Origin of the sequence: Mycobacterium sp. SMC-4, from assembly GCF_050205565.1 — a bacterium.
Taxonomy (GTDB): Bacteria; Actinomycetota; Actinomycetes; order Mycobacteriales; family Mycobacteriaceae; genus Mycobacterium.
The window spans coordinates 1-224,619 of record NZ_JBNMQU010000002.1; the positions used below are offsets into that span (position 1 = coordinate 1).

A 224,619-nucleotide genomic window follows, 5' to 3' on the forward strand; every position below is an offset into this window, starting at 1 on the left:
GGAGAGGCGGTGCCATCGGGGGCGCCAGCATCGGGTCGGGTGGCGGCGGCATGTCGGCGGGCATCGGCAGGAACATGTGGTTGGTGAACTGGTCCTGGTAGGCACCTCCACCGCCGACTTTGACTCCGCCGCCCTCACCGGAAGACACCGGGGTGCCGTCGGGCAGCGTCACGGCCGTATGGCCGCGGTTCCAGCCGACCACCAGGGCGCCCGGCGCTGTGCCGTGCTGGAAGCCGCGAGCCAGGAGCGCGCTTTCGATGTTGCCGGTGTGGAACCGGTCGCCGTAGACCGGCCGGCCTGTCGCGGCGTTGGTCACCCAGGACACCAGACCGGAACAGTCCGTGCCGGACGGTGAGTCACCACCAGTCACGTACGGAGTCCCCGCCACCTGGTTGACGAGTGTCAAGAGAGTCGCGAGAGCAAACATGCGGACGGACGTTAACAGGGGTCTCTAAAACAACCCAAACTCTGTGACCATGACCACAATCCGTCGAATTGTGCAGTGCACATCACGAAATTGACTGTTGGAAGCCGCGTTTGGCTCGCACTCAGCGCCAACGAAAGTGATTGCGCCGCTTGCCATTACAACTCATCCGGTCGCAGGTTCCGCCTAGACGATATGGGGGGCTGGGGCCTCGCTCAAATGTGATCGTGGGTTGCCGTCAGGAGTGGGTCCTGGCCGGTAGAGCCACAGATTTGGGAGGCCCCAGTGATACGTCAGCGTACGAGTGTTGGGTTGGACGTGCACGCGCGATCGGTATTTGCGTGTGCCCTTGATTGGGGAAACCGGTGCACTTACCGAACGTCGGATGACGCCGGTGCATGGTGAGGTTATCGAGTGGGTGCAGTCGTTGCCCGGACCGGTGAGCGCGGTGTACGAGGCAGGTCCAACCGGGTTCGGGTTGGCGCGGGCGTTCGCGGCAGCTGGGATCGACTGTCAGGTGCTGGCTCCGTCGAAGTTGATCCGGCCGTCGGGTGATCGAGTCAAGACCGATGAACGTGATGTGCGGCATCTAGCCCGGCTTCTTCATCTCGGCGAGGTGGTATCGGTAGCGATACCGTCGGTGGCCCAGGAAGCGGCGCGTGATCTGGTTCGTGCTCGTGATGACTGTCGCGGCGATCTGATGAGTGTGCGCCACCGGATCTCGAAACTGCTGTTGCGTCAGGGGATTGTGTATTACGGCGGTGAGGCCTGGAATTTCAAGCACCAGCAGTGGCTGCGCCAGCAGCGTTTCACCAATTTCGGTCAACAGGCAGCATTCGACGCTGCCTTTGACGCCATGCTGGCCACTGTCGATCGACGGGACCGCCTTGATCATGCGATCGCCGAGATGGCCGCCGACTCGGAGTTCACCGATGTCGCTGACCGGTTGCAATGCCTACGCGGAATCTCCACGCTCACTGCGTTCGGTCTGGCCGTTGAGAACGGGGATTGGCACCGCTTCACCGGGCGCACGATCGGCGCCTACGTTGGGTTGGTGCCGACGGAGTACTCCTCGGGCGACACACGCACCCAGGGCCCACTGACCAAGACCGGCAACGGCCACGTTCGTCGTCTGCTGATCGAGTCCTCCTGGCACCATCGCAAACCATACCGACCCAGCCAACGACTCCGCCGGCGCTGGGAGACGGTCACCCCAGCGCTCCGCGCGCGCAGTCACGCTGCGAATCGACGCCTACACACCCGATGGGCACGCTTTGATCAGCGCCACAAACGTCCAGTGATCGCCAACGCCGCCATCGCTCGTGAGTTGGCCGGCTGGTGCTGGTCGTTGGCTGTGCTCGACGACTGAATAACCCAGAATTGTCCCGATGGAGTCACTGACGCCGGCAAGCGTTTGACCGAGCGACACGCGTCCGTTCTATGAGGAAACATGGTGCACCGCAGCATGTTTACCCTCGGTCCTAGACCAGCGAACCGCTCACGCCGAAAGTCCCGTCATGCGGTAACCAACCCGCGAATATCAGACTGACCCAGCGTCGACATGACGCCGCGTCAAACCTATCGGGCCATCGAAGCGGCGGCCGCGACGACGGTCGTGGCCGCCGCTTCACCCTGCACCTTGACAAGGGTGCACCCCATATCAGAACGGCGGTGTGTCGTCGGGTGGGGTGAGTTCTTCGCCGTTGGTGGTGAGGGCTTCGGTGTTGATACGGCGCAGGACGTTGATGTAGCGGGCTTGTGCTTGGGCGCGGGTGTATCGGCGCCGGGGCATCATGGTGCCGCGGCGTTGGTGTGTCGGTTGTGGTGGGGGTGGGTCTTTGGTCCATAGGGTGGCGGTGGGTTTGCTCAAGGTGGGGAAGAGCAGGGCGCTGCCGGGTTTGGTGGTGTAGGTGTGGCCGGTGGGGCTGTGCCATTCGATGGTGCCGTCGGGGTATTGGCGGTCGTACCAGCCGTCGGGGCCGGACCAGAACGTCTTCAGTAGGTGGTGGAAACGGCAGAGGCACTTGAGGTTTGAGGGGTGTGTGGGGCCGATCGGGTAGGGCACGGTGTGGTCGATGTCGGTTGTGGTGGCCGGGATGTCGCAATACGGGAAGCGACAGGTCAGGTCGCGGCAGCGGATGAACTCGGCCAGGGTTCGGGAAGGGATGTAGCGCGGTTCGGCGAGGCTGTTGCCGGGGTGGATGATTTCGCGGATGCGGGCGTTGCCCAGCAGCGGGTGTAGCCCGGCGGCCGGGATCAGCCCGGCACCGAAGATCAGCGCGGCTTTGGGCACCGGCTTGGGCTCGGCGGCCGGCTCGCCGGCGGGCCCGGGACGCACCTCCGCCGTCGACGCGCCGTCACCCGCCTTGGTGGCATGGTCGCCGGCGACGCCGGTCTGGCCCTTGCCATCGTCGAGCTCACCCGTCTCGGCTTGGGCTTGCTTGCCATCCGATGCTTGCTCACCGACGGGTCCCGGGCGCAGCTGCGCAGACGGGGCGACCGGGTCGCCCTCGCCGTCGCCGTCGACCGGCTCGACCGGGTCGTTCTCGGCGTCCTCGCCCTCGCTGTCGCCGTGGGCCGGTTCGCCCGGTTCGTCGGGCTTGTCCTTTTTGGCTGCCTCGGCCGCGGCGGTGTGGGCGTGGTCGAGGGTGGTGGCCTCGGTGATGAGGTAGACGGTGGTGTTGGGAGTGGGGGCCGGGTGGTCGGCGGCCTCGCAGTCGGGCAGACCGCACTGGCAGACCAACGCATCGAGCCCGTAGCTGATCGCGGCCAGCGCATCGTTGCGGCGTTCGTCGAGGCGGCGCGGATCGGCAGCGCAGACACTGTGAGCGATCCGTTCAATACGGTCACGCAACGCCGCGGCATCACCGGCATGCATGCGCGCATGCACACTGACATAGCCGGGCGGATCGGCGTGCTCGCCGATCTCCACGCTGCGCGCGGACTGGGTGTAGCGGGGCACGCGTTGGGCGGCCGGGTCGTGGGCGATGACGGCGGCATCGACGGCCTGGTCGATCTTCTCGCGCGAGAGCCCACCCCAGAACCCGACCTGGCCGGCCAGCGCGGCGTCCACCGCGGCCATCACATTGTCGTCGGTGATCAGTTCGGTGCGGTAGACAATGGTGCGCACCAGCAGATCACTGATCAGGCCCTGGGCGAACAAGGCCGCGACCCGGGGGAGCCGGTCCCGCAACCGCACCCCGCGGTGGGTTTGGGCCAACGCCAACCCCTGGGTGACCCCCAGCGCGGCGGCCAATTCGGCAGCCACGGCAGCATCAGGGTCCAGCCACCAGCCCTCGCGCTGCTCAGCGGTGGCGGTGGCGGCGTGGGTGCGTCGATCGAACAGCTCAGCCAGCACCGCCAGCTTGCGTGCTGCGGCGATGTTCTCCGCGCGTGAGCAGTTCCGGGCAGCATCGATCAGCGCGGCCGCGCTGGCCGCGCTGATCTGCTCCACCTCCGGAACATTGTCGAACATGTGTTCGAGTATGCCAGTGGGGTGTGACACCTCGGCGCACCAAAGTGGGGCGCTGCCGATCAGTTCCGGCCACCGACAAAACGGCTCATCCCACGGCGAGAAGCAGCGGAATCCGCTGCTCGGCGTCGGTCAGCGATCCGTGCTGGCCGACGAGCGACGACTCCACCGGTTCGGCGGTCTCGCGGAGCACCCCGGCCGAACCGCGGGCAGCGGCGACCACGTCACCGACCCGCCGCAGCACCTCGTCGGTCACCCGCGGGCCGAACCATCCCGCACTCACCGCGTCGTCACGGGCGACCACCCACGCACGTTCGCCCAGCTCCGCACGCCACGCCGCAAGCACGTCGTCGAGCGCTCCGTCACGCACGTACACGTGGCGAGCCCGCACCTCCCCGCCGAGGGCGGCGACGCCATCGAGCAGGGCCTCGGATCGGTCGGCGTCCACGGTCTGAGCGCGGTCGAGTGCGATCATCCCGTGATCGGCGACCACCGCCAGCAATCCACCGGACGGAAGGTCCTCGACGATCGACTCCACGAGCCGGTCGACCTGACGTAGCTGGAAGCGCCAGGCGGGGGAGCCGGGCCCGTGCAGGTGCCCGACCAGGTCCAGATCGGCGTGATAGCCGTAGCAGAAGCCGCGTTCGGTGATCGCGGCGGACACGGCTGCCGCGAGGTCTCCGAGGGCGTGCACGCCGATGTAGCGTCCGCCGCGCAGCACGGCGCGGGTCAGACCCGACCCGGTGAACTGCGCGCCGGAGACGACGCTGACCGCCACACCGGCGGAATCGGCGCGCTCGAACACTGTGGCCCGGGGCTGCACCTGCTCGGGAACCGCGCTCGCCCGCAGATCCTCACCCCACGGGTGGGGACGCCACCGCAAGGCGTTGATCAGCCCGACATCTGGCAGCTTGAACGACATCCCGACCATGCCGTGCTCGCCTGAGCGGCAACCGGTCCCGACCGCAGCGAGTCCGGCAGCGGTGGTGGACGGGAAACCCACCTGCAGGGTCTGCCGGCGCATACCGGCCAACACCGGAGCATCGGCGGCGTGGCGCTCGAGCAGTTCGGCGCCCAACCCGTCGATCAGCAGCACACACGCACCGGCGACGTCGCCGGGCAACTGCAACCGCGATTCGAAGCCGTGCACACCCATCGCAGCGAGCACCGCCGGCGCGACGTCGGCGAGATGGGGCAATTCCGCATCGAGCCTGGGCAGGTCCACGTCAGAACTGGGGTAGGCGGACCACCTGCACGAAGAACTCGTCGATCTGGCGCACCGCGTTCATGAATTGGTCCAGGTCCACGGGTTTGGTGACATACGCGTTGGCGTGCAGCTTGTAGCTGCGCAGGATGTCCTCCTCGGCCGCCGAGGTGGTGAGCACCACGACCGGAATATGGCTGAGGTCGGGGTCGGACTTGATCTTCTCGAGCAGCTGCCGCCCGTCGTACTTCGGCAGATTCAGGTCCAGCAGGATCAGATCAGGTGTCGGAGCGTCGGCGAAAGGTCCACGGCGATAAAGGAAGTCGAGACCTTCCTCGCCGTCGTGAGCGACATGCAACGTGTTCTTGATCTTGTTGTGTTCGAAAGCTTCTCGGGTGATCAACTCGTCACCCGGGTCGTCCTCGATGAGCAACACGTCGATGGCGCGTTCAGCCGGTGTCATGACATCGATCCTTCCAAAGCTGGTGCCGCCGTGTCATCCACCGGGATGGGCAGCGTGAATTCAAAGCGTGTTCCGCCGGTGTAGTCGTTGTCAATCCAGATGGTTCCGCCGTGATACTCGACGATCTTCTTGCACAGCGCCAGGCCGATGCCGGTGCCGCTGTAGGTGTCGCGACCGTGGAGCCGCTGGAAGATCACGAACACCTTGTCACTGAATTCCGGGGCGATCCCGATCCCGTTGTCCGCGACCGAGATCAACCAGTGCGGCTGATCGGAGTCGGACCCGACGCGTGTCTCGATGACGACGCGCGGCAGGACGTCGGGCTGCCGGAACTTGATTGCATTGCCGATCAGGTTCTGCCACAGCATCGATAGCAGCGTCGGATCACCTTTGATGGTCGGCAGCCCGTCGGCGGGCCGCTGGATCACCGCGCCGGACTCCTCGATCGACGCCGTGAGGTTGCCCAGCGCGGTGTCGAGGGCGGCGTCGAGGTCGACTTCGGTCTCGGTGGAGTTCAGTCGCCCCACCCGCGAGAACGTCAGCAGGTCGTTGATCAACACCTGCATGCGCTTGGCGCCGTCGACGGCGAAACCGATGTATTCCACGCCGCGCTCGTCCAGCTTGTCGCCGTACCGTTTCTGGAGCAGCTGACAGAACGACGCGACCTTGCGTAGCGGCTCCTGCAGATCGTGCGACGCGACGTAGGCGAACTGTTCCAGTTCGGCGTTCGACCGGCGCAGTTCCTCGGCGTGCTCGTCGAGCGACGCGGTGGCCGCCCGCGACGCTTCCAGTTCATCGACGATGCGCTGACGCATGTTCTCCACGTCGGCCGCGATCGCACGGATGTCCCTGGGGCCCTGCGGGAGAATCCGTTCGTTGAAGTGCCCCTGCGCGACGCGGCGACACGCGATGGCCACCGCCGACAGCGGCTGCATCAGCGCCCGGCGCAGTATCAGTGTCAACAAGACCATCGTCAGGATGAAGGTCGCCAGCATCGCGACCATGACAGCGTTGCGCCACTCGCGGGTCCGCTCGAACTCGGCGACGCCGACCTCGCGGGCCTCTTCCAACCGTTGGTTCTGAACGTCGAAAAGCACGCGGAGACGGTCGAACTCATTCTTGCCGACGTCGGCCAGAGCGGCCGGGATGACGTCAGGCCGGCCCGGCTCAACGGTCGCGATCGCAGGTTCTGCGAAGTCGGTCCGCCAGGTGCCTGCGGTCTGCTCGATGGCATCGAGGTCCTCGAGCAGGTCGGGACGGTCTTGTTCGAGGATCCGCAACTGCGCCGAGGTTTCGGCCTCGACTCGGCGGCCGTCCTCGTACGGGACCAGGAACTGCTCGTCCGCCGAGATCAGGTAGCCACGGATCGCGGTCTCCTGATCGCGCAGGGCCGCCTGCAGCTGGTAGGCGGCGATCCGGGACGGCTGGATCTGGTCGATGACCGCGGTCGTCGCCTCGTTGGTGCGCTCCACCAGCACCGCGATCGCGACGGTGCCCACCAGCACGACGAAACCCATCACCGACATGACGAGGTACTGCCAGCCCTGCACGGTCAGCCGCGGCCCCTGTCGGACCTCCTGTTGCGACGCGCTCATCGCTGCGCCACCCGCTCGACCCGCACGACAGCGATGTCGTCACCGATGCCGCCTTGCGACTGTGCCCGGTCTTCGACGGCATTGATCAGCGCGTCGACGAACGCCCGGCCCGGTAGGGCCGCCAGCGACTGCGCCAACTCCAGCAGCCCGTCTTCGCCGAGGCGTTCGTTGCCCCGGCCGATGTGTCCCTCGAACAAGCCGTCGGTCAACAGCACCAGTCCTTTCCCTTCGGGAAGTTCAACCTGTGCGGGCGTCCAGTCCCCGGCCCGCAGTCCCAGCGCCGGACCGCCGGGCGGTTCCACCCATTCGACGGTCCCGCCGCCGTGCAGCAGCATTCCGGGATGGCCGGCACGCACCGCGGTGATCAACGGTCCTTCCGGCGGGATCGCCAGGCTCAGCACGGTCGCGAAGATGCCGCGGCCCGCGCGTTCGGCCCGCAGGATCCGTTCCAGCTGACGCATGCGGTCCGATCCGCGTAAACCGGCGAACGTCAGCGTCCGCCACGCGATGCGCAGCGCGACCCCCAGAGCGGCTTCGTCGGGTCCGTGTCCGGCGACGTCGCCGATCATCACGTGGACGGTGCGGTCCGGCGTCTGCACGAAGTCGTAGAAGTCGCCGCCCAGCAGCGCGTTCTCCCGGCTCGGCCGGTACTGGCTGACGATGTCGACGCCGGGGTTGTCCAACAGCAGCGGCGACGGTAACAGCCCGCGTTCCAGCCGGGCGTTCTCGCGTTCCCGCAGCCGGGTGGCGTGCAGGTCGACGGCGGTGAGCTGGGCGCGCTTGCGTTCGATGGCGTAGAGCACCGCGCGGCGCAGCGTCTCCGGGTCGACGCGGTCCTTGACCAGATAGTCCTGCGCACCAGAGGCGACCGCCACCGACGCGAAGTGCTCGTCGTTGAGACCCGTCAGCACCACCACGGGGATCGTCGAGTCCACCCGGGCAATGCGGGTCAGCCCGTCCATTCCGTCGACGTCGTGCAGATGCAGGTCCAGCAGGATGCAGTCAGGGCGGTTCTGGACGAGCAGATTCTCGGCCTGGGCCATGGTCTGCGCCCACGCGACCCTGATGTCGGCTCCCGTGTCGGCGATCAACTCCTCGACCAGGATGGCGTCGGCGCGGTCGTCTTCTACCAGCAGCAACGACAGGGTGTCGGCGTCATTCAGGAGGCTCATGTGCCCCGGGACTCTCATCGGCGCGCGCAACTCGCGCGAGCCTGCTTGTTCGATTGACAATTTCTCGACAATACCCGGCGGACACCTGCCACGGACAATCCCACGGACCCGGCGTTGCGCACCGACGGCGGGCCGCGCCGCTGGTAACGTCCGATCGGTCGCCGCTGTTGAGCTCGGGGGAGGCGGCCCAGCGCAAGCCCTCCCGTCCATCGGCGTCGTACGAAACCCCTGATCCAGAACTCGATTCGACGAAATGAGCGGTGTGCGCAGCGGAGAGATCAAGGCCTTGTCCGGCCTGCGCATCGTCGCTGCGGTATGGGTGGTGCTGTTTCACTTCCGGCCGCTGCTGACCGAGGCGGCACCGGGTTTCACCAGTGCGCTCGCCCCGGTGCTCAACGCCGGGGCACAGGGCGTCGACCTCTTCTTCATCCTCAGCGGTTTCGTGCTCACCTGGAACTATCTCGACCGGATGGGTCAAACCTGGTCGACCTCGGCGACTCTGCGGTTCCTGTGGCTGCGGCTCGCGCGGGTGTGGCCGGTGTATCTGGTGACGATGCACCTGGCGGCGGCGTGGATCATCTTCACCCTCTACGTCGGACGGGTTCCGGCCGAACCGCCGGTCGTGGAATCTCTCAACGCGACGGCGTGGTGGCGGCAGGTGCTGTTGGTCCAGCTGTGGTTCGAACCGTATTTCGACGGGTCGAGCTGGGACGGACCGGCGTGGTCGATCAGTGCGGAATGGTTGGCCTACCTGCTGTTCGGCGGACTCGTCCTGGTGGTGTTCCGGATCGCGTCGGCGACGCGGGCGCGGGGACTGATGTGGCTGGCGTTCGCGGCCGCGCTGCCGCCGACGCTGTTGCTGTTGGCCAGCGGAGTGTTCTACACGCCGTGGAGTTGGCTGCCGCGCATCGTCATGCAGTTCCTGGCCGGTGCGTTGGCCTGTGCCGCGGTGCGCAAACTCCAACTGTCCGACCGGTCGCGGCAGGCCGCCGGGGTGGCGTCGTTGGCTCTCGCCGCGGCGATCGTCGGTGGACTGTACTGGCTGGACGCGCATCCGCCGGGCGACATCCATGACGCCGGGGGACTGGTCGATGTCTTGTTCGTGCCGTTCGTAATCGCGTTGTCCGTCGGCGCGGGCACGTTACCGGCGCTGTTGTCCTTGAAGCCGATGGTCTATCTCGGCCACATCTCGTTCAGCCTGTACATGCTCCATGAAATCGTGCACACCGCGTGGAACTGGGCGGTCCTGCAGTTCGAGATCACCCTGACGCCCAGCTGGTCGGCCAAACTGACGGTGCTGGGACTGGTGCTGTTGGCCGGACTCGGCGCGGCGTTGCTGTACCACTTCGTCGAGGAGCCTGCGCGAAAGTGGATGCGCCGCATGATCGACCCGCGCCGGCCCGAGCTCCCACAGGCGGCCGATGCAGGGCACGGCCCGCTGCAGTTCGTGGCACGGGCGGGCTGACCGAGCCGTGGCTGCGGCGCGTCGCTGGGACGGTGACGGACCGCGAAACTACGCTGGCCCGGTGAGTCGCCTGTTGACGTACCTGCTCGCCGCCGTGGTCCTTCTCGGCAGCGCGGCTGTCGCATTGCCCCAGGGCGAGCGGCACGAGGTGCAGCATCTGAATTTCGTCGCCAACCGGGTGACGGTGATCGGTGATTCGTACACCACCGGCAGCGACCAGGGCGGGAACGGACCCGACGGGTGGGCCCCCCAGGTGTGGCGTGACCTGTCCGAACGCGGTATCGCGGTCACGCCCACGGTGGCCGCCGAAGGGGGTGCCGGCTATTGCACCCGGGGAAACCGGGGGAGTGTCTTCGAGGATCTGACCGTGCGATCGGTCAAGCCCAGCGACGCGCTGGTGGTGTTCTTCGGATCCCGCAACGACATGCAGGTCGACCCCGCACGGCTGTCCATCACGATGTACGGCACGTTGAGACTGGCCCGTCAGATCGCCCGCTCGGCCAAGCTCCTGGTGATCGGGCCGCCGTGGCCGACCGCGACGCCACCGCCGGAGATCCTGCGGATCCGCGACATCCTCGGCTATCAGGCCGAACTGGCCGGGGCCACGTTCGTCGACCCGATCGCGGCGCGGTGGTTCGTCGGCGGACCCGAGTTGATCGGCACGGACGGGGTTCATCCCACCGACGAGGGGCACACCTACATGGCGGCCAAGATCGCACCTTTGATCGGCGCGCAACTCAACCCGTACTGAGCCGCGCTGCTACCGTGCTCGGGTGATCCGCAATGTGGTGCTGGCCAAACTGAAAGCCGGCTACGACACCGTCGAGTTGAGCGCCATCCAGCAGGGCATGCGGGAGCTGAACTGCCCGGGCACGGTGCGCATGACCGTCGGCACCGACGCGGGATTGCGGGACGGCAATTGGGATTACGTGATCGTCGCCGACTTCGCCGATGAGGCCGCCTACCGCGGTTACGACGAAGACGCCGCCCACAACGAGTTGCGGGCGCGGCTGACGCCGATGGTCGAGCAGATCGCGCGGGCGCAGTTCGAGATCCCCGAGGCGTGACCTCACCGGGTGCACGGCGCGCCGGTGAGGACAAGTTAACCGGTTCGGTAAACCTCGGGCGGTCGGGTGTTACGCCTGACGCACACCCTCGATCCATGAGCATCTTCGACCAGATCGGCGGATCTGCCGCCGTCACAGCGGCTGTCGACGACTTCTACCGCAGAGTCGTCGCCGACCCTGATTTGACACCGTATTTCGACGGCGTGGACATGAGGCGGCTGAAAAGCCATCAGCGGTCGTTCATCGCCGCGGCGATCGGCGGACCGGACCTCTACCTCGGCCGGTCCATGCGAGATAGCCACGCGCCATTGAACATCGGTTCGGAACACTTCGACCGCGTGGTGACGCACCTGGGCGACACCCTCGCCGACCTCGGCGTGGATACGGCCATCGTCGACGCGATCGGGCAGAAGCTCGCACCCCTCAAAGCGGAGATCGTGACGGCGACGCCGGTCGCCGGTAGCGACGTGTGAACGCGCGCAGGATCCGCATCGGGTGCGTGACGTGCCGTTGCCGCGCAGTGTCTTTGAGCGCTTCAGCAGTCTCCGGCGGGAAATACCCGTAGTCCTTGTAGACGTCGATGCGGGTGTACAGCCCGTCGAGGTCGAGCTCGGGATGGAACTGCGTGGCATAGACGTTGGCGCCGACCCGGAATGCCTGCACCGGGCATGCCTCGGAGGTCGCGAGTCGCTCCGCGCCGGGCGGAAGCGCTGACACCGCCTCCTTGTGCCCGCCGAACGCGTCGAACGTCGTGGGCAGATCCGCGAACAGCGGGTCCCGGCGCCCGGCATCGGTGACGGTGACGCTGACCGGCCCGACCGGCTCGGTGTGGACCCTGTCGATGACCGCGCCGATCGCGACACCGACGGTGCCGATTCCGTAGCAGCAGCCCAGAAACGGGAAGTCGCGCGTGATGACCGCGGCCAGCAGGCCGGCAAGTTCACTCTCGACGCGTCGCTGCGTCGGATCCTTCTGTTCAGGAGCGTCGCTGACGTTGTACGGCCCGCCGCCCAGGATGATGCCCGACCAGTTACCCAGATCGACCTCTCCGAGCGCATGCTCGGTCAGCCGGATGCGCCGCACACCGCGTTCGTCCAGCCCGGAAAACCGCATCACCGCCCGGTACTCGTCGTCGGCGGCTTCATCCTCGGCGCGGATCGACAGGAACAGGAACGGGGCGTCGGCCACGGCGCCAGACTAGCGACGGGATAGCTTGTCGAGCAGTGAGAGCACTGATCGATTTCGACGCCGCCCCCGTTTTCGCCGTCCCGACCGCCACCGGCGTTCGGGAGGGTGTGCTGCTCGACGGCCCGCAAGGCTGGGGCGAGTTCAGCCCGCCTCCGGACGCGGACGAAGTGCTGGCCGCGCGGTGGCTGACCGCCGCAATGGAACCGAGCACGGTCGGCTGGCCGGACGCTGTGCGGGGAAGGGTCGCGGTGACCGACGGCACCGACCGCGTCGTCGTCGAGGTGACCGATGTCGACGACACGGTCGCCCAGATCGCCGGGTTGGGTGACGCGGTGGAGTTCGTCGAGCTCGTCGGCTGCAGTCCCGACGACGCCGCAGCGGTCCGGCGACGGGTCGAGGTGCCGGTGGCGGTCGACGCGGCATTGCTGACTGTCGAGCGCGAGTGCGCCGATGTCGCGGTGTTGCGGTGCGCACCGCTGGGCGGGGTGCGCCGCGCGTTGCGGCGCGCCGAACGCCTGCGCCTGCCGTGTGTGGTCGCGTGCACCGGTACGACCAGCATCGGTCTGGCCGCCGACGTGGCGCTGGCCGCGGTACTGCCGGAGCTGGCGTTCGCGTGTGGTCCGGTCCCGGAGTGGCTGCGTGACGCCGACGTGGTCTCGCCGTCCCGCACGCTGCTTCCCGCGGACGGTGTGCTGCCCGCCGCGCCGATGCCGGCCGCGCCCGATCCGGCGCGCCTGTCCGGCTTCGCGGTCACCGACTCGGCAACAGTCAATCGGTGGCGCGACCTGCTGCACCGCACCGCGGCACTGCTCTGACACACCACGATCGCCGTGCGCTGATCTTGACCACGCGCCGCCCCGGCTGCTAAGCAGGTGCCCAGCACCCACAGCCCCAGGAGCCCCATGACCGCGCCGACCGACGCCGAGCTGTACTACGACCCGTACAACGTCGACCTCAACATGAACCCGTACCCGGTGTTCGCCCGCATCAGGGAAGAGGCGCCGCTGTACTACAACGAGCAGCACGACTTCTATGCGCTGAGCCGGTACGACGACGTCAACAAGGCGGTCATCGACCACGAGACGTTCATCTCCGGTCGCGGAGCGCTGCTCGAGATCATCAAGTCCGGCATGGAGATCCCGCCGGGCACCTTGATCTTCGAGGATCCGCCGATCCACAACATCCACCGCAACCTGCTGTCACGGATGTTCACGCCCCGCAAGGTACTGGCGCTGGAACCGCAGATCCGTGAGTTCACCAGACGCTGCCTCGACCCGGTCGCCGACACCGGGCGGTTCGACTTCGTCAACGACCTCGGCGAGCAGATGCCGATGCGGGTGATCGGCATGTTGCTCGGCATTCCGGAGGACCGGCAACGTCAGATCACCGCCCACGGCGAGGAGACCCTACAGAACGACAAGGTCGAGTCCCTGGCCACGGGCGAGGTCTTCGCGGAATTCCTCGATTGGCGCGCCGAGCATCCGTCGGACGACATCATGACCGATCTGCTCACCGCCGAGTTCACCGACGAGACCGGCACCGTGCGCACCCTGCGTCGTGACGAGCTGCTGCTGTATCTGACCGTAATCGCCACAGCGGGCTCCGAGACGACGACCCGGCTGATCGGTTGGGCCGGAAAGACTTTGGCCGATTACCCGGACCAGCGCCGGGAACTCGTCGAGAACCCGGCGCTGATCCCGCAGGCCATCGAGGAGATCCTCCGCTGGGAGCCGCCCGCGCTACAGATCGCCCGCTACGTCACCCGCGATGTCGAGTACTACGGCCGAACCGTGCCCGCGGGTTCGGCGATGCTCATGCTCGTCGGCGCAGCCAATCGCGATCACCGCCGGTTCCCGCCGGACGGCGACGTCTTCGACATCCACCGAGAACAACGCTCGCACATGACTTTCGGCGCGGGGACCCACTTCTGCATGGGCAACGCGTTGGCCCGGCTCGAAGGTCGTATCGCGTTGGAGGAGATCCTCAAACGCTTCCCGACCTGGGAGGTGGACTGGGCCAACGCGAAACCCTCAGAGACCGCTGCGGTGCGCGGGTGGGCGGCGATGCCCACGTTCACCGCCTGACCCGCGCCTACGCCGGGCTCAGTTGCCCGTCTGCAGCCGACGCAACGATCCCAGCACCAACCGGTCGCTGGCCAGTTCGTAGGCCTGGCTCTCCGACAGCGACTCCACCGACCGCAGCATCGCCCGGATCTCGGTGTGCACCCGCGGCTGGGCCGCAAGCAGCACCCCGACCTTCTCGGAGATCACCGCGTCCAGGGCGTCCACGTCGTCGACGACCTGGTTGAGCAGGCCGATCGCAACCGCCTCGTCACCGGACACCGGTGCACCGCTGGCCGTCAACCAGAACGCCGCGCGCCGGCCGACCATGGCCGGGAGCCAGGCCAGTACCAGCGCCGGCGCCAGATTGATGCGCACCTCGGGGAAACTGAGCCGGGCGGCTCGGGTCGCCACCGCGACATCGCACAGCGCCGCCAGGCCGACCCCGAACCCGGCCGCGTCGCCGTGGACCCGGGCCACAGTCACCAGTGGCGTCGAAGCCAGCGCGTCGTTGACCGCGATCAGACGGCGCACCTCACCGGGCAGGTCGTCCGGCGTCGCCGCCGTGCGCTCCCGGCCCAGACAGAAGCTGTCCCCGGCGCCCGCCAGCACCAGCATGTGCACGCCCTCTGGTGGCGCGGTCAGGATCCCGGCCAGAGCATCACACATGTCCATCGTCATCAGGTTGCCGTCCGGACTGTCCAGACGCACCGTCAACACAGCGCCGTCGCGCTCGACCTCCAGTCCCGGAACAGTCGAAATCTCCTGTGCCACAGTCACGTCAGTTCAGCCTCTCCACCGCCACGCCGCCGTACCAGTCGACATCGTCGGGCGCGGTCCGCACCGTCACCGCGCGAACATGGGTGAAGTCGTCGAACGACTCGGTGCCGCCTTCGCGGCCGTGGCCGCTCTCGCGGACCCCGCCCCACGGGGAGCACGGGTCGAGCCGATGATGGTCGTTGACCCACACGATGCCGTGCTCCAACTTCGAGGCGACGCGATGTGCGCGTGCCACATCCCGGGTCCAGATCGACGATCCGAGACCGTAGGGGGAGTCGTTGGCGATCGCGATCGCATCGGCCTCGTCCTTGAACGGGATGACCACGAGCACCGGACCGAAGATCTCTTCGCGCGCCACCCGCATCTGGTTGGTGACATTGGCCAGTACGGTCGGAGCCACGAAGTACCCGTCGAGGCCCGGCACGTCGACGGCCTTGCCGCCGGTCGCCAGCGTCGCCCCTTCGGACACACCGATCTCGACGTAGTTGAGGATCCGCTGGCGGGCCCGCTCGGAGATGACCGGTCCGAGCTGGGTGCTCGATTCCCGGGGATCACCGATCCGGATGCGCTCGGCCTGCGCCACGAGACCGGCGACGAAGTCGTCATACACCGTCTCCTGCACCAGGATTCGAGTTCCGGCGATACAGGTCTGGCCAGCCCCGACGAAACCGCCGAACGCCGCGCCGCGCGACGAGACCTCGGCGGGGACGTCGTCGAACACCAGCACCGGGGTCTTGCCGCCCAGTTCGACCGTGGACTTCGCGAACCTCTTTGCGGTGGCCACCGAGATGATCCGGCCCACCTCGGTGCCGCCGGTGAAGACCACCTTGTCGACCTGGGGGTGCTCGGAGAGTCCCGCACCGGCCACCGGTCCCAGGCCCGGGATCACGTTGAGGACCCCCGGCGGGATCCCGGCTTCCAGCGCCAGGTCGCCGATCAGCAGTGCGGTCAGCGGTGTCTGCTCAGAAGGCTTGAGCACCACGCTGTTTCCGGTCGCCAGTGCGGGCGCGACGCTCTTGGAGGCGATCATCAGCGGGTGGTTGAACGACGACAGCGTGGCCACCACACCGAGCGGGAACCGCGACGTGTACGAGTGGTACGGCCCGGACATCGGCACCACCGAGTCGCGGCCGGCCAGCAGCAGAGCAGCGTTGTACCGGTACCACTCGGGCAGGCGGGTGATCTGTGCCTTGGTCTCGGTGATCGGCCTGCCGTTGTTGTCGGTCTCCAGGCGGTACAACTTGTCCATGTCACGTTCCAGCAGATCGCCGAACCGGTTCAGGATGCGGGAACGCTGATGGATCGGCATCTGGGACCACACCCCGGAGTCGAACGCCGCGCGTGCGGAGACCACCGCATCGTTGGTGTCCTCGGCGCTCGCACTGTGGCACCGCGCGAAGACGCTCCCGGTCGCCGGGTTGATCAGGTCGAGGATCTCGCCGCGACCGGGCCGACGTTCACCGTTGATGAGCAATCCCTCGACGTCCTGGCCGTTGGGGGGGTTCTGGTCGTTGACCGAGTAGGTCGCAACCGATTCAGACATTGAACTTCTTTCTCAGGTAGAGGTTTTCAGACGGCAGCGGGGCTGGTGGACTGCTGGCGGGAGCTGGCTTCGAGCTCCTCGAACCGGCGGAGGATCGACGATTCGAGCACTGCCACCTCGGTGTTCGAAGCCTTGCGGGGCCGCGGCAGGTCGACGGTGATGTCCTCGTGGATGGTGCCACCGGGCGCCAACATCAAGATCCGGTCGGACAGTTCGGCGGCCTCCTTGACGTCGTGGGTGACGAACACGACCGTCTTGCGCGTCTGCGCCCAGATCTCCTGCAGATGCTCACGCAGGCCGCGGGCGGTGATCGCGTCGAGGTGGCTGAACGGTTCGTCCATGAGCAGCACGTCGGGTTCGATCGACAGAGCGCGGGCGATGCCGACGCGCTGCTGTTGCCCACCGGACAACTGTCCGGGCCACTTCTTCTCCGCGTGCCCGAGACCGACCCGCTTGAGGGCCTCGTGGACCCGCTGTTTGGCGGCTTCGTCGCGGACCTTCTGTACGTACATCAAGTTGTCGAAGATCGACCGCCACGGCAGCAGCCGTGGCTCCTGGAAGACGTACGCGAGCTTGGCCGCCTGGCCGGCACGGCCGATCGTGACCGAGCCGGAGGTGGCCGACTCGATCCCGGCGATGATGTTGAGCAGCGTGGTCTTTCCGCAGCCCGACGGTCCGACCAGCGAGACGAACGACTGGTCGGCGATCTCGAACCCGATGCGGTTGATCACGGTCTGCGGCCCGGTGGGGGTGGCGAACACCTTCAGCAGATCGGTGACGGTGACGTTGGCCATGAGTGGTTCTCCTTTGAACGAGAGGGGTCTAGGCTGCCGCGGCAGCGGTGGGATCGCCGGGCTTGGATTCACCGTCGCGCCAACGGAATGCGCGTCGGGTCAGGCGCTCGAGCAGCACCCGATCGGTGAGCACCATGAAGGCGATGAAGAACGCGATCCACGCCACGAAGCCGGGCAGCTGGTTGGCGTCGTACCAGTAACGGGCACGGTGCCCGACGCCGTCTGCCGAGCCGAACCATTCCGACAGCAACAGACCGTTCCAACCGGACATCACACCGAACCGGATGCCCGCCGCCGCGTAACCGGTGATCGCGGGCAGCACGACATGGCGCAAGCGGCGCGCCGACGGCACGTCGTAGGACTGCGACATGTCCAGGAGCGCAGGCGGGACCGACCGCGCCCCGGCTGCGACATTGACGACCACGAACGGCACGGCCGACAGGATGACGGTGAGGATTGGTGCGGTGTCGGCGAAGCCGAACCACATGGCACACAACAACGCCCAGATCACCGCGGGAATCGCCAGGCCGACCAGGTTGACGTCGCCGAACATGTCGTCGAAGACCCGGAAGGACCCGATCGCGAGCCCGATGATGATGCCCAGCACGATCGAGATGGCCATGCCGATCACGAAGCGCTGCATGCTGACGGAGAAGTTGAAGAAGAACTCGCCGCGTTCGATCTCGTTGATCGCAGCCTGGACGACGGGCATGGGGCCCGGTATCCGCTCGCCGAACATGCCGGCCAACTGCCACAGCACCAGGAACAGCAGCGCGGCGGCGGTGGTGGCCCCGGTGGGGCCGGTCAGAAAACGGACGGGACTGTTGGTGCGGTCGCCGACCTTGTCGGGACCGTCGATGACGGGAGCGCTCATGTCAGCGCCCTCCTCTCCATGCGAAGAACCGCTGCTCCAGGCCGGCCAGGAACACTCGCTCGATCAACAAGATGAAGATCACGAAGAACCCGGTCCAGGCCAGCACACCGGAGACCGAAAACTCCTGGAACGACTGACGAATCATGAAGCCGATACCGCTGCGGCCACCGAACACCTCGGTGAGCGCCTCGACCTTCCACGCCATCGCGAAGCCGTACCGCAGTGCGGCGAACAGGAAAGGCATGACCGAGGGCAGGAAGACCGACTTGATGACGTCGCCGCGGCCGAGTCCGTAGACCGTGCTCATGTCCACGAGGCGGCGATCCACCTCCTCGACGCCCTGCGCGACGTTGAGCGCGACGTAGGGCAGCGCGACGAACGCGACCACGACGACCGGTCCGATCGCACCGATGCCGAACAGGATCAGCGCGAACACCGCGTAGGCGAGGCCGGGAACGTTGCCCAGCACCAGGAGTGGCTGCTGCCAGAAGTACTTCTGGTAGCGGACGCGACCCATCAGCAGACCCAGCGGGACGCCGAACACGGTGCCGATGGCGAAGCCCAGGACGATCTTGACGATGCTGGCGCCGAACTGGATGAACGCGGTGCCGTCGGCGGCCAGGTGCCACATCTCGGTACCGACGGTCCACGGTGCGGGCAGGACGTACTCGGTGAACACGATCAGCGAGCAGAACGACCAAACACCAAGCAGTACCGCGTATCCGACGAGATGGAGGCCGACCCGACCGAATGATGCGGTGATGGCCCGGCCGGGCGCCGCCCCCTTGTCGGGGGCGGCGTCGGCCTTCTCACGGGACGAAGCAGTCATTGTCACGACTGTCCGCCCTTTTCAGATGGCCGGAACTTGGGCTGTGCCTGCTCTTCGGCCATGAAGCCGGTCTCCTTGAGCAGCGGGAAGACCTGTGCCTCGTTGTCGGCCCACTCCTGGTCGAAGCGGACATCGCGGACGAACCAGTCGTGGTCGCTGATGTAGTTCTGCACGAACTCGATGTCCTCAGGCGCCTCGACCGCGAAGTGCTGCGGGTAGGTCTCGATGATCTCGGCCTTGTTGGCCTCCCACTCCGACAGGCCGCGCTGCCAGACGTCGAGGAAGAACTCGACCTTGTCCGGGTTCTCCTGGGCCCATTCGTTGCCGGCCAGGAACACGTTGATCATCGGGCCTTCGTGGCCGGCGACGACGAGTTCGTCATACATGTCCGAGGAGGCCTTGCCGTCGTAGAGGACCTTGAGCTCACCGCTGCGCAGGCCCGGGGCGGCGAACTCCGGCAGGCACAGACACGCTGCGACCTCGCCGCGGCTGACGAGGTCGGCCTGCTGCTGCGGGTCGGAGACGATGAGGTTGTAATCGCCTCCGCCGGTGCGGAAGTCGACGTCGTGCATCTTCTTGGCGAAGGCGCCCCAGAGCAGGGTCGCAGACACCGCGGTGTAGACGGAGACGTCCTGCCCCTTCAGATCGGCCAGGGTCTGGGCCGGGTTGTCGGCGGCGGTGATGATGACGCTGCGGTCGAGGTTGTACTTGCCGATGATGACGGTGTCGCGGCCTGTCTCCTCTTCGATCACCGGGACCTCGTAGGACGCCGAGGAGACGATGTCGGCGTGCCCGCCGGCGAAGACACCGAACTCATCCCACGTCGACGAAGCCTCGATCTTGATTCCGGACTCCTTCTCCATCTCGGCGAGGATTCCCTTGTCGGTGATGTAGTCCCAGACCGGATCCGGGGCGAAGGTGAACCTGATGGTTCCGCTTTCGCCTCCGCCTCCGCTACCGGAGTCCGGCCGAGATACGCAGCCGGACATCGTAATTGCCGTCGTGGCGGCGATCAGAGCGGCTGCCAGCCGTCGTCCCAGTCCGTTCACGCTCTAGTTCCCTTCGGTCGGCCGCCCCTCGGCTTCGTTGCCGAGGGCGCGGGGTCTTTGTGGTCGCGATCGTGGTAGCTGACGAGTTCGTCGCCGCCGGTCGCGGACGGGTGTTCCAACAGGTAAGACAGGATGTAGTCGTGCGATGTGGCCAGATGCTCGCGGGTGAGCCGGGCAGCCAGAGCCGGATCGCCGCTCTCGACGGCATCGAGGATCGCGACGTGCTCGGCATGCAGGTGCTCGGTCTGCCCGATCACCTCCAGATGCATGTACAGGTAGCGGTCGGTGAGCCGGCGTAGCTGTTCGACGAGCTCGATCATGCGTGGGCGTCCGGCCCGCTTGTAAACGGCCGCATGGAATTCGGCGTTGGCGGCCAACCAGACCGGCGGCTCGGTGCTGGTTTCCATCAACGTCATCTGCTTGCGCATCATCAGAATGTCGGCGCGGCCGACTTTCGGGACCGCGATGCGCGTGGCCAGCGGTTCGATCGCTTCGCGGAGTTCGTAGAGCTCCTGGAGTTCGGGGATGGACATCCCGATCACCACGGCGGTGGCGTTCGAGCTGGGGTGCATCAGCCCCTCGCCCGAGAGCATCTGCAGCGCATCCCGCACGGGGATGCGGCTGACCCCGAACCGTTCGGCGAGGCTCAGTTGCGACAGTCGCGATCCAGGGGCGATCTGGCCGTGCAGGATCTCGGTCCGCAGTTGTGCGGCGATGCGACTGGCAGCACTTTCGTATGCCATCTGGCCTCCTTGTCTACCAATGGACCAGAATGTATACATCCGGTGTTTGTGTTGTCAATCACTCGGTCCGGGGAGCATAAGTTGTGTCACATCCGGGTTGGCGGCGAGCGATCACCGCGCCGGCTCGACCTGCCTGCCCCGCTGTGGCCACGACTGCCCGCCCCGCTGGCCTCGACCTGCCCGCCTCCGCTGGCACCGCCTGCCCGCCCCGCTGGTTACCGCTCACGTACCAGCAGTCACACGAATCCGCTTTTTGCAGACGGCCTCTCGTACTTTCCCTGCACAATGCGGATACCTGTGACAGCTGAGGCACGAGCGCCTCGACCGGGCGGACGTCGCCATCGACTCACACCCTGACGGTTGCTTCCCGAGCTCACGCACCAGCAGCCACACGAATCCGCTTTTTGCAGAGGGCTTCTCGTACTTTCCCTGCACAATGCGGATACCTGTGACAGCTGAGGCACGAGTGCCACGACCGGGCGGACGTCGCCATCGACTCACACCCTGACGGTTGCGTCCGGCCCTCACGTACCAGCAGCCACACGAATCCGCTTTTTGCAGAGGGCCTCTCGCACTTTCCCTGCACAATGCGGATACCTGTGACAGCTGAGGCACGAGTGCCTCGACCGCGTGCAAACTCCCCGGCTGAGGACCACGGCGAGCCGCACGAACCCCTCGACCGAGCCGCACGAGCCCCTCGACGCGACCTCGCTATCGACTCAGCAAGAGTTCACAGAGCAACCGCTCGGCAGGATCATTGAGATCCAGGTCCGAGATCTCCCGGATCCGCTTCAACCGGTACCGCAGTGTCGTGACGTGGACGTTGAGTCGCCGGGCGGCGACCACGACGTTGCCGAACGCCGACAGGTACTCGGTCAACGTCGCGACGTACTCCGAACCGCTGGTCCGGTCCTCCGTGCGCAGCAGCTCCAGCTTCGGATAGTCGATCCGGTTGCTCTCGACGAACTGGTGCAACTCCGCCAGCACGATCCGCGGCAAGGCTTCGTCGAACGACGTTACCGTCAAAGCGGTTGCGGGAAGGGCGGTTTGGAGTACCTGGTCGACCTGGCCGCGGGCCAGCGGCACATCCTGCAGGCCGCCGACGGTGCGGCTGATGGCGATCTGCACGCTGCGCCCCGGCAGTGCCTGCCCCACATGTGTGCCCATCGCCGCCACGAATTCCTTCCATCGGGCGGTCGGTGTCTGCCCGTCGTGCGCCAAGACGCAGTACACGGTGTGACCGAGTGTCGTCGTGGCCGCCCGGCGGCGGTAGGACTGGCAGTACATTCCGACGGATTCGACGATGCGGTTGCGGTCGAGGTTGCTCAACAACGCATCCGGGGACGTCCGCAGACCCAGCACGGTGTAGTGCGATGCAGGGGAGAGTCCGTACTCTTCGGCGGCCGAATGCGGCATGCTGCCCTCGTCGAGCAGGTACCGCATCTGCCGGTCCTGTGTCGATCGTCGACCGAACCCGATCTCCTGATGACGCAACAGAAATGGTGCCGCCACCCGGGCGGCGGCAGCCATCCGGTCCTCGACGTCGTCCGGCAACGGGGTGTCGCCTTCGGCGACCCACAGGATGCCGAGCAGGAAGCGCTCGGCACGGATCGAACACAGCAGCCGCCGCCGGGCTTCGAAGGGTCCCTCCTCGACGACAACCACCTCGTCGGTGCCCAGAAGAGTGTCGAGGACACCGAGCGACTCCAGGTGCCGCAGCCAGTCATCGGGGATGCGGCGACCGAGGATCGCGATGTCGCGGCCGCGGTCGACCTGGTCGGTGGAGCTCGAGTACGACAGGACCCGAAACTTCGCGTCCTCGATGATCACCGGACCGCCGAGCATCTCGGCGAGCGATTCGGCCAGACCGGCCAGGTCCTCGACGGCCACCCCCGACCCCAGGATGTCGTCGGGCTGCGCGTGTGCGAGCAGATCGCGGATCAGGTCGGCCAGCGCCAGCCACGGTATGTCGCCGCTTCGCTCCAGCAGCGCCACGCCCGTACGGGCGGCGGTCGCGCGCACCCGTGGCACGACGTCGGCCGGCAGGGGGTCGGTGATGACCGCGCAGGCTCCGCGATCTGCCGCGACGCCGATCACCTCGGCCCAGTCGCCGGCCCCGTGTCCGATGGCCAACATCAGATCGGCGCGCTCGCTGGACTGACGGTCGAACACGCACAGGGAACGCACCCGCAGGCTCTCGTCACCCGGGGCAGCCACGATCGCCAAGAGATCCTCGCCGAGTTGGCGGGGCAGGTCGTGGACCGAGATGCCCGTCGCAATGTCCACGCCCCCAGCATGCCACCACGGGCTTTCGTCCATTCGTGCACGGGCGGGGGCGATCTTGCATCAAAACGATGACCATGACCCCGATCACCCGTTCCTAGACTCGCCGGCGTGGTGCCGAAGCGCCCCGCAAACACGACGACAGGAGTTCCCGCGTGAGAACACGGAAGCCCGACACGATGCGCGGGACGGTGACGCGCGCACAGTGGTGGACACTCATCGTCACGATGTCCGCCTGGGGGCTCGACGGGTTCGACGGCAGCCTGTTCACTCTGGTCGCAGCGCCGGCGATCACCGAGGTGCTCACCACGGACGGCATCGCCCCCGACCAGTCCGCCGTCACGATGCACATCGGCATCGCGATCAGTCTCTACCTGTTCGGTTGGGCGATCGGATCGATCAGCCTCGGCATCCTCGCCGACTATTTCGGCCGGGTCCGCGTGCTGACCATCGGCATCGTCACCTTCGCGGTCTTCACGGTGTTGACCGCGTTCGCCACCGAGTTCTGGCAGATCGCCCTGTTCCGCTTCATCGCCGGTATCGGCTCGGGAGTCGAGTATCCGGTTGGCGCCGCGCTGATCGCCGAAACCTGGAACAACCGGTACCGCGCCCGCGCGACGAGCCTGATGGCGTCCGGCTACGCCGCCGGCTACTTCCTGGCCTCGGTGGTCTTCGGACTGATCGGTCATCTGGGCTGGCGCAACGTCATGCTGATGACCGCGGTGCCGATCGTCCTCGTCATCATCATGCGACGTTTCGTCGCCGAGCCGGAGGTGGCCGCCGCGGCGCGGGCCGAGCGCCGCGCCCAGGACGAAGCCGCCAAAGCCGGCCATGCCGAGCGCAGCAGGTTCACGCTCACCGAACTGTTCTCCCGCAAGCTGCGCCGGACCACGTTGCTGGCCATGGCGATCTCCCTCGGTTCGCTCATCGCGTTCTGGTCGATCACCACATGGGTCCCACAGATGATCCGTCAGCTGGCCGGCGACGCGGGACTGGATGCGGCGTCGACGACTTCTCAGGTGGCCCTCGGCACCGCGATGCTCAATCTGGGCGGCTTGATCGGTTATGCCACTTGGGGATCGATGGCCGACGCGCTCGGCCGCAAGCGGGCGTTCCTGATCAGCATGGCGTGCATGTGGGGCGGTTCGGTGGTGTTGTTCCCGTGGGACTGGGGCTTCACCATCTACCTGGTGGTCCTCCCGGTCATCGGCTTCGGGATCTTCGGGGCGTTCTCGGGGTGCGCGGTCTGGTTCCCCGAGCTCTACGCCCCGCGGGTGCGTGCCACCGCACTGTCGTTCACCAACGGTGTCGGCCGAATGGTCACCTCCTTCGGCCCGCTTTTCGCGGGGGCGCTGGCCCTGGCCGTGTTCGGCGGCAACCTGCAGCTGGCCATCCTCACCCTGGCCAGCGTCGGACTGATCGCGCTGGTGGGCATCAAGGGTCTTCCCGAAACCCGCGGACAGATGATTTACGAAGGCAGCGAACGAGAGTCGGCGGCAGAGGCAACACCGCCGCCGGTCACCGACGACACGAAGGAATCGAGGATCACCAATGGCTGAGCGAACCAAGATGCTGATCGAAGGGCGCCGGGTCGCGGCGACCGGCGGGCGGTGGCTACCGGTCCGCAACCCTGCCACCGGCGAAGTCCTCACCGAGGTGCCGGCGGGCGACGCCACCGACGTCGACCTCGCGGTGGCCGCGGCACGGCGCGAATTCGACCACGGCGAGTGGTCGAAGACCACCGCCGCCCAGCGTGCCCGGGTGCTCAACCGGCTGGCCGATCTCATCGACGAGCGGATCGAGGAGTTCAGCGCGCTGGAGGCCACCAACAACGGCCGGCCGATCAACGAAACCCGGGCGCAGATCGGGATCGTCCCGGACTTCTTCCGCTACAACGCGGCTTTGGCGCTGACGCTGCGCGGAGAGACCGTGCCGGTGGGGGAGGGCTACCTCGACTACATGGAGTACGTGCCCCTCGGTGTTGCGGCGGTGATGACGCCGTACAACCACCCGGTGATGATCGCTGCGCGCGGTATCGCCCCGGCCCTGGCGACCGGTAACACCGTGGTGGTCAAGCCGTCGGAGCTCACGCCGCTGACGACGCTGTTGTTGGCCGAACTCGCTTACGAGGCGGGGGTTCCGGGCGGTGCATTGAACGTGGTGATCGGGCTGGGCCAGGAGGCCGGCGCCGCGCTGACGAACCATCCGCAGGTCAATCGCATCGAGTTCACCGGGGGCACCGAGACCGGACGCGCGGTGGCCGCGGCCGCAGGACGCAACTTCGGCAAGGTGACCGCCGAACTGGGCGGTAAGACACCGGTGTTGATCTTCGACGACGCATCGCTGGACGACGCGGTGGCCGGGGCTGCGTTCGCCGGTTTCATCGCCGCCGGGCAGTCGTGTGTCGCCGGCGCCAGGGTGATCGTGCACGAGTCCCTCGCCGCGGATTTCACTGCGCGCCTGGTCGATGTCGCCGCCTCCATCCGCCTCGGCGACCCGCTCGATCCGTCGACCCAGATGGGACCCGTCATCTCGGCCGCGGCCCGCGACCGGACGCTGCGGTACGCCAACGGCGCGGCCGACGAGGGTGCCAAGATCCTGTCCGGCGGACAGGCGCCTAGGCTCGGTGGCCGGCTGGACGGTGGCTACTTCGTCGAGCCGACGGTGATCGGGGACGTGACGGAGGACATGACAGTGGCGCGCGAGGAGGTCTTCGGTCCGCTGGTCTCGATCGAGACGTTCGTCGACGACGACGACGCCATCCGCAAGGCCAATGCCTCCCAGTTCGGGTTGGGGGCGGCGGTGTGGAGTCGCGACATCGGCCGCGCACACCGTGCGGCACAGAGCATTCGGGCCGGAATGACGTGGGTCAACGATCATCACCGGCTCTCCCCGGCGATGCCGTGGGGCGGGTTCAAGGACTCCGGAATCGGCAAGCAGGCAGGCACCGAATCGTTCTTCGGCTTCCTCGAGAAGAAGAACGTCATCGTCCGGATCGCCGAGGGTGCACCCGCGTGGTTCACCGGCGGTGACACATCACGGCTGAATTAGACCAACCCGGTGACGCGGCCGCGTCGCACTGAAAGAAAGTGACCATGACCCACTGGAACACCGCGTCGGAGCTGGCTCCCGGCCACATCGACATCCACGCCCACCTGCTCCCCGAGGAGTGTTACGACATCCCGAGCGCAGGCGGCACAACTGCGCTGACCGAGCGCGACGGCGAACTGCACCTGGGTGACTTCCCGATCGCCGTCACCCGTGAGCAGATCTCCGGGGTGCCGCGCATCTTGGCCGACATGGATGCCGAAGACATCGCCGTGCGGGTGGTCTCGGCACCGCCGTACGCGTTCGCGATCAACGCCGAAGCCGACGCGGCAGCGGACTACGCTCGCCGGGTCAACGACGGACTGATGCGGATGTGCCAGGACCATCCGGATCGGTTGGTCCCGCTCGGTGTGCTGCCGGTGCAGGACGCCAAGGCCACGGCCGCTGAGGTCAAACAGCTTGTGGCAGCGGGTGTCCGCGGGGTGGCGGTTCCCCCGGTGGTCGGTGGGCTCACGCTCGGTGACGACGGGCTGAGCCATGTCATCGACAGCTGTGCCGATGCGGGCCTGGCCGTGCTGGTGCACCCGATGCAACAGCCTCGGCCCGGGTTCAACGAGCACTACTTGCAGAACCTGATCGGCAACCCCGTCGAATCCGCCACGGCCATCGCGTCGCTGTTGCTCGGCGGCACGTTCGACCGTAAGCCCGCACTGCGGATCGCTTTCGTGCACGGCGCCGGGGTGGCGCCGGCGCTGCTGGGACGCTGGGATCACGGATGGCGGATGCGTGGCGACATCTCCTGCGACAGCGCGCGACCACCCAGCGAGGTGTTCCGCAGCCATGTCTACGCCGATTCGCTGTCCCATTCGGTCGAGGCCGGTGCTCTGCTGTGCCAGACGGTCGACCCCAGTCGCATCACGTTGGGATCGGACTACCCGTTCGACATGGCCGACCCGCACCCGGTGAGATCCGCCGAAGCTCTAGGTCTGGATCGAGAGGTACTGCGCGACAACGCTGTTCGCTGGCTCAACCTGAGCTGAAATCACCGCCACCGGCCGGCATCAGCCCGGCCGGTGGTGCGACCCGCGGGCGACGATGCTGGGTTCGAGGATGATCTCCCGGTACGCCGCCTGCGGTTCGGCGATGCGTCGGACCATCAGATCTGCCGCGGACTGTCCCATCCTCGCCAGATCGCACCGGATTGTGGTCAGGCTGACCAGCTCCCACGCCGCCTGGGCGATGTCGTCGAATCCGACGATGGTCAGGTCCTGGCCGACATCCCGCCCGGCGGCCCGCGCGGCGTTGAGTGCCCCCAGCGCGATCACGTCGTTGCCGCAGAAGATGGCCGTGGGTGGGTCGGCGGACTCCAGCAGCAGCGAGGTGCTCCGGTAGCCGTGCTCGTAGCTGAAGGGTCCGCGGCGGATCCTGCTCTCGCCCAGTGAGATCGCGTGATCGCCGAGGGCGATGCGGAAACCGAATTCCCGATCGCGGCCGGTACTGGTGTCGGCCGGGCCGAAGACCGCGGCGATGTCGCGGTGTCCGAGGTCGGCGAGGAACTCAGCGGCCAACCGACCGCCGGCCACGTTGTCGACGATGCTGCGGTCACAGTCCACCCCGTCGACCGAACGGTTGACGAAGACGAACGGAATGTTGCGGGCGCGCAGGCTGGCCGGCAACTGGGAGCCGAGATGGGCGGTGGCGATGATGACACCGTCGACGACGCCGTGCGGAAGGCTCTCGACCGCACCGGCAGCATCGTCGGGTTCGGTCAACAGGATTGTGCGGTAACCGAGTTCGGCGAGCCTGGCGCGCACCGGTTCCACGAGCGCGGGGTAGAACGGATTGGTCAGCTCTGCGGTGAACACGCCGATCGAGCGAGCCTGCCGCGTCGACAACGTGCGCCCGGCTTCACTGGGCACGTACGCCAAAGTGCGAGCCGCCTCCCGTACCCGCGCCACCGTCTCGGGCGCGATGCCCGGCACGCCGCGCAGGGCGCGGGACACCGTCGACTGGGACACCCCGGCGAGTTTCGCGACGTCATGACTGGTGAACTGCACTGGCATCATCCGCCTACGTATGTGAGTGGGTCTCCCAGATCTTAATTGAAGCCGCGATTCATCAGCGGAATCGACGCCGAACATTGACGTTGCATACGTATGCACATAGCCTCGGCGTTGTCCGTCGAAAGGAATGTTCCATGCCCGTAACGCTCAAGAGCGCCACAGCAACTGCTGCCGAGACCGCCCGCAACTCAGACGTGGCCGCCACCGTCGCCGACGTCATCGCCGACATCCGTCGCCGAGGCGACGACGCGGTCCGCGACTACTCGATGAAATTCGACAACTGGAGCCCGGAGAGCTTCAAGCTCAGCGCGCAGGAGATCGAATCCATCGTCGCCACCGTGCCCGAGCAGACGATCGAAGACATCAAGCTGGCTCAGCACAACGTGCGGGTGTTCGCCGAGCACCAACTGGCGTCGCTGCACGATTTCGAGGTCGAGACGCAGCCCGGGGTCTTTCTCGGGCAGCGCAACATTCCGGTGGCCGCGGCCGGCGCCTACATCCCCGGCGGCCGGTATCCGCTGGTCGCCTCGGCGCACATGACGATCGTCACGGCGAAAGTCGCCGGCGTGGAGCGCGTGACCGCGTGCACGCCACCCATCCGAGGAGAGATCCCCGCCGCCACCGTGGCCGCGATGAGTCTGGCGGGCGCCGACGAGATCTACCTGCTCGGCGGCGTCCAGGCGGTGGCGGCGATGGCGCTGGGCACCGAATCCATCGGCAAGGTCGACCTGTTGGCCGGTCCCGGCAACGCTTACGTCGCCGAAGCCAAACGGCAATTGTTCGGCGAGGTCGGCATCGACCTCTTCGCCGGCCCCACCGAAACCCTGATCGTCGCCGACGACACCGCGGATCCGTTCGTCGTTGCCGTGGACCTGTTGTCTCAGGCCGAGCACGGCCCGGATTCGCCGGCGATCCTGATCACCACGTCGAACGCCTTGGCCGAGAAGGTCATCGAACTGGTCGATGCCATCCTGCCCACGATGTCGACCCGCGACTACGCCGAGGCCGCGTGGCGCGACCACGGTCAGGTCATCGTCGTCGACGACCTGCAGGAGGCGTACCGGGTGGCCGACGATTTCGCCAGCGAGCACGTGCAGATCCTGACCGCACAGCCGCGCGAAGCGCTGGAGGCGATGCGCAACTACGGGGCGCTGTTCCTCGGCGAGGGGACCGGAGTGTCCTACGGGGACAAGGTGATCGGCACCAACCACACCCTGCCGACGCGCGGTGCGGCGCGCTACACCGGCGGCCTGTGGGTGGGCAAGTACCTGAAGACGGTCACCTACCAGGAGGTCACCAATCGCGATTCCAGCGCCGCGTTGGGCGAGGTGCTCGGGCGAGCCGCCCGGGTGGAGCTGTTCGAGGGGCACGCCCGCTCCGGCGACGTGCGGGTGTCCAAGTATCGGGGCGAAGCGCTGAGCTGGGCACCGGGCGGCACCCCGGCGTGGACCTGAGCTGAGAAGGTGATGGGCGCCGCGCTTTCGACGATGCGTGCAACAGCCCGCGCGGAGTTCCTCCGTGACGAGCAACTGGGTAGCGTGCCGCGCCCGTAGATTTCGGGCGACCGCACGAGACACGGAGTTGACCATGACCACAAGCAAGGCGCCCATCACCTTCGAGCTCTTCCACGAGCTCTACGAATCCTGCAACAACTGGGGGCGGTGGGGCAGTGAAGACCAAAGGGGCACACTGAACTTCATCACCCCCGACGTCGTACAGCACGCCGCGTCGCTGGTGCGCACCGGCAAGGCGATCTCGCTGCAGCTCCCGCTCGACGGGAACGGGCCGCAGACCGGAGCGTTCGGGCGCGTGAACCCCGTCCATCAGATGGCCGCCACCGGAACCGACCATCTCGCGGGCAACCAGACCTACAGCGCCGATCCGCTGGGCTGGGGCTTCGCCGACGACAGCCTGTTCCTGTTCCTGCAGGGCGGGACCCAGTGGGACGCACTGGGTCACATCTTCCGGGACGGCAAGATGTTCAACGGGTTCAGCGCGGCCGAGGTGACCTCGGCCGGTGCGTCCCGGGGCGGAGTCGAGCACATGCCGACAATCGTGTCCCGCGGCGTGCTGCTGGACATCCCGCGGGTCAAGGGCAAGACCCACCTCGAACCCGGCGAGGCCATCTACCCCGAAGACCTCGACGAAGCCTGCGAGGCCCAGGGCGTCAGCGTCGGGCGCGGCGACATCGTGCTGATCCGCACCGGCGACATGGGCGCGCGACGCAATCTGCCGGGCTGGGGCGGATTCTCCGCCGGCGATGCCCCGGGACTGTCCCTGTCGACCGCACGCTGGCTCTACGACAAGGAAGTTGCCGGCATCGCCACCGACACCTGGGGCGCCGAGGTCCGTCCCAACGAGTTGGAGGGGACGTTCCAGCCGCTGCACCTGGTGATGATCGTCTCGATGGGCCTGCTGGTCGGCGAGATCTGGGATCTCGACCCGCTGGCCGACGACTGCGCCGACGACGGCCGCTACGAGTTCCTGCTGGTCGGTCCGCCCCTGGTGATTCCCGGCGCGGTCGGGTCCCCGGTCAACCCGCAGGCGATCAAGTGAGCGACGGCGCGGTCGACGCCCTGGTCGGTGGCTCCTCGCTGGCCGGAAAGCACGCGTGGATCACCGGAGCCGGCTCGGGCATCGGCCGCGCCTCGGCCGTCGCGCTGGCACGCCTAGGCGCCACCGTGCACCTGGTGGGGCGCACCGTCGACTCGCTCGACGAAACAGCACGTCTGGCAACGGGTTACGGCGGCACGGCGTTGGTTCATGCCGGTGATGTCACCGACGAGTCGTTCGCCTCGTCGGTCCTGCGGGGGGAACGCGTCGATGTGCTGGTCAACAGCGCCGGGCGCAACATCCCGCAACAGCTGCAGGACATCACCCGCGACACCTATGCCGCAGTGATGGCGGTCAACGTCGAAGCCGTGCTGTTCGTGACCCAGCAGGCGGTGGCACGGATGCGCGAGCACGGCGAGGGCGGGTCGATCGTTTCGATCAGCTCCCAGATGGGCCACGTCGGCGGCCCCCAGCGCACGATGTACTGCACGTCGAAGTGGGCGTTGGAGGGCATGACGAAGGCGTTGGCGCTGGAGCTGGCCGCAGAGGGGATCCGCGTCAACACCGTCGCTCCGACGTTCATCGAGACCGAGCTGACCGCAGCCAGCCTGGCCCGGCCCGAGTTTCGGGACTGGGTGCTCGGCGAGATCCCGCTGCGCCGGCTGGGTTCGGTCGACGAAGTCGCGGCGGCCGTCGCCTACCTCGCCAGCCCGGCGTCGTCACTGACCACCGGCACCTCGCTGCTGGTCGACGGCGGGTGGACCGCGCACTGATCGGCGGCCCGGATCAGTCCTGCTTGCTGATCAACCGGGTCAGCGCCTCCCGGTCCGGCGCCAGCAGCTCGTCGATGCGCGGCTGGTTCACATCGGCGACGATGATCTCGCCGACCTCCTGGTAGACGTCGCTGAAGATGCCGTGCGCCTTCATCTTGTCGGTCTGATAGATGTTGTCCTCGGTCGGTGTCACGTAGTACACGATCTCGGCCTTGAACCGGTGGATCAGCCACAGGTGGATCAGGTCCATCAGCCGCTTCTGCCGCAGATGTTCGGCGAAGGTGTTCTGGTCGCGCACGGTCAGGATGCTGCGGCCGTGCCGGTCCTTGATCGGATCGACCACGACGTTGGCCAGCGGCTCTGCGCCCTCTTCGAAACCGTCGCTCAATATCTGCAGGTCGAGCACGTCGGAACCGGCTCGCCGCGGCCGCAGCTGCACGTGCAGCTTCTCCGAGAGCTCATAGTGCTTGCCCCACATGGCCAGCCACTCCTCGAGCAGCTTCTTGGGCACCTCGGTCTGCACCAGGTGCTGGTGCTGGGTCGAGCCCTTGCCCATCGACTTGGTCGTGGCGGTCCGCCCGGAGGACGCCGCCAGGGCGGCATCGCTGCGCGGCCCGCCGGCCAGCGTTTGCGGTGTGCGGTACGGCGATTCGACCAGACGCATCTTGCGTTGCAGCCGGGCCAGCGCCAACATGCCCTCCTGGCGCAGCGAGGTCGCGAACTCCTCGGAGGCGACGCCGTCGACCTGATGGCCGCCGTAGGTGATGAAGTTGAAGACGAAGCCCATCTTCCCGAGTTCCTCGGGGAACGCACGCATCTCCTCGTCGGTCATGCCGGTGGTGTCCCAGTTGAACGACGGAGAAAGGTTGTAGGCCAACATCTTGTCGGGGTAGACGGCGTGCACCGCGTCGGCGAACTGTTTGGCGTCGGCCAGATCGGCGGTCTTGGTCTCCATCCACAGGATGTCGGCGAACGGTGCGGCCGCCAGCGACTTGGCGATCGCGTACGGGATCCCGCCCCGCACCTGGAAGTAGCCCTCCGGGGTCTTGGCGCGCTCACAGTCCCACGCGACGTCGGCGCCGAGCTCCTTGGCCTTCTCCCGCGCGGTGTACAGCGGTGCCCGTTCGGCGAACGCCCGCCATTCGGCCACACTCATCGTCGACGGTTCGCCCTCTCGCTCGCGGAACTCGAGCAGTTCGGCGACCGCGCCGCCATAGGTGTCCAGTCCCGCGTCCTGTTCCCACAGTTCGACGAACTTGGACTCCACCTTGTCGTATGCGGCATCGGGGGAGGCTTCGGTGCCGTCCTTGTACGACTGCGCTGCCTGGTCGATCACGGTGAGCAGGCCCTGCCGCTCCAACCAGGCCTCGGCTGCGGCGTACTCGCCTTCGGGCAGCGCGTAGAGCAGATGGCCGTTGATCTCGGTGACGCCCTGGTCGTAGAAGCGGCGCATCATCGCCAGGAAGCACGACTTGTACGGCGGGATCTTGAGGTTGGTCGCGCCCAGCAGGAAGGGCTGGTCGCGTTCGTCGGCGCGGCTGTCGATCAGGTTGGCCGCCTCGGCATCGGTGCGGGCGACGATGATGCCGGGGACGCGCATGACGTCGAGCTGGAACCGTGCGGTGTTCAGCCGTTTGATCTGCTCGTCGGACGGGACGAGGACCTTGCCGCCCTGGTGGCCACACTTCTTGGTGCCGGGCCGCTGGTCCTCGATGTGGTAGCCGGGCACACCGGCTTCGACGAAACGACGAATCAGGTTGCGCACGTGCGGATCTCCGCCGTGTCCGGTGTCGGCGTCGGCGATGATGAACGGCCGATAGTCATACTCCGGCGTGGTTGCCCGCTGTTCGGGAGTCATCTGCATGCGCACGTAGTGCTGATTGCGGTCGGCGGTCAGCAGCGCCCGCACCAGCCCGGCAGCCTCCTCGGGCACCTGGCTGAGCGGGTAGCTGGCCAGGTCGGGGCCGGGATCCTCGGTGGTCGAGCCTTTCGCCGAGGTGGCCCAGCCGCCCAGGTAGATCCCTTCGATGCCCATGCGTTTCATCACCACGGCCTGGCCGGGGGAGTAGGGCCCGAAGGTGGTGATGCTCTTCTTCTGCTCGAACAGATTGCGCAGATGTGGATAGAACTCGGTGGCGGCCTTGCGGGCCACCGCGTAGTCCACCGGGATGGTGCCGCGCTGTTCGGCGACCTGACGTGCGCTGTAGAGCCGGATGATCCCCTCGAAGCGCGGACTGTCGAAGTACTTCTGCGTCTCGGCGACATCGCGCTCGAAAGACGTCTCGGGTGCAAGGTCAGCTTCGGTGATGGCCATGCTTCACCCTACGGCGCGGCGCGTTCAGATGGGCCACTTCTCCTGTCGATATCCGGCGTCGAAGAACATCCATTCGTACCGCGACGTCGTCACGAAATGAGCCCGGGCCACGGTTTCCTGCTGCGCGGTCAGGGTCCGACCGACGCGGTCGGTGACCGCCAGAACCTCGGTGACCGTCGCGGCGAATTCCTCGCCGCCATAACTGTCGATCCAACGCTGGTAGCGCGGGTCGCTCGAGCCCTGCTGCAACAGTGCGGTACCGACTTGCGCGTAGATCCAGTAGCAGGGCAGGACCGCCGCCAGACCGTCGGCGAAGCTGCCGCTGTGCACCGTGGACAGCAGGTAACTGTTGTAGGCCTGCGTGGTCGGTCCGACGGGAACCTGGTCGACCGCCTCGGCGGTCAACCCGAGGGCGGGCAGCAGCTCACTGTGCAATTCCATCTCGACGTCGAAGACCTCCGCCGAGTGCCGGGCGAACATCGCGCTCTCGGCCAGTGTGGAGGCCTTGGCCGCGACGACGGCCAGGGCGCGGGCGTAGGCCCGCAGATAGTGCACGTCCTGGGCCACGTAGTGGGCGAACGACTCCGGGGCCAGGCTGCCGTCGGTCAGACCGGTGATGAACGGATGGGACACGATCGCGTCGAAGATCGGGGTGATCGCCGTCCAGAGCTGAGTCGTCCAGGTATCGGGCATGCCCGACATCCTGCCAATCGATGACTTTCACGGGCGGATGCGGTCAGTATCGGTTGACACGACATCGAGCGGAGGCACTGCCATGACCGAACCGCGCACGACCCGACCGAGCGCCCTACCGCCCGTGGTCGACGAACCGACGTGGCGCGCGGCGCTGGCCGAGCTGCGGGAGCGCGAGAAAGCCGCCACCCGCGAGCTCGACGCGATCGCCGCGCAACGGCGCCGGCTACCCATGGTCGAGATGCCCGAATACACGCTGATCGGCGCCGACGGGCCGGTGCGTCTGGCCGACATCTTCGCCGGGCGCAGTCAGCTGATCGTCTACAACCACATGTGGACCGACGGCGCCGAGTGGCAGTGCGGCGGATGCACGTGGCTGACGTCGCAGTACACCCGGATGCAGTTTCTCGACAACTACGACGCGCGCTTCGTCATCGTGACCGCGGGCCCCATCGAGGAAGCGCTGGCCTACCGCGACAAAGTCGGCAACACGATGGAGTGGTACTCGTCGTCGCAGAGCAGCTTCGCCGCCGACGTCGATGCCGCACCCAACACGGGGTTCGCGGTCAACGTGTTCCTGCGCGACGGAGACACGGTCTACCGCACCTGGCACACCAACGGGCGCGGCACCGAACAACTCAGCCACACGTTTCCGTTGATCGATCTGCTGCCGTGGGGCCGGCAGGAGGAGTGGCAGGACTCCCCGCCGGGATGGCCACAGGGGCCGACGTACGAGAGGTGGTTGGACTCGCCCGACGTCGCGCGCTTCTACGGCACCGGTTGAGAGCCCGCGACCCGGACGCGCCCACACGGGCCACACTTGGCAGACTGTGTCCATGGCACAGATAACGTTGCGTGGAAACCCGATCAACACCGTCGGCGAGCTGCCTGCTGTCGGCTCAGCGGCACCCAGCTTCTCCCTCACCGGTACTGATCTGGGCACCGTCGGCACCGACCAGTTCAGTGGCAAGCCCATCCTGCTCAACATCTTCCCGTCGGTGGACACCCCGGTCTGCGCCGCGAGCGTGCGTACGTTCAACGAGCGTGCCGCCGCCGGCGGAGTGTCGGTCCTGTGTGTGTCCAAGGACCTGCCGTTCGCTCAGAAGCGGTTCTGCGGGGCAGAGAACATCGAGAACGTCACCACCGCCTCGGCGTTCCGCAGCAGCTTCGGCGAGGACTTCGGCCTCACCATCGCTGACGGGCCGATGGCCGGTCTGCTGGCCCGCGCGGTCGTGGTGGTCGGCGCCGACGGCAACGTCTCCTACACCGAGCTGGTTCCGGAGATCGGCCAGGAGCCGGACTACGACGCCGCTCTGGCCGCACTGAAGTCCTGATTCCCGTTTCTTGCGTTCGGCGCCCGGCACCCTAAAGGGCCGGGCGCCGACGTAGGTCACCGTTCGATTCCGGTTGTGCATCCGTCCGGCCGGGCTCCTGCGACGACGTCAAAAACTGTCTGCACCGTGGTGTAGAAGTGATCATAGTGACAGTTGTTGTTTGAGCTCGGCGCTGCGGAGGCGCCGATAACGGGAAAGCGGTGGAAGTGCGATGCGACGCGTCCTTGTCCTGATGATCGGTCTGGCGCTGCTGGTGGCGACACCAGGCCTCGCGACCGCCGACATCACGCGCTCGGCCACCAACCAGAAAGCCGTCGATCTCGTCATCGCCCGGGCGCTGTCGCAACGCGGCGTGCCGTTCGCCTACGGCGGTGGCGGAGCGTCCGGTCCCAGCAAGGGCACGGTCGCCGCGCCCACACCGGAAGAACCCCAAATCGAAGCGGCACCTTTGGGTCTGGCGCCCGGGCTCAACCTGCCGCCGGCCACGCCGGCACCGCCGCTGACCGCACCCGCACCGGCGCCGCGCATCGAGGTCGTCGGCTTCGACGCCTCCGGACTCATGGTCTACGCGTACGCCGGGGCAGGGGTGAAGCTGCCCCGCTCGTCGGGCGAGCAGTACAAGGTCGGCCAGAAGGTCGTGCCCTCGATGGCGCTGCCCGGCGACCTGATCTTCTACGGACCCGAGGGCACTCAGAGCGTGGCGCTCTACATCGGTAACGGGCAGATGGTGGAGACCACCGACAAGGGTGTCGCGGTGTCGGCGGTGCGCACCGGCAACATGACGCCGTACCTGGTGCGCATCATCGCCTGATCATCGGGACCCGTTGGTGGCGACCGGGTTTCGGGGCAACCCGTAGACTGCAGGGCATGGGCCTGCTACAGATCGAGGACTGCCTTGCTCCCGACGGCAGCATCGATCTGCCGCCCGGGGTCACGCTCATCTCACTGATCGAGCGCAACATCGCCAATGTCGGCGACACCGTCGCCTACCGCTATCTGGACTTCACCGGGACTGCCGACCCCGGCGTTCGTCAACTGACATGGTGCGAACTCGGTGTGCGGATGCAGGCCATCGGCGCCCGGGTGCAACAGGTGACCGCACGCGGGGACCGCGTGGCGATCCTGGCGCCCCAGGGGCTGGAGTATGTCGCGGCGTTCTTCGCCGCCATCCGCGCCGGCGCCATCGCCGTTCCCCTGTTCGCACCCGAATTGCCCGGGCACACCGAGAGACTCGACGTTGCGCTACGCGACGCCCGCCCCACCGCGATTTTGACCACGGCCGCGGCCCGGCCGGCTGTCGAGGACTTCCTGGGCACCATGGCGTCGTTCACCCCAGCCGAGGTCCTGACCGTCGACGAGATGCCCGACTCGGCGGCGACGATGTTCTCGCCCACCGTCATCGGTGTCGACGACGTGTCGCATCTGCAGTACACCGGCGGGGCGACACGACCACCGGTCGGCGTCGAGATCACCCACCGCGCGGTCGGCACCAACCTCCTGCAGATGATCCTGTCGATCGACCTGCTGGACCGAAACACCCACGGCGTCAGTTGGTTACCGCTCTACCACGACATGGGTCTGTCGATGATCGGCTTTCCCACCGTCTACGGTGGCCACACCACGCTGATGGCGCCGACGGCTTTCCTGCGCCGGCCGCTGCGATGGATCGAAGCGTTGTCTGCCGGATCGCGCACCGGACGCGTCGTGACCGCCGCACCCAACTTCGCCTACGAATGGGCTGCCGCGCGCGGGGTTCCGGCCGCCGGCGCCGACATCGACCTGAGCAACGTGTCGTTGATCATCGGTTCGGAACCCGTGAGCTTCGACGCGATCACGACATTCAACGCGAAGTTCGCGCCATTCGGATTGCCTCCCACCGCTTTCAAACCTTCGTACGGACTGGCCGAGGCCACGTTGTTCGTCTCCACGATCGACCCGTCCGAGCAGGCGCGCGTGGTCCACACCGACCGGCACGAGCTCAGCCGGGGTCGCGTGGTGCCGGTGACGGCCGACCATCCCCGGGCACTCGGCCACGTGTCGTGCGGCCACATCGCGCGCAGCCTGTGGTGCGTGATCGTCGATCCGGACACCGGATCCGAACAACCCGACGGGACCGTCGGCGAAACCTGGCTGCAGGGCGACAACATCGGCCGCGGCTACTGGGACCGCCCGCACGACACCGAGCACGCCTTCCACGCTCGACTGCTCCGCACATTGCCCGAACACAGCCATGCCGAGGGCGCCAAACTGGACGGAAACTGGTTCCGCACCGGCGATCTCGGCTTCTACCTGGACGGCGAGCTTTTCGTCACCGGCCGACTGGCCGACGCCGTCCAGATCAACGGCCTGGTGCACTACCCGCACGATGTGGAGACCACGGTCGCCGACGCGTCACCGGTGATCCGGCGGGGATACGTCGCCGCCTTCACCGTCGACGAGGAGCAGCTGGTGGTGGTCGCCGAACGGGCAACCGGGACGGGACGCGCCGATCCGGCGGCGGCAGCCGAGCTGATACGGACCGCGGTCGCACACCGTCACGGCATCGAGGTCGCCGATGTCCGGGTCGTCCCGGCCGGGTCGATTCCGCGGACCACCAGCGGCAAGCTGGCTCGCCTGGCATGCCGCGCGGAGTACCTGCTCGGCGGGTTCGACTGAACCCGTCAGGTGATCGTGATGAAGGGGCTGAGGACGTCGCGGACGAACTGAGTGACGTTGAGGGTGGGGTTGTTGTCCGGGAAGCTCACTGTGGCCAGCACATTGGCGCCTGCATCGGCGAAGTTGCCGTCCGCGCGCCCCTGATGTGACGACGACGTGACCAGGATGATGCCTGATGCCCCGGCCTTGTTGACCAGCGGCACCGAGAAGCGCGCATTCTGCACAGTGCTGTTGGCTCGATCTTCGACGATGATCCGTTCGTCGGGCAGCCCCAGCAGGCGCAGCATCTTGCGCATCTGCCCTGCCTCGGTGTTGCCGTTGCGCGGGTTTCCGCCGGTCACGATCACCGGTGCCTGCGGAAAGATGTGAGCCACCGCGAGCCCGGCCAGCAGACGGGTGTGCAGGATCGTGCGCATCGTGCCGTCGGGTTTGAGGCCGTAGCCGAGGATCACGATGGCGGGCTTGGAGAAGTCCTTGACCACGAACGGGGCGGCCTGCGCGGTCCCGGCGGGACCCAGTGACGTGCCGACGGGACTCACCACCAGGGCACACGCCATCAGCGGAGCGGCAAGGGCTACCAGGGCTCGCGTTCGTAGAGTCATCAGTTCTTTGATCGCCGGGGCAGCCGAAGTTATTACGACCCGGTCTCAGACGGCCAACGATGCGTGCTCATCGAGGGTCGTAAGCGGCGCGATGCCGCAGGCTGTGCTCTGGTGGAAGGTGATGTTCGCACAACGATTGCTCACCCGACCGAAACCGCATCGTCTCGTCCTCGCCGCGGCCGCAGCCGCGAGCGCCGGGCTGCTCGCCGCCCCGGCGGCCTGGGGCGCACCGGAATCCGACGAGCGCGGGTACATCGACTCGACGGCCCGCTGCGCGGCACCCGACACCGCGGTGGTGTTCGGGTACACCGAGTCCTCGCGCGTCGCGATCTGTGAGAGCGAGGACGGCGACCTCACCTACCGTGGGGTGCGGGTCCGCGACGGCGCGCGTCTGGTGACGCCGGCGACCCGGTCCTCGGACGGTGCGTTCACCGCGACGCGCGACGGCGTCGAGTACATGGTGACCGCGGAGTCGTTGGTGATCAGCTCCGGCGAGAAGATCATCCGCGAGGAGACGATGCTCGACTTCCACGGCGCCGGCGCCTCCACCAGCCCGGAGGTCCAGTCGTCACCGACGCCGACGACGCCGTTGCCGCCACCGCTGCCCGCAGAAGTGGGCGGCGACGAGGGTTGACCGTCGGTGCGCTACAGGTAGGGGTCGGCCCAGGCGCTGATGATCCGCGCCGCACGGGCCGCCTGGTCCTTGCCGGTGAGCAGGTGGTCCGCACCCTCGAGCGACACGAAGCTGCGGGGGTGGCGGGCGGCTTGGAAGATCTTGCTCGCGTTGTCGATACCCACGGTGTTGTCGGTGGGGGAATGCATGATCATCAGTGCGCGGCCCAACGTGGCGATGTGTTCCTTGAGGTCGACGGCCCGGACGTCTTCGACGAAATGACGTTTGAGCGTCAGCGCTTTCCCGCCGATGAGCAGCGGTGCTTCACCGTCTTCCTCGATGCGGTCGACCAGCGCGTCGTAGATGCGTTCCACGTGCGCCGGTTCGCACGGCGCGGCGATGCTGGCGACCGCAGCCACCGTCGGGCAGTCGTGGGCGGCCGCGATCGCCGCGGCGCCGCCGAACGAGTGGCCGACCAGCAGCCGCACCTCGCGGCCGGACTCGTTCATGAACTGCACGGCGCGCGCGGTGTCGGCGACCTTGTGCGAGAACGACCCGTCCGCCCAGTCGCCTTCGGAATCGCCGAGGCCCAGATTGTCGAACCGCAGCATGCCGATGCCTTCCGCGGCGAGCTGCTTGCTGATGCGGCTGGCGGCGGGGGAGTCCTTGCCCAGGGTGAAGCCGTGCGAGAAGACACCCCAGCCGCGCACCGGACCGTCGGGCATCTCGACCACGCCCGCCAGCATCGGGCCGGAGCTACAGGGAAACGAGATGCGTTCGGTCATCAGGCCATCCTGTCTTGTACCCATGCGCGCAACGCCTTTCGGTCCAGCTTGCCACTGGCCAGCGTCGGGATCTGGTCGCTGGTGGCGGTGACCCATCGGGTCGGCACCTTGTAGGAGGACAGCAGCGCGGTGGTGCGTCGCTGCATCGACGCGGTGTCCACCTCGCCGCCGGCCGCGACCACGACCGCGCACACCTCTTCGCCCCGCTGAGGGTGATCGATCCCGATCACGACGCACTGCGCGACGTCGTCGAATCCTTCGATCACGGCCTCGACTTCCAGCGGTGAGACGTTGGCGCCCGAGGTTTTGATCAGGTCTGTGCTGCGGCCGACGTAGAACAGCCGCGGGTCGCCGGGCTTACGGTAGACGCGGTCCCCGGTGTGGTACCAGCCGTCGGCGTCGAAGGTGTCGGCGCGTTCACGTTTGTTGTAGCCGGCCATCACCCCGATGCCGCGCACCCACAGTTCGCCGACGGTCCCGTCATCGACAGGCGTTCCGTTCTCGTCGACGATCGCGATGTCGGTATAGGCGAAGCCGCCTGCCGTCTCCGACATCGTGCGGTGCGCCGGGAAGCCGTCGGGCACATTGGTCATCGCGATGTCGAGGGGGCCGTCGCGCAGCATCGGCGCCGAGGACAGGTCACGCTCGGCGAAGTTTGGGTGTTCGCGCAACCGCTGGGTGAAGGCCGGCCATCCCACCACGCCCGTCGCACGCTGGTCCTCGATGAGGTCAAGTGCCACAGCAGGATCCAGCCGGGGCAGCACCAGGAGGGTGACCGCTTCGTGCAGCGCCCCGGTGACCGCCAGGACGCCGCCGATCCAGAAGAACGGCATCGCGCACAGAATCACCGGCTCAGCAGCCGATCGGGTGACCGCGCGGATCGCGTCGGGCCACGTGGAGGTCTGACGGGCCAGCGTGCCGTGGGTGTGCAGCACGCCCTTGGGATCTGCTGTCGAACCCGAGGTGTGCACCATGATCGCCAGATCTGCTGCGGTGACTTCGGTTTCGGCGCGGGCCAGCAGGTTCTCGCCGACGGGGTCGTCCCGGCTCGGGTCGTCGGCCCACCGCGGCCGCTCGGTGCCGGCGATCAGAACAGCGCGCAAATACGGTGCGCCCGGGAGCATCACCCGGCTGGGGCGCTGGTCGGCCAGTTCGGGCCAGGCCTGTTCGAACAGTGCGGCGACGTCGATGTTCAGGACACGCTCGGGCGCCACCAGCACGGCGATGTCGGCCAACCGGACCACCTTGGCCAGTTCGGCGGCGGGGTAGAGCGTGCTCAGCGGCACGGCGATCGCACCGATCCGCGACACTGCCAGCCACCAGGTCACCCAGGCGGTGCCGTTGGGAAAGAACAGTCCTACCCGCGTGCCCTTGCCGACGCCTCGGGCAAGCAGGCGGCGCGCGTACTCAGCGGAGCGCTGCTCGGCCTGCGTGTAGGTCAGTCGGTCGTCGGGGTCGACGACGTAGGTGTGCTCGGGATGGTCCTCGACGGCGCGCGCCAGCAGCGCACCGACGGTCAGCGGGGTGTCGGCCACGCGCTGATCTTCGCAAGTGGCGGCTTGCGAGCGAGCACCCAGGCCAACCCGTCGCCTTCGCCGGCGGCCAGTTCCTCGAGCTCCCCGAACGCCCGGGCGAGTTCGCCGCGGGCGACGCGGAAGCGGCCCGGTTCCGCCCCGACTTCACTGAGCGCACTGATGGCCAGCAGTCCGGCCGGCGCCAGACGCGCGATGAGTGCGTCGTCGAGGCGAGCGTCGCGGTACCGGGAACAGATGATCACGTCGGCGGGCGGACCGGCCGGCAGGCCGCCGTCCAGATCGAGGACCTCGAAGTGGCAGCGCTCGGCGCAGCCGGTGCGCACGGCCCATTCCCGCGCCTGGGAGACCGCCACCCCGGACACGTCGTAGCCGGACACATTCAGCCCGCGCAGCGCCAGCCACACCGCGGCACCGCCGCGACCGCAGGCGAGGTCCAGTGCCGATCCGGCGGTCGGGAAGATGTCGGCGAAATCCCGGAACGGCGTGGGCAAAGCCACCTCGTCGTGGTGGGCGCAGCCCCGTTGGGTATACCGCTGATCCCAGCGCTGCCGGTCTGCCTCGGTCACGGATCGGTCCTCGTCGTCCTGATCCGGACGGGCCCGCGCCACTGCGCGTCGGGATCGAGCACCCGGCCCCGCTGGGTGATCTGCACGTCGCCTCGGCGCGCCATCTCCGCGGCGACTTCGCGCGCACAGTCCATGAGGTCGCGCCACTGTTCGCCACCTACCGCGCGGGCCGCGTCGGACGGGCAGGTGCTGCTGCGCGGACCGCGATGCTCGGCGAAGGCCCGCAGGCCGGCTTCCAGGCGTCGGCGGATTGCACCGCTCCCCAGCGCGATGCGCGCCGCCTCCGCTGCGGGGCCGCCGTCGTCGAGCGCCCTTTGCAACTCGGCGCGTAGTCGGTCACCCATGTGTGTAGTGAACGCCATCCGGGGGTGTGGGCTGGGCCACATCGGACAGTTTCAACCTGTACCACGGGTTTATGTCGCCGTAGAGCAGGTTAGTAGTCAGCCGTACTCACTCAATACGGGTCCGGACGGACCCGGGATAAGGAGTTGTGACCGATGAAGTTCACCCGGATTCTTGCCAGCGCCGCTGTTGTCGGTGGCATGGCCGCCGGCGCGGTGGGTGTCGCCGCTTCTGCGGGCGCCCAACCGCAGCCGGCGCCGCCGGCACCGGGCCAGCCGGGCCACACCGTCCCGGCCCAGCCGAGCCCCGCCGCCGCGGGCCAGCCCGCCCACACCGTCCCGGCTCAGCCCGGCCACGGCCAACCGGCTCAGCCCAGCCACACCGTGCCGGCTCAGCCCGCGAACTGGCAGCCGCCGGCGGTGCCGCCGGCCGGCCCGAACACCGGTCAGCCGCCGGCGTGGGCTCCGCCGAAGCCGGTCGACCCGGTGTGGGCCGCGGGTAACCCGCAGGTCTGGGACGAGGGCTGGAATCACTGGGGTGTCTGGCTGAACGGCGTGTTCGTCCCGACATTCTGATCGTCACCACGGAACGGCCGCCGCGGGCATGAGCCTGCGGCGGCCGTTGCCGTTCCAGGAAAGGTCACACGCCCAGCGTGCGCTGGATGTCGCCCTTCATCGCGTTGAGCTGCGAGGCCCAGTAGCCCCATCCGTGGGTGCCGTTGGCCGGGAAGTTGAACACGCCGTTGCTTCCGCCCGCAGCCTGATACTGCCGCTGGAACTCGCGGTTGCTGTTCAGCGTGATGGCTTCCAGCAGCTGCCCGGGGAAGTCACCACCGCCGCCGAGTTCTCCCGGCCGCCCGGTGCCGCAGTACACCCAGATCCGCGTCCCGGCCGCGACCAGCTTTCCGACGTTGACCGTCGGGTCGTTGCGCTTCCAGGCCGGACCCCCGCCCGGACCCCACATCGTGCTGGCACTGAAGCCGCCGGCGTCACGCATCGCGATACCGACCAGAGCCGGCCAGATGCCGTCAGACAGGTTCAGGTACCCCGACAGCGATGCGGCGTAGCTGAACTGACCCGGGTAGTAGGCGGCCAGGATCAGCGCTGCGCTTCCCGACATCGACAGGCCGACCACGGCGTTGCCCGTCTGGGAGATGCCCTTGTTGGCCGCCAGGTAGGCCGGCAGTTCTGAGGTCAGAAACGTTTCCCACTGATAGTTGTAGGTTTGTCCGTTGCCGACCGCAGGCCCTTGCCAGTTGGTGTAGAAGCTCGACATGCCGCCGACCGGCATGACGACCGACAGCCCGGATTCGAAGTAGTTCTCGAACGCGGCGGTCTCGATGTCCCAGCCGCTGTTGTCGTCCCGGGCGCGCAGCCCGTCGAGCAGATAGACGGCCTTGGGTCCGCCGCCCTGGAATTTCACCGGGATGTCCCTGCCCATCGCCGCCGAGGGGACCATCAGGGTCTCCACCGGCAGACCGGGACGGGAGTAGGCGCCCGCGGTGGCCGATCCGCCGGCGACGGTCACCAGACCGGGGACGAGCAGCGCCGCCGCCAGCCCGGCCAGCATCCGTCGCCGAAGCGATCGAGATAACCATGTTCGTGTCATCGTTTCTCCTCTTCCGGCACGCCCGCCTGGCCGCGCTCCGTTGGGGGATTGTGAGGGTTAGTTCGTCATGTGACGATTCGGCGTTACTTCCCGTGGTTAGCCTGCGAGGCATGGAACGGACACGAGTGCTCATCATCGGTGGCGGGTTCGGCGGTCTCTTCTGCGCGCGGCGCCTGAAAAATGCGGACGTCGACGTCACGCTGCTCGACCGCGCAGCCGGTCATCTGTTCCAGCCGCTGTTGTACCAGTGCGCGACCGGCACATTGAGCATTGGTCACATCAGTCGGCCGCTTCGGGAGCAGTTCGCCGGCCAGGCCAACGTCAGGACGCTGCTCGGCGAAGCCATCGACCTCGACCCGACCGCCCGCCGGTTGACTGCACTGCGGCCCGACGAATCCACCTTCACCGTCGACTACGACGTGCTGGTGATCGCCGTGGGCATGCAGCAGTCCTATATGGGCAACGAGCACTTCGCGCGGTGGGCGCCCGGGATGAAGACGCTCGACGACGCCTTGAGCATCCGTCAGCGCCTGTTCACGGCCTTCGAGATCGCGGAGAGCCTTCCGCCCGGGCCGGAACGGGACAGCTGGCTGACGTTCGCCGTCGCCGGCGGCGGACCCACCGGGGTGGAACTGGCCGGGCAGATCAGGGAGATGGCGACCCGCACGCTGGCCAACGAGTTCCACAGCATTCAGCCGCGGGAGGCCCGGGTGCTGCTCTTCGACGGGGGCACGCGGGTGCTCAAGAGTTTCGCGCCCGACCTGTCGGACAAGGCCTGCGCGGCGCTGACCGACCTCGGCGTGCAGTTGCGGCTGGGCGTCCGCGTCACCGATGTGCGGCAGGACGGGGTGACGGTGACGCCCAAGGCCGGCGGTCCGAGCGAGGACTACGCCACCCGAACGGTGCTGTGGACCGCCGGTGTGGAAGCCGTTCCGTTCGCCCGCCGCATCGCCACGATTCTCGGCGCCGAGTCCGACCGAGCCGGCCGGATCGCAGTCGAGCCCGACCTGTCAGTGCCCGGCTTTCCGGAGATCTTCGTCGTCGGGGACCTGGTGGGTCGCGACAATCTGCCCGGGGTGGCCGAGAACGCCATGCAGGGCGGCATGCACGTCGCGGCCTGCATCCGCCGCGATCTCGTCGGCCGACGCCGCAAGTCCTACCGTTACCGGGACCTCGGTTCCGCGGCGTACATCAGTCGACGCAAGGCGCTGCTGCAGGTGGGACCGATCAAAGTGGCCGGATTCCTGGGCTGGCTGGCGTGGGGCTTCATCCACATCGCGTTCCTGACCGGACTCAGCAACCGCGTCGCGACGGTGGCTACGTGGTTGGCGACCATCGCCAGATCCAACCGCTATCACCGCGCCTTCATGCTCGGAAGCGCGGTCGCGCACGAGGAGCGGTACACCTGGTCGAGCTGGGACCAACCCGTCGCCGACGGCGAGGAAACTCCGCATCCGGTGAGTGTGAGACCGCCCGGACCGGGCATAACCAAGGCATGACGATTTCCACCGATGATCTTCGCAGGCTGCTGGACGCCGGACCGGACGCGACGCTGGTCCTGATCGAGGGACGCACGAAGATTCTCACGGCGGGCGACTCCGACAGCGACGAGAACCGCGGCGCGCTGGAGGTCATCTCCCGAGCGGCGCTTCTCGAGCGCACCGGGGGATCGACGAATCTCAGTGAGTCCGAACTGACCGCCCAGGCGACGGCACTCGACACCGCGGTCACCGAACTCGGCGGGTAAGGCTTTACCGTAAGGGCTTCAGTATGCTGTCGCGCATGACAGCCCGCCGCCCGACCCCGTTCCTGGTGCCGCATGAAGACGGTTTCATGCCCAACACCGTCGCCCACGGCGGATGGGGCCCGACGCTCGGCGGGCAGGTCGTCGGCGGACTGCTGGCCCGGTCGGTGGAGCAGGAGATCGACGACCCCGACCTGCATCCGGCGCGCTTCACCGTCGAGATCCTGCGCCGTGTCGCCACCGCGCCGGTGCGCGTCTGCGCGGAGGTCACCCGCTCCGGTCGGCGCATGCGCTCGATCGACGCCACGATGACCCAGGACGGTGAACTCGTCGCGCGCGCTTCGACGCTGTGCCTGCGCCGCGGGGAACAGCCTGGCGGGCAGTTCTTCACCACACCGGTCGAAATGCCGCCGCTGCCCGAGGAACCCGCAGAGTTCGACGACTCCACCCCGATGTTCATCACCGCTCACGGTGGCGAACCGGCCGAACCAGGCGGCTTTCCGTGGCAGCACGACGGTCCACGCCACGCGTGGTTGCGCGAGATCCGCGACCTCGTCGACGGCGAGCCGCTGACGCCGTTCGTGCGGGCGGCGATGGCCGTTGACGTGACGAGTTCGTTGACCAACTTCGGGACGGCCGGTCTGTCGTTCATCAATGCCGACTACACCCTGGCGCTGAGCCGGCTGCCGCGCGGCCCCTACATCGGACTGGCCGCGCTCACGCATTACAGCTCCGACGGGATCGCCACCGGAAGCGCCACCCTGTTCGACGCCGACGGTCCCATCGGCACGGGCCTGTCCGCGGCGATCGCCAACTTCCACTTCAACCCGAACGGCAGCGCCCGCAGCTAACGGCCCGAGCCCAGCCACCTGTCGAGGGCGCGGCGGTCACGCTTGGTCGGACGCCCGGCCCCGCGATCGCGGATCGCGACCGGAGGTGCTGCAATCCGCGGCTCAGGCGGTGTGCGGTCGCGGTAGCAGCTCACCGCGACCGAAGCTGCGACGCGCTTGGGGATCGGTTGCAGGACCTCCACGATGCGGGTGCGATCCCCGATCCGCGCGCGCACCTCGTCACCGGCGACCACCGTCGTCGACGGCTTCGCGACGCGACCGTTGACGCGGACGTGACCTCCCCGGCACGCCTCGGCGGCGTCGGGGCGCGTCTTGGTCAGCCGCACCGCCCACAGCCATCGATCCACGCGCGTCGACTCGGTCACGACATCCGGGAGGAGAGAATCTTCAGGGCCCGGTCCAGGGACTGGTCGGGCAGGGGCGTCCCGTGCGATGCCGCCATCAACACCCCGGCGATGGCCCCGGCCATCACCCGGAGTTCGAAGTCGTCGACGGCGTCGTCGGACCGTGTTTGGAGGACGTCGGCGATCGAGTCGATGAGTTGGACGTACCCGGTGTAGAGCACGCCGCGCGCTTCGGGGATCTCGTACATCAACCGCTCGCCGGCAAGCACGTCGTCACGCTCCTCGGGCGTCAGGCCGCCGTACACCTGACGAACCGCGTGCCGGTAGGCGTCGATGTAGTCCAACTGTTCGGGAGCCTGCGCGAACGCCGTGACGATCGGTTCAACCATGTCTTCGGTGACCAGGACGGCTTCTTTACTACCGAAATAGCGGTAGAAGGTTCGGGGCGACACGTTGGCAGCGGCAGCTATCTGTTCGATGGTCGTCTCCGCATAGCCCTGCTCGGCGAACAACCGAAAGGCTTCACGGCGGATAGCCATCCGCGTCTGTTGTTTCTTTCGCTCTCGCAGCCCTGGTGGCACGTCGCGGTCCGGCACCACTCCAGTCTTCCCTATGCTGCGCAGCTACCGGGAGGTTGCTCCCTGCATGATGACGCGAACTGCCAAATCAGTGGCACGGCGTCGCCTCAGACAAATCCGCCCCGCCCACGACGGACGCCGATCGCGGCGATCCGTAGGTCTAGGGTTGGAGGGATGGACAACCGCCCGGGTGACCTGCAGCAAAAGTTCGACGAGCTGGTCACCGCTCGGGATCACATGGAACAGCTCGTTCAGGCCATCATCGCCATCGGCTCCGATCTGGATTTCGATGTGACGTTGGATCGCGTCGTCCACGCTGCGCAGGAACTCAGCGGTGCCCGGTACGCCACGTTGGCGGTGCGCGGGCCGGGCGGCGAATTCGTCTCCTTCGTCGGCGCCGGCGTCGACGACGACGCCGCCGCACGACAGCTCGCCCAGGGTCGAGCGGGAGCCGATCGAGCCGTTCTCAGCGTCCCCATCGTCGTGCGAGGCGCCGACTTCGGCACGCTGTACCTCGTCGAGGATCGGCCGGGCCGGGAGTTCACCGACGCGCAGGAGGGCGCTGTGCGGGCCCTGGCGACCGCAGCGGCAGCAGCCATCGACAACGCGCGGCTGTTCGAGCAGGAACGTGAGTCGGCGAAGTGGACGCGAGCCAGCCGCGAGATCACCACCGCGTTGCTGTCCGGGGACCCTCAGTTGGGTCCCCTCCAGTTGATCGTGAACCTGGCACTGGAGCTGTCCGACGCCGAGCAGGCGATTCTGTTGGTGCCCAAAGAGGCCGAGCTTCCCGGCGAGGACGTCACCTCGTTGGTGGTGGCCGCCACCGCCGGCCGGTACACCGCGGAAGTCATCGGCAGTCAGGTTCCGATCGACGGCTCCACCAGCGGAGGTGTGGCCCGGCGGGGCCTGCCGCTGATCACCGATTCGTTCCAGTACCCGATCGAAGGGTTCACCGACGTGGGGGAGCGGTCGGCGATCGTGATGCCCCTGATGGCCGACGACCGGGTGCTCGGCGTCATCGCGGTCGCCCGACGGATCCACCAACCCCGTTTCGACGAGGCCTACCTCGAGCTGGTCAGCGACTTCGCCCGGCACGCCGCCATCGCGCTGGCGTTGGCCGAGGGCCGCGAGCACGCACTGAACCAGGAACTGGCACAAGCGAATTCAGTTGGCGAAGCCGTACACGCCGCAGCAGAGGAACTCCGTCGACTATGGCGGGCGCGCCGCGTCCTGGCGGTCACGTTCCCGATGCCCGCCGCCTCCGTGCGCACCGCCCCGCAGGTGGTGTCGGTCGGTGAGGACACCGAGTGGGACGCGGTGCCGGCGCGGGAGCGTGACATCCTCCTGACGCTGCGCGACGGTGAGCTACTCACACCCCACGCCGCGAGTCCGGGCGCTGCGGGAATCTCGGTACAGCATCCCGAGGGGGTGCTCGTCGTCTGGATCGATCTGGCCGAACAGCGGCCCTTCACACTCGAGGACCAGACACTGCTGACCGTGCTGGCCGGTCGGCTCAGTCAAGGCCTTCAGCGGGTGTACCAGGTGGATCAGCAGCGGGAGACCGCACTGGCTCTGCAGCACGCGATCCTGGGGCCCGCCGATCTTCCGCAGGGATTCGCCGTCCGCTATCAAGCAGCGAGCAAGCCACTGCAGGTCGGCGGGGACTGGTACGACGTCGTGGATCTCGAGGACGGACGGATCGCGCTGGTCGTCGGTGACTGCGTCGGGCACGGCCTGGCGGCGGCGACGGTGATGGGGCAGGTGCGCAGCGCCTGCCGCGCGCTGCTGTTCGCCAATCCGAGTCCGGGGGCGGCGCTCGTGGGTCTGGACCGGTTCGCCGCGCGTCTGCCCGGGGCGCCGTGCACGACCGCGGTCTGCGCGGTGCTGGACACCGAGACCGGAGAGATGGTGTATTCCAGCGCCGGTCACCCGCCGCCCATCCTGGTGCACGCGGACGGGAGCATCGAGGCGCTCGACGGAGGCCACACCATCGCGTTGGGGATACGGGTCGACCGCCCGCGTCCGGAGGCGCGGGTCACCATTCCGCCACGCGCCACCGTGGTGCTCTACACCGACGGACTGGTGGAACGGCGGCAGGTCGCGCTCGAGCAGGGCATCTCACGGGCCGCTGGTTACGTCCAGGACAGGCGCAACTCGCAGCTGGACGACCTGGCCGATCAGACGATGGCGGATCTCGCACCCGAGGGCGGGTATCAAGACGACGTGGTGTTGCTGCTCTATCGCCAACCCGTCCCGCTGGAGCTGGAGTTCCTTGCCGATGCCGGCAATCTGGCGCCGACACGCGCCGCGCTGCGCGGTTGGCTCAGCAGGGCCGGATTGGCTCCAGACCGTGCGACCGACGTCCTGGTTGCGGCCGGAGAAGCCGTCGCCAACGCGATCGAGCACGGTCACCGGCACACCCCGGAAGGCACCGTCAGGCTGCGGGCGACCGCCTCGGCGGAACGTCTGCATCTGACAATCGTCGACACCGGATCGTGGAAGCAGCCGCGCACCGATCCGGAGTTGAACCGCGGCAGAGGAATCGATCTCATGAGGAAGCTGATGCACGAGGTCACCATCGAACACGACACGGCAGGAACGAGAGTCGAATTGTCCGCGAGGCTCAACTGATGTCCGCGTCGCTGACCGTCGACACCACCCGGGAAGACACCGGCGATCTCATCGTGGTCGCTTCCGGCGAAGTGGATCTGAGCAACATCGAGGCGTTTCGGCGCACACTGACCGCTGCGGCGGACAACAATGCGGGATCACTGACCATCGATCTGAGCCAGGTGGAGTACGTCGACAGTGCCGGCATCAACGTGTTGTTCACGTTGTCCGAGCGCATCAGCAAGGTCATCGCCAATCCGGTGCTGATGACCACGTTCGCCGTCAGCGGCTTGGCCGAACTGGTTCCCGTCGAACGCGCCGAGCTCTGACCGACCCGCCCGCGAACCGATCGCTACCGCTATTGTGCGAAGGTCATCCGCATCGAGAGAGGGCACTCGTGGAGCCTGAGCAGCAACCAACCGTCGGTCAGAAGGTCAAAATGGGTCTGCAGGCGGCGAGCGCCTTCGCCAAGAACCCGAAAGCTCTGGTGGCGCTCGTCAAATATCAACTCGCACAACGTAAGCAGCAGCCGGGAACGCCGGAAGCCTGACGCACGCGTCAAACGCGCTTGAGCGCGAGCACCGGAATGGTGCTATGCGTGCGATCGATGTGCCATGCGGGCTTTGCATGGTCCTCAGACGCGGTGTACGCGCCAGTTGACCCCGGGTCCGCCGATGTGGGTGTCGCGATTTCCGGCGGCACGCATTCGCTCGCCGGGGAAGTAGTCGGGCGAGCTCGAAATCACCACGCGATCAGCGGAATTGACGACGACGACCTCGCTGTCTAGAGCTGACAGCTCACCGATAACCAGACTCTCGAAGTTGGCGACGGTGATGTCGGCGCCCGACACACCGATGAATGTGTCGTTGACCTTCGCCGGGACGGCGAAGGTCAACACATAGAGGTCCGAACCCGACAGATCGACGTAAGGTCCTCGGACGCTGTCGAGCCCGCGTGCGGCGCCGACGAACCAGGACATGCCGGTGTAATCGTACGGTTCTTCGCCGAAACCGATGTTCACATCGAGGAATTCGTATCCGCCGGCAACGCTGGGCCGCCACCATTCCTGGTAGCGCTCTGCGTCGCGCAGCGCGCTCGGATCCACGACCAAACCGGTCCCGTCGAAGTACCGGTGCGATTCCAGCCGCGCTTCGATGGGTGTTCTCAACGCCGCGAGGTCAACCGTCCGAACAGTCCCGGTGTCGTCGGCAATCCTGGACCACAAGCGGGCCGCGTCCTCGGCGCCGTCACGCAACACCGTAAAGATGCCTTCGACCACGGCGCCGACCTCCGCGGCGGCCTTCTTCAGATCGGTTTCCCAGGTCTCTTCGCTCACGGTGACCTCCGAGCATTGCGTTGCTTGTCGGCCGCCACTGCGCGCAATTGCAATTGGCGGATCCGTCGAGTGCCCGCCTGTGCGTGTGCGCGTGCCAGCCGCGCGGCCAGTTCGCTGTCTTCGGCCTCGATCGCGGCGACGATCTCAGCGTGGGCATCCTGCACCTTGCGCTGGTCGAGTTCGTCGTCGGGATTAGGCAGCCACAACACGTCGGCAGTCTCGCCGAGGATGCGGATCTCGCTACGGGTCAGACGCTCGGACTGCGAGGCCACCGCCAGAGCCAGATGGAACCGGCTGTCGGCCTGGTAGCGCGCCGCCGGCGTGGTGGCTGCGGGGAGCAGCTCCATCACCGCATGCAACCGCTCGACATCCTCCTCGGTGGCCCGTTCTGCGGCGACGAACGCGATGGCCGATTCGATCGCCATCTGTTCGTCGCCGAGGTCACGCCACTCGGCGGCGCTGAGCCGCCGCAGCCGGTTGTAGAGCACGTCCTTGGGCGTGCCGGCGCCAGCCCGAATGAATGAGCCGCCGTTGCGTCCGCGTCGGGTCTCGATGAGCCCTTGAGCCCGGAGATGGACCAGCGCCTCCCGCAGCGTTACGGTCGAAACACTCAGTTGGGCGGCCAGTTCCGCTTCCGACGGCAACTGCTCGCCGTCGACCAGCAGACCCAGGTGCACGGCCGAAGCGATGCGCTGCCCGACCTCTTCCACGCGCCCGCTGTCCGACAGCGGCGAGAACACCGTCTGTCGAGTCAACTGGTGCTGGGAATCAGCGTCGGCGGTCACGATCGTCTCGCGTATCGGATATGTGGTCGGTTTGGCGGTGTCCGATGCTACCCAGGGTTCACCGCGGCGAGCGCTTCCTCGAGCACGTCGAGTCCTTCGTCGACCAACTCGTCGGTGATCACCAGGGGAGGCAGCAGCCTGATCACACTGCCGTAGGTGCCGGCGGCCAGCGCCAGCACCCCGTGCTTGTGGCAGTGACCGGCGACCTGTGCGCAAGCTTCGGGGTTCGGCTCCGTCCCACCAGGACGGACGAACTCCAGCCCACGCATCGCGCCGCGCCCACGCACGTCGCCGACGATTTCGTACCGCTCGCGCATATCCTCGAGTCGGACGCCGATGCGTTGTCCGATCGCCCCAGACCGCGCCACGAGGTTCTGCGACTCCAGCGTCTCGATGGTGCCCAGTGCTGCCGCGCATGCGATCGGATTGCCGCTGTAGGTACCGCCGAGACCGCCTTTGCGCACCCCGTCGAGGATCTCGGCGCGTCCGGTGATCGCCGACAGCGGCAAGCCGCCGGCAATGCCCTTGGCGGTGATCACGATGTCAGGCACCACGCCGTCGTGTTCGATGGCGAACATCGTTCCGGCGCGACCGAATCCGCTCTGGATCTCGTCGGCGATGAACAGGGACCCGGCATCGCGAGCCCATTCGGCCAGCGCGGGCAGGAAACCCTCGGCGGGCACGATGAATCCGCCTTCGCCCTGGATGGGTTCGATCACGATCGCGGCGACGGCGTCACGGCCGACCTGCTTTTCGATGATGTCGATGGCGCGGGCGGCGGCAGCACCGCCGTCGAGCCCGTCACGGAACGGATACGACATCGGCGCGCGGTAGATCTCGTTGGCGAACGGTCCGAAGCCCTGCTTGTTGGGTACCGCCTTGGCCGTCATCGCCATGGTGAGGTTGGTTCGCCCGTGGAACGAATGGTCGAACACCACGATGGCGCTGCGACCGGTAGCCGCACGTGCCACCTTCACCGCATTCTCCACCGCTTCTGCCCCGGAATTGAAAAGGATGGAACGCTTTTCGTGAGTTCCGGGCGTCAAGCGGTTGAGGTGCTCGCACACTTCGACGTATCCCTCATAGGGGGCCAGCAGAAAACAGGTGTGGGTGAACTCGGCGACTTGCAGCTGTACCCGTTCGACGACTGCCGGTGCGGTGTTGCCGACGTTGAGGACGCCGATGCCGGAACCGAAGTCGATGAACGTGTTGCCGTCGACGTCCTCGAGCAGTGCGCCTTCGGCGCGCCGGATGTACACCGGCAGCGTGGAAGCAATGCTGTCGGCTACTGCTGCGGCGCGACGGCCGTGCAATTCACGTGAGCGTGGGCCGGGGAATTCGGTGACCATGCGTCGCGCGACGGGAGCGGACTGGATGGCGGTCATGGTGTCCTTTCGAAAGACTCAGGCGTGGTCCGGTGTCGCGGATCAGACTTTGGTGGGGTCGTCCGATGTGGGTATCGCGTCGCTGTACGGTGCGTCGCTGGCCTCGGCCCGCCCGCTGACCAGCATGTAGACGGTTCCGACGGCGATGACGCCGAGAAGCATCACCGAGACGATGTTGTTGTCCAGCCAAGACACGTCGGGAGTGCGTGGCCAGATCATGTTGGTGATCGCCGCAACACCCCAGATCAGGGCGGCCACGTTGACGACCATGCCCCAGCGGCCCAGAGTAAACGGTCCGGACGGACGCCACCCCTTCATCCGCGCGCGCAGAGCGGCCAGCACCACCATTTGGAACCCGAGGTAGATACCCGCTGTAGCGAACGAGACGATCTTGGCCAGTGTGTCAGTGGAGATGAAGGTGATCATCAGCACCATCGCCGGCACCAGACCCGACACCGTCAGCGCCAGCAGTGGTACCCGCCGACTCGGCGATATCTTCGAAAGCGCTGCGCTGGCACCGATCATCCCGTCGCGCGCATAGGAAAACAGCAGTCGACTAGCGGCCGCCTGCAGGCTCAGCGCGCCAGAGATGAAGGACAGCAGCACCACCACCAGTACGACCTTCGAGCCCACGTCGCCGAACGCCGAGGCCAGGACCGTGTTGATCGGATCGGTGTCCTCGCCGCGGATGACAGCGCCGAAGTCGGTGACGGCCAGGGTCAGCGCGACCGTGATGAAGATGGCTGCCGCACCGCCGACGTAGATGGTCATCCGCATCGTCTTGGGGATGCGACGGCTGGGATCGGCCACCTCTTCAGCCACGTCACCACAGGCCTCGAAACCGTAGTACTGGTAAACGCCGATCAACCCAGCCGCCAGAAACGCGTAGATGTAGGCGTCGGATCCGCCGGCGCCGAACGAGTCGAAGAAGACCGAGAAGTCGTGCTGGCGTGCGGTGATCAGCAGCCACAGACCCACGGCGAGTGCACCCAGCAACTCGGCGGAGAAGCCGATCCTGGCCACGATCGACAGCGCCTCGGTGCCGAGGAAGTTGATCACCGTCGAGATCGCCAGTAGGACCAGTCCTACGACGACCGTGGAAGTGGTGGTGTGCTCGATACCGAACAGCGCGCAGATGTACGGCGACGAGCCGTAGGCCAGCGCCGAGATGGTCGCGAACAGCGCCATCATGTAGATCCAGCCGGTCAGCCAGGCCCAGCGTCGCCCCCACAGTCGGCGTGCCCACGGGTAGATGCCGCCGGCCAGTGGGAACTGGGAGACGACCTCGCCGAAGACCAGCGCCACGAGCAACTGACCCAAACCCGCGATCACGAGTGCCCACATCATCGGCGGGCCGCCCGCCGCGAGCGAGAACGCGAACGTGACGTAGATGCCGACGACGGGGGACAGGTAAGTGAAGCCGAGCGCGAAGTTGGCCCAGGGGCCCATGTCGCGCTTGAACTCGTTCTTGAAGCCGAGTCGACGCAGGCGTTCGTCGTCGTCCGACACGGAGTCCTGTCCTGGTGGTTCGAGCGAGATTGCCATCCTAGATCTCCTGGGGGCGGGGTGATGGGGAGTAGTGGCGGGCTGCGCGAGAACGCTGCCGTAGCCGTTAAAACATTAAAATATGAAGTTAATAGTTTTATGTCGTCGATGTAACGCTTTTCGGCGAATTCATCGCCGCCAATCGCCTGTCGGTCAACGTCTTCCGTTGCCGCGCCCCTTCGTACGCCGCGGCCGCGGCGGACGACATCTCGGCCGTGACGGCAGCGCTGGCCTTGATCAACCGCGCCAGTCCGGCCGCGCGACCGGCGCGCCGAGCCAACGCCAAGGCCCGGTTCTCCACCTCGTGGTCGGGCAGGGCCTCGGCGGCCCATCCCCTTTCGGCGAACGCGGCTCCGGACAACGGCTCGTCGAGGATGGCCATCAGCGTTGTCGCTTCCCGGCCGCCCAGCCGCTCTAGCATCTGCAGATGGGCGCCGCCGGGATGGATGCTGTTGGCGACGAACATCGAACGCAGGTACGCGTTGTCCGCAACCACCCGAACATCGGCAGCCAGAGCGAGGTTGAGCCCTGCGCCGACAGCTGCGCCACGCACCGCAGCGATGATGGGGACCCGGCTGGTGCGCATCACCTCGAACAGCTCGTACACATCGCTGATGTCGGCCGTTGCCTGCGGTTCACCGCAGCTGACAGCATCCAGCAGATCGCGGTGAGCGCCGGCACAAAACGCTTCGGGGGTGCCGGTCAGGATCAGCGCACCGACCTCCTCGTCGGCGTCGACCGCACGCAACGCGGCCAGGAGCTGGCGGGCGCTGTCTCCGGTGAGGGCGTTCTTGCGTTCCGGGGCACACATCCGCACCACGGCGACGCCGGGGGCCGGGTGCTCGATCATCACCTCGTTCATGACAGCCAACTCAGGTGCGCGGCGCGGGTCTTGGTGTAGAACTGCGCGGCCGCGCCGAGCTCGGGGCTACCCAGTGCCGAGGCCTTCGCGCCACCGAAGGGCAGGTGCGGTTCGGCGCCGACGGTCGGGCGGTTCACGTGCACCATGCCGGTGTCGGACTCGTGCACGAAACGCTGCGCAGCGACCAGGTCTCGGGTGTAGATCGATGCCGAAAGCCCGTATTGCACAGCGTTGTTCAATGCGATGGCCTCATCGAGGCTGTCGAACTCATGCACCGACACGACCGGCCCGAAAATCTCCTCGTGCATGGCGGCGCCGTCGTTGGGCGCGCGCAGCAGGGTCGGCTCCATGAACCAGCCGTGGGCGTGCTCGCCGGCGGTCAGGAGACCGCCACCGCAAATCACCTTCGCCCCGTCGACCAGCGCGGCCTCCAGAGTCTCGCGAGTGGCCGAGAGCTGCTGCTCGGAAGCCATCGGGCCGACGGTGGTCCTCTCGTCGAGACCCGGCCCCACGACCAGTTGTCCCACCGCGTTTTCGAGCCGCTGTTGGATGTCGTCGATGATGTCGCGATGGGCGAGCACCCGGCTGCTCGACGTGCAGCGCTGGCCCGATGTGCCGTAGCCGCCGACCATTATCGCCGCGATCGCCTTGTCGAGGTCGGCGTCGGGCATGACAACCAGTGCGTTCTTGCCGCCCATCTCGCACTGCACCCGCTTGCCGTGGCCACTGGCCTGTGCGGCGATGCGCAGTCCGACCTCGGTGGAGCCGGTGAAGCTGATGCCTGCCACCGCGGGATGGGACGTCAGGATCGGTCCGACGACCGATCCACTGCCCAGAACCAGGTTCAACGCCTCGGGGGGTACGCCGGCCTCCAGGTAGACCTGGACCAGGAGCGTGGCGCTGAGGGGGGCGATCTCGGCAGGTTTGAACACCACCGCATTGCCGAAGGCCAACGCCGGGGCCAGTTTCCAGTTCGTGATCATGGCCGGGAAGTTCCAGGGGCAGATCAGACCCACGACCCCCAACGGTGCGCGGAACGTGTAGGCGAATTCGCCCACATTGGCGAGGTTGGCGGTGTACCCCTCCTGCTGGCGGGCCGTGGTGGCGAAGTAGCGGGTCTGCTCGACCATGCGGCCGGCCTCCACTCGCGACTCGGTGATGGGTTTACCCATCTCCAAGGTCACGGCGCGCGCGAAGAGCTCCCGCCGCGCGTCCATCAGATCCGCTGCCCTGTCGAGAACCTGGGCGCGCTCGAAAGCCGGCGTCCTGGACCAGGCCTGGGCGGCCGCCGCGGCCGAATCGATCGCCTCCGTCATGTCGGCGGCATCGGCGGCGGGCACCGTCGCAACGGTCTCGCGGGTGTCGGCGGGGTTGGTCAGCTTCCATGACTGCGCTGAGGAGCGCCACCGCCCGCCGATGTGGTTTAGCGGGGTGGGGGACGTGTCGGCCATCAGGTGAAGTCCTTTCGAGGGATGTGATTTCGGGCGGGTGCTCTCACAGCACGCCGGCGGCACGCAGCGCGGTGACCTCGTCCTCGCGGAGGCCCGCGTGTCGCGCCAGGACACGGCAGGTGTCGGCGCCGACTTCGGGCACCTTGCCGGTGCCGGAGTCGATCCCGGGTCCGGTCAGGCGTGAGGTCAGCAGTCCCGGGTATTCCTCGGTGCGGTTGAAAATCCCGAGTTCGTGGGTGGCGGGGTCGTCGACCATGTCGGCGACGGTGCGGATCGGCGCGCCCAGCAGCCCAGCGTCGAGCAGCTTCGCAGTCAGCTCGTCGGTCTTGAATTGCGAAGTCGCCTTGGCTATGGCGGATTCCACCCGGTCACGTTGGCGGACCCGTCCGGCGTTGGTATTCAAGTCCGGATCGTCGAGAAGCTCGTCAGCGCCGATCGTCTTGCAGAGCGTGGGCCACATCCGGTCGTTGACCGTGCCGGTGATGACGTCGCCGTCGGCGGTGGGGAACCCGCCGTAGGGGACGATCGAAGGATGGTGGGAACCCCACCGGCCGGGCACCTCACCGGACACGCTCACCGAGGCCACGAGGGTGCCGAGCACCCCGACTGCGGTCTCATACAGAGAGGTGTCGATGTGAGTGCCTGCTCCGGTGTCGCGGGCGACCCCGACGGCAGCGATGATCCGACCGGCCGCGGTCAGTCCGGTGGCGATGTCGGTCATCGCGATGCCGAACCGAACCGGTTCGCCGTGCCGCGAACCCGTCACGCTCATCAGGCCCGACATGCCCTCGACGACGATCTCTGTGCCGGGGTAGCCGGCATAGGGACCGCTGCGGCCGAACCCGGAGATCGAGCAGGTCACGACCGAGGGGTTGTGCGCGGCCAGCGAATCGTGATCGAGCCCATAGCGTTCCGCGACGCCGGGGCGGAAGTTCTCGATGACAACATGGCACTGCGTCACCAGACGGTGCAGCAGCTCGCGTCCGCGCGGATCAGTGAAGTCGACTGCCACCGAGGCCTTCCCACGGTTCAGGGCGGCGAAGTAGGCGCTGATTCGGTCTTCGTCGTCGATGAACGGCGGACCCCAGGACCGAGTGTCATCACCGACCCCCGGCCGTTCGATCTTGATGATCTCGGCGCCCAGCTCGGCGAGGAACTGAGTGCAATACGGCCCCGACAGGATTCGGGTGAAGTCGAGTACTCGGACCCCGGCCAGTGGGAGGTCATGCCCGGCCGCGCTCATCGGCTGACTCCAATCGTTGTCTTTTCGGTTTGTTCGACGAAAGCCGCGAACAGCTGATCCCGCGCCTGCGGGTCGGCGTCGGCGTGTTCGGGATGCCACTGGATGCCGACAATCCACTCACTTTCGTCGGCCGATTCGATGGCCTCGACTATCCCGTCGACCGCGGTGCCGGTGACGGCGAAACCCTCCGCTACGCGGTCGATGGCTTGGTGGTGACCGGACTGCACCGTCAGCACGGTGGACTGCAGGATCCGGGCAAGCCGCGAATCCTGGGTCAGTGTCACCTGTTCCGGCACGAAAATGGTCTCCGCAGTCGGTCCGTGATGCGGTTGCCAGTTGAGAATGTCCGGGATGATCGATCCGCCGTACGCGACGTTGATCACCTGTGCGCCGCGGCAGATCCCGAAAATCGGCAGACCGGCCTCCCGCGCCCTGCAGACCGCCTCGATGGTGTAGTCGTCGACGACGCGGTCGACCCCGTACAGCCCCGGTTGGTCGGCCGGCAGGCCGTACAGCGTGGGGTCGATGTCCCCGCCGCCGAGAAGAATCAGACCGGCGACGTCACGCAGCGCACCGGTCATGTCCGGGAATGGAGGATGCGCGGTGTCGACGAACCGGACCGTGCAGGACCGTGATTCCAGGGCCTGCCGTACCTCGCGCTCAGCTGCGATCGCCAGCTTCACGAACGGCGGCGGCAGGCTGCGATCGTCGGCAGAGCCGATGACCAGAACGGTGCTCATACCGGTTCTCCTGCATGGGCTTCGGCGAAGGGGTACTGAAGTCCGGGAAGCCAGCGAACCCAGGCTCGGCGCACCGCACCGACGGCGAACGCCTGCGCCAGGGCGCCGTCGAGCTCGTCCAGCACGCTCGGATTGTCTTTCGCCACCGCCATCGCCCAGCGGTTGCCGGTCGGCACCGAGAACGCGATGTCCAGGTCGTCGGCAGTGGTCAGTGGCTGCAACGCCACCTCGTCATCGACCACGGCATCGACGTCGCCGCTGCGCAGAGCTGCGACGAGCTCGCCGAGAACGTCCTCACCACTGGCGGTGAACGGCACCACCTCGGCCCCCGTGAACGTCTGGGCCAGCGCGATGTTGGTCGAGTCGGCGATCGCGAGCACGCGTTTGCCGGCCAGATCCTGCGCGGAGGTGATGTTCTCTCCACGGCGGACCAGCACCGCTTCGTCGAACACCGCGTAGGGCCGGGTGAACGACACCAGCTCTGACCGGTGTTCGGTGATGCCCTGTCCGCACAGGATGGCGGCACCGGCACCGTCGTTGAGCGCAGGAATCATTTCCGACCAGGGCAGGTAGATCCACTCCACCCGACGTCCGGCCGCCTCGGCCACGGCCTGTGCGACGTCGACCTCGTAGCCGACGCGCGGCGTCTCGGCGGTCTCCTTGGTGAACAGCGGCGGAGACTCGATGTTGACGCAGATCAGGCGCAACGGAGTCATTCGGCAGCCGCTCCCGGGGTGAAGGTGATCGGCAGTACCGACGGGCCGGTGTTGCCACTGTCGGGCAGCCAGCGGTCACCGGGTGCGCGTCGCGGTGATGTGAGTCGTTGGGCCAGTAGCGGCAGCGCTTCACTCATGTCGCTGCGGGCGATGAAGTGGCCCAGGCAGTGGTGGATACCGCCGCCGAAGCCGAAGTGTGTGCGCCGCTCCGCGGTGATGTCGAACGACACCTCGGCGCCGTCGGTGTCGTCGGTGCCGGCCAGCGCACTGAGCAGGTGGATGGTGGTGCCCTTGGCGATCTGCACACCCTGGAACTCGAAGTCTTCCAACGCTTCCCGAGTGACCCAGGTGACCGTCGGAGCCACCCGCATGACCTCTTCGACGGCGGCGCGGCCCAACTCGGGTTGCTGCGCCAGCAGCTCCCACTGGTCGGGGTGGTCGATGAAAGTGGTCATCGCCAAGCTGAGTTGATTACGGGTGGTGTCCATGCCGGCGAAAATGATGTTGACTAGCGCCGTGCGTAGTTCTTCGCGCGTCATCGTGGAATCATCCTGGGCGGCCCGCACCAGTGCGGTGGCGAAGTCGTCGCGCGGATTGGCAGTGCGATCGACGATCAGCGCATCGGCGTAGCCGTAGAGACCGGCCATCGCCTCCTCGATCTTGTCGAAGTCCTCGCGGATGGTGACACCCAGCGCCAGTCCGACGACCGAGGACCAACTGGCGATGGTCTTCCACTCCGTCTCCGGGATGCCCAGCAAGATCGAGATCACGCGTGCCGCATAGGGTTCGGCGAACTCAGCGACGAAGTCGCACTCTCCACGGTGGACGAATTCGTCGATCAGTTCGTTGGCCAGAGCCTGGAACCGAGGGACCAGACCGTCGATCAACTTCCGCGAGAAGGCCGGGTTGTGCAGGCGGCGTAACCGGGCGTGGTCGGGGCCCTCGTAGTTGATCAGGGTGGTGCGCCAGAACTGATGGAACAGGCCGCTGGTCACACCGTTCTTTTCCGGCCAGGCGTAACTACCCTGCCGCAGGCGACGGTCTTTGAGCAGCTTGTTCATCTCGCGGTAGCGCAGCACCGCGAGACCGTAGGGTGTGCGCGCATACCAACTGCCGGCGCGCGCGGCGCGGGCCTCTTCGGAGTGCATGGAGAAGTTCGGGTCCGACATATCCAGGAATGGCCCGTCGGTGGTGGTCTGGGCGGTCATGCTCATGCGGTGGCTCCTTCGTGACGGATTTCGGTGGTAGGCGCGGCAGAGGCAGCGGGCCAAACTGGCGGGCGTTTCTCCGAGAACGCCGCAAGGCCTTCCTGGTAGTCCTGCGAGCAGGCCGACGCGCGCCAGTACCGGTCCTCACACAGCAGTGCGTCGGCGAGTGGAAGATTCTGCCCGTCGCGGAGTGCCGACTTGGCATTTCGTTGTGCCTCAGAGCTTTTAGACGCGATGGTGGTGGCCAGGCGCAGTGCTGCCGCTTCGGCGTCCGCGGCGTCGAGGACGTCGAGGAAGCCATAGCGTTGCGCCTCGTCGGCATCCAACCGGCGCCCGGTGAAGATCATTTCGGCAGCCCGGCCGTTACCGATCTTTCGGGGCAGGAGCTGCGTGCCGCCACCGCCGGGGATGATTCCGACACCCGTTTCCGGAAATCCGACCACGGTGGTGGGATCACCGACGATCAGGTCGCAGGTCAGCGCCAGTTCCGCTCCGCCGCCGAGGGCCATCCCGCGCACGGCCGCGATAGTCGGCATCGAAAGGTCGAGCAGCGCCTGTGTCGCCGCCGTCGAGTCTCGGCGCGCCTCCATCAGCCCCCTTTCGTCGAGGGTACGCCGCTCTTTGAGATCCGCACCGACACAAAAGAAATCCGGCATCGAGGAACTCAGGACGGTGACGCGGACGGCAGGGTTGTCGTTGAGTGCTTTCGCGGCTCGGGCAATGCGGGCGGCCTGATCGCGGGATAGCGCGTTTCGGGCGCCGGTCCGAGTCATCATCAGATGGGCGATGCCGGCCGCGTCGATGCGGATGTCGACGCCGGTCACAGCTGAATCCAGGTGGTTTTGAGCTGCGAGTACTTGTCCAGCGCGTGCAGGGACTTGTCCCGCCCGAAACCGGACTGCCCGTAGCCGCCGAACGGCACCGAGACGTCAGCGGCGTCGTAGCAGTTCACGAATACCGTACCCGCGCGGATGGCACGCGAGACACGGTGAGCCGTAGAGAGGTTCGTCGTCCACACCGACGATGCCAGGCCGTAGGGGGTGCCGTTGGCGATGGCGACGGCTTCCTCAGGGGTGTCGAACGGCAGCACCACCAGCACGGGTCCGAAAATCTCAGTCTGCGCGACGACCGAGTTCGGATCTGCTCCGGTGATCACGGTGGGCTGCATGTAGCTGCCACCGGGGATGACTTCGGCGCGCTCGCCACCGGTGACCACCTGGGCGCCGGCCGCCCGTGCCGCCTCGACGTGACTCAGGACTCTCTGCAGGTGGCGTTCCTCGACCATCGCTCCGAGGTCGGTATCGGGGTCGAGGGGGTCGGCTGCCACCATCTTCTGTGCTCGTGCCACCACCGCGTCGAGCAGTTCGTCGTAGCGTGCCCGATGGACGATCAGCCGGGAGCCTGCCGAACAGATCTGGCCCTGGTTGAAGAAGATCCCACCGGCGACCCCCGCCGCGACCGTGTCAGTGTCCGGCGCGTCGGCCATCACCAGCTGAGGGCTCTTGCCGCCTAGTTCGAGCGCGACCTGCTTGAGGTTGGTGTCGGCCGCGTCGCGCAGCAGCTGCCGCCCAACCGGCCCGGACCCGGTGAAGCACACCAGGTCGACGTCGCGATGGCGGGCCAGACCGCTCCCCGCGGTCTCGCCCAGGCCGGGCACGACGTTGAGCACCCCGTCGGGCAGCCCGGCTTCGGCGGCGAGCTCAGCGAACCGCAGCGCGGTCAGCGAAGACAACTCGGCCGGCTTGAGGACCACCGAATTACCCATTGCCAGTGCCGGAGCCAGCTTCCAGGCGGCGAGCATGAGTGGGAAGTTCCACGGCACGATGGCTCCGACCACTCCGACGGGTTCGCGGGTGATCATCGACAGCACGCTGGGGTCGCTCGGTCCGACTTCGTCGTAGCGTTTATCGATCGCCTCGGCGAAGAAGTCGAAGGACTGCCTGACCACGCGCATGTCGACATTCACAGCGTCGGAGACGGGCTTGCCCATGTCCAGGGACTCGAGTAGCGCAAGCTCGGCACTGTGTTCCTCGACCAGACGAGCCAGCCGCTGCAGCACCATGCGACGCTGACGAGGATGTTGATCGGCCCATCGGCCGTCTGAGAACGCCGAGCGCGCTGCCTCGACCGCCCGGTCGACGTCAGTACCGTCGCACGCCGCGATCTCGGCGATCACCTGCCCGTTGCGGGGTGACACGCTGGGGAAGCGTTCGCCGCTCGCAGCGGGCACGAACTCTCCGTCGATGAATGCATCCACCCGGGTGATGACGGTTTCCGCGGCGTCGATGTTGGCCTGCAGCGTCGTGTTCATGAGGGGGCTCCTGTCAAAGTCTGCCGGGCGGGCCATCTCGCCGGGTCAACGACGGCGTCGAAGAGCGCTTGTTCGTACTCGGTGGTCTCGGCGTCATCTTCGGGGTGCCACTGCACGGCCAGCACCGGGCTGAAGCGGTGCTCGACAGCTTCCACGCAGCCGTCGACGGCACGTCCGACCACCCGCAGGTCGCGTCCCAGCCGGTCCACAGCCTGGTGGTGACATGTCGACACCGACGGTTCGGGCGTCCCCATCACCTGCGCCAGCAGGGAGTCCTCGTCGAGGGTGACCGTGTGAAAGCCGTGGCCGTGTTCGACGTCGCTTGTTGGCAGATCCGTGTGCAGCGTGCCGCCGAGGGCGACATTGAGCACCTGCATCCCGCGGCAGATCGCCAGGGTGGGAATGCCTTTGGCGACGACATCCCGAGCGATCCGCAGGTCGACGACATCGTGAACGCGGTCGAAGGGGCCGTGCTCGGGATGCACGTCGGCTTCGGCTCCGTAGCAGGTCGGGTCGATATCGCGGCCGCCCGGCAAGACGACCCCACTGAAGTGGTGCAGCGGGTGGCGGTGATCGGCGTGAACCGGTGGTAGCAGGACAGGTTCTCCACCGGCGCGGTAGACGGCTTCGGCGACTTTCTGGGAGACAACCATCCCGTGGAGGCGCAGCCCGTCGACCTTCGGTGAGCGCATGGCAGCGATCGCGATCAGTGGGCGCATGTCATTGCCCCACAGTCAGATACATGTCGCGCTCCCAATCGGTCACGGCGCCGCAATACCGCGCCCACTCGTCGCTTTTGAGTGCGATCAGCACGCTGGAGAGTTCGGGGGTAAGCGAGGCTTTGACGAACTTGCCCTCGGCGAACAACTGGACCGCTTCCCCGAGAGTGCGGGGGATGGTCTGTACACCGACGCTGTCCGGGTCGGTCTCATTGTTCAGTCCGTCTTCGATCTGGGAGAGCAGCAGCGCATGAGACAGGTACGGGTTCACCGCGGAGTCCGGGAGCTTGTATTCCAGGCGGCCGTTGCCGGACAGTCGCACCGTGCAGGTTTTGTCCTCCATGCCCCAATCGATCTGGGTCGGTGCGAACTGTCCGACATCCCAGTAACGCTTGTAGCTGTTCACCGTCGAGCCCATGACGACCATCGACTCGGTGGCGTGGGCCAGCAGCCCCCCGAGCGCGTGGCGGGCGATTGGCGTGAGGTGCAGGTCGCTGCGGCCGGGTTCGCAGAAGGCGTTCACGCCGTCGCGCCACAGACTGATGTTGTGGTGACAGCCGGTGCCCATCACGCCGGGGGCAATCTTCGGCATGAATGACGCCGTGACGCCAAACTCCCGAGCGACCTGCCGGCAGATCATCCGGTAGGTGACGAGGCGGTCGGCGGTCAACTCTGCGGAATCGAACATCCAGTTCAGTTCCAACTGACCGGCGTCTTCGTAGTCGCCCTCGATCATGTCGAGGCCGAATTGCGTGGCATAGCGGATCAGCTGTTGATAGATCGGTCGCATCCGTTCGAGTTGCTCGAACTCGTAGGACGGGTTTTCGCCGGGGCGACTGTGTACCTCCAAACCCTCACCCAGCCAGGTCATTTCAGGTTCGCAGCCGGTACGCAGCTCCAAGCCCGTCCGCTGGCGGAACTCCTCGTGAACCCTCTGGAGGTGACCGCGCGGGTCCGCGGCGAAGGGCGCGCCGCCGATGCCGGGCCGATGGTCGGGCTCGTACAGGGTGCACAGGAACCGTGCTGCCTTGGGATCCCACGGCAGCACGGTGAACGTGTCCATGTCAGGGATCGCCTGGAACTCCGGCGCGGCCGGGCCTCCACCGAGCAGTTCGCCCGACAGCGACGTGTGAAAGTCGGCGACCGCTGAGCGGTGCATCAAGATGCCGTTCTCCAAGTTGCGCGCCAGCTGGCGGGCGGGGGAGATCTTGGCCATGAGCTTCCCACTCAGGGTCACCACCTGGTAGTAGATGGTCTCGACCCCGGCATCGACGGCGTCGGCGATCTGGTCCGGTACCCGGCTGTTGCGTTCCTGGTGATCGCTGAGGGCGGTCATGGGCTGACTCCTGTCCTGGCGTCTGTTCAGCGGTCTTGGTTGAGGAGAATGGCCTGGGCAGGGCAGACGTCGGCGGCGTCGAGCACTTCGTCAGCGTGGGCGGCGACCTGGTCCTCGTGGAAATGCAAGGTGCCGTCGTCGCCGATCTCGAAGACGTCAGGCGCGGAGATCGCGCACTGGCCGTGGTTTTCGCAGCGGGTCCAGTCGACTGAAGCGTGCATCGTTCCTCCTGGCGGCTTGTGTCATAGACGCGTGAGCTGGCCCGAAGTGAGCTGGACCACCTTGTGGCGAAAACCTTATACTTCATATGTTTAATGTCAACTGGGGCGCGAAGGGTTTACGCGCCAGAAACAACGACAATCGGCCGCACGTGCGTGTCGGCGAACTGTCGTGTGGCGCTGCTTAAAACCCGCTCAGTCGCACGAGTGTGGCGAGCCCTCAGGACGCACGCGTCAGACGCGCTTGAGCGCGAGCACCGGAATGGTGCGGATGCCCGAGGTCTTCTCGGCGTACTCGGCGAAGCCGGGATAGCGGCGGGCCTGCTCGTCGTAGATGCGGTCCCGGTCGGCACCGGTGACCTCGGCGACCGACACGGTGAGTGTCTCGGTGCCGAGTTCGATCTCGGCACTGCCGGCCGCCGTGAGGTTGTGATACCAGGCCGGGTGCGTGGGGGCTCCGGCCTTGGAAGCGAACACGTAGATGGTGTCGGGATCGTCTTCGTCGGGCAGGTACATCATCGGTGTCACGCTCGGCTTACCGGTCTTTCGACCGGTGTGGTGGACGAGCACCATGGGCGCGCCCTCGAAGTTCCCGCCGACCCGTCCGCCGTTGGCACGGAACTCCTTGATGATCTTCGTGTTCCAGTCCTCAGGTGCGCTCATCGGGCGTACTCCTTCGTCGCTGGTGGGTTCCGTCGGCGCCGGTGATTCATCACGCTACTCCTGCGCCAGGATCGCACTGCCGAGCCAACGCCGCAGGAAGCGGCGCAGGTCATCGTGCGAGCGCGCAGGATCATTCGGCGCGACGAAAAACGACAGCATGGTTCGCAGAGTGAACTCGATCAGGTCGCGCAGCGCCGCGTCGTCGTAGCCGTAGCGCGGCCAATCCACGTCGAAGCGCGTGATCATTCGCATGCCGAATTCCTGTGCCAGCTCGGAGGCCACCTCGCGGGGTCGCGCGGCCGAGCTCGGTACCGACAGCAGGATCGCGAGGTGCGGGATGTCGGTAACGGCATCGAGGGTGAAGAGGACGCCTTCGGTCATCGCCTCGGCCGGGTCGTGGATGCCACGAACGTGCTCGGCGAGCTGGTCGAGAAATCCGTCGACCGACGCGATCGCGGCGGCGCGCATGAGTTCCTCGGCGGTGGGGAAGTAGCGATAGACGGTCTGGCGGATCACACCGAGCGATTCGGCGACGTCCGCGATGGTGATCGCCGAGCCGGTGGCGGCAATCAAGTCCACGGCGGCGCCGACGATCCGCCGCGTGGCTTCTTCGTCGGTGGCGGGCGGATCACCGCTCCAACCTCGGCGTTTGCGGGCCATCGTGGCTCGACGCTAGCACGGCGTTGACTGCACACCGCCGGGTGCATAATCATACAAACAACCGCTGGACTGTATGATTACTTTATCGAGCACCGGGAGGACCGGTATGACCGAGTTGATAGTGCGCAAGCTGCGATTCGCCTTCGCCAACCACCACGTCCCGTTCGTGTGGAACGAGGCGAACCCGGCATTCTCCGCGATGGCCAACGCCGTGTCGTTTCTGGCCATCGGATTCGAGAAGATGATCGGCAGCATGATTCCCGAGGCGATGCCGCACATCACGGATCCGGCCGTCGCCGAGGAGGCCGATGCGTTCGTCCGGCAGGAGGGTCAGCACGCGATGGCCCATCGGCAGCACGCCAAAGGGCTGATCAAGGCGTACCCGGGCCTGAAGGAGACACTCGACAAGGTCGTCGGCGCCTATGACGACATGACTGCCGATACGCCGTTGAAGTACCGCTTGGCGTACACCGCCGACCTGGAGGCGACGTTCACCCCGGTGTTCAAGCTGATGCTCGACCACGACGACACGTTGTTCGCCCCCGGAGATGACCGGGTGGCGTCGCTGTTTTTGTGGCACTTCGTCGAAGAAGTCGAACACCGCAGTTCGGCGTTGATCATCTACAACTCCGTGGTCGACGACCCGTGGTACCGAATGCGCGTCGCTCCGTCGATCTTCAAGCACGTGATGGGCATCATCCGGTTGGTCTCGGAGGACTTCAACAAGCACGTCCCGCTGTCGGAACGCAGGGTCGACGCGATGTCGACGTTCCGCATCCACCGGCGCAAAAAGGCATTGCTGCAACGCCTTCCATTTGTCGATGCTCCCTACGACGGACCGTTCGCGAACGCGTTCAGCGACCTGCCGCTGCGCGAGCAGCTGGTCGCGCTCAACGGCGTTGTGCGCAGCCAGATCCCGGGCCACGACCCCACGCACGAGAAACTCCCCGCGCTGGCACAGGTGTGGTTCGATCGCTATGAGGCCGGCTACGACGTGACCCAGTGGTACACCGCGGACGAAAGCGATTCGCTCCATGTCTGATCTGTGCACGCCGACATTCGCCGATCTCGCACAGCGGCTTGGCTTCTCGTGTGAAGCCGCCGGGGGTCTGGTCGAAATCCGCAATCCCTTCGCGTTGGAGAACTGGACGCTGCCGGTTCTGGAGCTCACGGTCGTCGTCGGTGCCGTGCTGGCGCTGGTGTATGCGATCGTCCGGTTCCGCCGGCACAACGATCCGACGAACATCGTGCTCTGGTTCGGCGCGATTGCCTACCTACTGATCATCGAGCCGCCGCTGTACTTCCCGTCGACCTTCGGCATCGCCGACTACGTCGACACGATGTTCGCCCACAACGTCTTCACGGTCGAATTCCTCTGGGGGCGACTGCCGCTGTACATCATTGCCATCTATCCGATGATGGCCACGATCTCCTTCGAGATCGTGCGAAGCCTCGGAGTTTTCCGCCGCTACGGCACCCTGGTGGGGGCGGTGTGCGTGGGGTTCGTCCACCACGCGTTCTACGAGATCTTCGACCACCTCGGTCCGCAACTGCGGTGGTGGGAGTGGACGCTGGATCATCCTTTCGCTCTGCCGTTCTTCGCCTCGGTGCCGGTCTCCAGCGTCGTGGTGTTCGCAGCGCTGTGGCCGATGTCGCTGGCGTTGTGTGTGCAGTTCTTCGTCGGACGACATGTCGACGACGGCAGGACCTTCACCGGCGCGCAGATCATCGGCCGCACCATCGTCGTCGGTGTTCTCGCGTCCATCGGTACCGCGATTCTGCCCCTGCCTGCGACCGCTGCGGGCGGGATCGCCGGCAGCACCACCGTGGCGGGCGTGGTCTATGTCATCGAACTGGTGATCCTGTCGTGCGTAGCGGTGCTCGCGTTGTTCACGCAGTGGCGCCGCGGGAACTACCCCGGCTCTGGGCGCGTCGGCTACAACAAGGCGGTCATCGGCTACGCCGCCGTGTACCTGGCGGTGATGGCGGTGCTGTGGATCAGCGCGCTGCCTGACTACTTCGACGCCGTCGACGGCTTCACCGCCAACGGTGACCCCGTCGGCAGTCTCTGGTACGCCGTGCTGTGCTTTGTGGTCGCGGTGCTGAGCATCGCCGCGACGGTGACGAGGGTGCCCCAACCCGCGGAGGTGCCGGCAGGCGGTGGGGTCGGAATCCGCTAGTCAGCTCGAGGCTGCGAGGATCCTGATCGCGAATACGAGCGTGTCGCCGGGCTGGATGCCGGCGGCGGGCTGGCCTTGGGGATAGCCGTCCTCTGGCGCCATGGCCACGGCGACACTGGATCCGACTTGTTGGCCGGCAATGGCTTTCCGGAAACCCGCGATGACACCGTCGAGCGGGAAGTCGACCGGGGTCCCGACTTCGTAGGTGCTGTCGAAGACAGACCCGTCGCGTCCGTTGACGCCGGTGTAGCACACCATAACCGTGGCCGTATCCGCGATCACCGGGCCGTCCCCGGGCTGCAGCGTTTCCACTTGCGTTTCGGTGACGCTGAACGGGGCCTGGATGTCGATCGCGGGACCGGCCTGGTCAGTGGGTCCGGTGACCGCGACGCTGCCCGTCGCGCCGGTCAACGTCCACTCGGGTTCGGCGTCACCCGGCGCAGCGACCATGGGACAGTTGCCGGTTTCGTCGGCGGTTTCAGGCACGGGCGGGAGCCACGCGTCGGCCTGAGAGGACGTGCTGGGCGACGGGGTCGCCGGCGCGTCACCATCGGAACCGCAGGCCGTCAGCGCGAGGACGATGGCAGTACCCGAGGCCAGCAATGTCACGGGCGTTCGCATGCGGGTGAGGTTCACGAGGGCCGAGGCTACCTCTAGCGGTGCGTCGCTTCACCGGGTGGTGCGCATGCCCCCGTGTGACAGCCGGTTCGCCGCCTGACGCACCAGTTCGGACAGACGAGGGTGCGCGTCCGGCGGCATCCGCTCGGCCGGTCCGCTGATCGCCACCACGCCGATCGGCCGATCTTCGACGTCGAACACCGGCGCGGCGATGGTCATGGACGGCGTGTTGACTTCATTGCTGGCCGCGTAGCCGCGCGCACGGCAGTCGTCGAGGACGGCCTGGAAGTCCGCATCGGGGCGTTCACCGAGCAGCTCGATCTGACGTTCAATGGTCAAGTAAGGCAACAGAATCCGACCGGACGCGCTGTCACGTGTGGGTACTGTGGCGCCGATGCGCGGCACCATGCGCAGGGCTTGCCGACTTTCGGCCACCTGCGAGACGACGAGCTGCGGACCGTCGGGTTCGTTGAAGATCGCGGTCTCACCGGTCTGCAACGCGAGCTGTTCGAGCTCCGCCTGAATGCGATGCCGCAGGTCGGCCTTGGCGCTCGAACTGTGAGCGATATTCAGGATGCGTGACGTGATCTCCCACCGGGTGGTCTGCTCGTCGCGCGCCTGGATCCACCCCTGTTCGGCAAGCGTCACCAGCGCGCGCTGCACGGCACTCTTGTCGATTGCCAACATCCGCGCCAGTGCGGCGACTCCGACGGGCTGGTTGGCGGCCACGGCCTCGAACACGGTCAGGACGCGTGCAGCCGTGGAGCTTGCCTTGACGGCCATCCACTCACCTCGTTAATGTATTAGATAGTGAGTCACTATATCATATATTGATATAAATGGTCCGATCCGAGGAGGAACCGCTGATGTCTTCGATCCACGTGCGCCCGCTTCGAGAAGACCTCTCGTTCGGCGCGCGAATCACCGGCGTGACACATATGGCACTGCGCGATCGGCAGGTCCGTGATCGTCTACGGCGGGTCTTCCACGAACGGGGGATGATCCTGTTCGAGAACGTCGAACCCGACGGTGAACTCCAGGTGGAGATCAGCAAGGTCTTCGGCCCGCTGAAAGACCATCCGGTTCCCACCGTGCCGCGGGCCGGGGGAGCCTTGCACCCCGGTGTCATCGAGATCGGGCAAGGTCCCCGTGAGGGCAACATCGTGGAGATCGACGGCAAGGAGGTGACTTCCTGGCTGCCTTGGCATTTCGACCACTGCTACAACAACAAGCTGAACTTCGCGGGCGTGCTGCGCTGCGTGACCGGTGTCAGCGAAGGCGGTGAGACCGGATTCGCCGACGGCATCGAGCTTTACCGGATCCTGTCGCCGGAATTGCGGCGCCGGATAGAGGACCGCAATGTGCTGTACAGCTTGAACCTGCGCTTCGCCGAGATGCGATTCGGCCTGTCCGAAGGATTCCGCGAGGTCCAACCGCACGCGGCCTTGCAGAGGACCATCGATTACGGCAAGAAGCTTCCGCGCGCCGTGCATCCCGCCGTGTGGACGCGCGAGACCGGCGAGAAGGTCCTGCACGTCTCACCATGGATGGCCGAGGGTATCGAAGGCGACGAGTCAACAGAAGGCGACGAGCTGCTCGAAGCGGTGTGCGTAGAGATGTTGGCCGGGATCAATCCGTACTTTCACAAATGGCGACCCACCGACATGGTGATCTGGGACAACCTGCGGATGCTGCACGCCGTCAGCGGTCACGATCCGAACGAGCCGCGAATCATGCACCGCACCACCATCGAGGGCGACTACGGCTTGGGGTACTTTGAGGGCAACGTCCAGGGCGAGAAGATCCTCGAGATGACGGTCTGAATCCCTTCTCTGCCAGCGAGATCAGGGTTCGACAATCAGGGGTTCCACCTCGTCGCCGACGCGGATGGGCCCCGACGTCAACACCCGGAACACCGAACCACCGCGCCGGTGCATTGCGGCCGCGGCGCCGGGTGCGATCCAGTCGTCCAACAGCCGACACGGTGCGGCGACCCGCACCACCTCGAGTTCGACGTCGCCGATCTTCAATCGCTCGCCGGGCTTGGTAGGGATGTCGCCGGCGTCGACGGTCAGGTTGCGTCGGGTGGCCCCTGGATCGATGTCGTGTCCAAGATCGGCGGCCGCGCGGACCAGCAGTTCCCGTGACTGGATGGTGACGTGCCGGTGCTTGGCACCGTGATATCGGTCGCCGATCAGCCCCTTGCCGGCTTCGGCGTCGACCGCGGGAACCGAACGGGTCGGAATTTTCCGTCCCGGAGCGATGTGGATGGCGACGATTCGCACGCTGAGCCAGTGTAGGCGCGCACGATGAGTTTCTGCCCCCACCCAGGTCGGTATCGGTATGACAGACGAATTCATGACAAGTGTGTGCACCATCGATGCCCCGGCCCAAGCGGTGTTCGCGGTGCTGGCCGACCCCACCACCCATCAGGCGATCGACGGCACCGGGTGGGTGCGGGAATCGATCGACGGTAAACCGCTGACGGAGGTCGGTCAGATTTTCCGAATGGCCATGTACCACCCCAACTTCGACGGCATGCACTACGAGATGGCCAACCGCGTCGAGGTGTTCGATCCACCACATGCGGTCGCGTGGCTCCCCGGCCAAGGCGATGACGACGCACACGTGGATTTCGGCGGGTGGACCTGGCGCTACGACCTCGAGCCGATCGGCGACTCCCGGACGCAGGTCACCCTGACCTATGACTGGTCGGCAGTGCCGCCGGCGATTCGCGCGGAGATCGAGTTCCCACCGTTCGACCGCCGGCATCTGGACAATTCGCTCGGGCACCTCACCGAGATCGTCGCTGCGAGGTCAGCGTAGCTGTACCGGCGCGTGCAAGTTGACCGGCGGCGAACGACGCCGCTTGGTCGGCCATGCCGTTTTGGGCGTATTGCTGATGCGCCGCACTGGAACCCGTGGCTGGAGCTCCTGAACAAACGGTGTCCCCGGGAGCGCACAGTTCCATGGCTCTGGCCGCATAGTAGGGGCCCACATCGATGGCGGGTGCACGATATTTCGTTGCGGACCAACCTGCCGGCATGCCGAACAACACCACTGCGGCAACGTTGTCGGCGACATCGCCGGGGATCGGCGGGGGAGCGGCTTCCGCAGGCACGTCGGCAGGCACGACGCCGGAGGTTGTCAGGGCCGTCACCACGGCGCCCTGTGAGTAGCCGCCCAGAATCATGCGGGTGTTCGGGCACGCCGAAACGACACTGCGTAGGTGCTGCGTCTCATCACGCATGCCCTCGACGACGTTCATGGTGAAGGCAGTACCGCCACTGAAGTTGCTGCTGGCCGGATAGTTGACGCCGTGGACACCGACTGTTCGCGGAACCACCTGTGCTCGGAGTGAATCGACGAATCGCTGGCCGACTCCACCGACGCCGGGGGGTTCGGCGGTGCCGCGGGCAAACACCACCCCGATGTCAGGACACGGCTGCGATCCCGCCACCGGGATCATGATCGGCAGCGCGGCCAGAGCCAACGTCGCCGCTCCGGCCAGACGCCCCGCGATATGCCAGCCAGTCGTCATCGATGCCCCCGTAACACTGGGCAAACTATGTCAGAGACGCAGGACTGACGTCGGTGTTACGGCGGATCCGACGTGCCGACCTGATCGGGGACCGCGAGGGCTACGGTCAGCTCCGCCACGGCACGGGGGTTCTGAAGCTGCTCACCGTACAAGTCGCGCAATTGACGCAGCCGGTAGCGCACCGTAGAGGGTGACACGTACAGGTCGGCGGCGATGTCATCCCGTCGTCCGTGATGGAGCAGCCAGGACCGCAGTGTGTCGGCAAGCCGCTCGCGGGTGGCGGGCGGCAGATCGGCCAGCGGCGCCAAAGCACGTGACCGTAGGTCGGCCAGGGCTTCGGCATCGGCTCCGACGATGAGTTCGACGAGGAACTGGTCGGTGTCGATCACCGCCGATCGAGTAGGCAGTATCTCCGCTGCGCGCAGCACTCGTCGAATCGAGGAATGCACCCGCATCCATGGTCTCGCGGGCCCGACGACCGCGGCGGTCATCCCGATCGACTGGAGAAACGGTGCACGGGCTCTTCCGCCGACATCGGAGACCAGGAATATTCGGATATCCCGTGGGAAGTCGATGGCGTCGTCGGGCACCTCCAGCGTCCGCGGATCGGCTGTGATCATTCCGCCGCCCTCGTGGTGCTCGTTCGGGAGCGCGACGGCGGTCAGCGTATGCGGGGGAGCCCATGACGCCGACTCAGCGGCGAGTCGCAGGTCGTCGGCGGAGACGTCCCGTAACAGTGCGCGCACCAACCGCTCCCGGTGACGTTCCCGCGCCAAACCCAGCCGCGCCCGCTCGTCCGCGTGGCCGGCGACGCCCGCCGCCGAGATTCGATCCAGGTACGCGAACGACATCTCGGCGAAGACGCTGATCTCGTCGCTCGCCACGCCATGGCGAACAGCCAGCGCAGACCACTCACGCCAGATCTCGCGGGCGCCGATCCGGTATGCCGCCAACTGCACTTCGGTGGCCCGGCCCTGTCGGGCTTCGCGACGGCCGAAACCCTCAGCAGTGTCGAGAACTTCCCGCATCGACGTCGCCGATCCGGTCGGATCGGCCGCGCCGCGAAGCTGTTCGACCAGCGCGGTCAGCAGTTGATCCGCCGATGCGTAGATCACGGGTCGCCACGACTCCTGTGCCGCCTGTGCGAATGCCGGAACCTCGGCGATCACCGCTTCCACCATCCGGTCCGCCAGCGCCGGCAATCCCGCCCGCATGGCTTCCAGCGTTCTCGAGGGCAGCTGCGGAACCCTCGTCTCCCCGGGCGGTGCACTCGGCATGAGTGGCGATCATAGGGGCCGCGGTCAACCACTACTGTCCGAAAGGGTCAAATGAGGGCGGTTTTGTTGCCCTCCTGAGGCGAGATACTGTCCGAAAAAGCCGCCACAATTGCGTTCATGACCGCATCACCGTCACCGACCGCGCCCGCTCCGTCCCGGCAGGAATTCGCTCTGCGCCTCCTCAAGGGTGCGGCGAAGAAGTCCTACGAGCCGGTCGTCGACATCGACTGGGATGCGCCGCCGGCCGAAGACACGTTCTTTCTGCCACCGCAGATGCTGAGCCTCTACGGCACACCCATGTGGGACCAGATGAGCCGCGCACAGCGCGTCGACCTGTCGCGACAGGAGTTCGCCAACTACATCTCCATGGGTGTCTGGTTCGAAAACATGCTCAACCAGTCCCTGTTGCGCCGGATGATGCACTCGTCGCCCACGTCGCACAGCACCTTCTACGAACTGACCGAGTTGGGTGACGAAGCGCGCCACATGCTGATGTTCGGCAAGGCGATTGAACGCGTAGGGGTCGAGCCCTTCTGGCCGAACAAGCGCGGCGCTCGCAAGGTCAACACGTTGGCGTTGATCTTCCGTGGACCGATGCTGTGGATCGGCGCGCTCGTCGGGGAGGAGATCTTCGACGCATTGCAGCGCCGAATCCTCGACGACGGCAACGACATCCAGCCGCTCGTTCTGCGAGTCATGCGCATCCACGTCACAGAGGAGGCCCGACACATCCAGTTCGCGCGTGACGGCATCCGGCGCGACGTCGGCGATCTGTCAGCGCGAACCCGCTGGGCCGTGTCCAACCTGCACGGGCTCGGCGCGTCGTTGTACTTCGGCCTCTTCACCCGCCGCGCGCTCTACAGCCGGATCGGCCTGGACAGCGCGGAGGCGCAGCGCCAAGCCCGCGCCAACCCACATTTCCACGCGACGCTCCGAGAAGGCTTCGCACCCCTGGCCGCTTTCCTCGACGAGGTCGGCCTGATGGGGCCGATAGCCCGTCGCATGTGGGCCAGGAAGCACTTCCTGTGAACGCTCCCGACGACGACCGTGTCTACACCGGAACCGCGAGTCTCGTCGTGGGTGAGGAACGCCATCCTGTCCGGATCCGACTCAAGGGCTACCTCAATGTGTTCGACGGTCATTACCATTGGCAGGGCACGGTTTACGATGCGCCGGCCGACGTTCAAGCCGGCAAGCCCGTTCAGTTGTGCGTAGGTGACCGCGACGCCGTCGCCAGACTGGTCGAGCGCACACCGGGCGGAGGATTGATGATCAGCGGTACCGGGCGCCCGCCGTTTTGGCCATGATGCGCGAGTAGGTCGCCGCCGCAGCGGATTTCGTCAGCAGTTCTGAAACGCGAAGCTTCGAATGCAGGCGTTCACCTCGTCGGGGGCCTCTGCGGGGAGCAAGTGCGCGGCCTCCGGCCAGACGTGGCACTGCCATGGCGGTACCACCGACCGCATCCGGTTGATCGCCTTGCCGGAGTCATGAACAGTGTTGCCTGCCAACAACACTTGGACCGGAAGCGGCACTGAGCGGAGTATCCGATCGGCAGGAAACAGCAGGGGAGGGGTGCGCACCGGTGACCCAAAGGCAGCGAAGCCGGCCTGGAAGAGCTGGGCGAGCATGTAGATGGAACTGCCGGGCTCGGCACCCCCCGTTATCCACGCCGCTGCGCGGCCCGCCGGTTGCGATCCCGGGCGGGTCAGCAACAGCGCGAGGCTCTTCCAGAATCGTGCGGACAGCCGGGTCACCGTGTGCGCGGGATCGACGAGAGTCAGGGTTGCCAGCCGGTTCGGTGCCGCTACCGCTGCGTGGGTGGCGAGCCAACCACCGTAGGAATGTCCCACCAGATGCACGTCCCGTAGATCCAGGTCCTGCAGGACCGTGTCGATAACGTGTGCGCAGTCCGTGGGTTTCGACATGGCTTTCGTCTGCACGCTCCTCCCTGGCTGGCCCAGCATGTCCAGGGCGTAGACGGTGAAATCCGTTGAGAGTGCGCCTACTTGCGCCCACCACATGGCCGAGGTCAGGAAGAATCCATGTATGAGTACCACTGGTGCACGGCCGCCGCGCCCGTGCTGATATACCCGCACGTCTCCGAAGTCCGTCGGGACGTCGAGTACGGCATCGGGTCGCGGACTCAGCGCCCGGACTTCGTCATAGAGCCCCAGGTATCGTCGACGTTCGCGCGGGCCTTTGAATCCGCCGTCCGCCAGGCTCATGAAGTCCCGATCACCCGGTGATCTCGGTGAAGGCCACGACCGGGATACGCCGGCCCTCGGCCATCTGCTCGTAATCGGCGTAGTTCGGGACGAATTGCTTGGCGAGGTCGAACAGGCGGTCGCGTTCGGCACCCGTCATCTCCTCGGCGACGAACATGCCCGTGTATCCACGCGCGGACAACGTGACGCGGGGATGCGCCTTGACGTTGTGGTACCAGGCGGGATGGCGCTCGCCGCCGTAGTTGGAGGCGATCGTGATGACCCGGCCGGCGTCGGTGAAGTAGGTCAGGGGAGTGCTGCGCTGCTTGCCGGTCTTCGCGCCGGTGTGAGTGAGCAATACTTCGGGGAGCACAAGCGACATCGACACATGACCGTTCGTCAGCTTGATGACGGCGCGGTCGATCCGCCAGCCGTAGCGTTTGAGGAATCGACGCGCCGCGTCGGTGCCCATCAGTTTGGCGCCGGCCTTGAACAACGGGGACGGCGCTGTCGGTTCGACCTCGGGGATGCCCATACTCGGCGACGGTACGCGACCGAATCGACCCCGCTGCCGCTTTGGTCCCGGGAGGCTCGTACCGTCGGAAGATGGGCGAATTCATGCGCATCGTCAGCGTCGGGCGCGACATCGAAGCACCGGCGGACCTCATCTTCGAGCTGATCGCCGACCCGGCGCGGCAACCCGAGTGGGACGCCAACGACAACCTTGTCGAGGCCGCGCCCGGGCAGCGTGTCCGCGCCGTAGGCGACGTCTTCACGATGACCATCAGCACCGGTGCCCAACGGCACAATCACGTCGTGGAATTCACGGAAGGCCGGCTGATTGCGTGGCAGCCCTCCGAGCCGGACAGCAGCCCGCCGGGGCATCTGTGGCGATGGGAACTCGAACCGCTCTCCGAGACCCGCACCCTGGTGATCCACACCTATGACTGGTCGCGTCTCACCGACGAGGCAAGGATGACGCGGGCCCGCGACACCACCGGGGACAAACTCAAAGCGTCACTCGACCGGCTCGCCACCCTCGTGGAACTCAGCGGGCGAAGTCGGCCGGCCGGAACCGGCCGTCCCTGAGCTTGTCCTCGATCTCCTCCAGGCTGCGTCCGGTGAGATCAGGCATACGCAGGTACACGAAAATCCAAGCGGCCACGTTGAACAACCCGTACAGCCACATCGATGGTCCGACGCCGATGCCACTGATCAGGCTCAGAAGGGTCAGCGTGATCAGCAGATTGGTGCCCCACAACGCTGCGGACTGCGCGGCGGTGCCGGCGGGGCGAACCGCCAGCGGGTAGGTCTCCGAACCGGTGAGCCACCCCATCAGTTGCAGACCTCCGGCGTTGAAAAGCATGAACACCACCAAGCAGGCGATGATGAACGGCACCGAGTCCCGTCCACTGTTGCCGCTGACGAACAATGTGCCGAGGACGAATAAGCTCACGGCCGCACCGGGAATCATGATCAGGGTGAGTCGGCGGCGTCCAACTCTGTCGATGATCGACAGACCGACAAGCTGCGCGACGAGATAGGTCACTCCCAGGGCGACTGAAACTTGAAGCGCCACCGACTCGTCGAACCCGCTGTCGGTCAGAATCGTAGGGGAGTAGTAGATGATCATCTCGATGCCGCTGAGCTGAGTGAAGATCGCGATGCCGCACCCGAGGATGAGAGCGGGCCGCACCCACGCCTCGCGGAGGCCGGACCAGCCGCGGGTGCTCGAGTTGCGTTCGGCGCGCGCAAGATCGGCCATCTCCGCGATCTCGCCGTCGACGTCGTAGTTCTCCGGACGGACCCGTTCGAGCACCTCCCGGCCCTTGTCACGCTCACCCTGTTTGACGAGCCAGCGTGGGCTCTCGGGCAGGCGGAGCAACAAGATGAGCATGACGGCGGCGGGGATGGCGGCCACACCGATGGCCCACCGCCACGGAATCGACTCCGAGGCCCCCACGATGGTGGCGATCACGATGCCGACTCCGATGGCGATCTGAAAGCACAGGACGAGCCGTCCGCGGTACTTGGGTGGGGCCAGTTCGGCGACGTACATGGGCGCGGTCTGCGTCGCACCGCCGACGGCGAATCCGAGAACCAATCGGCCGAGCGACAGGAGAACCGGACCCGGGGCCAGCGCGCACCACAGTGCCCCGACCACGAAGACGACCGCGAGCATCACCAACGTGCCCTTGCGCCCCCGCTTTTCGGACAGGTAGCTGCACGTCAGCGCGCCGAGCACAGCACCGAGCAAGATGCTGGCGGTGATCACCTGCTTCCAGCCTTCGTCGATATCGAAGTCCCTGGTGATCTGGAGCAGGGCGCCGGAGATGATGCCGGTGTCGTAGCCGTAGAGCATGCCCGACACGGCCGACACCAGCGCGACGACGATCGCCGCGCCGGTCAGTTGCCCCGGTGCATCCTCCCGGCGTGCAACGGATTCGGGTGCTGCGCTCTCGGAAGACGTCATCGGCGTCGAACCTCCCTCGTCGTCGCACCGGATGACCACCTCTACCCGGAGGCCGCAGTCGCAAAACGTCGCGAATCAGGAGGTGGTGCGTCCGCACGGCCGCGGGTGTGCTTCGAACTCAGTCGTGCGTGACTTCGTAGCGCAGCAAGACCATGCCGCCCGGAAAGGTGCGATTCTCCAAGAGCCGCATCGAGATCCATGAGGGGAGGTTGGGGAAGAAGGGGATGCCGCCACCGACGGCGGTGGGCGAGACCACAAGCCGGAACTCGTCGACCAGTCCGGCCTGCACGACGGGTGCGGCCAGCGTCGCGCCGGCCACCTCCAGGTTGCCGTCGGTCTCGGCTTTCAGTTTCGTGACGACTTCGACCGGGTCGCCCCGCTCCAGGCGGGAATTCCAGTCCACGGACTGCAAGGTGCGCGAGAACACCACCTTGGGCATGTTGCGCCAGATGCGTGCGAAGTCGAGGATCAAAGGGGTGGCGTCCGGGGCCTCATCGGCGGTCGGCCAGTACGCGGACATCAGTTCGTAGAGCCGCCGCCCGTAGCACGCCAGGGCGGTTTCCCGCTCGAAGTCGTTCCAGTACTGGTGCAGTTCGTCACTCGGATCAGACCAGTCGATGTTGCCCTGTGCGTCGGCGATGTATCCGTCCACTGACACGTTGAAGCCATAAATGAGCTTGCCCATGCAGATCAGACTGCACCGGAGGCGAAATCTCATCGGAACTCGGCTGCCAAGGTGAGGCGATCAGGCTTTGTCCAAACCCATGTCGGTGCGGAACCGCTCCATACCCCGGATCTTCTCAGCGGTACTGGCGTCGCGACCGGAGTAGAACATCCACGGCATGGTCAGAATGGTGGTGATGCCTGCCTCTTCGGCGCGGATGTAGTGCTCGGGGGTGTAGGCGTCGGTCAGGGGCGCCAAGACGGTGAAGTCGTCCATCGTCTTACCCGCGGCTTCGCGGAGTTCTCGCAACCTGGACACGATGGCCAACGCGTCAGCGGTGTTCATCTGGTCAGCAATCCACCCGTCGTTGACGGCCGCACGTCGTAACGCCCGTTCCGTGCGTCCCCCGACGAGAACGGGGATGTGGGGTGCGGGTGGGCTCATCTCGAGCTTGGGGGTTTGATAGAACTCGCCGTGGAACTCGGTCCAGCCGGGCTGCCAGAGTTCGCGCATCAGCTCGACCATCTCGTCGGTTCGCCCGCCCCGCTGAGAGAACTGAGCACCCATCAGCTCGAATTCCTCGCGGCACCACCCGACGCCGATGCCCAACTCGACACGCCCCCCGGACAGGTAGGCCGCGGTGCCGATGGACTTGGCCGCCGAGTACGGGTCGCGAAGAGCGGGGATGTACACGGTGGTGACGAATCGCAACCGCGTGGTGACTTGGGCGAGGCTGCCGATCAGCACCCACGGGTCGGCCCAGTCGGTGAACGGATCCCAGCGCACTTGGCCGGATTCGTGGTAGGGATAGGGCGTTTTCAGCTCGGCGAAGTTGACGACGTGGTCGGGGATGCCCAGGCCGTCGTATCCGAGTTCGTCGGCGGCTCTGGCGAGTTCGAGAATCTCGCGGGTGTCGAGGAAGCCGGTGCTGATGTAGAACTTCACTTTCCCTCCGCCGCGTTGCGTCCGGCGATGCGCCCGAAGGCCAATGCGTCCCCGAGGCCCATCCCGCCCGAGCAGCACCACGAGTACGACGAACTGACGTCGCCCGCGCAGTAGAGTCCCGGTATCGGCGCGCCGAACGGATCGAGTGCTCGCGCCTGTCCGTCCTTGCAGATACCGCCCAGCGTGGTGATCAACAGCTGGGCCCACTCGTAGCCGTAGAACGGCGGGCGCGCGATGGGGAACATCGTTGCCGCCGAGCGTCCGAAAACCGGGTCATCAGATCCGCTTCGGGCCAGGTCGTTGTACCGGTCGATCTCAGCCTGCAAGCCGCCGGCGTCGATGCCGAGCTTGTCGGCGAGTTCAGGGATCGAGTCGGCACGGGTGATCCACCCGCGCTCGATCTCGGCGCTGTTGTCCAGGCTCCACGTATAGCCCTCGACCTGCCGCAGCCAATCGACGGCGAAGAAATCCCGCGGGATCACCAGTGGGCCCGCGAGGCGGCCGTCCTCGTCGAAGATCGTCCACATCGGCACGCCGGGATGAAAATCGAACATGCCGCGCTGGATCGCCTTGCCGTGCCGGTTCGGCACCGACTCGTCGACGAAGCGTCGCCCGTCGGCCCCGACGTTGACGAAGCGGGCGCCGCGCGGCTGTGCGTCCTGTCCAGTGGGGTAGGGCGGCATGGCGATTCCCGGCATACTCATGTAGTTGTACGGGTGCGCCAAGTCGGCGCCGACCTTCTGCGCCATCCGGATACCGTCACCGGTACAGGCGGGGTTGCCCCACGTGGTGACCTTCGGCAGGCGCAGATAGTTGCGCGCCATCTCGCGGTTGGCGGCAAAACCCCCGGTCGTCAACACCACGCCGCGTCGTGCACTGATCACGTGCTCGTCGGAGCCGTTGGACACCACAACGCCGCAGACTCGGCCCTCGCCGTCGGTGTTCAAGCGGAGAACTGGTGCCTCGTAACGGGTTTCGATACCGCTGCGGTCCAGTGCCGTCTTGAGTGTCAGCCAGAGTCGGGAGAATCCCATCGTTCCACCGATGACGTTGTAGTTCGAGCCGCAATCGTGCCCGTGCACCTCCTCGTACTCGTCCTCCGGTGGGTTCTTGACGCCTTGAAGGCGCAACGTGTCACCCCAGGAGATCTGCACGAAATCGGTGCCGTCACCCGTGTACGGATCGCCGATATCCCATTGGACCCGACCCCGAGTCGCTTCCGTTACACCACGCAGCCACTCCGTGTTCCGGGAGGTCTCCTGAGCCCACGCCGCAGCGAGGTCGTCGGGAACCTCGTACTCCCACGACATCGCATGCAAATGCTCTCGCGCCAGTTCGACGTCGTCAGGACAGAACCACACCTGTCCCGACACCCGGGAGTTCCCACCGGCATGCTCGGGGGCCGTCTTCTCGAGCACCAGCACCCGCGCCCCGGCATCGTGCGCGGTGAGCGCCGCCGCGATACCCGCGCTTCCCATCCCCACCACGATGACGTCGACCGACACATCTTCTCCCACGGCGCACCCTTGCAATTCGCGGTTTCATAGAACCCTCTCAAACAGGGAGCGTAGTTGAGCGATGCGCTTCTGGTGAGCGATTCCGAAAGGCGGATACCATCCTCCGATGCAGCGACGGTCGCCCACCTCGGCCGAGGGCCGCCGGCCGAACCGGCGCGGCGAGTCGACCCGCGTCCAGGTTCTCGAAGCGGCGCTCGCGTTGCTGTCGACGGGACGTCAGGAGGCTGTGAGCGCGAACCTGGTCGCCAGAGAAGCGGGGGTGACCTGGGGGACCGTCCAGTACCGGTTCGGCAGTGTGGATGGGTTGTGGGCGGCCGTGATCGAGCACATTCTCGACACTGCGGGACCGGTGGTCTGGGCACGACCGAAGGCGAAGTCCGTTTCGGGGCGCGTCCAGGAGTTCGTCGAGTTGTTCTGGCGCGCATTGGATTCGCCGTACTACGTAGCCAGGACAACCCTGCAATCAGCGTTGGCGGCGAGCCGACCGGAGCTCGAACAGGATTATCCGAAGACTGCTCGGGCCCTGCATGTCGTGGACGAGACGATGGAGGCTCAGTGCAGTCGGTTCTTCGCGGACCTGGCGGTCGATCGATCGCGGGCGAGACGGGTGGCTGCCATGCTCCCGGTGGCATTGCGGGGCCTGCATTCGGAGCGCAAGTACGACCCGACGTTCGACGCCGAGGAGGCGCTTGTCGGACTGCGTGACTCCGTCACGCTGTATCTGTCGCGCTGAGTCGGCGAACGCACCAGGTCACTCCAAGACCGCCCGCGCGGCTCGTTCGGCGATCAGCATGACCGGCGCGTTGGTGTTCCCAGATGTGATCGTGGGCATCGCCGACGCATCGACGACTCGGAGGCCCGCGACGCGGAATACCCGGCAGTCGGTGTCGAGCACCGTGGCGGCTGATCGAGGCAGACCGCGTGTGTCGAAGGCGCCCATCGCGCATGTGCCCACCGGGTGGAAGATGGTGGTTCCCAACTCCCGGGCGGCATTCTGTAGGTCGTCGTCGCTCACCAGTTGTGAGCCGGGGAGCATCTCTTCAGGGCGGTACCGGGACAGTGCAGGCGCCGCCATGATCTGGCGGGTCATCCGGAGACCGCGCACGGCGACGTCACGATCGGCGTCGGTGGACAGGTAGTTGCAGCGGATCTTCGGGTGAGTCAGCGGATCCGCATCGGCGATTCGCACATGTCCGCGCGAGGTGGGACGCAGGTTGCAGACCGAGGGAGTGATGGCGGCGAAGGGGTGCAGCGCTTCGCCGAATTTCGGTAACGACAAGGGCTGGACATGCCACTCCATATCGGGGCTGGCCGCCGTCGGATCGCTCTTGGCGAACGCACCAAGCGTGGAGGGCGGCATCGTCAGCGGGCCCGACCGCAGCAGCAGGTATTGAATTCCCATGCCCGCCCGGGTAATCCAGTTTCGATACAACGTGTTGACGGTGCGCGCGCCCCGGACACGGTAGACCGTTCGAAGCTGTAAGTGGTCCTGCAGATTTTCGCCCACTCCTGGCAGATCGACGGCCACCGGGACGTCATGTTGGGCGAGCAGCCCGGCCGGGCCCAGACCTGATACCTGCATCAGATGCGGCGAGCCGATGGCGCCGGCGCTGAGGATCACCTCTCGACGGGCCCGGACTTCAATGATCTGGCCGTCTTTGAGCAACCGCACACCGGTGACGCGGTGCTGAGCCGTGGTCCACGCGCCGCGCCGCTGATCGTCGCGGACCTGGTCGTCCATCAGCAGCTTCAAGGCCTGGGTCTGGGTGTAGACGGTGAGATTGCGGCGATGGGAGATCGGGTGCAGGAAGGCGTCAGCCATCGACCAGCGTCGGCCACGTCGTTGATTGACGTGGAAGTACGCACTGCCGGAGTTGTCCCCGCGGTTGAACTCGTCGATGGGTGCGATGCCCAACTCGGCGGCGGCGGCCTGCCAGGCGTCCAGGATCTTCCAGCGGACACGGGGTCGTTCGACCCGGATCTCACCGCCGGTCCCGTGCCAGTCGTCGGCTCCGCCGAAATAGTCCTCCAACTCCTTGTAGATGGCGAGCGTCTCACCCGGACGGTCCGGGCCACCCCACAGCCATCGGTCGTCGCCGGTGGCCTGCGCCCACAGTTCGTAATCGCTGGCCTGGCCACGCATGTGGATCATGGCGTTGATCGAGGAGCAGCCGCCGATCACGCGTCCACGTGCGTAGATGATGCTGCGGTCGGCCAGACCGGGATCGGGTTCCGTGGTGAAGCACCAGTCGGTGCGCGGGTTGGCAATGGTGTACAGGTAGCCCACCGGCACCTTGATCCAAAACCAGTCGTCTTTGCCGCCGGCCTCGATCAACAGCACCCGGTGATCGGGGTTGGCGCTGAGCCGATTGGCCAGCAGACAGCCCGCACTGCCGGCTCCCACGATGATGAAATCGAATTCGTCGACGGGACTCATCTCCCTTCATGGCGTCGGCACGGCAACTGACGATCCCACGGTGCGATGACTCCGTCTGAGAGGGGCGTCAGTCTTCTTCCTCGTCGCGGCGGCGCGCGGCCTCGATCACCTCGGGTGGGGCCGGCTTCTGCAACCACCCCCGCATCCGCATCAGCCCGCCGGCAAGAGTGCCGACGGCGAGCACTGCCACGATGATCCAGAGCGCAGTGGACATAGAGCGATTGTCCGCCTGCGGTCACCCGTTGGGGCCGAAAGCGCTACATCGCCGGGGAGAGGAGTAGGACGCCGCAACCGGCCATTCTGAAGCCGCTGCATGGCGAGCACTCGGCTGAGCCCGTCGGGGAGTGGTCGAATGCTGTTGCAACGCACGGGTCAGCCGGCGCGACCGGCGGTAAGGTCCCGGCATGGCCACAGACCGTGCAGCATTGGTAGCCGGCGGAATCCGGTTGGCATCGGGCATTTCGTTTCTCGTCGACCCGCTTCGCGCCAACAAGCTCTGGGGCGACCCCGACGAGCCGTCACCGTCTGCCCGCTTGCTGCTGCGTTCGATGGGGTACCGCGATGCACTGATCGGCGGCATGCTGATCTCAGCCGCTCTGCGGGGACGCGACACCCGTGGCTGGTTTCTGGCCTCCGGCGGTGCCGACGCGTCCGATTTGCTCGGCGGGATGAGCGTGCACGACCAGATGGAGCCCGCTCAGAAACTCAAGGGCCTCGGCGGCGCTGTGGTCGGCATCGGAGTCGGCTTGTGGGGGTGTACCCGACATTCGCCGCACGGGTTCATGGCTACCCGTCGAGCAGATGGGCGTACGGGTCGGCGTCGGCGCCCACCGATTCCGGCATCGGATAGTAGGTCTTGATGAGTAGGTTTCCGTCATCGTCCCACGCGAATGTCTCGATGCTGTGTGCCATTTGGACGTTGGGCTCGGTGCCGAAGTAGTTCTCGCACACCCATGCCATCTCGTTTCCATTGACCTGGACCGTGATCATCTTGATCCTGAGGATCGACTGGAACATATCGAACGCGTCCGAAGTGGCGGCCGCGAAACCGCGCTTCTCCTCGGTGCCCACCGGGTCGAACATGCGGACCTCGCCCGGGCAGATGGTGCGCCATGAGGCCACCCACTCGTCTTTCTTCCCCGCGTTCCACAGGTCGGCATGCTTGGACGCGTGCGCCAGACGCGCTTTCCGGCTCGGAACCTTGCTCATCCACCCTCCCGTGTCCGTCGAGGTCAGTATCACGATAGCTGGACACTTGTCCAGCGAGAAGGGCTCCGCCTCGAGCCGAGATGCCACTTGCAGGTTTGTGCCTTCATGACGGCGCTGAAGCCAGAAGCAGGGCCGTTACGCCCGCCGGTACGGTGCGCGGTGCATCGGCGGGCTGACCTCACGCGGTTGTGGAGGTTCCGGGATCGGCAACGTGACGGGATCGTCACCGAGCATGAACGGCTGCCCGTGGTGTGCGAGAGCCAATGGTTCACCCGACCCGAGCAGGTAAGTGGCTTCATGAGCGGTCACGTCGACCACCACACAGCTGCGGCGCCACAGGATTCTGAACTTCAGACGCTTCAGTGTCTGCGGGAGGGCCGGCGCGAACGTCAGCTCCGTTCCGCGCTGACGCATTCCCCCGAACCCCGCCACGCAGACCATCCAGGTACCGGCCAGCGCGGCGATGTGCAGGCCGCTGGACACATTGTGGTGCAGATTGTGCAGGTCGATGAACGCGGTCTCGACCAGGTAATCGTAAGCGAGTTGCAGGTGGCCGACCTCGGCCGCCAGGACCCCTTGCCCGCACGCCGACAACGACGAGTCACGGACGGTCAACGCTTCGTAGTACTCGAAATTCCGAGCTTTCTCTTCCGCGGTGAACGCGTCACCACGCAGGTACATCGCCAGCGTGAGGTCCGCCTGTTTGACCACCTGAGTGCGATACAGCTCGAAGTACGGGTAATTCAGCAGAAGCGGATAAGCCGACGGCGGCGTTGCAGCGAAATCCCAATGCGCAAGCCGGGTGAAGCTCTCCGACTGCTCATGCACCCCTAGGTCGGGGTTGTACGGCAGCACCATGTTCGACGCGGCCTCGCGCCATGCCGCCGTCTCTCCGGGCGTGACGCCGAGCCGGCCGGCCACCGCCGGACAACGGGCGCACGCGGCAGCGGCCTCGGTCAAATTGTGCTGCGCCATCAGGTTTGTGAACAGATTGTTGTCGACCAGGGCCGTGTACTCGTCGGGCCCGGTGACGCCGTCGATGCGGAACTGTCTGGTGGAATCGTGATGGCCGAGGCTCATCCACAGGCGCGCGGTTTCCACCAGCAGTTCCACGCCGTAGTCGGACTCGAACTGTTCGTCGCCGGTCGCCGCGATGTATTGCGCTGTCGCATGAGCAATGTCAGCCGTCACGTGCGGTGCGGCCGTCCCAGCGGGCCAGTACCCGGAGCATTCGTCACCGTCGATCGTCCGCCAGGCGAACATCGCCCCCTCGTGGGCGAGTTCGCGAGACCGCCGTTTGGCCCGCTCCAGCGTGGAATGACGCCAGCGCAGAGCGGCGGCCGCCGCCTCCGGCATGGTGTGCGTCAGCACAGGAAGAACGAAGATCTCGGTGTCCCAGAATGCGTGTCCGCCGTAGCCGGTTCCGGTGAGGCCCTTGGCCGAGATCGGTCGGCTCTCGCCGCGAGCGCCGGCCTGAAGGACCTGGAACAGCGCGTATCGGATCGCCTGCTGGAGCTCCGGATCCCCCTCGATCTCGATGTCGGCGTGCGACCAGAACGCGTCGAGATACTCGCGCTGGCGTACCAACATCTTGTCCCACCCGGTCTGTTTCGCCTGTGCCAGTGCGGCATCCACCTGCGCCCGCAGCGCCGGCGTGGATCGCCTGCTCGACCATCCATACGCGACGAACTTCGTCATGCGCAGCACCGCGCCCTTGGCGAGGTCGACGGCGACGGTCATCCGCGCCAGATCCTGTTCGGCGTGGATGGTGCACACGCTGCCCGGCACATCCTCGAGTTCGTGATCCATTCCCGCGGCGACGTGCAATCCGGACCGCCTGGTGTGATGAACCAGGACCGCTGAACGGTTGTTCGCCACAGCGAAATCGGCGACGAGCGGTCGATCCAGCGCAGCCGCGAGCCGTGGATCGCTGCCAGGCGCGGGCACCGCCTCGTTGGCCAGGAGATCAGACTGCACAACCAGTTCCAGGTCCGAGTCCAGCGGTTCCACCTCGTAGCGGATCGCGACCACGGCACGCTGGGTGAACGAGACCAGCCGCTCCGAGCGGATGCGCACCGAGCGTCCCGTCTGCGAGGCCCACACCGTGCTCCGGCGCAGCGTTCCGGCGCGGAGATCCAGGCAGTGTTCGTGTTCGATCACCCTGCCGTAGCGCATGTCCATCGGCACGTCCTGGACGAACAGTTGGATGGTCTTGCCATCGGTCACATTGACGATGGTCTGGCCGTCCTCGGGATAGCCGTAACCACCCTCCGCATAGGGCAATTCGTGATGTTCGTACAGTCCGTTCAAGTACGTGCCAGGAATGCCGACCGGCTCGCCCTCGTCCAGATTGCCCCGCAAGCCGATGTGACCGTTGGACAGAGCGAAGATCGATTCGATATCAGGCAACGCGGCGAGATCAAAACCGCGCAACCGCAATTCCCACGGGCCGGGTTCAAAAACAGGATGGGCCGTCATGGCGGCTAGCTGAGCACTTTCGCCTTCAGCGACTCGAATTCGTCCTGCGTGATCGTTCCGTTGTCCAACAGCGCCTTCGCGTCGGCGATTTCCTGTGCGGGTGACCGTCCGGCGACCTCACGGATGTAATTGTCGGTTTCCTGTTTGCCTGCGATCATCGCCTCGCGGGCCCGTTCCGACATGCCTTTGCCGCGGGCGATCAGGTAAATCAGCGCGGTGAGCCACGGCAACAAAATCAAGAAGAACACCCAGACGGCCTTGAGCCACCCCGACGTCTTGTGATCACGCCAGAACAGGTCGACCAGTATCTGAAACAGAACCAGTAAATATGCGATCCACGCGAAGATGAGCAAGAAGTGCCACAGAAAATCCCAGGTGGGCCCCCAGTCCATTCCCCCTCCTCGTGTTCCTGGACGGGCATTCCGAACAATCCTCAGTCAACCACCTCACCGTCACTTGCGGAGCGGTTTGCCTGCTCGAATTGCACCGAAGTGAACGGCGTCGGGAGGTGTGGAGGGCGTGGCGTCGGAAATGTCCGGCGCTCAGGGACTATCGCCGCGATAATCGACCACATCGTGCCTCACACCGAACTGATCAGATGTCCGACGCAACGCTGAGCCTGGTGATCGTCGGTGTCGCCGTCGTGTTGTTCATCTGGAACCGGCTTCCTGTCGAGGTGGTCGCGATCGGTGTCGCGTTGCTGCTCTACTTCGCCGGTCTGGTGGACACCAGGACACTCTTCAGTGGTTTCGGCGACGCGGTGATCGTCTTCATCGCATCGCTGTTCGTGGTCAGCGAGGGATTGGGAGCCTCCGGGATCACCGCGTGGGTCAGCGATCGATTGGCACGCCTGGCCGGTCAGGCCTACGCCCGATTGCTGGGCACCGTCTTGACCCTCGGTGCACTGATCAGCGCGGTCATCACCGTCAACGGGGCGTCCGCGGCGCTGACCCCGGTGACGGTCGCGGTGGCCCGCCGGGCCCGGATACGCCCGTCGAAGGTCTTGATCCCATTGGCTTTCGGCTGCAGTGCCGGGGCGTTGCTCACCCTCGGCGGCAGTCCGGTGAACGTCCTCATCTTCGAGGCCTCGCGCGACCGCGGTGAGGGCGGCTTCGGCTACTTCGAGTTCGCGCTCGTCGGTGTCCCGCTGGTGGTGGTGACCATCGCGGTGGCCGTACTGTTCGGGCGCCGGCTTCTGCCCGACCGGGAGTCGACGACGCTGCCGAACGACTTCAGTGACTATTTGCCGCGCATCGTCGATCACTGGGGTCTCGATCGGCATCTGTTCCGGCTGACCGTGGGGGAGGGATCGCCGGCGGTCGACGCGCGGGCGCGCGACCTCGTCGCCCGGCGTGACGAATTGACGTTGGTGGCCACCGAGACGTCCGCAGGCCGGGTCGCCGACGGCCGCCACCGGCTCGAACCTGAAGACGTGCTGGTCGTCGAAGGCGACGACGACGTCGTCGCCGAGTTCGCACACCAGACCGGATGTGCGGCACAAGCAGTGGCGAGCCGGTCGTACGACGATCTGGTGGGCCGCCGAATCGGCCTAGCCGAGTTGGTCATTCCGCCGCGGTCGGACTGGTTGGGTCAGCAGGTGTTTCCCGGATACACCTGGGAGGGCCTGACCGTGCTGTCGGTGCACCGGATGAACGGCGATGTCGGCGCCCGCGTGGTCGAACTCGCGCAGGGTGACGCCGTCCTGGTCCACGGCCGATGGTCGGCGATCGACCGGCTGACCGCCTCCGGCCTGCTCATCGTCGATTCGACCGAAGACGTCCGGCGGCAGACGGTGGCGCTGGACCGTTCAGCAGTCCGCGCGTTGGCAGTGCTTGCGACGATGATCGTTTTACTGGTGACCGGCGTGATGCCGCCGGCCGTGGCCGCCCTGCTGGCGGCATTGGCGATGGTGGCGTTGCGCGTGGTGCGTCCGCAACAGGTGTACCGCGCGATCCCCTGGCAGACGATCATCCTCATCGGCGCTCTGATCCCGTTGTCCACCGCAATTCAAACCAGCGGGGCGGCCGAGCAAGTCGCCACGCCGATTGTCGACCTGGTGGGGGACCGCAGCCCGTACCTCGTGCTCACCGTGGTGTTCGTGCTCACCGCACTGCTCGGACAGTTCATCTCGAATGTGGCCACCGTGTTGGTGGTCATACCGATCGCAGTGGCGGCTGCCACCGAGAGCGGCATCTCGGTCCAGGCAATGCTGATGCTGGTGGCACTGGCGGGGGCGGCGTCGCTGCTGACCCCGATCGCCACGCCGGCCAACATGATCGTGATGAATCCCGGCGGCTACCGCTTCGGCGACTACTGGCGGCTCGGCATCGTCACCATGGCGGCATGGTATGTGGTCGCGATGGTCGTGGTCCCGTTCTTCTGGCCGCTGCGCTAGCACGAATTCTTCGCCGATTTCGTCCGACTCTTCCCGCGCGCGGCCGCATCGTCGACTATGGAGTCATGACGGGGGCATCGCAGGGATCTTCGACCAAAGTCAGCATCGTCGGGATGGGCAGCGTCGGCACCGCCATCGCCTATGCCTGCCTGATCCGCGGATCTGCCGGAGCGCTCGCGCTCTACGACATCAACGCCAAGAAGGTCCGCGCCGAGATGCTCGACCTCAACCATGGCAGCCAATTCGTTCCGCACTCTCCGATCACTGGCTCAGACGACATCGCGGTCACCGCCGGCTCGAGAATCGTCATCGTCACCGCCGGAGCCAAACAGAACGAGGGCCAGACGCGATTGGACTTGGCGACCACCAATGTGGCGATGGCCCAAGCGTTGACGCCACAGTTGCTCGAGCAGTCGCCCGGCGCGATCATCGTCTTCGTCACCAACCCGGTCGACGTCGTCACCTACGCCGCCATCGCTGCGGCGGGGACCGACGACGGACACATCTTCGGGTCGGGAACAGTGTTGGACTCCAGCAGATTTCGGTACCTCATCGCTCAGCGCGCGGACCTTGCCGTCGCCAACGTGCACGGTTACATCATCGGCGAGCACGGTGACTCTCAGATCCCACTGTGGTCGAGTGTCTCGATCGGCGGGGTGCCGGCCGAGAGCTTCCGCATCGATGGGGACGTGGTGTTCGACGAAGCCGCCCGCAACGCGATCTCAGCCGAAGTCGTCAACGCCGCCTACGAGGTCATCGCCGGCAAAGGCGCGACAAGCCTGGCCATCGGACTGTCGACCGCGCGCATCATCGAGGCGATCCTGGGTGATCATCACCGCGTGTTGCCGGTCTCGACACTGCAGCGCGGCGCCTACGAGATCAGCGACGTCTGCTTGTCCCTGCCGACCGTGGTGACGGCCACCGGTGCGGGTCGGGTGCTCGAGGTGCCGCTGTCAGTATCCGAACTGTTGAGCCTGCAGGCGAGCGCGGCGACCCTGAAACAGGCACAGGCCGAACTGGGCCTGTGATCCGTCATCGGAGGCCAGGATCGACGAACAACGAGGCGTGCGGGCCGATCTCGACGCGCTGGTAGACGCGACACCGGCGAGCCGCGACCGGGTCGTCGACTTCCTGCGCGCGGCCAGCATCTGCGTCGTCGTCCTGTGGCACTGGACGTTGTCGATCACGCACTGGGACGGCGACTACACACTGGTCATGCCCAATCCCATCGGTTACGTACCGGGTAAATGGGCGGCGACGTGGGTGCTGCAGGTGATGCCGGTGTTCTTCTTCGTCGGCGGCTACGCCAACCTCGCGGGCTGGGACGCGGTCACCCGCGCGGGTGGCGGGGCGGCGCAGTTCCTCAAGGGGCGTCTACGACGGCTGCTGACACCGCTGCTGCCGTTCCTCGCGGTCTGGCTGATCTTCGATCTGGTACTGCAGGCCACGGGCCGCCGCAGCGTGCTCGAGTGGGGCATCGTGGTGTTCGTCCCGCTTTGGTTCATCGCTGTCTACGCGGGTGTCATCGCCGCGGTGCCGCTCACCGCGCGCCTTCATCGGGCATGGGGTTGGCGGGTGCCTGCGGTCCTCGGCGCGCTGGTGCTCGCTTCCGACGTCCTGCGGCTGGGCCCGGGCTGGGGCGGCCCGGTACCGGCGCTGGTCGGGTCGGGGTGCGTGTGGTTGTACTGCCATCAGATCGGCTACTTCTGGCGGGACGGCACGCTGGTCAAGGGCGGCCGGCCACTGGCGGCCGCGGTGGCTGCGGCGGGGTTCGCCAGCCTTGTCGTGCTCACCACGTTCGGGCCCTACTCACGCTCGATGGTCGCTGTGCAGGGCGAGGACACCAGCAACATGTTCCCGACCACCGCTCCCATCGCGGCGCTCGCCACCTTTCAGCTCGGGTTGGTGATGCTCGCCCGCCCTCGGCTCAACGCCTGGCTGCAGCGCCGCAGACCGTGGCGGATGGTGGTGGCGGCCAACGGCGTCACCATGCCGGTGTTCACCTGGCACATGACCGCACTGGTGGTGTTCTTGTGGCTGTACGAGCGGGCCGGGTTCAGCTTGTCCAGCGAGCCGACCGCGGGCTGGTGGCTCACACGTCCCGTGTGGATCGTGGGTCCTGGCCTGGTGCTCGCCGCCATCCTGGCAGTGCTGTTCGGCAGTCGGCGCGTCGTTGACCGATTCCATTGGCGCCCAGGCTAATCCACCAGATCCGCTCATCACGTCATACGTGCTGCGCAGGGGTCCGCGATTCAACCCGCGGTGTGAGGGCTACCAGGACCGCGCCGGCGGCGAACAACAGCGCGGCCAACAGCGGAAACCGCCCGTCGGGTGCGAAGCCGCCGAGGGTGAACATCAACGCTGCGACCGCCGAGACCAACGCCCCTGCCGCCAGCGTGGCAACGCCCCAGCCTTCGGGAAGCGGCACCCTCAGAGAGGGCAGCGGCGCGGCGAACCAAGCCCTCTGCCACCACAAGAACGCCATCAAGACCACGGTCACAACGAAAATCGCAGCGACCCAGACGAGGCGGCCAAGCCACCAGTCGGCCGAGCCGATCGGCGGTTGGGGCAGCAGGCCGGTCGGATAGCCGATCAGCGCGACGATGACGACCGGAACCATATGCCAGAGATACAGTCCCATCACGGCGCTGTTGGCCACCGCCAGCGGACGCTGAGCGCGGGCGGCCTGCAGCGCCCGATTGGCGACCGGCGCCACCGCCATCAGCAGCCCTGCCTGCGCCGCGGCGAACGCGACCAAGGCCAACGACGGTGGACCCGTGTTCTGCAGCTCCTCGCCCGGCACTCCGATCATGCTGACCGGGTATGGGCCCCACACCAGGAGCACCGCCAGCACGACGGCCGAGACCACCGCCAGCAGGATTGGTCGGCGTCCGGCGAATCTACCGCTGCGCCAGGCGATTCCGAGCTGATAGCTCGCCGCCCAACCCAGCACGTAGTTGAGGTATCCCACGTAGGGCACGTCGAGACCGATGTAGGCAACGTCGATGGCACCCACAGCAATCGCGAGAACGGCCGGCACCGCAAGGCCCCATCGTCTGTCGGCGGCCACCAACACCGGGGTCGCCAGAATCAACAACACGAAGGTGACCAGGAACCACAGGTGGTAGGCGACTGCCCAGCCGCCGAATGCCAATTTCGCGCTATCCACCCCCGCCCAAAGCAGAGCAACAACCACGACCAGCACGGTCGCCATGTACGCCCCGGTGGGCCCCAGCGTTCTGGACAGCCGATAGCGCAGCCAGCTCTGTGGCGATTCGGAATGTGTTTCGCGCCGCCGCGTCCAGGACACCGCGCTTGCGTATCCCGCCATCAAGAAGAAGGCCGGGATCACCTGGAACACCAGCGTCAGCCACTGCGTCCACGGCATCTCCTCCAGCACGTTCTGCATGCCGAATTCGCCGTCGCGGTAGGTGGCGGATGCCGCGAGCCAATGCCCGACCACGACAAGGCCTATGGCGGAAACCCGATAGAAGTCAACCGACAAGTCGCGCTGTGTCATCTCCACCCCCATGTCCGGCTACCACATGGCTGAGGGCATGAACCTGCGCCCTATCCATTTCGCCGTCTCGACGACCAGGAACACCACGACGGCCAACGCGATCGCAACCGTCCAGCCACGGAGGGTGATCGGCGCCGAGTGGAACCACGTGTGCATGAACGGCGCATAGGTGAACAGCAGTTGCAGCACGATCATTGCGCCGGCCATCCGCCACACCCACGGGTTACCCCGAAACACTTGCGGTCGCAGGCTCGACGAACTGACGAACCGACAGTTCAGCAGGTAGGCGAGCTGACCCAGCGCCAACATGTTCACCGCGGCGGTCTGCGCCACCGCCAGTGGATAGCCGCCGGCACGCGCGACGAAGAACTCGGTGAGGGCAGCACCTGCAACCAGTACCGACACCAGGGAAATCATTGCCATGTCGGCCCGGTTGACCAACGCCTGGTTCGGCGTACGCGGCGGGCGCTGCATCAGGCCGTCTTCGGCCTTCTCGAAGACCAGTGCAAGCGACAGCGTGACGGACGTGACCATGTTGACCCACAGGATCTGCACCGGCTCCAGGGGCAGCGCGAACCCGAGGAGGATCGCCACCAGGATGATCAGCGACTGGGCGCCGTTGGTGGGCAACATGAACAGCACCGATTTGCGGATGTTGTCGTAGATTCGCCGGCCCTCTTCGACGGCCCTCTCGATCGTCGCGAAATTGTCGTCGGCCAGGACGATGCCGGCCGCCTCCTTGGTCGCCTCCGTGCCCTTGATGCCCATCGCCACCCCGATGTCCGCGCGGGTCAACGCCGGCGCGTCGTTGACCCCGTCCCCGGTCATCGCGACCACCTTGCCCTGGGCCTGCAGGGCGCTGACGATGCGCAGCTTGTGCTCCGGGCTGGTGCGGGCGTACACGTCGACTTCGTCGGCCACCTCGCGTAAGCGGGTCTGGCTCATCGATTCCAGCTCGGCGCCCGTGACGACCCGCGGCTCGTCGCCGCCTTTGACGATGCCCATCTCGCGCGCGATGGCGCGCGCGGTGCCGGCGTGGTCACCGGTGATCATCGTGACCTGGATGCCGGCGCCGTGACAGGTCTCGATGGCGGTGATGGCTTCGGGCCGGGGCGGGTCGACGATGCCGACGACTCCGAGGAATTCCAGTCCCTCGTCGACGTCGCCGATGTCCACGGTGTCGGCGGAAGCCGCATCTCGCCGCGCCGCCGCCAATACGCGTAGACCCCGGTCGCTGAGTTCGTCGATGCGCGCCTCCCAGAGCGCGCGGTCGAGCGGCTCTGCGAAGTCTTCGCCGGCCTGCGTGGTGGAGCGGTCGAGCAGCCGATCCGGCGCCCCCTTGACATGTAGACAGCGCCCACCGCCGGGAGTGGCGTTGAGGGTCACCATGAATTTGTTGGCCGACTCGAACGGCACCACACCCAGGCGGGGCCAGTCCGCGTCGTCCACACCGGCCTTCTGCGTCAGCGTCCGCAGCGCGCCTTCGGTCGGCTCGCCCACGACCCGCCATTGACCGTCGGTCTCGTTCAACCGTGCGTCGTTGCAGACGGCCATCGTCGTCAACAGCGCCGCCAGGTCGCGATGGTCGGCCGGCGCGATCGGTGCGCCGTCGAGTTCGATGCCGCCCTCCGGGCGGTATCCGGTGCCGGTCACGTCGAATCTTCGGTGCGCGGTCACCACCGTGCGTGCCGTCATCTCGTTCTGAGTGAGCGTGCCCGTCTTGTCCGAGCAGATCACGTTGACCGCGCCGAGCGCCTCGACGGCGGGCAGCTTGCGGGTGATCGCTTTCCGGCGGGCCATCTGCTGCACACCGAGCGCGAGGGTGATGGTGACGACCGCGGGCAAGCCCTCCGGAATGGCCGCGACGGCGAAACCTATTGCTGCGGTGATCAACTCGCTCACCGAAAACTGGTGCAGCACTTTACCGATCATCAACATCAACGCGGCCATGCCCAGAATGCCGACCGACAGCTGACGGCCGAAGCGAGCCAGCTTGCGGGTCAACGGCGTGTCGATGGTCTCCACGTCGGCGATGAGCGACTGGATGCGGCCGATCTCGGTGCTGGTGCCTGTTGCCGTCACCACGCCGATACCGGAACCCGCGGCCACGATCGTGCCCGAGTAGACCATCGACATGCGATCGCCCAGGCCGGCGTCCGGACCGACCTGGGTGACGTCCTTCTTGGCGGGCAGGGATTCGCCAGTCAGCGCCGACTCTTCCACGCGTAGATTCGCGACCTCGAGAAGACGCATATCGGCCGGGATTCGGTCGCCCGAGCCGATGCGCACCACATCACCGGGCACCAAGGTCTGAGCGTCGACCTTCTGCCAGTGGCCGTCGCGGCGAACCTGTGCGGTGACCGACAACATTGCGCGGATGCTGTCGAGTGCGCGTTGGGCCCGGCCTTCCTGCAGAAATCCGACCGCGGCGTTGATCACCGCGACCGAAATGATGACGATGCAGTCCACCCATTCGTTGAGAATGGCTTTGAGCACGCCAGCGGCGATGAGGATATAGATCAGGACGTTGTTGAAGTGCGCGACGAAACGAAGAACAGCGGGCGGCGGTTTTTTCTCGGGGAGTTTGTTCAGACCGTAGGCAGCCAATCGCTCACGCGCGGAGTCGCCGTCCAGTCCGTCACCCGAACTGCCCAACACGGCCAGCACTTCGGCGGCGCTGCGCGAATGCGCCAGCGCCCCTTCTTTCGAGGCGGTGATTTCCGCCATATTCGGATAGTGCCCGCCGCAGCGACTGCGCGCAAATGCCAATTCCCCGCGACGAGTTTCAGCCGCGCATGACGATGGCGAGGTCGCGGTGGTCCAACCAGCGTTGTTCCACGGGGCGCTGAGCAGTTTCTTCGATGAGCGTCGGGTACTGCGCGAGGTCGGTGAATCGCAGTTCGCCGGATTGGAATCCGATCATCGCGCCGACCCGACCACCGGATTGGAGTTGCTCCGAGAGGAAGTCGAGGCAGCGTGCCGTCAGGATCGTCGCGCGTACCCGATCGAACGGTGTTGGGTTGGCCCCCTCCTGGACGTGACCGAGGACCTCCTCTCGGGCGTCGAAGAGTTCGCCGCCTTCCTTCTCGAAGAGCGCAGTGATGAATCCCGTGGTGTAAACGCGGTCGGAGCCTTCGCTGCGGATGACGAGGCCGACCCGCTTCCCAGCCCGAAACCTCGCGGCGCAGGCGTGGACATCGGCGGTGAGGCCGTCGAGCGTGATGCCCTCCTCCGGCAGGTAGATGCGCTCGGCCCCGGTCGCCAACCCGCTGATGAGTGCGAGGTAGCCACAGTCGTGTCCCATCACCTCGACGATGAAGACCCGCCGGGTGGCGACCGCAGAACGCCGGATCTTGTCGACGTCGGCGACGATGCTGTTGAGCGCGGTGTCGCTGCCGACGCTCAGTTCGGTTCCCGGGACGTCGTTGTTGATGGTCATCGGCATGCACACGATCGGGATGTCGAGAGCGCTGTATCGGTCTCGATGCCGGTGCAGCTCGTGAGCGGCCCGGTAGCCGGCCCATCCACCGGCCATCAGCAGCCCGTCGATCCGATGGGTGGCGACCTGTTCGGCGATCCGTTCGAGCTCGGCGGGCCCCGGCACGTCCCGGTTGGTGCCGATCTCGGCGCCACCCTCGGACACCCAGCCACTGACGTCCATCCAGTCCATCTCCTGGATGTCGCCGTCTCGGAGTCCACGGAACCCGTTCCTGACCGCGAGAACGGTGTGGCCGCGGTCCAGCCCGAGCCGGACGGCAGCCCGCACCGCGGTGTTCATCCCCGGTGCCGGACCACCGCCGTGCATGATCGCGATCCGGGAGCGCCGCTCGGCCGAAACTGGTCGCGCGGCGGCTTGTTGGAAGGTCTGCAGGATCCCGTACGAGCGCCGGAAGTTGCCGCCGCGTAGTCGCATCGCCTCCTCGTAGTCGTGCGCGTCGATGCGTTCGGCGATCTTCTGGGTCTGCGCCACACACTCCATCAGCGGCGAGGTGACCACCCGGTCCGACTGCAATCCGATCATCTGGGCGGGCGCGTGTGGCTCGTCGGCGAGCAGTCGTTCGACCGCGAGATTTCCCAGGACCGTGCCGAAATAGCGGTCGAAAGCGCTTGGTGCGCCTCCGCGTTGGACGTGCCCCAGGACGGTGATCCGGGTGTCCTCGCCGAGTTCGTCTTCGAGCACCGTCTTCACCTCGCCGGCGGTGATCCGGTTGCCGGCGCGGTCTTGGGCACCTTCGGCGATGACGACGACGCTGTGGCGACGGCCGATGTCTCGTCCCGCCTTGAGGTCCCGGCACATCTGCTGCCGCCAGTCCTCGTCCGGTGGCTGCTCGGGGATGAGAACCCAACTGGCCGCGGTGGCCAGCGACGACATCAGGGCGAGGTAGCCGCAGTTTCGTCCCATCACCTCGACGACGAATGTGCGTTGGTGGCTGGCCGCGGTGCTCTGCAGGGCGTCCAACGCCTCGACGATGCGGTGCAGTGCCGTATCGGCGCCGATGGTCATGTCGGTGCCGGACATGTCGTTGTCGATGGAGCCGACCAGCCCGACGAGTCGCAGGAACGGGTGTGCGTCGGCGATCTCCGACGAGACAGCCCCGCTGTCGACCAATTCGGCGAGCAACCCCGCCCACTCCAGGCGGAACAGATTGGCTCCGGCGAGACTGCCGTCGCCGCCGATCACCACGAGCGAATCGATGCCGTGCGCGACCATGTTGTGGGCGGCTCTCAGGCGGCCCTCGCGGGTTCTGAACTCCTTCGATCGGGCGGTGCCGATGACGGTGCCGCCCTGGTGCAGGATCCCGTCGGCGTCAACCGGTTCCATGCGCCGGATGAGATCACCGCCCGTGACGAGGCCGTGGTACCCCTCGTGGACGGCATACACGTCGATGCCGTGGTGTGCGGCGGTGCGGACCACCCCGCGCACGGCCGCGTTCATGCCGGACGCGTCACCGCCGCTGGTGAGCACAGCGATACTCGACAGAGCAGACTGGGCTTCAGACATGTCACCGGCTCCCGTGCCTTGCGGATCTCCTAGTCAGGACATCACAGGACACCGAAGTACCGCACGCAATTGGCTCGGACCTGACGGCCGCGCTCTGAACGCGATCGAAACCCATTCGAAAGCGTGTGCGCGGCCGGGGGAGGGGAAGCAGCTCAGATCCGGCCTCATGTCGGTTCCGGTTCGGGCGGGCGCACGCCTGCGCGGGGCGGATGGTGAAGCCACGATAGTCGTCGGCGCTGAGCTCGCGGCGCCATGGTCGTGCATCACCGGCGGTGGGCGAGCAAATGAAGGCCGGGGAACCGGTGGACGGCGTCTGGGCGGTTGATGATCCGCCATTCTTCGTTGAAGCCGGCGGTGGCAAGCGCCCGGCTGAGTTCGTCGGGGTGCCAACGCCAAGCAGGTGCCACCGCGTGATCGAATGGCGTTGCTGGGCCGGGCATATCGGATGATTGAGACGCGATCAGTATCGGGCTGTCGGGACGAAGCAAGTCTGCCCAGCGCTCGAAGATCTCGATTATTTGGTCTGGCGGGATGTGGATCAGGCTGAAGCGGGCGATGATCGCCGCTATGGGCTCGGTTACATCGGTGAGAGTCGCGTCTGTGTCGATGAACTGAAGATCGGGGTATGTGCTGCGGGCGATGGCCAGCATCGCCGGGCTCGGGTCGCATCCAATCGCATAGATTCCACGCTGGGTGAGGTCGGCGGTCACGTGGCCAAGGCCGCAACCCACGTCGACGACGCCACCTTCGCTGCGGATCCGTTCAACGAATGCAGCGACTGCGTGCCGCTCGATGGGCGTTTGGTAGGCGCTGGGAAACATTGCGGCATAACGTTCGGCGAGCACGTCGTATCCGGGTTGGGTCACGTCCTCACCATCGCCGAGCCGGCGTTACTTCACGTATTTCGAGCACGTCGTACCGGCCTCCTCAGCGGCTTCTCCGGTGACTTTGTCACTGTAGCCATGCATCTCGGCGACGAGGGGAGCGGACCTCGCGTCTCGTCGCCGACCTGCCCGCAGGAGGTCAGCGCGTGCTCCAACCCGCCGACGGATACCTACATACCCTCGTGTTGGGGGTCGACGTGTACGCAAACGGCGAACCCGCCGGGTCACTGCCCGGGGTTCGCTAGGCCATGACGGTTGCTACAGCAGACCCACGGGCCGGCAGACATTGGACAAAGCGTTCCAGTACTGGCCGGGAGCACAGTTTTCCGCCGGACGCGGCGTCTGACAAGTGTTTGTGATCGGATCCCAGAACTGGCCGTTTACACAGTTCAGCGGTTGAGCCGAACTGATCCCAGCGGCAAACAGCGACACGGCAGCGAGGGGAGCGGCAGTGAGAAGGACGGCGGTTGCGCGGAGGGGATGGTTTCTCATGAGGTGATCTTGCCTGACGGCCCGGTTACCCAAACCCGCTTGGATTGTTTTTCTTTCGAGGGGCCTCTTGCCGCGGGGGCGACGGCTACTGTAACTGCTCGGGCGTGAAGGTGGCGTCGATACCGCCCACGGTCATCGTCACCTGTCCTTCCATCACCATGACCTGCGCAGAGACGCGTCGATCGACAGTCTGGGCCAGTCGTTGCACCGGTGCGTGCGGTATCTGCGTCACAGACAGGTTCTGCAGTCCCGCCACTTTGGGTCCCACAGTGCGCCACCAGGTGGCCACGCCGGCGGCGAAGGGGAACAGCAGTACCTGGTCGGCCCGGCTGGCCGCCTTGCCGAGGACCCGTTCATCGGGCTGGCCAACGACGATCCATTCGAGGATTCGGCCGGTGTAGTCCGCGAGGCTCAAGTCCGGTACGCCGGGCGTGGAGAGTCCCGGCCCGAACGCCAACTCGCCGTCGACGTCGCTGAGCCGGTGTGCGCGCAACCCAAACGCCAACAAGCGCACCACCATCCGCTCATCGGTCTCACTTGGATGACGGGCCACGGTCAGTGCGTGATCGGCGTAGTAACCGTGATCGACGTCAGAGACACCGAGTTCGACCTTGAACACTGTCGCAGAAAGGGCCACGTCATAGTGTCCACCCTGGTGAAGATCCGCGAGTGCTCAGGCCCCTTCGGGATGTAATTGGTTGAGGGGTCGAACCCGATCGAACGTTCACGCGCGAGTCGGTCGACTGACTGCGGAACAAGTCGTCGAGGTCGAGCGAGCGATGATGGCATTTCTCGGCCTTGCCCGGTAATGGAAAATCGTTCGGCAGCAGCGCAGGCGGGTGATATCCACCGGGTGCGAGGCTAGTCCTACTGGGCAACCCTGCATATTCCTCCGGTGCAGAAGCGGCGCACGCCAAGTACGCCGCATCGGTGTCTCACCGGTGATACACTGTGGAACGTGGATGCAGTCACGGTGCGCGAACTGCGCAACAGTGGAGGAGACGTTCTGCGCCGTGTCGAGCGTGGCGAGCGCATCGTCATTACTCGGGACGGGACACCTGTTGCTGAGCTACGGCCGCTGCCTCGTTCGAGCGCAAGGCCTGCGGAACTGATTCGTCGCCGCAAGAATCTTCCGCCGGTGAACCCGGATGCCCTCCGGCGCGACATCGACAACCTCATCGACCCGTCGCTGTGACGCAAACCCAGAGCCGGGGGATGCTGGATACCTCCACGGTGATCCTCTTGGGTCAGCTGTCTGACCCAGCCGAACTTCCCGACGAATCGGTGATCAGCGCGATCACGCTGGCCGAGCTGTCCGTAGGTCCACACGTCGCCAACGACGATGTAGAGCGCAGTGCCCGGCAGCAGCACCTACAGCAGGCCGAGGCGGACTTCGACGTCCTCCCGTTCGATGGAGATTGCGCCCGGGCGTTTGGAGCCGTAGCGGCGGCGCTACGCGCGTCGGGTCGCAAGCCGGCTGCGCGCGCCTACGACGCACTCATCGCGGCCAGTGCAATCGCACATGGAGTGCCGCTCTACACGTGCAACCCCGCCGACTTCACAGGAATCCTGCGACTGGAACTACGGTCAGTCACACACCCGCATCACCGATAGGGGTAACGCGGAAAAGTGTTGAGAGGCAACGTAGTATGCCGTGCATTAGTTGACATAATGTCGCTTATCGGTAGTCCGAATGCCGAGTTACATCAGACGCAAGGACTCGCACCCTGGGTGCGACCGCGGCATTGCCGCAGCTGATAGCCGGTCGTCACCCCGCCGCCGCCGCCCGCGTGGGTCGTATCGCCTGTCGACAGCCGAGCTCTTCCAGGAACCGCCGACAACTCGTCGGCGAGATCAAAGTACGTCTTTCACCACCTGATGAGTGGATTCTCCGTCAGGTGACGAGATGCAGGCGGTGCTGCTCCGCTTCGGCCCTCCTGTAGATTCCGAAGTGTCCACTCTCCGACCCGTCGACAAGGGCGTCGAACCGTCACAGTGACGTATTGCCCCTGCATCGCTGAGCCGTGACCATTCACGGTGCGGCGTCGAATCCGCCGCCGCGAGCTGTCGTCACTGCGGCGGGCACGGCATGCCCGGCGTTCGCGCTGATGCCCTCGTGCCTGATGGGCCATGTCGAAGAGGGTGCGCGACCCTATACTGCACGGGTGAAGTATTTGCTTACAATGCAGCAGTCCGTTGGCAGATAAGCCCGGACGCAACCGCGCGCCGTACTCGAATCCGCAGCCGCGCCTCTCGGCCGAGCAGCGCCGAGAACAAATCATCAAAGCTGCGCGCCGAGTATTCGAGCAGACGGGCTACGAGGGTGCCCGCACACGCGATCTGGCAGCCGCAGCCGGCGTGAACGAGGCGCTGCTGTACCGACATTTCGGGTCCAAGGAGGAATTGTTCGACGCCTCGGTGGCGACACCACTCGAGGACGCCGTCGCCAAAGTCGTTGAATCCTCGGGATCCCCGCCCGAGGAGTTCGATGCCATGGGTACCGTGATGTACGACCGCACCTATCAGTTCGTCTATGACCTACTGGGGGTCATGGACGAAATCGGTCCGCTGCTCGGGGTAACGCTATTCGGTCAGGCCGACCGCGCAGCCCGATACTTCCGCGATCGCATCGACCCGTCATTGGACCAGATTCAGCGGGTCGTCGAGGCGAACCTTTCAGCCTGGCAGCACAAGGACTTCGACATCGGCCTGATGGTGCGCTTGACGGTCGGCATGACGTGGTTCCTCAGCACTGCTGACCGACTGTGTGAGCGTAAACGCGAGAAGCCCGAGACCGCAGCCGCGATCACCTCGATGCTCCTGTACGGCGTGGGGCAAGCACCGTCGTGACGACACACCGCGACTCGCGGTTTCCCTTCCACGCCTGCACAAGCAGTACGCGGACCGGGAGTCGCATGGCGATGGCTTCGATGATCGCTTACTGGTATCCGGCGCGATGTCGCCTGACGCGTCCTGAGCAATGCAGCAAGCACTCCGGTCGTGCTGGGCCATAACTCGCCTTCGCTTGAATCGCAGACGTTCCTGCCGAACGGGCGGCTCCCACACCGGCGGTCAGGCCTCACGCAAGGGGCCGCCATCGAGCTCCCCCATCGAGATTTGCGCCAGATTCACTTCTCCACTGCGATGTGCGCGACTGCTACTTACTTTCCCCCATCGCCCGTCTTCGTCCCAGCAAATTCCCAGCTGTGGGCTTCCTCGCCTCCGATAACCTCATAGGACGCGACGTCAAATTGACGGAGCCGCCGAGTCAGCGAGTACATTGTCCCCGGCCAGGCCAGCGACACTCGTCGATTTCCGTCGGCGAGGTAGTAACTGTTGCACCCGCCGCGGAGCATGGTGGATTTAGCCAGCGTCTTGTCTGTTTCGGCAACGAATTTTGCCTGAGCCTGCGCGGTCACATCGAGCGCGGCAGCACGGACCCGGTTGGCTGCCCGAATGGCGCCGACCACATAGTGGCTCTGCGCCTCGGCCATGGTGAACCCGGACAGCGTGCCGACATTGGGCCCGAACATCATGAACGCATTCGGAAACCCGTTGATGGTAGTGCCCATGTGCGCCTTGGGATCACCCTTCCACACCTCAGCGAGCGTTTCTCCCGACCGGCCGCGGACACGTTCGGCGATTGGATGGTGCTGCATGGTGTGGAACCCGGTCCCGTAAATGATGGTGTCAGCAGGGATTTCGCGCCCATCCGCGGTGATCACCGAACGCTCACGCACCTCGACCGCCGGTGAGGTCACCAACTCGATGTTGGGTTGCGCCAGCGCCGGATAATAGTCATTCGAGAAGCCGAGACGCTTGCACGCCACCGCGTACCTCGGGGTCAGCGCCTTACGCATCGCAGCGTCTTTGATGCGCCAACGGATGTGCAACCGGCCCAACACGCTAACCGCTCGGGCGAACCGCGGCGACCGCAGCGCGGCCGTGGTGAAGGCATCCAGAAACAGCCAGGTGCCGAACCGAATCAGCCTCATCAAGACAGGGAAGCGCGCCAGGGCCCGCTTCGACCGCTCGCTGATATCCCAGTCAGGCTTCGGGAAAACCCAAGCCGGCGTGCGCTGCAGCAGCGTGAGCTTCTTGACCTGCGACTGCACCGCCGGGACGAACTGGATTGCCGACGCGCCGGTACCAATCGCCACGACCTCGCGGCCGGTGAGATCGACATCGACGGGCCAGCGCGACGAATGAAACGCCTGGCCCTCGAACGTATCCCGACCCGGCAGATCGGGGACATTCGGCTCGTGCAGAGGTCCCGGAGCGATCACGAAAAATCGCGTCCGGTAGGCGCCACGGTTGGTTTCGACATGCCAGCGTCGGTCGTCGCTGTCCCACCGCGCGTCGAGCACCTCCGTGTTCAGGCGCACCTTGTTCCGCACCCCGAAGTCATCGACGACCTTGCCGATGTACTGCTCAAGCTCGGCCCGAGTTCCGTAGACGCGCGACCAATTCGGGTTGAGCGCGTAGGAGAAGCAGTAGACATGAGAAGGAATGTCGACCGCGCAACCCGGATACGTGTTGAAATGCCAGGTACCCCCGACACTTTCGGCGCGTTCAACGATGACGAAATCGTCGACGCCGGCCTGCAGGAGCCCGATCCCTGCCGCCACACCGCACACGCCGGCTCCGAGTATCAGAACCTCGACTTCGTGAGCGTCCACGCCTGACCCTGCACTCGCCACTCAACACCCCTGCACTGCTAGCGCCTGTGATCCAGATAACATAAGCTAGCAAGCACTTACTTCAGATGGGTGGGTTTGGTGAGGGCGCCGTCGATGGTCTTTCGAGTTGGGCTACGCGCACTACGCCCGATATTCACCTCGAACAAAGTGACCATGAACGGTAAACGACGCATCGTCGACCTGATTGCCGGCGCGTCAAAAATTCCCGCCCGGGTGACCGCGGAAGCCGACTCAATTGCGGGTGTACCTGTCCAACGCCTCACCCCGACGAACGCGAGCCCAGACGTAGCAGTGCTGTTCCTCCACGGCGGTGGGTACGCGTCGGGCAACGCAACCGGCTATCGCGGCTTCGGCGGAGCATTGGCCAACGCAGCCGGTGCGCAAGTAATCGTCGCGGACTACCGACTCGCACCCGAACACCCGTATCCAGCAGCACTGGACGACGCGATGAACGTCTACAGCGCACTCCATGAGCAGGTACCGACGCTCGCCGTAGCCGGTGATTCAGCCGGTGGCGGGCTGACACTTGCTCTGGCACAGCTGATTCGAGACACCGAATTGCCGATGCCGGTGGCGCTTGGGTTGATCTGTCCGTGGCTGGATCTCGCCGCCGACCAGAACCGCACGCGGTTGGCGGGGAACGATCCGCTCATCATCCCGCCTCTGATGACGGAATGGTGCGCGTTCTACGCGGGGGAAAACGATGCGCACGATCCCCGCATCTCACCCATCCACGGCGACCTGACATCGCTGCCGCCGATCGTCATGCACTCGGCCGGTGACGACCCACTCGCGGTCGATGCGGACAAACTCGAATGCGCGATCGCAGCGCAATCGAGCGGCCTCCTGATCCATCGCCGGTACACCAACCGCTGGCACGATTTTCACCTGCAAACCGGATTCCTCGCCGACGCCGATCACGCTGTGGAGCTGTTCGGCAGGCAACTTGCCGAAATCATCTCAGCCGCAGAGCCCGAGATCGCGGAGCTGGGACGAGCGGGACGACACCTCCGGCACTAATACGCGGTCGCTGTCGATCGGAATTGTTCCAGAGATGAATCTGGTCGCGTACGTGACACAGATCGCACACCCGCGTGACCGAAACACCCGACCTAGCACCCACAAACGACGCCGTTTGGTCTACATTGGCTCGAGCAGACATTTCAGCAACGCTTCGCACCGTCCGCGATCGACGGTAGGTCAAACCGCAGTAGCGTGACATCGCACCGCGAAACGCCCGCTCTTGTCCTTTATCATGCTGTGTTGCAACGCATTTAATATCTGCGGTCGCGGACATCACTTATACGCACCCGATGCGCAGTGTCCGAGCCAAACAATTTTGCGGACGCGTCGGCAAAGAAGATAGCCCTTGTATCAAAGGTTTCTCTTAGCTAGTCTCTCGACGGCCGTAAGGCCTGATTCCGCTTCACTGACACAGGAGAACCATGGCGTTAGCGCTCTCTGCTCACCCCGAGCACCATTCGACTTCGGAGCGGTCGAGTGCCCAACCGCTGCACAAGCGCGCGATGCTGGCCGGCGTCGCCGTTATCGGCGCGTCCGTGCTCACCGTCACCCCGGTGGCGCCGGCCCCGGCCGCGCTGACCGCCGCCGCTCAGGCGCTCGACGTCCAAATGGCCGCTTCCACAAACCCATTCGTCACCTGGCGGGACACGATCGAGGTTGCCTCGCAGAACATCGCCTACGGACTCAACGAAGTCGCGACGAAGTACCCGATCTGGCTGGGCGACGTGCTGCGTGGCTCCCCAACGCTGTTCCGCGAGATCGGTGGCGTCTTCGGGAACAACGCCGGCTGGCAAGCACTGGTCGCCGATCTGCCCGAGTACGGCGAGCGCATTCGCACAGCCATTCAGACCAGCATCGAGGACAGCGAGGGCCAGTTCGACGGCTTGGGCGAGATGGTCCAAGATGTCTTCGGCTATCTGGGGCAAGCCCAGTTCAACAACGCCTTCGCCACAGTCAACGAGTACTTCCTGTGGAGTCTGGGCGCCGGCGCATGGCCCTTGTTCGACGTCTTCTACATGCCTGGCCAGATCGCCGAAACCCTTGGCGCAGACAAGCTTGCGAACGTCTTCGACGTCCTGCTGACCGACAACGCACTCGGCCACTACACCGAGTCGCTACTCGGTCCCGTCGTGACCGCGGCCTTCCAGTTCACCGAGGTGCTGGACGACATCGCTGTCGCCATCAAGGCAGGTGACTGGACGACGGCCCTCAACGAGACCGTCAACATGCCCGGCAAGGTCACCAACGCGTTGCTCAACGGCTACACACCACGATTGGCCATCGAAGACGGAAAGCCGTGGCCGTGGGTGGGTCTGCTCACTCCCAAGGGCGCTTTCGAGACCTTCTTCATCAACCTGCCTCGGGACATCGCCTGGGCGTTGAAGGTCTCGCGCGAAGAGTTCCTCGAAGCCAAGAACCCGACCGCCGCGTCGTCGGACGTGTCGTCGACCGATCTGGCCGCAGAGGACCGCCTGGTGGCTGTCGAGGTCGGTTTGCGTGGCGAGGAACGGAAACTGAGCGAGACGACGCCTGCGGTCAACCGCAGCGACGACGACGCCGAGTCGACGAAGGGGCCCGAGTCTCCGGAGACGCCGGCCACCACCCCGGAACCGGCCGACTCCGAGGAGACGACCGACGAGACCACAGAACCGTCGGAGAAGCCTGCTGAGAGCTCGGAGGAGGCCGAGACTCCCGGAAAGGTCGAGGCACCTGCCGAGCCTGAGGCGCCGAGCGAAACCGAAGAGCCCGCCGACACCGAAGAGCCCGGCGACACGGAAGCGCCGAGCGACGCCGACGACGTCGACGAGGACGTCGCCGAGGAATCCGAGGCCGACGAAACCGAGGACACTGCATCCGAGAGCGGTTCGTCGGGTAAGTCCGGCAGCAGCTCGTCCTCGGGCGGTTCCGACAATGGTTCGTCGTCGAGGAAGTCCTCGAGCAACGACTGACCGATAGAGCACCGACTGTGGCCCCTTCGACAGAAGGGGCCACAGTTCGTCGGTGCCACAAGGTGGCGATCTGCCGGCCAAATGCGGCCCGGATTCATCCTCTGGCCAGCTTCCGCATCGTCGACAGGGACCATGCGGCCATGGCGCCGCCATCGCAGACGATGTCTGTTCCGGTCAGATAGCCCGCTTCAGGGCCGGCGCAGAATGCCAAGAGCTCGGCAATCTCGTCCGGTCGGCCGAAGCGCCGCAAGGCGCTCAATTGCGCGAGCGCACCGGCACCTGTTCCGTCTTCGAGTTGGCCCATTTCAGTGTCGAAAGAGCCCGGCGAAATGGACAGCACGCGAGCGCCTTTGGCGCCGAACTGAGCCGCCATCGCCTTGCTGTACCAAATCACGAAGTTCTTGCTGAGCACGTATGCGATCTGCGAGCGCCGTGCCGCGGGAACGAGATCGCACACTGCAAGCAGGCCGCCCCGCAATCGGTGGGCGTCGTGACGGCCTCTCTTGTAGCGGCCCACTGGCATCAAGACGCGTGGGAGTTGGTGTCCGGCAACCGAGGCGACGTTGACGAGTACCATGCCTTCGGTCGCGACGGCAAGAAATGCCTGCGTGATCATCTGTGTACCCACGGCATTGACCCGGACGATACTTTCTGGTGACCCCATGCTGGGGCTCAGACCGGCAGTGTGAATGATCGAGCGGACATTGCCCCACTCGGTGGCCGTGCGGACAAGCCCACGCACGGACTCGGCGTCTGTGATGTCGCAAATGGCCGCCCTGCAATCGACGCCGGACTCGACGAGACTGAGTCGCGCTGTTTCCAACCGTTGTTCGTTGACGTCACTGATCAGCACAGCCGTGCGTCGGCCTAGGACTCGCGCGGTCGCCAGACCCATACCACCGGCGCCGCCGGTCACCACCGCCACCTCGGGCGCCCTGAGACCCTGCTCATTCACCATGAAGGCATAATACGAGAAAAATCGTCTCGTATTTTCCCTGGCGCATGCGGCACGCGCGTCGCCTCTAAGCTGACGCCATGAGCGACTCGCGCCGTGGCCGTCCGCGCAGTCGCGTTGTGCACCAGTCGATTCTCGAAGCCACGCGGGAGCTACTGACAGAGGATGGCTACACCGCCATCACCATCGACCGCGTCGCAGAGCGGGCCGGCGTGGGTAAACAAACCGTCTACAGACGGTGGTCGTCGAAATCACCGCTGGTCGCCGAAGCGGTGTCGGAAGTCTTCGGCAGAGGCACTGCCATGCTGTTGCCCGACACCGGAGACGTGGCGGCCGACCTCCGGACATTCATGCAGGACCTGGCCAAGTTCATCGCCACCCCCCGCAATGTTGCGGTTCTGCGCGCACTCGCGGCCGCGGCCGCCGACAGTCCACAAGACGGCGCGTCCCTCTATCGAGAGTTGACGGCTCCTCAGCACGACGCCGTCGTTCAGCGACTGCGGGAAGGCGTTCGGTGCGGACAGCTGTCAAACGACATCGACACCGAAAGCGTGGCCGACGCGCTTGTCGGCGCCTTCCTGTATCGCATCCTGTCCCGCCCGGCGGACGCCGACACGTCCTACGACGTATTCGATGGATTGGTCCACGCGATGCTGGCCGGTATCGAAGCCAAGCCGGAATCCGGCTGACAGAAGCGCCGGGACGATCAGCGCCGGCGAGCGGAGTTGCGACGTGGCCGCACACCGGGTTCGTCGGCGGGAGAGCCGAATAACTGCTCGTAGATCTGTGGCCGCACCGCGGCCGCTTCCGGCAGCAGGGGCCCGATCGCCCAGTCGTGGATCTGGCCCCTGCGGAGAACGAAACTGAACGGCGCGTCGTCCGAGGCGGCCCGGTCTCGAAGGACCAAAACATCCGGTGACAACACGTCCAGCGAACCCGCGTAGACCGCCGTCGGTGGTAACCCCGCCAGTGAACCGTACAACGGACTCACCAATGGGTCGGTGGGATCGAGGCGGCCGGCCCACTTGCGACCGGACTTCTTGAGCGTCACGGGATTCAGAATGGGGTCGTCGACGTCTCGGATCGCGGGATTGGTCATCGAAACATCGAGCCACGGCGACAGCAGGACCATACGGTACGGGGTCGCGGCCGATCGTCGAACCAGCAACTGGGCCGTCGACAGCGCCAGTCCCCCGCCAGCAGAGTCACCGATGACACTGACGTTTCTCGAACCTCGCTCGGCGATGACCGAAGTCAGGAAGTCGGCCACCAGTGGAACGACCTCCGATGCCGTGGCTTCGGGAGCCAGCGGATAGATCGGTACGACGACTGTGGCGTTGGTCCGTCGCGCCATCGTCGCGTAATCCAGCCAGTGGATCAGAGTCGGCTGCACGACGTAGGCACCGCCATGCATGGCGACGACTGCTCTGTCCGAGGGCTCTTTCGGTTGGATAGTCCACACCGGCATTCCGTCGAATTCGTCTCTGCGAACGGTCAATCCGAGCGTGAGAACTCGCGGTGGGCGGTCCGAAGCGATCAACGGCGCGAGTTGGGTGCCGAAGTCGAGTCCTACCAGGTCCGTGACAAAGCGCACGACACGCAGTGCTGCGACCGCTACGACGCTGACCAACGACGGACGCCCGGTGAAGTCCGGCTGATCGATGTCGGATTGGGCAGTGGCGTCGGATACCGCAGAAGAACGCTCTGTTGCGCTCGCCGGTGGCCGCCGATCGGTGGCCGACTCGCGCCGAGTCGTCATCGGGACGGCGACCGGTACCGCCTCACCTCGACGTTCGGTGGAACTGGACGCCGCCACCCCCGGATCGGATGGCGCTGGGACCTTGACGACGCGCGAGCGTCGTACGGGCTGCGCGTCTGCTGCATCGTCCTTGCGCGCCGCTCTGCGGCTGCGCCTCTCCCCTGCGTCTCGTTCGTCGCTCGAGGAGGCCTTCGACGGAACCGAAGCAGGGGCACTGGACCGCGCGTCGTCACGACGCGCCGACGAATCCTGTCCGGACGGATCGGCTGAGGCCGTTCCCGTCGCGGCATATCCGAGAACCCCGCCGATACCCAGGGCGAGAGTCCAGCCGCCGATGCGCCTCGCTGACCCCATGGACGTGTGTATACGCCTGCCTGCACCGCAGCGAAGGATTTCGAGAAAATCTGTCTCGTAAATGGGGCAGACGCGCCGTCGTCACGATCCGAGCAGCACGTCGACATGCAAGGGCGCGCAGAGGTCGATGAGCCACAGCTGATCGGCGCCGGTGGCGAACAGGCGGGCGAAGGTCACATCCTGAACGAACGCATCGGCACACCGATCCCCGAAGAACACGTAGGCCTTCGCGTCGTTGCAGAGCCTCGACATCCATACCAGGCCGTCGAGTCCGGCCTCATGCGCCGCCTGAGCCCAGCTGACGGTGTCGGCATAGGAGGCGGCACTGCTGGCGGTGAGGTCGACGGCAGTGACTTTGAGCTTGCGTAATCCGAGACCGTGCAGAACGCCCACGGTGATCGGCCGGGCCACCTCCAGACGTGCCATCACCGTCCGCGCGTACGCGTCGTACGGGAGGACGCCGCCGTCGACCGGAACGTCGTGCAGCAGGGTTTCGGCCACCGCGGCCTCCTGGGTCTCCGCGGCGTAGAGAACCGGAATCGGGGGCGAACCGAAGAAGGCGAACCGGGTGGGCGACCCGAAACCGGGGTTGAAGGTCGTCGCCGAACGGCCTTTGGCCGCGGTGAAGACGCGATAGAGCCGGGTGCCGGCGTCGAGTGTGGCGGTGCGTGGGTTGAAGGGCGTCGGCGGGGCGGGCGTCACCACTGCACAGACCAGGCCCGACGGGCCGCGTCGACGACGCGGTCGGGCTGGCCGGCGAGCAGGTCGACCGGACGGAGCTCATCGAGATAGGTGGTGGGTGCGCACAACCACTGCACCACACTGCTTTCCGACCATTCCGCTTCGTCGGCGAGTTGGCGAAGAGTCCGGATCGCCGGAAGCGGTCGGCCGTCGGAGCCGAATTGGAACCCGGGAAAGAGTGTCTGGTGACCGCGCGTGATCGCCAGTAACGCGCCGTCCCGGCGGGTGGCGGCGGCCAGGTTGCGCGGCGCAGTCGACTTCGAGCCCATACGCCTGCCGACCTCAGTGCTGGTGAGCAGCCCGAACTCGGCGTCGATGCGGTCGTACAGGTTCCGCTCGGCCTGGACCGCCCGTGCCACCGACGGTTCGGCGTAGACCTTGACCGAATCCAGCGCCTCCCCCAGCGCGGCCGCACTCTCCTGAATGCGGTGCGCGACGTCAACCAGGTGGCTGTGTGCAGCGGTCATGACTCACCTCGATCATGCGGAACATGCACCACGAGCATACTGCATGTTGCGCATGCGGTCATCAGGGCTCGCGTGGCACGGCGGTAGGCGGCGTCGGCGGCCCGCTCCGCGATACCTGTCATCTGACAGAAACATTCGCGATCCACTGTTAACCGTCGCGCAGCGATCGGTTACGTCACGGCAACCATCACCGGTGCCGAAAGCCGAAAACTGTCACTCGACAGAAACGCCCACCACGGGAGAGTCAGTGACCAGTACCGCCACCATGTCCGCGACGGCCACCACCGCCGGCGCGCGAGACCACGCCCGCGCGCAACACGGCCGCACCGCCGAGTTCATGCGCCACGTCCCGCCGTCCACCTCGCCGACGACCCCCGAGGGCGTCTCCGCCGAGAACTTGGTCTGGTCGGAAACGCTTGCGCCAGGCGGGTATACGACCGCGGTCCTGGCGCGCGGAACTCGTATCCGTCTCACCGATGTCGCCGGAGACGCATGCGCGCACCTGCTGTTGCACCGCGCGGACGCACCGCACGAACGTCTGAACGTCGCCGACACCGTCAAGGTGCCGTGGCAGGCCTACCTCGGCGCCGGCCACCCGTTGCTCAGCGGCTTCGGCCGGGTGCTGGCCACCATCGTCTCCGACACGTCCGGAAAGCATGACGCACTCACGGGAACCACGACGTGCGCAGGCAATCTGGAGCGCTACGGCGCTGCCGCACCGGAGTCCGACTCCCCCGCCGGCCGCGAATTGTTCACGCTGGCCGCCCTCAAGCACGGCCTCGACAGCCGCGATCTGCCTCCGTCGATCTCGTTCTTCAAAGGCGTGCGCGTCACCGCCGACGGCACCTTCGAATGGCTGGGTCCTGCCGAACCGGGCGCCGCCGTAGACCTGCTGCTCCATGTCGACGCAATCGTCCTGCTCGCCAACACCACACACCCCCTCGACCCGCGACCGACATTCACGTGTTCGCCGCTGCTGATGCACGCGTGGCCCGCCGAGGCCGACCTGGACCGGCTGACCGCCGGGGAGCTCGTCGGTCCGTTGGGACCCGAGCACCGTCAAGCCATCGCCAACACCGACGCCGACCTGGCCGCGAGAGGACAACTGTGAGCACCGCCATCGCTGAACCACTGGTCACCGGAACGGTCATCCTGGACGAACACGTCGCCGCCCGGGCCGCGTGGTCGGCAGTCGTCGCCGCCGGCGACGTGCTGACCATCGTCGACCTCGCCGGCAACCAGGCCGTCGACTGCCTGCTCTACTCGGCCGCCGACACCCGGGTCCGCTACAGCGCGCCTGAGACCATCCGCCGGCAAGGCCGCATCACTCTGACCACCGGATCGGCGCTGCGCGCCGACACCGGAGAAGCATTGATGACCGTCGTCGCCGACGAGGTCGGCGCGCACGACACCCTCGGTGGTGCCTGCTCGAAGGAGTCGAACACGCTGCGCTACGGCCAGCACACCCGGGCCCAGCACGGCTGCATGGAGAACTTCCTGCGCGAGGGATCCCGCTGGGGCCTCGGTGCCCGCGACCTGGCCAGCAACATCAACTGGTTCATGAACGTGCCGGTCGACCCCGACGGTGCGCTGGGCATCGTCGACGGGTTGTCGGGCCCGGGTAAACGGGTGGCGCTGCGCGCCGAGATCGACACGTTGGTGCTGGTGTCCAACTGTCCGCAGATCAACAACCCCTGCAACGCTTTTGACCCGACGGCCGTCCGCATGATCGTGACACGGCCCGAGGTCGGCGCATGACGAACACCATCCTGGTCGCCAATCGCGGCGAGATCGCCGTGCGCCTGATCCGCGCCGCACGCGAACTCGATATGCGCACCGTCGCGGTGTTCTCCGACGCCGACCGCGGCGCACCGCATGTCCACCTCGCCGACGACGCCGTGCGGATCGGCCCCGCCGCACCGCGCGACAGCTATCTACGCATCGATGCGCTGCTTTCCGCGGCAGCCCACACCGGAGCGACTGTGATCCATCCGGGCTACGGATTCCTCTCCGAGGACGCTGAATTCGCAGCAGCGGTGGAGTCGGCCGGCATCACGTTCGCCGGTCCGACGCCAGAGCAGTTGCGCTGCTTCGGCACCAAACACACCGCTCGCAACGCAGCCCGCACGGCCGGTGTGCCGATCTTCCCCGGCTCCGATCTGCTCGACGGTGTCGATGAGGCGGTCTCCTGCGCCGAGGCCATCGGCTATCCGGTGATGCTCAAGGCCACCGGCGGGGGTGGTGGGATCGGCATGCAGGTCTGCCGCACCGCCGACGATCTCCGCGCGGCCTACCAGCGCGTGGTGGCCCAGGCCGAACGCAGCTTCGGCTCCGCCGGAGTCTTCCTCGAGCGCTACGTCGACAACGCCCGCCACGTCGAGGTGCAGATCTTCGGTGACGGCACCGGAAACGTGCTCAGCCTCGGCGATCGTGACTGCTCGCTGCAACGGCGCCACCAGAAGGTCCTCGAAGAGGCGCCTGCGCCAACGCTTCCCGACGATGTCCGCGAACAACTGCATTCCTCATCCCGCGCGCTGGCCGCCTCGGTCGGCTACCGGTCGGCCGGCACCGTCGAGTTCATCTACGATCCGGTGCGCCGCGAAGCGTCCTTCCTCGAGGTCAACGCCCGCCTGCAGGTCGAACACCCCGTCACCGAAGCCGTCACCGGCGTCGACCTGGCCGGCTGGATGCTGCGGCTGGCCACCGGGGACGCGTCCATGCTCGACGACTACCCGGCCGGCACCGTCCCCATGTCGGGGCATGCGGTCGAGGCCCGCGTCTACGCCGAAGACCCGTCCCGGGACTACCGGCCCAGTACCGGCACGCTGACGTCGGTCCGCTTCCCGTCCGATGTCCGGGTGGACACCTGGGTTGCCGACGGCACCGAGGTCACCGCGTCGTACGACCCGCTGCTGGCGAAGATCGTCACCGCCGGCACCGACCGCGCGGACGCGTGGGACCGCCTGCGTGACGCCTTGGCGCAGACCGAGATCCACGGCATCGAGGTCAACACCGGATTACTCTGCGCAGCAACCGAGCACGACGATGTCCGCGCTGCCCGGCACAGCACCGCCACGTTGGCCGGCATCAGCGATCCCCGCCCGCGGATCACCGTCGAACGACCCGGTCTGATGACCACGGTGCAGGACGTGCCCGGCCGCGTCGGACTGTGGCAGGTCGGCGTGCCACCGAGTGGGCCGATGGACGATCTGTCCTTCCGGCTCGGCAACCGCGCACTCGGCAACCCCGAGGACGCTGCCGGCCTCGAGTGCACGGCCTCCGGTCCGGCGCTGCGCATGACGCACCCGACGACGGTGTGCGTCACCGGCGCCGAATGCCTGGTCACCGTCGACGGCGTGCCGGTGCCGATGTGGGAGCCCGTCGAGGTGCCCGCCGGCGCCGTCCTCGACGTCGGCGACGCCGCCGCAGGCCTGCGGACCTACATCCTCTTCGCCGGCGGCCTCGACGTGCCGCTCTACCTCGGCAGCGCGTCCACGTTCACCCTCGGCCGCTTCGGCGGACACGGCGGTCGCGAGCTGGTCGTCGGTGATGTGTTGCGCGCCAAGTTCGCAGCGTCGAACACCACAACCCGACCCGGTGCGGGGGCGATACCGCCCGAGGTGCGACCCGCACTGCCCGGCGAGTGGGAGCTCGCGGTCACGGAGGGCCCGCACGGCGCGCCGGAGTTCTTCACCCGCGCGGACATGGAGACGCTGTTCGAGGCCCGCTACCGGGTGCACTTCAACTCCGCGCGCACCGGCGTCCGTCTGGAAGGCCCGAAACCCGAGTGGGCGCGCCCCGACGGCGGTGAAGCCGGTCTGCACCCCTCGAACATCCACGACAATGCCTACAGCGTCGGCGCTTTGGACTTCACCGGCGACACCCCGATCCTGCTCGGCCCGGACGGCCCGAGTCTCGGTGGATTCGTGTGCCCGGTCACCGTGATCGCCGCGCAACGCTGGAAGCTGGGTCAGCTGCGACCCGGCGACACCGTGCGGTTCGTGCCGGTACGCAGCGCTGACGCGCCGTCGCGCCGCGACCTCGGCCTCATCCGTGGAGCCGCCAGCGTGCACGTGGCCCGGTCCGGTGACGGAGACGACGGTGTCCTCGCGCGGCGTGCGGGTGTCGACGGCGCCCCGGACGTCACCTACCGGCGCAGCGGCGACGACAACGTGCTCGTCGAATACGGCGACATCGTGCTCGATCTCGCGCTGCGCGCGCGGGTACACGCGCTGCACACCCGCCTCGACGGGGCAGCGCCGGGGATCCTCGACCTCACCCCTGGGATCCGTTCCCTGCAGGTGCACGTCGACCCCGACGTGCTGCCGATCCCCCGGCTGCTGGGCCTGCTTTCCGACATCGAGGACGAGCTGCCGGCCTCCTCGGAGCTGGTCGTGCCGAGCCGGCTCGTGCGGCTCCCACTGAGCTGGGACGACCCGGCCACCCGCGAGGCGATCGCCCGCTACACCTCCGGCGTGCGCGACGACGCGCCGTGGTGTCCGTCGAACATCGAATTCATCCGGCGCATCAACGGATTGACGAGCGAAGACGACGTACGCGACACCGTGTTCGGTGCGCAGTATCTGACCCTGGGTCTCGGCGACGTCTACCTCGGGGCTCCGGTGGCCACCCCGCTGGACCCGCGCCACCGGCTGGTCACCACCAAGTACAACCCCGCCCGCACGTGGACGGCCGAGAACTCCGTCGGCATCGGCGGCGCCTACCTGTGCATCTACGGCATGGAAGGACCCGGCGGCTACCAGTTCGTCGGCCGCACCACCCAGGTGTGGAGCCGCTACCGTCACACACCGCCGTTCGAACCCGGAAGTCCCTGGCTGTTGCGCTTTTTCGACCGCATCTCGTGGTGCCCGGTGTCGGCCGAGGAGCTGTTGGAGATGCGTGCGGACATCGCGGCCGGCCGCGGTTCGCTCGACATCACCGACGGCACCTTCTCGCTGGCCGAGCACGAGCAGTTCCTGGCGGACAACGCCGAGGACATCGCCGCGTTCCGGGCCCGGCAGAGCGCCGCGTTCTCCGAAGAACGCGCCGCGTGGGCCGCGGCCGGCGAGTTCGACCGGGCCGAGCGGGCCGCGTCGAACGCCGTGGCCAACACCGACGACCTGGTCCTCGACGAGGGCGACCAGCGCGTCGACGCGCCGTTCGCGTCGAGCGTGTGGAAGGTCGATGTCTCCGTGGGCGATCAGGTCGTGGCCGGCCAGCCGTTGCTGGCGCTGGAGGCGATGAAGATGGAAACGGTGCTGCGAGCACCGTCCGACGGGGTGGTGACCCAGATCCTCGTCTCGGCCGGCCATCAGGTCGACCCCGGGACGCCACTGGTGGTCGTCGGAGACCGCTCATGAGCGCCGTCGAGCGGGTGCGCTCGGCGTACGCACGCATCGACGAGGTCGACCGCCCCGAAATCTGGATCACCCTGCGGCCCTTGACCGATGTGCTGGCCGATGCCCAGGCCGTCGATGCCGCCGTCGCCTCCGGACAGCAGCTGCCGCTGGCGGGACTGCTGGCCGCGGTGAAGAACAACATCGACGTGGCCGGGATCCCGACCACCGCCGCCTGCCCCACCTACGCATCCGGCCCCGCGGCCACCGACGCGCCCGTGGTCGCGCGGCTGCGTGCGGCCGGTGCGGTGATCGTCGGTGCCACCAACCTCGACCAGTTCGCCACCGGGTTGGTCGGCACTCGCAGCCCGCACGGTGCGGTGCGGGATGCACGCCGACCCGACCGCATCTCCGGTGGTTCGAGTTCGGGCTCGGCGGTCGCGGTGGCACTGGAGTTGGTCGACATCGCGCTGGGCACCGACACCGCGGGCTCGGGCCGGGTCCCGGCCGCGCTGCAGGGCATCGTCGGCGTCAAACCGACCGTCGGCGTCGTACCGACCGACGGAGTGGTACCGGCGTGCCGCTCCTACGACTGCGTGACGGTGTTCGCCCGTGATGTCGACACCGCCGACACGGCCATGGGTGTGATCGCCGGCGGGGCACGCCCCTTCCCCGCCGACGCACCCCTGGCCGCACCGGTCGCACCGCGCGTCGCGGTCCCGCGCGATCTGCCCGCCCTCGATCCGCTGTGGGTGCCCGCATTTCACGCCGCGTGCGAACGGCTGCGCGACAACGGAGCCGAACTGGTCGAGATCGACCTGACTCCGTTTCTTTCCGCCGCCCGGCTGCTCTACGACGGCGGGCTGGTCGCCGAACGACACGACGCCGTGGGCGAGTTCATCGACGCGCGTCGCGGCGCCGACGACACACTCGACCCGACCGTGGCGGCGATCATCTCGGCCGCCGGTACCGTGTCCGCCACCGAACTGCTCCGCGACCGTGCTCGCCTTGCCGAGCTCACCGAGGCGGCGATGGCCGAACTCGGCGACTGTGACGCCCTGCTGATCCCGACGACGACCGAGCATCCCCGCATCGCCGACGTGGCGGCCGATCCGGTCGGAGTCAACTCGCGGCTGGGCACCTACACCAATTTCTGCAACCTGATGGATCTGTGTGCGGTCGCCGTACCGTGCGAAACCGTCGCGGACGGCGCACAATTCGGTGTCAGCATCGTGGCACGCGCCGGTGCCGACGCGCTCGCGTTGGACGTGGCGCGAAAGCTCACCGATGCCACCGGCAACCGGCCGCCCGCCGCGCCGTGGCCTGTCCGGGCCGGTCTGGCCACCACGCCGCTGCTCGTCGTCGGTGCGCACCTGCGTGGGCAGCCGTTGGCATGGCAGCTCGAAGCGCGCGGCGCCCGCTGGTGTGGACCGGTTCAGACCGCTCCGCTGTACCGCATGGTCCACCTGGACACCGATCCGCCCAAGCCCGGGCTGGCGCGCGTCGGCGCGGAGACCGGAGTGAGCATCCGCGGCGAGGTGTGGCTGCTGAGCACCGCGATGCTGGGTGATTTTCTGGCCGCGCTGCCGGCACCGATGTCGTTGGGCCGGGTCACGCTGGCCGACGGCAGCGAGGTCGTCGGGTTCGGTTGCGCACTGGACGCGTGGACCGCCGGCACCGACATCTCCCACCACGGCGACTGGCCCGGCTACCTGCGTCGCACGTCACCCGGCGACAGCGTCGGCCACTCAGAGGTGACCCAGCGCCGCTGGCGACGGCGCGCGCTGGCGGTACCTGGGCGCGCCGTCGACACCACCACCGACGTCGAGTGGCTCCAGGGCGACCACCTGTACGTCGACCTCCGCACGCCCGCCGACCTACCGGTCATCGCGGCCACCTCTCTGTCCACGCTCACCCGCGGTGACCTGCTCGCGCTGTGCCGTCTGGAAGCGTTCGCCGGACCGCTTGTCGTCGACGGCGACCAGTTCACCTGGGAACGCACCATCGACCTGCATCCCAGTGACCCGCTGCCCGACCGCGGTCGCCTGCACCGCGCCGGTGACATCGTGGTCGAGACGGGGATCGGCCGCGACTATCACGAGGACTGGGTCGAGGAACCGTCCGGGCCATCGGCGCAGCACTGGGAACTGATGTTGCGTGACGACGCCGGCCGGGCCGCCATCCTGCTGCGGGTCGGTGACCGGTTCGCCTACGCCCGCAGCCGTTGCCCGTCAATCTCTTTCGACGAGGGCGCCATGTTGTGCGACATCGTGGCGCACGCCGGACTCGACGATGCGCGAGGACTGCTCGATGTCGAGGTGTCGCTGGGCGTCGTCGAGGGCCAAGCGTGGCGGATCACCCGCTCCACTCTGCCGTTCCGGGTGGGTGACGACTTGGCCCCCGAGCGCGACGGCCTCGCCGCGACCATCAGCGACCGAGCCCCGGAGGGCGACACGGCGCGGAGCAGGTGGCTCGTCATCCGTGACCACTGTGATCAGCTGTTGACCCGATAGGAAATCGATGACCCACTCCCGAGATTTCACCGACGTCCCCGTGCTCGACGTCAGCGCCCTGCTCGACGAATCCGACCCCGGCTATGCCGCCGCGGTGCAGGCGCTCGGTGACGCCGCGCGGCACGTCGGCTTCGCCCAGATCGTCGGCCACGGTGTGGATCCCACCCTGTTCGACGAATTGCTCGAGCACACCCGCGCGTTCTTCGCCCTCCCGGAGGAGGACAAGCAGCGCGTCTACATCGGACGGTCCACCAACCACCGCGGCTACGTGCCACCCGGCGAGGAAGTCTTCTCCGAAGGGACGACGGACACCAAAGAGGCGTTCGACGTGGCCATCGACCTGCCCGCCGACGATCCCCGGTACCTGGCTGGTCACCCGCTGCTCGGGCCCAACCAGTGGCCCGAGCTGCCGGGGTTCCGCGACGCCGTGACGAACTGGTACAACGCGGTTTTCGCGCTGTCCCGCACCCTGTTACGCGCCTTCGCCGTGGCCTTGGGGGAACCCGCCGACCGGTTCGACCGCCACGTCACCACGCCGCCGTCGCAGCTACGACTGATTCACTATCCGCACGACCCGGATGCCGCCGACCGCCCCGGCATCGGCGCGCACACCGACTACGAGTGCTTCACTCTGCTGCGGCCCACAGCGCCCGGACTGGAGGTTCTCAACGCCTCGGGTGATTGGGTCGACGTGCCGCTGATCGACGACGCGTTCGTCTTGAACATCGGTGACCTACTGGAGATCTGGACCAACGGGGAGTTCGTCGCCACGACACACCGCGTACGTAAGGTCAGCGCCGAACGCTACTCGTTCCCACTGTTCGTCAACGTCGACCACGACACCGAAGTATCACCGTTGCCCGCGTTCGTCGGCAACGGCATCCCGCCCAAGCCACCGGTCGTCGCCGGCGACCATCTGTTCGCCCAGACCGCCCAGAGCTTCCGCTACCTCAAACAGCGTCTGGCGCGAGGGGAGGTGACTCTGCCCGAGGGCGCACACCCGTTGTCCACGTTCGGCCGAAAAGCGGTCAGCACCAGCTGATCCGACCTCCGGCAACGGTGCCGGCACCCCTCTCCCCTTCGACCTCTGCGGAGTTTCGCCATGATCATCACCGGCGTAGCCATCTTCCTCGTCATCCTCACCGTGAGCGGCCTGATCTCGATGCGCCGTGTTCGCGGGGACACCACCAACTACCTCGTCGCGGGGCGCACGTTGCCGGCCGCGCTGGTCGCCGCGGTCCTGGTCTCGCAGGCCGTCGACTCCAACGCCACCATCGGCAACGCGGATCTGTCGGCCGCCTTCGGCTTCTGGGCCGGCGCCGCTCTGCCCATCGGACTGGCCTTGTGTCTGCTGCTGATGGGGCTGTTCTTCGCCAAGCGGCTACGCGCCGCCCATGTCGTGACGCTGCCCGAGTACTTCCGTAAGCGCTTCGGCCGCGGAATCGAGGTCACGTCCTCTTTCCTGACCGTGGGCAGCTTCGCGATCCTGTTGGCCGGCAACCTCGTGGCACTGGGCTTCCTGCTGCAGCGCTTCGTCGGCGTCTCCTACGCCACCGGAATCCTGGTCACCGTCCCCCTGGCCCTGCTGTACACCATCACCGGTGGAATGTTCGCGAGTGTCTACACCGGCGTCGTACAGGTCGCCATCAACCTGGTCGGGGTGATCGCCCTGGTCGCATGGGTGGCGACCACGCACGGATTCACCTCCGTCGACGGCATGGGCGTGACGAACCTGTCGCAGCTGACCTCCAGCGATTCCGGCGCGGTGATCAACTGGGCCACCATCATCGCTCTGGGCCTGGGCAACCTGGTCGCGATCGACCTGATGCAGCGGGTGTTCTCCGCGCGCACCCCACATGCGGCCCAGCGCGCCTGCTTCACCGCGGCCGCCGGCATCCTGGTGTTCTGCATACCGCTGTCGTTCGTGGCGCTGGCCGCGGTCGGCATCGTCGGTGACGCGGCCGCCGACGGACCGATCCTGTTCACGCTGCTGGGCAACTACGCACCGGCCTGGCTGGCGATCGTCGTGATCTCCGGTTTGCTCGCCGCGACCCTCACCACTGTCAGCGGGATCCTGCTCTCCACCGCGACGGTGCTGGTGCGCAACGTGTTCCGAGTCGACCACGCCGCCGACGTGATGACCCCGCGGATCCTGCTGGTCACCCGGTGGACGACGTTGCCGATCGCGGCGCTGGCGGCTGTTGTGGCGCTGCGCGTTCCGCAGACCGGCATCCTGCTCACCCTGGCCTTCGACCTGCTGCTGGCCAGCCTGGTGGTGCCGTTCATCCTCGGGTTGTACTGGTCGCGCGGCGGTGCGGCAGCAGCGGCTGCGGCCATCGTCGTCGGCATCGGCGTGCGACTGACGTTCTTCGTGCTCACGCCCACGATCTACGGCGTGGACAACACATTGCTCTATGTGGCCAACGACTTCGTGTCCAGCACGGTCGACGGCTGGAGCACCTTCGCCGCCGGTGCCGCGTCACTGCTGGCCTACGTCGTGGTCGCATTGGTGACGCCGAAACCGGCCACCGAACCGTTGCCGGCGACAGACGCTACGGCGTCAGACCTCGTCCCGGCCCGACCCTGACGAAGCGGAGTCCCGTCGTGGTGGCGCACGTGTCCGAACCTGCGTGGCAGGATCGACACGTGCGCACCCCGACGAGCGGTCGCCCTCGACTGGAGCGCCGAAAGCGTCCGGGCGCCACCGCACGCGACGAAGTGCTCGACGCGGCAGCCGAACTGTTCACCACCCTCGGGGTGGCGGCGACGTCGACACGTCAGATCGCCGAAGCCGTCGGCATCCGACAAGCCTCCCTGTACCACCACTTCCGCACCAAGGACGACATTCTCGCCGCCTTGCTCACCGGAACGGTCCGCTCGTCGTTGGCGGCGGCGCAGCGGCTGCGCGTGCGGCCCGAACCGCCTGCGGTCCTGCTGCACGCGCTGACGTTGCTGGACTGCAGGCTGCTCTGGGACAGCCCCTGGAATCTCGGCATCCTCTACCTGCTCCCCGAGGTGCGAACCCCACGGTTCGACGAATTCCAGCGGCAGCGAAGCGAACTGCGCACCGAGTATCGGGAGCTGGCACATCGTGTCGTGGCCGACCTCGGCCCCCCACCCGCTGAGGCCCTCGACGTGACGTCCGACCCGGACGTGGTGTTTCGCCTCGTCGAGACGCTGCCGAACCTGCGGGCCGACGGGCTCGGGACCGCCGATCAACCCCGACGCACGGCTGACCTCGCGGTCCACGCGCTGGGCTGGCGGGGCGACTGGGCAGCGTTACGGACCGCGTCCGACGCTGTCATCCTCGACGGAGTCGCCGCCGCCCCGGACTGACCCGTCAGGGTCATCGGTCTGGTTTGCCTCGACTCGCCCCACCTGATCGGCGAGTTCCAGGCCCGCGCCGGCATAGACGTTGAACGCGATGTCGACGCCGTTGTCCCGGGCCCACTGCACCTCGTCGTCGTAGCGGGCCACGGAGGCGACCGTGCCGCTGAAGCCGGACTCACGCAGACAATCCAGGGCGCGGACATTGGCGCCGTGGTGCGGCATGGCCAGCACCGCCATCCGCACCGAATCGGAGCGGCGCAGCCGATGCCAGAAATCCAGATCGGTGGCGTCTCCCTCCACCACCCGGAGCCCGTTGTCGGCGTGGCGCCGGATCAAGGCCCCGTCGTAGTCGACGCCGACCACCCGCAGCCCGTAGTACTCGGTCAGTCGTTGGTACGCAGCCGATCCCACCCGGCCCATGCCGATCACCACCACCTCGGCGTCGCCGGCGTCGACGGGACGCTCCTCGGGTTGCAGATGCTGTTCGTCCTGAGCCGGTAACCGCGCCGCGATCTTCTCGACCATCAGGTGACTGCGGCCGTTGACCAGTGCTGCGGCCACGAAGCTCAACGCCACCGCGATCGACATCTCGACCAGCCAGGCCTCGGCCAACAGACCGACCGAGACGCCCACCGAAACCACGATCAGACCGAACTCGGAGTAGTTCATCAAGCTCAGCGCGGCCAGGATCGCCGTGCGGTACCGCAGCCGCATCATCGACAGCAGCCCGACGTACCAGATGGCCTTGAACGGCAACAGCAGCAGCATCAGCACCGCGACGGTGATCGTCGGTACGTCGGGCAGTCCGGTCAGGCCGATCGACACGAAGAAGCCGACCAACAGCAGCTCTTTGATGTGGAACAGCGAGCGGGCGAGTTCGGCTGACGCCGGGTGCGAGGCCAGCAGCACGCCGACGATCAGGGCACCGAGGTCACCTTTGAGCCCGACGGCCGAGAACAGCGCGTAGCCGGGGACCAGCGCCATCACGATGCCGAACAACGACTGCATCTCACCGTGGCCCAACCGGTTCCAGATCCTGCGCACGATCCGCGTGAACGGCCACAGACCCACCAGTGCCAGTGCCCACGGGCTGGGCAGGTGGCCGCCGGTGGCGGTCAGGAACACCACCGCGACGATGTCCTGCATCACCAGGATGCCGATGGCGATGCGGCCGTAGAGCGCATGGGATTCGCCGCGTTCCTCGAGCAGTTTGACCACGAACACCGTGCTCGAGAACGACAGTGCGAAGGCGAGCAGGGCGATGGTCTGCACGCTCTGACCGGTCAGCATGGACAGCCCCGCCACCGCCGCGAGCCACAGCGCGCAGCCGCCGAGAACCACACTGATCACCAGGTGCGCCGACGTGGTCAGCCACACCTCGCGGCGGAGTAGGAAACGGACGTCGAGTTTCAGGCCGATCGCGAAAAGGAGCAGGGTGACACCCAGGTCCGCCAGTACATCCAGCTGCGGCATCTCCTCGACATTGATGGCGTTGAGGACGAAGCCGGCGGCCAGGAACCCGACCAGCGGAGGCAAGCGCAACGCCAGGGCGATGCCGCCCAGCCCGAACGTGATGACCAGGTAAATCGCGACGACGGTCGCTGTCACTGTGCCTCCCCGTTCGCCTCGGCCCCCAGGGCGTCATTATGCGCGCTGCCCCTCACTACAGTGCAGCCATGAGCCTCGTGAACTATGAGTGCAAAGAGCACATCGCCACGATCACCCTCAATCGCCCGGAGGCTCGCAACGCCATCAACGGTGCCGTGCGGCAGGAATTGAACGCTGCTTGGGAGCGCTTCCGGGACGACGAGGACGCGTGGGTCGGCATCCTGACGGCCAACGGCAGCGTGTTCTGCGCCGGTGGCGACCTGCGCGACGGCGAAGGCGTCGTCGGCACGTTCGGCGGGACCTTCTGGGAGAAGCCGACCATCAACAGCTTCGAAAGCGGCATGGAGTTGTTCAAGCCGACCATCGCGGCCGTGCAGGGCCCGTGCATCGGCTATGGACTGACCGGGGTGTTGTTCTGTGACTTCGTGATCGCCAGTACCGAGGCGACGTTCTCGTTTCCGGAGGTGACGCTGGGCACGCCGACGATCGTCGGCGCGATCCGCCTGCCCCACCGTGTCGGGTGGGCCAACGCGATGGAGCTGCTGCTGACCGGCAAACCGATGAGCGCCGAACGCGCCAAGGAGGTGGGCCTGGTGTGGAAGCTCGTCGAGCCCGACGACCTGCAGGCCGCCGCGTGGCAGTGGGCCACGACGCTCACCAAAGCCGCTCCCCTGGCCCAACGCGCGACCAAGGAGGTCGCGTGGCGGACCGCGGACATGGGCTGGATCGAATCGGTCCGATTCGGGGAGACGATGCGCAAGGTCGTCGGGACGACCGAGGATGTCGGTGAGGGGATTCGGGCGTGGCAGGAGAAGCGCGAACCGCAATGGCGGGGCCGCTGACCGCGCGACTTCCCCGCAATCCACCCGAACCGCCCACCGGTGAGGCATCGTGCGGATATGGCCAACCAGAAGATCCCCAACCCCAAAGACATCACCGCCGCGGCGCAGGCGGCCGTCGAGGCGGCACAATCGGCGGCCAACACCGCGATGCGCATCCCTCCGGCGTCGATGCAGCTGGCCGCCGAGTTGCCTGATTTGATCGAGAATCTCGCGACGGCCACCGAACGCCTCAACGCGGCGATCGACCGGGCCGAACGCTACTTCGCCCTGGCCGATCCGATGGTCCGCACCATGGATGCGCTGCTGCCGCAGCTGGAGGCGCTCGTCGCCACCGGCAACGAGGTCTTCAAGGCTGCGACGTCGATGCCGGGGATGTCCACGTTGGGGCGGCTGGCGGGCCGCGGCACGCCACCGCCGCCGGAGAGCTAGACCCCCTGGCTGCGGTTCCACTCCATCCAGCCGACTCCGGTGCGGCCGTCGGCGGTGGTCACCGTGCCCCATGCCCGCGGGAACCGGCTGAGCCGACCGTCGGGTGAGGTCAACAGCACCGGCGCATGGCCGCGGACTTCGAACGTGGCGGTGAAATCGCCCGGGGAACAGGTTAATTGCGCACGCTGAGGAAGCTCTCCGTCGAACGTGGACTGCGGTGTGACCTTCTGCAGCTCCACGAGCGGTTGGCCCGCAGACTGCAGATAGCCGACGGCCAGCGCGGGAATGCCCGGAATCTGGATCTCGACCCCGTGCTCGCGGGTGCCGTCGTCGAGGTGCAGTGCACTCCACACCCAGTCCATCGACCACCAGTCGCGTGCCGCCCAGGAGTGGTCCCGCTGCCCGACGACGTCGCTGATGTCGAACCGTTTTCCGTCCACAGCGACGAAACCCGAGACGTTGCAGGCGATTTCGTAGCGCGGCGATACGCGGTACTGATAGGGCGTGCCGACGGTGTGCCACGTCAGATCCATCGTCGCCTCCACGGGACGCCCCGCTCCCCCGCGCAGCAAGTCGGCAGGATCGTCGAACGCCTGTCCGCGCCCGGTGACGGTGACCCGGAACGTCTGCAGCGGCTCTGCCACCTCGAACGTCACCTCGAGATCGTCGGTGCGCGTGCGGGTGTGGTCGGCAGGCAGGGGCGCCTCGAAGTCCAGAAGCGCGACAGTCGGCATGTCCGGGCCGCACAGCAGCGCGTTGATCCATGCGTGCCCTTGATTCGGGATCAAGCCGAGGCGGATCCAGCCGCCGAGGTTCTGGGCGGCGTCGACGAAATCGAAATACCAGCTCTCGCTCCACAACGCCTCGTCGGACGGCTCGTGGCGTCCCTCGTCCTGCGCGGTCGGCTGCAGCGGCTCGGGAGTCGACGGTTGCGGCAGGATCGCCAGTGCGTCGGTGTCGAGCACCTGCTGGCAATGACGTTCCAGCATCGCCATGAACATGTCGTCGCCGCGGTCGGTGCGCTCGACGAGCATCGACGACACGATCGACATCACGACACCGAAGAACGTCTGGCGTCGCACCCCCTCGCGGACATCGTCGAGCGTGACGCCGGAATCGGGCCCCAACGCCTGGTGGTAGGCCGCGAGCAGGGATTCGTACTGCTCGCGGCGATCTTCGACGCGCAGAGCGCAGCCGAGGAAGTACGCGACGTCGCTGAAGGCCGGCCCCCACGTGACGGTCTGCCAGTCCAGCACGGTCAGCGGCTGGTCGGACCCGTCGGTGCCGAACAACATGTTGTCCAGACGGAAGTCGCCGTGGATCAGTCCCCGGGGAGCGTCGGCCTCGTCCTGCGCGGCCATGTACGCGTCGAACACCTCGATGAAGCGCTCACACACCGTGCGGTGCTCGGGGGCGACCCTGTCCTGGTATCGGTCGATGAACCCGGCGTAGAGCGCGCTGATCAGATCCTGGTTGACCGGCGACTCGCGGTTGATCCAGTCGGCCCCCTCCAACGAGTCGTTGCCCAGCAGCCGGCCGTGGATGACGCCCAGCTGGGTCAAGGCCAGGCGCGCCTGATCCGGGCTGGCGCCACGGATTTCGTCTCCGGCCACGGCCGGGGCGGCATCGGAGAGCACCAGGTCGAACGCGGCGCTGTCGGCGTCATAGGCGGCGTGGTAGCAGTGCGCCACGGGGCCGTCGAGGCCCGGGGCGATGTCGGTGTAGAAGCGGACTTCGCGTTCGTAGAGTCCCATCGATGCACCGGTCTGGCGGCTGGCGCCGTCGGCCGCGGCGATCTTCAGCACCACCGACTGCGGACCGCTCTCGCCCTCGGCATAACGCAGCGCCACCCGGTAGCACTCACTCATCTGGCCGGTGCCGATGCGATCGACGGTGTAGTCCGACACTGTGCCCTGACCGATCACTGCGCTGAGCCACTGCGCGCTCAGATCGTCGACACGCTCGATGAGATGGGGACGTAGAGAAGAAGACACCCGGCCAACGTATAGCAACGCCGTCCCCGCCCGAGCGCGATCGGAGAAAAATTTGACGCCCGTCAACACATAGACAGGCAAGTAGCTACTTGCCTATAGTTTCCGGAGTGGGTGACGTCTACAAGGCGCTGGCGGATCCCACCCGGCGCACCATCCTCGACGAGCTGAGCGAACGCGACGGGCAGACCCTGTTCGAGATCTGCACCCGTCTGTCGACCAAGCACGGCCTGGGGTCATCGCGGCAGGCGATCTCCCAGCATCTCGACGTGCTTGCCGACGCCGGCCTCATCGAGACCCGGCGCTCCGGCCGCTACAAATTCCATCACCTCAACACCGCACCCTTGGAGCAGATCGTGCAGCGATGGCTCCTTCCTCACGATCCGGAGACACCGACATGAGAATCGGCCTCACCAGCATCCTCGTCGACGACCAGGACAAAGCCCTCGCCTTCTACACCGAGGTGCTGGGGTTCACGCTGAAATACGACGTCCCGATGGGGCAGCACCGGTGGATCACCGTGGTGTCCCCCGACGCCCCGGACGGCACCGAACTGGTCCTGGAACCCGACGAACATCCCGCCGCCCGCGCGTTCAAGGACGCGTTGGTCGCCGACGGCATCCCGTACACCGCGTTCATGGTCGACGACGTCGCCGCCGAGTACCGGCGACTGCAGGCAATGGGCGTGCAGTTCACCCAGCCGCCGACCGAGATGGGCCCGGTGACCACGGCGGTGCTCGACGACACCTGCGGGAACCTGATCCAGATCCAGCATCACCACGCGGCGGGGTGAGGCGCAGCGAAACGGGGTATGGAGCGACCGTGAAAGTACTGATCACCGGGGGCACAGGATTCGTCGGCGCATGGACCGCCAAGGCCGCACAGGACGCCGGGCACCACGTCCGGTTCCTGGTGCGCAACGCCGGACGCCTGGAGGCCAGCGCAGGAGACCTCGGCGTCGACATCAGTGACCACGTGATCGGCGACATTGCCGATGCGTCGTCGACGAAGACCGCACTCGACGGCTGTGAAGCTGTCATCCATTGTGCGGCAATGGTTTCCACAGACCCCGCCCGGGCCGATGAGATGCTGTACACGAATCTCGAGGGGGCGCGCAACGTCCTGGGCGGCGCGGTGGCGGCCGGACTGGACCCGATCGTGCACGTCTCGAGTTTCACCGCGCTGTTCCGTCCCGACCTCGAGACACTGCACGCCGACCTGCCGGTTGTCGGCGGCAGCGACGGGTACGGACGGTCCAAGGCCGCTGTCGAGGCGTATGCGCGCGGCCTGCAGGACGCCGGCGCCCCGGTGACGATCACCTACCCCGGCATGGTCCTCGGCCCGCCCGCCGGCGAACAGTTCGGCGAGGCCGCCGAAGGGGTCGAGGCGTCGGTGAAGATGCGCGGCGTCCCCGGGCGCAGTGCCGCGTGGATCGTCATCGACGTCCGCGACCTGGCCGAGCTGCACGTCGCCCTGCTCGAACCCGGCCGCGGCCCGCGTCGGTACATGGCCGGCGGACAACGGGTTTCGGTCGACGAGCTGGCCAGAACCATCGGCGCGGCCGCCGGCCACACCCTGTGGCCCATCCCGGTGCCCGATGTCGCACTGCGCAGCGCCGGTCGGTTGATGGACGTCATCGGCGGCCATCTGCCGTTCGACACCCCCATCGACTCCGCCGCGATGCAGTACTACACGCAGATGCCTGCCTCCGACGACTCGCCGAGCCGGCGCGACCTCGGAATCACGCAGCGCGACCCGGCCGAGACCATCGCCGACACCGTCGAAGGGCTGCGGCGCGTCGGCCGCCTCTGACAGGTTTCGGCCTCCACCACCGCGGGTAAGGGGACTGTCGATGACGACTGAACCCGAGGAAATCCACAGCTCACTGGTCGTGGAGCGCGACACGTCCGCACCCCGCCAGCGGGTCTGGGACGTGATCGCCGACGGCTGGACCTACTCACAGTGGGTGGTCGGAAACAGCCGGATGCGCGCCGTCGACCCCGAGTGGCCGAACCCCGGCAGCACCATCCACCACTCCATCGGGGTGTGGCCGGCGGTGATCAACGACAGCACGCTTGTCGAGTCTTGCACTCCTGGAAGCGAACTCGTCCTGATCGCCAACGGCAGACCGTTCGGGAAAGCCCGCATCACCCTACGGCTGCACGACCTCCCCGACGGTGGCTGCCGCATCGAGATGTCGGAGATCCCGATCACGCCGCCGATGAGTTGGCTACCGCGGTCCGCGTCGTTGGCTGTGGCGTTCCCCCGCAACCGCGAAACCACCTGGCGTCTGGCGGCGATGGCCGAGCGCCGCCCCGACGCCCCGGTCTGATCCCGCTCAGGGCAGGCCCCGGTTCGGCGTCTGGTTGGCCACGCCGTGGCGCAACGGGGTGTTGGCCTGCGCGGCAGTCGATTCCTGCACCGGTGACCCACCGGGTGTGGACTGCACCCCCGGCGCGCGCCGTGGGTCCCCACCGGACGGTTCGGCACCGCCCTCCAGTTCACGCAGTCGCGCCTCGAGGATCTCGAGCACCGGGACGCGTGCCGCGTGCCCCGCTTCGTGCGTGAGCACGGTGGTCAACTGTTCCTCGGTCAACGACCGGATCCGGTGCTGCAGATTGCCGATCGAGAGCTGGTCATAGTCCGGAATCGGCAGTTCTTGCGGATCTGTCATGCCATCGCCTGCTTTCTGCTATTCGACTACCTGGTAGAAGGATTCGCCGTCCTCGGGTGTGCCGCCGACCTGACCGTGGTGTTCACCAGGATCTTCGGGGGGCGTGTCGGAACCGGCGATCGCCACGTCGGAATCGACGGGGGCGTCCGCGCCGTCGCGGGGGTCGACGGACTCGGCGGTGACGTCGGGCTCCTCCTCGGCGAGGCGTTGGTCGAGCGTTTCGCCCTGACGTTCCTCCTCCGAGGACATGCCGTACTTGTCTGCGCCGGTCCAACCTTCGGGCGGGTCGACGACCTCGTCGCCGTCGGCGTTCCTCATGTCGTCGGAATCGGTCGATTCCATGGGGCTCAGCATGTCCTCGGCGCCGCCCAGGTCGTTGGCAGTGGTGCCGCTGGCATCATCGGTGCTCATGATGTTCTCTCCTTCTTTGCGACGAGCTCAGGGGGCGGTCTCAGTAGGAAGCGATAGCCGTCGCGGGCGGGACTGAAACCCGGGCGTAACCGAGGCCACTGCGGGTACCCGGCTGACTCGACGAAAGGTGAACCATGAGCCATCCCGATCAAGATCCCGATGCCGATCCCGAGATGAAGACCTCGGGCACCGACCAGCCCGATCAGGCCGAGGGTGAGGACGACGAGACGACGGCCTGATCGCGTTCATCGGCGACGGATGCGCCCGACCCCGAGGGCGACACCCGCCAGCAGCACCCACGGTGCGAAGACGATCACCGGATCCATCCATGTGTGCTTGACGTCGGTGCGTCCCCGCCCCATCCGTGAGCGCACGCCGCCCCGGCTGAGTTCGGCCTTCAGCCCCATCTCCGAGATCGGGTTGTCCGGCCGGCCCTTCACCAGGGCGACTACCCGTTGCTCGGCGACGTCGACCCGATCGGCGTACAACAGAATCAGCCAGTGGGCGGCACGCCCCTCACTGAACCGGCGATAGGCCAGTCGACGGAGCAGTCCCGACAACCCGCGCAGCGGTTGAGCGGTGCCGAATACCGGTGTGAGAAAACGATGTTCGACGGACCGCTCACGTGGCTGCATTTCGGGCTGGCGCTCCGGGAAATCCCAGTGCGCCCCGGAATCCAGGTCCTGCCGGAGCTTCGGAACCGACGGACGGTCGTTGACGTCGAGATCTGCACCCCACCCGGGGATGGTCGCGCGCAATTGCGCGCTGTCGGGCACCGGGGGGCGCATGGCCGTGTAGGCAGGAAGGTTGGCCGAGGGCGTGCTCATGAGAACTTCTCCCGTTCCTCTCAATTCGGGTCGACGACGACGACCGGCTTGATGCAGTCGTCGAGCTTGGCCGAGAACATGTGATAGCCCTCGGCGATCTCGTCGAGCGCAATGTGGTGGGTGACAATGTCGCTGGGTGTCAGATAGCCGTTCTGGATGTGTGTGAGCAGTCTGGGCCATTGACGTTTGACCGGACACTGGTTCATGTTGATGGTCAACCCCTTGTTCAGGGCATCACCGAACTTGACGGCGCTGAACATCGGACCGTAGGCCCCGACCACCGAGACCGTGCCCCCTTTGCGCGCCGAATCGATCGCCCAGTTCAAGGCAATCGGCGAGCCGCCCTGCAGCTTGAGCTTGGCGGACGTGACGTGCATGAGAAGGTTGCCGTCGGCTTCCGCGCCGACCGCGTCGATCACCACATCGGCACCCAGATGGCCGGTCGCCTTCTTCATCTCCACCACGATGTCGTCGCACTCGACGAAGTTGTAGGTCTCGGCATGGGCGAACGACGCCGCTTTCTCCAGGCGGAAATCGAGGTGATCGATCACGATCACCCGGCCGGCGCCCATCAACCAGGCCGACTTCGCGGCGAAGAGACCGACCGGTCCGGCGCCGAACACGATGACGGTGTCGCCTTCGACGATGTCGCCGAGCTGTGCACCGAAATACCCGGTGGGCAGCGCGTCGGTGAGCATCAGCGCATCATCGTCGCCGAGCCAGTCGGGAATCGGCACGGGGCCGACGTCAGCGAACGGCACCCGCACGAACTCGGCCTGTCCGCCGTCGTAGCCGCCGCAGGTGTGTGAGTACCCGTAGATGCCGCCGACCGCGGTCGCGTTGGGGTTGACGTTGTGGCAATTGGAGTACAGCCCTCGCGCACAGAAGTAGCACGATCCACAGAAAATGTTGAAGGGCACCATGACTCGGTCGCCCGGCGCGAGATTCTGTACCGATGGACCGACCTCGTGGACCACGCCGATGAACTCGTGGCCGAAGGTGTGCCCGACCCGGGTGTCGGGCATCATCCCGTGGTACAGATGCAGATCCGAGCCGCAGATCGCCGCCCGCTGCACTCGGACTACCGCGTCGTTGGGATGCTCGATCTTGGGAATGTCCTTCTCTTCGACCCGGATCCTGTACGGGCCGCGGTACGTCATCGCCTTCACTGCAGCTCTCCCTGGTGTGTTCGTGCGTCATCCACCACGGAGCGGGACACCGTGCCGCCCCCAGCCGACGTCCCGCCCCTTCGTGGTGGTTGGTCAGGTTTTGTCGGGGTCGATGGCGTCCTTGAGCTTGCCCATCACACCCTTCTCGGTGCCGAACGCCGGCGGGCGGGGCTCGCCCATCTTGCCGTCGTAGGTCACGTACAGCTTGGGGTCCGGCGGCGGCCCCGACTGCAGGTCACCCAGCGGCTGCGGGTCGGCCAGGAACTTGCCGGTGTGCCGGCCGTCCTTGAGCGGACCGTGCGCCCACCGCCCCTTGTCGGCGTCGGCACCGTCGGACAGATGCCACAGCGTGCTGGCGTGCTCGTCGAACTCCTCGTCGAACAGATCGTTGGGTGCCACGACGCCCTCCAAGCCGTCGGACTGCAGTTCCTCGATCGCTGCCAGCCACATGTTCTGGTGGTAGGTGTCGCGGGCGAGGTTGAACTTGAGCATCGCCTTCACACCGGGGTCATCGGTCATGTGCCACAGCCGCGCGGTCTGCACGCGACCCTGCGCTTCGGCCGCGACATTGGCGTAGAAGTCGGCCAGCAGGTTGCCGGAGGCAACCACATACTTGCCGTTCCACGGTGCGCCCTGGCTGTCCGACAGCGTCGGCGCACCGCCGGAGACGATGGCCTGCTGGGGGTCCATGCCGCCCATGACCGCCGCGACCACAGGGTCGCCGAGTGCGTTCTCGGTGGCGTTGGTGGCCGGCGCGCCTTCCAGCAGCCGGGCGATCATCGTCGCGATCATCTCGACATGGCCGATCTCCTCGGTGGCCACGTCCATGATCAGGTCTTTGTATTTGCCTTTCATCCGACAGTTCCAGCCCTGCATCAGGTACTGCATCGTGACGGTCATCTCGCCGAAGGCCCCACCGAGCAGCTCCTGGAGCTTGCGGGCATATACCGGGTCGGGCTTTTCAGGCTTCACATCGAATTGCATGTAATCGGTATGACGGAACATGAAATCTCCACATCGCAGGCTCGAGAACGGACAGGCCGGCTACAACCGGCGGCATCTGCTCAGCGCGCCGGCAAGTCCGAAGTACCCAGACAGCGAGGGCTAAACCGGAATGGTTCGAGTTTTCTGCTCACGCCGGAAAGTGTTTGAGCGACCCGCGGCAGGGTATCGCCGCCGCGCCCCAGAACTTCGACGAGACGAGACCGATGAACCTGACCTTCACCCCCGTCCGGCAGATCCCTCCACCCGTCGCCGCGGTGACGACAGTCCTTCGCGACGTCGCCCGGGACGGCCTGTCGAACACGCCGCGATCAACCGGCTGCGGTGTCAACCTACTGACCGTCGATGGCCGCCGCATCACCTCTGCCGCCACCGACCCCGTCGCCGAGCGCCTCAATGCCCTCTATGACTCATATCGCGAAAACCCTTGCACCACGGCATGGTTGAACGATCAAGTGGTCGCTGCGGACCTCTCGCGGTCGCAACCCTCGCTGTGGGCGACGTGCGCTCTGGAACTCGGCGTGCGCTCGATCATGGCCACCGCGCTGCGCACCCCGGATCGGCTGCTCGGAACCGTCCTCGTCTACTCGACCGACAGCGACGCCTACCGGGACGACGACCAGGACGTACTACTGATGTTCGCGCGCACGGCGGCACTGCGCATCGATACATGCATGCTGGGAGCTAGTTGACCGGAACGGGCGCGGCTGGGCCCGACGCCGGTTCTGTAACTGTTCGCCGCGAACGGAGGGCGTCGAGCGACCATGCGCCCGCACCGGTGAACACGAGCAGCAGAAACGCGAAGCAGTACAGCGCGGCCGTCTCGCCGTCGTTCTGAATGGGCAACAGGCCGTCAGGTTGGTGGCGCCAGAAGTAGGCGACCGCCATGGTGCCTGATGCCACGAAAGCTGCAGCGCGCGTGAAGATTCCGGACATCACGAGCAGGCCGGTGACCAGGGTGATCAGACCCGCCCACCAGGACGGCCAGGCACCGAACTCGGCGGTTGACCCCCCGCCGGCCGGCCATCCGAACAGTTTGACGGTGCCGTGCAACGCGAACAGGAACCCGAACACCGCACGGAACAGGAACAGACCCGTCGGCTCGAGGGAATGTGCTCTCAGGCTTGCCATGGGTGCACATTAAGCGAGCCGGCCGATCAGCGGGGCGCTACCTTCACTGTGTAAACGTCGCTATGGCAATGTCTTTGACTCGATGAAGTCGAGCAGATCGGTATTGATGATGTCGGCGTGCGTGGTCGGCATGCCGTGCGGAAAACCGTTGTAGGTCTTCAGGATTCCGTTGGGCAGCAACTCCGCGGACAACGGGCCGGACACAGGGTAGGGCACCACCTGGTCGTCGTCGCCGTGCATCACCAGGACCGGCAACTGAATCTTCTTCAGATCTTCGGTGAAATCGGTCTGCGAGAAGGCCACGATCCCGTCGTAATGCGCCTTGGCGCCGCCCGCCATGCCCTGGCGCCACCAGTTTGCGATCACTCCTTCGACCGGCTGCACACCGTCGCGGTTGAACCCGTAGAACGGCCCCTCCGGAACCGCACGGTAGAACGCCGCACGGTTGGTGGCCACCTGGTGCTGGAAGTCGTCGAACACCGCTTTCGGAGTGCCGCCGGGGTTCGCATCGGTCTGCACCATCAGCGGCGGAACCGCCGCGATCAGCACGGCCTTGCTGGCGCGTGACTCACCATGGCGTGCCAGGTAACGCACCACTTCACCGCCACCGGTGGAATGCCCGATATGCACGGCATCCCGCAGATCGAGGTGCTCGACGACGGCGAGTAAGTCATCGGCGTAGTGGTCCATGTCGTGTCCGACAGCCACCTGCTCGGAGCGGCCGTGGCCACGCCGATCGTGGGCCACCACGCGGTAACCACGCTCGAGGAAGAACATGAGTTGGGCGTCCCAGTCGTCAGACGACAACGGCCAACCGTGACTGAACACCAGCGGCCGACCGGTCCCCCAGTCCTTGTAAAAAATCTCGACACCGTCGTCGGTCAGCACAGTGGGCAATGCGAACTCCTCGGTAGGTCCGGCCAAAACCTACCAGCGGGGACGCCGGTGCGCCTGCCGCGCGCTGCTACTCGTAGTTGATGGCCCCTGGTGCGAAGTTGCGGGCCGAGAAGTCGATCTGCGCGGCCGGGTTGGCGATCGCGGTGGTCATCCCCGAACCGAATGCTCCGAGTCGGTCGAACAACGTTGCCGTGCCGACGGCAATCCCGTCGGCGGCGTGGTGGCTGTCGGCCTGGATTCCGATCCACTGGTCGACCGGCAGGCGTGAGAACGCGACGGTCAGATCACCGTTGATGTAACCCACTCCCCCGGTGCCCAGGTTGGTCACCAGACTGGTCGCCTCGGCCACCATCGCCGCCCGCACGAACGCTGAATTCGTTTCGCCGGCAACGACATCGATGCTGTCATTGAAGAACCGCTTCCGGGAGTCGTTCTGATGTTCACCCGGCGAGCGCGTCCACCCGACCTCATCACTTCCGACATACGGCAGGATCGTGCCGTCCGGCTCGGGCGGTGTCGGGAAGCTCTGCGCGTTGGTCCACAGTGCGCCCGGCGGCGCTGTCGAACGCCGGTACCGCACCAGGGTGGCACGGGCCACCAGCGTCCCGCGCTGCACGACGTCGCACTGCGCGCTGCGGATGCGTCGCCCATCGCGCACGACCGTGACCTCGGCGGTGGTGTGCGCGTTGCGCGCTGCACGCAACAGGTCCACCGTCAGCCGGGTGGGCGGAAAGTCCGGGTCCTCACACTCGCGCTCGAGGGCGCGTGCAGCCAATCCAACCACTGCGGGCCCGTTGAGATGGTCGGCGCCCCAGTGACTCTGGGCGTAGGACGTCGGCTGGAACCCGTCGTCGGCGAGAGTGAAATGGGCGGCGTTGTCCACGTCAGGTGTTCCGTCCGCCGTTGACCCCGAGGATCTGGCCGGTGATGTACCCGGCATCCTCGGAGACCAGGAACGCGCACGCGGCGGCGATGTCTTCGGGGCGGCCCATCCGACGGACCGGTGTCGCGTCGATGGTGGCCTGGATGTCACGGAGCAGGCCCCGTCCCTCGGCGTTGCGCAGCATCGGCGTGTCGATGAAGCCGGGCGGGACGGCGTTGACGGTGATCCCGGCCGGACCGTATTCCAGCGCCAGCGACTTCGTCAGCCCGTTGACCGCCGACTTGGCCGCCACATAGTGCGACATGTAGGGCACGCCGGAATGCGTGCTCGACGAGGAGATGTTCACGATGCGCCCCCATCCGGCCTCGATCATGTCGGGCAGCACCGCCTGGACGGTGTGGAACACACCGTTGAGGTTGACGTCGACCACCCGTCGCCATTCGTCGAAGGTGATGTCGCCGAAAGCTTTGAAGCCGTCCAGTCCGGCGGCGTTGACGAGGATTTCGACCGGTCCGAACCGCGCACGGATCGCGTCGAGAGCCTCGTCGAGCTGATCGCGCCGCGTCACGTCGGCGATCTGTCCGAACTCGTCGGGTGCCGGGGAAAGGTCGATCGTGGCGACGCGGTGCCCGTCGGCGCGAAGCCGTTCGGCGACCGCGCGTCCGATGCCCGAGCTGCCGCCGGTCACCACCGCTGTCTTCATCTGTGTCCCTTCCTGATCACAGGAAGGGTCGCACACCGCCGATTCGGAGTCGGTCAGCGGTTGAGCTGCCAGATGCGCGTGGACAGCGCGGTCGCGAACGCGCACCACAACGGGTAGGGCCCCAGCACGGCGCCGGCGACCGGGTTGGCGGCTGCCGCACGCCGCGCCAGGTCGGTGCTGCTGGCCGTCAGCGCCGCGGCGGCCACCGCCGAGGTCGCCAGCCGGCGCCGGTTGAAGAACAGCCAGGACCAGCTGGCGTTGAGCACCAGGTTGGCCGCCAGGGCGCGCTTGTATGCGGTCGCCTTCTCGGTTTCGCCGCGCTCTTCGAAGGTGTCGATCGTGGAGGCCGACACGGCAGCGATGTCGGTGTAGAGGATGGGCCACACGATCGGGAACGCCTGCCGCGGCGGTTGGAAGCCGGGCTTGCGCAGCCGGGCGTACCAGAGTGACTGCGTGTCCTTGCTGGCCAGTCCGCCCACCACCGCGGTAGCCACGGCAGCGATGCCGGTTTTGGCCAGAGTCGACGAGCGCATGCAGAGTCCTTTCCCGTCCTGTCTCGAGTGCGCGGGCGTATCCGCGCACCCCGGTGCCATACCCCGGATGAGCGGTCCGCTCACCTCGCGATTTCCGAGGCTGGACTTTCCGGACGCATAATCGGGCAGAACGCCAAGACAAGCTAACGATCGGAGTGGTAGTGCGCGACACCACGACCACTCGCATCGACGAAGCCCCCACCTCAGGGGTGGGTCGTGGCGGACGCGTGCTGGTCATCGGACTCAGCCTGGTCGTGCTGACGGTCGCGGTGCTGCAGACCGCGGTGGTCCCCGTGCTCGGGGTGATCGCCGATCAGATCGGTACGTCGATGGTCGCGGTGAGCTGGGCGGTGACGGCGAACCTGCTGGCGGCCGCCGCCGCGACGCCGCTGATCGGACGGCTGGCCGACCTGTACCGCAAGAAATGGGTGCTGCTCGTCGTGCTGGTCGTGGTGCTCATCGGTTCGGTGCTGGCCGCCACCACGACCTCACTTCCGCTGCTGATCATCGCCCGAGTGCTGCAGGCCGCATCGTTCGCGCTGTACCCGATCAGCATCGCGATCCTGCGCGAAGAGCTGAGCTCTGACCGGATCGTGTCGGCCATGGCGGTCCTGTCCGGCACCCTCGGATTCGGCGGCGGCACCGGTCTGGTGGTCGTCGGACTGCTGATGGCCGATGGAGCCGACTATCACCGGGTGTTCTGGCTGACGACCGCCTTCACCGTCGTCGTGATCGCGATCGTGATCTTCATCGTGCCCAATCGTGCTCGCACCACACGCGGCTCCATCGACTGGTTGGGTGCGCTCGGTTTGGCGGTCGGGTTGTCAGCCGTGCTGCTCGCGGTGAGCCAGGGCACCACGTGGGGCTGGGATTCGCCGCGCACGCTGGGCAGCCTCGTCGGTGGCCTGGCAGTGCTGGTCGCCTGGTGGCACTGGGAGAAGCGGTGCACACGACCGTTGGTGTCGACCCGCATGCTGTCCCGACGCGCCATGCTGTTCACCAATCTCGCGACCGTCTTCGTCGGAATGGGGTTGTACTTCGCGTTCCTGGGCCTGACCCAGTTCGTGCAGATGTCGCCCGACATCGCCGGCTACGGATTCGGCGCGTCGGTATTGCAGGCCAGCGTCATCTACCTGCTTCCCGGGGCGCTCGCCGGATTCCTGATCGCGTTGATCAGCGGTCGCTTCATCGACCGCTTCGGCGCCCGCCCGGTGCTGATCGTCGCCGCATTCGCCGGCCTGGCCGGTTTCTTGCTGATCGCGTTCGTGCACGCCTCGCCGTGGCAGGTGATCCTGGCCAACGTGCTGGCGAACGCCTACATCAGTCTGGGCTACGGGGCCCTACCCGCGCTGGTGGTCGCCGACAGCGAGGCCGGTGAAACAGGGGTCGCCACCGGTATGAACGCGATCGCCCGCACCGTCGGCAGCTCCACTGCCGCAGCGGTGGTCGCTCTGCTGCTGGGCCGCACGACCGCTGCCGGAACGCCTGCGCAGAGCAGCTTCGTGCTGATCTTCGGCCTCGGCGCGGTCACCGCCGTCTTCGTCATCGGGCTGATCGCGGCATCCAAACCACGGCCGAACGACCAGCGGTCTCCGTCCGAAGAGGCACGCTACGAAACCCAGGCGATGAACCACGAATGGGGCTGAGTCGCGCCGCCCTACTCAGTGCAGCGACGCCAGATTGCGCACCGAGCGGTCCACGTCCCCACGGATCACCCGCGCCACCACCCCGCCCACCGGGGTCGACAACAGCCCGCCGGTGAGCTCGGCGATCACCCGGAATGCCGACCCCTGCTCCCCCGAGGGTTCGACCTGCATGGTCAATGCGATGCAGACGCCGCCGCGCCCCGTGCCGACCAGTTCGATCTCCTTGGGCTCGTCGTAGCGGGTGACGCGCCAGTTGATGACGTTGCGGAATCCTTTGACCTTGATCAGCGACGACACCTGGGTGTCGACGTCGATCTCGTCGGGCACCTTGCTCTTCCACCCACCGAAGATCGTCAGCCACTCGTCGAACCTCTTCAAATCCGACGCCAGCGCCCATGCGCGCTCGGGGCTGAGAGACGACGACACCGAAACATCAACTGTGGCCATAGAGGGTGCACTACCCCCACAGCTCGATGCGGTAAACGGCCGCGCAGCAGGTCGCCGGCCTGCGAAACTTGACTTCGCTCGGATCACCAATCGCCGGCGGGCCGACCGACGCGCGCGATCGCGCGTAATCGCGCACAATCAACGAAGGATTCCATTGTGGAAATGTAAATTCGTCACGGAATCGCTTGCGTGAGCCGGCGTGATCCGCGAAGGTTTATCCACAGCCACGATGGCTGCACGCGAGGAGGACCCGCCCTGACCGGCACACGCACCACCGCTGTAGACCACACGGCGGGATCGCAGACCACCCGTGACGCGGGTGGTCCGGTCATCGAGATCGACCACGTCACCAAACGCTTCGGCGACTACGTCGCCGTCGCGGACGCCGACTTCTCGATCGGGGCCGGGGAATTCTTCTCGATGTTGGGACCGTCGGGCTGCGGCAAGACCACGACGTTGCGCATGATCGCCGGATTCGAGACGCCGACAGAAGGCGCCATCCGCCTCGAAGGCGTCGATGTGTCGAAGACGCCTCCGAACAAGCGCAACGTCAACACCGTCTTCCAGCACTATGCGCTGTTTCCGCACATGACGGTGTGGGACAACGTCGCCTACGGCCCGCGCAGTCGCAGGAAATCGGCCAAACTCGACGCCGGCACGATCCGAAAACGCGTCGACGAACTGCTCGAGATCGTGCGGCTCACCGACTTCGCCGAACGCAAGCCGGCTCAACTGTCGGGCGGTCAGCAACAGCGCGTCGCCCTGGCCCGCGCCCTGGTCAACTACCCGAGCGCGCTGCTGCTCGACGAGCCGCTGGGCGCGCTCGACCTCAAACTGCGCCACCTGATGCAGTTCGAGCTCAAACGTATCCAGCGGGAAATCGGCATCACCTTCATCTACGTCACCCACGACCAGGAAGAAGCGCTGACGATGAGTGACCGCATCGCGGTCATGAACGCCGGCAACGTCGAACAGATAGGCACGCCGACCGAGATCTACGACCGGCCCGCAACCGTGTTCGTGGCCAGCTTCATCGGGCAGGCCAACCTGTGGGCAGGCCGTCAAACCGGGCGCGCCAACCGGGATTTCGTCGAGGTGGACGTCCTCGGCGCGACGCTGAAAGCGCGCCCCGGAGACACCACCATCGAGCAGGGCGGGCACGCCACACTGATGGTGCGCCCGGAGCGGGTGCAGGTCTCGATGGACGCGCCCGGAGCCGACCGTGCCGGGGTTCGCGCCACGGTGACCGACCTGACCTTCCAGGGCCCGGTCGTCCGCCTGTCGCTGGCTGCGCCCGACGACTCGACGGTGATCGCCCACGTCGGCCCGGAGCAGGATCTGCCGCTGCTGCGGCCCGGTGACGAGGTGTACGCCAGCTGGGCTCCCGACGCGTCTCTGGTGCTTCCCGGCGCCGACATCCCCACCACCGAGGATCTCGAGGAGATGCTCGACGACGCTTGACCGTCTCGCCCCTGATGCCGACCCCATCCCCCTCCCTGGAGCCGACGAAAGGCACATCCGCCATGTCACGTGAGATCGATCCCCGCCTGCTGGCCCGCCTCACCGCCAACCGGACCTCCCGCCGCCGCTTTCTGGGCGGCAGCGTCGCGGCGGCTGCCGGCCTGACCCTGGGGTCGTCACTGTTGGCGGCGTGCGGATCCGACAGCGGGACATCGGGATCAACCACCGAGGACGGCGGCCCCGCCAGCGGCGCCCTCCGCGTGTCGAACTGGCCGCTGTACATGGCCGACGGTTTCGTGGCGGGCTTCCAGACCGCGTCGGGCATCACGGTCGACTACAAGGAAGACTTCAACGACAACGAACAGTGGTTCGCGAAGGTCAAAGAGCCACTGTCGCGCAAGCAGGACATCGGCGCCGACCTCGTGGTGCCCACCGAGTTCATGGCGGTGCGGCTGCACCAACTCGGCTGGCTCAACGAGCTCACCGACGCGGCCATCCCCAACAAGAAGAATCTGCGCCCGGACCTGCTCAACGCGAACGTGGACCCGGGCCGCAAGTTCAGCGCCCCCTACATGTCAGGGCTCGTCGGCCTGGCCTACAACCGGTCCGCGACCGGCCGCGACATCACCAGCATCGACGACCTGTGGGATCCGGCCTTCAAAGGCCGCGTCAGCCTGCTGTCCGACGCCCAGGACGGCCTCGGCATGATCATGCTCTCCCAAGGCAACTCGCCGGAGAACCCGACCAGCGAGACAGTTCAGCAGGCAGTCGACCTGGTCCGCGAACAGAACGACCGCGGCCAGATCCGCCGGTTCACCGGCAACGACTACGCCGACGATCTGGCCGCCGGCAACATCGCTGTCGCGCAAGCCTATTCGGGTGACGTGGTGCAGCTGCAGGCCGACAACCCGGACCTGCAGTTCATCGTGCCCGACTCCGGCGGCACCCTGTTCCTCGACACCATGGTGATCCCGTACACCACGCAGAACCAGAAGGCTGCCGAAGCGTGGATCGACTACGTCTACGACCGCGCCAACTATGCCCAACTCGTGGCCTACACCCAGTTCGTCCCGGTGCTGTCGGAGATGACCGAGGAACTCCAGAAGGTCGATCCGGCTGCGGCGACCAACCCGCTGATCAACCCGCCCGCCGACGTGTTGGGCCGGTCGAAGAGCTGGGCGGCACTGACTGACGAGCAGACGCAGGAGTACAACACCGCGTACGCCGCCGTCACCGGCGGCTGAGGAGCAGAGATGGCCGGTGTCGCCAGCAGCAGTCGCCAGCGGAGCAGGATCGCTCCGTACCTGATGGTGCTGCCCGCCCTGGTTTACCTGACGGTGTTCTTCGTCGTGCCGTTCTTCACGCTCGCGCGGACGTCACTGTCCGAAGCGGGCGGGTCGGTGTTCATGCCGACGTTGACGTTCGCGTGGGACTTCGGCAACTACGTCGACGTGTTCAGTGCCTACCGCGACCAGATCTTCCGTTCGTTCGGGTATGCCTTCGTCGCGACGGTGCTGTGCCTGCTGCTGGCGTTCCCGCTGGCGTACGTCATCGCGTTCAAGGCCGGCCGCTACAAGAACCTGATCCTCGGTCTGGTCATCCTGCCGTTCTTCGTGACGTTCCTGATCCGCACGATCGCCTGGAAGACCATCCTCGCCGACGAAGGGTGGCTGGTCAGCGCCCTGGGCACGATCGGGCTCCTTCCCGACGAGGGCCGATTGTTGTCGACGAGTTGGGCGGTGATCGGCGGTCTGACCTACAACTGGATCATCTTCATGATCCTGCCGTTGTACGTCGCTTTGGAGAAGATCGACCCGCGACTGATCGAAGCGTCGAAGGATCTGTACTCCTCGACCCCTCGGGCTTTCGGCAAGGTGATCCTGCCGCTGTCGATGCCCGGCGTGCTGGCGGGCAGTCTGCTGGTGTTCATCCCGGCCGTCGGCGACTTCATCAACGCCGACTATCTGGGCAGCACCCAGACCACGATGATCGGTAATGTCATCCAGAAGCAGTTCCTGGTGGTCAAGGACTACCCCGCCGCGGCAGCGCTGAGCTTGGTGTTGATGTTGACGATCCTGGCCGGCGTCCTGCTCTACACGCGGGCGCTCGGCACGGAGGACCTGGTATGACCACCCAGGCCGGCGCGGCCATCGCAACCACGGCCGGCTCCGAGACCGGCAGCCCCAAAAAGGTCCGCGCGCGACGCAATTGGGGAGATGTGCTGCTGTGGATCGTTGCCGCACTGGTCCTGCTGTACCTGTTCCTGCCGATCTTCGTCATCGTGCTGTTCTCGTTCAACAAGCCGGCGGGCAAATTCAACTACACCTGGCAGGGCTTCACCCTGGACAACTGGGCGGACCCGTTCAAGTACCCGGCACTGACCGAAGCCCTGCAGCTGAGCCTCAACGTGGCCGCTGTCTCCACGGCCGTCGCGCTGGTGCTGGGCACGTTGGTCGCGATCGCCTTGGTGCGCCAGCGGTGGCGCGGACGACGCGCGGTCGACACCTTCCTGATCCTGCCGCTGACGGCTCCCGAAGTGGTGATGGGTGCTGCGCTGCTGACGCTGTTCCTGGACTTCGGCTGGCCGGCCGGCTACACCACGATCTTGTTGGCGCACATCGCATTCGAGGTGAGCTTCATCGCGATGACCGTGCGCGCCCGGGTCCGCGGTTTCGACTGGACCCTCGAGGATGCCTCTCTGGATCTTGGTGCCGGCCCGGCGCGCACGTTCTTCAAGGTGACCTTGCCGCTGATCGTGCCGGGAATCGTCGCGGCGGCGATGCTGTCCTTCGCGCTGTCCCTCGACGACTTCATCATCACCTACTTCGTCAGCGGCTCGTCGGTGACCTATCCGCTCTACGTCAACGCGGCGGTGAAGGCGGCGGTACCTCCGCAGATCAACGTGCTGGCCACGGCGATCCTGGTGGTCAGTCTCGTCCTGCTGGCCCTCGGAACGATGTGGCGACGCAAGCGGTTCCAGGCCTGACCCCTCAGCCCACCTCCAGCGGGACCGGCCCCGGGCGGGACCCCGACCGGGTCGCTCCGACCCCGGCGGCAACGACGAACAGCACACCGACGACGGCCCACACACCCGGGTTCTGAGCGAGCACGAAGAAGCCGATCACCAACGCCAGTGCGGGTTCCAGACTCATCAACGTGCCGAAGGCCGCGGCGGTGAGTCGGCGCAGCGCCAACAGTTCGAGGGTGAAAGGCACCACCGGCAGCAGCACCGCGAGGCCCAAGCCGACTGCCAGAAGCTGTGGCGTCATCTCGGGGATCACGGATCCGCCCACGGCGGCGGTGGCTACCAGAGCGGCGACGGGCATCGAGACCGCGAGGCCGTTCAGGCCGGAGACCTCGTCGCCCACCTTCTGGGTGAGCAGTATGTAGGTGGCCCAGCAGGCCGCGGCACCGAGCGCGTAGGCGACGCCGAGAAGGTCGACGGCGCCGCTCCACGGCTGGGTCAGCAGGATCACTCCGACGCCGGCCAAGCCGGGCCACAGCAGCCGACCGGGTCCCGACCCGCGCAGCACGGCCACCCCGAGCGGGCCGAGGAACTCCAGTGCGCTGGCGGTGCCCAGCGGGATGCGCGCCAACGCAGCCATGAACAGCAGCGTGATCGCGGCGGTGACCACTCCGAGCAGGACGCACATCGCAAAGCTCTTGCGAGTGAACGCTTTCGGCGAAGGCCGTACGGCGACCAGGAGCAGCAGCCCCGCCCACGCCAGGCGCAGCCACGCCGCACCGTCGACACCGATGTCGTCGATCAGCGTGACGGACACGGCCAGGCCGGTCTGCACGCAGATCATCGCGACCACAGCCATCAGCGCTCCGGTACGCGCCCCATCGGTTCTCACGGATGCATTCTGGTGCAGGTCAATGCGATGTTTGAAATTCTCTATCGGTGGTACTCGCCGCCGCATGCTGCTGAAACCGAAACACCTGACTCCTTTCCTGTTCGGCGGTGCAGTCGCCGCCGCCGTCGCACTCGCCCCGGTGGCAGCCGCGGGCGGACCGCCCGGCTGCTATGACCCCTACGGCACCGGATGTGCCGCTCCTCCGCCACCTCCGCCGCCGCCGGGAGTCGCCGGCGCCGTCCCGGGTGGACCGGCAGGCGTGGCCGGACCCGGCGGAGCAGCCGGTGCCATCCCGGGTGGGCCGGCGGGCGTGGCCGGACCCGGCGGCGCAGCGGGGTCCATCCCCGGTGGACCCGCGGGCGCGGCCGGACCCGGCGGAGCAGCCGGCGCGATCCCCGGCGGACCGCAGGGTGTCGCCGGACCCGGCGGAGCAGCCGGATCCATCCCCGGCGGACCGGCAGGCGTAGCCGGACCGGGCGGAGCCGCCGGTTGCATCCCCGGTGTGGGCTGCGGCAGCGTTCCCGCTCCATAACCGGGCACTTTCACACGGCCGACGCCGCGTCCATCCCATTGGGGGGACGCGGCGTTGGCCGTCTCTGGGGTTTCACCGCCGGACTCAACGGGATCGGGTTTGCACCCCGGAGACCGTGGGAACACAGGCCGCATGTTGATCAGACGTGTTGCGCGCCCCATGCTGTCAGCAGTATTCATCTCGCGTGGTGTCGATGCGCTTCGAAGCCCGAAGCCGGCCGCCGACGCCACCCGACAGACCCTCGAAGGTTTGAGCAAGCTGCCCGATCCGGTCGGCACCAACGTCCCGTCCAACGCCGAGACCGTGGCACGCGTCAACGCCGCCGTACAGATCGGCGGCGGTCTGTTGCTGGCGACCGGCAAGCTGCCCCGCGTCGCCTCGGCGGCACTGGCTCTGACGGTGGTGCCGGGATCGCTCGGCAGTCACGCGTTCTGGAACGTGACCGACCCGGCCCAGAAAGCCGACGAGCGGCGAGCTTTCATCACCGACGTCAGCCTGATCGGCGGCCTGATCATCGCCGCCGTCGACACCGAAGGCCGTCCGTCGCTGGGCTGGCGAGGACGGCGAGCGGCCCGGAAGGTCACCGAAGCCGTGTCGGCAGCCCTGCCAGTGGGCGCAGCCGCCGGCAGCGGACTGACCGACAGCCAACTGGCCGAGAAGGTCAACCAGGGACTGCACGTGGGAGCCGAACGGGGCCGCGAGCTCGCGCACATCGCGCGGGAGCGCGGCGGCGAGTGGGCCGAGCTGGCCCGCGAACGCGGACTCGAACTCGCCGAGGTGGCCCGCGAACGCGGACACGAAATCGCCGAGGTGGCGCGGGACCGCGGTCCCGAGCTCGCCGACGTCGCACGGGAGAGGGGCGGCAAGTGGGCCGAACTGGCCCGCGAACGCGGACTCGAACTCGCCGACGTCGCCCGGGATCGGGCCCCGGAGCTGGCCGATGTCGCCCGTGACCGTGGCGCTGAACTGGCCGAACTGGCGCGCGCGCGTGCCGAGCTGGCCAAATCGCGCGCAGCGGAGCTGGCGGATACGGCCAACGTCGAGGTCAAGAAGCGCCGCTTCGGGCGCTGACCGTCGCCTACGCGTCCTCGGTCAGCCCTGCGACCGCAGCGTCGACAATGGCGTCGATGCTCTGGTCGACGTCGATCTCGCACCCACGCTCGTCGTCGGCGAGCGGTTCGAGCGTGTCGAACTGCGACTGCAGGAGCGATGCGGGCATAAAGTGACCGGGACGGCTGGCCTGGCGGCGGCTGATCACCTCGACGGTTCCGCTCAGATGCAGGAACTGAACCTCGGCGCAGTGGGTGCGCAGTTGATCGCGGTACCGGTGCTTCAACGCTGAACAACTGATCACCCCGCCGGTGTCGCACCGCTGCGCCAGCCACTCGCCGATCGCCTCGAGCCACGGGTAGCGGTCATCGTCGTCGAGCGGCTCACCGGCGCTCATCTTGGCGATGTTGGCAGGTGGGTGGAAGTCGTCGGCGTCGGCGAACGGCACCCGCAACCGTTGGGCCAAGGCGGCGCCCACCGTCGACTTGCCCGAGCCCGAAACCCCCATGACCACGATGGGTACCACCACTGACCCCTTCCGGTCGTGTCACTGCTTAGGAGCGTAGGTGTAGTCGATCTTCTCGCCGTCGACCGTGGTCACCGTCAGCGTGAAAGCTGCGCTCTCGGGACCCGCGACAACGAGGCAATCCACCCTGTTGCCCGGCCGGCCCTCCAGGTCGCCCGAACAGCTCGCGGAGTCGGGCCGGGTACCCAGGTGGGTGGCCAATTCGTCGAGCAACGACCCCTCCACCTCGGCTTTGGTGAGCAGCGGAAGCAGATCGAAGTTCATCATCAGGCCGTCGACATGGGTCACTACGGCGGTGCGCGGCAACGTGTTTCCGGCTGTGGTGACATCGCAGATCGCGGTCGCGCCCATGGTCCCCACCAGACCCGAGCGGCAGCTCACGCTGCTCGTAGGCCCGGGCCCGGCCCCGTCGATCAGTCGCGCGACGCCCCGCTCCAACTGTTCCTGGGACAGCGCGGGCAGCATCTCGTAGTCGATCGTCTCGCCGTCGACCGAGGTGACCGTCACCATCGGCTGAAAGCTGTTGGTTTCGCTCAACTCGACGTCGCACCGGGCGACCTGGCCGACCTCGCCGGCCAGCGGGTCGTTGCAGGTCACCGATTTCGGTTGCTCACCGGCGTCCGCGAGGCGCGCCGAGATGTCGCGCTCCAGGTCAGCCGGCGCCACGGCCGGGATGCCTTCAGGGGTCTGCACCGTGCACCCACCCAGCGCGACGATCGCGCAGACGACGCCCAGTCCCCCACGGACTTTCCGCATGTGCTGTCCCGTCACAGTCGGCAAGCTTGCACCGGACCCTAGCAGGCGGGTGCGCAGATGATTGACTGCAACGATGGATCGTCAGCCATCAATTGCGCGCCGCTTGTTCGATCGCTTCGAGCCGGTGCACGCCGTCACCTACTTCGCCCCCGAAGCCCGGGCCGCACTCGACGGGCTCGGGTACCGCGGCTTCTGGATGGGTTACTTCGCCGCCCGGTCCGCGCCCTTCGGCGTGGTCCCGCCCGAAGTCGTCACCGCGGCGTTCTACAGTTTCACCCCCGAACGTGTCGCCAAAGCGCTACCGGCCGCGTGGGATGTCGCTTCGCCTGACGACGCTCTAAGCGTCCGCCTCGAGTCCGCGGTGGCGGCCCTGCGCCGGGCAGGGGTGACCGACGAGGAAGCCGCCGCCGCAGCAGAGCCGGCCGCCCGCGCCGCGGCCGGCGCCGACGTCGGCGGGCGACCGCTCTACGCCGCCAACCGGGCACTCCCCTGGCCCGACGAACCGCTCGCGCGGTTGTGGCACTCCGTCACCCTGTTGCGTGAACACCGCGGCGACGGACACGTCGCGGTCCTGACCGCCCAGCGACTCTCCGGGCGGGACGCCAACGTGTTGCACGCCGCCGCCGGTCGTGTCCCCGAGGCGATGATCAAACGCGGACGCGACTACGACGACGCGCAGTGGGCCCAGTGCCAGGACGGTCTGCGGCGTCGGGGGCTGCTCGACGGAACCGGCGCGTTGACCGACGCGGGCCGCGAACTCAAACAGCACATCGAGGACGCGACCGACTCGGCGGCGCTGACCGCGTTCGACGTGCTCGACGACACCGACGTCGAGTCGCTGTTCCGGGCACTGACGCCGATCACCCGCAAAGTGGTAGCCGCCGGCGACGTGCCCGACGGCACCCCGATGGGCCTGAGTCGTGACGACCTCGACGACGACAGCGCCCATCTGGGCTGATCAAATCAGCGCGGCGCGTACATGATCAGGCCGACGCCAATCAGCGCCACCGATGCGCCGATCACATCCCAGCGGTCGGGCCGAAAGCCGTCGGCGACCATCCCCCACAGCAGTGACCCGGCGATGAACACCCCGCCGTAAGCGGCCAGCACCCGACCGAAGTGCGCGTCGGGCTGGAAGGCGGCCACGAATCCGTAGGCCCCCAATGCGATGACGCCGGCACCGATCCACAACCAACCGCGGTGCTCGCGCACACCCTGCCAGACCAACCAGGCGCCGCCGATCTCGAGGAGCGCGGCGAGGACGAACAGCGCGACAGACCGGGCAACCATCTCGAGTACCGAGCCTACCGGGCGGCCAGCGAGAACCCGTGCCACGCCTGACGTTGTTCGGCGTGCGGGTCGTACTCGACGCGGCGGCGCCGGTCGAGGACCAGCACCGGACGCTCGTCGGCGTTGTATCGCGGCCAATCCGCGCCCGGCACCGCCCCCTGGGCGAAAGACAACCAGCGGCCCTGCATGTCTTTGGTGACCTTGCGTGCGGCCGCGGCGTCGACACCTGCGGTCAGCAACCTGCCGAAGCGGGTGCGGTAGACGCCGAACAGGGCGAACAGTTCGGTGGCGTGGGTGGCGCCCATCCCGGCCAGACGGAGAGTGCGGGGTGCGTAGTCGAACCGGTACACGTAGGTCGGCGCGTGCCGGCTGTGGGCCTGCGCCATTTCCCAGATCGCCGAGCCGAAGATGCAGTCGCCACCGATGCGAACGCACACCGAAGGGTCCGGATAGCCCGGATAGGCGGCCAGAATACGTTCCCGCACTTCGGGATCAGCCATGGCGAACATCTTCTCGATGGCCTGCTCGTTGGTCGGCAGCAGTTTGAGGAACCGGGTGAACAGCCGACCTTCTTCGGCGTTGCTGCCGACGATGAGCGGCACCGGCGCCGCAGCGCCGCGGCGCATCGCCTCGAACGGTTCCAGCGGAAGGTAATCGGTGCCGAAGGTGGGGCCGACCGCGAATGCGCCGACCATGTCTTGTTGTCCGTCGACGATGAGACGCTCGAGAGTATCGACCAGCTCGGCCGGGCGCACCGCGAGAAGCTTTGCCGCAGCGCCCTCTTCGTCGGTACCGAGCAGCCGGGCGAACCGCGCGGCGTACTCTGCGGCCATCTCGGCGCTGCGGGTCATGCCGGTGGGCGGGCTCTGCGAAATCGCTTGCTTGAAGAGACCTTTGGCGTCCGGGGTGGCCATCAGCGTGGCGACGGCGTGTGCACCGGCGCTCTCACCGAAGATCGTGACGTTGTCGGGGTCGCCGCCGAATGCGGCGATGTTGTCCTTCACCCAACGCAGGGCCATCACCAGGTCGCGCAGGAAGAGGTTGTCGTCGATACGGATATCGGGCGTCGACAAGGAGGACAGCTCCACACATCCGAGCGCTCCGAGGCGGTAATTCACCGAGACGAACACGCACCCCTTGCGGGCCAGCGACGCCCCGTCGTAGATCGGGGTGGCCGAACTGCCCAACACGTAACCCCCGCCGTGGATGAACACCATCACCGGCAGCTCCGCGGCGTCCTGATTGGGAGTGAGGTCGGCGGGCATGACCACGTTGAGGATCAGGCAGTCTTCGCTCTGCGGCTGGTACCGACCCGGGGCCAACATGGTGTACATGCGCTGCTGCGGCGCGCAGTTGCCCAGTCCATGGCAGTAGCGGACGCCGGGCCACGGCTGCACCGGCTGCGGAGCCCGGTAACGCAGCGGCCCGACGGGTGGCTTGGCGTACGGGATGGCGCGCCAGCGGTGAACCCCGTCCCGGGTGAAGCCCTCGACGATTCCGGAAGCCGTCTTCGCCCGAATGGTGTGTTCGTGCATCCTGCCGACGGTAGCGAACGTTGCCGCGACGTGTACGACTGGCCGAACCGTGTCGGCCCGTTAACCTTGGCCGCATGCGCATCGCGGTCCTGGCGGTTCTGGCCGCCCTGACGACGGCCTGCTCGCAGTCCGTGGGCGGCCAAGCCGAGCCGTCTGCCACCCCGTCCCCGACTGCGGCGCCACCCACCACGACTGCGCCGTCGCCGGTCCCGACGACAACGGCCCCGCCTGCGGTGCCGAACGCGGATGCATCCATATCGTCGGTGATCAGCTGGGTCGAAGACGGCGTCGCCGCCGATCCCGCCGAATTCCACGTCGCATTCCGCGACGGTGTGGCCACCCGCCTCGGTGAGGACATCGCGTTCACCGCGTCCGCCGGTGCGCCGCTGACCACGACGCAGTGCATGACCGCGGGCGATCTGATGTGCCTGGTCGAGCTCGACGATCCGCCGCCGCGACCCGCGGGCGCCGAAGGGGCGTGGAAGCCGGGCTGGATCACGATTTCCGGTACGTCCGTGCAGGTAGGTTCGCTGCGCGGCGATCCGGGACCGTTCGGCAGCGGCAGCGGCCCAGAACTGGCCGACGGCCAGTCGCTGGCCTTCGGCGACAACAGGTGCCGCGCTGATGCTGCTGCGCTGATCTGCGTGAACTACGCCCACCGCACCGCCGTGCGGATCAGCACCGCCGGCGTCACCCCGTACGGCTGCCTGCAGCCGGCGCCGACCCCACCGGATGCCGCGGCGCTGTACCGCTGCTGAGACTTCGGTCGGTCAGGGCAACCGGAAGGTCCCGGTGACCAGGATCGGCGTCACCGGCCGGCCGTTGATGCTGGCCTGCGGACGCCCGTCGGGGAATTCGATCGGTCCGGCCGGGCCCAGCTTGCGCTTGGTGCGCACGTCGTGGCGCACCTGAAAGTCGGTGAGCCCGTCGAGATCGAACGGATCGAAGTTGCGGTCGCGATCACCTTGGCTGAAACCGCTGAACTGCACACCGGTCGCCGACCCGTCCGGGCGCACCACCCACGACGAGCGCGCGCCGCCCGCCTCGGCGGTGTACATGCCGGCCAGACCTGACACCGCGTCCGCGGTGAACGGATGGGCGACACCATTCATGGTCACCACGCCGGTGACGGCGGTGCCGTCGTAGTCGGCGGTGAGTGTGTCGCGCATCCGTGAGGTGAGGTCGATCGCGCCGTCGGCTTGGTTGCCTAAAAACCATGCCTCGTCGTCGGTTCCGTTGCACGCATAGGCGGCAACCGAGTCGCCGTCGACGCTGATGCCGATCGCCATGGCTGCCCCGTCCGCCGAGACCGCGTCGGCCATGTAGCGCGCTGTCTGCGGGAAGGCAGCCGACTGCGCGACCGGTGCGGCTTCGGTCGATGTGTCCTTCGAGCAACCCACCGAGGTTCCCAGCACGGTCAGGGCGGCCGCCACCAGCAGCGGTAGAAGTCTGATTCTCATGCCGGGAAGCATGAATCCGTCGGCGCGCCGGCGCATGGAGATCAGGTGGAGATTTCGTGGAGACCTACGCACTCAGGCGATCAGGAAGGAGTGCACCTCGTCGCAGAAGATGCGCCACGCCGGCTCCTGGGAGGTCAGCAGATGATTGCTGCTCGACAGGGTGATCAGCGTGGCGCCGGGGATCATCGAGGCCAGTTCCTCGCCGTAGCGCAGGGGCACGCGATGGTCATCCCGGGAATGCAACACAAGTGTCGGACACCGCACCTCACCGGCAAGGCGACGAACGTCGATGCGGGCGAACACCTCCAGGAACCGCACGGCGTTCTGCGCCGACGTGGTGCGTCGCTGCAATTGATCGAAGGCATCCCAGTCGGCGCGGGTCCCGTCGGGCAGGAACTGCGCGGCGAACACCTGTCGGAACGCCGGATCCGACCGACCCCAGCCCACCCGCGCCAGCTCCAGATCCAGTGCGGCAGCCCGCTTTTCCTCATCGGTGACCGCGCGCACGGCGCGGCCCCGCGCGTACGCGCCACTGAGGACCAGCCGAGTCACCTTCTCGGGGTGGCGCGCGGCGTAGGCGACCGCCACCGCCCCGCCCTGCGACACACCCAGCAGCGGGAACCGCTCCAAACCCAGTGCCTCGACCACGGATTCGAGATCGGTCACCCAGTCTTCGAACGTGAATTCGTGAACGTCCCAGTCAGACAGACCGCAGCCACGTTCGTCGTAGCGGACGAGGGTGTGCCACGCCGACAGGTCGCGCACCCAGTGGCACCACACCGGGCTCTCGATGTCGTAGCCCAGATGTGTCATCCAGTTCGCCGCGCGCACCAACGGCGGGCCGCTCCCGGTGACGCCGTAGGCCAACCGCACGCCGTCGTCTGCTTCGCAGAACGCGATGTGCTGGCCGAGCATCCTCGGGTCCGGCAGTGCGTGTTCGATGCGCGGTCCGTGGAGGCGGCCGACGAACTGGTACCCGCGACCGCGGACAGTGCGGATGTAGCGCTGGGATTCACCGTCGTCACCCAATGCGCGGCGCGCGGCTTTGATCCGACTGGTCAACGCTGCTTCGCCGACGAACCGCCCGCCCCACACAGAGTCGAGCAGTTCTTCCTTGCTCATGAGGCGGTCGTGGTGGGTGATCAACTGTGTCAGCACGTCGAACACCTGAGGCTCGACTCTGATCACCGTGTCGGCGCGGCGCAGTTCGTAGCACGCGGTGTCGAGGACGAAGTCGTCCCAACGCCACGTCCGCATCGGCGGCGAGGCGGTGAACTCGACACTGTGACCAACCACCGATGCCCCGTTTCTGCAGGTTGAACGGTGTGGATACCGGCCCAGACTACCGGTCGGCGGCCGATTTCGTCGGGCTACTACCGCCAGCCGTCCGCGGCGCGCGCAGCCTGCATGACCGCGTCACACAGCTCCCGCAACTCGGCGGGCCCGGCGCCCTCCTCGAGCGCGGTGGCCATGTCTTCAGCGGCACACCGCACCTGGTAGACGCGATCGGACAACTCGGCGGCTTCCTCGGCGCTGAGCACCACCGCGTCCGGCGGGACCGAGGTGCCTTTCACCAGAGCGCGCTGCTCGTAGGCGCGCTGGCGACACGACTGCCGGCAGTACTGGCGGCGCCGGCCCAGGCCGCTGTCGGCGACTTCGCGACCACACCAACGGCAGTTCTGAGGGCGGATGCGAGTGCTGGACCGGGTGGCCTGAGGCGTCACAGCCAGACTCTAAACCCAAGCCCGCAGCAATCCCGGTATCATCGATGGCCGAGTCGGGGACGGCCCCGAGGAACTTGTGCCGGCGCGTCTGCGTTGAACCATCCGGGACATATTGCGCTGATAAGAGGAGTGGACGATGGCTGATCGTGTATTGAGGGGCAGCCGGCTCGGCGCGGTGAGCTACGAGACCGACCGCAACCACGACTTGGCGCCGCGTCAGGTCGCGCGCTACCGCACCGACAACGGCGAGGAATTCGACGTTCCGTTCGCCGACGACGCCGAGATCCCCGGCACCTGGTTGTGCCGCAACGGCATGGAAGGCACCCTGATCGAGGGTGACGTACCCGAGCCCAAGAAGGTCAAGCCGCCGCGGACCCACTGGGACATGCTGCTGGAGCGCCGTTCGATCGAGGAACTCGACGAACTGCTCAAGGAGCGTCTCGAGATCATCAAGACCCGCCGCCGCGGGAGCTGACCCGCCTCAGGGTGTGACGCCGCGTGCCCGATCGAGACGGGCGCGCAGGCCCCACTGGGCGACCTTGATGATCGCCTCCCGAATCGTCGAGCCGTCCATCTTCGATTCACCGTGCTCACGCTCGGTGAACGTGATGGGCACCTCGAGGACGGTGAAGCCGGCGTTGATCGAGCGCCAGGTCAAATCCACCTGGAACCCGTAGCCCTTGGAGTCCACCGCGGACAGGTCGATCTTTTCCAGCACCTCACGCCGGTAGGCGCGGTAGCCCGCCGTGATGTCGTGGATGTCCACGCCGAGCAGGATGCGCGAGTACCCGTTGGCGGTGCGAGACAGGACGAGCCGCCGCCGCGGCCAGTTGCGCACCTCGCCGCCGTCGACGTACCGCGACCCGATCACCACATCGGCGCCCTTGTCGATCTCGTCGAGCAGCCGGTGCAGCTGCTCGGGGGCGTGGCTACCGTCGGCATCCATCTCCACCAGCACCGAGTACTGACGGTTCAACCCCCACGCGAAACCGGCGAGGTAGGCCGCGCCCAGCCCGTCCTTGGAGGTCCGGTGCATCACGTGCACCCGATCGGGGTCACCGAGCGCGAGTTCATCGGCCAACTCGCCCGTGCCGTCCGGGCTGCCGTCGTCGACGATGAGGACGTGCACGTCGGGCTCGGCGGCATGCACCCGGGACACGATGGTCAACAGATTGTCGCGCTCGTTGTAGGTCGGGATGATCACCAGAGTGCGGTCGCTGGGCCGCGCAGCGGATGGGCGGTCACCGTTCAAGCCACCGGGGACGCTCATGCGGCTCCTTCATCGTCTTCACGGTCGCGGGGCATCGCTCGCCGGCCCCGCAGTCTTGTCGGCACGAGAGATCCATTGTGCAGTATCGCGCCGATCACACCCGCAGCGCCGAGGGCGATGAGCGCGGCCTCGACGTACGGGCCGAACCGCGTCGCCGGGGTCAGGACCGTCTTGAGCCGCAACTGCCGATCCAGGTACGCGGGCTCGAAGAACTCCGTCCGGGCCAGCTCACGTCCGTCGGGACTGATCATCGCGCTGATCCCGGTGGTACCGGCGACCACCACATAGCGGTCGTGTTCGACCGCGCGCAGGCGCGCGAACGCCAACTGTTGCTCACTCATCGATTCGTCGAAGGTGGCGTTGTTGGTCGGCACCGCCAGCAACTGGGCGCCGCTGCGCACCGATTCGCGCGCGGCGCGGTCGAAGATGACCTCCCAGCAGGTGGTGACGCCGACCGGCACCCCAGCGGCCTGCACCACGCCGTCGCCGTCGCCCGGAACGAAGTATCCGGCCCGCTCCGCATACGGGGAGAGCCGGCTGAAGAAGCTGCGCCACGGCAGGTACTCACCGAAGGGCTGCACGATCCGTTTGTCGTGGCGGTCGGCCGGCCCGCTCTCCGGGTTCCACACGATCACCGTGTTCGTCGACACCGGGTTGGTGCGGCTGTGTCCGGGCGCGGCGACCACGCCGCCCACCAGAATGGGGGCGTCGATGGCCGCCGCCGCGCTGGAAATCTGTTGCGCCGCATCGCGGTTGGCCAGCGGGTCGATGTCCGAGGAGTTCTCCGGCCAGATCACCAGCATCGGTCGGGGCGCGCGCCCGGCCCGCACGTCGTCGGCCAACCGCAGCGTCTCCCGGACATGGTTGTCGAGCACCGCGCGTCGTTGCGCGTTGAAGTCCAAGCCGAGCCGCGGGACGTTGCCCTGGACGGCGGCCGCCGTGATCGGCGGGTCGTCCCCAGCTCCGGCGCCGGACTTGCGCACCTGCGGCCACACCAGTGCGGTGGCCACCAGCACCAGGGCGATGCACAGCCCGGGCAGCACGACCGCCGGCGGAGTCTTCGCTCGCGCGGCGGCGTCGCGGCGCCACCAGGAGACGATCTCCATCGTCATCGCGGCCACGGCGACGCCGACGAGCACCGTCGCGAACGACACCAGCGGCGCGCCTCCGAGATGCGCCAGCGGCAGCAGCGGGCCGCCGGTCTGGGAGAACCCGACCACACCCCAGGGGAATCCGCCGAACGGCACGGTCGACTTGAGCCATTCCTGCGCCGACCACAGCCCGGCGAACCACAACGGCCAGCCGGGAACCCTGCGAACCAGCACCGCGACCCACCCGAACAGCGCCGGGAACACGGCCTCGGCCACACTCAACGCGATCCACGGCAGCGCGCCGACCAGGCCGCTGATCCACGGCAGCAACGGCAGATAGAACGCCAATCCGAACAGGAATCCGTAGCCCAGGCCGCCCGCGGCGGTGGTGGAAGGACGCGTCAGCACCCAGCTCAACCCGGCGAACGCGACGATCGCCAGGAACCACCAACCAACCGGCGGGAAGCTCGCGTACAGCGCCAGGCCGGCGGCGATGCCGACGCTCAACTGAGGTGACCGGTTCGCGACCGCCCGAACCCAGCCGTCACCCATGGATGATCACGCCCCGGTGGACCGTCTGACGGCAGCGCGGCAGCTGGTCATGCAGTGCGGGTAGCACCGGCACGCGGGAGCGGGGATCGGTCGACCAGCGCTGCACCGCGTCGGTCGGGGCGCTCACCTCGAAGTCGTCGGCATCCCATATCGCGTAGGTGGCCGGCGCCCCCGGGACCAGCGTTCCGCTGACCCCGTCGCGCACTCCCCCGGCCCGCCACGCGCCGCGGGTGGCAGCGGCGAATGCCGCACGCGCGGAGATGGCGCTGCCCGGCGTGTGATGGGCGGTGGCGGCGCGGACGCCGGTCCACGGATTCATGTCGGTCACCGGGGAGTCGGAACCGAGCGCCAGAGGCACGCCGTGCGAGGCCAGCCGCGCGAACGGGTTGAGGCCGCTCGCGCGGGCGGGTCCCAGCCGGCGGGCATACATGCCGTCGTCGCCGCCCCACAGCGCGTCGAAGTTGGGTTGGACGCTGGCGATGACGCCCCAGCTGCCGAGGTGGGCGGCCTGCTCGTCGGTGATCATCTCCAGATGCTCGAGGCGATGCCCGCAGCGGGCCACCGCGACGCTGCCGAACCGGTCGACGACGCGGTGCAGTGCGGTCATGACGGCGGTGACGGCGGCGTCGCCGATCACATGAAAGCCCGCGGTGATGTCCGCATCGGTGCAGGCTGCGAGGTGGGCGGTCACGGCGTCGACGTCGAGGTAGCTGTTGCCGGTGGTGGCGGGCGCGTCCGCGTAGGGCTCGTGCAACCAGGCGGTGCGCGAACCCAGCGCGCCGTCGACGAACAGGTCACCGGCCAGGCCGCGGGCCTGAGTACTGCGCAGTAGGTCGCGGGCCTCGTCCGCGGTGGTCACCGCTTCGCCCCAGTAGCCGACGACTTCGACGCCGTGGTCGAACTCGCGCAGCTCGCGCCAGTCGTCGATTCCGGAGACGTCGGGGCCGGCGCACTCGTGTACGACGGCGATTCCGACGGCCGCGGCGGCGTCGAGCGCCGCGCTGCGGGCACGGTCGCGCTGGGTGGCGGTGAGTGCCTCGCGGGCCGCCCGGCGCGCGCGGTGATGATCGTCGGCAGTCAGCGGCGCCTGGGCCTCGACCAGTCCGGCGCGGCGGCGCAACGCGGTCGAGGCCGCGGCCGAGTGCACATCGATCCGGGTGAGGTAGACGAGACGGTCGCCGACGACGGCGTCGAGATCCGAGGTGGTGGGTGGATCCGGCTCTGGCCATGCCGTCTCATCCCAGCCGTGGCCCCAGATGACGCCGTTCGGATGGGCGCGGGCGTACTCGGAGAGCAGCTGCAGACATTCCTGCAGTGACCGCGCATGCCGTAGGTCGAGCCCGGTCAGAGCGAGTCCGGTGGCCGTGGTGTGGAAGTGGCTGTCGACGAATGCCGGCGCCACGAAGCCGCCCGCCAGGTCGCTGACGGTGGCGTCGGGGAACTGCGTGCGGCCGACGTCGTCGCGCCCGATCCAGGCGACGATCCCGTCCCGGACCGCCATCGCGGTCGCGTCGGGCATGACGGGGTTGTGGATGCGCCCGTTGAGCAGCAGCGCGGTGGTGCTCACTCCGGCAGACGTGGCTGCTCGACCGGGTGGTCGACGGTGTCGATCACTTCGCCGTCGACGTAGTCCCCGCGCCCGGTGCGGCGGGCAGCGGTCGAGCCCATGGTGCTCACACCAACGATCAGCGGTGCGCGGCGCGCGGCCAGCGCGGTGACGAGCGGACGTGCCGCGGCACGGGTGGGCGGCAGGAGCAGCAGGGCGCCCAAGACGGTACTGGCGAGGCCGGGAATCACGACGAGCACCGTACCGAGTGCGACCAGCAGGCTGTCTGTGACGGCCCCCTGCGCTTCGGCGAGCGACAGGCCAGACCGCAGCCGACGGATATGGCGGCGCAACTGCGAGCCCGCGAGCGCCAGGCCCAGCGCGAATGTGCCGGCGAGAAGCAGCACAGTCCAGCCGAAACCGATGGTCGATGCCAATGCCACCACGACGGCAAGCTCGACCAGCGCGTAGATCAGGAACAGCCTCATCGCCATAGTGTGCCAACGCTCGGCGGCCGCTGCGGGTTCCTGCGCGGACGTGCGCCCGTCAGTTCACCGGTTTGATCTCGATCGAGACGTTCTTCTCCATGCCGCCACGCAGCTTGGAGAAGAAGTTGAAGGTCTTGCCGAGCAGGCCGTAGCGCTTGCCGAGCGCATCGTAAGTGGCGCCGTTGGCCGACTTGTCCAGGATGCGTGCGGTTGCCTCGACCGCGTCGCCTTTGGGTTTTCCGGCCCGGTCGCACGGTGCGATGGTGACCCGCGACGTGTTGCGCAGACGCTTGACCTTCCATGACTTCTCCTGCGTGATCGCAACCAAGCCATCGCCGGACATCGCAGCCCAGATGGCCGTCGGCTTGGGACGTCCGTCCTTGGTGAACGTGGTCAACAGGATGTACTCGGACTTGGCGACTTCGGCGAAGGTGGCTGTCATGTCGCCACTTTAAGCGGCGTCGAAGGTGACCAGGTCGATGCTGAGTCGGCCTTCCATGAGGCTGAGGCGTCGGCGTACCGGTGGTCCGGGCAGTGGTGGGGCGGTCGAGTGGTAGACCGCGCCGGTGGGGGTGCGGAATTCGGCGGTGTGTGAGCCGTCCGCATCCTCGGTGGTGACCCGCCAGCCGGGGGCTTCTTTGGCGTAGTTGCACGCTTCGCATTCCCCGAGCCCGTTGACCGCGCTGGTCGCTCCGTGCTCGCGGGCCGGCCTGGCGTGGTCGTGATGGCGGATCGGGGCATCGCAGTACGGGGTGCGACACGTCTGATCGCGCAGCTCGAGGAACCGCGCCAGACCCTTGGGGAAGATCCGGGACTTCGATTCCATGGCCACCAGCTGCCCGGAGGTCGGGTGGCGATACAGCCGGCGCAGGGTGGCTTTCGTGCCGGCATCCAGGGCGGCGTCACCAACCAGCGCGCGGCAGAACCCGGCCGGGACCGGGCCGTAGCCGTCGAGCCAGCCCAGCTCGTCGTCGTCGCCGGCCAGCGTGGTGTCGGCCATCACCAGGTTCAGCGCCACCGGCACCGGCGCATCTGCCGCGCGGCCGGTGACCCGCTCGTAGACGGTGTCGGCCATGATCTGCCCGCGCGGGCGGTCATCGAAGGTGGTGTCGGCGGCCCGTTTACACGCCGCGTAGAGCCCGACCCCCTGGGCCAGCGGCAGCCGCACGGTGAAATACACCATGCCGTTGGGCGCCGGCCGGCAACTGACCGCGCAATCCGCAGCTACCTTGTTGGAGCGGTCCACCACCGCGGCGGCATCCAGCCGCGCGGTGAGGCGTTTGGCCTCGGCTTCGACCCGCTTGTTGCCCCACCCGGACAGCCGCGACAGATCAGCGCACAACTGCTCGTCCAACCGGCGACGGTCCTCGAGGCTCAGGCACGCCGACTCGCGCACGATCAGCGTCGCCCGCCACTCCGACAGCGCTCCGCACTCCAAAGCCGCCAACGTGTGAGGCATTTCGTGCACCAGCGCGCGGGCGAAGCCCAGGTGCCGGTTGCCGGTCACCGGCGCCTCCCGCCGGGCCAACGCGACCTCCGAGCTCAACCCCTTGCCGCGCTTGGCTTTCGGCACCCCGTCGGCCTCCTCACGAGCATGCCGCTTGGCCGCCCACAACGCCGTCGCGCGCGCCTGCACCGCCGCCGCGTAAGCCTTGAGTTCCTCACAACGCTGGACCACCGCACGCAACTCAGCCTCGCCAGCAGCATCAGAGAACTCGCACACACGTTCGAACACAAACCCGACACTACTCAGCGGCACCGACAAAAATCCGTCAATCTCCGAGATCGCCTGCGGTTTCTAGGAGAAGTGCTTGAGCCCGTCCCGCGTGGCCCGTCCCCGCGATGCGGCGAAACTAAACAGGTAGTCGACGGTGGTCTTGAGCGCCACTGCAATTCGGCGATGCCGTTCCCCGCTGGTGCGGATCGTCGAGGTGCCCCGCGTGGACTCGGGCCGGCGACCCAACTCCCGCGGCGGCACTCGGTCAGTCCCGTTCGTACCGTACGAAAGTCGCGCGGAGAGAACGTCCGTCAGCGGTGTGGATTCCAGCGGGCGTACCAGGTCTGCCCGTAGGGCATCCCGACGGCGGCGACGAGCGCGAAGATGATCGCGGCGAAAACAACGATCGGCAACATGGCAGGTCCTTTCGAGGGGCCCGCAGGTAAGCGGGTCAACACCTAAAACGGTACCGCCGGTACCGGGTTCTGTGCCCAAGATGTGCGTGGCGGAACTGCCCGCGCCGCGCAGCGACAGGGGTCACACTTGGGTCCGGGTGATGCAACGCATCACTGGTCGACGGTGACGAACCCTTCCGACACCATCCAGTCCCGCGCGACCATCGCGGGATCGCGGCCCTCGACGTCGACCTGCTTGTTCATCTCCATGATCGCGTCGTTGGTCAGTGCCGCCGTGACCGGCGCAGTGACGTCGGCGATCTCGGGGTGCGCCTCGAAGAAGGCCCGCTTCATGGTGACCGACGGGTTGTAGTGGGCGAAGAACTGCTTGTCGTCGACCAGAACGGTCAGGCCCAGAGCAGCGATGCGGCCGTCGGTGGTGAAGACTTCGCCGAAGTCACACTGGGTCCCGTCGGCGGTGGCCTGGTAGATGATGCCCACCTGCAGGATCGGAGTCTGCGCCCGCGCGGGGTCGAATCCGTAGGCCGCGGCCATCCCGGGAAATCCGTCCTGGCGGGCCCGGAACTCGGTGTCGACGCAGGTGCGTGCCGCAGCGGGGTCACGCCGGACCAGCTCGGCGTAGTCCGACAGCGTACGAACACCGGTGCGCTGCACGGTTTCCGGGCTCGCCGCCAGCGCGTAGGTGTCATCCATCGGCCCGGGTTCCAGCCAGACCATGTCGTTGCGCGCCAGATCCTCGTCGCGCACCGCCTCATACTGGGCGCGGGTGTCGGGGATCGGCTTCTCGTGCCCCAGGTAGTTGATCCACGCATTCCCGGTGAACTCGTAGGCGACGTCGACCTGGCCGGACAGCTGCGCCTCCCGGGTGCTGCGCGAGCCCACGATGCCGGTCAGGTCACGCACGTCGGCACCGGCCGCGGCGAGCGTGAACTGCAGGATGTAGCCCATGATCACCTGCTCGGTGTACTCCTTGGAGCCGACGGTGATCGGTACCCCCTGCAGCGCGGGTTCGGGTTCGATCGACCCGGGACCCACGCGCAGCGGCACCGCGCTGCCCGCCCCCAGTCCGCAACCGGCCAACACCCAGCAGATGGCGACCGCCACCGCGGCGGCCACGAGGCGGGTCCTCACCGCAACCCCTTGGGGCTGAGGAAGAATTCGGCCAGACCGCCGGCCCAGTCGACCAACAGCGCCAGGCAGACGGCGAGGACGCTGCCGAGGATCAGCGTCACGTTGTCCTGCAACTTGTATCCGGTGTCGATGAGGATGCCCAGACCACCGGCATTGACCAGAAACGACAGCGTCGCCGTGCCCACCGCGATGACCAGCGACGTGCGCAGGCCCGCCAGAATGTAAGGCACCGCCAGCGGCAGCTCGACCCGCGCCAGCAGCGCCGTTCGCGACATCCCCTGTCCCAGACCGGCATCGAGCATCGCCCGATCGACCTGGTCCAGGCCGAGGATGGTGCTCGACAGCACGGGCAGCAGGGAGTACAGCGCGATGGGCAGCACGCCGATCCAGAATCCGGTCTTGGCGGTGACGAGGAACAACAGCACGAGCAGACCGATGGCCGGCGCCGCCTGGCCGACGTTGGCGATCCCGATGAACACCGGCCGCAGCACCTTCGCCCAGGGACGGGTGACCAGCACCCCGAGCGGCACCCCGACGGTCACCACGATCGCGGTGACCGCGACGGTGATCAGCAGATGCTGCCAGATCAGCGTGGTCACGTTGGCAGGGTTGATGTTCTCCTGCTGCGTCGCGGTCAGATTCCGGTTGAACGCCCAAAACAGCACCGCTGCGGCAACCCCCACAACGAGCACCGGCTGTACGAGCAGCCGGAGCCGTTCGGCGCCGGTCATCGAGGTGCTCGAAGTCTGCACCGCGCTGGTCATGACGGACCGTTCGGGTGGTGCGCGACAGCCTCTTCGGCCTCGGTGCGCAGGCGGCTGATGGTGTCGATGAGGGTGTCCAACGTGACGACGCCGACGTATCGGCCGCCCGCGCCGACCACCACCGCCGAGGCGTGTTGCTCGGCCAGGATCGCCTCGAGCGCGTCCTCGAGTGTCGACTGCGTGCTGACCACGCTGAGTTCTTCGCCGGCCTCGGCCAGCGTGCGCGCATGTGCCAGGCGGCTGCGCCGCACCCATGACACCGGCCGTTCCCGTTCGTCGAGGATCACCGCCCAGTCGAACGGGCTCTGCGCCAGCGTGCGGCGGACATCTTCGACGCTGTCACTGCGGTGCACGGCGGTGTGGTCGCGCAACGCGATCTCTTTGATCCGCACCAAACCCAGCTGACGCAGGGACGCCCCGGAGCCGACGAAGCCGGCGACGGTGTCGTCGGCGGGACTGGCGAGAATCGTCTGCGGGGTGTCGTACTGCAGCACCGCGGAACGGGGCCCCAGGACGGCGATGCGGTCGCCGAGTTTGACCGCCTCGCCGAAGTCGTGGGTGACGAACACGATGGTCTTGTGCAGCTCTGCTTGCAGTTGGAGCAGTTCGTCCTGCAGCGAGCTGCGCGTGATCGGATCGACCGCGCCGAACGGTTCGTCCATCAGAAGCACCGGCGGGTCTGCGGCCAACGCCCGGGCCACACCGACGCGCTGCTGCTGACCTCCGGACAGTTGACGCGGGTAGCGGTCGGCGTACTGCGCCGGCTCCAGTCCGACCATGTCGAGCAGCTCGTCGACACGCGCGTCGATGCGTTTGCGATCCCACTTCAACAGCCCGGGAACCAGTCCCACGTTCTGCCTGATGGTCATGTGCGGGAACAGGCCGGCCTGCTGGATCGAATAGCCGATCGAGCGACGCAGTTCGGTGGGCTTGATACTCAGGGCATCACGGTCACCGATCATGATCCGGCCGGAGGTGGGCTCCGACAGCCGGTTGATCATCCGCATCATCGTGGTCTTGCCGCACCCCGAAGGGCCGACGAACACGACGATCTCCCCGGCCGGAATGTCCAGGGACACGTCGTCGACGGCGGGCCGGTCGCTGCCCGGGTACACCTTGGACACATGGTCGAGTTCGATGCGAACCCCGGATCGCTCTGTCATCGAATGCCTTTCGACGTCGTCAGCCGACCGATGAGCACCAGGACGGCATCGAGCAACAGCGCCAGGATGACGATCAGCAACGTGCCGGTCAGGGCCATCGGCACCGCTGTCGGGCTGCCCACGCGCGCCAGCCCGGCGAAGATGAGGTTGCCCAGGCCCGGTCCTTTGACGTAGGCCGCGATGGCCAGCACGCCCATCGCCATCTGGGTGCTGACCCGCATGGCCGACAGGATCGACGGCCAGACCAGCCGCAGCTCCACGCGGCGCAATGTGTCGACGCGACTCATGCCGATCCCCCGCGCCGCGTCCGTGAGCGCCGGATCCACGGCGCCCAGACCGACGATGGTGTTCCGGATGATCGGTAGCAGCGAGTAGAGCACCAACGCCGCGACACTGGGGACCACCCCGAGACCGAACAGTGGGATCAGCAGGCCCAACAGTGCGAAGGCCGGGACCGTCAGGATCACGCTGGAAGTCGCGGTGGCCAGGTTGGCCGCGGTGGGGTTGCGGTACGTCAGGACACCGACGGCCACCCCGATGACCGTGGCGATCAGCACGCTCTGCACCACCGCGCTGACGTGCTGGTAGGAGTCGAAGATCAGCTGCGGGTAGTGCGCGACGACGTAATCCCACAGCGGTCCCACGACGTCGCTGGTTACCGATCTTGACTCAGCCGAAACGGGGGCAGCTCGTCGCTGGACGCCCGAGTACCGTGGTCAGGTGGCCAGATTGCGGGAGAACGACGCCTGCCCCGGCGCATTGCAGACCCACACCGCCGCCGACGGCGAATTGGCACGCGTACGGCTGCCCGGCGGCATGCTGACCGCTGCGCAACTGGAAGCGATGGCCCTGGCGGCCCTCGAGCACGGGTCCTCCACACTGGAGCTGACCTCGCGGGGCAACCTGCAGATCCGCGGCGTGCGCGACACCGGCGCCGTCGCCGACGCGTTGGCCGCCGCCGGACTGCTCCCCTCGCCGACCCACGAACGGGTCCGCAACATCGTCGCCTCGCCGCTGTCCGGACGCGCCGGCGGCGTCGGTGATGTGCGGGCGGCGGTCACGGCGTTGGATGCGGCGATCCGGGCCGACGAACGGTTGGCGCAGCTGCCGGGACGGTTCCTGTTCGGTCTCGACGACGGTCGCGGCGACGTCTCCGGACTGGCTCCCGATGTCGGAGTGCACGTCCTCGACGAGGTCACCGCGGCGGTGCTGCTGTGCGGGCGCGACACCGGGGTGCGTGTGGCCTGCACGGGCATGGTCGCCGCGCTGACCGATCTCGCCCACCGCTTCCTCGATGTGCGCGGAAAAGCCTGGCGCGTGGCAGAACTCGACGATCCCGCGGTGCTGCTGACCGACCACCGGCCCAGCGCGCCATCCGGCGCGACGTGGCCGGTGCGGACTCGGCCTCCGGTGGGCTGGATCGAGCAGCGCGACGGACGCGTCACGCTCGGTGCCGCGGTGCCGCTGGGGGTCCTCGACGCCCAGGTGGCGCGGTTTTTGGCCGCGGTCGACGCCCCGGTGGCCGTGACGCCGTGGCGTTCGGTGCTGCTGTTCGACCTCGACGAGGATGTCGCGGACACGGCGTTGCGGGTGCTGGCGCCGATGGGCCTGGTGTTCGACGAGAACTCCCCGTGGCTGGGGGTGTCGGCCTGCACCGGAATTCCGGGCTGCGCCCGCTCGGCTGCCGATGTGCGCGCCGACGCCGCGGCGGCGGTCGACGAGCCGGTGGCCGCCGAGGTGACCCACCGGCACTACGTCGGGTGCGAGCGGGCGTGCGGCAGTCCGGCTTCCGCGCAGGTGCTCCTCGCCACCGGAGAGGGTTACCGGCCCCTGTCGGCCCACCTCTAGGGTGAGCAGGTGCTCGACTACACCCGCGACGCCGCCGAGATCTACCGGCAGTCGTTCGCGACCATCCGCGACGAAGCCGACCTGTCACGATTCCCCGATGACGTGGCCCGCGTGGTGGTCCGGCTGATCCACACCTGTGGGCAGGTTGACGTGGCCGAGCACGTGGCCTTCACCGACGACGTCGTGACCCGCGCGCAGACCGCGCTGCGCGACGGGGCGCCGATCCTGTGTGACTCCTCGATGGTCGCCGCAGGCATCACCCGCTCGCGGTTGCCCGCGGACAACGAGGTCGTCTCACTGGTGGCCGATCCGCGTGCCCCGGAGCTGGCCGCGAAACTGGGCAGCACCCGTTCGGCCGCCGCTGTCGATCTGTGGGCCGACCGCATGGACGGGGCGGTGTTCGCGGTCGGCAACGCGCCGACCGCGTTGTTCCGGCTGCTCGAACTCGTCGACGAAGGCGTCCGCCCGCCGGTGGCGGTCTTGGGCGGGCCGGTCGGGTTCGTCGGATCCGCGCAGTCCAAAGACGAGTTGATCGCGCGTCCGCGCGGAATGTCCTATCTGGTGGTGACCGGTCGCCGCGGCGGGAGCGCCATGGCCGCCGCGGCGGTCAATGCGATTGCAGCAGAAGAAGAATGAGCCAACAGCACGGAACCCAGCGAGGAACACTGTGGGGTGTCGGGCTCGGTCCCGGCGATCCGGAACTGGTGACGGTCAAGGCCGCCCGGGTGATCGCGTCGGCCGACGTGGTCGCCTATCACAGCGCTCGGCATGGCCGCAGCATCGCCCGCGGGATCGCCGAGCCGTATCTGCGCGACGGCCAGATCGAAGAGCACCTGGTCTACCCGGTGACTACCGAGGTCTCCGATCACCCCGGCGGATACGCCGGGGCGATGGAGGATTTCTACCGCGAGGCCGCCGACCGCATCGCCGCGCACCTCGAGGCCGGACGTGATGTCGCGCTGCTCGCCGAGGGCGATCCGCTGTTCTACAGCTCCTACATGCACATGCACACGCGGTTGACGCAGCGGTTCGATGCCAAGATCGTGCCCGGGGTGACGTCGGTCAGCGCGGCGTCGGCGGCTGTCGCGACGCCGCTGGTGCAGGGCGAGCAGGTGCTGACCATCCTGCCGGGCACGCTTCCCACCGACGAACTGGAGCGGCGGCTGGCCGACACCGACGCGGCGGTGATCCTCAAGTTGGGCCGATCCTATCCCCGTGTCCGGGAAGCACTTTCGGCCACCGGGCGGCTTGATGAGGCCTTCTACGTCGAGCGGGCCAGCACCGACCGCCAGAAGGTGCTGTCCGCCGCCGACGTCGACGACGACTCGGTGCCCTACTTCTCGTTGACGATGCTGACGGGCAGCCCGTCGGCGCCGTCGGGCACGGGCACCGTTGCCGTCGTCGGGCTCGGTCCCGGCGACACGCAGTGGATGACCCCACAGTGCCGTCGGGAGCTGGCCGCAGCGACCGACCTGATCGGCTACGGCCCCTACCTGGACCGCGTCGCGATCCGGGAGGGCCAGGAACGCCATCCCAGCGACAACACCGACGAGCCCGCCCGCGCTCGGCTGGCCTGCGAGCTCGCTCAACAGGGCCGCACGGTGGCGGTGGTGTCGTCCGGCGACCCCGGGGTGTTCGCGATGGCCACGGCGGTCCTCGAGGAGGCCGAGCAGTGGCCGGGGGTGGAGGTCCGGGTCATTCCCGCGATGACCGCGGCGCAGGCAGTCGCCAGCCGGGTCGGCGCCCCGCTGGGCCACGACTATGCGGTGGTCTCGCTGTCAGACCGGCTCAAGCCGTGGGAGGTCATCGAGAGGCGGCTGCGCGCGGCGGCCGAAGCCGACCTGGTGCTGGCCATCTACAACCCTGCCTCCAAGACCCGCACCTGGCAGGTCGGCGCGATGCGTGACCTGCTGCTGGCCCACCGCGATCCGAACACCCCGGTGGTCATCGGTCGCGACATCTCCGGTCCCGCGGAGTCGGTGCAGGTGGTGCGTCTGGGCGACCTGGACCCCGCCCAGGTCGACATGCGGTGCCTGTTGATCGTCGGCTCGTCGCAGACCCGGTGGCATGCGGGCGACGGCGGTCGCGACCGGGTGTTCACTCCGCGCCACTACCCGAACGGTTGACGCGCGTCTCGCATCGTTGACACTCGTCAGAACCGCAGGTTAAGGTCCGGCGGTGCCGCAAGGAGTGCCCGCGCGCTCACCCACTGACCGCCGCCAGCCGCAGAAGAGCGACCTCCGGCGGGGCGCAATTCTGGAATCCCTCGATCACCACCTGCGCGAGTCCGGCTTCGACGGCCTCAACATCGCCGACGTGACCCGCCGCGCGGGCGTGACCCGGTCGGCGTTCTACTTCTATTTCGAGAACAAGGCCGCGGCGGTGGCCGCGCTGTTGGAACCGATGTACGACGACGGGTTCATGGCCGGCGATCTGCTGGCCGACATCGCCCGGCCGCCTCGGCAGCGGGTGCGCGCGATGCTCGAGGCCTTGCTGGGTACCGTGGATCAGCACCGCTATCTGCTGCAGGCCATGCTCGAAGCCCGAGCCGCCAGTCCGGCGGTCCGGCAGATGTGGGACGACGCGAGGGAGTCGTTCATCGGCGGGGTCGCGTCGATGATCGCCGCCGAACGCGAGGCCGGGCGCGCCCCGGCCGGCCCACCGCCCGAGGTGCTGGCCGCGATCCTGTTGGAGTTCAACGACCGATTGCTCGAACGCCACACCCGCGGCGGCAGGCTGTCGCGGGAAGAACTGCTCGATGGCGCCGAAACGCTGTGGCTGCGAACGATATACGGCATTGTGGGAGACCCCGGAGAACAGGAAAGAGGGACATCGTGACGATCCCGTGCAGCCCGACCGAACTCACCCCCGCCTGGCTGGCCACAGTGCTCGGCACCGACGTGTCCACTGTGGACGTGGCGGCCATCGGCACGGGCCAGACCGGCGCCACCTACCGGGTGACGGCGACCTATGCCGACCAGAGTTCCACGCACCCAGCGACTTTCGCGGTGAAGCTGCCGGCTCAGGACGACGAGGTGCGCGAGCGGGTGGCGCTGGGGTATCTGTCGGAGGTCGAGTTCTACTCGGCGGTCAGTGCCCAGCTTGCAATGCCGGTCCCGCACTGCTACCACAGCGACATCTCCACCGACGGCAAGGATTTCGTGTTGGTGCTGGCCGATATGGCGCCGGCAGTGCAGGGCGACCAGATCGCCGGCTGCTCTTCTGTGGAGGCGGAGCTGGCGGTCGAAGCACTGGCCGGGTTACACGGGCCGAGCTGGTGCGAGTCGAAATGGGCTGAGCTGCCGTCGATCGTGATGCCGAAGCCAGGCGACGAGCAGGCCGCCAAAGGTCTCGGCGATGTCGCGGTGATGGCGGCCGACATCACGATCGACAAGCTCGGCGAGTCGATCTCCGACGACGACAAGGAAACCTTGCGAGCGTCGATGGCCCTGGTGACCCAGTGGCTGATGGCCGAACCGCGCCGCTTCTCGTTGATGCACGGCGACTACCGCCTCGACAACATGCTGTTCGATCCGCAGCGCACCCGCGTGACGGTCGTCGACTGGCAGACGATGGGCCTGGGTCTGCCGACGCGTGACCTCGCGTACTTCACCGCGACCAGCCTGCTGCCCGACGACCGGGCCACCCTGGAACGTGACCTGGTGGGCCGCTACCACGCGGCGCTGCTGCGTCACGGGGTGACCGGATATGACGCCGAAACCTGTTGGCAGGACTACCGTCTGGGCGTGTTCCAGGCGCCGTTGATCACCGCGCTCGGCTTCGCGTTCGCGACGTCGACCGAGCGTGGTGATGAGATGGTGCTGACCATGCTGCACCGGGGCTGCCGCGCGATCCGTGAGCTCGAAGCGATCGACCTGGTCAGGTCGTATCCGGCTTCGTCACCGACCACTACGTGACCGGTCGCGGGACGCCGCCATCCGGCTCACCGCGGCAGCCTCCGCCAGACCGGCCGCGGAAGGAGCTTCATGCCGGCGAAAACCGGCTGCAGGATCCACGGCACCCACACCTCGGCGCGGCCGCCGCGCAGCGCCCGCGCGGCGGCGTCGGCCACCTGGCCCGGCGTCGACGAGAACGGCGCCGGCGACATCCCCGCGGTCATCCGACCGACCACGAAGCCCGGACGCACCACCAGCAGCCTGACCCCGGAACCGTGCAGTGCGTCGGCCAACCCGTTGCAGAACCCGTCCAATCCGGCCTTGGCCGACCCGTAGACGTAGTTGGCGCGCCGCACCCGCACGCCGGCCACCGACGAGAACACCACCAGCGAGCCCCGGCCCGCAGCGCGCATCCGGTCGGACAGCACCGTCAGCAGACTCACCTGGGCGACGAAGTCGGTGTGCACGATCGCCGCGGCGTGCAGCGGATCCCGCTCGGCGCGGGCCTGGTCGCCGAGGATGCCGAACGCCAGCACGGCGGTACCGATCGGTCCGTGGCGGGCCACGAGAGCATCGACCACCTCCGCGTGCGAACCCAGGTCGTCGGCGTCGAACTCGACGGTGTGCACGGCCGTCGCGCCGGCCTGCCGCACGGCGGCGACCTGGGCATCGAGGTCGTCGGCGCGGCGCGCCGCCAAGATCACCGGAACACCGCGGGCCAGGCGTTGTGCGAGTTCGGCACCGATCTCGCTGCGTCCGCCGAAGATCACGACCGGGGCGTCCACCGTGTCATCCACGGCTGCGATTATCGCCTGCGCTAGCGTGGGGTCGATGGCCACATCCGGTCGCAAGCCGACCACCAAGCTGACTGACGACGCGTTGACCTTCCTCAGCGAGCGGCACCTCGCCATGCTCACGACCCTCCGCGGCGACGGGTCGCCGCACGTCGTGGCGGTCGGGTTCACCTTCGACCCGGCGACTCACATCGCTCGGGTGATCACCAGCGGGGGCTCGCAGAAAGCCGTCAACGCCGAGCACCGCGGGGTCGCGGTGCTCAGCCAGGTCGACGGTGCGCGGTGGCTGTCGCTGGAAGGCAAGTCGACTGTGCGTACGGACGCCGAGTCGGTGCGCGACGCCGAACTTCGCTACGCGCAGCGCTACCGCACCCCGCGGCCGAACCCCAAACGCGTCGTGATCGAAGTCAAGATCGAGCGGGTGCTCGGGTCGTCGAGTCTGCTCGACCGCGGCGAGAGCTGAGGAGTCAGCGCACCGGCACGACAGTGAGCTCGTGTGACCTGGTGTTCACCGGTTCGGCACCGTCGGCGGTGACGATCACGATGTCCTCGATGCGGGCGCCCCACTCGCCGGGGAAGTAGATGCCCGGCTCCACCGAGAACGCCATGCCCTGCTGCAGCGGAAGCGTATTGCCCGCCACGATGTAGGGCTCCTCGTGCACCGACAGCCCGATGCCGTGGCCGGTGCGGTGCACGAACGCCTCGGCCAGGCCGGCCTCGGCCAGCACGTCGCGGGCGGCGGCGTCGACCTGTTCCGCGGTGATCCCGGGACGTACCGCGTCCACCGCGGTGCGCTGCGCCGTCTCGAGCACGGCGTAGCGGCGGCGGATCTCGTCGTCGGGTTCACCGATGCTGTAGGTGCGGGTGCAGTCGGAGTTGTAGCCGGCACCGTAGGGGCCGCCGATGTCGACCACGACGATGTCGCCTTCGCGCAGCTGGCGGTCGGAGCATTCGTGGTGCGGGTCGGCACCGTGGGGGCCGGACCCGACGATGATGAACGCGACCTCTGAATGACCTTCGGCGACAATGGCTTCGGCGATGTCGGCGGCCACGTCGGCTTCGGTTCGACCGGGCACAAGGAACTCGGGCACGCGGGCGTGCACGCGGTCGATGGCTGCGCCGGCGGCACGCAGTGCGTCGATCTCGGCGTCGTCTTTGACCATGCGCAGTGTGCGCAGCACGTCGGTCGCCAGAACCGGCACCGTGCCGAGCGTGTCGGCCAGCGGAAGCAGGTGCAGAGCCGGCATCGACTCGGTGACCGCCACGGACGGCTGCGCGACGCCGCCGAACGCGTCGGCGACCAGGGCGTAGGGGTTGTCGCCGTCGACCCAGTCGCGCACCGCGATCCCGAGCTCGGTGACCGCGGACTCCTTGAGCGCGGCGAGCTCCAGCCGCGGCACCACGATGGTCGGGTCGCCGTCGGCGGGCAGCACGAGTGCCGTCAGCCGCTCGAAGGTCTGCGCGCGCGATCCGGTGAGGTAGCGCAGGTCATAACCGGGTGTCAGGACCAGACCGGTCAGCCCGGCCTCTTCGGCGGCGCGGACGGCGGCGGCCATCCGGTGGGCGTAGACGTCAGTGCTGAAGCGACCGTCGGACATGCGATCAAGGCTAGTCAGCTTCGCGAGCAGACAGGAACTCGCACGCACCTCCGGGAATTGGTGCGAGTTTGCGTCTGCTCGCGAAGAGAGGGCGCCTGGCAGGATGGCGGCGTGACAGCTCCCCTGGTGCTCCTCGACGGCGCAAGCATGTGGTTCCGCTCCTATTTCGGTGTCCCGTCGTCGATCACCGCCCCCGACGGTCGACCGGTCAACGCGCTGCGCGGCTTCCTCGACGCGGTCGCCACCGTCATCAGCCGCGAACAGCCGCACCGCCTGGTGGTGTGCCGCGACGACGACTGGCGCCCGCAGTGGCGGGTCGACCTGATCCCGTCCTACAAGGCCCACCGGGTGGTCGAGGAGCACCCGGCCGAGGAGCCCGACGTCGAGGAAGTGCCCGACGACCTGACCCCTCAGGTCGACATGATCTTCGAGATCCTCGACGCGTTCGGCATCGCCACGGCCGGTGCCGCCCACCACGAGGCCGACGACGTGCTCGGCACGCTCGCCGAACGCGAGCAGCGCGACCCGGTCGTCGTCGTCAGCGGGGACCGCGACCTGCTCCAGCTGGTGCGCGACGAGCCGGTGCCGGTGCGGGTGCTGTACCTGGGTCGCGGACTGGCCAAGGCCACCAAATGGGGTCCGGCCGAGGTGGCCGAGACCTACGGCGTGCCCGTCGACCGAGCCGGACCGGCGTATGCGGAACTGGCGTTGCTGCGCGGCGATCCCAGTGACGGGCTGCCCGGGGTGGCCGGTATCGGAGAGAAAACCGCGGCGTCCCTGCTGGCCGGCTACGGGTCGCTGGAGCAGATCCTGGCCGCCGCCGAGGACCCCCGCTCGAAGCTGTCGAAGTCGCACCGGACCAAACTGCGCAGCGCCGCGGACTACATCGCGGCGGCCACCCGGGTGGTGCGGGTGGCCACCGACTGCGCGGTGGACTTCTCCACCGACAGCGACGCGCTGCCGCTGGCCGCGCGCCACCCCCGCAAAGTCGTCGAACTCGCCGAACGCTACGGCGTGTCGTCGTCGATCGGGCGACTGCAGGCCGCGCTGGACAAGCTGCCCGGCTGAGGGGCTACTTGGGGCGGCCGACCTCGTAGGTGCCGTCGTCGTCCTGGAACGTCACGGTGACCTGACGCTTGGTGCCGTCGATGCTGACCTCGCAGTCGAAGGTGTCACCCTTGCGGACCGTCGGGCTGACACCGCCATTGCAGCTCACGTCGTTGACGTTCTTGGCGCCGTAGCCGTTCGTCTCGTCGGTCAGGATCTGCTGGACCCCCTGCTCGGCGGCCCCGATGTCGAGTTTGGTGGTGACGAAGAAGCCGGGCTTCCAGAACCCCATGACCAACACGGCGATCACGATGAGGCCCACCAGCGCGCCGATGACGGTGCCGACGACCGCCATCGACCGCTTCTTGCCGTCCTCGCCGCCGGGCTGCGGATATCCCGGGTACTGACCGAACTGGCCCGGCTGCTGCCCGAACTGGCCGGGCTGCTGTCCGTAGGGCTGTCCATACGGCTGGCCGTACGCACCGGGCTGACCGTACTGGCCCGGCGGCGGGTAGCCGGCGGGGTTGTACTCCGGCGGCGGCTGCTGACCGTACTGCTCGGTCGGCTGATACTGCGGCGGGTACGACTGCGGCTGCTGGTACTGCGGATACTGCTGCGGTGTGTAGGCCGGGGGCTGCCACTGCGGCTGCTCGGCACCGGGCACCTGCGCCTGCTCCGACCCGGACGGCGGCTGCCATCCCTGGTTGGCGGCGGCGTCGCCCGACGGCTGGTCCGCGCCCGAGTCAGGCTGTTGACCCGGCCACGGCTGCGTCGGGTCAGGTCCCTGCGGTCCGCTCATTTCTCTCCTTGGTCGTGCCGTGCCTGCTGGGCCACACCCTACCCGGCATCAACAGCTACGACGCCGCGCCGGACGTCGTTTATCGCGCGTTTCGCGGTTGCCCGCAACGCCGGTGTGGGCGCCGCACCGCGGACCTGATCAGCGAGATCGAGCACCTGGCGGCACCACCGGACGAAGTCGCCGGCCGACATGTACGAGCCGGTGCCGGCCGTGTCGGAGGCGGCGAGCGCGGTCGCGAGATCCCCGGTGCGGGCCCACCGGTAGATCGCCGCGACGAAGCCGTCGTCGGGTTCGCGGCTCTGGGCGATGCGATGGCGTTGTTCGTCGCTGCGGACTTCGGCCCACAACCGGCGGGTCTGGTTCAGCGCCCGGCGCAATCGGCCCGTCGGCACGTCCCCGGCGTCGTTGGGTTGACCGTCCCGGCGGGACTCGTAGACCACCGCCGACAGCGCCGCCGCGAGCTCGGCCGGATCCAGGTCGTCCCACACCCCGGCCCGCAGGCATTCCGACACCAGCAGGTCGCTCTCGCTGTAGATGCGCGACAGCAGTCGCCCGGCATCGGTCACCGTCGGCGTGTCGCCGTCTGCGGCGATGTAGCCGCGTTCGGTCAGCAGGACCACGATCCGGTCGAAGGTCAGGGCCAGCGAGTTGGTGGCCGACTCGATCTTCTTGCGCAACTGCGCATTGTCGCGCTCGATCCGCAGGTAGCGCTCCACGGTGCGCGCCCGTTCCTCCCGGTCCGACAACCGGTGCGCCGGATGGTTGCGCATGCGCTCGCGCAGCGCCGCCAGCTCCGGGTCGACGTCCGGGTCCGGCGCAGGGCCACTGCGCCGGGCCCGCGCCGACGGCACATCCAGCCCGGCGGCCGCCGACCGCAGCGCCGACGCCAGATCCCGCCGGGCACGCGGATTGCGGTGCTCGACCCGCTTGGGCAACGTCATCCTGCCCAGCGGCGGCGCTCCACCCGTATAGTCGGCCGACGAGATCCGGCCCGCCCAGCGGTGTTCGGACAGCACCAGCGGTCGGGGGTCGTCATCGTCGCGGGCGGGTTCGAGCACGACGGCCAGACCGCCGCGTTTGCCCTGATTGATGTTGATGATGTCGCCGCGGCGCAGGGCGGTCAGCGCGTCGTTGACGGCTTGGCGGCGCTGCAGCCGCGACGCCCGCGATTGCGACTTCTCCCGCGCGGCGATCTGCGTGCGCAGCCGCACATAGTCCAGAATCGGCGAATCAGGTCCACCGAACTCGGCGGCCAACTGCTTCATCATCCGATCGCCGCGTTCGACGCCGCGCACCAGGCCGACGACCGACCGGTCGGCCTGGTACTGCGCGAAAGACCGCTCCAACAACTGGTGAGCCTGCTGCGGCCCCATCTGGTGGACCAGGTTGATCGTCATGTTGTAGGTCGGGGCGAACGAGCTGCGCAGCGGGAATGTCCGCGTCGAGGCCAGCCCGGCGACCTCGGCCGGGTCGACGTCCGGGTTCCACAGCACGACGGCGTGACCCTCCACGTCGATGCCGCGGCGGCCCGCCCGGCCGGTGAGCTGGGTGTACTCCCCCGGCGTCAACGGCATGTGCTGTTCGCCGTTGAACTTCACCAGCCGCTCGAGCACCACGGTGCGTGCGGGCATGTTGATACCCAACGCCAGTGTCTCCGTGGCGAAGACGGCTTTGACCAGACCCGCGGTGAAGAGTTCCTCGACGGTGTGGCGGAACGTCGGCAGCATGCCGGCGTGGTGCGCGGCCAACCCGCGCAGCAGACCCTCCCGCCACTCGTGGAAGTCGAGCACCACCAGATCGGTGTCGTTGAGATCAGCGGTGCGGCGGTCGACGACCTCGGCGATCCGGCGGCGCTCGGAGTCGGTGGTCAGTCGCAGGTTCGACCGCAGGCACTGCTTGACCGCGGCGTCGCACCCAGCACGGGAGAAGATGAAGGTGATGGCCGGCAGCAGGTTGCGCTGTTCGAGCACCGAGATGACGTCGGGGCGGCCGGGGGTGCGGTAGATGCTGGGCCGGCCCGGGCGGCCCCGGCCGCGCGGCTGCCAGTCGGCCATGCGGTCTGCCTCCCGACGATGCGCTATGTGACGCAACAACTCCGGGTCGACCACCGCGTCGCGTGTCGACGCAGCCGCCTCGGCGCCCCGGTAGTCGAACAGGTCGAGCAACCGCTTGCCGACCAATACGTGCTGCCACAGCGGCACGGGTCGGTGCTCATCGACGACCACGGTGGTGTCGCCGCGCACGGTCTGGATCCAGCCGCCGAACTCCTCGGCGTTGCTGACCGTGGCCGACAGCGACACCAGCCGCACCTCTTCGGGCAGGTGCAGGATCACCTCTTCCCACACCGCGCCGCGCATGCGGTCGGCCAGGAAGTGCACCTCGTCCATCACGACATACGAAAGTCCGCGCAGCGCAGGGGAATCCGCGTAGAGCATGTTGCGCAGCACTTCGGTGGTCATCACCACGACGTCGGCGTCGCCGTTGATCGCCTGGTCCCCGGTGAGCAGGCCGATCCGTTCGGGGCCGTAGCGGCGGACCAGGTCGGCGTGCTTCTGGTTGCTCAACGCCTTGATCGGCGTGGTGTAGAAACACTTGCCGCCGGCCGCCAGCGCCAGATGGACGGCGAACTCCCCCACCACAGTCTTGCCGGCGCCGGTGGGCGCGCACACCAGCACGCCGTGCCCGTAGGCCAAGGCCTCGCAGGCGCGGCGCTGGAAATCGTCGAGGGCGAAAGACAGGTGGGTGGTGAACGCGTCGATCTGCGGCTGCGCCGGCACCGGATCAGGTCGCGTCGTCATCGACCACCAGTCGGGACGGGGCGGGCACCGCAGACGGCGCCTCGATCGGTTCGGCCGAACCGATCGGCGCGGCCGCGTCGTCGGAGACCGAATCCAACGCCGCGCGGCGCGCCTTGCTCTTGTCGGACAGGCGGGCGATCTGGATGGCGAACTCCATCAACGCCGTGATGGCCAACGCCAGCGCCAACATCGAGAACGGATCAGAACCCGGCGTGGCGAACGCGGCGAAGACGAACACACCCATGATTAGACCGCGCCGCCAGGCCTTGAGCCGTTCGTAGGTCAGCACCCCGACGAGGTTGAGCATGATGATCAGCAGCGGGAACTCGAAGCTGATCCCGAAGACCAACAGCAGGTTGATCAGGAACCCGAAGTACTCCTCGCCGGACAGCGCCGTCACCTGGACGTCGTTGCCGATGGTCAACAAGAACCCCAACGCCTTGGACAACACCACGTACGCCAGCACCGCCCCGGCGACGAACAGCATCGCGCCGACGGTGACGAAGGCGACCGCGAACCGTCGTTCCTTCGCGTACAGGCCCGGCGTGATGAACGCCCACAGCTGGTACAGCCACACCGGGCACGCCATCACGATGCCGGCCGTCAACCCCACCTTGAGGCGCAGCATGAACTGGTCGAACGGCGCGGTCGCCAACAGCCGACATTCCCCGTCCGGCGTGATGGAGGCGCGCGAGGCGTCCGGTAGCGCGCAGTAAGGTCCACGCAGCCAGTCACCGAGGCTGGGCAGGCCGAGGAAACCGTGGCCGTACCACAGGAAACCGAGCACGGTGGTGACCAGAACGGCGAGGACCGCCAAGAGAAGGCGGGTCCGCAGCTCGGTGAGGTGCTCGACCAGCGACATGGTGCCGTCGGGGTTGACCCGTGAACGTCGCTGACGCGGGTCGAGCTTCTTGAACAATCCGGGGATCTGCACGGCAGTCGGTTAGCTGCTGCTCACAGGCGCGTGATCACCGCCGCGGCGCAGACCGCGGCGTGCGAGACGAGCCGGTCAGGCTGAACGCTGGTCCGGGGATGCCTCAGACGGCGCCGGCGCGGCGGTGCCGTCGGGAACCCGCTCGGACGTGATCTGCGTCGGCGAATCCGACTTGGACTCGGCCTGCATTTCCTTGATCTCGGACTTGAAGATGCGCATCGACTTGCCGAGTGAGCGCGCTGCGTCCGGGAGCTTCTTGGCACCGAAGAGCAGCACGAACACGGCGATGACGATGGCCCAGTGCCAAGGTGAGAGACCACCCAATTTCGTTACCTCCAGACGTCTGGGCCGAGTCTACTCGGTTGTGGCGTTCTCGCTGGCTTCATAGGCCGCCAAGGCCGCGACCGCCGCGGCGCGCACCCGTTCGGCCAGCGGCTGCGGCTCGAGCACCTGTACGGCCGAACCGAAGCCCAGCACGAACCGCGACATCCAGTCGTCGGAGGCGTAGGTCATGGCCGCGTCGCACGAGCCGTCGGGATGCTCGTGCAGCACCCGCAACGGGTAGTAGTCGAACATCCAGGCTGCCGACCGGCTGACCCGCAGCGTGGCCGTCGGCAGCGAAGGGTCGGCGGTGTCGGGGTCGAACAGCGAGGTGTCGGGCTCGGCCTGCACTGCCGGTGGCGGCGGTGCCGCCGGCTCGTCGAGGACGCGGGCGTCGACGATGCGGTCGAAGCGGAACAGCCGCACACCTTCTGCGGTGCGGCACCAGGCCTCCAGGTAGCTGTGGTCGGCGACCAGCAGCACGCGGATCGGGTCGACGATCCGGCTCGACAGCATGTCGTGGGAGGCCGAGTAGTACTCCAGGGCCAGTGCCTTGTCGGCGCGGACGGCGGTGCGCACCGCGGCCGCGGCGTCGCTTTCGATCGGGGCGGGCTCGTCGACGGCGGCGCCCTCGACGTGATGGCCGGCGTGCCCGGCGGCGGACTCGATCTTGGCGATCGCGCTGCGCGCGGCCTCGGGGTCGACCATGCCGGGTACGTCGAGCAGCGCCCGCAGCGCGACCAGCACACCGGTGGCCTCCGGCGAGGTGAGCCGCAACGGGTGGTCGATCCCCGCGGTGAAGGTGACCTCGATGGTGTCGTCGGAGAACTCGAAGTCGATCAGGTCGCCCGGTCCGTAGCCGGGCAGGCCACACATCCACAGTTGGTTGAGGTCGTCGCGCAGCTGTTTGACGGTGACACCGAGATCCGCGGCGGCCTCGGCGTAGGTGATGCGCGGGTTGGCCTGGAAATACGGGACCATGTTGAGCAACCGCACCAGCCGGGTGCTCACCGATGTTGTCATGCGTTCACCTCCGCCTGCGCGCGCAACCGGCCGATCACGTCGCTGCGCAACGGTTGGGGTTCCAGCACGATCGCATCGGCGCCGTAGCTGGCGACCTCGCGGGCGAGGCGGTCGAACATCCCCACCTCGACGGTCAGTTCGTCGCCCTCGCGGCCCCCGAGGGTGCGCGGGGTCACCGCAGTCGCGCGGCGGCGCAGCGCCAACGCACGGTCGGCGGCCACCCAGATCCGGGCGTCGCCGGCGTCGGGCCACTCCCCGACGACCCGCGCCAGGATCTCTCGCAGGTCGACGTCGTCGGGCTTGGTGACCGCGCCCGCGTCACCGATCAGCGTGACCTCGGCGCCGATGCGGGAGAGCCGGAACGTGCGCACCGCGTCGCGGTCGCGGTCGTGGCCCACCAGATACCAGCGGCCTTTGTCGGTGACCACACCCCAGGGTTCGACCGTGCGCGTGGCGTACGGTTCGCTGCGCGACGAACGGTGCGGGAACTGCACCGCGTGCCCGGAAGCGATGGCCGACAACAGGGTTCCCAACACGTCTTCCGAGCCCCGCAGGCCGGGCAGCGCGCCGGTCGAGGTGATCATCACGCCGAGGTCGTCGGCGGCGTCGATGTCGATCCCGGCCGCGCGCAGCTTCAGCAGCGCCCCCTGGGTGGCGGTGATCAGCTCCGGTGACTCCCACAGCTTCGTTGCCACGGCGACGGCGGCCGCCTCGTCGGCGGTCAGCCGGACCGGCGGCAGCGCGTACGCCTCGCGGTTGATCCGGTAGCCCTCCGTCGGATCGCTCATCGAGACCCGCCCGGTCTCCAATGGGATGCCCAGGTCACGCAACTCGTTCTTGTCACGCTCGAACATCCGCGAGAACGCGTCGTCGCTGGCGGTTTCGCTGTAGCCGTACACGGTTTCGCGGATCCGGTCGGCCGTGATGAAGGTGCGTGTGGACAGCAGCGCGATGACCAGGTTCATCAACCGTTCGACTTTGGAAACCGCCACGGCTACGAGCTTAGAGCGGGTTGGCACCGACGCATGACGCCCATACCGCGCGTCGGGCAACTCACATACTGGCGATGAGGCGCTTGACCCGTTCGTCGACCGAGCGGAACGGATCCTTGCACAGCACGGTGCGTTGAGCCTGGTCGTTGAGCTTCAGATGCACCCAGTCGACGGTGAAGTCGCGGCCGGCTTCCTGCGCGGCGCTGATGAACTCGCCCCGCAACTTCGCCCGGGTGGTCTGCGGCGGGGTGTTGACCGCCGCCTCGATCTCCTCGTCGGTGGTGATGCGAGCAGCAAGACCCTTGCGCTGCAACAGATCGAACACGCCGCGCCCGCGTTTGATGTCGTGGTAGGCGAGGTCGAGCTGGCTGATCTTGGGATCCGACAGCTCCATGTTGTAGCGGTCCTGGTAGCGCTGGAACAGCTTGCGTTTGATCACCCAGTCGATCTCGGTGTCCACCTTGGCGAAGTCCTGGCTCTCCACCGCGTCGAGCTGGCGGCCCCACAGGTCGACCACCTGGGAGATCTGCGGGTCCGGCTCGCGGGTCTGCAGATATTCCACCGCGCGCGAGTAGTACTCACGTTGGATGTCGAGCGCGCTGGCCTGCCGTCCGCCGGCCAGGCGCACCGGCCGGCGCCCGGTCAGGTCGTGGCTGACCTCGCGGATGGCGCGGATCGGGTTGTCCAGGGAGAAGTCGCGGAACGCCACCCCGGCCTCGATCATCTCGAGCACCAGCGACGCCGAACCGACCTTGAGCATCGTGGTGGACTCGCTCATGTTCGAGTCGCCGACGATGACGTGCAGGCGCCGGTACTTCTCGGCGTCGGCGTGCGGCTCGTCGCGGGTGTTGATGATCGGACGCGACCGCGTGGTCGCGCTGGACACGCCCTCCCAGATGTGCTCGGCACGCTGGCTCAGGCAGAACGTGGCCGCCTTGGGCGTCTGCAGCACTTTGCCCGCGCCGCAGATCAACTGGCGGGTGACCAGGAACGGCAGCAACACGTCGGAGATGCGGGAGAATTCGCCGGCCCGCACGATCAGGTAGTTCTCGTGGCAGCCGTAGGAGTTGCCGGCAGAGTCGGTGTTGTTCTTGAACAGATAGATGTCACCGCCGATGCCCTCGTCGGCCAGGCGCTGCTCGGCGTCGATCAGCAGATCCTCCAGGACCCGCTCACCTGCGCGGTCGTGGGTGACCAGCTGGGCGAGGTTGTCACACTCGGCGGTCGCGTACTCGGGGTGGCTGCCGACGTCGAGATACAGCCGCGCACCGTTACGGAGGAAGACGTTCGAACTGCGGCCCCACGACACCACCCGGCGGAACAGGTACCGGGCGACCTCGTCGGGACTCAGCCGGCGATGGCCGTGGAACGTGCAGGTGACACCGAATTCTGTCTCGATGCCCATGATTCGTCGCTGCACCTCATCGAGACTACTGGTTGCTCGGCCGGTGCGGTGGCCGACACCGCGGAGTTGTTCGGCCTGTGGATAACCCGGGTGGCCAGTGCGGCCCGCCTGCCAGCATGAGCCATGGCGGAAATCACCCACGTCGACGCCGATCACCTGTACCGTCTGGCCGCCCGGATGGACGACGCGGCCGACCACGTCGCAACCTCCGACTGGCCGCAACTGGCGCCGGAGGCGTTGCCCGGCTCGGTGGTCAGCGCGGCGACCGAGGCACAGCCGATCGCACGTCGGGTCCAGGAGGTGGCGATCGGGTTGCGCAGCTGGGCCGCCGCCGCCCGGGATGCGGCCGGCGCGTTCGCCGGGACCGACCACGCCAACGGCGCCCGGTTCGGTGGGCCGTGAGCCCTCCGACCCTGTCACAGGCGCGGGCCTGGGATCCCGACGCGCTGGCGCGGCTCGGCGACCAGTGGGACGAGGCGGCGCGGCGTCTGCTCGCCGATGTCGACGCCGCGCTCGTCGAGGTCGACCGTGGTGGCCGGCAGTGGACCGGCGCGGCCGCCGACGCAGCCCGCCGCCGGGCCGGCCGGATCGCCGACGACGCCGCGGCCGCCGCACGCATCCTGATCGCCGCGTCGGTGGCCGCCCACGACGGCGCCGACCGGATCGGAGCAACCCGCAGGCAGGTTCTCGCGCTGGCCGATGCGGCTCACCGCGACGGCCTGTGGCTCGACGAGGACGGCACGGTACGCGCGCACGGCGATCCGGGGTCCCTTCTGCAGATGATGGCCGGCGGCAACGCCGAGGTGGCCGCGGGCATGCTCGAAGCTCGCGCAGCGCGGCTGACCGTCGAGCTGGCCGGCGCGCTGCAGCGACTCGGCGACGCCGACGCCGATGCGGCCGACGACATCGCTGCCGCGTTCGCCTCGGCGCCGACGACCCCTCCGGCGGCGGCCACGGTCCCGGCAGGGGCGTGGCCCGTGCAGGCCGCTGATGTCGTGGACGCGTGGCCGGCGATGAGCCAGGACCGCATCGCCGCCCAGATCGCCGACATGACCCCGCATCAGCGCGAGCAGTTGATCGCCGGGTTCCCGCGCCAGGTCGGCAACACCGACGGCGTGCCGTGGCCGATGCGCGTGCAGGCCAACCGGGTGAACATCGCGTCCGCGATCCTGGCCGAGGACGGCCGAGACGACGGCTCGCGGCGCCGTCAGGCCCTGTACCGGGACCTGCTCGGCGAGGTCGACGATCCTGCCGGCGACGGTGGCCGGATCCCGCGTCAGATCCTCGCGTTCGATCCGGGACGGGCGTCACTGGTCGAACTGCACGGCGAACTGGACGGCGCGACGGGCGTGGGTGTGCTGGTCCCCGGGGTCAACACCACGATGGAAGGTTCAGCGGCCAACACCGCCACCGCGCGCCGCTTCGTCGCGGGCAGCCGCGGCACGGTCGCGATGATCACCTACCTGGGCGGGCCGTTCCCGCAGGTCGACGACCCCGTCGACGTCCTGCGCCACGCCGCCGACCCCGACTATGCGCTGCAGATGGCCCCGCGACTCGTCGCGTTCAGCGAAGACGTGGAACGTGTTGTGCCGCCGGGTGTTCCGGTGACCGTACTGGGGCATTCGTACGGCGGCGCCATCGTCGGGACCGCCGAGACCCTGGGGCTGACGTCGGACCGGACGGTGTTCCTGGCCGCCGCCGGAGCCGGTGTCGGCGTAGACGACCCGTCGGACTGGCACAACCGCAACCCGCACGTGCGACGGTTCTCGATGACCGCACCCGGCGACTTCATCGAGCTGGTGCAGGGCTTCCCCGGTGGACCGCACGGCCGCGATCCCGACGAGATGCCCGGTGTGACAGCACTATCCACCGGTCGCTACGACGACGGCAGCTGGGTCGCCGGCTGGGACGCGCACAGCGGGATGCTCAACCGGCCCTCCGACGCGTGGCGGACCATCCTGGCGGTCATCTCCGGCGAACAGGCCGCCACCGTCGGCGTGCCCTAGGACTGGTCGCCCGCCGGCTCGGCCGCGGCAGCCGAATCCTGCTCCGGCAGAAGCGCTTCCAGCGCCGAACCGGTGATCCGGCGGAACGCGCGCCGTGGCCGGTTCGCGTCGAGGATGGCGACCTCCAGCGTGGCCGGGCCCAGCGTGCGCGCCTCGGCACCGTTGCCGCCCGCGCTGAGCGCCGCCACCGCGATCGGCACCGCCTCGTCCAGGGAGGCGTTCTCGGTGTAGGACTCGTTGAGCGCCGTGATGATCGGCTCCGTGGTGCCGCCCATCACCACGAAATGCGGTTCGTCGGCGATGGATCCGTCGTAGGTGATCCGGTACAGCTCAGGCGGTTTGGTTTCGCCGTAGTGCGCCACCTCGGCCACGCAGAGCTCCACCTCATAAGGCTTGGCCTGCTCGGTGAAGATCGTGCCGAGCGTCTGCGCGTACACGTTGGCCAGCTGGCGGCCGGTGACGTCCCGCCGCGAGTACGCGTAGCCCTGGGTGTCGGCGAAGCGGATGCCGCCGCTGCGCAGGTTGTTGAACTCGTTGAACCGGCCCACGGCGGCGAAGCCGACGCGGTCGTAGAGCTCGCTGACCTTCTGCAGGGAACGCGACGGGTTCTCCGCGACGAACAGCACGCCGTCGGCGTAGGCCAGCGCGACCACGCTGCGCCCCCGGGCAATGCCCTTGCGCGCCAACTCGGAACGCTCACGCATCGCCTGTTCGGGCGAGATGAAGTACGGGAAGCTCATGACGCGTCACCTCGCGGCTGGGCGTCGGGACCGAAAGTGTCGGCCCGCGAACGACTCTCGATGATCTGACGACACACTGCGGCGATCTGGCCCTCGGTCACCTCGACGGCGCCGTCGGCGGTGATCACCACCGCCGTCGGGTAGATGCCGCGCACCAGATCCGGTCCGCCGGTGGCGGAGTCGTCGTCGGCGGCGTCGTAGAGAGCTTCGATGGCCACCCGCAACGCGGAATCAGCGTCGGTCACCTGCGAGTAGAGCTTCTTCATCGACGACTTGGCGAAGATCGAGCCCGACCCGACCGATTGATAGCCCTCCTCTTCGAGGTTGTGGCCACCCGCGGCGTCGAACGACACGATGCGGCCTGCCGCCTCGGGGTTCGGGTCGTCGAGGTCGTAACCGGCCAGCAGCGGCAACGCCACGAAACCCTGCAGTGCCGCACCGAGATTGCTCCGCACCATCGTGGCCAGGCGGTTGACCTTGCCGGGGAAGGTCAGGGCCACGCCCTCGATCTTCTCGTAGTGCTCGAGTTCCACCGCGTACAGACGGGCGAACTCGACGGCGATGGCCGCGGTGCCCGCGATGCCGGTGACGGTGTAGTCGTCGGTGATGTAGACCTTCTGCACATCCCGGCTGGCGATCATGTGCCCCTGCGTGGCGCGCCGATCGCCGGCCATCACCACGCCGCCGGGGAACTTCAGCGCCACGATCGTGGTGCCGTGCGGCACCGATTCGGTCGGCAGTCCAGGGGACGCGGTGCCCGCCGTGGGCAGCAGGTGCGGCGCCTGGTGGCGCAGAAAATCGCTGAACGACGACAAGTTCACGCCGGTGGGCGACAGAGGTAGAGCGGAGGGAAAGGCCGAGCGAGCGTCATGCGGCCAGGTCACTGTCCACCCTTCTGCACGTAGGCACGGACGAAGTCCTCGGCGTTCTCCTCCAGGACATCGTCGATCTCATCGAGCAGATCGTCGGTGTCCTCGGCCAGCTTCTCGCGACGCTCCTGGCCCGCGGCGGTGCTGCCGGTCAGGTCGTCGTCTTCGCCGCCTCCGCCGCCGCGCTTGGTCTGCTCCTGAGCCATCGCTGCCTCCTGCGTCAGTCTTCACCGTGGGGGGCGTAGTCCCTCGCCCGCCAGTTCCTCCACACTACCGGTCGGCCACGAGATTGCCGGAGATAGCTCGACCTACGTCGTCGTCAGTTGCTCGACGAGCTCGACAGCGCTGTCGACGGACTCCAGCAGCGCCCCCACGTGCGACTTGCTGCCGCGCAGCGGCTCGAGCGTCGGGATCCGTACCAGCGAATCGCCGCCGAGGTCGAAGATCACCGAATCCCAGCTGGCCGCCGCGATGTCGGCGCCGAAGCGGCGCAGGCACTCGCCCCGGAAGTACGCCCGGGTGTCGGTCGGCGGATTGTCCACCGCGTCGAGCACCTGTTGCTCGGTGACCAGACGCTTCATCGAGCCGCGGGCCACCAACCGGTTGTAGAGGCCCTTGTCGAGCCGGACGTCCGAGTACTGCAGATCGACCAGATGCAGTCGGGGCGCGTTCCAGTTGAGGTTCTCGCGCTGCCGGAACCCTTCGAGCAGACGGAGCTTGGCCGGCCAGTCCAGCAGGTCGGCACACTCCATCGGGTCACGCTCGAGCAGATCGAGGACGTGGGCCCACGTTTCGACCACGTGGCTCGCGCGCGGGTCGGGGTCGCGGCTGTCGACCAGCTTGGCGACCCGGTCGAGATAGATGCGCTGCAGCGCCAGCCCGGTCAGCTCGCGGCCGTCGGCCAGCGCCACCGTCGCCCGCAGCGACGGGTCCCGGCTGATCACGTGCACGGCGTGGACGGGCCGCGCCAGCGCCAGGTCGCTGAGATCGACACCTTCCTCGATGAGGTCGAGCACCAGCGAGGTGGTGCCCAACTTCAGGTAGGTCGAGGTCTCGGCGAGGTTGGCATCGCCGATGATGACGTGCAGCCGCCGGTATTTGTCGGCGTCGGCGTGCGGCTCGTCGCGAGTGTTGATGATCCCGCGCTTGAGGGTGGTCTCGAGGCCGACCTCGACCTCGATGTAGTCGGCGCGCTGGGACAGCTGGAACCCGGGCTCGTCGCCGGACGGGCCGATTCCGACGCGCCCGGAGCCGGTCACCACCTGCCGCGAGACGAAGAACGGTGTCAGACCCGCGATCACCGCCGAGAACGGGGTGTGGCGACTCATCAGGTAGTTCTCGTGCGAGCCGTAGGACGCGCCCTTGCCGTCGACGTTGTTCTTGTACAGCTGCAGCTTCACCGCGCCGGGCACGCTGGCGACGTGGCGGGCCGCGGCCTCCATCACGCGCTCACCGGCCTTGTCCCAGATGACCGCGTCCATCGGATCGGTGCACTCGGGCGCCGAATACTCCGGGTGCGCGTGGTCGACGTACAGCCGGGCCCCGTTGGTCAGGATCATGTTGGCCGCGCCGACCTCGTCGGCGTCGACGATCGGCGGCGGACCCGACGACCGGCTCAGGTCGAAGCCGCGGGCGTCGCGCAGCGGCGATTCCACCTCGTAATCCCACCGGGTCCGCTTGGCGCGCTGGATGCCGGCGGCTGCCGCGTAGGCGAGCACCGCCTGCGTGGACGTCAAGATCGGATTCGCGGTCGGATCAGACGGCGATGAGATGCCGTACTCGACCTCCGTTCCGATGATCCTCTGCATACCGACCACCCTAGACATCGATACGAATTTGCTGCACAGCAGCCTGCGACTGACAATGTGCCCGTGTCGGACATGCGGCAGGTCCACCAGTGGTTTCTGCATCGCGGACTGCCGCTGGTACTGACCCGACGGGTACGGGCCCGCAAACTCGTCCAGCGCTCGGCACCGATGATCAGCGTCGTCGGCGCCCTCACGGCGGTGACCATGCTGCTGGCCGACCTGACCGGACCGCAGCCCGACTACGGATACGCGGCGCGGCTGGCGCTCATCGGCGTGGTGCTGTTGGTGGCGCCGTTCGCACTCGAGCTGCTGCACCGGTCGGGCACCCGCGGCGGGGAGACGCTGCGCCGGTGGGCCGCGGTGTTGGTGATGACGATCTTCGTGGTGGTGATGCCGCTGACCGTCGACGGATGGTCACGCTCCTCCGCAGCGGAGGTGCCGGTCTTCCTGATCATCTCCCTGGCTGCGATCTGGTTGACCTATCTGGGCTTCGGTTCGATCGCGCTGTGGGCGTTCCGCTTCGCCTGGGTGCAGCTCGGCGCGTTGGGCACGCTGATGAGCCGGGCACTGCCGCTGCTCATGCTGACCGTGGTGGTCTACTTCACCGGCGAACTGTGGCAGCTGTCCGCCCGGATGAGTCGCGAGCGGCTGTGGCAGACCATCGGTTTCTTCAGCCTGGTGGCGCTGGTGTTCATGGTCGCCACGATCCGCGACGAGGTCCGCGCCCTGCGCGAGGACCGCTCGGCACAGTCCGATCCCGACGCGCTGCTCACCGGGACGCCGCTGCAGTCGCGCGGTGTCGTCGCGCATGCGGCGCCGCCGCTGTCGGTGGCCGAACAGCTCAACGTGATCGCCGTCATGGTGGTGGCGCAGGCGATTCAGGTGGTGCTGTTCACCGCGGGTCTGTTCGCGTTCTTCCTGGCTCTCGGCGTCGTCGCCGTGCCCGATGACGTCAGCGTGCTGTGGGCCGCCGAGCAGAGCTGCGCGGTCGGCGAACCGCCCTGCGCGGGAACGTGGTTCGGCATCCACATCCCGATCCCGCAGACCGTCGTGCACATGTCGCTGTTCGTCGCCGTGCTGTCCGGCCTGTACTTCACCGTCAGCACGAGCGTCGACCCGCTCTACCGGCAGCGGTTCTTCGACCCACTGATCTCCGACGTCGCGGTCAGTCTGGCCGGCCGCGACGCCTACCTCGAACTCGAGACCCGCACCTGATGCGTTACAGGTACTGACCCAGGTTCGACTCCGTGTCGATCGCCCGACTCGCCGAGGAACTCTTCCCGGTGACCAGCGTGCGGATGTAGACGATCCGCTCGCCCTTCTTGCCCGAGATCCTGGCCCAGTCGTCCGGGTTGGTGGTGTTGGGCAGGTCCTCGTTCTCGGCGAACTCGTCGACGATCGAGTCGAGAAGATGCTGGATCCGCAGACCCGGCTGCCCGGTCTCGAGCACCGACTTGATCGCGTACTTCTTGGCCCGGTCGACGACGTTCTGGATCATCGCACCGGAGTTGAAGTCCTTGAAGTACATGACCTCTTTGTCGCCGTTGGCGTAGGTCACCTCCAGGAACCGGTTGTCGTCGATCTCGGCGTACATGCGCTCGACGACCTTCTGGATCATGCCCTGGATGCAGGCCGCCCGGTCGCCGTTGAACTCGGCGAGGTCGTCGGCGTGCACCGGCAGTTCCTCGGTCAGGTACTTGCTGAAGATGTCCTGCGCCGCCTCGGCGTCCGGCCGCTCGATCTTGATCTTGACGTCCAGGCGGCCGGGCCGCAGGATCGCCGGATCGATCATGTCCTCGCGGTTGGAGGCGCCGATGACGATGACGTTCTCCAGGCCCTCGACGCCGTCGATCTCCGAGAGCAACTGCGGCACGACCGTCGTCTCGACGTCCGAGCTGACCCCGGTGCCGCGGGTGCGGAAGATCGAATCCATCTCGTCGAAGAACACGATCACCGGGGTGCCTTCGGAGGCCTTCTCGCGGGCCCGCTGGAAGATCAACCGGATGTGGCGTTCGGTCTCGCCGACGAACTTGTTCAGCAGCTCGGGGCCCTTGATGTTGAGGAAGTAGCTCTTCGCCTCGCGGGCGTCGTCGCCGCGCACCTCGGCCATCTTCTTGGCCAGCGAGTTGGCCACCGCCTTGGCGATCAGCGTCTTGCCGCAACCGGGCGGACCGTAGAGCAGCACACCCTTGGGCGGGCGCAGCGAGTACTCCCGGTAGAGCTCCTTGTGCAGGAACGGCAACTCGACCGCGTCCCGGATCTGCTCGATCTGCCGGGTGAGGCCACCGATGTCGTTGTAGGCGACGTCGGGAACCTCTTCGAGGACCAGATCCTCGACCTCCGCCTTGGGGATCCGCTCGAAGGCGTAGCCGGCCTTGGTGTCGACCAGCAGCGAGTCGCCGGGGCGGAGCTTGCGCGGCCGGTCGTCGGTCTGATCGTCTTCGTCTGCATAGGCATCGTCGGGCAGGTGCTCGGCGGCCACCAGCGGTTCGGCCAGCCACACGATGCGCTCCTCGTCGGCGTGCCCTACCACCAGGGCGCGGTGCCCGTCGGACAGGATCTCGCGCAGCGTGCTGATCTCGCCGACCGCCTCGAAGTTGCCGGCTTCCACGACTGTCAGCGCCTCGTTGAGGCGCACGGTCTGGCCCTGTTTGAGCGACTTGGTGTCGATGTTCGGTGAGCAGGTCAGCCGCATCTTCCGGCCGGAGGTGAACACGTCGACGGTGTCGTCGTCCTGCACCCCCAACAGCACCCCGTAACCACTGGGCGGTTGGCCGAGCCGGTCGACCTCCTCGCGCAACGCGAGCAGCTGCTGGCGCGCTTCTTTGAGCGTGTCCATCAACTTCGCGTTACGAGCGGCCAGCGAGTCGATCCGCGCCTCGAGTTGATGTACGTCACGGGCACTGCGGCTGCCCGTCACGCCGGCGGCGTTCTCCAGCTGTTCACGCAGGAGCGCCGCTTCGCGACGTAGTTGTTCCAGCTCCGCGGCATCTTCGCTGGACAGATGGTTGTCGGGAGATGCTCCAAAGACGCCAGAGGCCTCAGAACGCTCGGACTCACTCATGTTGCGCTCCTTTCCCACACCGGATGTTGGTGCGGTAACAACTTCAAAGCTACCGGCGATTCAGTCATTGTGTGCGGTCTGGGAATTCGACACACCTGCTGCACTTGTTAACCTCTGAAGATCAGTTCGGCCAACGGAAGGACAGCCGTGACCCTGAAACCCCTCGTTACCAGCTTGACCGCTGGGGTGGCAACCGCATTCGTGTTGGGTGCCGCCGCGGGTGTGACCTCGATTGCAGTAGGAACCGGAACCGCTGCGGCGAGCCCGGCTGTTCTTGCCCCGCTGCCCACCGCACCGGCCCCTGACCTGCAGGGTCCGCTGTTGTCCACATTGTCGGCGCTGCAGGGCCCCGGTACGTTCACCGGCGGCAAGTCCACGTACGTGCAGGGCGGTCTCGGCGCCGTCGAGGCCCGCCTGGCCGACCGTGGCTACAACAACGCCGCCGCCAAGGGTTACTTCCCGCTGAGCTTCTCCATCGACAACATCGACCAGAACGGGCCGGTGGCCACGGCGTTCGTGACGGCCACGTCACCTGGCGGTGCGGTCGCCAGCCAGCCGTTGACGTTCATCGCCGGGCCCAGCCCCACGGGCTGGCAGCTGTCGAAGCAGTCCGCCATGGCGCTGATGACCTCGGTGGGCTGACGCCCTACCGCAGATGACGCGGGCGCGTCGCACCGCTTTCCTGAGCGCCGCCACGATCGTGGCGGCGCTCGGGCTCGGTGCCTGCGCGTCCGATGAATCGGAGCATCCGGCGGCGACGTCGGTGGAGACCTCCCCGGCACCGTCGGTGGGTCTCCCCGCACCGCCGCCCGTCCCGGACGGTCCGCCGCTGCCGCCGCCGGAGGCGCTGACCGATGTGCTGGGGCGGCTGACCGACCCAGGGGTCGCCGGCGCCGAGAAGGTCGGGCTCATCGAAGGCGCGTCCGTGTCCCAGGCCGACGCACTCGATCGCTTTGCGATCGCGTTGCGCGACAACCGGGCGCTACCGCTGACCTTCGAAGCACGGGATCTAAGGTGGTCGGCGTCGGACCCGGATCATGTGATCGCCAACGTCGTGATCGCCACGGCCAACCCCGGCAACGGCGCATTCACCTCCCCGATGGAGTTCGCCCGCACCGACGGCGCCTGGCAGCTGACCCGCACGTCGGCCGATCAGCTCCTGCATCTGGATGCCGGCCCGACGCCGCCGAGTCCCGCCGGCCCGACGCCGCCGAGTCCCGCGGATCCACCGCGCTGACATGTGGATCGGTTGGCTGGAGTTCGACCTGTTGCTCGGTGACGTGCGCTCGCTGAAGCAGAAGCGCTCGGCGGTCCGGCCGCTGATCTCGGAGCTGCAGCGACGATTCGCGGTGTCGGCCGCCGAGACCGGATCGCAGGATCTGCACCGCCGCGCGGGCGTCGGCGTGGCGGTCGTGTCCGGTGACCGCGCACATGTGGTGACGGTGTTGGACGCCGCCGAGCGCCTGGTCGCGGCGCGACCCGAGTTCGAGTTGCTGTCGGTGCGGCGGGGCCTGCAGCGCAGCACCGACGAGTGACGCCGACCGATCAGACCGTCGGTCGCTTGCGGCGCAACGGGACCGGTGCCACCGCCCCAGGTGCCAGCTTTCGCGCACTGACCAGGAACGCGGTGTGTCCGCGCATCGAGTGCTCGGGCCGCACCGCCAACCCGACCACGTGCCAGCCGCGCTGCATGCTCTCCCACGCGCGGGGTTCGGTCCAGCACTGCTGCTCGCGCAACGCCTCGACGATGCGGGACAGCTGCGTGACCGTCGCGACGTAGACCATCAGCACGCCGCCGGCGACCAGCGCGTTACTGACGGCGTCGAGGATCTCCCACGGCGCCAGCATGTCCAGCACGACGCGATCGACCTCGCCGCCGGTGTAGGCGCCCACGTCGCCGATCACCAGTTCCCAGTTCGGCGGCCGTTCACCGAAGAACGTCTCGACGTTGCGCACCGCGTGCTCGGCGTGGTCGTCGCGTACTTCGTAGGACGTCACGGTGCCGTCGGGTCCGACGGCACGCAGCAGCGAACACGTCAGGGCCCCGGAGCCGGCGCCTGCCTCCAGCACACGTGCGCCGGGAAAGATGTCGCCCTCGTGGACGATCTGTGCGGCGTCCTTCGGGTAGACGACCTGCGCGCCGCGCGGCATCGACATCACGTAGTCGACGAGGAGGGGACGCAACACCAGGAACTGATCGCCGTTGGTCGACTTGATCACGCTGCCTTCAGGCAGGCCGACCACGTCGTCGAGCGAGATGATGCCGCGGTGGGTGTGGAACTCGCCGCCCGGCTTGAGCAGCATGGTGTAGCGCCTGCCTTTGGCGTCGGTGAGCTGGACTCGGTCACCGACGGCAAACGGACCAGTTCTGCGCACGACTGAACAGCCTGCCACCAGACGCGCCGCGATGGTTATTCGGGGGTTGTCCGATGCCGGTCCTATGGTGTGGTCATGGACGGACGAACGGAACATCCGGTGCGGCGTCCCGCGCTGTCTCCGTCGCGGGCCGGCGATTTCAAACAGTGCCCGTTGCTGTACCGCTTCCGCGCCATCGACCGTCTGCCCGAGCCGTCCTCGACCGCCCAGGTCCGCGGCTCCGTGGTCCACGCCGCACTCGAGCAGCTGTATGCGCTGCCCGCGGCCCAACGGCTGCCCGAGACGGCCCTGTCGCTGGTGGTCCCGGCCTGGGACCGTGTGGTGGCCGAACAGCCGTCGTTGGCCGCCGACATCGACCCGGCACTGCGCGACGAGCTGCTCGAGCAGGCCCGCACGTTGCTCTCCGGCTACTACCGGTTGGAGGATCCAACCCGGTTCGATCCCCAGAGTTGCGAGCAGCGTGTCGAAGTGGAGTTGGCCGACGGGACACTGTTGCGCGGTTTCGTCGACCGTATCGACGTCGCGCCCACCGGTGAGGTGCGGGTGGTCGACTACAAGACCGGTAAGGCGCCGCCCGAAGCCCGGGCGCTGGCCGAGTTCAAAGCGATGTTCCAGATGAAGTTCTACGCGGTCGCGCTGCTGCGTTCCCGCGGTGTGCTGCCGGCGAAGCTGCGGTTGCTCTACCTGGCCGACGGTCAGGTACTCGACTACACCCCCACCCACGACGAGCTGCTGCGCTTCGAGAAGACGCTGATGGCGATCTGGCGCGCCATCCAATCCGCCGGCGCCACCGGCGATTTCCGCCCGAACCAATCGCGGCTGTGCAACTGGTGTGCCCACCAAGCGCGGTGCCCGGCTTTCGGCGGCACTCCCCCGCCCTATCCGGGCTGGCCGGAGGTTTTCGACGACGGCGATCCCGATGCTGTCCTGCAGGCAGCGGAGCCGGCCGCGTGACCGATTGTCTTTATCGCCGACTGTCCCGCGACGGCGACGAGGACGTCTTCGCGTCCACGGACGGCACCCGCAGTAACTGGGATGCGCAGATCCAGCACGGTTCGCCGCCGCTCGCGCTGCTGACGAAGGCCATCGAGGAGCTGGCCGCGGGCACGGGTCTGCGGATCGGGCGCCTCACACTCGACATCCTGGGCGCCATACCCGTTGCGCCGGTTCGTGTTCGGGCATGGGTGGATCGGCCCGGGGCGCGGATCTCGATGATGGTCGCCGAGATGCGTGCCGAACGGTCAGACGGCACGTGGCGCGCCGTCGCCCGGGTCAGCGCCTGGCTGATCGCGCCCAGCGACACCCGCGACGTCGCGTGCGCGCGCTACGCGCCTCTGGTGGAGGGGCCCGACACCGGATTGAGCCACGCCTGGGCCGGGGCTCCCGGATACCTGGAGACGGTCAGCTGGCGCAAGCAGGCCACACCCGACGGTTCGGCCGCCGAGGCGTGGATGAGTCCTCTTGTGCCGCTCGTGGATTCGGAGCCCACCACCGCTGTACAGCGGCTCGCGATGGTGGTCGACTCGGCCAACGGCATCGGCGCCGCGCTGGATCCGCAGAAGTTCGTGTTCATGAACACCGACACCGTCGTCCATCTGCTGCGCCTCCCCGAAGGCACCGACTTCGGGTTGCGTGCGCTCGGTTCGATCGGGCCGGACGGTATCGGCGTCACCTCCGCGGAGATCTTCGACCGTGACGGCTTCATCGGCACCTGCGCACAGACCCTGCTGGTCCAGCGGCTGCCGTGATCACCGCTGTGCGGCGCCAGTTCGAGGTGGCTTGGGCGTTGACCGAGATCCATCTGAGCGCGCTCGGCGAGGACGACTTCCTGTGGGAGCCCGGGCCGCTGTGCTGGACGGTGCGTCGCGGCGACGACGGGCTCTGGCGTGCGGATTTCGCCGAGGTGGAACCCGATCCTGTTCCGGTGCCCACGATCGGTTGGCTGACGTGGCATGTGGACTTCTGGTGGAGCGCGGCGATCGACTCCTTGACCGGTGCGCCGCTCCGCCCGCCGTCGGAGGTCCCCTGGGCGGGTGACGGCGCGGGCGCCGTCGCGCGACTGCGGGCGCTGGCGGCGCGGTGGCAGACGCTGCTCGACGGGCTCACCGAGGAAGGTGCGGCGGAGCCGGCGACCTTTCCGTGGGGTGCCGACGCCGGCCGTACCGTCGCCGACACCGTCCTGTGGGTCACCGTCGAGTTGACCAAGAACGCCGCCGAGATCGGACAGCTCCGGCTGCTACGCCACGCACGCTAGGTGAGCGGCGCGAGATCCTGGAGAAGCGTGGGCAGCAGCTCGCTGACGGTCGGGTGGATGTGCATGGTGCGCGAGATCGCCGTATAGGGCAACTTCGCGGTCATCACGTCGATGATCGTGTGCACCACCTCGTCGCCGCCGACCCCGAGGATCGCCGCACCGAGAATCTGTTCGGTCTCGGCGTCGACGACCACCTTCATGAAGCCCCGGGTCTCACCCTTCTCCACGGCCCGGCCCACCCGCGTCATGGGACGCTTGGCCACCAACGCTTTTCGGCCGGAGCGGCGCACTTCTTCGACACTCATCCCGACCCTGCCCAGCGGCGGGTCGACGTAGAGCGCGTACGTGGGGATGCGGTCGGTGACCCGGCGCGGGTCGTCGTCGAGCAGGTTCGCCGCGACGATCTCGAAATCGTTGTACGACGTGTGGGTGAATGCGCCGCGCCCGTTGCAGTCCCCCATCGCCCACACGTGGTCCACGGTGGTGCGGAGCTGGTCGTCGACGACGATGTGGCCGCGGTCGTCGGTTTCCACGCCGGCGACGTCCAGGCGCAGGTCATCGGTGTTGGGCCGCCGGCCCACCGCCACCAGCAGGTGCGTGCCGTCGACCGATTCAGCGCCCCCGCCGGGGCTGAGCGTGAAACCGTTGGGGTGCTTGCTGATCCGGATGTCGTCGGCGCCGGTGACGACGCGGATGCCTTCGGCTTCGAGGATGTCTCGGATCGCCGCGGAGACGTCGGGATCCTCTCGGGAGGTCAGCCGCGCACCTCTCGCGACCACCGTCACCTGCGCCCCGAAGCGGCGATACATCTGCGCGAACTCCAGAGCGATGTAACTGCCGCCGATGATGACCAGATTCTCGGGGACCACATCGAGGTCGAGGATGCTGACGTTGGTCAGGTAGTCGACGTCGCCGAGTCCGGGCAGGTCCGGCACGACGGCGCGCGCGCCGACGTTGAGGAAGATGCGGTCGGCGGCCAGGAGTTCGTCACCGACGCGCACGGTGTGGGGATCCTCGAACCGGGCATGGCCGCGGATCAGGGTGCAGCCGTCCATGCCTTCGAGCCACGACTCGACGCCTTCGCGGTCTCCGACACTGATCCGGTCCTTGCGCGCCTTGACCGCGGCCATGTCGACCGTGACCGATCCGGTGCCGACGCCGAAGTCCGCGCCGCGACGGGCCAGATGGGCGGCGTGAGCGCTGGCGATCAGCGTCTTGGTCGGGATGCAGCCGGAGTTGACGCAGGTACCCCCGACGAGTTTGCGTTCGATGACCGCGACGGTCTGGCCGGCGGCGGTCAGGCGTCCTGCCAACGGAGGGCCGGCCTGACCGGCGCCGACGATGATCGCATCGAACCGTTGTGTCATGTGGCGGCCCTAGACGAGGCTGACCAGGAAGACGATGACAAAGGCCCCGCCGACGGCGACGACATCTTCGAGAACGGCGCCCGGGCGGTCCTTGCCGTTGTTGCGTTCGGCGAGCCGACGTCGCAGTTCGGCTCCGGCCAGCGTGCCCAGCACGGCGCCGACGATCCCGGCACCGGTGCCGATGAAAGTGTGGAAGAACGCGCTGCCGATCACCGCTCCTGCGAAGCCGCCACTGATCAGCCGGGCGATGAACTGCGGCGGAACGCGGCGACTGGGCGTGTTCGGCAGCTGATCGGCGACCAGTTCCGCGAGCAGGAAGATGGTCAGCACGGTGACGGTGATCGGATGCGCCATCCATTCCGACCACTTGTCGCCGACGTCGACCCAGCCGAACATGGTTCCCCATGCCACGACCGCGGGCGCGGTCATCGTCCGCAGTCCCGCGATCACACCGATGAGCAGCGCCAGAATCAGGACAAGTAGCTGGGTCATCGGACCTCCGGGCGGTGGATGATCATCCGGACGCTAACACGCATTCCGCGCCGATGAGCGGCTGTGCGGATTAAAAGCGGCAGAACCGGATGTCGGTGGCCAGGATCGCCTTCGCGCCGATGGCGGCGAGCTCGTCCATGATGGAGTTCACCTCGCGGCGCGGCACCAGGGCGCGCACCGCCACCCAGTCCGGGTCGGCGAGCGGCGCGATCGTCGGAGACTCCAACCCGGGCGTCACCTCGATGGCCGCGTCGAGAACCGCACGCGGACAGTCGTAATCCAACATCAGGTACTTCTGGCCGAACACCACACCTTGGACGCGGCCCGCCAATTGGTCACGGGCAGCGGCATTCTGGTCGGCGCCTTCGCGCTCGATCAGCACAGCCTCGGAGTCGCACAGCGGCTCACCGAAGGCCACCAGATTGTGCAACCCCAGGGTGCGGCCGGAACCGACCACGTCGGCGATCGCGTCGGCGACACCCAGCTGAACCGAGATCTCCACCGCACCATCGAGTCTGATCACGGTGGCGTCAATCCCGTTGGCCGCCAGATCTTTCCGGACCAGGTTCGGGAACGCGGTCGCGATGCGTTTGCCGGCCAGGTCCTGGACCGTCCACTCCCGCCCCGCAGGTGCGGCATAACGGAACGTCGAGGACCCGAAGCCCAGCGCCAGACGTTCCCGCACCGGGGCGTCGGATTCGCGGGCCAGGTCGCGACCGGTGATGCCGAAGTCCAGCTGGCCCGAACCGACGTAGATGGCGATGTCCTTCGGGCGCAGGAAGAAGAACTCGACGCCGTTGGCGGGGTCGACGACGGTCAGGTCCTTGGTGTCGGTGCGGCGGCGGTAGCCGGCTTCGGAGAGGATGTCCGATGCGGGTTCACTGAGCGTGCCCTTGTTCGGGACGGCGACGCGCAACATGTCACAACTTCCTGTACACGTCGTCGAGCGTGAGGCCACGCGAGAGCATCAGCACCTGCGTCCAATACAGCAGCTGGCTGATCTCCTCGGCCAGCGCCTCGTCGCTCTCGTGCTCGGCGGCCAGCCAGACCTCACCGGCCTCTTCGAGGATCTTCTTGCCGATGCCGTGCACACCTGCGTCGAGCGCGGCCACGGTGCCGCTTCCGGTGGGGCGGGTGCGCGCGCGTTCGCTGAGTTCGGCGAACAGCGCATCGAAGGTCTTCACAGGTGGCGATTGTTTCATGTCCGGCCGGAAAAGCCGCGTGCGGCCATGGGGATCAGCGGGTGAGAATGAGCGTGATGCCCGCCGCCCAGCACGAGACCTACACACAGCGGCGTCGGGCCATCTTCGACATCGTCGATCCGTATCTGGACGTTGCGTCGATGGTTCCGACGAACGTCGCGTCCGCGTTCGAACCCGATTTCTTCGAAAACTCTCTGTGGTGTACGTGGGCAGATCGTGCTGGGTCGACGCAACGGACGGTGTCGGTCTCCGTCCACCGGGTGTCCGACGGGCGGCAGGAAGCGGCGCGGGTTCGCGAGATGATGACCGCGGAAGCCCAGCCCGGCCAGGCCTCCGATCCGGGCGCCGACGCCTACGAGTTGCCCGGATCGACCGGACGAGTTCGTCTTCGTTCTGAACTACCTCAGTACCGTCACCGTGGTGTCCGGGCAGTGCGTCGTCACATTGATGCCGTCCGGCGCCCCTGTGCCGCTCGACGAACTCACACACCCGGCACAGGTCATCGCCCGCACCGTCGGCTGCTCGCCGTATGTCGACGACTTCGAGCCACCCGTCATCGACCAAAGCAACATGACGGGCGGGTGGACCACCGCCGACGGCTTGATCTATGACCCGCGCACGCCGCCGCAGCCCTAGCCGCGGACCTCGGTGCGCAGGATCTCGCCGTGCATGTCCTCCAGCGACACGCCCTTGGTCTCACGCACCCAGCGCCACACGAACAGCCCGGACAGGATCGCGCACAGGCCGTAGAAGCCGTAGGCCAGGCCCAGGTGATCGCGCAGGCCGGGGAAGGTGACGGTGATCAGCCAGTTGGCCGCCCACTGGCCGGCGGCGGCCAGCCCGAGCGCCGCGGCGCGGATGCGGTTGGGGAACATCTCGCCCAGCAGCACCCACACCACCGGACCCCAGGACATGCCGAACGCGACGACGAACAGGTTCGCCGCGATCAGCGCGATGACGCCGGAGGCCCCGGGCAGGCTGGGGTTGCCGTCCGGACCGATGGTGGCGTTGGCGAAGATGACGGCCATCGTGATCAGCGTGACGGCCATGCCGCTCGACCCGATCAGAAGCAAGGGCTTGCGACCGATCTTGTCGATCAGCGCGATCGCGATCAGTGTGGTGAGCACGTTGATCACCGAGGTGATGACGGTGTAGATGGCCGACTCGTCGGCGCTGAATCCCACCGCCTGCCACAGCACGTTGGAGTAGTAGAAGATCACGTTGATGCCGACGAACTGCTGGAAGATCGACAGGCCCAGGCCCACCCAGACGATGCCGTAGATCCCGCCGGTCGGCTTGCGCAGGTCCCGCCACGACGGCTTGTCCTCGCGTTCGAGCGTTTCGCGGATCCTGGTGATGGTGATCTCGAGGTTCTTCTGACCGAGGAGTCTGGTCAGCACCCGGCGCGCTTCCGGAATCTTGTGGCTGGCAACGAGATAGCGCGGCGACTCGGGGATCGTGTAGGCGAGTGCCCCGTACACGACCGCGGGCACCGCCATCGCCAGGAACATCCACCGCCAGGCGTCGACGCCCAACCACAGCGGCTGGTTTGCTCCCCCGGCCGCCCACTGCAGCACCCAGTTCACGACGAAGGACAGGAAGATGCCGGACACGATCGCCAGTTGTTGCAGCGACCCCAGCCTGCCGCGGATGCCCGGGGGCGAGGTTTCGGCGATATACGCCGGCGCGATCACCGAGGCCACACCGACGCCGAGCCCGCCGACGATCCGGAACAACACCACGGCCCAGACGTCGGGGGCGAAGCCGGTGCCGAACGCGCTGATGAAGAACAGCACCGCGGCGATCTTCATCACCGCGAGCCTGCCGATGCGGTCGGCAACCCGACCTGCCGTCATGGCCCCTACCGCAGCGCCGAGCAGGGCCGAGGCCACCGCGAACCCCAACTCGGCGTTTCCGATCGAGAAGTCCTCCTGGATCGAGTCGACCGCACCGTTGATCACGGCGCTGTCGTATCCGAACAACAGGCCACCCAGGGCAGCGACCGACGCGATGCGCACCGCGGTCTTTCCGGATGAGAAGTCTTGGTCCTCGTCGAAAATCTCCGGGGACTCCCCGGTAGGACCGCCGTGTCCCGCCATCTACCGACCTCCGCGCCGTTGCGTGATGTAGATCACATTGAAGCACCCGCTCCGTGTGGTCGGGAGCATTCCCGCAACTACGCGTGATCAAGCGCGATGAGTGTCAGGCAGTCCGGGTCGAGGCGATGTCGTCGTGAATCCGGCGCAGGTCGGCGACGTCGAGGTCACCGAGGGAGTCGGCGTGCCGCCGATGCGGGCCCGCCGGCACCGGGATCTCGTTCGGCACCACGAGCACGGCGCAACCGGCCGCTTCGGCGGCCGCGGCACCGGTGACCGAGTCCTCGACGGCCAGACAGTGCGTGGGTGCCTCGCCGAGCAGCTGCGCTGCGCGCAGGTACGGGTCGGGCGCAGGCTTGCCGGTGGGCACTTCGTCGCCACACACGGTCACCGAGAAGTATTCGCGGCCAATGGAATCCAGTGCCCGCTCGGTGAGCGCACGCAAAGTGTTGGTGACCAACGCCATCGGGATCCCCTCGGCGGCGAGCGCGTCGAGCATCTCGCGCGCTCCGGGACACCACGGCAAGCCTTCGGCGAACAGCTCACCGGTGTAGTCGTGCAACCACTTCGCCGATTCGGCCATCGCGTCCGGGTGAGGATCCAGCCCGAGGTCGGCGTAGACGATGCCGATCACCGTTTCCGACGAGCCACCGACGGTGGCGGCCCGCACCTCGGGAGTCAACACGCCGCCCAGACGGCGGTAGAGCGCCTGCAGTGAGATGTCCCACAGCTTTTCGGAGTCGACGAGCGTGCCGTCCATGTCCCACAGCACTGCTCGCATGACCGCCATTGTGCACGGGGATGTCCACCTCGGCGACCTCGGGTAGATTCAGCATGCTGCGCTGCGCGCGGGTGTGCCCCGCTGTCTGATCCTGTGCGGCAACTTGATTGGAGAATTGTGACCCACCCCACGCCGTCTGTCCCTGCCGTGCGCGAAGCCGGTGACCCGAGCACGTCGGTACGGGCGGCGCTGCGTTCTCCGCGCCGACTCAAGACCGAGGTGCTGGCCGGGCTGGTGGTGGCACTGGCGCTGATCCCGGAGGCGATCTCGTTTTCGATCATCGCCGGCGTCGATCCGCGGATGGGCCTGTTCGCGTCGTTCACGATGGCGGTGACCATCGCGATCGTGGGTGGGCGTCCGGCGATGATCTCGGCTGCGACCGGTGCGGTCGCACTGGTGATCGCACCGGTGGCGCGCGAGCACGGCGTCGACTACTTCATCGCGACGGTCATCCTGGCCGGGCTGCTGCAGATCGTGCTCAGCGTCTGCGGGGTAGCGCGGCTGATGCGCTTCGTGCCGCGCAGTGTGATGGTCGGATTCGTCAACGCGCTGGCGATCCTGATCTTCACCTCCCAGCTGCCCCACCTGATCGGCGTACCGGCGCTGGTGTATCCGTTCGTCGCCGCGGGTCTTCTGATCATGGTGTTCCTGCCGAAGCTGACCGAGGCGGTGCCGGCGCCGCTGATCGCGATCGTGGTGCTCACCGGCGTCGCGATCGTGTTCGGTGTGTCGCTGCCCTCGGTCGGCGATCAGGGTGAGTTGCCGTCGAGCCTGCCGGCCCTGCTGTTCCCGAACGTGCCGTTGACCACCGACACGCTCGCGATCATCGCGCCGTACGCGCTGGCGATGGCGCTGGTCGGGCTCATGGAGTCACTGATGACCGCCAAACTCGTCGACGACATCACCGACACCCATTCGGACAAGACCCGCGAAGGGTGGGGTCAGGGCGTGGCCAATGTCGTCACCGGGTTCTTCGGCGGCATGGGCGGCTGCGCGATGATCGGGCAGACCATGATCAACGTCAAGGTGTCCGGCGCACGGACCCGCATCTCGACGTTCCTGGCCGGCGTCTTCCTGCTCGGTCTGGTCGTCGGCCTGGGCGACGTGGTCGGCCTCATCCCGATGGCTGCCCTGGTCGCCGTGATGATCATGGTGTCGGTGGCCACGCTGGACTGGCACAGCATCAGCCCGTCCACACTGCGGCGGATGCCGTTGTCGGAGACGCTGGTGATGGCGGCCACGGTGGCGGTCACGGTGCTCACCCACAACCTCGCCTACGGCGTGATCGTCGGCGCGCTGACCGCGATGGTGCTGTTCGCGCGCCGCGTCGCACACCTGGTCACCGTGGAGCGGTCCGAGGACGAGGACCGCGCCGTCTATCGCGTGCGCGGCGAGCTGTTCTTCGCCTCCAGCAACGACCTCGTGTACCAGTTCGACTATGCCGGGGACCCGCACACGGTCGTGATCGACATGTCCGAATCCCACATCTGGGATGCGTCGAGCGTCGCTGCGCTCGACGCCATCACCACGAAGTACCGTTCCCGCGGGAAAACGGTCGAGATCGTCGGCCTGAACCAGGATTCGGCCGACCGCCACGACCGCCTGTCCGGGCAGCTGGGCGGGGAGCACTGAACGCGATTCGCCTCGATGCCGAGGCCGGGTCTCAGCTGTCGGGAACCGACGATTCGCGCACCGCCAGTGTCGGAGTCAGCACATCGTGGACGTCCACACTCCGTCCCCCCAAGCGTTGCGTGAGCAACTGCACGGCCCGCTCACCCATCTGTTCGCGCGGCTGTTGCACGCTGGTCAGCCGCGGACGAGCCCGCACCGCGAGTGCCGAATCGTCATATCCGACGAGAGCCAGCTCGCCCGGCACTGCTATTCCGCGGTCCCAGGCGAAGTCGAGCACCTCGAAGGCTTCGACGTCGTTGCGGGCGAAGACCGCGTCGGGTTCGGCTGCCATCGCCGATCCCATATCGGTCGGCGCCGCGACAGTGATGAAGCGTTCCAAGCCGTGGGCGCGCATGGCGGATTCATATCCGGCACGTCGGGCCAGCCCGGCCGGCCGGGTCGACGAGGTCACGTGCAGGATCCGTTCGCGGCCGCATTGGACCAGATGATCGACGGCGAGGCGGGCGCCGAACTCGTCGTCGTTGCTGACCGAGTCGATGCCGGCCACCGGGTGCAACGACCGGCCCACCATGACCACCGGGGTGCGCCGGGCGGCGGCCTGGAGCGCGGTCAGATCCAGCCACGAGGAGACGACGACCAAACCGTCGACATTGAGGTCCAGCAGGGCATCCACCCGTGCGGCGAGCCGGCCGCGGTCGCGCGAACCGTGCGCCAGCAGCACGGACAACCCGGCCGCATCGGCCGCCTTCTCCACCGCGGCGACGACCTCGGTGTGATACGGGTTGTCGAGGCTGGAGATCACCACCCCGATCAGCATGGTGCGCCGCTCGCGTAGGGCCCGGGCCAACGTGTTGGACCGGTAGCCGAGTTCGTCGGCGGCACGCAGGATGCGGGTACGCGCCGTGGCACCGACTCCGCTGTCGCCCCGCAACGCCAGGGACACAAGCGATTTCGATACCCCGGCTCGAGCGGCCACGTCCAGGATGGTGGGTTTGCGGCCTGGTGTCGGGCCGTCGGCCGACGACGGGTGGACGTCCATCGCATCTCCCTTGCACCCGATTCGTGCGCAGTCTACGTTCCGCGACCACCGCCGCCGCCGACAGCGGCCGAGCACGACTTGGAACGTTCCAGACCTTCCGCGGCCGTTCACCCGCCGGCCATTCGGGTGTGGCCTGAAGCAACCCTGGCGTACCTACCGTCGTCGCCGTGACGAGTACCACCGACGCACAGCATGCCGCGGCGCCACTGACCGGCCTGCGCAGGCTCCCCGAGGCGCTGCTGCTGGATTTCGGCGGCGTGGTGTTCGCGACCCGCAAGCGACCGGAGGCCTGGACCGAGTTCGCTGCACATGTGCACCGGGTACTGAAGCGCGCCGGCCACCACATCGAAGTCGACGACCTGGAGCGGGCGCTGCGGGGCGGGAACAAGGCACTCAAGGATTGGAAGAACGCCTCCAGCCGGCGACGCGCCCCACGGGAACTGAGTCATCGGGAAATCTGGGGTGACTTCTACGCCGCTCCCCTGCCCGAGGCGGCCCGCGAGGTGCTGGTCGGCAGCGCAGGTGCGTTGCAGGCGCAGCTCACCGCGACGGTGGCGGTGCACACCGTCCGGCCGGGAATTCGCGAACTGTTGGCGCTGGCCGCCGAACGACGGGTGCGCCTGGGCATCGTGTCGAACGCCCATTCGGGCCGTGCGCACCGCGCGTTGCTGGCCGCGCACGGCCTCGACGGCGCATTCGGCGTGCAGGTGTACTCCGACGAGGTCGGAATCCGCAAACCGCACCCGGACATGATCGAACTGGCGGCGACAGCACTGGGCACGACCGCGGCCCGGTGCTGGTATGTCGGAGACACTTTCGATCGCGACGTGGTGGCCGCCCGTCGCGCCGGCATCGGCGCGGTGATGCTGACCCGTCACCACCACACCGACAACCCACCGTTCCCGGTGGCCGAGAACGCCGATGCGGTGTTCGACACGCCCGAGGACCTGGTCGATGTGCTGCGCGCCGCTCGACCGGCCCCCGTGCAGCCAGCCGCAGCACCACAGTCCGTGGTCCGAGCCATTCCGACCCGGCCCTCGGCGCTGCTCCTCGACCACGGCGGGGTGATCGCGGTATCGGTGCCCGACGCGGCGCTGCGTCGGGCCTTCGCCGCGGACCTGGCCCGCAGGCTGGGCCGGGCGGGGTACACCCTCTCCGAGGAACAGGCACTCACCGTGATCGCCGAGACCCGCCGCCGACACAAGGACTGGAAAGCCGACCAACCCGATACCTGCACAGCCGAGATCGACGCCACCACGTTCTGGGTCGAATTCGCCGGTCCCCCACTGACTTCGCAATTACCGGCAGATCAGCATGCCGGTGTGCGGGCCTGGCTGCGCGTCGAGGCCCACGAACTGATGGCCGGATACGCGCGGGCGAAATCCCGCCCGACGGTGCGTCCCGGTGTGCCGGAGCTACTGCAACGGGCTGCAGCCGTCGGGGTGCCCGTCGCGGTGGTGTCCAACACCGTCAACGGCCGCGCCGTCCGCGAGGAGCTCGACGAGGCCGGCCTGACACCTTTGATCGGCGCCCACGTCTACTCCGACGAATTGGGTCGGCGCAAGCCCGACCCCCTGATGCCTGCCACCGCACTACGGGCGTTGGCAGCCGACCCCGCACATGCATGGTTCATCGGCGACAAACCGCACCGCGACGTCGCTGCTGCGCGCGCGGCCGGGGTCGGAACCGTCGTGCTGGTGCGCGGCGGATCATCCACCGATGCGGAGCTCGACGACGCGCCCGCACACCTTCGACCCGACCATGTGCTCGACACCATGAGTGACCTCATCGCGCTCGCCCTGCCCGAACGTTCCTGAACGCCACGATTTCCGGAAGAAGGCCGTCATGTCCATACCCGAGTCCATCTCCGCGGCCGCGGACGATTTCCGCGACCGGTTACGCGCGTCGGATGCACTGTCCGGCTCACAGAAGCTGATGATCCTGGTGCTGTCGATGACGTTGTACGGCGTCGGTGACATTGTGGCCCAGATGATTCCGAGCATCGAGTACGGGCCGATGGACATCGGCGTCTCCTACTTCTCGTTCATCGCCGTTGTGTTGGCCGCACTGCTGCCGCCGGCCTGGGTGGCACTGGGTGCGCCGCTGGGCGAACTGGTGTTCTCCGACATGCTGCTCGGCGATTTCGGCGGATTCGCCGAGGTGGAGGGCTGGCTGGAAACATCACTGGCGATCTACGTGGCCGGCTGCTTCGTCCGCAACCCGCGCAGCGTCAAACAACTGTTCCTGGCGCCCATCATCATGGTTCTGGTCGACAAGGTCAGCGGCGGCATCATCGACATCGCCAAGGTGGCCGTGGGCATCGATCCGGACACGCTGGACGAGTCCGACGGGTTGTTCACGGCCTTCCTGGCCGCCGAGGGCATCGATCTGGTGATCACCGTCATCACCTCCGGCATCCTGTTCGGCGCGCTACCGGCAATCTGGTTGGCCCCAAGGCTTTACGGCAAGATCGAACCGATCATGGGACTGCGCCCCCGCGATCCGGCCAATCCGCCGCGACTGCGCGGACCGTGGGGCACCTCCATCTGGGCCGTTGCCGGGTTGGCCTTCGTGCTGGCGGCCGCCATCGCGATGCTCGCCGCCTGGCAAGACGTCGTCGGCAATGAAGGGTTCGGCGCCTTCGGGGCGTTCGAACCCGACTACGTGGACCGGTTCGGTACCGCCTACCTGTGGATCGCCGCGGCGATCGCAGCCGCCGTCGGATTCGCCGTGTTCTTCGCCATCCGCGCCGTCCGCAGCCGCCGGAAGCGCTGATGTATCCGCCGGCCATGGCCACCCGTCCCGTCGACAGCTCGGCGTCCGAGACTGTACCGGCCATCGAGGTACGGAATCTGACGTTCCGCTACCCCGGCGCCGAACAGGATTCGCTGCGCGGGGTGGATCTGCGTATCGAGGCGGGCGACTTCGTGGCCGTGGTCGGCGGCAATGGTTCCGGCAAGACCACGCTGTGCAAGACCTTCAACGGTCTGGTGCCGCACTTCTGGCAGGGCGACATCTCCGGGGTGGTCCGGGTGCACGGCCAGAGCACCGCACGGCGATCGGTCGGCGAGATCGCACATGACGTCGGATATGTGTTCCAGGACTTCGGAAATCAGATCGTGCGGCCCACTGTCGCAGATGATGTGTCGTTCGGCCCGATGAACTTCGGGCACCTCGACTGGCGGAAGCGCACCGACGACGCTCTCGACGCGCTCGGGCTGACCGCGCTGGCCAAGACCTACACCTGGCAGCTCTCGGGTGGACAGCAGCATCTGACCGCCCTGGCCGGGGCCTTGGCGTTGGCTCCCACCGTGCTGGTGATCGACGAGCCCGCCGCCGAGGTCGATCCGGTCCGCGCCGCCGTCGTCTATGAACAGCTCACGGCGCTCAACCGGGACCGCGGCATCACCGTGGTGGTCATCGAACATCACGCCGAACTGGTGGCTCGTTACGCGAAATCGGTGGTCCTGATGGAAGACGGCGCGGTACGTTGGCATCTCCCGGTGGCCCAGGCGCTGTCGCGTGTCTCGGATCTGGAGGATGCCGACATTCCGCCACCACAGGTGGTCGCCGCGGCGCGGGCCTTGGTTCCGGCCATCGGCCGGGGTGAGCAACTGGCGCCGCTGACCGTCGATCAGGCGGTGCCGCTGCTGAACACGGTGACCCCGCGCCCGGCGGCGGTCGCGCATCCGTCGGTCACCGGCGATGTGATCGCGCGGGCGCGCAAGGTGACCTACGGCTATCAGATGGTCACCGGTCCGCGCAGCGTGGTGCTCGATCGCCTGGACCTGGATCTGCACGAGGGACAACGGGTCGCCCTCGTGGGCTCCAACGGCGCGGGCAAGTCGACATTGTTGAGTGTGCTTGCCGGACTGGCGATTCCACAGTCCGGGACCGTCGTCGTCGACGGCCGCGACACCCGCACCGTGACGGCAGCGGAATTGGCCGACAGCGTCTGCTATCTGGTGCAGCGGCCCGAGGAGATGTTCCTGCAGGACTCGGTGCGCGCGGACGTGTCGATGTTCCCGTCCGGCCGCGGTCTGGCCGACACCGCAGAGTTGGTCGACGAGGTGCTGGACCGGGTTCGGCTGAGCCGGTTGGCCCACCGCGACGGCCGACTGCTCTCCGGAGGTCAGCAGCGCCGAGCCACCCTGGCCATCGCCCTGGCGATGCGACCGCGCCTGCTGTTGCTCGACGAACCCACCTCGTCTCTGGATCTACGCTCACGCGATGACGTGATCGCCATGCTGGCAACGCTTTCCGAACACATACGCTGCACCGTGGTCGCCACCCACGATATGCATCTGGTGGCCGAATGGGCCGATCGGGTGATCGTGCTGGACCAGGGGACGGTGCTCGCCGACACCGATCCGGCGACCCTGTTCGCGACGCCGGAGGTGCTGGCCCGGGCCCGTCTGGTCCCACCCCAGGTGGCCCAACTGGGTTCGGCGCTCGGCCTGCACCCGCTGCCGCTGTCCATCGACGAACTCGTCGCCCGACTGGAACCGGAGCGCTGATGAGCACCGAGACCGACCAGGTCAGGTCACGTCGCGGACTGGACCGCACCGCCGTCGAATGGGTGAAACTCGAACTGATGCGGGTGGCCTACGCCACCCGCGGCGGCTTCTTCTCGCGACGCGATCCACGGGCGGTCATCTTCTGGTACGTCCTCTGCGCGGTGACACCTTGGCTGACGTACTCGACCACCACCTTGGCGGTGCTGTTCGCATTCAGCCTGGCCTCGGCGTTGATCGCCCGGATCGGCCCGCTGCTGCTCGGATTGTTCGCACTCGGCATCCTGGGACAGATCGCTTACCTGCTGGTTCTGGTGTTCGTGTTCGATGGAAACGCCGGCGCGGTCGACGGTCTGGCACAGATCACGCTGAAGCTGGCGACCATCTCGCTGGCCAGTATGGCGGCGTTCGTGTCCCTGGATCCGGAGAAGCTCTCCGACGGTCTGCTCGCGTTGCGCGCACCGGCGATCATCGGCTTCGGGGTGTCCTACGGGTACCGGATGGTGCCGGTGCTGATCGACGAATTCCAGACCATCGTCGACGGACACCGCCTGCGTGGCGCCCCGGCCGCCGGCCACGGCATCCTGGGCTGGCGAACCGCGGCGCGCGCCGGAACCATTGCGGTACAGAGCTTTTACCCGTTGATCCTGAACACCGCCAAGCGCACGCGTACCACTGTCGAGGCACTGGAGATCCGAGGTTTCAGCGTGGCCGGAATGGCATCGCCGGAGGGCCGCCGGCTGCGCACGGCGCACCTGCGCTACACCCGCGCCGACGCCCTGCTGCTCGGCGCCACTGTGCTGATCATCGGGTTCGCCTTCTGGTTGCCCAGCGTCCACCCGATCGGTGGCTGAGGGCTCAGTCCTCCGGTTTGTCAGCTCCGGTCGCTAACCTGCCGGCATGACGATTCTGGTGACCGGCGCGACCGGCAATATCGGCCGTCGCGTCGTCGATGAGCTGCTCGCGGCCGGCGCCACCGACATCCGTGCGCTGACCACGAACCCGGCCCAAGCTGATCTGCCGGACGGCGTCACTGCCGTCACGGGATTTCTCGGCAAGCCAGACTCATTACCTGCCGCGCTCGACGGCGTGGAGGCGATGTATCTGGCGCCGTTCCCGCCCACACTGGATGCCACCCTGGACCTGGCCCGCCGCGCCGGCGTCGCCTATGTGGTCGCACTGTCAGGCGGCGCGCACTGGCAGGCGCACGCAGACGCGGTGGCCGCGTCCGGGTTGCCGCACACCCAGCTCGGACCAGGCGAGTTCTGCGAGAACTTCGCCATCTGGTCCGAGGCGATCAAATCGAGCGGCACAGTACGCGAGCCCTATCCCGATGTGGTCGAGGCGCCGATCTCGATGGACGACATCGCTCGGGTGGCGGCGCACCTGCTCGTCGCCGCCGACACGAAGCACCACGGCGTGATGTACGAGCTGACCGGACCGCAGGCGCTGACCCGCGCGCAGATCGCCGAACAGATCGGCGTCGGCGCGGGTGTGCCTGTTCGGTTCACGCAGTGCAGCCGGGCCGAAGCCGAGCAAGCGCTGCGTCCGGTGATGGGAGACGAGGCCCGCTGGTATCTGGACCTGATGGCCGGCGCGCAACCCCAACACGCCAACAGCGTGGTCGAACAACTCACCGGCACACCGGCGATGTCGGTCGCGCAGTGGGCGGCTCGCAACGCGTCGCTCTTTCGATGAGGCGCGTCCCGGTCGCGCTCAGTCCTCCGGGTTGTAGCCCAGGTTGGGCGCCAGCCAGCGCTCGGCCTCTTGCAGTGTCCAGCCTTTGCGCTTCGCGTAGTCGGCGACCTGGTCCTGCGCCAGCCGGCCCACCACGAAGTACTGCGACTGCGGATGCGAGAAGTACCAGCCGCTGACCGCGGCGCCGGGCCACATCGCCATCGACTCGGTCAGCTCGATGCCGGTCCGCTCGGTGACATCCAGCAGGTTGAACAGCGTCGTCTTCTCGGTGTGCTCCGGGCAGGCCGGGTAGCCGGGCGCGGGACGGATGCCGCGGTACTTTTCCCCGATGAGCTCGTCGTTGTCCAGCTGCTCGTCGGGCTGGTATCCCCAGAACTCCTTGCGGACCCGCTGGTGCATCCGCTCGGCGAACGCCTCGGCGAGCCGATCGGCCACCGACTCCAGCAGGATCGCGCTGTAGTCGTCGAGGGCGGCCTTGAACTCCATGATCTTTTCCTGGCCGCCCAGCCCGGCGGTGACGGCGAACGCGCCGATATAGTCCCGTTGCCCGGTTTCTCGGGGGGCGACGAAGTCGCCGAGTGACCGGTTCGGGACGCCCTCGCGGTGCTCGCCCTGCTGACGCAGGTTGTGCAGCGTGGTCAGCACCTCGGTGCGGGTGTCGTCGGTGTAGACCTCGACGTCGTCGCCGACGGCGTTGGCCGGGAAGAAACCGATGACGCCGTTGGCGGTCAGCCACTTCTCCTTGATCAGGGTGTCGAGCATCTCCTGGGCGTCGTCGTACAGCTTGCGGGCCGCCTCGCCGGTGGCCGGGTTGTTGAGGATGTCGGGGAAGCGGCCCTTCATCTCCCAGGCGTTGAAGAACGGCTGCCAGTCGATGTACTCGCGCAGTTCGGCGAGGTCGTAGTCCAAGAACTCCCGCACGCCGAGACCCTGCGCGGGCACGGGCGGGGTGTAGCCGTCCCACTCGATCGGTGTCCGGTTGGCGCGGGCCTTCTCCAGGGTCAGCATCGGACGCTCGTTTTTCTGGGCGTGCCGTTCCCGCAGCGATGCGTAGTCCTTCTCGGTCGCCTCGAGCAGAGCGGGCCGCTGCTTGTCGTCGAGCAGTGCGGCCGCCACCGGCACCGAGCGGGACGCGTCCTTGACCCAGACCACCGGACCGCTGCGGCGCGGCGAGATCTTCACCGCCGTGTGGGCGCGCGAGGTGGTCGCGCCGCCGATGAGCAGTGGGATCTCCAGTCCTGCGCGTTCCATCTCGACGGCGAAGTTGCTCATCTCGTCCAGCGACGGGGTGATCAGGCCGGACAGCCCGATGATGTCGGCGTCGTGTTCTTTGGCCGCATCCAGGATCTTCTGCGCCGGGACCATCACACCGAGGTCGATCACCTCGAAGTTGTTGCACTGCAGCACAACACCGACGATGTTCTTGCCGATGTCGTGGACATCGCCTTTCACCGTGGCCATCACGATGGTGCCATTGGTGTCCTTGGAGCCCGATGTCCCGGCTTCCGCCTTCTCCGCTTCGATGAACGGCAGTAGGTAGGCCACGGCCTTCTTCATCACGCGAGCCGACTTCACCACCTGCGGCAGGAACATCTTCCCGGAACCGAACAGGTCGCCGACGACGTTCATGCCGTCCATCAGCGGACCCTCGATCACCTCGATCGGCCGGCCTCCGGCAGCGGCGATCTCGGCGCGCAACTCTTCGGTGTCGTCGTCGACGTGCGCGTCGATCCCCTTCACCAAGGCATGCGTGATGCGCTCGCGGACCGGCAGGGACCGCCACTCGGCGGCGGCTGGATCCTCCGACTTCTCAGTGCTGTTGAAGCGTTCGGCGATCTCCAACAGCCGCTCGGCGGCGTCGGCGCGACGGTTGAGCACCACGTCCTCGATGCGTTCCCGCAACTCCGGGTCGATCGAGTCGTAGGGCACCAGCGCACCGGCGTTGACGATGCCCATGTCCAGACCGGCCTTGATGGCATGGAACAGGAAGACCGCGTGGATGGCTTCGCGGACCGGATTGTTGCCGCGGAAGGAGAACGAGACGTTGGAGATGCCGCCGGAGATGTGCACTCCGGGCAGGTTCTCCTTGATCCAGGCGCAGGCCTCGATGAAGTCGATGCCGTACGTCGCGTGCTCCTCGATGCCGGTGGCAAGCGCGAAGCAGTTCGGGTCGAAGATGATGTCCTCGGCCGGGAAGCCGACCTTCTCGGTCAGGATGCGGTAGGCGCGGCCGCAGATCTCCTTGCGGCGCTCCAGGTTGTCGGCCTGGCCCTGCTCGTCGAAGGCCATGACGACGACGGCGGCGCCGAACTTACGGCACAGCCGCGCCTCCCGGATGAACTTCTCCTCGCCCTCCTTCATGGAGATCGAGTTGACGATCGGCTTGCCCTGCACGTTCTTCAGGCCCGCCTCGATGACCTCCCACTTCGAGGAGTCGATCATCACCGGGACGCGGCTGATGTCCGGCTCGGACGCGATCAGCTTGGTGAAGCGGTCCATCGCCGCGACGCCGTCGATCATGCCCTCGTCCATGTTGATGTCGATGACCTGCGCACCGACCTCGACCTGCTGCAGAGCGACCGACAGCGCGGTGTCGTAGTCCTCGGCCTTGATCAGGTTGCGGAACCGCGCCGAGCCGGTGATGTTGGTACGTTCACCGATGTTCACGAACAGCGAGTTGTCGTCGATGTTGAGCGGCTCGAGACCCGACAACCGGGTGGCCACCGGGATGTCCGGCACCTGACGCGGCGGCTTGCCGTCGACCACCTTCGCGATCTCGGCGATGTGGGCCGGCGTCGTCCCGCAGCAGCCGCCGACCATGTTCACAAAGCCCGCGTCGGCGAAGTCGGCGACATATCCGGCCTGACGCTGCGGGGTCTCGTCGTACTCGGCGAATGCGTTGGGCAGGCCCGCGTTCGGGTAGCAGGACACGAAAGTGTCTGCGATGCGCGATATCTCGGCAATGTAGGGCCGCATCTCCGGTGCGCCCAGAGCGCAGTTGAGACCGACGGCCAGCGGCTTGGCGTGGCGGATGGAGTTCCAGAACGCTTCGGTGACCTGACCGGACAAGGTGCGCCCGGACGCGTCGGTGATGGTGCCGGAGATGATCACCGGCCACCGGCGTCCCCGCTCTTCGAACAGGGTCTCGATGGCGAACACCGCGGCCTTGGCGTTGAGCGTGTCGAAGATCGTCTCCACGATGATGATGTCGGCACCGCCGTCGACCAGACCGTTGGCGGCTTCCAGGTAGGCGGCGACCAACTGGTCGTAGGTGACGTTGCGCGCGCCGGGATCGTTGACGTCCGGAGAGATCGACGCGGTGCGGGTGGTGGGCCCCAGCGCGCCTGCGACGTAGCGCGGCTTGTCGGGCGTGCTGAACTCGTCGCACGCGGCGCGGGCCAGCGCGGCGCCGGCGTAGTTCAGCTCGTAGCTGAACTCGGCCATGCCGTAGTCCGCCAGCGAGACCGCGTTCGCGTTGAACGTGTTGGTTTCCAGGATGTCGGCACCGGCCTCGAGGTACTCGCGGTGGATCGCCTCGATGATGTGCGGCTGGGTCAGGTTGAGCAGGTCGTTGTTGCCCTGGAGGTCGCTCGGCCAGTCCTTGAACCGTTCGCCGCGGTAACCGGCCTCGTCGGGGCGGTCGCGCTGGATCGCCGTGCCCATCGCGCCGTCGATCACCATGATCCGCTGACGCAGGATCGCCGTCAGCTCGTCGGTGCTGTCAGGACGGATGTTCGGCGCAAAGGTGTTCGGTTCAGAGGTGTTCGACTGAACGGCCTTCATGTGCGCTCCTTCCATTGCGGAAGGCGTCCTTGACTTCTGCCGAGCGTGGCGGATGCCGGTACGAACCCGGGATCCGTTGCAACGCCTCTCGACCTCAGAGAGTGTACGTCGTCACGCAATCGGCGTCTGGACGCCCAGCACCACAGTCAGGGTAGTCGGCGCCACGAATGCGGCTGCGGGTCGATGCGCGTCGCGGTGCCCACACAAGGCTTACGCTGGCTTTGTGACCCCCTCGGATTTCCGTGGTCCGAAGCGATCCGACCTGCCCGATCTGCACGACACCATCGTCGTGGCAGCCTTCGAGGGCTGGAATGACGCCGGTGACGCCGCCAGCGATGCGCTCGAGCACCTGGATTCCATCTGGCAGGCCGAGACGATCGTCGAGATCGACGACGAGTCGTACTACGACTACCAGGTCAACCGGCCGGTCATCCGCCAGATCGACGGCGTCACCCGCGAGTTGGTGTGGCCGTCGATGCGCATCGCGCACTGCCGCCCACCGGGCTCCGACCGCGACATCGTCCTGATGCACGGGGTGGAACCGAACATGCGCTGGCGCACGTTCTGCGCCGAACTGCTCGCCATTGCCGACAAGCTCAACGTGCACACCGTGGTGATCCTCGGAGCGCTGCTGGCCGACACACCACACACCCGGCCGGTGCCGGTGTCGGGCTCGGCGTACTCCGCGGACTCAGCCAAGACGTTCGGCCTGGAAGAGACGCGCTACGAGGGACCCACCGGCATCGCCGGGGTCTTCCAGGACGCGTGTGTGCAGGCCGGCATCCCGGCGGTGACGTTCTGGGCGGCGGTGCCGCACTACGTGTCGCAGCCGCCGAACCCCAAGGCGACCGTCGCGCTGCTGCGGCGCGTCGAGGATGTGCTCGATGTCGAGGTGCCGCTGGCCGACCTGCCCGCCCAAGCCGAGGAGTGGGAGCAGGCGGTCAGCGAGATGACCGCCGAGGACGACGAGATCGCCGAGTACGTGCAGTCGCTGGAGGAACGCGGCGACGCCGAGATCGACGTCAACGAGGCGCTGGGCAAGATCGACGGGGATGCGCTGGCGGCGGAGTTCGAGCGCTACCTGAGACGACGCGGACGGTAGCTTTCGCGCCGAGATTGCATCCAGCGCGGGGAATTCGGCGTTTGACGCGCGTGGAATGCAATTTCGCGCGGGCGGTGGTCAGCGGAAACGACGCAGGTAGTCGTCCCAGTCCCAGCCGGCCAGGAAATCCTCGGCGGCACCCTGTCCTCGCTCGAAGAGCATGCGCTTGTCGCGTTCGGGCAGGTCGAAATCCAGGACGCCGACCGGGCTGGTGTCGATGCGGATGGCGCGGGCGCTGACCCACGGTTGGTTCAGATACGCCTGGTCGCGACCGACCAGGATCGTGGTGACCACCTGTTCGAGCAGGGTGGGCGACCCGATCAGGTGCAGGGGGCGCAGCGCGGGGATCACGGCCGTGTTCTCGGCGGGGAGGTCCGGTAGCAGTGTGATGCCGAACGTCGGCCACCGTGGGGGCTCCCCGTCGCAGCGATCCAGGGAGTCGATCGGGAAGTTCGACAGCAGGCCGCCGTCGACCAGCCGCGAAGTTCGCCCGTCGGCGCTGGTCAGTTCCTCCGGTCGGTAGAAGAACGGGATCGCGGTGGAGGCGCGCACCGCATCGGCGACCGACTGCGCGTCCGGGTCGAGTCCGTAGACGCGCTCGTAGTCCCAGGGCAGCCGCACCAGCTGCCCGAGCGTCACGTCGGCGACGGTGACCACGAGTCGGTACCGCTGCTCGGGAGGCAGGCTGGGATCGTCGAGAGCCAGGTCGGCGAACGTGGTGACACCGAAATCGGCGAGCTGACGCGCGACCCACCGCCGCAGCGCGTCGCCGCGGTAGATGCCGCCACCGCTGAGCACGCCCCACGCCGGTCCGATCACCGGCAGCCGCTCCACCGGCCCCGGGTCGAGGAACTTTCGGTAGTCCAGTCCCATCGCCAGCTCGGTGAGTTGCGGGGTCGACACTTCTCCGCTGTGCGTGGCCGCGGCCAGCACGGCACCGACCAGCGCCCCCGCCGAGGTACCCGAGATGCGGTGCGGCACATAGCCGGCGTCGACCAAGGTGGCCGCCGCCCCCACCAGCGCCAGACCTTTGACTCCCCCACCGGAGAGCACCAGATCGGCGCGCACGTCTACTCCCCCTGCGGACGGTTCACAGCGCAACCCCCAGCAGTGCGTCGACCGCAGTGGCCACCGTCGCCCCGGCCTGCGGGTCGTGCCCGCCGTAGGACAGCGCGTCGGCGGCCCAGCCATCAAGAGCGGCAAGGGCTTTCGGGGTATCGAGGTCGTCGGCCAGGTAGCGGCGCACCCGTGCCACGACGTCGTTCGGATCCGGGGCGCCGGCCAGCGCGGTGGCGCTGCGCCAACGGTGCAGACGCCGGTTGGCCTCGTCGAGCACCTGCGGACTCCAGAACCGGTCCTCGCGGTAATGCCCGGCCAGCAGGCCGAGCCGGATCGCGGACGGGTCCACCCCGTCGCGGCGCAGCGCCGACACCAGAACCAGGTTGCCGCGGCTCTTGGACATCTTGTGGCCGTCCCAGCCGATCATCCCGGAGTGGACGTAGTGCCGAGCGAACCGGCGCTCGCCGGTGACACATTCTGCGTGTGCGGCCGAGAATTCGTGGTGTGGGAAGATCAGGTCGCTGCCGCCGCCTTGAATGTCGAGCCCGGTGCCGATGCGGCTGAGCGCGATCGCGGCGCACTCGACGTGCCAGCCGGGCCGGCCGGGCCCGAACGGCGACGGCCAGCTGGGCTCGTCGGGGCGGGCGGCGCGCCACAGCAGCGCGTCGAGCGGGTCGGCTTTCCCCGCCCGGTCGGGGTCTCCCCCGCGTTCGCCGAACAGCGCCATCATCGTGTCGCGGTCGTAGCCGGACTGGTAGCCGAACTGCGTGGTGGCGCCGGCGTGGAAGTACACGTCGGGGTACTGGGCGTCGTCGACGACGTAGGCGGCCCCGGCGGCCAGGAGTTTCTCCACCACCTCGATCACCTCGGCGATGGTTTCGGTCGCGGCGACGTAGTCACGCGGCGGCACGACGCGCATCGCGGCCATGTCCTCCCGGAACAGGTCGGTCTCGCGGTCGGCGAGCTCGCGCCAACCGATGCCGTCGCGCTGCGCGCGCTCGAACAGCGGGTCGTCGACGTCGGTCACGTTCTGCACGTAGTGCACCTGATGGCCGGCGTCCAGCCACAGGCGGTGCACCAGGTCGAACGTGAGATACGTGGCGGCATGGCCCAGATGGGTGGCGTCATAGGGCGTGATGCCGCAGACGTACATGGTGGCGGTGGCACCCGGGCTGACCGGCCGGATCTGCCGGTCGGCGCTGTCGTAGAGCCGCAGCTGCGGACCCTGCCCAGGCAGCACCGGAACGCTCGGCGCCGACCACGATTGCATAACCCCGACTCTAGACATCCTCGTTTGAGACGCCGCGGACGGCTGTTTCATTCCCGCTCGCCTCAGGTCTAGCGGTTGCGGTAGGCCGACCAGATCGCCTCGAGCAACACCGGCGCGAGCTCCGGGCGGCACATCAGCAGGTCCGGCAGGTAGGGGTCAAGCCGGTTGTACACCAGCGGCGAACCGTCGATGCGTGACGCGTGCAGGCCGGCCGCCCACAGCACACCGGCCGGTGCGGCCGAATCCCACTCCCACTGCCCACCGGCGTGGATGTAGGCGTCGACGTCGCCGCGGACCACCGCCATCGCCTTGGCTCCCGCAGAACCGATGCGCACCAGCTCGATGTCGAGTTGGTCGCGCAGGTGCCACAGCACTGCCGGGGGGCGGTTGGTGCTGGCGGTGATGCGGATCGGGCCCTCGGTGCGCGGCGGCGGGCCGAGAACCGTGTCGGTGCGGTAGACCTCACCGCGGGCCGGCAGAGCCACCGCGGCGTCGGTGATGGTGCCGCCCGCGGACTGACGCTGCCACAGGGCGATGTGGACCGCCCAGTCCCTGCGGCCGGGCATCGAGTATTCGTGGGTGCCGTCGACCGGGTCGACGATCCATACCCGGTCGGCGTCGACGCGCGCGAGATCGTCGACGGCTTCCTCGGACAGCACGGCGTCCTCGGGCCGGTCGCGGTGAAGGCGGTCCAGGATCAGTGTGTTGGCGCGACGGTCGCCGGCGTCGCCGAGGTCGTACGGATCCCAGTAACCGACCTGTTCGCGCATCGCCAGCAGTAGCTCACCGGCTTCGGCGGCCACCTCGGCGGCCAGCGCGGCATCGGTGAGGGTCACCGGGAAAGTAGATCACGTCAGAACGCGGGCCACGGTATGGGCCGCCGCCGGTCGGGTGTGGGCATCACCGGGTTGCGCAGTAGGTCAACGACTCTGGCGCGCAGAGCAGCGATTTCGTCTCTGGTGATGTGCTCACGCAGGTCGGCGGCGAGCGGACCGTTCAGCGCTTCGGCGAGGGCGGCGACGTCGTTGAGCGTGGAGTCGTCGACCGGCTTGCCGGCCCACCCCCACAGCACGGTGCGCAACTTGTCCTCGACGTGCAGCGTGACGCCGTGGTCGACGCCGTAGACGTTGCCGTCGACGCCGCACAGCACGTGACCACCCTTACGGTCGGCGTTGTTGACCAGCACGTCGAACACCGCAAGCCGGCGTAACCGGTCGTCGTCGGCGTGCACCAGCGTGACCTCGTCGCCGGCGTAGTCATAGGCCTGCAGCACCGGCAGGAAACCCGCCGGGACGGCGCCGGCAGGCACCAGGTCCACCAGGTCCGGCCCGCTCGGAGCTTCGTCGTCGGTGGGATCGTCGACAGGTGGCTCGTCGCTGGGCTGGTCCACCCAGCGTTGCAGCATGCCGGGACCGGCGGGGCCGTCGCGGATGATGGTGTAGGGCACCACATTCCACCCCAGCGCCGCCGAAACCAGATACGAGCCGCGTTCCCGGCCGGCCAGCGTGCCGTCCGGGAAATCCCACAGCGGCGCCTCGCCCGCCACAGGTTTGTAGACGCAGTGCACGCTGCGGCCGTCGAGCACCGCTTCGCACAGGAACGTCGCGTTGCTCGCCGACCGGATGCGGCCGATGACGGTCAGCTGCCCGCGGCGCAGCACCTCGCCGTCGTCGGTTGCTGCCTCAGACAACGTCGTCATCGCCGGCGGCGCCCAGTTCGCCCCGCCGGTAGCCGTTGGTTCGGACACAGATGTGGCCGTCGGAGTCGAGGGGTTCGTCGCACAGCGGGCACGGCGGTCGCCCAGCGGAGATGACGCGGTTCGAGCGCGTGGCGAACTCGCGGGCCGACTCAGGGGTCAGGAAGACGCGCACGGCGTCGGGTCCGTCCTCGGCGTCGTCGAGGACCACCGAGGCGTCGAACTCGGTGTCGGAGACCGCGAGCAACTCCACGACGACGGTCTGGGCCTCGGAATCCCACCCCAGGCCCATGGTGCCGACGCGGAACTCCGCGTCGACCGGGGTGATCAGCGGGCTGAGGTCTTCCACCTCGCCGGTGTCCGGTGGGATCGGGGTGCCGAAGCGGCGATTGATCTCCAGCAGCAGCGCGGCGATCCGCTCGGCGAGCACCGCCACCTGCTGCTTCTCCAGCACGACCGACACCACGCGCCGGTCGTGGACGGCCTGCAGGTAGAAGGTCCGGTTTCCCGGCTCACCGACGGTGCCGGCCACGAAACGGTCAGGGGTGCGGAAGACGTGGATTGCGCGGGCCATGGCAGTTCCCAAAATACCGGGTCAGTCCGTCGAACCGCCGACGACGGCGTCGCCGGCAGGGACATCGGAGGTCGGGGATCCGTCCTGGGCAGGATCTTTGGGCGGCGGCGCCACCAGCGCCGAGTTCAGCGTCGCGCCGGTGTGGTTGACGTGGATCACGAAGGGCCGCATCGACGTATAGCGGACAGCGCTGACCGATGCGGGGTCGGCGTTGATGCGTTGGAAGCTGTCGAGGTGGGTGCCGAGCGCGTCGGCCAGCACGGCTTTGATGACGTCGCCGTGCGTGCACGCGACCCACAGCACGTCGCCGCCGTGTTCGTCGGCGAGCCTGCGGTCGTGCTCCCGGACCGCGGCCACCGCACGGGCCTGCACGGCGGCCAGACCTTCCCCGTCGGGGAACACCGCGGCGCTGGGCTGATGCTGCACGACCGTCCACAGCGGCTCCTTGACCAGCTCGCCGATCTTGCGGCCGGTCCAGGCCCCGTAGTCGACCTCGCTGATCCGGTCGTCGACGACCGGATCGAGCTTCAACGCCGCGGCCAAGGGCTCCATGGTGCGTTCGCAACGCAGCAACGGTGAGCGGACGATCGCGCGAATCGGCAGCCCGCCGAGGCGCTCCACGAGCGCCTGCGCCTGCTCGCGCCCCCTATCGTCGAGATCCACCCCGGCTGACCTCCCGGCCAGCGTGTGTGCGGTGTTCGACGTCGAGCGGCCGTGCCGCACCAACAGAACGGTCATGTCGCTGCCACCACCCCGGTCGACAACAGGATCAACACGACCACGCCCAACACGATGCGGTAGCCGACGAACCAGTACATGCTGTGGCGGACGAGGAACCGCAGAAACCACGCCACGGCGGCGAACCCGACGACGAACGCGATCACCGTCGACACCAGCAGCTGCGGGCCGCTCGCGCTCATGCCTTCCCCGGACGGTGCGAACGCATCGGGCAGCGAGAACAGCCCGGACGCGAACACCGCCGGGATGGCCAGCAGGAACCCGAAGCGGGCCGCCACTTCCCGGTTCATGCCGAGGAACAGGCCCGCGCTGATGGTGGCCCCCGAGCGCGAGACGCCCGGTAGCAGTGCCAGGCACTGCGCCGACCCGACCAGCACGGCGTCCTTCCAGGTCAGATGCTCGATTCTGCGGCCCTGCCGGCCGAAGTGCTCCGCGGCGGCGATGACCAGCGAGAAGACGATCAGCGCGATGGCGATGAACCACAGGTTGCGGGCGCCGGTGCGGATCTGGTCTTTGAGCAGCAGACCGATGACGCTGATCGGGATCGTGCCGATGATCACCCACCAGCCCAGCCAGTAGTCGGGGTTACGGCGGGCGGCGTCGAACAGCCCGCCGAACCACGCGATCACGATGCGTTTGATGTCGCGCGCGAAGTACACGAGCACCGCGGCTTCGGTGCCGAGCTGGCTGACCGCGGTGAACGAGGCGCCGGCGTCGTCGTCGAAGAAGACCCGCGACGCGATCGCCAGGTGCCCGGACGAGGACACGGGCAGGAATTCGGTGAGTCCTTGCAGGACGGACAGGACCACCACCTGCAGCCACGACATCGCAGGTACGTCGGTCACGACGACGACCGTACCGTGATCGGGTCAGCGCAGCGTTCTGGGCACCGGCTGCGCGTCGGTGACCGCGTCGCGGACAGCGGCGATCAGACTGCGTTCGTCGGTCAAGTCGATGTCGGTGAGTTTGCGGGTGGCCAGCGCGACAACGTCGTCGCTGTCCGGGACGAGGGTGCGCAGCCGGGGACGGTACAACTCGACGACGAGTTCCTGGTGCTCGATGTGGAACGAGAACGTGCGGCCATCACCGACCTGGCCGAAGCCGCTGGCGTGGACACCGGTCGTGATGTCCTCCACCTCGAAGTTCTCACCAGGGGTTTCATGGTCCCTCGTGACGGTCATGAGCCGAAGACTACCCGTGCGACCACTGCGCGTCGGCGCAGCGCGCGCCGGGGCACGGTGCACAGTTGCATAGACTGGCTCCTCGATCAGCTTTGCCCACGATGTCGACCGAGAGCTACCCATTGCCCTGCCGCCCAAACCCGCAGCCCGCCCTCTGGCGCCTCGGCGTGGCCGCGACCGCCGTCGTGCTGGCGGCAGGGTGCTCGTCGAATCCGGTCGACGTGCCACCGCCGACGATCACCCCAGCTCAGGCCGCGCAGTCTCCCCCGGCGACCGGGAGCCTTCCGGGCACGGTGGTGCCGCTGGACGCTTCTGCGCGCGCCGCGACGTTCGACGAGTCGACCCAATCCCTGGTGGTGCTGACCGCCGACGACGGCGGCTCCGCGCTGACGATTCTCAGCGGTGCCGGGCAGCCGCAGGCGGTGCCGCTCGCCGGTCCGGCCACGGCGATCACCGGCCATGACGGCGTGGTGTTCGTCGCAGCCACCGGGGGTTACCACCGGGTCGATCTGACCGACCGCACGGCGACCCGCGTCGACATCGACGGCCGCGAGGGTGTGGAGTTCACCGCGATCGCGCGGCGCGCCGACGGCCGGTTGGTGCTGGGCAGCGCCGACGGGGCGGTGCTCACGCTCGCCGACGACACCTCCGTCGCCGCCGAGGTGAAGATCTTCGCGCGGGTGGACGACCTGGTGACCAGCGGCGATACCGCGGTCGTGCTGGACCGCGCCCAGACCTCGGTGACCGCGCTCGACGCCGCGGGCAGCGGCAAACAGCAGGCGCTACGCGCCGGTGACGGCGCCACCACGATGGTCGCCGACGACGCGGGCTGGGTGCTGGTCGCCGACACCCGCGGCGGCGAACTGCTCGTGTACGGCGTCGACCCACTGATCCTGCGCCAGCGCTACCCCGTCGCGGACGCGCCATACGGGCTGGCGACGTCGGACAACGGCTGGGCGTGGGTGGCGCAGAGCGCGACCAACACCGTCGTTGGTTACGATCTGGCAACCGGCATCCCCGTCGAGAAGGTGCGTTATCCGACCGTGCAGCAACCCGACTCGCTGGCCTTCGACGACGCCTCCGGCACCCTCTACGTGGTCTCCGGGGCGGGTGCGGGGGTTCAGGTGATCCGCTCGGCGGAAGGAACGCGATGAGTTCGGCACGAGGGCCGATGCCGGCAGCCTGGCATCAGGCGGTGGCCGAGGATTCCGGTGAGTACGAGTGGATCCCACTGCGGCTGCCGCCGGACGTCACGCGCGTCAGCGCGTCGGTGCGGCTGTCGATCGAAGCCGAGTACCGCGGGTGGGAGTTGACGCGCGTGCGCCTGTACACCGACGGCAGTCGACGGGTGCTGTTGCGGCGCAGGAAACGCGCGGACACGCTGCCCTTGCCCGACCAGCCCGCACTGTGATGTACCAAGCGCTGCGACGAGGGCTGTTCCTCGTCGAACCCGAGCGCATCCACACTGCGGTATTCGCCGGCCTGCGGGCCGCGACCGCCACCCCGGCGTCCCGTAACCTCTTGCGCGGCAAGCTGTCTCCGCA

Annotated in this window: 225 protein-coding genes and 1 pseudogene (1 of these 226 only partly in view); 94 read left to right on the plus strand and 132 right to left on the minus strand. The window is 67.3% G+C overall.

Going from position 1 to position 224,619, the window contains the following annotated elements; genetic code table 11:
• Positions 1 to 427: NlpC/P60 family protein (locus ACQI46_RS04715; protein WP_427092816.1), on the minus strand; the 427-nt coding region annotated here is incomplete at its 3' end.
• A 282-nt stretch (positions 428 to 709) separates the two neighbouring features.
• On the opposite strand from ACQI46_RS04715, the pseudogene ACQI46_RS04720 reads away from it, so the two are divergent.
• Positions 710 to 1,793, plus strand: a pseudogene (locus tag ACQI46_RS04720) (IS110 family transposase).
• 291 nt (positions 1,794 to 2,084) lie between these two features.
• On the opposite strand, the gene ACQI46_RS04725 reads toward ACQI46_RS04720, so the two are convergent.
• The 5 genes from ACQI46_RS04725 to ACQI46_RS04745 all read right to left on the minus strand — a co-directional run bounded on the left by ACQI46_RS04725 (position 2,085) and on the right by ACQI46_RS04745 (position 8,330).
• Positions 2,085 to 3,899: a DUF222 domain-containing protein gene (locus ACQI46_RS04725; RefSeq protein ID WP_427092817.1), complete on the minus strand. Its 1,815-nt coding sequence runs from the start codon at positions 3,897 to 3,899 to the stop codon at positions 2,085 to 2,087.
• A gap of 85 nt (positions 3,900 to 3,984) precedes the next feature.
• Positions 3,985 to 5,121 (minus strand): alkaline phosphatase family protein, encoded by a 1,137-nt coding sequence (locus ACQI46_RS04730; RefSeq protein WP_427092818.1) that lies wholly within the window; start codon positions 5,119 to 5,121, stop codon positions 3,985 to 3,987.
• Between the two features lies 1 nt (position 5,122).
• The gene (locus tag ACQI46_RS04735; protein WP_427092819.1) at positions 5,123 to 5,563 is read right to left on the minus strand and encodes a response regulator; all 441 of its coding nucleotides are present in this window, start codon (positions 5,561 to 5,563) and stop codon (positions 5,123 to 5,125) included.
• Positions 5,560 to 7,158: a sensor histidine kinase gene (locus tag ACQI46_RS04740; protein ID WP_427092820.1), complete on the minus strand. Its 1,599-nt coding sequence runs from the start codon at positions 7,156 to 7,158 to the stop codon at positions 5,560 to 5,562. The genes ACQI46_RS04735 and ACQI46_RS04740 overlap by 4 nt, the downstream gene beginning before the upstream one ends.
• Positions 7,155 to 8,330, minus strand: coding sequence for a PP2C family protein-serine/threonine phosphatase (locus ACQI46_RS04745; protein ID WP_427092821.1), 1,176 nt, complete (start codon positions 8,328 to 8,330; stop codon positions 7,155 to 7,157). The genes ACQI46_RS04740 and ACQI46_RS04745 overlap by 4 nt, the downstream gene beginning before the upstream one ends.
• Before the next feature lie 253 nt (positions 8,331 to 8,583).
• Between ACQI46_RS04745 and ACQI46_RS04750 the strand changes: the two genes are divergently transcribed.
• The 4 genes from ACQI46_RS04750 to ACQI46_RS04765 all read left to right on the plus strand — a co-directional run bounded on the left by ACQI46_RS04750 (position 8,584) and on the right by ACQI46_RS04765 (position 11,335).
• Positions 8,584 to 9,795 (plus strand): acyltransferase family protein, encoded by a 1,212-nt coding sequence (locus ACQI46_RS04750; RefSeq protein WP_427092822.1) that lies wholly within the window; start codon positions 8,584 to 8,586, stop codon positions 9,793 to 9,795.
• Positions 9,796 to 9,856: 61 nt separating this feature from the next.
• Positions 9,857 to 10,546, plus strand: a complete 690-nt coding sequence (locus tag ACQI46_RS04755; protein WP_427092823.1) for an Rv0518 family GDSL lipase — start codon at positions 9,857 to 9,859, stop codon at positions 10,544 to 10,546.
• Between the two features lie 22 nt (positions 10,547 to 10,568).
• A complete protein-coding gene (locus tag ACQI46_RS04760; protein WP_427092824.1) occupies positions 10,569 to 10,862 on the plus strand; it encodes a Dabb family protein in 294 nt (97 codons plus the stop codon).
• Between the two features lie 95 nt (positions 10,863 to 10,957).
• Entirely contained in the window at positions 10,958 to 11,335 is a 378-nt protein-coding gene (locus tag ACQI46_RS04765) for a group I truncated hemoglobin (RefSeq protein WP_427092825.1), read from the plus strand.
• On the opposite strand, the gene ACQI46_RS04770 is transcribed toward ACQI46_RS04765, so the two are convergent.
• Entirely contained in the window at positions 11,286 to 12,050 is a 765-nt protein-coding gene (locus ACQI46_RS04770) for a glutamine amidotransferase (RefSeq protein ID WP_427092826.1), read from the minus strand. The two genes, ACQI46_RS04765 and ACQI46_RS04770, sit on opposite strands and share 50 nt — an antisense overlap.
• Before the next feature lie 35 nt (positions 12,051 to 12,085).
• Here ACQI46_RS04770 and ACQI46_RS04775 point away from each other — a divergent pair, with 35 nt between their 5' ends.
• Together ACQI46_RS04775 and ACQI46_RS04780 are read left to right on the plus strand one after the other, a co-directional pair.
• On the plus strand, positions 12,086 to 12,865 hold the full coding sequence (locus tag ACQI46_RS04775; RefSeq protein ID WP_427092827.1) for an O-succinylbenzoate-CoA synthase: 780 nt from the start codon (positions 12,086 to 12,088) through the stop codon (positions 12,863 to 12,865).
• 87 nt (positions 12,866 to 12,952) lie between these two features.
• The gene (locus tag ACQI46_RS04780; RefSeq protein ID WP_427092828.1) at positions 12,953 to 14,134 is read left to right on the plus strand and encodes a cytochrome P450; all 1,182 of its coding nucleotides are present in this window, start codon (positions 12,953 to 12,955) and stop codon (positions 14,132 to 14,134) included.
• 18 nt (positions 14,135 to 14,152) lie between these two features.
• On the opposite strand, the gene ACQI46_RS04785 is transcribed toward ACQI46_RS04780, so the two are convergent.
• The 8 genes from ACQI46_RS04785 to ACQI46_RS04820 form a co-directional block, all read right to left on the minus strand.
• A complete protein-coding gene (locus tag ACQI46_RS04785) occupies positions 14,153 to 14,890 on the minus strand; it encodes an enoyl-CoA hydratase/isomerase family protein (RefSeq protein WP_427092829.1) in 738 nt (245 codons plus the stop codon).
• A 1-nt stretch (position 14,891) separates the two neighbouring features.
• Complete coding sequence (locus tag ACQI46_RS04790) at positions 14,892 to 16,433, minus strand: aldehyde dehydrogenase (RefSeq protein ID WP_427092830.1); 1,542 nt, start codon at positions 16,431 to 16,433, stop codon at positions 14,892 to 14,894.
• Positions 16,434 to 16,459: 26 nt separating this feature from the next.
• Entirely contained in the window at positions 16,460 to 17,227 is a 768-nt protein-coding gene (locus tag ACQI46_RS04795; RefSeq protein WP_427092831.1) for an ABC transporter ATP-binding protein, read from the minus strand.
• Between the two features lie 28 nt (positions 17,228 to 17,255).
• Positions 17,256 to 18,101, minus strand: coding sequence for an ABC transporter permease (locus tag ACQI46_RS04800; RefSeq protein WP_427092832.1), 846 nt, complete (start codon positions 18,099 to 18,101; stop codon positions 17,256 to 17,258).
• A 1-nt stretch (position 18,102) separates the two neighbouring features.
• Positions 18,103 to 18,930 carry an ABC transporter permease gene (locus tag ACQI46_RS04805; protein WP_427092833.1) on the minus strand — a complete coding sequence of 276 codons (828 nt, stop codon included), beginning with the start codon at positions 18,928 to 18,930 and terminating at the stop codon, positions 18,103 to 18,105.
• A 2-nt stretch (positions 18,931 to 18,932) separates the two neighbouring features.
• The gene (locus tag ACQI46_RS04810; RefSeq protein ID WP_427092834.1) at positions 18,933 to 19,979 is read right to left on the minus strand and encodes an ABC transporter substrate-binding protein; all 1,047 of its coding nucleotides are present in this window, start codon (positions 19,977 to 19,979) and stop codon (positions 18,933 to 18,935) included.
• A complete protein-coding gene (locus ACQI46_RS04815) occupies positions 19,976 to 20,722 on the minus strand; it encodes a GntR family transcriptional regulator (RefSeq protein WP_427092835.1) in 747 nt (248 codons plus the stop codon). Before ACQI46_RS04815 ends, ACQI46_RS04810 begins: the two co-directional genes overlap by 4 nt.
• A 711-nt stretch (positions 20,723 to 21,433) precedes the next feature.
• Positions 21,434 to 23,008, minus strand: coding sequence for a PucR family transcriptional regulator (locus ACQI46_RS04820; protein ID WP_427092836.1), 1,575 nt, complete (start codon positions 23,006 to 23,008; stop codon positions 21,434 to 21,436).
• Between the two features lie 152 nt (positions 23,009 to 23,160).
• On the opposite strand from ACQI46_RS04820, the gene ACQI46_RS04825 reads away from it, so the two are divergent.
• From ACQI46_RS04825 to ACQI46_RS04835, 3 genes are read left to right on the plus strand one after another with little or no spacing between them, the layout of a single operon-like run.
• Positions 23,161 to 24,564 (plus strand): MFS transporter, encoded by a 1,404-nt coding sequence (locus ACQI46_RS04825; RefSeq protein ID WP_427092837.1) that lies wholly within the window; start codon positions 23,161 to 23,163, stop codon positions 24,562 to 24,564.
• Entirely contained in the window at positions 24,557 to 26,056 is a 1,500-nt protein-coding gene (locus tag ACQI46_RS04830) for an aldehyde dehydrogenase family protein (protein ID WP_427092838.1), read from the plus strand. The genes ACQI46_RS04825 and ACQI46_RS04830 overlap by 8 nt, the downstream gene beginning before the upstream one ends.
• Before the next feature lie 44 nt (positions 26,057 to 26,100).
• The gene (locus tag ACQI46_RS04835) at positions 26,101 to 27,093 is read left to right on the plus strand and encodes an amidohydrolase family protein (RefSeq protein ID WP_427092839.1); all 993 of its coding nucleotides are present in this window, start codon (positions 26,101 to 26,103) and stop codon (positions 27,091 to 27,093) included.
• Between the two features lie 21 nt (positions 27,094 to 27,114).
• On the opposite strand, the gene ACQI46_RS04840 is transcribed toward ACQI46_RS04835, so the two are convergent.
• Positions 27,115 to 28,119, minus strand: coding sequence for a LacI family DNA-binding transcriptional regulator (locus tag ACQI46_RS04840; protein ID WP_427092840.1), 1,005 nt, complete (start codon positions 28,117 to 28,119; stop codon positions 27,115 to 27,117).
• A 131-nt stretch (positions 28,120 to 28,250) separates the two neighbouring features.
• Between ACQI46_RS04840 and hisD the strand changes: the two genes are divergently transcribed.
• From hisD to ACQI46_RS04855, 3 genes are all read left to right on the plus strand, one after another.
• A complete protein-coding gene (hisD, locus tag ACQI46_RS04845; RefSeq protein ID WP_427092841.1) occupies positions 28,251 to 29,570 on the plus strand; it encodes a histidinol dehydrogenase in 1,320 nt (439 codons plus the stop codon).
• Between the two features lie 133 nt (positions 29,571 to 29,703).
• Entirely contained in the window at positions 29,704 to 30,672 is a 969-nt protein-coding gene (locus ACQI46_RS04850; RefSeq protein WP_427092842.1) for a cyclase family protein, read from the plus strand.
• Positions 30,669 to 31,442 (plus strand): SDR family NAD(P)-dependent oxidoreductase, encoded by a 774-nt coding sequence (locus ACQI46_RS04855; RefSeq protein WP_427092843.1) that lies wholly within the window; start codon positions 30,669 to 30,671, stop codon positions 31,440 to 31,442. The genes ACQI46_RS04850 and ACQI46_RS04855 overlap by 4 nt, the downstream gene beginning before the upstream one ends.
• Positions 31,443 to 31,455: 13 nt before the next feature.
• Here ACQI46_RS04855 and aceA read toward each other — a convergent pair whose 3' ends face one another.
• Both aceA and tenA read right to left on the minus strand, forming a co-directional pair.
• Positions 31,456 to 33,756: an isocitrate lyase ICL2 gene (gene aceA, locus ACQI46_RS04860; RefSeq protein WP_427092844.1), complete on the minus strand. Its 2,301-nt coding sequence runs from the start codon at positions 33,754 to 33,756 to the stop codon at positions 31,456 to 31,458.
• A 24-nt stretch (positions 33,757 to 33,780) separates the two neighbouring features.
• Entirely contained in the window at positions 33,781 to 34,458 is a 678-nt protein-coding gene (tenA, locus tag ACQI46_RS04865; protein WP_427092845.1) for a thiaminase II, read from the minus strand.
• Between the two features lie 73 nt (positions 34,459 to 34,531).
• On the opposite strand from tenA, the gene ACQI46_RS04870 reads away from it, so the two are divergent.
• The 4 genes from ACQI46_RS04870 (at position 34,532) to ACQI46_RS04885 (ending at position 38,438) form a co-directional block, all read left to right on the plus strand.
• The gene (locus ACQI46_RS04870) at positions 34,532 to 35,233 is read left to right on the plus strand and encodes a DUF899 domain-containing protein (protein ID WP_427092846.1); all 702 of its coding nucleotides are present in this window, start codon (positions 34,532 to 34,534) and stop codon (positions 35,231 to 35,233) included.
• 52 nt (positions 35,234 to 35,285) lie between these two features.
• Positions 35,286 to 35,783 (plus strand): thiol peroxidase, encoded by a 498-nt coding sequence (tpx, locus tag ACQI46_RS04875; protein WP_427092847.1) that lies wholly within the window; start codon positions 35,286 to 35,288, stop codon positions 35,781 to 35,783.
• 211 nt (positions 35,784 to 35,994) lie between these two features.
• Positions 35,995 to 36,594, plus strand: coding sequence for an NlpC/P60 family peptidoglycan-binding protein RipD (gene ripD, locus ACQI46_RS04880; protein WP_427092848.1), 600 nt, complete (start codon positions 35,995 to 35,997; stop codon positions 36,592 to 36,594).
• A gap of 56 nt (positions 36,595 to 36,650) precedes the next feature.
• Positions 36,651 to 38,438, plus strand: a complete 1,788-nt coding sequence (locus ACQI46_RS04885) for a fatty acyl-AMP ligase (protein WP_427092849.1) — start codon at positions 36,651 to 36,653, stop codon at positions 38,436 to 38,438.
• Between the two features lie 5 nt (positions 38,439 to 38,443).
• Here the strand turns inward: ACQI46_RS04885 and ACQI46_RS04890 are convergent, their stop codons facing one another.
• A complete protein-coding gene (locus ACQI46_RS04890) occupies positions 38,444 to 39,040 on the minus strand; it encodes a YdcF family protein (RefSeq protein WP_427092850.1) in 597 nt (198 codons plus the stop codon).
• 121 nt (positions 39,041 to 39,161) lie between these two features.
• On the opposite strand from ACQI46_RS04890, the gene ACQI46_RS04895 reads away from it, so the two are divergent.
• Complete coding sequence (locus ACQI46_RS04895) at positions 39,162 to 39,674, plus strand: hypothetical protein (protein WP_427093187.1); 513 nt, start codon at positions 39,162 to 39,164, stop codon at positions 39,672 to 39,674.
• 11 nt (positions 39,675 to 39,685) lie between these two features.
• Here the strand turns inward: ACQI46_RS04895 and ACQI46_RS04900 are convergent, their stop codons facing one another.
• The 4 genes from ACQI46_RS04900 to ACQI46_RS04915 are packed head-to-tail and all read right to left on the minus strand — an operon-like array spanning position 39,686 to position 42,883.
• Positions 39,686 to 40,438 (minus strand): alpha/beta hydrolase family protein, encoded by a 753-nt coding sequence (locus tag ACQI46_RS04900; protein WP_427092851.1) that lies wholly within the window; start codon positions 40,436 to 40,438, stop codon positions 39,686 to 39,688.
• Complete coding sequence (locus tag ACQI46_RS04905; protein WP_427092852.1) at positions 40,438 to 41,973, minus strand: class I adenylate-forming enzyme family protein; 1,536 nt, start codon at positions 41,971 to 41,973, stop codon at positions 40,438 to 40,440. Before ACQI46_RS04905 ends, ACQI46_RS04900 begins: the two co-directional genes overlap by 1 nt.
• Complete coding sequence (locus ACQI46_RS04910; protein ID WP_427092853.1) at positions 41,955 to 42,539, minus strand: class I SAM-dependent methyltransferase; 585 nt, start codon at positions 42,537 to 42,539, stop codon at positions 41,955 to 41,957. The genes ACQI46_RS04905 and ACQI46_RS04910 overlap by 19 nt, the downstream gene beginning before the upstream one ends.
• On the minus strand, positions 42,536 to 42,883 hold the full coding sequence (locus tag ACQI46_RS04915; RefSeq protein ID WP_427092854.1) for a DUF3253 domain-containing protein: 348 nt from the start codon (positions 42,881 to 42,883) through the stop codon (positions 42,536 to 42,538). Before ACQI46_RS04915 ends, ACQI46_RS04910 begins: the two co-directional genes overlap by 4 nt.
• Before the next feature lie 153 nt (positions 42,884 to 43,036).
• On the opposite strand from ACQI46_RS04915, the gene ACQI46_RS04920 reads away from it, so the two are divergent.
• The gene (locus ACQI46_RS04920) at positions 43,037 to 43,456 is read left to right on the plus strand and encodes a hypothetical protein (protein ID WP_427092855.1); all 420 of its coding nucleotides are present in this window, start codon (positions 43,037 to 43,039) and stop codon (positions 43,454 to 43,456) included.
• Between the two features lie 64 nt (positions 43,457 to 43,520).
• Here the strand turns inward: ACQI46_RS04920 and ACQI46_RS04925 are convergent, their stop codons facing one another.
• Entirely contained in the window at positions 43,521 to 44,489 is a 969-nt protein-coding gene (locus ACQI46_RS04925) for an alpha/beta hydrolase (RefSeq protein ID WP_427092856.1), read from the minus strand.
• Positions 44,490 to 44,599: 110 nt separating this feature from the next.
• On the opposite strand from ACQI46_RS04925, the gene ACQI46_RS04930 reads away from it, so the two are divergent.
• The 3 genes from ACQI46_RS04930 to ACQI46_RS04940 are packed head-to-tail and all read left to right on the plus strand — an operon-like array spanning position 44,600 to position 47,084.
• On the plus strand, positions 44,600 to 45,988 hold the full coding sequence (locus ACQI46_RS04930; protein ID WP_427092857.1) for an NAD(P)/FAD-dependent oxidoreductase: 1,389 nt from the start codon (positions 44,600 to 44,602) through the stop codon (positions 45,986 to 45,988).
• Positions 45,985 to 46,236, plus strand: coding sequence for a hypothetical protein (locus tag ACQI46_RS04935; RefSeq protein ID WP_427092858.1), 252 nt, complete (start codon positions 45,985 to 45,987; stop codon positions 46,234 to 46,236). The genes ACQI46_RS04930 and ACQI46_RS04935 overlap by 4 nt, the downstream gene beginning before the upstream one ends.
• 35 nt (positions 46,237 to 46,271) lie before the next feature.
• The gene (locus ACQI46_RS04940; protein ID WP_427092859.1) at positions 46,272 to 47,084 is read left to right on the plus strand and encodes a thioesterase family protein; all 813 of its coding nucleotides are present in this window, start codon (positions 46,272 to 46,274) and stop codon (positions 47,082 to 47,084) included.
• Here ACQI46_RS04940 and ACQI46_RS04945 read toward each other — a convergent pair.
• Complete coding sequence (locus ACQI46_RS04945; protein ID WP_427092860.1) at positions 47,081 to 47,449, minus strand: RNA-binding S4 domain-containing protein; 369 nt, start codon at positions 47,447 to 47,449, stop codon at positions 47,081 to 47,083. The genes ACQI46_RS04940 and ACQI46_RS04945 overlap by 4 nt on opposite strands.
• Positions 47,446 to 47,967: a TetR/AcrR family transcriptional regulator gene (locus tag ACQI46_RS04950; RefSeq protein WP_427092861.1), complete on the minus strand. Its 522-nt coding sequence runs from the start codon at positions 47,965 to 47,967 to the stop codon at positions 47,446 to 47,448. Before ACQI46_RS04950 ends, ACQI46_RS04945 begins: the two co-directional genes overlap by 4 nt.
• Before the next feature lie 213 nt (positions 47,968 to 48,180).
• Between ACQI46_RS04950 and ACQI46_RS04955 the strand changes: the two genes are divergently transcribed.
• The 3 genes from ACQI46_RS04955 (at position 48,181) to ACQI46_RS04965 (ending at position 51,166) form a co-directional block, all read left to right on the plus strand.
• Positions 48,181 to 50,637, plus strand: coding sequence for a SpoIIE family protein phosphatase (locus ACQI46_RS04955; RefSeq protein WP_427092862.1), 2,457 nt, complete (start codon positions 48,181 to 48,183; stop codon positions 50,635 to 50,637).
• Positions 50,637 to 50,945, plus strand: a complete 309-nt coding sequence (locus ACQI46_RS04960) for an STAS domain-containing protein (RefSeq protein WP_427092863.1) — start codon at positions 50,637 to 50,639, stop codon at positions 50,943 to 50,945. Before ACQI46_RS04955 ends, ACQI46_RS04960 begins: the two co-directional genes overlap by 1 nt.
• Before the next feature lie 68 nt (positions 50,946 to 51,013).
• Positions 51,014 to 51,166 carry a hypothetical protein gene (locus ACQI46_RS04965; protein ID WP_427092864.1) on the plus strand — a complete coding sequence of 51 codons (153 nt, stop codon included), beginning with the start codon at positions 51,014 to 51,016 and terminating at the stop codon, positions 51,164 to 51,166.
• Positions 51,167 to 51,250: 84 nt separating this feature from the next.
• Here the strand turns inward: ACQI46_RS04965 and ACQI46_RS04970 are convergent, their stop codons facing one another.
• The 17 genes from ACQI46_RS04970 to ACQI46_RS05050 form a co-directional block, all read right to left on the minus strand.
• The gene (locus ACQI46_RS04970) at positions 51,251 to 51,952 is read right to left on the minus strand and encodes a cache domain-containing protein (protein ID WP_427092865.1); all 702 of its coding nucleotides are present in this window, start codon (positions 51,950 to 51,952) and stop codon (positions 51,251 to 51,253) included.
• Positions 51,949 to 52,737: a FadR/GntR family transcriptional regulator gene (locus ACQI46_RS04975; RefSeq protein WP_427092866.1), complete on the minus strand. Its 789-nt coding sequence runs from the start codon at positions 52,735 to 52,737 to the stop codon at positions 51,949 to 51,951. The genes ACQI46_RS04970 and ACQI46_RS04975 overlap by 4 nt, the downstream gene beginning before the upstream one ends.
• Positions 52,738 to 52,784: 47 nt before the next feature.
• Complete coding sequence (gabT, locus tag ACQI46_RS04980; protein ID WP_427092867.1) at positions 52,785 to 54,122, minus strand: 4-aminobutyrate--2-oxoglutarate transaminase; 1,338 nt, start codon at positions 54,120 to 54,122, stop codon at positions 52,785 to 52,787.
• 42 nt (positions 54,123 to 54,164) lie between these two features.
• Positions 54,165 to 55,667 (minus strand): APC family permease, encoded by a 1,503-nt coding sequence (locus ACQI46_RS04985; protein WP_427092868.1) that lies wholly within the window; start codon positions 55,665 to 55,667, stop codon positions 54,165 to 54,167.
• A gap of 97 nt (positions 55,668 to 55,764) precedes the next feature.
• A complete protein-coding gene (locus ACQI46_RS04990) occupies positions 55,765 to 56,529 on the minus strand; it encodes an enoyl-CoA hydratase/isomerase family protein (protein ID WP_427092869.1) in 765 nt (254 codons plus the stop codon).
• The gene (locus tag ACQI46_RS04995; RefSeq protein ID WP_427092870.1) at positions 56,526 to 57,980 is read right to left on the minus strand and encodes an aldehyde dehydrogenase family protein; all 1,455 of its coding nucleotides are present in this window, start codon (positions 57,978 to 57,980) and stop codon (positions 56,526 to 56,528) included. Before ACQI46_RS04995 ends, ACQI46_RS04990 begins: the two co-directional genes overlap by 4 nt.
• Before the next feature lie 43 nt (positions 57,981 to 58,023).
• Entirely contained in the window at positions 58,024 to 59,223 is a 1,200-nt protein-coding gene (locus ACQI46_RS05000; protein ID WP_427092871.1) for a CaiB/BaiF CoA transferase family protein, read from the minus strand.
• Entirely contained in the window at positions 59,220 to 59,963 is a 744-nt protein-coding gene (locus tag ACQI46_RS05005) for a gamma-glutamyl-gamma-aminobutyrate hydrolase family protein (RefSeq protein WP_427092872.1), read from the minus strand. Before ACQI46_RS05005 ends, ACQI46_RS05000 begins: the two co-directional genes overlap by 4 nt.
• Complete coding sequence (locus ACQI46_RS05010; RefSeq protein WP_427092873.1) at positions 59,960 to 60,679, minus strand: substrate-binding periplasmic protein; 720 nt, start codon at positions 60,677 to 60,679, stop codon at positions 59,960 to 59,962. Before ACQI46_RS05010 ends, ACQI46_RS05005 begins: the two co-directional genes overlap by 4 nt.
• Complete coding sequence (locus ACQI46_RS05015) at positions 60,676 to 61,893, minus strand: cytochrome P450 (RefSeq protein ID WP_427092874.1); 1,218 nt, start codon at positions 61,891 to 61,893, stop codon at positions 60,676 to 60,678. The genes ACQI46_RS05010 and ACQI46_RS05015 overlap by 4 nt, the downstream gene beginning before the upstream one ends.
• Positions 61,890 to 62,711: an enoyl-CoA hydratase/isomerase family protein gene (locus tag ACQI46_RS05020; RefSeq protein WP_427092875.1), complete on the minus strand. Its 822-nt coding sequence runs from the start codon at positions 62,709 to 62,711 to the stop codon at positions 61,890 to 61,892. The genes ACQI46_RS05015 and ACQI46_RS05020 overlap by 4 nt, the downstream gene beginning before the upstream one ends.
• Entirely contained in the window at positions 62,708 to 64,198 is a 1,491-nt protein-coding gene (locus tag ACQI46_RS05025) for an aldehyde dehydrogenase (RefSeq protein WP_427092876.1), read from the minus strand. Before ACQI46_RS05025 ends, ACQI46_RS05020 begins: the two co-directional genes overlap by 4 nt.
• Positions 64,195 to 64,917 carry a gamma-glutamyl-gamma-aminobutyrate hydrolase family protein gene (locus ACQI46_RS05030; RefSeq protein WP_427092877.1) on the minus strand — a complete coding sequence of 241 codons (723 nt, stop codon included), beginning with the start codon at positions 64,915 to 64,917 and terminating at the stop codon, positions 64,195 to 64,197. The genes ACQI46_RS05025 and ACQI46_RS05030 overlap by 4 nt, the downstream gene beginning before the upstream one ends.
• Before the next feature lies 1 nt (position 64,918).
• A complete protein-coding gene (locus ACQI46_RS05035) occupies positions 64,919 to 66,253 on the minus strand; it encodes a glutamine synthetase family protein (protein WP_427092878.1) in 1,335 nt (444 codons plus the stop codon).
• Positions 66,254 to 66,279: 26 nt separating this feature from the next.
• Positions 66,280 to 66,474, minus strand: coding sequence for a ferredoxin (locus ACQI46_RS05040; protein ID WP_427092879.1), 195 nt, complete (start codon positions 66,472 to 66,474; stop codon positions 66,280 to 66,282).
• A gap of 231 nt (positions 66,475 to 66,705) precedes the next feature.
• Positions 66,706 to 67,134 (minus strand): nitroreductase/quinone reductase family protein, encoded by a 429-nt coding sequence (locus ACQI46_RS05045; protein ID WP_427092880.1) that lies wholly within the window; start codon positions 67,132 to 67,134, stop codon positions 66,706 to 66,708.
• 54 nt (positions 67,135 to 67,188) lie between these two features.
• Positions 67,189 to 67,794, minus strand: coding sequence for a TetR/AcrR family transcriptional regulator (locus tag ACQI46_RS05050; protein WP_427092881.1), 606 nt, complete (start codon positions 67,792 to 67,794; stop codon positions 67,189 to 67,191).
• A 106-nt stretch (positions 67,795 to 67,900) separates the two neighbouring features.
• Here ACQI46_RS05050 and ACQI46_RS05055 point away from each other — a divergent pair, with 106 nt between their 5' ends.
• On the plus strand, positions 67,901 to 68,836 hold the full coding sequence (locus ACQI46_RS05055; RefSeq protein ID WP_427092882.1) for a metal-dependent hydrolase: 936 nt from the start codon (positions 67,901 to 67,903) through the stop codon (positions 68,834 to 68,836).
• On the plus strand, positions 68,829 to 69,974 hold the full coding sequence (locus tag ACQI46_RS05060) for a hypothetical protein (RefSeq protein WP_427092883.1): 1,146 nt from the start codon (positions 68,829 to 68,831) through the stop codon (positions 69,972 to 69,974). Before ACQI46_RS05055 ends, ACQI46_RS05060 begins: the two co-directional genes overlap by 8 nt.
• Here ACQI46_RS05060 and ACQI46_RS05065 read toward each other — a convergent pair whose 3' ends face one another.
• Both ACQI46_RS05065 and ACQI46_RS05070 read right to left on the minus strand, forming a co-directional pair.
• Positions 69,975 to 70,595 carry an FKBP-type peptidyl-prolyl cis-trans isomerase gene (locus ACQI46_RS05065; RefSeq protein WP_427092884.1) on the minus strand — a complete coding sequence of 207 codons (621 nt, stop codon included), beginning with the start codon at positions 70,593 to 70,595 and terminating at the stop codon, positions 69,975 to 69,977. It abuts the gene before it with no gap.
• Between the two features lie 48 nt (positions 70,596 to 70,643).
• The gene (locus ACQI46_RS05070) at positions 70,644 to 71,375 is read right to left on the minus strand and encodes an IclR family transcriptional regulator (RefSeq protein WP_427092885.1); all 732 of its coding nucleotides are present in this window, start codon (positions 71,373 to 71,375) and stop codon (positions 70,644 to 70,646) included.
• Positions 71,376 to 71,431: 56 nt separating this feature from the next.
• On the opposite strand from ACQI46_RS05070, the gene ACQI46_RS05075 reads away from it, so the two are divergent.
• Positions 71,432 to 72,415 (plus strand): TauD/TfdA dioxygenase family protein, encoded by a 984-nt coding sequence (locus ACQI46_RS05075; RefSeq protein WP_427092886.1) that lies wholly within the window; start codon positions 71,432 to 71,434, stop codon positions 72,413 to 72,415.
• A 21-nt stretch (positions 72,416 to 72,436) separates the two neighbouring features.
• Here ACQI46_RS05075 and ACQI46_RS05080 read toward each other — a convergent pair whose 3' ends face one another.
• Positions 72,437 to 72,877 (minus strand): MOSC domain-containing protein, encoded by a 441-nt coding sequence (locus ACQI46_RS05080; RefSeq protein WP_427092887.1) that lies wholly within the window; start codon positions 72,875 to 72,877, stop codon positions 72,437 to 72,439.
• Between the two features lie 58 nt (positions 72,878 to 72,935).
• Here ACQI46_RS05080 and ACQI46_RS05085 point away from each other — a divergent pair, with 58 nt between their 5' ends.
• Positions 72,936 to 73,418 carry an SRPBCC family protein gene (locus ACQI46_RS05085; protein ID WP_427092888.1) on the plus strand — a complete coding sequence of 161 codons (483 nt, stop codon included), beginning with the start codon at positions 72,936 to 72,938 and terminating at the stop codon, positions 73,416 to 73,418.
• Here ACQI46_RS05085 and ACQI46_RS05090 read toward each other — a convergent pair.
• The gene (locus ACQI46_RS05090) at positions 73,387 to 74,133 is read right to left on the minus strand and encodes a cutinase family protein (protein WP_427092889.1); all 747 of its coding nucleotides are present in this window, start codon (positions 74,131 to 74,133) and stop codon (positions 73,387 to 73,389) included. The genes ACQI46_RS05085 and ACQI46_RS05090 overlap by 32 nt on opposite strands.
• 56 nt (positions 74,134 to 74,189) lie before the next feature.
• Positions 74,190 to 75,410, minus strand: a complete 1,221-nt coding sequence (locus ACQI46_RS05095; protein WP_427092890.1) for a PucR family transcriptional regulator — start codon at positions 75,408 to 75,410, stop codon at positions 74,190 to 74,192.
• 117 nt (positions 75,411 to 75,527) lie between these two features.
• Between ACQI46_RS05095 and ACQI46_RS05100 the strand changes: the two genes are divergently transcribed.
• Both ACQI46_RS05100 and ACQI46_RS05105 read left to right on the plus strand, forming a co-directional pair.
• Positions 75,528 to 76,439, plus strand: a complete 912-nt coding sequence (locus ACQI46_RS05100) for an AurF N-oxygenase family protein (RefSeq protein WP_427092891.1) — start codon at positions 75,528 to 75,530, stop codon at positions 76,437 to 76,439.
• Positions 76,436 to 76,717, plus strand: a complete 282-nt coding sequence (locus ACQI46_RS05105) for a DUF4873 domain-containing protein (protein ID WP_427092892.1) — start codon at positions 76,436 to 76,438, stop codon at positions 76,715 to 76,717. The genes ACQI46_RS05100 and ACQI46_RS05105 overlap by 4 nt, the downstream gene beginning before the upstream one ends.
• A 33-nt stretch (positions 76,718 to 76,750) precedes the next feature.
• Here ACQI46_RS05105 and ACQI46_RS05110 read toward each other — a convergent pair whose 3' ends face one another.
• Together ACQI46_RS05110 and ACQI46_RS05115 are read right to left on the minus strand one after the other, a co-directional pair.
• Entirely contained in the window at positions 76,751 to 77,635 is an 885-nt protein-coding gene (locus tag ACQI46_RS05110; protein WP_427092893.1) for an alpha/beta fold hydrolase, read from the minus strand.
• A gap of 10 nt (positions 77,636 to 77,645) precedes the next feature.
• Positions 77,646 to 78,149, minus strand: coding sequence for a nitroreductase family deazaflavin-dependent oxidoreductase (locus tag ACQI46_RS05115; RefSeq protein ID WP_427092894.1), 504 nt, complete (start codon positions 78,147 to 78,149; stop codon positions 77,646 to 77,648).
• A gap of 71 nt (positions 78,150 to 78,220) precedes the next feature.
• Here ACQI46_RS05115 and ACQI46_RS05120 point away from each other — a divergent pair, with 71 nt between their 5' ends.
• Positions 78,221 to 78,703, plus strand: coding sequence for an SRPBCC family protein (locus tag ACQI46_RS05120; protein ID WP_427092895.1), 483 nt, complete (start codon positions 78,221 to 78,223; stop codon positions 78,701 to 78,703).
• Here ACQI46_RS05120 and ACQI46_RS05125 read toward each other — a convergent pair.
• From ACQI46_RS05125 to ACQI46_RS05140, 4 genes are all read right to left on the minus strand, one after another.
• A complete protein-coding gene (locus ACQI46_RS05125; protein ID WP_427092896.1) occupies positions 78,663 to 80,087 on the minus strand; it encodes a sugar porter family MFS transporter in 1,425 nt (474 codons plus the stop codon). The genes ACQI46_RS05120 and ACQI46_RS05125 overlap by 41 nt on opposite strands.
• A 118-nt stretch (positions 80,088 to 80,205) precedes the next feature.
• Positions 80,206 to 80,772, minus strand: coding sequence for a dihydrofolate reductase family protein (locus ACQI46_RS05130; protein WP_427092897.1), 567 nt, complete (start codon positions 80,770 to 80,772; stop codon positions 80,206 to 80,208).
• 60 nt (positions 80,773 to 80,832) lie between these two features.
• Positions 80,833 to 81,696 (minus strand): TIGR03619 family F420-dependent LLM class oxidoreductase, encoded by an 864-nt coding sequence (locus ACQI46_RS05135; RefSeq protein ID WP_427092898.1) that lies wholly within the window; start codon positions 81,694 to 81,696, stop codon positions 80,833 to 80,835.
• Positions 81,693 to 83,213, minus strand: coding sequence for an FAD-dependent oxidoreductase (locus tag ACQI46_RS05140; protein ID WP_427092899.1), 1,521 nt, complete (start codon positions 83,211 to 83,213; stop codon positions 81,693 to 81,695). The genes ACQI46_RS05135 and ACQI46_RS05140 overlap by 4 nt, the downstream gene beginning before the upstream one ends.
• Before the next feature lie 106 nt (positions 83,214 to 83,319).
• On the opposite strand from ACQI46_RS05140, the gene ACQI46_RS05145 reads away from it, so the two are divergent.
• Positions 83,320 to 83,946 carry a TetR/AcrR family transcriptional regulator gene (locus tag ACQI46_RS05145; protein ID WP_427092900.1) on the plus strand — a complete coding sequence of 209 codons (627 nt, stop codon included), beginning with the start codon at positions 83,320 to 83,322 and terminating at the stop codon, positions 83,944 to 83,946.
• Between the two features lie 18 nt (positions 83,947 to 83,964).
• Here the strand turns inward: ACQI46_RS05145 and ACQI46_RS05150 are convergent, their stop codons facing one another.
• On the minus strand, positions 83,965 to 85,650 hold the full coding sequence (locus tag ACQI46_RS05150; protein WP_427092901.1) for a GMC family oxidoreductase: 1,686 nt from the start codon (positions 85,648 to 85,650) through the stop codon (positions 83,965 to 83,967).
• Between the two features lie 67 nt (positions 85,651 to 85,717).
• Positions 85,718 to 85,864: a hypothetical protein gene (locus ACQI46_RS05155; RefSeq protein ID WP_427092902.1), complete on the minus strand. Its 147-nt coding sequence runs from the start codon at positions 85,862 to 85,864 to the stop codon at positions 85,718 to 85,720.
• A gap of 190 nt (positions 85,865 to 86,054) precedes the next feature.
• Here ACQI46_RS05155 and ACQI46_RS05160 point away from each other — a divergent pair, with 190 nt between their 5' ends.
• The gene (locus tag ACQI46_RS05160) at positions 86,055 to 86,510 is read left to right on the plus strand and encodes a DUF4267 domain-containing protein (RefSeq protein WP_427092903.1); all 456 of its coding nucleotides are present in this window, start codon (positions 86,055 to 86,057) and stop codon (positions 86,508 to 86,510) included.
• On the opposite strand, the gene ACQI46_RS05165 is transcribed toward ACQI46_RS05160, so the two are convergent.
• The 3 genes from ACQI46_RS05165 to ACQI46_RS05175 form a co-directional block, all read right to left on the minus strand.
• A complete protein-coding gene (locus ACQI46_RS05165) occupies positions 86,437 to 86,859 on the minus strand; it encodes a hypothetical protein (RefSeq protein ID WP_427092904.1) in 423 nt (140 codons plus the stop codon). The two genes, ACQI46_RS05160 and ACQI46_RS05165, sit on opposite strands and share 74 nt — an antisense overlap.
• 135 nt (positions 86,860 to 86,994) lie before the next feature.
• Positions 86,995 to 89,337, minus strand: coding sequence for a glycoside hydrolase family 65 protein (locus tag ACQI46_RS05170; protein ID WP_427092905.1), 2,343 nt, complete (start codon positions 89,335 to 89,337; stop codon positions 86,995 to 86,997).
• Between the two features lie 5 nt (positions 89,338 to 89,342).
• On the minus strand, positions 89,343 to 89,729 hold the full coding sequence (locus tag ACQI46_RS05175) for an SHOCT domain-containing protein (protein WP_427092906.1): 387 nt from the start codon (positions 89,727 to 89,729) through the stop codon (positions 89,343 to 89,345).
• 206 nt (positions 89,730 to 89,935) lie between these two features.
• Here ACQI46_RS05175 and ACQI46_RS05180 point away from each other — a divergent pair, with 206 nt between their 5' ends.
• The 3 genes from ACQI46_RS05180 (at position 89,936) to ACQI46_RS05190 (ending at position 93,934) form a co-directional block, all read left to right on the plus strand.
• Positions 89,936 to 91,732, plus strand: a complete 1,797-nt coding sequence (locus ACQI46_RS05180) for an SLC13 family permease (RefSeq protein ID WP_427092907.1) — start codon at positions 89,936 to 89,938, stop codon at positions 91,730 to 91,732.
• Positions 91,733 to 91,797: 65 nt separating this feature from the next.
• Positions 91,798 to 92,760, plus strand: coding sequence for an L-lactate dehydrogenase (locus ACQI46_RS05185; RefSeq protein WP_427092908.1), 963 nt, complete (start codon positions 91,798 to 91,800; stop codon positions 92,758 to 92,760).
• 37 nt (positions 92,761 to 92,797) lie between these two features.
• Positions 92,798 to 93,934: an acyltransferase family protein gene (locus ACQI46_RS05190; RefSeq protein WP_427092909.1), complete on the plus strand. Its 1,137-nt coding sequence runs from the start codon at positions 92,798 to 92,800 to the stop codon at positions 93,932 to 93,934.
• A 22-nt stretch (positions 93,935 to 93,956) separates the two neighbouring features.
• On the opposite strand, the gene ACQI46_RS05195 is transcribed toward ACQI46_RS05190, so the two are convergent.
• From ACQI46_RS05195 to ACQI46_RS05215, 5 genes are all read right to left on the minus strand, one after another.
• Positions 93,957 to 95,252 (minus strand): acyltransferase family protein, encoded by a 1,296-nt coding sequence (locus ACQI46_RS05195; RefSeq protein ID WP_427092910.1) that lies wholly within the window; start codon positions 95,250 to 95,252, stop codon positions 93,957 to 93,959.
• Between the two features lie 18 nt (positions 95,253 to 95,270).
• On the minus strand, positions 95,271 to 97,979 hold the full coding sequence (locus tag ACQI46_RS05200) for a cation-translocating P-type ATPase (protein WP_427092911.1): 2,709 nt from the start codon (positions 97,977 to 97,979) through the stop codon (positions 95,271 to 95,273).
• A 58-nt stretch (positions 97,980 to 98,037) separates the two neighbouring features.
• On the minus strand, positions 98,038 to 100,254 hold the full coding sequence (locus tag ACQI46_RS05205; protein ID WP_427092912.1) for a 6-phosphofructokinase: 2,217 nt from the start codon (positions 100,252 to 100,254) through the stop codon (positions 98,038 to 98,040).
• Between the two features lie 263 nt (positions 100,255 to 100,517).
• Positions 100,518 to 101,120: a class I SAM-dependent methyltransferase gene (locus ACQI46_RS05210; protein WP_427092913.1), complete on the minus strand. Its 603-nt coding sequence runs from the start codon at positions 101,118 to 101,120 to the stop codon at positions 100,518 to 100,520.
• Between the two features lie 595 nt (positions 101,121 to 101,715).
• Complete coding sequence (locus ACQI46_RS05215) at positions 101,716 to 102,267, minus strand: YaeQ family protein (protein ID WP_427092914.1); 552 nt, start codon at positions 102,265 to 102,267, stop codon at positions 101,716 to 101,718.
• Positions 102,268 to 102,588: 321 nt separating this feature from the next.
• On the opposite strand from ACQI46_RS05215, the gene ACQI46_RS05220 reads away from it, so the two are divergent.
• The 3 genes from ACQI46_RS05220 to ACQI46_RS05230 all read left to right on the plus strand — a co-directional run bounded on the left by ACQI46_RS05220 (position 102,589) and on the right by ACQI46_RS05230 (position 104,480).
• Positions 102,589 to 102,825, plus strand: coding sequence for a type II toxin-antitoxin system Phd/YefM family antitoxin (locus ACQI46_RS05220; RefSeq protein WP_427092915.1), 237 nt, complete (start codon positions 102,589 to 102,591; stop codon positions 102,823 to 102,825).
• Positions 102,826 to 102,845: 20 nt separating this feature from the next.
• Positions 102,846 to 103,244, plus strand: a complete 399-nt coding sequence (locus ACQI46_RS05225) for a type II toxin-antitoxin system VapC family toxin (RefSeq protein WP_427092916.1) — start codon at positions 102,846 to 102,848, stop codon at positions 103,242 to 103,244.
• Between the two features lie 582 nt (positions 103,245 to 103,826).
• Positions 103,827 to 104,480: a TetR/AcrR family transcriptional regulator gene (locus ACQI46_RS05230; protein WP_427092917.1), complete on the plus strand. Its 654-nt coding sequence runs from the start codon at positions 103,827 to 103,829 to the stop codon at positions 104,478 to 104,480.
• A 311-nt stretch (positions 104,481 to 104,791) separates the two neighbouring features.
• Here the strand turns inward: ACQI46_RS05230 and ACQI46_RS05235 are convergent, their stop codons facing one another.
• Positions 104,792 to 106,309 carry a flavin-containing monooxygenase gene (locus ACQI46_RS05235; protein WP_427092918.1) on the minus strand — a complete coding sequence of 506 codons (1,518 nt, stop codon included), beginning with the start codon at positions 106,307 to 106,309 and terminating at the stop codon, positions 104,792 to 104,794.
• Between the two features lie 174 nt (positions 106,310 to 106,483).
• Between ACQI46_RS05235 and ACQI46_RS05240 the strand changes: the two genes are divergently transcribed.
• A complete protein-coding gene (locus tag ACQI46_RS05240) occupies positions 106,484 to 107,350 on the plus strand; it encodes an alpha/beta hydrolase (protein ID WP_427093188.1) in 867 nt (288 codons plus the stop codon).
• 425 nt (positions 107,351 to 107,775) lie between these two features.
• Entirely contained in the window at positions 107,776 to 109,302 is a 1,527-nt protein-coding gene (locus ACQI46_RS05245; protein WP_427092919.1) for a hypothetical protein, read from the plus strand.
• A gap of 94 nt (positions 109,303 to 109,396) precedes the next feature.
• Here the strand turns inward: ACQI46_RS05245 and ACQI46_RS05250 are convergent, their stop codons facing one another.
• Positions 109,397 to 110,260, minus strand: a complete 864-nt coding sequence (locus ACQI46_RS05250) for an SDR family oxidoreductase (RefSeq protein ID WP_427092920.1) — start codon at positions 110,258 to 110,260, stop codon at positions 109,397 to 109,399.
• 77 nt (positions 110,261 to 110,337) lie between these two features.
• Here ACQI46_RS05250 and ACQI46_RS05255 point away from each other — a divergent pair, with 77 nt between their 5' ends.
• On the plus strand, positions 110,338 to 110,946 hold the full coding sequence (locus tag ACQI46_RS05255) for a TetR/AcrR family transcriptional regulator (RefSeq protein WP_427092921.1): 609 nt from the start codon (positions 110,338 to 110,340) through the stop codon (positions 110,944 to 110,946).
• Positions 110,947 to 110,963: 17 nt separating this feature from the next.
• On the opposite strand, the gene ACQI46_RS05260 is transcribed toward ACQI46_RS05255, so the two are convergent.
• The 3 genes from ACQI46_RS05260 to ACQI46_RS05270 form a co-directional block, all read right to left on the minus strand.
• Positions 110,964 to 112,370, minus strand: a complete 1,407-nt coding sequence (locus ACQI46_RS05260) for an alpha/beta hydrolase fold domain-containing protein (RefSeq protein WP_427092922.1) — start codon at positions 112,368 to 112,370, stop codon at positions 110,964 to 110,966.
• Between the two features lie 81 nt (positions 112,371 to 112,451).
• On the minus strand, positions 112,452 to 113,072 hold the full coding sequence (locus ACQI46_RS05265; protein ID WP_427092923.1) for an RES family NAD+ phosphorylase: 621 nt from the start codon (positions 113,070 to 113,072) through the stop codon (positions 112,452 to 112,454).
• The gene (locus tag ACQI46_RS05270; RefSeq protein ID WP_427092924.1) at positions 113,069 to 113,578 is read right to left on the minus strand and encodes a hypothetical protein; all 510 of its coding nucleotides are present in this window, start codon (positions 113,576 to 113,578) and stop codon (positions 113,069 to 113,071) included. The genes ACQI46_RS05265 and ACQI46_RS05270 overlap by 4 nt, the downstream gene beginning before the upstream one ends.
• A gap of 265 nt (positions 113,579 to 113,843) precedes the next feature.
• Between ACQI46_RS05270 and ACQI46_RS05275 the strand changes: the two genes are divergently transcribed.
• The 7 genes from ACQI46_RS05275 to ACQI46_RS05305 are packed head-to-tail and all read left to right on the plus strand — an operon-like array spanning position 113,844 to position 124,763.
• Positions 113,844 to 114,689 carry an urea amidolyase associated protein UAAP1 gene (locus ACQI46_RS05275; RefSeq protein WP_427093189.1) on the plus strand — a complete coding sequence of 282 codons (846 nt, stop codon included), beginning with the start codon at positions 113,844 to 113,846 and terminating at the stop codon, positions 114,687 to 114,689.
• Positions 114,686 to 115,336, plus strand: coding sequence for an urea amidolyase associated protein UAAP2 (locus ACQI46_RS05280; RefSeq protein ID WP_427092925.1), 651 nt, complete (start codon positions 114,686 to 114,688; stop codon positions 115,334 to 115,336). Before ACQI46_RS05275 ends, ACQI46_RS05280 begins: the two co-directional genes overlap by 4 nt.
• A complete protein-coding gene (gene uca / locus ACQI46_RS05285) occupies positions 115,333 to 118,938 on the plus strand; it encodes an urea carboxylase (protein WP_427092926.1) in 3,606 nt (1,201 codons plus the stop codon). The genes ACQI46_RS05280 and uca overlap by 4 nt, the downstream gene beginning before the upstream one ends.
• Positions 118,935 to 121,427, plus strand: coding sequence for an allophanate hydrolase (gene atzF / locus ACQI46_RS05290; protein WP_427092927.1), 2,493 nt, complete (start codon positions 118,935 to 118,937; stop codon positions 121,425 to 121,427). The genes uca and atzF overlap by 4 nt, the downstream gene beginning before the upstream one ends.
• 7 nt (positions 121,428 to 121,434) lie before the next feature.
• Complete coding sequence (locus tag ACQI46_RS05295; RefSeq protein WP_427092928.1) at positions 121,435 to 122,469, plus strand: isopenicillin N synthase family dioxygenase; 1,035 nt, start codon at positions 121,435 to 121,437, stop codon at positions 122,467 to 122,469.
• A 60-nt stretch (positions 122,470 to 122,529) separates the two neighbouring features.
• Positions 122,530 to 124,014 (plus strand): sodium:solute symporter family transporter, encoded by a 1,485-nt coding sequence (locus tag ACQI46_RS05300; RefSeq protein WP_427092929.1) that lies wholly within the window; start codon positions 122,530 to 122,532, stop codon positions 124,012 to 124,014.
• Positions 124,015 to 124,073: 59 nt separating this feature from the next.
• The gene (locus tag ACQI46_RS05305; RefSeq protein ID WP_427092930.1) at positions 124,074 to 124,763 is read left to right on the plus strand and encodes a TetR/AcrR family transcriptional regulator; all 690 of its coding nucleotides are present in this window, start codon (positions 124,074 to 124,076) and stop codon (positions 124,761 to 124,763) included.
• On the opposite strand, the gene ACQI46_RS05310 is transcribed toward ACQI46_RS05305, so the two are convergent.
• Complete coding sequence (locus ACQI46_RS05310) at positions 124,707 to 126,365, minus strand: cation:proton antiporter (protein WP_427092931.1); 1,659 nt, start codon at positions 126,363 to 126,365, stop codon at positions 124,707 to 124,709. The genes ACQI46_RS05305 and ACQI46_RS05310 overlap by 57 nt on opposite strands.
• Positions 126,366 to 126,433: 68 nt before the next feature.
• Between ACQI46_RS05310 and ACQI46_RS05315 the strand changes: the two genes are divergently transcribed.
• Positions 126,434 to 127,207, plus strand: coding sequence for an enoyl-CoA hydratase/isomerase family protein (locus ACQI46_RS05315; RefSeq protein WP_427092932.1), 774 nt, complete (start codon positions 126,434 to 126,436; stop codon positions 127,205 to 127,207).
• Positions 127,208 to 127,264: 57 nt separating this feature from the next.
• Positions 127,265 to 127,636, plus strand: coding sequence for a hypothetical protein (locus ACQI46_RS05320; protein WP_427092933.1), 372 nt, complete (start codon positions 127,265 to 127,267; stop codon positions 127,634 to 127,636).
• Here ACQI46_RS05320 and ACQI46_RS05325 read toward each other — a convergent pair.
• On the minus strand, positions 127,633 to 129,630 hold the full coding sequence (locus tag ACQI46_RS05325) for a phosphotransferase (protein WP_427092934.1): 1,998 nt from the start codon (positions 129,628 to 129,630) through the stop codon (positions 127,633 to 127,635). The two genes, ACQI46_RS05320 and ACQI46_RS05325, sit on opposite strands and share 4 nt — an antisense overlap.
• A 107-nt stretch (positions 129,631 to 129,737) precedes the next feature.
• Between ACQI46_RS05325 and ACQI46_RS05330 the strand changes: the two genes are divergently transcribed.
• Genes ACQI46_RS05330 through ACQI46_RS05345 form a run of 4 tightly spaced genes read left to right on the plus strand, consistent with a single transcriptional unit; the run spans position 129,738 to position 131,959 of the window.
• Positions 129,738 to 130,028, plus strand: coding sequence for an ArsR/SmtB family transcription factor (locus ACQI46_RS05330; protein ID WP_427092935.1), 291 nt, complete (start codon positions 129,738 to 129,740; stop codon positions 130,026 to 130,028).
• On the plus strand, positions 130,025 to 130,420 hold the full coding sequence (locus tag ACQI46_RS05335) for a VOC family protein (RefSeq protein WP_427092936.1): 396 nt from the start codon (positions 130,025 to 130,027) through the stop codon (positions 130,418 to 130,420). Before ACQI46_RS05330 ends, ACQI46_RS05335 begins: the two co-directional genes overlap by 4 nt.
• 29 nt (positions 130,421 to 130,449) lie before the next feature.
• The gene (locus tag ACQI46_RS05340; RefSeq protein ID WP_427092937.1) at positions 130,450 to 131,439 is read left to right on the plus strand and encodes an NAD-dependent epimerase/dehydratase family protein; all 990 of its coding nucleotides are present in this window, start codon (positions 130,450 to 130,452) and stop codon (positions 131,437 to 131,439) included.
• A gap of 40 nt (positions 131,440 to 131,479) precedes the next feature.
• A complete protein-coding gene (locus ACQI46_RS05345; protein WP_427092938.1) occupies positions 131,480 to 131,959 on the plus strand; it encodes an SRPBCC family protein in 480 nt (159 codons plus the stop codon).
• Between the two features lie 6 nt (positions 131,960 to 131,965).
• On the opposite strand, the gene ACQI46_RS05350 is transcribed toward ACQI46_RS05345, so the two are convergent.
• The 5 genes from ACQI46_RS05350 to ACQI46_RS05370 all read right to left on the minus strand — a co-directional run bounded on the left by ACQI46_RS05350 (position 131,966) and on the right by ACQI46_RS05370 (position 135,713).
• The gene (locus tag ACQI46_RS05350) at positions 131,966 to 132,301 is read right to left on the minus strand and encodes a hypothetical protein (RefSeq protein ID WP_427092939.1); all 336 of its coding nucleotides are present in this window, start codon (positions 132,299 to 132,301) and stop codon (positions 131,966 to 131,968) included.
• 18 nt (positions 132,302 to 132,319) lie between these two features.
• Entirely contained in the window at positions 132,320 to 132,712 is a 393-nt protein-coding gene (locus ACQI46_RS05355; protein ID WP_427092940.1) for a hypothetical protein, read from the minus strand.
• A 245-nt stretch (positions 132,713 to 132,957) separates the two neighbouring features.
• Positions 132,958 to 133,539, minus strand: a complete 582-nt coding sequence (locus ACQI46_RS05360; RefSeq protein ID WP_427092941.1) for a hypothetical protein — start codon at positions 133,537 to 133,539, stop codon at positions 132,958 to 132,960.
• A 20-nt stretch (positions 133,540 to 133,559) separates the two neighbouring features.
• Positions 133,560 to 134,708 (minus strand): zinc-dependent alcohol dehydrogenase, encoded by a 1,149-nt coding sequence (locus ACQI46_RS05365; protein WP_427092942.1) that lies wholly within the window; start codon positions 134,706 to 134,708, stop codon positions 133,560 to 133,562.
• A gap of 93 nt (positions 134,709 to 134,801) precedes the next feature.
• Positions 134,802 to 135,713, minus strand: a complete 912-nt coding sequence (locus ACQI46_RS05370; protein ID WP_427092943.1) for a manganese catalase family protein — start codon at positions 135,711 to 135,713, stop codon at positions 134,802 to 134,804.
• A gap of 143 nt (positions 135,714 to 135,856) precedes the next feature.
• Between ACQI46_RS05370 and ACQI46_RS05375 the strand changes: the two genes are divergently transcribed.
• Positions 135,857 to 136,402: a GAF domain-containing protein gene (locus ACQI46_RS05375; protein ID WP_427092944.1), complete on the plus strand. Its 546-nt coding sequence runs from the start codon at positions 135,857 to 135,859 to the stop codon at positions 136,400 to 136,402.
• Here ACQI46_RS05375 and ACQI46_RS05380 read toward each other — a convergent pair.
• The 5 genes from ACQI46_RS05380 to ACQI46_RS05400 form a co-directional block, all read right to left on the minus strand.
• Positions 136,395 to 136,841, minus strand: a complete 447-nt coding sequence (locus tag ACQI46_RS05380; RefSeq protein WP_427092945.1) for a DoxX family protein — start codon at positions 136,839 to 136,841, stop codon at positions 136,395 to 136,397. The genes ACQI46_RS05375 and ACQI46_RS05380 overlap by 8 nt on opposite strands.
• Before the next feature lie 60 nt (positions 136,842 to 136,901).
• Entirely contained in the window at positions 136,902 to 137,738 is an 837-nt protein-coding gene (locus ACQI46_RS05385; protein WP_427092946.1) for an alpha/beta fold hydrolase, read from the minus strand.
• A gap of 67 nt (positions 137,739 to 137,805) precedes the next feature.
• Complete coding sequence (locus ACQI46_RS05390; RefSeq protein WP_427092947.1) at positions 137,806 to 138,678, minus strand: thioesterase family protein; 873 nt, start codon at positions 138,676 to 138,678, stop codon at positions 137,806 to 137,808.
• A complete protein-coding gene (locus ACQI46_RS05395) occupies positions 138,623 to 139,324 on the minus strand; it encodes an SDR family NAD(P)-dependent oxidoreductase (RefSeq protein WP_427092948.1) in 702 nt (233 codons plus the stop codon). The genes ACQI46_RS05390 and ACQI46_RS05395 overlap by 56 nt, the downstream gene beginning before the upstream one ends.
• Before the next feature lie 53 nt (positions 139,325 to 139,377).
• On the minus strand, positions 139,378 to 139,857 hold the full coding sequence (locus tag ACQI46_RS05400) for a TspO/MBR family protein (RefSeq protein WP_427092949.1): 480 nt from the start codon (positions 139,855 to 139,857) through the stop codon (positions 139,378 to 139,380).
• Positions 139,858 to 140,042: 185 nt separating this feature from the next.
• On the opposite strand from ACQI46_RS05400, the gene ACQI46_RS05405 reads away from it, so the two are divergent.
• Positions 140,043 to 141,503: an MFS transporter gene (locus ACQI46_RS05405; RefSeq protein WP_427093190.1), complete on the plus strand. Its 1,461-nt coding sequence runs from the start codon at positions 140,043 to 140,045 to the stop codon at positions 141,501 to 141,503.
• 15 nt (positions 141,504 to 141,518) lie between these two features.
• On the opposite strand, the gene ACQI46_RS05410 is transcribed toward ACQI46_RS05405, so the two are convergent.
• Complete coding sequence (locus tag ACQI46_RS05410; RefSeq protein ID WP_427092950.1) at positions 141,519 to 141,950, minus strand: type II toxin-antitoxin system Rv0910 family toxin; 432 nt, start codon at positions 141,948 to 141,950, stop codon at positions 141,519 to 141,521.
• 420 nt (positions 141,951 to 142,370) lie between these two features.
• Between ACQI46_RS05410 and ACQI46_RS05415 the strand changes: the two genes are divergently transcribed.
• The 4 genes from ACQI46_RS05415 (at position 142,371) to ACQI46_RS05430 (ending at position 146,397) form a co-directional block, all read left to right on the plus strand.
• Positions 142,371 to 143,411 (plus strand): ABC transporter ATP-binding protein, encoded by a 1,041-nt coding sequence (locus ACQI46_RS05415; RefSeq protein ID WP_427093191.1) that lies wholly within the window; start codon positions 142,371 to 142,373, stop codon positions 143,409 to 143,411.
• A 62-nt stretch (positions 143,412 to 143,473) separates the two neighbouring features.
• Positions 143,474 to 144,655: an extracellular solute-binding protein gene (locus tag ACQI46_RS05420; protein ID WP_427092951.1), complete on the plus strand. Its 1,182-nt coding sequence runs from the start codon at positions 143,474 to 143,476 to the stop codon at positions 144,653 to 144,655.
• Between the two features lie 9 nt (positions 144,656 to 144,664).
• On the plus strand, positions 144,665 to 145,540 hold the full coding sequence (locus ACQI46_RS05425; RefSeq protein WP_427092952.1) for an ABC transporter permease: 876 nt from the start codon (positions 144,665 to 144,667) through the stop codon (positions 145,538 to 145,540).
• A complete protein-coding gene (locus ACQI46_RS05430) occupies positions 145,537 to 146,397 on the plus strand; it encodes an ABC transporter permease (RefSeq protein WP_427092953.1) in 861 nt (286 codons plus the stop codon). Before ACQI46_RS05425 ends, ACQI46_RS05430 begins: the two co-directional genes overlap by 4 nt.
• Before the next feature lie 4 nt (positions 146,398 to 146,401).
• Here ACQI46_RS05430 and ACQI46_RS05435 read toward each other — a convergent pair whose 3' ends face one another.
• Complete coding sequence (locus tag ACQI46_RS05435) at positions 146,402 to 147,268, minus strand: EamA family transporter (protein WP_427092954.1); 867 nt, start codon at positions 147,266 to 147,268, stop codon at positions 146,402 to 146,404.
• Positions 147,269 to 147,332: 64 nt separating this feature from the next.
• Between ACQI46_RS05435 and ACQI46_RS05440 the strand changes: the two genes are divergently transcribed.
• Both ACQI46_RS05440 and ACQI46_RS05445 read left to right on the plus strand, forming a co-directional pair.
• Entirely contained in the window at positions 147,333 to 147,800 is a 468-nt protein-coding gene (locus tag ACQI46_RS05440; RefSeq protein WP_427092955.1) for a hypothetical protein, read from the plus strand.
• A 132-nt stretch (positions 147,801 to 147,932) separates the two neighbouring features.
• Complete coding sequence (locus ACQI46_RS05445) at positions 147,933 to 148,871, plus strand: DoxX family membrane protein (RefSeq protein WP_427092956.1); 939 nt, start codon at positions 147,933 to 147,935, stop codon at positions 148,869 to 148,871.
• A gap of 7 nt (positions 148,872 to 148,878) precedes the next feature.
• Here the strand turns inward: ACQI46_RS05445 and ACQI46_RS05450 are convergent, their stop codons facing one another.
• Together ACQI46_RS05450 and ACQI46_RS05455 are read right to left on the minus strand one after the other, a co-directional pair.
• A complete protein-coding gene (locus tag ACQI46_RS05450) occupies positions 148,879 to 149,379 on the minus strand; it encodes a gluconokinase (protein WP_427092957.1) in 501 nt (166 codons plus the stop codon).
• A gap of 18 nt (positions 149,380 to 149,397) precedes the next feature.
• Positions 149,398 to 150,132, minus strand: coding sequence for a DUF4333 domain-containing protein (locus ACQI46_RS05455; protein ID WP_427092958.1), 735 nt, complete (start codon positions 150,130 to 150,132; stop codon positions 149,398 to 149,400).
• A gap of 73 nt (positions 150,133 to 150,205) precedes the next feature.
• Between ACQI46_RS05455 and ACQI46_RS05460 the strand changes: the two genes are divergently transcribed.
• The gene (locus ACQI46_RS05460; RefSeq protein ID WP_427092959.1) at positions 150,206 to 151,090 is read left to right on the plus strand and encodes an SCO6745 family protein; all 885 of its coding nucleotides are present in this window, start codon (positions 150,206 to 150,208) and stop codon (positions 151,088 to 151,090) included.
• Between the two features lie 5 nt (positions 151,091 to 151,095).
• Here the strand turns inward: ACQI46_RS05460 and ACQI46_RS05465 are convergent, their stop codons facing one another.
• Positions 151,096 to 151,422 (minus strand): YnfA family protein, encoded by a 327-nt coding sequence (locus ACQI46_RS05465; protein ID WP_427092960.1) that lies wholly within the window; start codon positions 151,420 to 151,422, stop codon positions 151,096 to 151,098.
• A gap of 14 nt (positions 151,423 to 151,436) precedes the next feature.
• Positions 151,437 to 152,957, minus strand: coding sequence for a carboxylesterase/lipase family protein (locus ACQI46_RS05470; RefSeq protein ID WP_427092961.1), 1,521 nt, complete (start codon positions 152,955 to 152,957; stop codon positions 151,437 to 151,439).
• A 74-nt stretch (positions 152,958 to 153,031) separates the two neighbouring features.
• Here ACQI46_RS05470 and ACQI46_RS05475 point away from each other — a divergent pair, with 74 nt between their 5' ends.
• Positions 153,032 to 153,715, plus strand: a complete 684-nt coding sequence (locus ACQI46_RS05475; RefSeq protein WP_427092962.1) for a hypothetical protein — start codon at positions 153,032 to 153,034, stop codon at positions 153,713 to 153,715.
• A gap of 12 nt (positions 153,716 to 153,727) precedes the next feature.
• Here the strand turns inward: ACQI46_RS05475 and ACQI46_RS05480 are convergent, their stop codons facing one another.
• The 3 genes from ACQI46_RS05480 to ACQI46_RS05490 form a co-directional block, all read right to left on the minus strand.
• Positions 153,728 to 154,417 (minus strand): hypothetical protein, encoded by a 690-nt coding sequence (locus ACQI46_RS05480; RefSeq protein ID WP_427092963.1) that lies wholly within the window; start codon positions 154,415 to 154,417, stop codon positions 153,728 to 153,730.
• A gap of 72 nt (positions 154,418 to 154,489) precedes the next feature.
• Positions 154,490 to 155,674: an alpha/beta fold hydrolase gene (locus ACQI46_RS05485; RefSeq protein ID WP_427093192.1), complete on the minus strand. Its 1,185-nt coding sequence runs from the start codon at positions 155,672 to 155,674 to the stop codon at positions 154,490 to 154,492.
• Between the two features lie 116 nt (positions 155,675 to 155,790).
• Positions 155,791 to 156,141 (minus strand): hypothetical protein, encoded by a 351-nt coding sequence (locus tag ACQI46_RS05490; protein ID WP_427092964.1) that lies wholly within the window; start codon positions 156,139 to 156,141, stop codon positions 155,791 to 155,793.
• A gap of 136 nt (positions 156,142 to 156,277) precedes the next feature.
• Here ACQI46_RS05490 and ACQI46_RS05495 point away from each other — a divergent pair, with 136 nt between their 5' ends.
• Positions 156,278 to 156,616: an RNA polymerase-binding protein RbpA gene (locus ACQI46_RS05495; protein WP_098002685.1), complete on the plus strand. Its 339-nt coding sequence runs from the start codon at positions 156,278 to 156,280 to the stop codon at positions 156,614 to 156,616.
• A gap of 6 nt (positions 156,617 to 156,622) precedes the next feature.
• On the opposite strand, the gene ACQI46_RS05500 is transcribed toward ACQI46_RS05495, so the two are convergent.
• From ACQI46_RS05500 to ACQI46_RS05550, 11 genes are all read right to left on the minus strand, one after another.
• On the minus strand, positions 156,623 to 157,411 hold the full coding sequence (locus tag ACQI46_RS05500) for a polyprenol monophosphomannose synthase (protein WP_427092965.1): 789 nt from the start codon (positions 157,409 to 157,411) through the stop codon (positions 156,623 to 156,625).
• The gene (lnt, locus tag ACQI46_RS05505) at positions 157,408 to 159,054 is read right to left on the minus strand and encodes an apolipoprotein N-acyltransferase (RefSeq protein WP_427092966.1); all 1,647 of its coding nucleotides are present in this window, start codon (positions 159,052 to 159,054) and stop codon (positions 157,408 to 157,410) included. The genes ACQI46_RS05500 and lnt overlap by 4 nt, the downstream gene beginning before the upstream one ends.
• Entirely contained in the window at positions 159,047 to 160,573 is a 1,527-nt protein-coding gene (locus ACQI46_RS05510) for an amidohydrolase (RefSeq protein ID WP_427093193.1), read from the minus strand. Before ACQI46_RS05510 ends, lnt begins: the two co-directional genes overlap by 8 nt.
• A 44-nt stretch (positions 160,574 to 160,617) precedes the next feature.
• Positions 160,618 to 161,094 carry an FxsA family protein gene (locus ACQI46_RS05515; RefSeq protein ID WP_427092967.1) on the minus strand — a complete coding sequence of 159 codons (477 nt, stop codon included), beginning with the start codon at positions 161,092 to 161,094 and terminating at the stop codon, positions 160,618 to 160,620.
• A gap of 52 nt (positions 161,095 to 161,146) precedes the next feature.
• The gene (locus ACQI46_RS05520; RefSeq protein ID WP_427092968.1) at positions 161,147 to 161,530 is read right to left on the minus strand and encodes a PPOX class F420-dependent oxidoreductase; all 384 of its coding nucleotides are present in this window, start codon (positions 161,528 to 161,530) and stop codon (positions 161,147 to 161,149) included.
• 9 nt (positions 161,531 to 161,539) lie between these two features.
• The gene (locus tag ACQI46_RS05525) at positions 161,540 to 162,823 is read right to left on the minus strand and encodes a DUF222 domain-containing protein (protein ID WP_427092969.1); all 1,284 of its coding nucleotides are present in this window, start codon (positions 162,821 to 162,823) and stop codon (positions 161,540 to 161,542) included.
• A 63-nt stretch (positions 162,824 to 162,886) separates the two neighbouring features.
• The gene (locus ACQI46_RS05530; protein WP_427092970.1) at positions 162,887 to 163,066 is read right to left on the minus strand and encodes a hypothetical protein; all 180 of its coding nucleotides are present in this window, start codon (positions 163,064 to 163,066) and stop codon (positions 162,887 to 162,889) included.
• 305 nt (positions 163,067 to 163,371) lie between these two features.
• Positions 163,372 to 164,352: a glycine betaine ABC transporter substrate-binding protein gene (locus tag ACQI46_RS05535; RefSeq protein WP_427092971.1), complete on the minus strand. Its 981-nt coding sequence runs from the start codon at positions 164,350 to 164,352 to the stop codon at positions 163,372 to 163,374.
• Positions 164,349 to 165,116 carry an ABC transporter permease gene (locus tag ACQI46_RS05540; RefSeq protein ID WP_427092972.1) on the minus strand — a complete coding sequence of 256 codons (768 nt, stop codon included), beginning with the start codon at positions 165,114 to 165,116 and terminating at the stop codon, positions 164,349 to 164,351. The genes ACQI46_RS05535 and ACQI46_RS05540 overlap by 4 nt, the downstream gene beginning before the upstream one ends.
• On the minus strand, positions 165,113 to 166,279 hold the full coding sequence (locus ACQI46_RS05545) for an ATP-binding cassette domain-containing protein (protein WP_427092973.1): 1,167 nt from the start codon (positions 166,277 to 166,279) through the stop codon (positions 165,113 to 165,115). Before ACQI46_RS05545 ends, ACQI46_RS05540 begins: the two co-directional genes overlap by 4 nt.
• Positions 166,276 to 166,923, minus strand: a complete 648-nt coding sequence (locus ACQI46_RS05550) for an ABC transporter permease (protein WP_427092974.1) — start codon at positions 166,921 to 166,923, stop codon at positions 166,276 to 166,278. The genes ACQI46_RS05545 and ACQI46_RS05550 overlap by 4 nt, the downstream gene beginning before the upstream one ends.
• 76 nt (positions 166,924 to 166,999) lie before the next feature.
• On the opposite strand from ACQI46_RS05550, the gene cobG reads away from it, so the two are divergent.
• From cobG to ACQI46_RS05575, 5 genes are read left to right on the plus strand one after another with little or no spacing between them, the layout of a single operon-like run.
• A complete protein-coding gene (gene cobG / locus ACQI46_RS05555; RefSeq protein WP_427092975.1) occupies positions 167,000 to 168,127 on the plus strand; it encodes a precorrin-3B synthase in 1,128 nt (375 codons plus the stop codon).
• A gap of 9 nt (positions 168,128 to 168,136) precedes the next feature.
• Positions 168,137 to 168,763, plus strand: coding sequence for a precorrin-8X methylmutase (locus ACQI46_RS05560; RefSeq protein WP_427092976.1), 627 nt, complete (start codon positions 168,137 to 168,139; stop codon positions 168,761 to 168,763).
• A complete protein-coding gene (locus ACQI46_RS05565) occupies positions 168,760 to 170,253 on the plus strand; it encodes a precorrin-2 C(20)-methyltransferase (protein ID WP_427092977.1) in 1,494 nt (497 codons plus the stop codon). The genes ACQI46_RS05560 and ACQI46_RS05565 overlap by 4 nt, the downstream gene beginning before the upstream one ends.
• A 52-nt stretch (positions 170,254 to 170,305) precedes the next feature.
• Complete coding sequence (locus ACQI46_RS05570; RefSeq protein ID WP_427092978.1) at positions 170,306 to 170,965, plus strand: TetR/AcrR family transcriptional regulator; 660 nt, start codon at positions 170,306 to 170,308, stop codon at positions 170,963 to 170,965.
• Positions 170,962 to 172,044, plus strand: a complete 1,083-nt coding sequence (locus ACQI46_RS05575) for a phosphotransferase family protein (RefSeq protein ID WP_427092979.1) — start codon at positions 170,962 to 170,964, stop codon at positions 172,042 to 172,044. Before ACQI46_RS05570 ends, ACQI46_RS05575 begins: the two co-directional genes overlap by 4 nt.
• Before the next feature lie 26 nt (positions 172,045 to 172,070).
• On the opposite strand, the gene ACQI46_RS05580 is transcribed toward ACQI46_RS05575, so the two are convergent.
• Complete coding sequence (locus tag ACQI46_RS05580; protein WP_427092980.1) at positions 172,071 to 172,820, minus strand: SDR family NAD(P)-dependent oxidoreductase; 750 nt, start codon at positions 172,818 to 172,820, stop codon at positions 172,071 to 172,073.
• Positions 172,821 to 172,854: 34 nt separating this feature from the next.
• On the opposite strand from ACQI46_RS05580, the gene ACQI46_RS05585 reads away from it, so the two are divergent.
• Positions 172,855 to 173,280, plus strand: coding sequence for a F420-dependent biliverdin reductase (locus ACQI46_RS05585; protein WP_427092981.1), 426 nt, complete (start codon positions 172,855 to 172,857; stop codon positions 173,278 to 173,280).
• 4 nt (positions 173,281 to 173,284) lie between these two features.
• On the opposite strand, the gene ACQI46_RS05590 is transcribed toward ACQI46_RS05585, so the two are convergent.
• Complete coding sequence (locus ACQI46_RS05590) at positions 173,285 to 174,415, minus strand: M24 family metallopeptidase (RefSeq protein ID WP_427092982.1); 1,131 nt, start codon at positions 174,413 to 174,415, stop codon at positions 173,285 to 173,287.
• A gap of 111 nt (positions 174,416 to 174,526) precedes the next feature.
• Between ACQI46_RS05590 and ACQI46_RS05595 the strand changes: the two genes are divergently transcribed.
• Complete coding sequence (locus ACQI46_RS05595) at positions 174,527 to 175,483, plus strand: 5'-3' exonuclease (RefSeq protein ID WP_427092983.1); 957 nt, start codon at positions 174,527 to 174,529, stop codon at positions 175,481 to 175,483.
• Positions 175,484 to 175,487: 4 nt separating this feature from the next.
• Here the strand turns inward: ACQI46_RS05595 and ACQI46_RS05600 are convergent, their stop codons facing one another.
• From ACQI46_RS05600 to pafA, 7 genes are all read right to left on the minus strand, one after another.
• Positions 175,488 to 176,261, minus strand: a complete 774-nt coding sequence (locus tag ACQI46_RS05600) for a DUF4333 domain-containing protein (RefSeq protein ID WP_427092984.1) — start codon at positions 176,259 to 176,261, stop codon at positions 175,488 to 175,490.
• 38 nt (positions 176,262 to 176,299) lie between these two features.
• A complete protein-coding gene (locus ACQI46_RS05605; protein ID WP_427092985.1) occupies positions 176,300 to 179,059 on the minus strand; it encodes a DEAD/DEAH box helicase in 2,760 nt (919 codons plus the stop codon).
• Entirely contained in the window at positions 179,043 to 179,993 is a 951-nt protein-coding gene (tatC, locus tag ACQI46_RS05610; protein WP_427092986.1) for a twin-arginine translocase subunit TatC, read from the minus strand. The genes ACQI46_RS05605 and tatC overlap by 17 nt, the downstream gene beginning before the upstream one ends.
• A 75-nt stretch (positions 179,994 to 180,068) precedes the next feature.
• Entirely contained in the window at positions 180,069 to 180,317 is a 249-nt protein-coding gene (tatA, locus tag ACQI46_RS05615) for a Sec-independent protein translocase subunit TatA (RefSeq protein ID WP_427092987.1), read from the minus strand.
• A gap of 30 nt (positions 180,318 to 180,347) precedes the next feature.
• A complete protein-coding gene (locus ACQI46_RS05620; protein WP_427092988.1) occupies positions 180,348 to 181,337 on the minus strand; it encodes a helix-turn-helix transcriptional regulator in 990 nt (329 codons plus the stop codon).
• Positions 181,334 to 182,329, minus strand: coding sequence for a helix-turn-helix transcriptional regulator (locus ACQI46_RS05625; protein ID WP_427092989.1), 996 nt, complete (start codon positions 182,327 to 182,329; stop codon positions 181,334 to 181,336). Before ACQI46_RS05625 ends, ACQI46_RS05620 begins: the two co-directional genes overlap by 4 nt.
• Positions 182,330 to 182,390: 61 nt before the next feature.
• On the minus strand, positions 182,391 to 183,749 hold the full coding sequence (gene pafA / locus ACQI46_RS05630; protein WP_427092990.1) for a Pup--protein ligase: 1,359 nt from the start codon (positions 183,747 to 183,749) through the stop codon (positions 182,391 to 182,393).
• Between the two features lie 108 nt (positions 183,750 to 183,857).
• Here pafA and ACQI46_RS05635 point away from each other — a divergent pair, with 108 nt between their 5' ends.
• On the plus strand, positions 183,858 to 184,136 hold the full coding sequence (locus ACQI46_RS05635) for a DUF7162 family protein (RefSeq protein ID WP_427092991.1): 279 nt from the start codon (positions 183,858 to 183,860) through the stop codon (positions 184,134 to 184,136).
• Positions 184,133 to 185,740, plus strand: coding sequence for an alpha/beta hydrolase (locus ACQI46_RS05640; protein ID WP_427092992.1), 1,608 nt, complete (start codon positions 184,133 to 184,135; stop codon positions 185,738 to 185,740). Before ACQI46_RS05635 ends, ACQI46_RS05640 begins: the two co-directional genes overlap by 4 nt.
• Here ACQI46_RS05640 and prcA read toward each other — a convergent pair.
• The 4 genes from prcA to dop form a co-directional block, all read right to left on the minus strand.
• Positions 185,737 to 186,480, minus strand: coding sequence for a proteasome subunit alpha (prcA, locus tag ACQI46_RS05645; protein ID WP_427092993.1), 744 nt, complete (start codon positions 186,478 to 186,480; stop codon positions 185,737 to 185,739). The two genes, ACQI46_RS05640 and prcA, sit on opposite strands and share 4 nt — an antisense overlap.
• On the minus strand, positions 186,477 to 187,364 hold the full coding sequence (prcB, locus tag ACQI46_RS05650; RefSeq protein ID WP_427092994.1) for a proteasome subunit beta: 888 nt from the start codon (positions 187,362 to 187,364) through the stop codon (positions 186,477 to 186,479). The genes prcA and prcB overlap by 4 nt, the downstream gene beginning before the upstream one ends.
• On the minus strand, positions 187,361 to 187,555 hold the full coding sequence (locus tag ACQI46_RS05655; RefSeq protein WP_064393943.1) for a ubiquitin-like protein Pup: 195 nt from the start codon (positions 187,553 to 187,555) through the stop codon (positions 187,361 to 187,363). Before ACQI46_RS05655 ends, prcB begins: the two co-directional genes overlap by 4 nt.
• 102 nt (positions 187,556 to 187,657) lie before the next feature.
• Positions 187,658 to 189,157 (minus strand): depupylase/deamidase Dop, encoded by a 1,500-nt coding sequence (gene dop, locus ACQI46_RS05660; protein ID WP_427092995.1) that lies wholly within the window; start codon positions 189,155 to 189,157, stop codon positions 187,658 to 187,660.
• Between the two features lie 72 nt (positions 189,158 to 189,229).
• On the opposite strand from dop, the gene ACQI46_RS05665 reads away from it, so the two are divergent.
• Positions 189,230 to 190,372, plus strand: coding sequence for a hypothetical protein (locus ACQI46_RS05665; protein WP_427093194.1), 1,143 nt, complete (start codon positions 189,230 to 189,232; stop codon positions 190,370 to 190,372).
• 4 nt (positions 190,373 to 190,376) lie between these two features.
• Here ACQI46_RS05665 and arc read toward each other — a convergent pair whose 3' ends face one another.
• On the minus strand, positions 190,377 to 192,221 hold the full coding sequence (gene arc / locus ACQI46_RS05670; RefSeq protein ID WP_427092996.1) for a proteasome ATPase: 1,845 nt from the start codon (positions 192,219 to 192,221) through the stop codon (positions 190,377 to 190,379).
• A 147-nt stretch (positions 192,222 to 192,368) separates the two neighbouring features.
• Here arc and ACQI46_RS05675 point away from each other — a divergent pair, with 147 nt between their 5' ends.
• From ACQI46_RS05675 to ACQI46_RS05685, 3 genes are read left to right on the plus strand one after another with little or no spacing between them, the layout of a single operon-like run.
• Positions 192,369 to 192,863, plus strand: a complete 495-nt coding sequence (locus ACQI46_RS05675) for a hypothetical protein (RefSeq protein WP_427092997.1) — start codon at positions 192,369 to 192,371, stop codon at positions 192,861 to 192,863.
• 13 nt (positions 192,864 to 192,876) lie between these two features.
• The gene (locus ACQI46_RS05680; RefSeq protein ID WP_427092998.1) at positions 192,877 to 193,458 is read left to right on the plus strand and encodes a hypothetical protein; all 582 of its coding nucleotides are present in this window, start codon (positions 192,877 to 192,879) and stop codon (positions 193,456 to 193,458) included.
• A gap of 1 nt (position 193,459) precedes the next feature.
• Complete coding sequence (locus ACQI46_RS05685) at positions 193,460 to 193,756, plus strand: DUF503 domain-containing protein (protein ID WP_427092999.1); 297 nt, start codon at positions 193,460 to 193,462, stop codon at positions 193,754 to 193,756.
• Positions 193,757 to 193,766: 10 nt separating this feature from the next.
• On the opposite strand, the gene ACQI46_RS05690 is transcribed toward ACQI46_RS05685, so the two are convergent.
• Positions 193,767 to 194,597 (minus strand): tRNA (adenine-N1)-methyltransferase, encoded by an 831-nt coding sequence (locus ACQI46_RS05690; protein WP_427093000.1) that lies wholly within the window; start codon positions 194,595 to 194,597, stop codon positions 193,767 to 193,769.
• Between the two features lie 75 nt (positions 194,598 to 194,672).
• On the opposite strand from ACQI46_RS05690, the gene ACQI46_RS05695 reads away from it, so the two are divergent.
• Genes ACQI46_RS05695 through ACQI46_RS05705 form a run of 3 tightly spaced genes read left to right on the plus strand, consistent with a single transcriptional unit; the run spans position 194,673 to position 196,851 of the window.
• On the plus strand, positions 194,673 to 195,551 hold the full coding sequence (locus tag ACQI46_RS05695) for a RecB family exonuclease (RefSeq protein WP_427093001.1): 879 nt from the start codon (positions 194,673 to 194,675) through the stop codon (positions 195,549 to 195,551).
• Positions 195,548 to 196,345 carry a thioesterase family protein gene (locus tag ACQI46_RS05700; protein ID WP_427093002.1) on the plus strand — a complete coding sequence of 266 codons (798 nt, stop codon included), beginning with the start codon at positions 195,548 to 195,550 and terminating at the stop codon, positions 196,343 to 196,345. The genes ACQI46_RS05695 and ACQI46_RS05700 overlap by 4 nt, the downstream gene beginning before the upstream one ends.
• On the plus strand, positions 196,342 to 196,851 hold the full coding sequence (locus ACQI46_RS05705) for a DinB family protein (protein ID WP_427093003.1): 510 nt from the start codon (positions 196,342 to 196,344) through the stop codon (positions 196,849 to 196,851). Before ACQI46_RS05700 ends, ACQI46_RS05705 begins: the two co-directional genes overlap by 4 nt.
• On the opposite strand, the gene ACQI46_RS05710 is transcribed toward ACQI46_RS05705, so the two are convergent.
• From ACQI46_RS05710 to ACQI46_RS05725, 4 genes are all read right to left on the minus strand, one after another.
• Positions 196,848 to 198,218 carry an FAD-containing oxidoreductase gene (locus ACQI46_RS05710; protein ID WP_427093004.1) on the minus strand — a complete coding sequence of 457 codons (1,371 nt, stop codon included), beginning with the start codon at positions 198,216 to 198,218 and terminating at the stop codon, positions 196,848 to 196,850. The genes ACQI46_RS05705 and ACQI46_RS05710 overlap by 4 nt on opposite strands.
• 9 nt (positions 198,219 to 198,227) lie before the next feature.
• Entirely contained in the window at positions 198,228 to 198,710 is a 483-nt protein-coding gene (locus ACQI46_RS05715) for a DUF4126 family protein (protein ID WP_427093005.1), read from the minus strand.
• A 70-nt stretch (positions 198,711 to 198,780) separates the two neighbouring features.
• Positions 198,781 to 199,629, minus strand: coding sequence for an ATP phosphoribosyltransferase (hisG, locus tag ACQI46_RS05720; RefSeq protein ID WP_427093006.1), 849 nt, complete (start codon positions 199,627 to 199,629; stop codon positions 198,781 to 198,783).
• Position 199,630: 1 nt separating this feature from the next.
• Positions 199,631 to 199,912 (minus strand): phosphoribosyl-ATP diphosphatase, encoded by a 282-nt coding sequence (locus tag ACQI46_RS05725; protein WP_427093007.1) that lies wholly within the window; start codon positions 199,910 to 199,912, stop codon positions 199,631 to 199,633.
• Positions 199,913 to 200,332: 420 nt separating this feature from the next.
• On the opposite strand from ACQI46_RS05725, the gene ACQI46_RS05730 reads away from it, so the two are divergent.
• Positions 200,333 to 200,548, plus strand: coding sequence for a hypothetical protein (locus tag ACQI46_RS05730; RefSeq protein WP_427093008.1), 216 nt, complete (start codon positions 200,333 to 200,335; stop codon positions 200,546 to 200,548).
• Here ACQI46_RS05730 and ACQI46_RS05735 read toward each other — a convergent pair.
• Together ACQI46_RS05735 and ACQI46_RS05740 are read right to left on the minus strand one after the other, a co-directional pair.
• Positions 200,545 to 202,011, minus strand: coding sequence for a sugar porter family MFS transporter (locus tag ACQI46_RS05735; protein WP_427093009.1), 1,467 nt, complete (start codon positions 202,009 to 202,011; stop codon positions 200,545 to 200,547). The two genes, ACQI46_RS05730 and ACQI46_RS05735, sit on opposite strands and share 4 nt — an antisense overlap.
• Positions 202,012 to 202,114: 103 nt before the next feature.
• Positions 202,115 to 202,789, minus strand: coding sequence for an HAD family hydrolase (locus tag ACQI46_RS05740; protein ID WP_427093010.1), 675 nt, complete (start codon positions 202,787 to 202,789; stop codon positions 202,115 to 202,117).
• Between the two features lie 117 nt (positions 202,790 to 202,906).
• On the opposite strand from ACQI46_RS05740, the gene ACQI46_RS05745 reads away from it, so the two are divergent.
• Complete coding sequence (locus ACQI46_RS05745) at positions 202,907 to 204,421, plus strand: SulP family inorganic anion transporter (protein WP_427093011.1); 1,515 nt, start codon at positions 202,907 to 202,909, stop codon at positions 204,419 to 204,421.
• Positions 204,422 to 204,452: 31 nt separating this feature from the next.
• Here ACQI46_RS05745 and ACQI46_RS05750 read toward each other — a convergent pair whose 3' ends face one another.
• Positions 204,453 to 205,460, minus strand: a complete 1,008-nt coding sequence (locus tag ACQI46_RS05750; RefSeq protein WP_427093012.1) for a LacI family DNA-binding transcriptional regulator — start codon at positions 205,458 to 205,460, stop codon at positions 204,453 to 204,455.
• Between the two features lie 167 nt (positions 205,461 to 205,627).
• Between ACQI46_RS05750 and ACQI46_RS05755 the strand changes: the two genes are divergently transcribed.
• The 5 genes from ACQI46_RS05755 to ACQI46_RS05775 are packed head-to-tail and all read left to right on the plus strand — an operon-like array spanning position 205,628 to position 211,672.
• Entirely contained in the window at positions 205,628 to 207,277 is a 1,650-nt protein-coding gene (locus tag ACQI46_RS05755) for an HAD-IA family hydrolase (protein WP_427093013.1), read from the plus strand.
• Between the two features lie 28 nt (positions 207,278 to 207,305).
• A complete protein-coding gene (locus ACQI46_RS05760; protein WP_427093014.1) occupies positions 207,306 to 208,235 on the plus strand; it encodes a hypothetical protein in 930 nt (309 codons plus the stop codon).
• Between the two features lie 14 nt (positions 208,236 to 208,249).
• Entirely contained in the window at positions 208,250 to 209,977 is a 1,728-nt protein-coding gene (locus ACQI46_RS05765) for an ABC transporter ATP-binding protein (protein ID WP_427093015.1), read from the plus strand.
• Complete coding sequence (locus tag ACQI46_RS05770; protein WP_427093016.1) at positions 209,977 to 210,828, plus strand: energy-coupling factor transporter transmembrane component T family protein; 852 nt, start codon at positions 209,977 to 209,979, stop codon at positions 210,826 to 210,828. Before ACQI46_RS05765 ends, ACQI46_RS05770 begins: the two co-directional genes overlap by 1 nt.
• 46 nt (positions 210,829 to 210,874) lie before the next feature.
• On the plus strand, positions 210,875 to 211,672 hold the full coding sequence (locus tag ACQI46_RS05775) for an SDR family oxidoreductase (RefSeq protein ID WP_427093017.1): 798 nt from the start codon (positions 210,875 to 210,877) through the stop codon (positions 211,670 to 211,672).
• An 18-nt stretch (positions 211,673 to 211,690) separates the two neighbouring features.
• On the opposite strand, the gene metH is transcribed toward ACQI46_RS05775, so the two are convergent.
• The gene (metH, locus tag ACQI46_RS05780; protein WP_427093018.1) at positions 211,691 to 215,455 is read right to left on the minus strand and encodes a methionine synthase; all 3,765 of its coding nucleotides are present in this window, start codon (positions 215,453 to 215,455) and stop codon (positions 211,691 to 211,693) included.
• A gap of 223 nt (positions 215,456 to 215,678) precedes the next feature.
• On the opposite strand from metH, the gene ACQI46_RS05785 reads away from it, so the two are divergent.
• Positions 215,679 to 216,557: a PAC2 family protein gene (locus tag ACQI46_RS05785; protein ID WP_427093019.1), complete on the plus strand. Its 879-nt coding sequence runs from the start codon at positions 215,679 to 215,681 to the stop codon at positions 216,555 to 216,557.
• Between the two features lie 78 nt (positions 216,558 to 216,635).
• Here the strand turns inward: ACQI46_RS05785 and ACQI46_RS05790 are convergent, their stop codons facing one another.
• From ACQI46_RS05790 to ACQI46_RS05825, 8 genes are all read right to left on the minus strand, one after another.
• Positions 216,636 to 217,625, minus strand: coding sequence for a patatin-like phospholipase family protein (locus ACQI46_RS05790; RefSeq protein ID WP_427093020.1), 990 nt, complete (start codon positions 217,623 to 217,625; stop codon positions 216,636 to 216,638).
• A 22-nt stretch (positions 217,626 to 217,647) separates the two neighbouring features.
• Complete coding sequence (gene mshC, locus ACQI46_RS05795; RefSeq protein ID WP_427093021.1) at positions 217,648 to 218,886, minus strand: cysteine--1-D-myo-inosityl 2-amino-2-deoxy-alpha-D-glucopyranoside ligase; 1,239 nt, start codon at positions 218,884 to 218,886, stop codon at positions 217,648 to 217,650.
• 68 nt (positions 218,887 to 218,954) lie between these two features.
• A complete protein-coding gene (locus ACQI46_RS05800; RefSeq protein WP_427093022.1) occupies positions 218,955 to 219,722 on the minus strand; it encodes a 3'(2'),5'-bisphosphate nucleotidase CysQ in 768 nt (255 codons plus the stop codon).
• 17 nt (positions 219,723 to 219,739) lie between these two features.
• Positions 219,740 to 220,585, minus strand: coding sequence for an SCO1664 family protein (locus tag ACQI46_RS05805; RefSeq protein WP_427093023.1), 846 nt, complete (start codon positions 220,583 to 220,585; stop codon positions 219,740 to 219,742).
• Positions 220,569 to 221,156, minus strand: coding sequence for a DUF3090 domain-containing protein (locus ACQI46_RS05810; RefSeq protein ID WP_370490217.1), 588 nt, complete (start codon positions 221,154 to 221,156; stop codon positions 220,569 to 220,571). The genes ACQI46_RS05805 and ACQI46_RS05810 overlap by 17 nt, the downstream gene beginning before the upstream one ends.
• A gap of 21 nt (positions 221,157 to 221,177) precedes the next feature.
• Positions 221,178 to 221,894: a histidine phosphatase family protein gene (locus tag ACQI46_RS05815; RefSeq protein WP_427093024.1), complete on the minus strand. Its 717-nt coding sequence runs from the start codon at positions 221,892 to 221,894 to the stop codon at positions 221,178 to 221,180.
• Entirely contained in the window at positions 221,891 to 222,721 is an 831-nt protein-coding gene (locus tag ACQI46_RS05820; protein WP_427093195.1) for an undecaprenyl-diphosphate phosphatase, read from the minus strand. Before ACQI46_RS05820 ends, ACQI46_RS05815 begins: the two co-directional genes overlap by 4 nt.
• A 42-nt stretch (positions 222,722 to 222,763) precedes the next feature.
• Complete coding sequence (locus tag ACQI46_RS05825) at positions 222,764 to 223,075, minus strand: hypothetical protein (protein WP_427093025.1); 312 nt, start codon at positions 223,073 to 223,075, stop codon at positions 222,764 to 222,766.
• 122 nt (positions 223,076 to 223,197) lie between these two features.
• On the opposite strand from ACQI46_RS05825, the gene ACQI46_RS05830 reads away from it, so the two are divergent.
• The 3 genes in view from ACQI46_RS05830 to ACQI46_RS05840 are tightly spaced (each overlapping or abutting the next) and all read left to right on the plus strand, a layout consistent with a single transcriptional unit that may run on beyond the window.
• Positions 223,198 to 224,229 (plus strand): YncE family protein, encoded by a 1,032-nt coding sequence (locus tag ACQI46_RS05830; protein ID WP_427093196.1) that lies wholly within the window; start codon positions 223,198 to 223,200, stop codon positions 224,227 to 224,229.
• Positions 224,226 to 224,486 (plus strand): DUF5703 family protein, encoded by a 261-nt coding sequence (locus ACQI46_RS05835; protein ID WP_427093026.1) that lies wholly within the window; start codon positions 224,226 to 224,228, stop codon positions 224,484 to 224,486. The genes ACQI46_RS05830 and ACQI46_RS05835 overlap by 4 nt, the downstream gene beginning before the upstream one ends.
• On the plus strand, positions 224,486 to 224,619 hold the start of the coding sequence (locus tag ACQI46_RS05840) for a quinone-dependent dihydroorotate dehydrogenase (protein ID WP_427093027.1). Its footprint extends 928 nt past the window's final position; the window shows 134 of its 1,062 coding nt (coding positions 1-134); it begins with the start codon at positions 224,486 to 224,488; the stop codon falls past the right edge of the window. Before ACQI46_RS05835 ends, ACQI46_RS05840 begins: the two co-directional genes overlap by 1 nt.

What these genes read in the sequence shown, in the direction of transcription:
- mshC (WP_427093021.1), bottom strand. Translation starts at nt 218,886, where the DNA reads ATGCAATCGTGGTCGGCGCCGAGCGTTCCGGTGCTGCCTGGGCAGGGT.
- ACQI46_RS05810 (WP_370490217.1), bottom strand. Translation starts at nt 221,156, where the DNA reads ATGGCCCGCGCAATCCACGTCTTCCGCACCCCTGACCGTTTCGTGGCC.
- ACQI46_RS04765 (WP_427092825.1), top strand. Translation starts at nt 10,958, where the DNA reads ATGAGCATCTTCGACCAGATCGGCGGATCTGCCGCCGTCACAGCGGCT.
- dop (WP_427092995.1), bottom strand. Translation starts at nt 189,157, where the DNA reads ATGCAGAGGATCATCGGAACGGAGGTCGAGTACGGCATCTCATCGCCG.
- ACQI46_RS05110 (WP_427092893.1), bottom strand. Translation starts at nt 77,635, where the DNA reads ATGAGCCTGGCGGACGGCGGATTCAAAGGCCCGCGCGAACGTCGACGA.
- ACQI46_RS05665 (WP_427093194.1), top strand. Translation starts at nt 189,230, where the DNA reads ATGCGGCAGGTCCACCAGTGGTTTCTGCATCGCGGACTGCCGCTGGTA.
- ACQI46_RS04950 (WP_427092861.1), bottom strand. Translation starts at nt 47,967, where the DNA reads ATGGCTATCCGCCGTGAAGCCTTTCGGTTGTTCGCCGAGCAGGGCTAT.
- ACQI46_RS05245 (WP_427092919.1), top strand. Translation starts at nt 107,776, where the DNA reads ATGGCGTTAGCGCTCTCTGCTCACCCCGAGCACCATTCGACTTCGGAG.
- ACQI46_RS05095 (WP_427092890.1), bottom strand. Translation starts at nt 75,410, where the DNA reads ATGCCGAGTGCACCGCCCGGGGAGACGAGGGTTCCGCAGCTGCCCTCG.
- ACQI46_RS05460 (WP_427092959.1), top strand. Translation starts at nt 150,206, where the DNA reads ATGGATCGTCAGCCATCAATTGCGCGCCGCTTGTTCGATCGCTTCGAG.
- ACQI46_RS05485 (WP_427093192.1), bottom strand. Translation starts at nt 155,674, where the DNA reads ATGCGGACGTGGCGTTGGGACGACTTCGTCCTCGACACCGCGTGCTAC.
- ACQI46_RS05240 (WP_427093188.1), top strand. Translation starts at nt 106,484, where the DNA reads ATGAACGGTAAACGACGCATCGTCGACCTGATTGCCGGCGCGTCAAAA.
- ACQI46_RS05445 (WP_427092956.1), top strand. Translation starts at nt 147,933, where the DNA reads ATGTTGATCAGACGTGTTGCGCGCCCCATGCTGTCAGCAGTATTCATC.
- ACQI46_RS04890 (WP_427092850.1), bottom strand. Translation starts at nt 39,040, where the DNA reads ATGACTCTACGAACGCGAGCCCTGGTAGCCCTTGCCGCTCCGCTGATG.
- ACQI46_RS04800 (WP_427092832.1), bottom strand. Translation starts at nt 18,101, where the DNA reads ATGAGCGCTCCCGTCATCGACGGTCCCGACAAGGTCGGCGACCGCACC.
- ACQI46_RS05760 (WP_427093014.1), top strand. Translation starts at nt 207,306, where the DNA reads ATGTCCATACCCGAGTCCATCTCCGCGGCCGCGGACGATTTCCGCGAC.
- tpx (WP_427092847.1), top strand. Translation starts at nt 35,286, where the DNA reads ATGGCACAGATAACGTTGCGTGGAAACCCGATCAACACCGTCGGCGAG.
- ACQI46_RS04835 (WP_427092839.1), top strand. Translation starts at nt 26,101, where the DNA reads ATGACCCACTGGAACACCGCGTCGGAGCTGGCTCCCGGCCACATCGAC.
- ACQI46_RS05475 (WP_427092962.1), top strand. Translation starts at nt 153,032, where the DNA reads ATGCGCATCGCGGTCCTGGCGGTTCTGGCCGCCCTGACGACGGCCTGC.
- ACQI46_RS05815 (WP_427093024.1), bottom strand. Translation starts at nt 221,894, where the DNA reads ATGACCGTTCTGTTGGTGCGGCACGGCCGCTCGACGTCGAACACCGCA.
- ACQI46_RS05420 (WP_427092951.1), top strand. Translation starts at nt 143,474, where the DNA reads ATGTCACGTGAGATCGATCCCCGCCTGCTGGCCCGCCTCACCGCCAAC.
- ACQI46_RS05605 (WP_427092985.1), bottom strand. Translation starts at nt 179,059, where the DNA reads ATGACGACGCGACCTGATCCGGTGCCGGCGCAGCCGCAGATCGACGCG.
- ACQI46_RS04935 (WP_427092858.1), top strand. Translation starts at nt 45,985, where the DNA reads ATGACGATTTCCACCGATGATCTTCGCAGGCTGCTGGACGCCGGACCG.
- ACQI46_RS04740 (WP_427092820.1), bottom strand. Translation starts at nt 7,158, where the DNA reads ATGAGCGCGTCGCAACAGGAGGTCCGACAGGGGCCGCGGCTGACCGTG.
- ACQI46_RS05775 (WP_427093017.1), top strand. Translation starts at nt 210,875, where the DNA reads ATGACGATTCTGGTGACCGGCGCGACCGGCAATATCGGCCGTCGCGTC.
- ACQI46_RS05540 (WP_427092972.1), bottom strand. Translation starts at nt 165,116, where the DNA reads ATGACCAGCGCGGTGCAGACTTCGAGCACCTCGATGACCGGCGCCGAA.
- ACQI46_RS05035 (WP_427092878.1), bottom strand. Translation starts at nt 66,253, where the DNA reads ATGACCGCCCTCAGCGATCACCAGGAACGCAACAGCCGGGTACCGGAC.
- ACQI46_RS05455 (WP_427092958.1), bottom strand. Translation starts at nt 150,132, where the DNA reads ATGCGGAAAGTCCGTGGGGGACTGGGCGTCGTCTGCGCGATCGTCGCG.
- ACQI46_RS05600 (WP_427092984.1), bottom strand. Translation starts at nt 176,261, where the DNA reads ATGAGCGGACCGCAGGGACCTGACCCGACGCAGCCGTGGCCGGGTCAA.
- ACQI46_RS05125 (WP_427092896.1), bottom strand. Translation starts at nt 80,087, where the DNA reads ATGACGTCTTCCGAGAGCGCAGCACCCGAATCCGTTGCACGCCGGGAG.
- ACQI46_RS04920 (WP_427092855.1), top strand. Translation starts at nt 43,037, where the DNA reads ATGAAGTTCACCCGGATTCTTGCCAGCGCCGCTGTTGTCGGTGGCATG.
- ACQI46_RS04955 (WP_427092862.1), top strand. Translation starts at nt 48,181, where the DNA reads ATGGACAACCGCCCGGGTGACCTGCAGCAAAAGTTCGACGAGCTGGTC.
- lnt (WP_427092966.1), bottom strand. Translation starts at nt 159,054, where the DNA reads ATGGGTGACGGCTGGGTTCGGGCGGTCGCGAACCGGTCACCTCAGTTG.
- ACQI46_RS05180 (WP_427092907.1), top strand. Translation starts at nt 89,936, where the DNA reads ATGTCCGACGCAACGCTGAGCCTGGTGATCGTCGGTGTCGCCGTCGTG.
- ACQI46_RS05275 (WP_427093189.1), top strand. Translation starts at nt 113,844, where the DNA reads ATGTCCGCGACGGCCACCACCGCCGGCGCGCGAGACCACGCCCGCGCG.
- ACQI46_RS05130 (WP_427092897.1), bottom strand. Translation starts at nt 80,772, where the DNA reads ATGGGCAAGCTCATTTATGGCTTCAACGTGTCAGTGGACGGATACATC.
- prcA (WP_427092993.1), bottom strand. Translation starts at nt 186,480, where the DNA reads ATGAGCTTCCCGTACTTCATCTCGCCCGAACAGGCGATGCGTGAGCGT.
- ACQI46_RS04925 (WP_427092856.1), bottom strand. Translation starts at nt 44,489, where the DNA reads ATGACACGAACATGGTTATCTCGATCGCTTCGGCGACGGATGCTGGCC.
- ACQI46_RS04815 (WP_427092835.1), bottom strand. Translation starts at nt 20,722, where the DNA reads ATGGCATACGAAAGTGCTGCCAGTCGCATCGCCGCACAACTGCGGACC.
- ACQI46_RS04780 (WP_427092828.1), top strand. Translation starts at nt 12,953, where the DNA reads ATGACCGCGCCGACCGACGCCGAGCTGTACTACGACCCGTACAACGTC.
- hisD (WP_427092841.1), top strand. Translation starts at nt 28,251, where the DNA reads ATGCCCGTAACGCTCAAGAGCGCCACAGCAACTGCTGCCGAGACCGCC.
- ACQI46_RS05145 (WP_427092900.1), top strand. Translation starts at nt 83,320, where the DNA reads ATGCAGCGACGGTCGCCCACCTCGGCCGAGGGCCGCCGGCCGAACCGG.
- ACQI46_RS05065 (WP_427092884.1), bottom strand. Translation starts at nt 70,595, where the DNA reads ATGCGAACGCCCGTGACATTGCTGGCCTCGGGTACTGCCATCGTCCTC.
- ACQI46_RS05150 (WP_427092901.1), bottom strand. Translation starts at nt 85,650, where the DNA reads ATGAGTCCCGTCGACGAATTCGATTTCATCATCGTGGGAGCCGGCAGT.
- ACQI46_RS05770 (WP_427093016.1), top strand. Translation starts at nt 209,977, where the DNA reads ATGAGCACCGAGACCGACCAGGTCAGGTCACGTCGCGGACTGGACCGC.
- ACQI46_RS04930 (WP_427092857.1), top strand. Translation starts at nt 44,600, where the DNA reads ATGGAACGGACACGAGTGCTCATCATCGGTGGCGGGTTCGGCGGTCTC.
- hisG (WP_427093006.1), bottom strand. Translation starts at nt 199,629, where the DNA reads ATGTTGCGCGTCGCCGTCCCGAACAAGGGCACGCTCAGTGAACCCGCA.
- ACQI46_RS04830 (WP_427092838.1), top strand. Translation starts at nt 24,557, where the DNA reads ATGGCTGAGCGAACCAAGATGCTGATCGAAGGGCGCCGGGTCGCGGCG.
- ACQI46_RS04735 (WP_427092819.1), bottom strand. Translation starts at nt 5,563, where the DNA reads ATGACACCGGCTGAACGCGCCATCGACGTGTTGCTCATCGAGGACGAC.
- ACQI46_RS05120 (WP_427092895.1), top strand. Translation starts at nt 78,221, where the DNA reads ATGGGCGAATTCATGCGCATCGTCAGCGTCGGGCGCGACATCGAAGCA.
- ACQI46_RS05440 (WP_427092955.1), top strand. Translation starts at nt 147,333, where the DNA reads ATGCTGCTGAAACCGAAACACCTGACTCCTTTCCTGTTCGGCGGTGCA.
- ACQI46_RS04900 (WP_427092851.1), bottom strand. Translation starts at nt 40,438, where the DNA reads ATGACCGAACGCATCTCGTTTCCCTGTAGCTCCGGCCCGATGCTGGCG.
- ACQI46_RS05710 (WP_427093004.1), bottom strand. Translation starts at nt 198,218, where the DNA reads ATGACACAACGGTTCGATGCGATCATCGTCGGCGCCGGTCAGGCCGGC.
- ACQI46_RS05480 (WP_427092963.1), bottom strand. Translation starts at nt 154,417, where the DNA reads ATGAGAATCAGACTTCTACCGCTGCTGGTGGCGGCCGCCCTGACCGTG.
- ACQI46_RS05370 (WP_427092943.1), bottom strand. Translation starts at nt 135,713, where the DNA reads ATGTTCCGTCATACCGATTACATGCAATTCGATGTGAAGCCTGAAAAG.
- ACQI46_RS04790 (WP_427092830.1), bottom strand. Translation starts at nt 16,433, where the DNA reads ATGTCTGAATCGGTTGCGACCTACTCGGTCAACGACCAGAACCCCCCC.
- ACQI46_RS05390 (WP_427092947.1), bottom strand. Translation starts at nt 138,678, where the DNA reads ATGCCGGGTACATCACCGGCCAGATCCTCGGGGTCAACGGCGGACGGA.
- ACQI46_RS04885 (WP_427092849.1), top strand. Translation starts at nt 36,651, where the DNA reads ATGGGCCTGCTACAGATCGAGGACTGCCTTGCTCCCGACGGCAGCATC.
- metH (WP_427093018.1), bottom strand. Translation starts at nt 215,455, where the DNA reads ATGAAGGCCGTTCAGTCGAACACCTCTGAACCGAACACCTTTGCGCCG.
- ACQI46_RS05805 (WP_427093023.1), bottom strand. Translation starts at nt 220,585, where the DNA reads ATGACGACGTTGTCTGAGGCAGCAACCGACGACGGCGAGGTGCTGCGC.
- ACQI46_RS05205 (WP_427092912.1), bottom strand. Translation starts at nt 100,254, where the DNA reads ATGTCTGAAGCCCAGTCTGCTCTGTCGAGTATCGCTGTGCTCACCAGC.
- ACQI46_RS05655 (WP_064393943.1), bottom strand. Translation starts at nt 187,555, where the DNA reads ATGGCTCAGGAGCAGACCAAGCGCGGCGGCGGAGGCGGCGAAGACGAC.
- ACQI46_RS05045 (WP_427092880.1), bottom strand. Translation starts at nt 67,134, where the DNA reads ATGAGCGCACCTGAGGACTGGAACACGAAGATCATCAAGGAGTTCCGT.
- ACQI46_RS04995 (WP_427092870.1), bottom strand. Translation starts at nt 57,980, where the DNA reads ATGGCCGACACGTCCCCCACCCCGCTAAACCACATCGGCGGGCGGTGG.
- ACQI46_RS05590 (WP_427092982.1), bottom strand. Translation starts at nt 174,415, where the DNA reads ATGTCCGACGGTCGCTTCAGCACTGACGTCTACGCCCACCGGATGGCC.
- ACQI46_RS05740 (WP_427093010.1), bottom strand. Translation starts at nt 202,789, where the DNA reads ATGCGAGCAGTGCTGTGGGACATGGACGGCACGCTCGTCGACTCCGAA.
- ACQI46_RS04745 (WP_427092821.1), bottom strand. Translation starts at nt 8,330, where the DNA reads ATGAGCCTCCTGAATGACGCCGACACCCTGTCGTTGCTGCTGGTAGAA.
- ripD (WP_427092848.1), top strand. Translation starts at nt 35,995, where the DNA reads ATGCGACGCGTCCTTGTCCTGATGATCGGTCTGGCGCTGCTGGTGGCG.
- ACQI46_RS04870 (WP_427092846.1), top strand. Translation starts at nt 34,532, where the DNA reads ATGACCGAACCGCGCACGACCCGACCGAGCGCCCTACCGCCCGTGGTC.
- ACQI46_RS04915 (WP_427092854.1), bottom strand. Translation starts at nt 42,883, where the DNA reads ATGGGTGACCGACTACGCGCCGAGTTGCAAAGGGCGCTCGACGACGGC.
- ACQI46_RS05725 (WP_427093007.1), bottom strand. Translation starts at nt 199,912, where the DNA reads ATGAAACAATCGCCACCTGTGAAGACCTTCGATGCGCTGTTCGCCGAA.
- ACQI46_RS05250 (WP_427092920.1), bottom strand. Translation starts at nt 110,260, where the DNA reads ATGGTGAATGAGCAGGGTCTCAGGGCGCCCGAGGTGGCGGTGGTGACC.
- ACQI46_RS05520 (WP_427092968.1), bottom strand. Translation starts at nt 161,530, where the DNA reads ATGACAGCCACCTTCGCCGAAGTCGCCAAGTCCGAGTACATCCTGTTG.
- ACQI46_RS05680 (WP_427092998.1), top strand. Translation starts at nt 192,877, where the DNA reads ATGACGCGGGCGCGTCGCACCGCTTTCCTGAGCGCCGCCACGATCGTG.
- ACQI46_RS05355 (WP_427092940.1), bottom strand. Translation starts at nt 132,712, where the DNA reads ATGAGCACCGATGATGCCAGCGGCACCACTGCCAACGACCTGGGCGGC.
- ACQI46_RS05380 (WP_427092945.1), bottom strand. Translation starts at nt 136,841, where the DNA reads ATGGCAAGCCTGAGAGCACATTCCCTCGAGCCGACGGGTCTGTTCCTG.
- ACQI46_RS05820 (WP_427093195.1), bottom strand. Translation starts at nt 222,721, where the DNA reads ATGTCGTGGCTGCAGGTGGTGGTCCTGTCCGTCCTGCAAGGACTCACC.
- ACQI46_RS05225 (WP_427092916.1), top strand. Translation starts at nt 102,846, where the DNA reads ATGCTGGATACCTCCACGGTGATCCTCTTGGGTCAGCTGTCTGACCCA.
- ACQI46_RS05545 (WP_427092973.1), bottom strand. Translation starts at nt 166,279, where the DNA reads ATGACAGAGCGATCCGGGGTTCGCATCGAACTCGACCATGTGTCCAAG.
- aceA (WP_427092844.1), bottom strand. Translation starts at nt 33,756, where the DNA reads ATGGCCATCACCGAAGCTGACCTTGCACCCGAGACGTCTTTCGAGCGC.
- ACQI46_RS05000 (WP_427092871.1), bottom strand. Translation starts at nt 59,223, where the DNA reads ATGAGCGCGGCCGGGCATGACCTCCCACTGGCCGGGGTCCGAGTACTC.
- ACQI46_RS05030 (WP_427092877.1), bottom strand. Translation starts at nt 64,917, where the DNA reads ATGCGCCCACTGATCGCGATCGCTGCCATGCGCTCACCGAAGGTCGAC.
- ACQI46_RS04725 (WP_427092817.1), bottom strand. Translation starts at nt 3,899, where the DNA reads ATGTTCGACAATGTTCCGGAGGTGGAGCAGATCAGCGCGGCCAGCGCG.
- ACQI46_RS05170 (WP_427092905.1), bottom strand. Translation starts at nt 89,337, where the DNA reads ATGACGGCCCATCCTGTTTTTGAACCCGGCCCGTGGGAATTGCGGTTG.
- ACQI46_RS05100 (WP_427092891.1), top strand. Translation starts at nt 75,528, where the DNA reads ATGACCGCATCACCGTCACCGACCGCGCCCGCTCCGTCCCGGCAGGAA.
- ACQI46_RS04750 (WP_427092822.1), top strand. Translation starts at nt 8,584, where the DNA reads ATGAGCGGTGTGCGCAGCGGAGAGATCAAGGCCTTGTCCGGCCTGCGC.
- uca (WP_427092926.1), top strand. Translation starts at nt 115,333, where the DNA reads ATGACGAACACCATCCTGGTCGCCAATCGCGGCGAGATCGCCGTGCGC.
- ACQI46_RS05055 (WP_427092882.1), top strand. Translation starts at nt 67,901, where the DNA reads ATGACCGAGTTGATAGTGCGCAAGCTGCGATTCGCCTTCGCCAACCAC.
- ACQI46_RS05015 (WP_427092874.1), bottom strand. Translation starts at nt 61,893, where the DNA reads ATGAGCATGACCGCCCAGACCACCACCGACGGGCCATTCCTGGATATG.
- ACQI46_RS05470 (WP_427092961.1), bottom strand. Translation starts at nt 152,957, where the DNA reads ATGCACGAACACACCATTCGGGCGAAGACGGCTTCCGGAATCGTCGAG.
- ACQI46_RS05085 (WP_427092888.1), top strand. Translation starts at nt 72,936, where the DNA reads ATGACAGACGAATTCATGACAAGTGTGTGCACCATCGATGCCCCGGCC.
- ACQI46_RS05515 (WP_427092967.1), bottom strand. Translation starts at nt 161,094, where the DNA reads ATGGCGATGAGGCTGTTCCTGATCTACGCGCTGGTCGAGCTTGCCGTC.
- ACQI46_RS05175 (WP_427092906.1), bottom strand. Translation starts at nt 89,729, where the DNA reads ATGGACTGGGGGCCCACCTGGGATTTTCTGTGGCACTTCTTGCTCATC.
- ACQI46_RS04985 (WP_427092868.1), bottom strand. Translation starts at nt 55,667, where the DNA reads ATGGCAATCTCGCTCGAACCACCAGGACAGGACTCCGTGTCGGACGAC.
- ACQI46_RS05115 (WP_427092894.1), bottom strand. Translation starts at nt 78,149, where the DNA reads ATGGGCATCCCCGAGGTCGAACCGACAGCGCCGTCCCCGTTGTTCAAG.
- ACQI46_RS05825 (WP_427093025.1), bottom strand. Translation starts at nt 223,075, where the DNA reads ATGACCGTCACGAGGGACCATGAAACCCCTGGTGAGAACTTCGAGGTG.
- ACQI46_RS05320 (WP_427092933.1), top strand. Translation starts at nt 127,265, where the DNA reads ATGGCCAACCAGAAGATCCCCAACCCCAAAGACATCACCGCCGCGGCG.
- ACQI46_RS05565 (WP_427092977.1), top strand. Translation starts at nt 168,760, where the DNA reads ATGAGCCAACAGCACGGAACCCAGCGAGGAACACTGTGGGGTGTCGGG.
- gabT (WP_427092867.1), bottom strand. Translation starts at nt 54,122, where the DNA reads ATGACCGCCATCCAGTCCGCTCCCGTCGCGCGACGCATGGTCACCGAA.
- ACQI46_RS05010 (WP_427092873.1), bottom strand. Translation starts at nt 60,679, where the DNA reads ATGACTCCGTTGCGCCTGATCTGCGTCAACATCGAGTCTCCGCCGCTG.
- ACQI46_RS05160 (WP_427092903.1), top strand. Translation starts at nt 86,055, where the DNA reads ATGGCCACAGACCGTGCAGCATTGGTAGCCGGCGGAATCCGGTTGGCA.
- ACQI46_RS05200 (WP_427092911.1), bottom strand. Translation starts at nt 97,979, where the DNA reads ATGGCGGAAATCACCGCCTCGAAAGAAGGGGCGCTGGCGCATTCGCGC.
- ACQI46_RS05685 (WP_427092999.1), top strand. Translation starts at nt 193,460, where the DNA reads ATGTGGATCGGTTGGCTGGAGTTCGACCTGTTGCTCGGTGACGTGCGC.
- ACQI46_RS05410 (WP_427092950.1), bottom strand. Translation starts at nt 141,950, where the DNA reads ATGGCCACAGTTGATGTTTCGGTGTCGTCGTCTCTCAGCCCCGAGCGC.
- ACQI46_RS05070 (WP_427092885.1), bottom strand. Translation starts at nt 71,375, where the DNA reads ATGGCCGTCAAGGCAAGCTCCACGGCTGCACGCGTCCTGACCGTGTTC.
- tenA (WP_427092845.1), bottom strand. Translation starts at nt 34,458, where the DNA reads ATGTCGGGCATGCCCGATACCTGGACGACTCAGCTCTGGACGGCGATC.
- ACQI46_RS05165 (WP_427092904.1), bottom strand. Translation starts at nt 86,859, where the DNA reads ATGAGCAAGGTTCCGAGCCGGAAAGCGCGTCTGGCGCACGCGTCCAAG.
- ACQI46_RS04895 (WP_427093187.1), top strand. Translation starts at nt 39,162, where the DNA reads ATGTTCGCACAACGATTGCTCACCCGACCGAAACCGCATCGTCTCGTC.
- ACQI46_RS05195 (WP_427092910.1), bottom strand. Translation starts at nt 95,252, where the DNA reads ATGACACAGCGCGACTTGTCGGTTGACTTCTATCGGGTTTCCGCCATA.
- ACQI46_RS05050 (WP_427092881.1), bottom strand. Translation starts at nt 67,794, where the DNA reads ATGGCCCGCAAACGCCGAGGTTGGAGCGGTGATCCGCCCGCCACCGAC.
- ACQI46_RS05750 (WP_427093012.1), bottom strand. Translation starts at nt 205,460, where the DNA reads ATGGACGTCCACCCGTCGTCGGCCGACGGCCCGACACCAGGCCGCAAA.
- ACQI46_RS05765 (WP_427093015.1), top strand. Translation starts at nt 208,250, where the DNA reads ATGGCCACCCGTCCCGTCGACAGCTCGGCGTCCGAGACTGTACCGGCC.
- ACQI46_RS05295 (WP_427092928.1), top strand. Translation starts at nt 121,435, where the DNA reads ATGACCCACTCCCGAGATTTCACCGACGTCCCCGTGCTCGACGTCAGC.
- ACQI46_RS05695 (WP_427093001.1), top strand. Translation starts at nt 194,673, where the DNA reads ATGGACGGACGAACGGAACATCCGGTGCGGCGTCCCGCGCTGTCTCCG.
- ACQI46_RS05005 (WP_427092872.1), bottom strand. Translation starts at nt 59,963, where the DNA reads ATGAGCACCGTTCTGGTCATCGGCTCTGCCGACGATCGCAGCCTGCCG.
- ACQI46_RS05400 (WP_427092949.1), bottom strand. Translation starts at nt 139,857, where the DNA reads ATGCGCTCGTCGACTCTGGCCAAAACCGGCATCGCTGCCGTGGCTACC.
- ACQI46_RS05025 (WP_427092876.1), bottom strand. Translation starts at nt 64,198, where the DNA reads ATGAACACGACGCTGCAGGCCAACATCGACGCCGCGGAAACCGTCATC.
- ACQI46_RS04940 (WP_427092859.1), top strand. Translation starts at nt 46,272, where the DNA reads ATGACAGCCCGCCGCCCGACCCCGTTCCTGGTGCCGCATGAAGACGGT.
- arc (WP_427092996.1), bottom strand. Translation starts at nt 192,221, where the DNA reads ATGAGTGAGTCCGAGCGTTCTGAGGCCTCTGGCGTCTTTGGAGCATCT.
- ACQI46_RS05495 (WP_098002685.1), top strand. Translation starts at nt 156,278, where the DNA reads ATGGCTGATCGTGTATTGAGGGGCAGCCGGCTCGGCGCGGTGAGCTAC.
- atzF (WP_427092927.1), top strand. Translation starts at nt 118,935, where the DNA reads ATGAGCGCCGTCGAGCGGGTGCGCTCGGCGTACGCACGCATCGACGAG.
- ACQI46_RS05425 (WP_427092952.1), top strand. Translation starts at nt 144,665, where the DNA reads ATGGCCGGTGTCGCCAGCAGCAGTCGCCAGCGGAGCAGGATCGCTCCG.
- ACQI46_RS05350 (WP_427092939.1), bottom strand. Translation starts at nt 132,301, where the DNA reads ATGACAGATCCGCAAGAACTGCCGATTCCGGACTATGACCAGCTCTCG.
- ACQI46_RS05345 (WP_427092938.1), top strand. Translation starts at nt 131,480, where the DNA reads ATGACGACTGAACCCGAGGAAATCCACAGCTCACTGGTCGTGGAGCGC.
- ACQI46_RS05620 (WP_427092988.1), bottom strand. Translation starts at nt 181,337, where the DNA reads ATGACAACATCGGTGAGCACCCGGCTGGTGCGGTTGCTCAACATGGTC.
- ACQI46_RS05040 (WP_427092879.1), bottom strand. Translation starts at nt 66,474, where the DNA reads ATGCACGCTTCAGTCGACTGGACCCGCTGCGAAAACCACGGCCAGTGC.
- ACQI46_RS05715 (WP_427093005.1), bottom strand. Translation starts at nt 198,710, where the DNA reads ATGACCCAGCTACTTGTCCTGATTCTGGCGCTGCTCATCGGTGTGATC.
- ACQI46_RS05075 (WP_427092886.1), top strand. Translation starts at nt 71,432, where the DNA reads ATGGTCCGATCCGAGGAGGAACCGCTGATGTCTTCGATCCACGTGCGC.
- ACQI46_RS05635 (WP_427092991.1), top strand. Translation starts at nt 183,858, where the DNA reads ATGGCGGAAATCACCCACGTCGACGCCGATCACCTGTACCGTCTGGCC.
- ACQI46_RS04805 (WP_427092833.1), bottom strand. Translation starts at nt 18,930, where the DNA reads ATGACTGCTTCGTCCCGTGAGAAGGCCGACGCCGCCCCCGACAAGGGG.
- ACQI46_RS04850 (WP_427092842.1), top strand. Translation starts at nt 29,704, where the DNA reads ATGACCACAAGCAAGGCGCCCATCACCTTCGAGCTCTTCCACGAGCTC.
- ACQI46_RS05430 (WP_427092953.1), top strand. Translation starts at nt 145,537, where the DNA reads ATGACCACCCAGGCCGGCGCGGCCATCGCAACCACGGCCGGCTCCGAG.
- ACQI46_RS05260 (WP_427092922.1), bottom strand. Translation starts at nt 112,370, where the DNA reads ATGGGGTCAGCGAGGCGCATCGGCGGCTGGACTCTCGCCCTGGGTATC.
- ACQI46_RS05500 (WP_427092965.1), bottom strand. Translation starts at nt 157,411, where the DNA reads ATGAGCGTCCCCGGTGGCTTGAACGGTGACCGCCCATCCGCTGCGCGG.
- ACQI46_RS05360 (WP_427092941.1), bottom strand. Translation starts at nt 133,539, where the DNA reads ATGAGCACGCCCTCGGCCAACCTTCCTGCCTACACGGCCATGCGCCCC.
- ACQI46_RS05415 (WP_427093191.1), top strand. Translation starts at nt 142,371, where the DNA reads ATGTTGGGACCGTCGGGCTGCGGCAAGACCACGACGTTGCGCATGATC.
- ACQI46_RS04960 (WP_427092863.1), top strand. Translation starts at nt 50,637, where the DNA reads ATGTCCGCGTCGCTGACCGTCGACACCACCCGGGAAGACACCGGCGAT.
- ACQI46_RS04795 (WP_427092831.1), bottom strand. Translation starts at nt 17,227, where the DNA reads ATGGCCAACGTCACCGTCACCGATCTGCTGAAGGTGTTCGCCACCCCC.
- ACQI46_RS05315 (WP_427092932.1), top strand. Translation starts at nt 126,434, where the DNA reads ATGAGCCTCGTGAACTATGAGTGCAAAGAGCACATCGCCACGATCACC.
- ACQI46_RS05060 (WP_427092883.1), top strand. Translation starts at nt 68,829, where the DNA reads ATGTCTGATCTGTGCACGCCGACATTCGCCGATCTCGCACAGCGGCTT.
- ACQI46_RS05255 (WP_427092921.1), top strand. Translation starts at nt 110,338, where the DNA reads ATGAGCGACTCGCGCCGTGGCCGTCCGCGCAGTCGCGTTGTGCACCAG.
- ACQI46_RS05465 (WP_427092960.1), bottom strand. Translation starts at nt 151,422, where the DNA reads ATGGTTGCCCGGTCTGTCGCGCTGTTCGTCCTCGCCGCGCTCCTCGAG.
- ACQI46_RS05090 (WP_427092889.1), bottom strand. Translation starts at nt 74,133, where the DNA reads ATGACGACTGGCTGGCATATCGCGGGGCGTCTGGCCGGAGCGGCGACG.
- ACQI46_RS04840 (WP_427092840.1), bottom strand. Translation starts at nt 28,119, where the DNA reads ATGATGCCAGTGCAGTTCACCAGTCATGACGTCGCGAAACTCGCCGGG.
- ACQI46_RS05395 (WP_427092948.1), bottom strand. Translation starts at nt 139,324, where the DNA reads ATGAAGACAGCGGTGGTGACCGGCGGCAGCTCGGGCATCGGACGCGCG.
- ACQI46_RS05155 (WP_427092902.1), bottom strand. Translation starts at nt 85,864, where the DNA reads ATGTCCACTGCGCTCTGGATCATCGTGGCAGTGCTCGCCGTCGGCACT.
- ACQI46_RS05735 (WP_427093009.1), bottom strand. Translation starts at nt 202,011, where the DNA reads ATGGCGGGACACGGCGGTCCTACCGGGGAGTCCCCGGAGATTTTCGAC.
- ACQI46_RS05335 (WP_427092936.1), top strand. Translation starts at nt 130,025, where the DNA reads ATGAGAATCGGCCTCACCAGCATCCTCGTCGACGACCAGGACAAAGCC.
- ACQI46_RS05185 (WP_427092908.1), top strand. Translation starts at nt 91,798, where the DNA reads ATGACGGGGGCATCGCAGGGATCTTCGACCAAAGTCAGCATCGTCGGG.
- ACQI46_RS05510 (WP_427093193.1), bottom strand. Translation starts at nt 160,573, where the DNA reads ATGCCCGACGCGACCGCGATGGCGGTCCGGGACGGGATCGTCGCCTGG.
- ACQI46_RS05585 (WP_427092981.1), top strand. Translation starts at nt 172,855, where the DNA reads ATGGCCACATCCGGTCGCAAGCCGACCACCAAGCTGACTGACGACGCG.
- ACQI46_RS05835 (WP_427093026.1), top strand. Translation starts at nt 224,226, where the DNA reads ATGAGTTCGGCACGAGGGCCGATGCCGGCAGCCTGGCATCAGGCGGTG.
- ACQI46_RS05300 (WP_427092929.1), top strand. Translation starts at nt 122,530, where the DNA reads ATGATCATCACCGGCGTAGCCATCTTCCTCGTCATCCTCACCGTGAGC.
- ACQI46_RS04990 (WP_427092869.1), bottom strand. Translation starts at nt 56,529, where the DNA reads ATGAACGAGGTGATGATCGAGCACCCGGCCCCCGGCGTCGCCGTGGTG.
- ACQI46_RS05270 (WP_427092924.1), bottom strand. Translation starts at nt 113,578, where the DNA reads ATGACCGCTGCACACAGCCACCTGGTTGACGTCGCGCACCGCATTCAG.